The 162,841-nt window shown below is 39.1% G+C and carries 120 protein-coding genes, 4 pseudogenes and 1 riboswitch; of the genes and pseudogenes, 96 read left to right on the top strand and 28 right to left on the bottom strand.

The genetic code is table 11. From position 1 onward, the window contains the following. Window positions 1-142: 142 nt before the first annotated feature. Both H7U02_RS04125 and H7U02_RS04120 read right to left on the bottom strand, forming a co-directional pair. Window positions 143-2,389, bottom strand: a complete 2,247-nt coding sequence (locus H7U02_RS04125) for a glucosyl transferase (protein WP_156685312.1) — start codon at window positions 2,387-2,389, stop codon at window positions 143-145. A gap of 283 nt (window positions 2,390-2,672) precedes the next feature. Continuing rightward, window positions 2,673-5,462 carry a KxYKxGKxW signal peptide domain-containing protein gene (locus tag H7U02_RS04120; protein ID WP_201042837.1) on the bottom strand — a complete coding sequence of 930 codons (2,790 nt, stop codon included), beginning with the start codon at window positions 5,460-5,462 and terminating at the stop codon, window positions 2,673-2,675. Between the two features lie 330 nt (window positions 5,463-5,792). Between H7U02_RS04120 and pdxS the strand changes: the two genes are divergently transcribed. Together pdxS and pdxT are read left to right on the top strand one after the other, a co-directional pair. Beyond that, window positions 5,793-6,665 (top strand): pyridoxal 5'-phosphate synthase lyase subunit PdxS, encoded by an 873-nt coding sequence (pdxS, locus tag H7U02_RS04115; RefSeq protein ID WP_037602288.1) that lies wholly within the window; start codon window positions 5,793-5,795, stop codon window positions 6,663-6,665. Beyond that, window positions 6,666-7,259: a pyridoxal 5'-phosphate synthase glutaminase subunit PdxT gene (gene pdxT / locus H7U02_RS04110; protein WP_060972796.1), complete on the top strand. Its 594-nt coding sequence runs from the start codon at window positions 6,666-6,668 to the stop codon at window positions 7,257-7,259. A 258-nt stretch (window positions 7,260-7,517) separates the two neighbouring features. On the opposite strand, the gene H7U02_RS04105 is transcribed toward pdxT, so the two are convergent. The 5 genes from H7U02_RS04105 to H7U02_RS04085 all read right to left on the bottom strand — a co-directional run bounded on the left by H7U02_RS04105 (window position 7,518) and on the right by H7U02_RS04085 (window position 22,267). Next, on the bottom strand, window positions 7,518-9,965 hold the full coding sequence (locus tag H7U02_RS04105) for a glucosyl transferase (RefSeq protein ID WP_201036496.1): 2,448 nt from the start codon (window positions 9,963-9,965) through the stop codon (window positions 7,518-7,520). Between the two features lie 714 nt (window positions 9,966-10,679). Beyond that, entirely contained in the window at window positions 10,680-13,208 is a 2,529-nt protein-coding gene (locus H7U02_RS04100) for a KxYKxGKxW signal peptide domain-containing protein (RefSeq protein WP_195187390.1), read from the bottom strand. Between the two features lie 54 nt (window positions 13,209-13,262). Continuing rightward, window positions 13,263-16,826 carry a KxYKxGKxW signal peptide domain-containing protein gene (locus H7U02_RS04095; RefSeq protein ID WP_201042836.1) on the bottom strand — a complete coding sequence of 1,188 codons (3,564 nt, stop codon included), beginning with the start codon at window positions 16,824-16,826 and terminating at the stop codon, window positions 13,263-13,265. A gap of 57 nt (window positions 16,827-16,883) precedes the next feature. Further along, window positions 16,884-19,355: a KxYKxGKxW signal peptide domain-containing protein gene (locus tag H7U02_RS04090; RefSeq protein WP_110981512.1), complete on the bottom strand. Its 2,472-nt coding sequence runs from the start codon at window positions 19,353-19,355 to the stop codon at window positions 16,884-16,886. 56 nt (window positions 19,356-19,411) lie between these two features. After that, window positions 19,412-22,267 carry a KxYKxGKxW signal peptide domain-containing protein gene (locus tag H7U02_RS04085; RefSeq protein WP_110981511.1) on the bottom strand — a complete coding sequence of 952 codons (2,856 nt, stop codon included), beginning with the start codon at window positions 22,265-22,267 and terminating at the stop codon, window positions 19,412-19,414. Between the two features lie 1,015 nt (window positions 22,268-23,282). Between H7U02_RS04085 and H7U02_RS04080 the strand changes: the two genes are divergently transcribed. The 9 genes from H7U02_RS04080 (at window position 23,283) to H7U02_RS04040 (ending at window position 41,283) form a co-directional block, all read left to right on the top strand. After that, window positions 23,283-28,208, top strand: coding sequence for a glycoside hydrolase family 70 protein (locus H7U02_RS04080; protein ID WP_073951071.1), 4,926 nt, complete (start codon window positions 23,283-23,285; stop codon window positions 28,206-28,208). Window positions 28,209-28,687: 479 nt separating this feature from the next. Then, window positions 28,688-30,673 (top strand): KxYKxGKxW signal peptide domain-containing protein, encoded by a 1,986-nt coding sequence (locus H7U02_RS04075; protein WP_037601148.1) that lies wholly within the window; start codon window positions 28,688-28,690, stop codon window positions 30,671-30,673. Between the two features lie 776 nt (window positions 30,674-31,449). Further along, entirely contained in the window at window positions 31,450-36,216 is a 4,767-nt protein-coding gene (locus H7U02_RS04070; protein ID WP_201042834.1) for a glycoside hydrolase family 70 protein, read from the top strand. A 230-nt stretch (window positions 36,217-36,446) separates the two neighbouring features. After that, a complete protein-coding gene (locus H7U02_RS04065) occupies window positions 36,447-37,184 on the top strand; it encodes a YhfC family glutamic-type intramembrane protease (RefSeq protein WP_110981509.1) in 738 nt (245 codons plus the stop codon). Then, window positions 37,171-37,446: an autorepressor SdpR family transcription factor gene (locus H7U02_RS04060; protein ID WP_002891308.1), complete on the top strand. Its 276-nt coding sequence runs from the start codon at window positions 37,171-37,173 to the stop codon at window positions 37,444-37,446. Before H7U02_RS04065 ends, H7U02_RS04060 begins: the two co-directional genes overlap by 14 nt. Then, window positions 37,436-38,023, top strand: coding sequence for a DUF1648 domain-containing protein (locus H7U02_RS04055; protein WP_064525405.1), 588 nt, complete (start codon window positions 37,436-37,438; stop codon window positions 38,021-38,023). The genes H7U02_RS04060 and H7U02_RS04055 overlap by 11 nt, the downstream gene beginning before the upstream one ends. Window positions 38,024-38,236: 213 nt before the next feature. Further along, window positions 38,237-38,566 (top strand): bacteriocin immunity protein, encoded by a 330-nt coding sequence (locus tag H7U02_RS04050; RefSeq protein ID WP_201042832.1) that lies wholly within the window; start codon window positions 38,237-38,239, stop codon window positions 38,564-38,566. Window positions 38,567-38,813: 247 nt separating this feature from the next. Beyond that, on the top strand, window positions 38,814-40,829 hold the full coding sequence (locus H7U02_RS04045; RefSeq protein WP_037610540.1) for a M13 family metallopeptidase: 2,016 nt from the start codon (window positions 38,814-38,816) through the stop codon (window positions 40,827-40,829). Between the two features lie 133 nt (window positions 40,830-40,962). Next, complete coding sequence (locus tag H7U02_RS04040; RefSeq protein ID WP_081721209.1) at window positions 40,963-41,283, top strand: hypothetical protein; 321 nt, start codon at window positions 40,963-40,965, stop codon at window positions 41,281-41,283. A 234-nt stretch (window positions 41,284-41,517) separates the two neighbouring features. Here H7U02_RS04040 and H7U02_RS04035 read toward each other — a convergent pair whose 3' ends face one another. Then, a complete protein-coding gene (locus tag H7U02_RS04035) occupies window positions 41,518-45,021 on the bottom strand; it encodes a KxYKxGKxW signal peptide domain-containing protein (RefSeq protein ID WP_037610538.1) in 3,504 nt (1,167 codons plus the stop codon). A 366-nt stretch (window positions 45,022-45,387) separates the two neighbouring features. Next, window positions 45,388-46,653: a threonine/serine ThrE exporter family protein gene (locus tag H7U02_RS04030; protein WP_037610535.1), complete on the bottom strand. Its 1,266-nt coding sequence runs from the start codon at window positions 46,651-46,653 to the stop codon at window positions 45,388-45,390. Window positions 46,654-46,979: 326 nt separating this feature from the next. Here H7U02_RS04030 and dhaK point away from each other — a divergent pair, with 326 nt between their 5' ends. From dhaK to H7U02_RS04000, 6 genes are all read left to right on the top strand, one after another. Continuing rightward, a complete protein-coding gene (gene dhaK / locus H7U02_RS04025; protein ID WP_037610533.1) occupies window positions 46,980-47,969 on the top strand; it encodes a dihydroxyacetone kinase subunit DhaK in 990 nt (329 codons plus the stop codon). Window positions 47,970-48,000: 31 nt separating this feature from the next. Next, window positions 48,001-48,576, top strand: a complete 576-nt coding sequence (dhaL, locus tag H7U02_RS04020) for a dihydroxyacetone kinase subunit DhaL (protein WP_037610531.1) — start codon at window positions 48,001-48,003, stop codon at window positions 48,574-48,576. A 3-nt stretch (window positions 48,577-48,579) separates the two neighbouring features. Next, window positions 48,580-48,954: a dihydroxyacetone kinase phosphoryl donor subunit DhaM gene (gene dhaM, locus H7U02_RS04015; RefSeq protein WP_014634742.1), complete on the top strand. Its 375-nt coding sequence runs from the start codon at window positions 48,580-48,582 to the stop codon at window positions 48,952-48,954. Between the two features lie 14 nt (window positions 48,955-48,968). Further along, the gene (locus H7U02_RS04010; protein ID WP_037610528.1) at window positions 48,969-49,952 is read left to right on the top strand and encodes a Gfo/Idh/MocA family protein; all 984 of its coding nucleotides are present in this window, start codon (window positions 48,969-48,971) and stop codon (window positions 49,950-49,952) included. Between the two features lie 151 nt (window positions 49,953-50,103). Next, window positions 50,104-51,195, top strand: coding sequence for a glycerol dehydrogenase (locus tag H7U02_RS04005; protein WP_004182244.1), 1,092 nt, complete (start codon window positions 50,104-50,106; stop codon window positions 51,193-51,195). Between the two features lie 302 nt (window positions 51,196-51,497). Continuing rightward, entirely contained in the window at window positions 51,498-51,842 is a 345-nt protein-coding gene (locus tag H7U02_RS04000; protein ID WP_002885337.1) for a hypothetical protein, read from the top strand. 221 nt (window positions 51,843-52,063) lie between these two features. Here H7U02_RS04000 and H7U02_RS03995 read toward each other — a convergent pair whose 3' ends face one another. Further along, window positions 52,064-53,548: a DUF1846 domain-containing protein gene (locus tag H7U02_RS03995; RefSeq protein WP_022496779.1), complete on the bottom strand. Its 1,485-nt coding sequence runs from the start codon at window positions 53,546-53,548 to the stop codon at window positions 52,064-52,066. Window positions 53,549-53,763: 215 nt separating this feature from the next. Between H7U02_RS03995 and H7U02_RS03990 the strand changes: the two genes are divergently transcribed. From H7U02_RS03990 to H7U02_RS03875, 24 genes are all read left to right on the top strand, one after another. Next, entirely contained in the window at window positions 53,764-55,023 is a 1,260-nt protein-coding gene (locus tag H7U02_RS03990; protein ID WP_183137242.1) for an ABC transporter permease, read from the top strand. A gap of 15 nt (window positions 55,024-55,038) precedes the next feature. Then, the gene (locus tag H7U02_RS03985; protein ID WP_183137241.1) at window positions 55,039-55,671 is read left to right on the top strand and encodes an ABC transporter ATP-binding protein; all 633 of its coding nucleotides are present in this window, start codon (window positions 55,039-55,041) and stop codon (window positions 55,669-55,671) included. Between the two features lie 13 nt (window positions 55,672-55,684). Further along, entirely contained in the window at window positions 55,685-57,061 is a 1,377-nt protein-coding gene (locus tag H7U02_RS03980; RefSeq protein ID WP_183137240.1) for an ABC transporter permease, read from the top strand. Between the two features lie 71 nt (window positions 57,062-57,132). After that, entirely contained in the window at window positions 57,133-57,786 is a 654-nt protein-coding gene (locus H7U02_RS03975; protein WP_183137239.1) for a response regulator transcription factor, read from the top strand. Continuing rightward, entirely contained in the window at window positions 57,783-59,087 is a 1,305-nt protein-coding gene (locus tag H7U02_RS03970; RefSeq protein WP_201042830.1) for a sensor histidine kinase, read from the top strand. The genes H7U02_RS03975 and H7U02_RS03970 overlap by 4 nt, the downstream gene beginning before the upstream one ends. Window positions 59,088-59,319: 232 nt before the next feature. Further along, window positions 59,320-60,930: a glucan 1,6-alpha-glucosidase DexB gene (dexB, locus tag H7U02_RS03965; RefSeq protein WP_201042828.1), complete on the top strand. Its 1,611-nt coding sequence runs from the start codon at window positions 59,320-59,322 to the stop codon at window positions 60,928-60,930. A gap of 117 nt (window positions 60,931-61,047) precedes the next feature. Next, on the top strand, window positions 61,048-62,049 hold the full coding sequence (gene galE, locus H7U02_RS03960) for a UDP-glucose 4-epimerase GalE (RefSeq protein WP_151404677.1): 1,002 nt from the start codon (window positions 61,048-61,050) through the stop codon (window positions 62,047-62,049). A 132-nt stretch (window positions 62,050-62,181) separates the two neighbouring features. After that, window positions 62,182-63,024: an aldo/keto reductase gene (locus tag H7U02_RS03955; protein ID WP_201042826.1), complete on the top strand. Its 843-nt coding sequence runs from the start codon at window positions 62,182-62,184 to the stop codon at window positions 63,022-63,024. A 133-nt stretch (window positions 63,025-63,157) separates the two neighbouring features. Continuing rightward, complete coding sequence (gene relB, locus H7U02_RS03950) at window positions 63,158-63,373, top strand: type II toxin-antitoxin system RelB family antitoxin (protein WP_013990356.1); 216 nt, start codon at window positions 63,158-63,160, stop codon at window positions 63,371-63,373. Beyond that, on the top strand, window positions 63,363-63,617 hold the full coding sequence (locus H7U02_RS03945; protein ID WP_070655918.1) for a type II toxin-antitoxin system RelE family toxin: 255 nt from the start codon (window positions 63,363-63,365) through the stop codon (window positions 63,615-63,617). Before relB ends, H7U02_RS03945 begins: the two co-directional genes overlap by 11 nt. 144 nt (window positions 63,618-63,761) lie before the next feature. Further along, window positions 63,762-64,448, top strand: coding sequence for a YoaK family protein (locus H7U02_RS03940; RefSeq protein WP_148512585.1), 687 nt, complete (start codon window positions 63,762-63,764; stop codon window positions 64,446-64,448). 90 nt (window positions 64,449-64,538) lie between these two features. Next, complete coding sequence (locus tag H7U02_RS03935) at window positions 64,539-65,171, top strand: nitroreductase family protein (RefSeq protein ID WP_201042824.1); 633 nt, start codon at window positions 64,539-64,541, stop codon at window positions 65,169-65,171. Window positions 65,172-65,358: 187 nt separating this feature from the next. After that, window positions 65,359-66,651 carry a PTS sugar transporter subunit IIC gene (locus H7U02_RS03930; RefSeq protein ID WP_201042822.1) on the top strand — a complete coding sequence of 431 codons (1,293 nt, stop codon included), beginning with the start codon at window positions 65,359-65,361 and terminating at the stop codon, window positions 66,649-66,651. After that, window positions 66,638-67,501 carry an alpha/beta hydrolase gene (locus tag H7U02_RS03925; protein WP_060971972.1) on the top strand — a complete coding sequence of 288 codons (864 nt, stop codon included), beginning with the start codon at window positions 66,638-66,640 and terminating at the stop codon, window positions 67,499-67,501. The genes H7U02_RS03930 and H7U02_RS03925 overlap by 14 nt, the downstream gene beginning before the upstream one ends. A 180-nt stretch (window positions 67,502-67,681) precedes the next feature. Beyond that, window positions 67,682-68,131 carry an Rrf2 family transcriptional regulator gene (locus tag H7U02_RS03920; RefSeq protein WP_201042820.1) on the top strand — a complete coding sequence of 150 codons (450 nt, stop codon included), beginning with the start codon at window positions 67,682-67,684 and terminating at the stop codon, window positions 68,129-68,131. A gap of 133 nt (window positions 68,132-68,264) precedes the next feature. After that, window positions 68,265-69,125 carry a VOC family protein gene (locus H7U02_RS03915; RefSeq protein WP_201042818.1) on the top strand — a complete coding sequence of 287 codons (861 nt, stop codon included), beginning with the start codon at window positions 68,265-68,267 and terminating at the stop codon, window positions 69,123-69,125. A 121-nt stretch (window positions 69,126-69,246) separates the two neighbouring features. Further along, window positions 69,247-69,849 (top strand): nitroreductase family protein, encoded by a 603-nt coding sequence (locus H7U02_RS03910; protein WP_201042816.1) that lies wholly within the window; start codon window positions 69,247-69,249, stop codon window positions 69,847-69,849. A 206-nt stretch (window positions 69,850-70,055) separates the two neighbouring features. After that, window positions 70,056-70,979: an aldo/keto reductase gene (locus tag H7U02_RS03905; protein WP_201042814.1), complete on the top strand. Its 924-nt coding sequence runs from the start codon at window positions 70,056-70,058 to the stop codon at window positions 70,977-70,979. Between the two features lie 151 nt (window positions 70,980-71,130). Next, a complete protein-coding gene (locus tag H7U02_RS03900; protein ID WP_201042812.1) occupies window positions 71,131-71,706 on the top strand; it encodes a TetR/AcrR family transcriptional regulator in 576 nt (191 codons plus the stop codon). After that, entirely contained in the window at window positions 71,703-72,383 is a 681-nt protein-coding gene (locus H7U02_RS03895) for an ABC transporter ATP-binding protein (RefSeq protein WP_037597976.1), read from the top strand. The genes H7U02_RS03900 and H7U02_RS03895 overlap by 4 nt, the downstream gene beginning before the upstream one ends. 3 nt (window positions 72,384-72,386) lie before the next feature. Next, a complete protein-coding gene (locus tag H7U02_RS03890; RefSeq protein ID WP_201042810.1) occupies window positions 72,387-73,532 on the top strand; it encodes an FtsX-like permease family protein in 1,146 nt (381 codons plus the stop codon). Between the two features lie 479 nt (window positions 73,533-74,011). Beyond that, complete coding sequence (locus tag H7U02_RS03885; protein WP_201042808.1) at window positions 74,012-75,052, top strand: hypothetical protein; 1,041 nt, start codon at window positions 74,012-74,014, stop codon at window positions 75,050-75,052. A gap of 125 nt (window positions 75,053-75,177) precedes the next feature. Next, window positions 75,178-75,540 carry a DUF6232 family protein gene (locus H7U02_RS03880; RefSeq protein WP_073949586.1) on the top strand — a complete coding sequence of 121 codons (363 nt, stop codon included), beginning with the start codon at window positions 75,178-75,180 and terminating at the stop codon, window positions 75,538-75,540. A 257-nt stretch (window positions 75,541-75,797) separates the two neighbouring features. Further along, a complete protein-coding gene (locus H7U02_RS03875; RefSeq protein ID WP_002888017.1) occupies window positions 75,798-76,058 on the top strand; it encodes a SemiSWEET family transporter in 261 nt (86 codons plus the stop codon). Window positions 76,059-76,165: 107 nt separating this feature from the next. Here the strand turns inward: H7U02_RS03875 and H7U02_RS03870 are convergent, their stop codons facing one another. Next, complete coding sequence (locus H7U02_RS03870; RefSeq protein ID WP_014634708.1) at window positions 76,166-76,648, bottom strand: glutathione peroxidase; 483 nt, start codon at window positions 76,646-76,648, stop codon at window positions 76,166-76,168. Window positions 76,649-77,030: 382 nt separating this feature from the next. On the opposite strand from H7U02_RS03870, the gene H7U02_RS03865 reads away from it, so the two are divergent. The 5 genes from H7U02_RS03865 to H7U02_RS03845 all read left to right on the top strand — a co-directional run bounded on the left by H7U02_RS03865 (window position 77,031) and on the right by H7U02_RS03845 (window position 81,142). Then, window positions 77,031-78,029 carry a uroporphyrinogen decarboxylase family protein gene (locus tag H7U02_RS03865; RefSeq protein ID WP_073685788.1) on the top strand — a complete coding sequence of 333 codons (999 nt, stop codon included), beginning with the start codon at window positions 77,031-77,033 and terminating at the stop codon, window positions 78,027-78,029. An 18-nt stretch (window positions 78,030-78,047) separates the two neighbouring features. Then, window positions 78,048-78,914: a transporter substrate-binding domain-containing protein gene (locus H7U02_RS03860; RefSeq protein WP_002885359.1), complete on the top strand. Its 867-nt coding sequence runs from the start codon at window positions 78,048-78,050 to the stop codon at window positions 78,912-78,914. A 69-nt stretch (window positions 78,915-78,983) separates the two neighbouring features. Beyond that, window positions 78,984-79,676, top strand: coding sequence for an amino acid ABC transporter permease (locus tag H7U02_RS03855; RefSeq protein ID WP_073685789.1), 693 nt, complete (start codon window positions 78,984-78,986; stop codon window positions 79,674-79,676). 3 nt (window positions 79,677-79,679) lie between these two features. After that, window positions 79,680-80,366 (top strand): amino acid ABC transporter permease, encoded by a 687-nt coding sequence (locus H7U02_RS03850; RefSeq protein ID WP_195413937.1) that lies wholly within the window; start codon window positions 79,680-79,682, stop codon window positions 80,364-80,366. Between the two features lie 11 nt (window positions 80,367-80,377). Then, entirely contained in the window at window positions 80,378-81,142 is a 765-nt protein-coding gene (locus tag H7U02_RS03845; protein WP_002885262.1) for an amino acid ABC transporter ATP-binding protein, read from the top strand. Between the two features lie 164 nt (window positions 81,143-81,306). On the opposite strand, the gene H7U02_RS03840 is transcribed toward H7U02_RS03845, so the two are convergent. Beyond that, the gene (locus H7U02_RS03840; RefSeq protein ID WP_201042806.1) at window positions 81,307-84,456 is read right to left on the bottom strand and encodes a KxYKxGKxW signal peptide domain-containing protein; all 3,150 of its coding nucleotides are present in this window, start codon (window positions 84,454-84,456) and stop codon (window positions 81,307-81,309) included. A 325-nt stretch (window positions 84,457-84,781) separates the two neighbouring features. On the opposite strand from H7U02_RS03840, the gene H7U02_RS03835 reads away from it, so the two are divergent. From H7U02_RS03835 to H7U02_RS03825, 3 genes are all read left to right on the top strand, one after another. Beyond that, on the top strand, window positions 84,782-86,167 hold the full coding sequence (locus H7U02_RS03835) for an amino acid permease (protein ID WP_201042804.1): 1,386 nt from the start codon (window positions 84,782-84,784) through the stop codon (window positions 86,165-86,167). 73 nt (window positions 86,168-86,240) lie between these two features. Continuing rightward, the gene (locus tag H7U02_RS03830) at window positions 86,241-86,684 is read left to right on the top strand and encodes an ASCH domain-containing protein (protein WP_201042803.1); all 444 of its coding nucleotides are present in this window, start codon (window positions 86,241-86,243) and stop codon (window positions 86,682-86,684) included. Window positions 86,685-86,804: 120 nt separating this feature from the next. Continuing rightward, window positions 86,805-89,534 carry a carbohydrate-binding domain-containing protein gene (locus H7U02_RS03825; RefSeq protein ID WP_201042802.1) on the top strand — a complete coding sequence of 910 codons (2,730 nt, stop codon included), beginning with the start codon at window positions 86,805-86,807 and terminating at the stop codon, window positions 89,532-89,534. A gap of 71 nt (window positions 89,535-89,605) precedes the next feature. Here H7U02_RS03825 and H7U02_RS03820 read toward each other — a convergent pair whose 3' ends face one another. The 3 genes from H7U02_RS03820 to H7U02_RS03810 form a co-directional block, all read right to left on the bottom strand. Next, window positions 89,606-89,803, bottom strand: coding sequence for a CsbD family protein (locus tag H7U02_RS03820; RefSeq protein WP_008534959.1), 198 nt, complete (start codon window positions 89,801-89,803; stop codon window positions 89,606-89,608). 66 nt (window positions 89,804-89,869) lie between these two features. Then, window positions 89,870-90,502: a DUF421 domain-containing protein gene (locus H7U02_RS03815; RefSeq protein WP_201042801.1), complete on the bottom strand. Its 633-nt coding sequence runs from the start codon at window positions 90,500-90,502 to the stop codon at window positions 89,870-89,872. Further along, the gene (locus H7U02_RS03810) at window positions 90,499-90,951 is read right to left on the bottom strand and encodes a DUF3290 family protein (RefSeq protein ID WP_155197950.1); all 453 of its coding nucleotides are present in this window, start codon (window positions 90,949-90,951) and stop codon (window positions 90,499-90,501) included. Before H7U02_RS03810 ends, H7U02_RS03815 begins: the two co-directional genes overlap by 4 nt. A gap of 377 nt (window positions 90,952-91,328) precedes the next feature. On the opposite strand from H7U02_RS03810, the gene manA reads away from it, so the two are divergent. The 7 genes from manA to msrB all read left to right on the top strand — a co-directional run bounded on the left by manA (window position 91,329) and on the right by msrB (window position 101,942). Continuing rightward, on the top strand, window positions 91,329-92,270 hold the full coding sequence (gene manA / locus H7U02_RS03805; protein WP_022496483.1) for a mannose-6-phosphate isomerase, class I: 942 nt from the start codon (window positions 91,329-91,331) through the stop codon (window positions 92,268-92,270). Window positions 92,271-92,485: 215 nt separating this feature from the next. Then, window positions 92,486-93,814 (top strand): branched-chain amino acid transport system II carrier protein, encoded by a 1,329-nt coding sequence (brnQ, locus tag H7U02_RS03800; protein WP_048790061.1) that lies wholly within the window; start codon window positions 92,486-92,488, stop codon window positions 93,812-93,814. A gap of 164 nt (window positions 93,815-93,978) precedes the next feature. Then, complete coding sequence (locus tag H7U02_RS03795; protein ID WP_155197949.1) at window positions 93,979-96,453, top strand: dynamin family protein; 2,475 nt, start codon at window positions 93,979-93,981, stop codon at window positions 96,451-96,453. A 20-nt stretch (window positions 96,454-96,473) separates the two neighbouring features. Beyond that, window positions 96,474-99,875: a helicase HerA domain-containing protein gene (locus tag H7U02_RS03790; protein ID WP_201042800.1), complete on the top strand. Its 3,402-nt coding sequence runs from the start codon at window positions 96,474-96,476 to the stop codon at window positions 99,873-99,875. Then, window positions 99,872-100,441, top strand: a complete 570-nt coding sequence (locus H7U02_RS03785) for an HNH/ENDO VII family nuclease (protein ID WP_201042792.1) — start codon at window positions 99,872-99,874, stop codon at window positions 100,439-100,441. Before H7U02_RS03790 ends, H7U02_RS03785 begins: the two co-directional genes overlap by 4 nt. Next, window positions 100,441-100,845 carry an SMI1/KNR4 family protein gene (locus H7U02_RS03780; protein ID WP_073686879.1) on the top strand — a complete coding sequence of 135 codons (405 nt, stop codon included), beginning with the start codon at window positions 100,441-100,443 and terminating at the stop codon, window positions 100,843-100,845. The genes H7U02_RS03785 and H7U02_RS03780 overlap by 1 nt, the downstream gene beginning before the upstream one ends. 146 nt (window positions 100,846-100,991) lie before the next feature. After that, on the top strand, window positions 100,992-101,942 hold the full coding sequence (gene msrB / locus H7U02_RS03775; RefSeq protein WP_073686878.1) for a peptide-methionine (R)-S-oxide reductase MsrB: 951 nt from the start codon (window positions 100,992-100,994) through the stop codon (window positions 101,940-101,942). 885 nt (window positions 101,943-102,827) lie between these two features. Here msrB and H7U02_RS03770 read toward each other — a convergent pair. Beyond that, a complete protein-coding gene (locus H7U02_RS03770) occupies window positions 102,828-104,177 on the bottom strand; it encodes an MATE family efflux transporter (RefSeq protein WP_201042791.1) in 1,350 nt (449 codons plus the stop codon). 63 nt (window positions 104,178-104,240) lie between these two features. Continuing rightward, window positions 104,241-105,074: a helix-turn-helix domain-containing protein gene (locus H7U02_RS03765; protein WP_073685800.1), complete on the bottom strand. Its 834-nt coding sequence runs from the start codon at window positions 105,072-105,074 to the stop codon at window positions 104,241-104,243. Between the two features lie 91 nt (window positions 105,075-105,165). Between H7U02_RS03765 and H7U02_RS03760 the strand changes: the two genes are divergently transcribed. Together H7U02_RS03760 and H7U02_RS03755 are read left to right on the top strand one after the other, a co-directional pair. Beyond that, on the top strand, window positions 105,166-106,767 hold the full coding sequence (locus H7U02_RS03760; RefSeq protein ID WP_201042789.1) for an ABC transporter ATP-binding protein: 1,602 nt from the start codon (window positions 105,166-105,168) through the stop codon (window positions 106,765-106,767). Window positions 106,768-106,878: 111 nt separating this feature from the next. Then, window positions 106,879-107,295: a pyridoxamine 5'-phosphate oxidase family protein gene (locus tag H7U02_RS03755; RefSeq protein WP_201041697.1), complete on the top strand. Its 417-nt coding sequence runs from the start codon at window positions 106,879-106,881 to the stop codon at window positions 107,293-107,295. Window positions 107,296-107,344: 49 nt separating this feature from the next. Here H7U02_RS03755 and H7U02_RS03750 read toward each other — a convergent pair whose 3' ends face one another. Continuing rightward, on the bottom strand, window positions 107,345-108,613 hold the full coding sequence (locus H7U02_RS03750) for a nucleobase:cation symporter-2 family protein (RefSeq protein ID WP_145517405.1): 1,269 nt from the start codon (window positions 108,611-108,613) through the stop codon (window positions 107,345-107,347). Beyond that, on the bottom strand, window positions 108,613-109,194 hold the full coding sequence (locus tag H7U02_RS03745; RefSeq protein ID WP_004182304.1) for a xanthine phosphoribosyltransferase: 582 nt from the start codon (window positions 109,192-109,194) through the stop codon (window positions 108,613-108,615). Before H7U02_RS03745 ends, H7U02_RS03750 begins: the two co-directional genes overlap by 1 nt. A 146-nt stretch (window positions 109,195-109,340) precedes the next feature. Then, window positions 109,341-109,436, bottom strand: a riboswitch (purine riboswitch). Between the two features lie 206 nt (window positions 109,437-109,642). Here H7U02_RS03745 and H7U02_RS03740 point away from each other — a divergent pair. The 22 genes from H7U02_RS03740 (at window position 109,643) to H7U02_RS03635 (ending at window position 134,489) form a co-directional block, all read left to right on the top strand. Further along, entirely contained in the window at window positions 109,643-110,323 is a 681-nt protein-coding gene (locus H7U02_RS03740; RefSeq protein ID WP_004182305.1) for a response regulator transcription factor, read from the top strand. After that, window positions 110,313-111,287 carry a sensor histidine kinase gene (locus tag H7U02_RS03735; protein WP_371515012.1) on the top strand — a complete coding sequence of 325 codons (975 nt, stop codon included), beginning with the start codon at window positions 110,313-110,315 and terminating at the stop codon, window positions 111,285-111,287. The genes H7U02_RS03740 and H7U02_RS03735 overlap by 11 nt, the downstream gene beginning before the upstream one ends. Before the next feature lie 144 nt (window positions 111,288-111,431). Continuing rightward, entirely contained in the window at window positions 111,432-112,190 is a 759-nt protein-coding gene (locus tag H7U02_RS03730; RefSeq protein WP_008534947.1) for an ABC transporter ATP-binding protein, read from the top strand. A 1-nt stretch (window position 112,191) separates the two neighbouring features. After that, window positions 112,192-114,192, top strand: a complete 2,001-nt coding sequence (locus H7U02_RS03725; RefSeq protein ID WP_110981483.1) for an ABC transporter permease — start codon at window positions 112,192-112,194, stop codon at window positions 114,190-114,192. A gap of 84 nt (window positions 114,193-114,276) precedes the next feature. Beyond that, on the top strand, window positions 114,277-114,771 hold the full coding sequence (locus tag H7U02_RS03720) for a YkgJ family cysteine cluster protein (RefSeq protein ID WP_002885314.1): 495 nt from the start codon (window positions 114,277-114,279) through the stop codon (window positions 114,769-114,771). A gap of 12 nt (window positions 114,772-114,783) precedes the next feature. Next, on the top strand, window positions 114,784-115,449 hold the full coding sequence (locus tag H7U02_RS03715; RefSeq protein ID WP_110981482.1) for a hypothetical protein: 666 nt from the start codon (window positions 114,784-114,786) through the stop codon (window positions 115,447-115,449). Between the two features lie 136 nt (window positions 115,450-115,585). Beyond that, the gene (locus tag H7U02_RS03710; RefSeq protein WP_155222633.1) at window positions 115,586-116,263 is read left to right on the top strand and encodes a hypothetical protein; all 678 of its coding nucleotides are present in this window, start codon (window positions 115,586-115,588) and stop codon (window positions 116,261-116,263) included. Between the two features lie 71 nt (window positions 116,264-116,334). Then, on the top strand, window positions 116,335-117,216 hold the full coding sequence (locus tag H7U02_RS03705; RefSeq protein WP_201041696.1) for an ABC transporter ATP-binding protein: 882 nt from the start codon (window positions 116,335-116,337) through the stop codon (window positions 117,214-117,216). Beyond that, on the top strand, window positions 117,213-117,950 hold the full coding sequence (locus H7U02_RS03700) for an ABC transporter permease (RefSeq protein WP_002891235.1): 738 nt from the start codon (window positions 117,213-117,215) through the stop codon (window positions 117,948-117,950). Before H7U02_RS03705 ends, H7U02_RS03700 begins: the two co-directional genes overlap by 4 nt. 10 nt (window positions 117,951-117,960) lie before the next feature. Then, window positions 117,961-118,410: a cytidine deaminase family protein gene (locus tag H7U02_RS03695; RefSeq protein WP_107373189.1), complete on the top strand. Its 450-nt coding sequence runs from the start codon at window positions 117,961-117,963 to the stop codon at window positions 118,408-118,410. A 142-nt stretch (window positions 118,411-118,552) separates the two neighbouring features. After that, complete coding sequence (locus H7U02_RS03690) at window positions 118,553-119,488, top strand: bile acid:sodium symporter family protein (protein WP_013990402.1); 936 nt, start codon at window positions 118,553-118,555, stop codon at window positions 119,486-119,488. 434 nt (window positions 119,489-119,922) lie between these two features. Further along, window positions 119,923-120,132: a hypothetical protein gene (locus H7U02_RS03685; protein WP_004182317.1), complete on the top strand. Its 210-nt coding sequence runs from the start codon at window positions 119,923-119,925 to the stop codon at window positions 120,130-120,132. Between the two features lie 10 nt (window positions 120,133-120,142). Then, entirely contained in the window at window positions 120,143-120,322 is a 180-nt protein-coding gene (locus tag H7U02_RS03680) for a hypothetical protein (RefSeq protein WP_004182318.1), read from the top strand. Beyond that, complete coding sequence (locus tag H7U02_RS03675) at window positions 120,315-121,196, top strand: ABC transporter ATP-binding protein (protein ID WP_201041695.1); 882 nt, start codon at window positions 120,315-120,317, stop codon at window positions 121,194-121,196. The genes H7U02_RS03680 and H7U02_RS03675 overlap by 8 nt, the downstream gene beginning before the upstream one ends. Further along, on the top strand, window positions 121,193-121,930 hold the full coding sequence (locus H7U02_RS03670) for an ABC transporter permease (protein ID WP_004182319.1): 738 nt from the start codon (window positions 121,193-121,195) through the stop codon (window positions 121,928-121,930). Before H7U02_RS03675 ends, H7U02_RS03670 begins: the two co-directional genes overlap by 4 nt. After that, window positions 121,923-123,017, top strand: coding sequence for a sensor histidine kinase (locus tag H7U02_RS03665; RefSeq protein ID WP_004182320.1), 1,095 nt, complete (start codon window positions 121,923-121,925; stop codon window positions 123,015-123,017). Before H7U02_RS03670 ends, H7U02_RS03665 begins: the two co-directional genes overlap by 8 nt. Beyond that, window positions 123,014-123,616 carry a response regulator transcription factor gene (locus H7U02_RS03660; RefSeq protein ID WP_004182322.1) on the top strand — a complete coding sequence of 201 codons (603 nt, stop codon included), beginning with the start codon at window positions 123,014-123,016 and terminating at the stop codon, window positions 123,614-123,616. Before H7U02_RS03665 ends, H7U02_RS03660 begins: the two co-directional genes overlap by 4 nt. A gap of 594 nt (window positions 123,617-124,210) precedes the next feature. Continuing rightward, window positions 124,211-125,203, top strand: coding sequence for an ATP-binding cassette domain-containing protein (locus H7U02_RS03655; protein ID WP_004182323.1), 993 nt, complete (start codon window positions 124,211-124,213; stop codon window positions 125,201-125,203). Between the two features lies 1 nt (window position 125,204). Then, window positions 125,205-126,023 carry an ABC transporter permease gene (locus H7U02_RS03650; RefSeq protein WP_004182324.1) on the top strand — a complete coding sequence of 273 codons (819 nt, stop codon included), beginning with the start codon at window positions 125,205-125,207 and terminating at the stop codon, window positions 126,021-126,023. A 1-nt stretch (window position 126,024) separates the two neighbouring features. Next, a complete protein-coding gene (locus tag H7U02_RS03645; RefSeq protein WP_004182325.1) occupies window positions 126,025-126,810 on the top strand; it encodes an ABC transporter permease in 786 nt (261 codons plus the stop codon). Between the two features lie 38 nt (window positions 126,811-126,848). Then, window positions 126,849-127,310 (top strand): GNAT family N-acetyltransferase, encoded by a 462-nt coding sequence (locus H7U02_RS03640; protein WP_004182326.1) that lies wholly within the window; start codon window positions 126,849-126,851, stop codon window positions 127,308-127,310. A gap of 684 nt (window positions 127,311-127,994) precedes the next feature. Then, on the top strand, window positions 127,995-134,489 hold the full coding sequence (locus H7U02_RS03635) for a S8 family peptidase (protein WP_201041694.1): 6,495 nt from the start codon (window positions 127,995-127,997) through the stop codon (window positions 134,487-134,489). A gap of 427 nt (window positions 134,490-134,916) precedes the next feature. Here the strand turns inward: H7U02_RS03635 and H7U02_RS03630 are convergent. Next, window positions 134,917-135,113, bottom strand: a pseudogene (locus tag H7U02_RS03630) (transposase); the annotation flags it as partial. A 32-nt stretch (window positions 135,114-135,145) separates the two neighbouring features. Between H7U02_RS03630 and H7U02_RS03625 the strand changes: the two are divergent. Together H7U02_RS03625 and H7U02_RS03620 are read left to right on the top strand one after the other, a co-directional pair. After that, window positions 135,146-135,658: an NAD(P)H-dependent oxidoreductase gene (locus tag H7U02_RS03625; RefSeq protein WP_175061851.1), complete on the top strand. Its 513-nt coding sequence runs from the start codon at window positions 135,146-135,148 to the stop codon at window positions 135,656-135,658. 177 nt (window positions 135,659-135,835) lie between these two features. After that, window positions 135,836-135,934: pseudogene (locus H7U02_RS03620) on the top strand (XRE family transcriptional regulator); the annotation flags it as partial. An 87-nt stretch (window positions 135,935-136,021) separates the two neighbouring features. Here H7U02_RS03620 and H7U02_RS03615 read toward each other — a convergent pair. The 4 genes from H7U02_RS03615 to H7U02_RS03600 all read right to left on the bottom strand — a co-directional run bounded on the left by H7U02_RS03615 (window position 136,022) and on the right by H7U02_RS03600 (window position 139,631). After that, window positions 136,022-136,933 carry a helix-turn-helix domain-containing protein gene (locus tag H7U02_RS03615; RefSeq protein WP_195401207.1) on the bottom strand — a complete coding sequence of 304 codons (912 nt, stop codon included), beginning with the start codon at window positions 136,931-136,933 and terminating at the stop codon, window positions 136,022-136,024. Window positions 136,934-137,088: 155 nt separating this feature from the next. After that, window positions 137,089-137,808 (bottom strand): ABC transporter permease, encoded by a 720-nt coding sequence (locus H7U02_RS03610; RefSeq protein ID WP_195401206.1) that lies wholly within the window; start codon window positions 137,806-137,808, stop codon window positions 137,089-137,091. Further along, entirely contained in the window at window positions 137,801-138,637 is an 837-nt protein-coding gene (locus H7U02_RS03605) for an ABC transporter ATP-binding protein (RefSeq protein ID WP_175064837.1), read from the bottom strand. The genes H7U02_RS03610 and H7U02_RS03605 overlap by 8 nt, the downstream gene beginning before the upstream one ends. Window positions 138,638-138,722: 85 nt before the next feature. Next, complete coding sequence (locus H7U02_RS03600; protein ID WP_175061847.1) at window positions 138,723-139,631, bottom strand: helix-turn-helix domain-containing protein; 909 nt, start codon at window positions 139,629-139,631, stop codon at window positions 138,723-138,725. 217 nt (window positions 139,632-139,848) lie between these two features. On the opposite strand from H7U02_RS03600, the gene H7U02_RS03595 reads away from it, so the two are divergent. From H7U02_RS03595 to H7U02_RS03545, 11 genes and pseudogenes are all read left to right on the top strand, one after another. After that, entirely contained in the window at window positions 139,849-140,370 is a 522-nt protein-coding gene (locus H7U02_RS03595; protein WP_225901291.1) for an RDD family protein, read from the top strand. A 60-nt stretch (window positions 140,371-140,430) separates the two neighbouring features. Next, window positions 140,431-140,874 carry an 8-oxo-dGTP diphosphatase gene (locus tag H7U02_RS03590; protein WP_014634653.1) on the top strand — a complete coding sequence of 148 codons (444 nt, stop codon included), beginning with the start codon at window positions 140,431-140,433 and terminating at the stop codon, window positions 140,872-140,874. A 186-nt stretch (window positions 140,875-141,060) separates the two neighbouring features. Next, window positions 141,061-142,410, top strand: a complete 1,350-nt coding sequence (locus H7U02_RS03585; RefSeq protein ID WP_201042787.1) for a DUF262 domain-containing protein — start codon at window positions 141,061-141,063, stop codon at window positions 142,408-142,410. A 4-nt stretch (window positions 142,411-142,414) separates the two neighbouring features. Continuing rightward, window positions 142,415-144,247: a GmrSD restriction endonuclease domain-containing protein gene (locus H7U02_RS03580; protein ID WP_014634651.1), complete on the top strand. Its 1,833-nt coding sequence runs from the start codon at window positions 142,415-142,417 to the stop codon at window positions 144,245-144,247. A 178-nt stretch (window positions 144,248-144,425) separates the two neighbouring features. Then, window positions 144,426-145,361: pseudogene (locus H7U02_RS03575) on the top strand (IS30 family transposase). 441 nt (window positions 145,362-145,802) lie between these two features. Beyond that, window positions 145,803-149,711, top strand: coding sequence for a GH32 C-terminal domain-containing protein (locus H7U02_RS03570; protein WP_201042785.1), 3,909 nt, complete (start codon window positions 145,803-145,805; stop codon window positions 149,709-149,711). A gap of 262 nt (window positions 149,712-149,973) precedes the next feature. Beyond that, on the top strand, window positions 149,974-152,007 hold the full coding sequence (locus H7U02_RS03565; RefSeq protein WP_201042783.1) for a BglG family transcription antiterminator: 2,034 nt from the start codon (window positions 149,974-149,976) through the stop codon (window positions 152,005-152,007). 3 nt (window positions 152,008-152,010) lie between these two features. Next, the gene (locus H7U02_RS03560; RefSeq protein WP_037612076.1) at window positions 152,011-152,295 is read left to right on the top strand and encodes a PTS sugar transporter subunit IIB; all 285 of its coding nucleotides are present in this window, start codon (window positions 152,011-152,013) and stop codon (window positions 152,293-152,295) included. Window positions 152,296-152,307: 12 nt separating this feature from the next. Continuing rightward, the gene (locus tag H7U02_RS03555) at window positions 152,308-153,654 is read left to right on the top strand and encodes a PTS ascorbate transporter subunit IIC (RefSeq protein WP_060933721.1); all 1,347 of its coding nucleotides are present in this window, start codon (window positions 152,308-152,310) and stop codon (window positions 153,652-153,654) included. A gap of 3 nt (window positions 153,655-153,657) precedes the next feature. Further along, window positions 153,658-154,515, top strand: a complete 858-nt coding sequence (locus H7U02_RS03550; protein WP_060933720.1) for a transketolase — start codon at window positions 153,658-153,660, stop codon at window positions 154,513-154,515. Then, on the top strand, window positions 154,512-155,438 hold the full coding sequence (locus tag H7U02_RS03545) for a transketolase family protein (protein ID WP_060933719.1): 927 nt from the start codon (window positions 154,512-154,514) through the stop codon (window positions 155,436-155,438). Before H7U02_RS03550 ends, H7U02_RS03545 begins: the two co-directional genes overlap by 4 nt. Window positions 155,439-155,529: 91 nt before the next feature. Here the strand turns inward: H7U02_RS03545 and sdaAA are convergent, their stop codons facing one another. Further along, the gene (gene sdaAA / locus H7U02_RS03540) at window positions 155,530-156,399 is read right to left on the bottom strand and encodes an L-serine ammonia-lyase, iron-sulfur-dependent, subunit alpha (protein ID WP_060933718.1); all 870 of its coding nucleotides are present in this window, start codon (window positions 156,397-156,399) and stop codon (window positions 155,530-155,532) included. 12 nt (window positions 156,400-156,411) lie between these two features. Continuing rightward, window positions 156,412-157,083, bottom strand: coding sequence for an L-serine ammonia-lyase, iron-sulfur-dependent subunit beta (sdaAB, locus tag H7U02_RS03535; protein WP_060933717.1), 672 nt, complete (start codon window positions 157,081-157,083; stop codon window positions 156,412-156,414). 275 nt (window positions 157,084-157,358) lie between these two features. Between sdaAB and H7U02_RS03530 the strand changes: the two are divergent. From H7U02_RS03530 to H7U02_RS03520, 3 genes and pseudogenes are all read left to right on the top strand, one after another. Next, a pseudogene (locus H7U02_RS03530) lies at window positions 157,359-158,053 on the top strand (YjjG family noncanonical pyrimidine nucleotidase). 59 nt (window positions 158,054-158,112) lie between these two features. Then, window positions 158,113-159,897: an excinuclease ABC subunit UvrC gene (gene uvrC / locus H7U02_RS03525; protein ID WP_155197923.1), complete on the top strand. Its 1,785-nt coding sequence runs from the start codon at window positions 158,113-158,115 to the stop codon at window positions 159,895-159,897. 364 nt (window positions 159,898-160,261) lie between these two features. After that, window positions 160,262-160,543: a protein rep gene (locus H7U02_RS03520; protein ID WP_002891204.1), complete on the top strand. Its 282-nt coding sequence runs from the start codon at window positions 160,262-160,264 to the stop codon at window positions 160,541-160,543. Here H7U02_RS03520 and H7U02_RS03515 read toward each other — a convergent pair. Both H7U02_RS03515 and H7U02_RS03510 read right to left on the bottom strand, forming a co-directional pair. Further along, complete coding sequence (locus H7U02_RS03515; protein ID WP_037611796.1) at window positions 160,514-160,837, bottom strand: potassium channel family protein; 324 nt, start codon at window positions 160,835-160,837, stop codon at window positions 160,514-160,516. The two genes, H7U02_RS03520 and H7U02_RS03515, sit on opposite strands and share 30 nt — an antisense overlap. A gap of 250 nt (window positions 160,838-161,087) precedes the next feature. Next, a complete protein-coding gene (locus H7U02_RS03510) occupies window positions 161,088-162,638 on the bottom strand; it encodes a BCCT family transporter (protein ID WP_022495736.1) in 1,551 nt (516 codons plus the stop codon). Window positions 162,639-162,841 lie beyond the last annotated feature (203 nt).

The following is a 162,841-nucleotide window of genomic DNA, read 5'->3' as shown; positions in this document are numbered from 1 at the left end:
AAAAGAGAAGACCTATCAGGTCCTCTCTAGATGTTAGCTTTTCGTCACCCACTACAGTTGACAAAGAGCCGAAAAAGAAAAGTTTTAGGATAGTTGTAGTATACAAAGCGATTCCTAAAGTTTTCTTAAAGTGAGGAATATCTTAAACTTTGGTCGCATTACCATTTTCATCAAAATGATAAGTTACACCTTTGATAGTACGTGTTTGGTTGGTGACTAGTTCACCAGAGATTTCATCGTAGTAGTGACCATCTGGTGTAAAAGCACCTTTAATTTGTTCCCCTCTAGAATTAAAGTAAAGCTTTTTACCATTAATTTCAGAGACACCAATTGCTGCTGTAGCATCTCCATTGAAATAATACCAATTTCCACTGGTAAAGACGAAGCGGTTTTTAACTGCTTTACCAGACTCACCAAAATAGTAAATTTTATCCTTTGTATAATAGAGGAGGCTATTTTTTTCCATTGAAGCAACTCGAATATATTTGCTTGCCCCACCTGGGGTGAAGTAGTAAAATTCGCCATCAATTTCTTTAAAGCCGATTACTTGTCTACCAGTTTCGTCATGGTAATAAGTATCTCCAAATGAGTTTTTTACAAAACCAGAATAGTTTACTTTATATCCATTATTTTTATCATAAAAGTATTCAGGCATATATACACCATCGTGTGCAAACCACCCTTTGACTTGTGTTCCTTCATAGCGACTGAAGATGACTTCATGACCATCAATAGTATGAGCACCCTTTAAAGTATTGCCATTTTTATCAACGTAGTACCAAGATTTGTTGTATTCGATATAACGATTGGTCGCGAGTTCTCCAGAATCTGGATCGAAGTAGTGAACAAGATTATTACGGGCATTGGTATAGGCCCCTTTAACCTGTTGGCCGTTCTCACGGAAGAAGACTTTTTGACCGTTAATGATTTGAGCACCAGTGAGGTTGTCTCCATTCGCGTTTTTATAATACCAGTTTCCGTTATCATCGCTATAATAACCATTTGGGTTAGGAGCATCCGTACCGATGCCATTTTCATCAAATCGATAGGTCATACCATTAACTGTTAGAGTGGTGTTAGAGACGCGTGCTCCAGAATTAGGATCATAGTAGCGAAGAACACCATTGTCGAGAACAAGCTCTCCCTTAGCTTGACGACCATTGGCATAGAGGTAAACGATTTGACCGTCTATATTGACTTCACCATCTTGAGGACGAATTGCATTTCCATCTTCAGCATAATAGTACCAGCCATCATTTTCTTGGACATAGCGATTTTTAACGGCTTGACCAGTAATTGGGTCAAAATAGTATCGACGAGTGATTTTAGTAGGATTACCATAACCATAACTATTACCGCGTGGTGAATTTTTCCCCTCCTCAAGAGAGATACTGATACCTTTTTGTAGAGAGCCAATATAAACAGGGGTAGTAGCATCATATATTTTGAAATAAAAGAGGTTTCCGTCAATCTCACGAACTCCTGTAAACTTAGAGCCATCATTGTTGAGGTAGTAAGTTTTTCCTCCTTTATCATTGACAAGCCCTTCTTTTCTTACTCTAGCTCCAGAGTCAGCATCGTAATAGAAAGTCATATGAGGATAACTATAAGTTTCTCCACTAAAGTCACCTTTGATTTGAACACCTTTATAATCAAAGTAGACTTCTTGACCATTGATAGTTTGTTCTCCAGTGAGGGGATAGCCATTTTCACCTAAATAGTACCAATTACCTTGGTATTCAAGGTATCGATTAGTCCATAGTTGCCCAGTATCAACATCGTAGTAACGAAATAGTCTATTCTTCCAACCGATTAAAGGCCCCTTAACTTGTTGCCCATTACTGCGGAAATAGACATTTTGACCATCGATAGTCTGTTCGCCAACGAGGTTTTTCCCATTCGTATCCTTGTAGTACCAATTTCCCTGATTATCACTATAATATTGACCACCAGTGATATTAGCTTCTCTAGTTGAAGTAGTCTCATTGGTAGCTCGGTCTGTAGTTACAGCTTCGCGTGTTTGGCCTGAGGCTGATTCTGCAGGTACTTGACTTTCGCTTGCAGTTGTTGAAGCTGTTTCACTGGCAGTTTCAGAACTTGCTGTAGAATTTGTGGCTTGTTCTGAGACATTTGTGGTGTTTTCTGTGCTAGCAACATTTTCAGTAGTAGCAGGAGCTTCAACAACCTTAGTTTCGACAAGATCTGCTGTGGTTTCCACATTGGCAGTGGTAGCAGCAGTCGTATTAAGGTTTGATGAGTTGTCAACTTTAGCTTCCTCCGCAAATGCAGGCCTTGCGATAAAAGCAAAGCTAGCAAGAGCAGTTGCACATGAGAATGCAATCAGACGTTTTTTGGACTTTTGTCCAGTAAAATTAGAATGTACTTTCATAATTTTTCCTCCATTTCCTAAATTCTATTATAGCGCTATTTTAGAGAGTTTCAAGAAAATATAAGAAATTTAGATAAAAATAAGAAAACGATTACATTGTAAAGTGACTAACAAGGCAAATATCACAATTTTAGCAGTCTCAAGAGTTAAAAATACAAAAAAATCCAGGACCTATGCCCTGGATTTTAGGAGATTATGAAAAAGAAAAGTTTTAGGATGGTTATAGTATATAAAGCATAGCCTAAAGTTTTCTTAAAGTAGAAGAAATATCTTGTTTTCCATTTTAATTCACTTTTTCAGTTGCTACACCATTTTCATCAATGACATAAGTTTTGCCATCTTTTTCTAGTGTTGCATTGGTTGTGATTGGAGAACCGTAAAGATGTTTCCCTAACGAAGTTGATTTTTCGAAGTGATAGAGCTTACCGTCAATTTCCTTCCAAGTTGGTTGGTAGGAAGAGATTACCTGAGGCTCAAGATAGCAGAGGTAGCCTTCATCAGTGCGGTAGAATCCTGTTCGAACGATTCCATTTTCATCCGAAGCGTATGAGTAATTAGTGTCATTACGCAATAATTCCGTATAAGAACCGAAAAGATAGGTCTTGCCATCTATGGTTTCTGTTGTATTGACATAGCGATATTGGTTGCTTGGATCTAGGTAATAGGTCTTACCGTCAATTTCTCTCCACCCGGTTAATAGTTTTCCTTCTGAATCTGCAAGATATATTATACTAAATGATTTAGCTGAACCATCAACTAGAAGTTGGCCATCTTGATTGAAGTAATAATAATTTCCGTCAATTAGAAGCAACTCTTCTTTAGCTTGAAGACCATCTTCCTTAAAGTAAACACGGTGATTATCTAGTGTATACCAGCCAAAAACTTGAGCTCCATCATTGCCAAAGTAGAGCTTAGAATAGTAATTGTACGGATAGAATGCATTACGGAGGAGTTCACCATTGTTTTTAGCGAAATAGTAGTACTTACCATCTATAAGGATACGCTTACCTTTTATTTGCTTACCACTGCCATCAAAGTAGAGTTGGACACCATTAATGGTTTGCCATCCAGTAGCTAATTGGCCCTTATCTTTGAGATAAGTCCAATCGCCATCCTTGTCCTGAACAAAGGTGTTGCGTAGAGAAGATGTGACATGTCCTTCTTCATCAATGTTATAGGTAACGCCACCAAGTTCAATGGTACGATTGGTCCATAAAGCTCCGCTATCTTTATCGAAGTAGTAGGTATCCCCATCGATGTCAATCAAAGTCCCTTTTGCTTGCTTACCATTTTTATCAAAGTAGAGCTGAATACCATCAATGGTTTGACGACCTGTTAGGAGTTTCCCATCTTTATCGTAGTAGTACCAGTTCCAAAAATCGTCGCGAATAAACTGATTTTTAGGTGTAACTTCAGTTGAGATTCCCTTGTCATCAAAGGAATAGACTTTGTCATCAACTTTCAAAGTTGTATTAGAGACAATAATTGTAGGACGCATACCAGCAGTAGGTTCGACGTAATCTCCATCTGTCAATCGGTAACGTTGCCCATTGATTTCCTCCCATGAAGGCTTAGTGACACTTTTTACTGCTGGTTGGAAGTAGTGGAGTTGACCATCAATACCTCGTTGGAATCCTTTTAAGGCAACCCCGTTTTCATCAGTGCCATAGATTCCATGAAAAATACCTTCATTGTGATAGACAACGGGTGCAAAGTAGGCTTTAAGGCTATTTTTTTGGACTTCACTATTAATGACAAAATAATCTTTATTTTCAAAAGTGATAATACCGTTTAGGACAACCCCATTTTCAGTAAAAATGTATTCCTTACCATCAATTATATGTCTACCGGTTTGGATGACGCCGTCAGCATCAGTGTGGTAAGTTGTTTTACTAGAGAAAAACATAGAAGGTCTTTCAACGATGCCATACGTGTTCTTAACCAATTGACCGTCATAATCAAACAAATATTCTTTCCCATCAATGGTTACGACATCATTTTGAGCTCTCAGGCCGTCTGATTGGAAGTAGTAGCGTTTGTTATCGATTGTATGCCAACCTGTAACGGGAGCACCGTCCTCTCCTAGATATTCAAAGAGGTGCGTATACATTGGGTTGGTTCTGTAACTATTAAAGATGATATGTTCATACCATTGATTAGTCATTAAGGCACCATTATGATAGGCAAAATAGTAGTGCTTGCCGTCGATTTCTTGTTTTTGTCCTTTGACTTGTTTCCCATCTTTATCAAAATAAAGGATGACACCATCAACATTTTGCCAACCAGTCAATTTTTCACCGTTGGCAGTGTAGTAATACCAGTCTTGTTGGTTATCAGATTGGAAATGACCACCAGTCACGACCTGGGTTGGTAGTTGTGTTTTTTCGGTTAGGATGCCATCAGCATCTGCTAGATAAGTTTTACCGTCTACTTCAATGCTTGTATCAGTTACCTTACGACCGTTATCTTTATCGTAGTAGTAATCTTTGCCATCAATGGTTACCTTTTCACCTTTTGCCTGGATACCATTGTCATGGAAGTAGAGGTTGAAGCTGTCGATGGTTTGTGGGCCAGTTAGTTTGTGACCGTCACTGTCTAGATAATACCAGTTACCTTGATCATCTGAGGTGAACTTGCCACCTTGGGAAGGTGTTTCCTGTGAAGTAGTTGCGTTGTCGCTTGTTTCGGATGAGGTTTCAGTACTTTTATCTATAGTAGCTGTCTCAATTTTTTTATCAGTTTCGTTAGCAGGCTGTGTAGCAGTTGCTTCTGCAGGCTGACTGGCGACATTAGTAGATGTAGTGTCAGTTGAGACTGTATCACTAGAAGTATTTTCAACAGCCGTGCTCGCCGGAGCTACTTCGGTTCTTGTAATGAGGCTAGCACTTGTCTCAAGATTACTGTCAGAGACGACATTTTCAGGACTGTTAACAGCGGTCGTTTCAGGTTCGACCTCATCGGCTCCGACTTGACCAAGGCCAATCAGTGAAGCCCCGATAGCCAAACTTGAGGCAGCGATTGTAATCCAATGTTTCTTAACTTTATGAAGTTTGAAACGAACTTTGTTTTCCATAAATTTCCCCCTTATATGGTGACTTGGTAAATTCATGCTGTGACATATAAAACATCATGAACACCAAAAATTAATTTACGATTATATTTTAATCTTATTTTCTAATAACTTCAATAGAAAACGGATACAAAAATGCCATACTCTTATAAAAAGATGCTTATAGTTGTGATAGTTATAGCCTATAAAAGAGTTTTCCTAATTTATTTATTTTTTCGTCTATAGATATGATTGAAAGGGCAATTGTCCCCATACAGTTTGGGAAATAGAGTCTTTTTTTCAAAAATCATCCTGTGTAAAATAGAGGACATAAAAACATGAGAGGTGATTGCAATGACAAATCGTTACGACTTAAATAAAAATTTGGCACAGATGCTTAAGGGGGGCGTCATCATGGACGTTCAAAATCCTGAGCAAGCACGTATCGCTGAGGCGGCAGGAGCAGCTGCAGTTATGGCCTTGGAACGCATTCCGGCCGATATCCGTGCGGTGGGTGGTGTGTCACGTATGAGTGATCCTAAGATGATCAAGGAAATTCAGGACGCCGTTAGTATTCCAGTGATGGCTAAGGTGCGTATTGGTCATTTCGTTGAAGCACAGATTTTGCAGGCGATTGAGATTGATTATATCGACGAGAGTGAGGTTTTGACACCGGCTGATGACCTTATTCATGTGGATAAAACCCAGTTTGATGTGCCTTTCGTCTGTGGAGCTAAGGACCTCGGTGAGGCTCTTCGCCGTATCTCAGAAGGGGCATCAATGATTCGTACCAAGGGTGAACCTGGGACTGGTGATATTGTTCAGGCTGTTCACCACTTGCGACTCATGAATCAAGAGATTCGCCGTATTCAAAATCTTAGAGAAGATGAACTCTATATTACTGCTAAAGACTTGCAGGTGCCAATTGATTTGGTCCGTTATGTCCACGAACATGGCAAGTTGCCTGTTGTCAATTTTGCGGCAGGTGGTGTAGCGACACCAGCGGATGCTGCGCTTATGATGCAGCTGGGTGCTGAAGGTGTCTTTGTTGGTTCAGGGATTTTCAAGTCTGGAGATCCGAAAAAACGTGCGGAAGCTATCGTCAAAGCAGTAACTAACTACAATCGTCCCGATATTTTGGCGCAAGTGTCAGAAGATTTGGGAGAAGCCATGGTTGGTATCAACAAGGACGAAATTGACATCTTAATGGCAGAGCGAGGAAAATAGATGACAAAAATCGGAATACTGGCTTTGCAAGGTGCTTTTGCAGAACATGAGCAGGTCTTGAAAGCACTTGGGGTTGAAACGGTTCAAATCAGAAATCGACAGGATTGGGAAGCTCACGCTGATTTAGACGGGCTCATTCTACCAGGGGGAGAGTCGACAGTCATGGGAAAACTTTTGCATGATTTAGACTTGTTTGAGCCGATTAAGACGAAAATTGATGCTGGACTACCTGTATTTGGAACTTGTGCAGGTCTGATTTTGTTGGCCAAAACCATAGTGGGAGACCAAACAAAACATTTGGCAAATATGGATATCACTGTAGCCAGAAATGCTTATGGACGCCAATTGGGCAGTTTTGTCACAGATGCTGAATTTAAAGGAATAGGGGAGATCCCAATGGTCTTTATTCGTGGGCCGATTATTGAAGCTGTTGGACCAGAAGTGGATATTCTAGCACAAGTCAATGGGGCTATCGTGGCAGCTAGAGAAAAGCAGATGTTGGTGACCTCTTTTCATCCAGAATTAACGGGTGACGAAAGGGTACATGCTTATTTCCTAGATATGATTAATCAGGCAAAAGAAGAAAAGCAATGATTCAAATTTCATAAATTCATTTACTTCTCCTTCACGCAAAAAAATCCAGGACCTAAGCCCTGGATTTAGGAGATTATGAAAAAGAAAAGTTTTAGGATGGTTATAGTATATAAAGCAAAGCCTAAAGTTTTCTTAAAGTAGAAGAAAAAGTTTACATGTGATATGAAAAAGGAAGTCGATTTTGAACGACTTCCTTTTTAGCGATTCCTAAATCAAAGTAATTATGCGATATCAATAGTTGTTATTTGAATTATATTCTTATACTTCACCAGGGCCCATCAAATGTCCATTACCGTCAGCATCGAATTTGAAGGCACCAGTGTTTGTTCTAACAATGGTATTTTCAGCACGTGCTCCATTCTTAGCATCGTAATAGTGGACAGTTCCGTCATCGTCAAATTTGAATTCTCCTCTAAGTTGTCTACCGTTTTGGTCGAAGTAAACATGGATGCCATTCAAGGTTTGAGGTCCTGTCAGTTTATTCCCTTTAGCATCAACATAGTAGTAGAAATCTTCACGATCTAAATCTTTACTTTCTCTTGGATACTGTCCATCCTGACCTACGATATCATTTCCAGGAATGGTGATTGTAAAGTGGAAGATGCGGTCACCATCGAGATTTCGGTAATTCCAATTGTAGACGTGAACAAAGCTATTAGTGACAAGAGCACCAGAATCTTTGTCGTAATAGTGTCCATCTGGCGCGAAGCGTCCCTTGACTTGTGCTCCGTTAGGAAGGAAGTACAATTTCGTATTTCCAAAAGTCTGAGGTCCTGTTAATGGTTTCCCATCAGCATCGAGATAATACCAGGCAGTAGTATAGATATTTTGATTGTTGATGTCATCACGACCAATATAAGTCAAGATTTCTTTAAAAGCATTGGTTACGAGAGCCCCAGAATCTTTGTCATAGTATTTACCATTTGGTGCAAAATGTCCCTTGACTTGTGTACCAGTGAAATCATCAAAGTAGACTTTAACACCATCGATAGTTTGTTCTCCCTTGAGTTTATCACCTTTATCATTGACGTAAACCCAGTTGCCATCTTCAGTTTCAAGATAGCGTTTTGTTACAAGTGCACCAGAGTTTTTATCGTAATAGCGACCATCCTCTGCAAAACGTCCTTTGACTTGTTTGCCATCCTTGTCAAAGTAGACTGGAATGTTGTCAACGAAGTTGAGACCGATGAGGTTTTTACCGTTTGCATCCTTGTAGTACCAGTTGCCTTCGTTATCACTATAATAGTGACCACCAAAAACACGCGGTGCCTTGTCTAGGGAGACAGTAGGTGTAGGAGTAACGGGAGTATCTATTTCTTCGCCAGGTTTCATCAAATGTCCATTACCATTTGCATCGAATTTGAAGGCACCAGTGTTGGTTCTGACAATGGTATTTTCAGCGCGTGCACCGTTTTTCGCATCGTAGTAATGAACGGTACCATCTTCGTCAAATGCAAACTCACCTCTAAGTTGTCTACCATTTTGGTCGAAGTAAACATGGATGCCGTTTAGGGTTTGAGGTCCTGTCAGTTTATCCCCCTTATCATCTACGTAATAGTAGAAATCTTCGCGATTCAAATCATTGCTAGAAAGTGGGTAATGACTCATATCCAAAAATTGGTTTTCACCGTTAGGTCCAACGACTGAATTATTAGGAATGGCGATGACAAAGTGATTCACACGATTTCCGTCTTGATTTTGATAATTCCAGTTGTAGACATGGACAAAGCTGTTAGTTACAAGCGCACCAGAGTCCTTATCATAGTAGTGTCCATCAGGTGCAAAACGTCCCTTAACTTGTGCCCCATTAGGGAAGAAGTACATGTTTGTACCACCAATATTTTGAGGACCTTTAAGTGGCCGTCCGTCGGCATCAAGGTAGTACCAATCAGTAGTATAAATGTTTTGACCGTTGATATCATCACGACCAATATAAGTTAAGAGTTCTTTAAAGGCCTTGGTTACAAGAGCACCAGAATCTTTGTCATAGTATCGGCCATCCTCTGCAAAACCACCTTTGATTTGAATACCATCTTGGCTAAAGTAAACAGGAACATTATCCACATAGTTCAGCCCGACAAGATTTTTGCCATTTGCATCCTTGTAATACCAGTTACCATTATCATCACTATAATAATGTCCACCAGAAATATGAGGTGCATTTTCAAGTGTTACAGAAGGTGTGACTTGCTTTTCATTTTCATCGATTGGAGCAGGTTGTTCACTGTTTTTTGTAGGTGTTTTTGTTTCTTCGACAGGAACAGGTTCAGTGACTTTTTCTGACGAAGTCTTTGTGGCAGAGGCTTCTGAAGTTGCCGTTTTAATTGGTGTAGCTTTATTTGCCTGATTATCTTGATTACTAATTTCTTGCTCAGAAGTGATTTCTACTGGTGATTCGCTTGCTAATTCAGATGATGCGACTTCACTACTAGGAGCTTCACTAAGAACCGTACTGGTACTAGTAGGTAGCTCAGTATTAGTTGAGATAGGATTTGTAGTAGGTGCTTTGACCTCAACATTAGTTACTGCAGTTTCTTGTGCAGGTGCAAGAATCTCAGTTGGTTGACTAGAAGTTTCAGGTGTTTTCGCTTCATCCGCAAATGTAGGGCGTGCGACTAAAGTAAAAGTAGCTAGAGCAGTTGCGCAGGAAAGTGCTACGACGTGTTTCTTGGACATTTGCCAATGATAATTCATTTCAGTATTCATAATAGACTCCCTTCAAAAATGAACACCGATGTTTAGGTGTGTAACATAAAGGAGCTAGGCCGTCAGAAAAATGTTAAAAGTGAGAAGATCTGTTAAAACGACTGAGCCCCATATCTAAATCTCTCAGGGTATGGCCATAAGACGATTTTATAGGCGAGCACGTCAAATGTGTGCAAGGAGAATATGCTTATGCTGTATAATTTATATCTAGAAACAGGTGATCTTACTTATTTATCCTAATACTTTTATTTCTCTCCTTTCGTTTTATTATTGAATCCAGCCTATGCACATGTCTTCAAATACAAAAAACTAGAGCTGTTAGTTTGAAGCATTCTCTCTAAAGCTCTAGTTTTATATTATAGACAGATGTGTGTATGAAAAGAGCCTTAGATTATCATGCCAAAGTGCCTAAGGACCAGTTTTCATGCATAAAAAATTATTTTGACGTTAGAAGTCTAAAGCCAAGTTCCTAATCCTAATCCCCTGTAGTACACTTTCAACGTTTTTAGTAAAACGCTTACATGTTCACCTATCTTTATTATAATACTTTTTTTATGACAAACAAGTTTTTTTACAAGATAATCGTAATTGTTTAAGAATTGTTGATATTCGAGTTCTATTTGTATGATTGTGATTGATGATATGAAAAAGGAAGTTGACAGTTGGTCGACTTCCTTTTGTGTTGGGTAATTGACCATAGTCACTTGTAAATGACTATCGAAGGATATGGCCAACCCCGTCATTATCGAAGTAATAAGTAACGTGATTGATTGTCAAGGTTACATTATCAGCACGATTACCAGAGCCAGGAAGATAATAGTAAGTCTTACCACCTAAAATGATGAGTTTATCTTTAGCTTGTATACCCTTATATTGTCCATAATCATCATCGTAGAAGTAGACATGCTTGCCATCGATAACTCTTCTACCAGTCAGAATATTTCCCTTACTATTTGCATAATACCAGTTATTCTTATGTTCGAAGTATTTTCCGGTTACAAGGGCACCAGTCTCTTTGTCATAATAATGATCACCACGGTATGGATAATTAAACTCACCTTTCACTTTTTCGCCGTAGCTAAAGTAGTACTGAATTCCGTCCAAATATTTAGTACCGTCAAACTTCTTTCCTTCTTCATCAACATAAAACTCTTTGCCGCCATCCTCAACTAATCTATCTGTTACTAAAGCACCGTTATCTTTATCGTAATAGTGATTATCAGGAGCAAAATGGCCTTTGTATTGGACACCATTGGTGCCGAAATAAACGTTGACGTTATCAATGGTTTGAGCACCAAGGAGGAGGTAACCCTTGTCATTGACATAGTACCAGTTACCTTCGGAATCACTGATATAGCGGTTTCGTTGAGTTGAATGACTTTTAATGCTGAGGACACCAGATTGGTCTGCCACATAGGTCTTACCATCGAAATCAAAAGTTGTATCTTTGACTTTTCGACCGTTATCTTTATCAAAATAGTAAACCTTGCCTTTGATATCAACTAACTCTCCTTTTGCTTGGCGACCAGTTCCTAAATGGAAATACATGTCATAGCCATCAACAGTTGTTGAACCTTTCACTGGCCATCCAATTTCGTCGTAGTAATGCCAATACCCATCTTTATCTTGGACAAAATAAGCAGTCTTTTGTCGAAGGTCCTTAAAATCACTAGAAATGAATTTACCAACCCCATCATTATCAAATTCATAGATATTTGGAAATTCTCTCATAATATAGTGTGTAGGAATATTCAATCGTTTATTTCTAGCAATGGTACCATCATTGTAGAAGTAATAGTTATTGAAAAATCTGTGCACGACCATGTTTCCATCATCTTGGAAAAAGTACTTATTACCATTGATGGTTTGCCATCCTGTGACGGGTAGGCCATCGGCACCTAAATAATACCGTTCGAGTTCAGGATGTTCATTGTTGTAATAATTTTCATAAGGAGCAAAGTCAAATCTTATTTCTTTAGCATAGTTTTCTTCAGGAATGAATCGTCCAGCTTTGAAGGTGACGAGGCGATTAGTCACAAGGGCGCCGTTATCTGGATCGTAGAAATATGATTTACCATTGACCTCACGGCGTTCCCCCTTGACCTGTCTACCATTTGAATCAAAGTAATAGGTCAAGCCATCAATAGTTTGTGGTCCAGTCATAAGTTTTCCATCTTTATCCATATAGTACCAGTGACCACCATTATCTTGTAGAAAAGCGGGATGGTTATTTGCCACTGTAACGATACCATTAGGATCAATATTGAGTTGGAAATCACCGTTGTTGAGATGTGTGTCTTTAACTAATTGTCCTGCATTTTCTTTGCCAGCATCTCCAAACAGATAGAGCTTGTCTCCGACCACGTTCAAGCCATAGCTAAGTTGACCGTTTCTATCAGGATTAAAGTAATAGGTTTGTCCTTTGATATCTTGTAAGCCAGAAACTCGCACGCCATCGCTACCTAGATAGTAAGTTTGACCATTTTCTTCAACAAATTCATCATGGAGCATACGTGCACTATCTGTAAAGTAATAGAGTTTTCCATCAATGGTTTCGAAACCAGGATGTTCTCGCTCTTTTTTGAAATAATAGCGTTCACCATTAATATCTTGCCATCCCATAAGCTTATTACCATTGTTATCGTAGTAATAAGTAACGTAATAAGGATGTCTTGTAGTGATAAGACTTCCTAGATAGTTTTCTGTTTCAATACGTTCTTCTTTTTCGGTAACAAATCCATTCCTTTTTTCAGTAAAGGCAGAACGGTCAGTTCCTCTTGTGGTATTTTCGTTTGGGATATCACCGACAGAGGACACATTCTCAGCTGTAACACTCTCACTAGTTGTTGCATTTACATCAGAATGTGTAGTTTCAGAATTAGATGCTTCCGAACTAGCTGTGCTTGAGACTTCAGAGCTTGGTTTTTCAGAAACAGTTTCTGTTGAAGCAACCTCTGAGGCAGCTACTGGTGCTTCTGATACTGTGGCAGCCTCGCTTGAAGCGGTAGCAGGTGTGTTTTCTACAGCTTTAGCTGTGGCTTCACTAGTTGCTGGAGCATCGACGTCAATAGCACCTTCTTTGATGATAGCTTCAACAGTTGCTTCATTAACAGGGGTAGACTGTTCTTCAGCTGAAGCATAGTTAAGGCCAGCAAAACTCAATCCCAAAGCCAGTCCTGTCACTGCAATAGTTACCCAATGTTTTTTAACTTTGTGAAGTTTAAAATGTACTTTCTTTTCCATGATAATTCTCCTTTCATTGAAAGACAAATTGGAATTATATGTGTGAAATAAATATTATTCGTAAATATATTTAATAACCCTTCCATCACCGTTTTCATCGAAATGAACAAGCTCAGCTTTCACCTTGTAACGAATTGAGTGGTTAAAAGTAATGTCAACATTTTTAGCACGTTTTCCAGTTTTTGGGTAATAATAATGGTAGTAGTAGTCATTTCCCGCCCAAATTGTTCGCAATTCATCGTAGCCTAGTCTACCATCATCGTGAAAATAGTAGTAATCATCTCCAATCTTTTGTTCACCCTTATAACATTTACCATCACTACCAACATAGTAACGATAACCGTCAATGTCAACGAATTTGTCACGTCCTAAGTCAACAAGTTCACCAGTATTCTTGTCATAGTAATAACCATCATCAGCAACAATACCTTTAGCTTGTTTACCATCTTTATCAAAGTAAACCTTTACATTATCGATAGTTTTGTGTCCAGTTACCTTTTGACTATTTTCATCGACGTAGTACCAACTATTAGAATATTTTTTACCAAAATATCTAGTAATTGCACCAGTTGAGGTGTCTGCTAGACTAGGGTATCTATCGAATTGAAATACTTGAACATAATTATGGTCGATAGGCTCATTACCTAGGTCGGTGATAAAATGCCAAGGTTTTATTTGAACATAACGTTTTGTGACTAAAGCTCCGGTGTCCTTATCGTGATATCTACCATCTGGTGCGAAATCCCCTTTTAACTGTGGTCCATCAGGGTAGAAGTAGTAGTCCTCACCGTTAATAGTCTGATAACCTGACACCTTGTAGCCACTATTATCTAGGTAGTAGCGGAATGTAGTTGAGATACCATTAGCACGCCATTCACGAGCGATTCTTACAGTACGTTCTCTGAAAGTATTTCTTGCTAAGTTACCTGTATGTTTATCGTAATATTTACCGTTTTTTGCGAAACCTCCTTTTACTTGCTCTCCATTTTCATCGAAGAATACTGTTTCACCATTAATAGTATGCTCCCCTTTTAAAGCGATTCCTTCGGAACCAAAATAGTAAAATGGTTTTGTATCATCGCTAAATCCATTGTGGTTAGAAGGAACGTATAAGTTCCTAGCTAGATGACCATTATCATTCATATAATGGATATTGTGGTAGTCATCATAGAACAGTCCATTTTTTTTGATATCATCTTTCTTTTCAGTAATGACACCTTCTTGATCTGAAATATAAAGTTTATCGTTCACTTCAAAAAGTGTTCCAATGACACGCTCACCATCAATTTTATCGTAGTAGTATTTGTTTCCTCCTTGTTTAATAAACTCACCTTTAGATCGCTTTCCGTTATGGTCAAGATAATACCATTTACCATTTATCATAACTGATTGGTTGACTCCTAAATTAACACGAGCACCGGTATCTTTATCATAATAGTAACCATCGTCTGCGAACTGGTCTTTGATTTGTTCACCATAGACATTGAAATAAACAGCAACACCATTTATCGTTTGGGGACCGTGAAGGAATTTTCCGTCATACCCTGCATAATAGGTGACTTTTTTAATTTTAGGGTTAAGATAGTCATTCTCTAGGTGATAGATAGTAACGTATTGATTTTTGACCATCATTCCTTGGTAGTCATAATAATAGCTGTTTTCAAATTCGTCGGTAACAATTTGGTTGCGATAGTTTAAAGCATATGGTACTTCAGAGAGTTTACCTTCATTATCAGCTTTATAGGTCTTACCATCGATTTGAATAAGAGAGTTGATAACCATTTGTCCATTATGCAAATCATAGTAATGTTTTGGTAGACCTGAATTTGAGTAGCTAGCTTCACCTTTTAGTTGACGACCATTACCGTCAAAACAAACATGATAACTATCGACAATTTGGTTTCCAATGAGTTTTTGACCATTTTCATCGACATAGTACCAGTTTCCATTGTCTTCTACATAAGCATTGGTAACAAGTTCACCACTATCCTTGTCATAGAAGTGACCATTCGGAGCGAAGTGTCCTTTAACTTGGACTCCACTGTCCTTAAAGTAAACTTTGACGTTATCAATGGTTTGTTCGCCAATGAGTTTATTGCCATCGGAGTTGTAGTAATACCAGTTGCCTTTATCATCGCTGACATATTGGTTATGGAATCTAGAATCACCTTGGATAGTGATGTTCCCTTCTTTATCTGCGATATAATGGATACCGTTTAACTCAAAAGATGTATCCTTGACTTTACGACCATTGTCTCTGTCGAAGTAGTAGATTTTATTATCAATATTAATAAATTCACCTTTAGCTTGATGTCCTTCTGGGCGAGATGATTCATGGAAGTAGAGTTCAAAGCCATCAATAGTTTTAGGTCCAGTGACAGGAAATCCGTCTTTGTTGAAGTAATACCAACGACCTTCGTAGTCCATCATAAATTGATTTTTTGGATATTCTATATTATTTTCTGAAGGAAGAGTATAGTAAATTGGGAACGGATAAGTCACAATGTTTAGTTGTTTATTGAGATAATCAGCCACCCCATCGTGGTCTGAATAAAATACATATGGCATAGACTTCCGAAGACCCTTTTCGATGATAGGAAATTGTTTGTTTTTGGCTAAGGCCCCTTTGTCATCAAAGTAGTAGCGTTTGTGATCTAATTCCATTAGTCTATGAACAGCAACTTGGCCATTGTCATAGATGTAATAGTCATCACCTAAAATTGTCTGACGACCTTTCTCAAGTGTGTTACCATTTTTATCGAAATAGTAACGTTCTAATCCAGGCATTACATAATAGTTTGGTTCGATATAAGCAGGTTCATTGAAGTAAACAACTTTACTATAGTTTTCTTCTGGAATATAGTGGCTGTCTTTGAATGTAATAAAACGGTCTGTTACTAGCTTGCCATCGTTTTCATCGTAAAAGTGGAGTTTATCGTCAACTTTCCTAAGCTGCCCTTTTACCATAGTGCCGTCATTGTTAAAGTAATATTGGAAACCGTTGATTTCTTTTGGTCCAGTAACCAGCTGCCCTTTTGTATCTACATAATAGGTAACACCATTTGCATCTGAAACGAAACTCTCTCTTTTATCTGTCTTTTTTGTGATACCTTCCGCTTCAACAGTGATGGTGAAATCGCCATCTTTTTGTGAGGTATCTAAAGTTGTTTTATCAGGAGAAGTACTTATGATGAGGTTTTCGTTGTTTGTAGGTGTATTTGTTGCACTTACCTCAGAATGAACAGTTTCAGAATTAGATGCTTCCGAACTAGCTGTGCTTGTGACTTCAGAGCTTGGTTTTTCAGAAACAATTTCTGTTGAAGCCACTTCAGAGCTAGCTACTGGTGTTTCTGACACTGTGGCAGTTTCGCTCGAAGCGGTAGCAGCTGTATTTTCTGTAGGTTTAGTTGTGGCTTCACTAGTCGCTGGAGCATCGACGTCAATAGCGCCTTCTTTGATGGTGGCTTCAACAGTTGCTTCATTAACAGGGGTAGGTTGTTCTTCAGCTGAAGCATAGTTGAGACCTGCAAAACTCAATCCCAAAGCAAGTCCTGTCACTGCAATAGTTACCCAATGTTTTTTAACTTTGTGAAGTTTAAAATGTACTTTCTTTTCCATGATAATTCTCCTTTCATTGTAAACTGTCATTATTGAGAAGGAGTATTTATAACTTCATTAACTAATTGGTGTTCCGTTTCCATCCGCATCAAAATGATAGGTTTGCCCTTTGATAGTAATGTCAATATTTGACAAACGGGCACCTGAGTTAGCATCGTAGTAGTGGATTTTACCATCGACGGTGACTAGTTCACCTTTGGCTTGTTTACCGTTACTGTGGAAGTAGACTGGAACATTGTCAATAGTTTGTTCACCGGTCAAGGCGTACCAGTTTGGACCAAAGTAATACCAACTACCTTCCCATTCATGGTATTGATTTTTAAGAGCAGCGCCTGTTGCTTCATCCAGATAGTAGATGTGGCTACTGTTAGGGATAGTATCACTGTAATACGCATAGATGAGCTCACCTCTACTTTGCATTCCGTAGTAGTATTTACGAGTAGGAAGTCCAAAGTAGTAGAGTTCGCCATCGATAACTTGAACGGAGACTAATTTGTTTCCCTTACCGTCTAAATAATACCAGTGATTATCTTTGGTTTTAACGAAACCAGCTTTTGTGACCTTTTTACCATCAAATCCGATATAGTCTCCACTATCTGCGTAGTATGTGAATTCTCCGAAGCCTTGATGACCATCTCCAACGATAAGATTCACTTCTTCACCATGAACAATATGTGTTCCTGAGTAAACTTTTCTACCATCTTGACCAACATAATAGCGTTTGCCATCGACTTCGACGATTTGGTCTCGGACAGCAGCACCTGTGTCTTTGTCATAAAAATGATCAGCATTGGCAAAAATACCTTTGGCTTGGACACCGTCTTTATCAAAATAGACTTCTACACCATCTATAGTTTGAGCACCAATTAATTTATCGCCCTTATCATTGACATAGTACCACTTGCCATCTTTTTCGACATAACGGTTGGTAACGAGGGCTCCACTATCTTTATCATAATAATGGCCGTTTGGCGCAAAGTCACCTTTAACTTGAGAATAGTCATCACGGAAGTAGACATTGACATAATCTATCACTTGTTCGCCCTTTAAAGGATAACTAGATTTATCAACATAGTACCATTTACCTCCAGCAGTAACATAACTATTTTTGGCTGTAACTGGAGTCAATTTACCATTTTCATCTGCAATTGATGTTGGGTATCTATCATCTACAGCAATAAAAGTGAAAGCATTGGTGAGGATAGCACCTCTTACGCCGTTAATGTATTTAGAAAACTGAGCATAGTACCAGTTTCCATCAACTTGGAACAGTGGGTTTGGGCTGCCAGGGACATCATCTCTTAGTGAACCAGATTCATCAAAATAGTAGAGTTGTCCATTAATTCGCTTGAATCCATGGACAACATGTCCATTTTCATCAGCATAAACAGAAGGTGTCCAGAGGTATCCTCTCAGGTACATGTATCTGATTTTACCCCAGCCATTATAGACTTTTTGTCCCTGTTCATTGTAATAACTTTCAGTACCATCAGGATTCTTGAATTTAGAATAATAGACCATGTCTGGTTGGAAGTAGTACTCTTTACCGTCGATGGTTTTAGGGCCAGTGTAAATATTACCGTCATTGTCATAGTAGTAATAAATGTCGTCGCTGGTTCCGTTAATGTAGCGAGTACTATGGTAGAGGGCAATCTTATTATTCCAAAGTTCGCCATTTTCAGGATGGAAATAATATCCTTTTCCATCAACAACCACTCTTTGCCCTTTTGTTTGAAGCCCCTTGTCATTAAAGTGGTAAGTTTTGTCTCCAATTTCTTGAAGGCCAGTCACTTTTTCACCTGTCTTATCTACATAATACCAGTGGTTATCGCCAGTAGTAACAAAAGATTCAGTTGTTAGATGTCCAAGTTCACCATCATAATAATGTCCATCTTGGGCAAAGTTTCCTTTGACCTGTTTACCATCCTTGTCAAAATAGACATGCTGTCCATCAATTAGGTTTGGACCTGTCAGATCCTTGTCATCTTTTTTGTAATGCCAATTGCCTTGTTCATCACTATACCATTGACCACCCGTGATATTCTTTTCAGCAGAGGGAACTTGAGAATTAGGGGTATCAGTATCACTAGTTGTTGGTGACGAATTCTCAGCTGTAACACTTTCACTAGTCGTTGCACTTACCTCAGAATGTGTAGTTTCAGAATTAGATGCTTCCGAACTAGCTGTACTTGTGACTTCAGAGCTTGGTTTTTCAGAAATAGTTTCTGTTGAAGCCCCTTCAGAGGTGACCACTGGTGTTTCTGACACTGTGGCAGCTTCGCTTGAAGCGGTAGCTGCTGTATTTTCTGTAGGTTTAGCTGTGGCTTCATTACTTGCTGGAGCATCGACGTTAATAGCACCTTCTTTGATGATGGTTTCAACAGTTGCTTCATTAACGGGGGTAGGTTGTTCTTCAGCTGAAGCATAGCTGAGTCCTGCAAAACTCAAACCCAAAGCAAGTCCTGTCACTGCAATAGTTACCCAATGTTTTTTAACTTTGTGAAGTTTAAAATGTACTTTCTTTTCCATGATAATTCTCCTTTCATTTTAAACTGTCATTTTAAGAAGGAGTATTTATAACTTCATTAACTAATTGGTGTTCCGTTTCCATCCGCATCAAAGTGATAGGTTTGCCCTTTAATAGTAATGTCAATATTTGACAAACGGGCACCTGAGTTGGCATCGTAGTAGTGGATTTTACCATCAACGGTGACTAGTTCACCTTTGGCTTGTTTACCGTTACTGTGGAAGTAGACTGGGACATTGTCAATGGTTTGTTCACCGGTAACTTTATCACCATTGACATCAACGTAGTAGAAATAGTCCTCACAATCGAAGTCTTTGCTTGAAAGTGGGTAGTGACTAATGTCTACTGGTATTGTGTTATCATTGAGACCAAAAATAAAATTATGTGGGTACTTGATAAAAAAGTTATCGACAGGATTACCGTATTTATCTTGAAATTTCCAGTTATAGATATGGACGTAACGGTTTGTTACAAGTGCACCAGTATCCTTATCATAGTAGTGTCCATCAGGAGCAAAACGTCCCTTAACCTGTGCTCCATTAGGGAAGAAGTACATTTTGACATAATCAAGTGTTTGAGGTCCTTTTAGTGGTCGGCCTTCCCTATCAAGGTAATACCAGTCCTTTGCATATAAAATTTCGCCATTTATGGTACTACCAACGGAAGTCAATACTTCTTTAAAAGTATTGGTCACTAGTTCACCAGAATCTTTGTCATAGAATTTACCGTTTTGAGCAACCCTTCCTTTGGTCTGAAAACCCCAAGGATTATCAAAGTATAGTTTTTGACCATTAATTTCAACTTCTCCTGTTGCAGCTGTACCATCTTTTGTAAAATAATACCAAGTTCCAGTTCCATTACGTTCGAAAAAGCGATTTTTCAAGATTTTACCACTATGATCAACATAATAGACCTTATTATTTTCATAGATAAAACGATCTCGTAACATTTCTCCAATGTCATAGTGTTTATACGTATTTTCTGGACGGAAGTAATAGAAATCGCCATTAATTTCCTGAAGCCCAAGAACTATTTGTCCTTTATCATCAAGGTAGTAGGTTGAATCATTTTCATTAACAAAGCCTGCATGGGTTACTTTGCAACCATTGTCTTTATCATAGTAGTACTTAGGCATGTAATAATATTTGGAGATAAACTTCGGATCTCTTACAAATCCTCCTTTAATCTGTTTACCATCATGGGGATCGAACATAACATCTTGTCCATCAATAATGTAGGCCCCTTTTAGTGGGCTACCGTATTTATTAACATAGTACCAATTACCATTAACTTCAACGTAACGATTGGTTACGAGATTTCCTGTATTGATATCGTAGTAACCTTTAAGGTCATTATATATATCTAAATAGGCCCCTTTGACTTGTTGTCCATTATCCCGGAAGAATACTCTTTGTCCCTTAATGATTTGGGAACCGATAAGGTTTTCTCCGCTTGCATTCTTATAATACCAGTTACCCTGTTCATCGCTATAGTAGCCGTTAGGGTTTGGAGCATCTTTACCAATTCCATTTTCATCAAAGTTATAAGTCATCCCATTGATCGTTAGGCTTGTATTTACAACACGAGCTCCAGAATCAGGATCATAGTAACGGAGGACCCCATTATCAAGAACAAGTTCTCCTTTAGCTTGACGGCCGTTTGAGTAGAGATAGACGATTTGTCCATTAATAAGGGTTTCCCCATCTTTAGGACGAATAGCATTTCCATCATCACCGTAGTAGTACCATTTATCATGTTCTTTAATTGTTTGTTTTTTGACTAACTGACCGGTTTCTGAGTCAAAATAGTAACGACGGGTAATGTTTGTGGGCGTTCCATATTTATTAGAAGTTGGAAGAGTCTTTCCATCTTCTAGCTCTATGCTGATTCCTTTTTGCATGACACCAGAGTTGATTTCGAAATAATAAAGATTACCATCAATCATACGAGTTCCTGTATATTTAGAACCGTCATTATTGATAAAAAAGGTTCTTCCTTCTTTATCTTGAACGAGACCTTCTTTTCTAACTCTAGCTCCGGTGTTAGGGTCATAATAGTGCATCTTATCAAGATTACCAGAATACTTTTCACTAAAGTCTCCTTTGACTTGAGTTCCGTCATAATCAAAATAAACTTCTTGCCTCTCAATGGTTTGTTCCCCCTTGAGAGGAATACCATCCTTGTCAACATAGTACCAGTTTCCCTTATATTCTAGATAACGTTTGGTTTGTAGTTGACCAGTATTATCATCAAAATAACGGTATAGTTTGTAATTTACGATTTGTGGTCCTTTAATTTGTTTTCCGTCCTCCCAGAAGGAGACTCTTACGTTATCAATCGTTTGGTCTCCAGTAAGTTTTTTCCCATTAGCATCTTCATAGTACCAATTCCCCTGTTTATCACTGTAGTAGTGACCGCCAGTGATATTATTTTCAGCAGAGGGAACTTGAGAATTAGGGGTATCAGTATCACTAGTTGTTGGTGACGAATTCTCAGTTGTAACACTCTCACTAGTCGTTGCACTTACCTCAGAATGTGTAGTTTCAGAATTAGCTGCTTCCGAACTAGCTGTGCTTGTGACTTCAGAGCTTGGTTTTTCAGAGACTGTTTCTGTTGAAGCCCCTTCAGAGGTGACCACTGGTGTTTCTGACACAGTGGCAACCTCGCTCGAAGCGGTAGCAGCTGTGTTTTCTACAGGTTTAGTTGTGGCTTCATTACTTGCTGGAGCCTCAACGTCAATAGCGCCTTCTTTGATGATGGCTTCAACAGTTGCTTCATTAACAGGTGTAGGTTGTTCTTCAGCTGAAGCGTAGCTGAGTCCTGCAAAACTCAATCCCAAAGCAAGTCCTGTCACTGCAATAGTTACCCAATGTTTTTTAACTTTGTGAAGTTTAAAATGTACTTTCTTTTCCATGGTAATTCTCCTTTCATTTTAAACTTTTTACATACTGCAAAATAAGGGCTGTCATGAGAGTTTATGAAAAGTGAGCATTGGGGAGGAGTCCCTAACGATGTAAGTTAATCTTTTTGTGACAATCCTTATTTCTCCAAGCCTCCTCAATTTCTATATTACGAGACTGTTCGAGGCAAACATGAGTCCTGACGAAATGATTCTAGAAAAACGAGAGCCGTTCGGAATTTTCCTCCTTTCTAAGCATGGAAGATCTCGTTTATTTTGGGCTTCTAAGACACAAAAAACTAGAGCTTACTAGTATGAGGCGTCCCCTCTAGAGCTCTAGTTTGAAATGATGCTGTATTCTTTTTATGAGCCCTAGTTTGATGGTTCAAAGTGACTCAGGAATGGTTATCCTACTATAATCCTTATTTAGGCATTAGGTAACTAATGTCAATCTTTTAGATAATCCCCCAAGTGTCCTTTAAAGCAAAATTAAAACGCTTACATATTCACCTAGCTTCATTATAATCCTTTTTTAAGAATAAACAACAGAAACTAACGGAATTATCAAAAATGTTAAAGAACTGACATAAAAGATTCTATATTTAGTTTCGTTAGTCAAATAAGAATTCACCTGTGTAAATCATTTATATTTTTAATTTTTGTTCCTCATAGACAGACCACGATCTTAGTCAGATGAAAAAATAGAGTCTTTCTATCTAAAATTTTCTTTTCAGAATTGTCTTTTTAGGGGCTACTTCTCTCATAGTTTTGCTATCTCTTAAGGTTAATTGAAGCTTGCTTTAATCTTCAAAAGCCTTTGAAGATAAGCACTTGAAGGAGTTTGAGAAGCAAAAAAACTCTATTTAGGACCTTACATATGGTGTAAGGTCTCATTTTTACAAATCAAAGTTAATAATAGGAAGCGTCCGGCAGAGATTCATGAAAATAAGATGACTTTTTCCTATTTGTAATTTGTCTGAATATATCATAGAGTAGAGAAAACAATAGAAAAAAAGGATGATTGTTATAGATGGAAAATAAGGTACGTTTTAAACTACATAAGGTTAAGAAAAACTGGGTAACTATCGGGGTGACTACCCTCTCAATGGTTGCCTTGGCGGGTGGAAGCCTCCTAGCTCAAGGAAAAGTAGAAGCCGATGAGACGAGCGCACCTAATGGTGACGGCTTGCAGCAACTGAGTGAGGATGGTACTGCCAGTCTAGTGACGACAACAACTGTTACTGAGCAAGCTAGTGCTCAAGCAAGTGTGGCAGCAGTAGCAACAGCCAGCGTAAGTCACGAAACAAGCTCTCAGGCGACGACAAGTGCGGTCGCTCAAGAGGCAACTGCTCAAGCACAAAGCAGTCAAGTTATCGATCAAGAAGTGGCAGTTTCTTCGCAAACTCAAGCTAGTGCCCAAGAGACACTGACTACGGAACAGGTCTCACAAGGTCAGGCAACAACACAGGCAACTGTTCAAGAAAGATCACAGTCAGATACGCCGAGTAATCAGGTAGGACAATCGGAATCTTCAGTTACTCCTAGCCACAAAGCAACTCGCAGTGGTGGGCGTCGTGTAGCAACGTCGCATGCAACAGCTAAAGCAAACAGTCAAAATCAGAAAAAGACTGAGGTTCAAACCAGCCAAAGAATTGAGACTGAAAGTGTGCAAACAAGTGCTCAGTCTACTCCAAGTGTGACAGAACAAGCAAGACCTAGAGTCTTGACCAATGCTGCACCATCAATCGCCACACGCGCTGCTGATAGCACTATTCGTATCAATGCCAACCGCAACACTAACATTACGATTACGGCCAGCGGTACGACACCAAATGTAACCATTATCACAGGGCCAAACACTCCTAAGCCAAACGTGACGGTGACAAGTCCAAATGGCACAAAACCCAATGTGACCATTGTAACGCAGCCAAATCAACCCAATAAACCTGTTCAACCAAGTCAACCGTCTCAACCTAACAAGCCGGTCCAACCAAATCAGCCAAGTCTTGACTATAAACCAGTAGCTTCGAATTTGAAGATTATTGATGGCAAGCAGTACTATGTTGAAAATGGCGTTGTGAAAAAGAACGCAGCCATTGAACTTGATGGGCGTCTTTATTATTTCGATGAGACTGGGGCTATGGTAGATCAAAGTAAACCTTTGTATCGTGCCGATGCCATTCCAAATAACTCTATCAATGCGGTTTACAACCAAGCCTACGACACATCAAGCAAGAGTTTCGAACACTTGGACAATTTCTTGACGGCTGATAGTTGGTACCGTCCAAAACAGATATTGAAGGATGGAAAAAATTGGACAGCTTCAACTGAGAAAGATTATCGTCCCCTTTTGATGACTTGGTGGCCAGACAAGGTGACACAGGTCAACTACCTCAACTATATGAGTCAACAAGGTTTTAGTGATAAGACCTATACGACAGATATGATGAGTTACGACTTAGCATCTGCTGCTGACTTGATTCAAGTTAAAATCGAGGAACGTATCGGTCGTGAGGGCAATACCACTTGGCTTCGTCAGTTGATGTCAGACTTCATCAAAACACAGCCTGGCTGGAACTCTGAGAGTGAGGACAATCTTTTAGTTGGTAAGGACCACTTGCAAGGAGGCGCTCTGACCTTCCTCAATAATAGTAGGACAAGTCATGCCAATTCAGATTTCCGTCTCATGAACCGCACACCGACTAACCAAACAGGGACACGCAAATACCATATCGACCGTTCAAATGGTGGTTACGAGTTGCTCTTGGCTAACGATATCGACAACTCTAACCCAGCTGTTCAGGCTGAGCAACTAAACTGGCTCCACTACATCATGAACATTGGTTCTATCCTTGGCAATGATCCAAGCGCCAACTTTGACGGTGTTCGTATCGATGCGGTGGACAATGTGGATGCGGACCTCTTGCAGATTGCTTCTGACTACTTCAAGGAAAAATACCGTGTAGCTGATAATGAAGCCAACGCTATTGCTCACTTGTCAATCCTTGAAGCTTGGTCCTACAACGACCATCAATACAACAAGGATACCAAGGGTGCTCAGTTGTCCATTGACAATCCGCTACGTGAAACGCTTTTGACGACTTTTTTGCGTAAGAGCAATTACCGTGGCAGCTTGGAGCGTGTGATTACTAACTCTCTTAACAACCGTTCAAGTGAGCAGAAACACACACCTCGTGATGCCAACTACATTTTCGTGCGTGCCCATGATAGTGAAGTGCAAGCTGTTTTGGCTAATATCATCAGTAAGCAGATTAATCCAAAAACAGATGGTTTCACCTTCACCATGGATGAGCTCAAACAGGCCTTCGAAATCTACAATGCGGACATGCGCAAGGCTGATAAAAAGTACACTCAGTACAATATCCCAGCTGCCTATGCCACAATGTTGACCAACAAGGACAGTATCACTCGTGTTTACTACGGTGATCTTTTTACCGACGATGGCCAATACATGGCTGAAAAATCACCATACTATAATGCCATTGATGCTCTGCTCCGTGCTCGCATCAAATATGTAGCAGGTGGCCAAGACATGAAGGTTACTAAGCATAACGGCTATGAAATCATGTCATCTGTGCGTTATGGTAAGGGTGCAGAAGAAGTTAATCAGCTTGGTACTGCTGAAACACGTAACCAAGGAATGCTGGTCCTCACAGCCAATCGTCCAGATATGAAATTGGGAGCAAATGACCGTCTGGTGGTTAATATGGGATCTGCCCACAAAAATCAAGCCTATCGTCCATTACTTCTCAGCAAATCGACAGGGCTTGCGACCTACTTCAAGGATTCTGATGTCCCAGCTGGATTGGTTCGCTATACGGACAATCAAGGGAACTTGACCTTCACGGCAGACGATATTACTGGTCATTCAACTGTTGAAGTTTCAGGCTATTTAGCGGTTTGGGTGCCAGTAGGTGCTTCAGAAAACCAAGATGCCCGCACCAAGGCTTCGACGACTAAGAAGGGTGAGCAGGTCTTTGAATCCTCAGCAGCTCTCGACTCACAGGTCATCTATGAAGGCTTCTCAAACTTCCAAGACTTCGTTAAGACCCCAAGTCAGTATACCAACCATGTCATTGCACAAAACGCCAAACTCTTCAAAGAGTGGGGAATTACTTCCTTTGAATTTGCGCCACAATACGTGTCTAGCCAAGACGGCACTTTCTTAGATTCTATCATTGAAAATGGCTATGCCTTCGAAGACCGTTACGATATTGCCATGAGCAAGAACAACAAATACGGTTCGCTCAAAGACCTCATGGATGCCCTTCGTGCCCTTCACGCTGAAGGTATCTCAGCCATTGCTGACTGGGTTCCAGACCAAATTTACAACCTTCCTGGAAAAGAAGTGGTAACAGCCTCACGTACCAACAGCTACGGGACACCACGTCCAAATGCTGAAATCTACAATAGTCTCTACGCAGCTAAAACACGTACCTTTGGAAATGACTTCCAAGGCAAGTATGGTGGTGCCTTCCTTGATGAGTTGAAAGCTAAATACCCTGCAATCTTTGAGCGCGTGCAGATTTCAAACGGCCGTAAATTGACAACCAATGAGAAAATCACGCAATGGTCAGCCAAGTATTTCAATGGAAGCAATATCCAAGGTACTGGGGCTCGCTATGTCTTGCAAGATAATGCTACAAATCAATACTTCAGCCTTAAAGCAGGTCAAACCTTCCTTCCTAAACAAATGACTGAAATCACAGCAACTGGTTTCCGTAGGGTGGGAGACAAGGTCCAATACTTCTCAACGAGTGGCTACCTTGCCAAGAACACCTTCATTCAAGTCGGTGCTAACCAGTGGTATTACTTTGATAAGAACGGCAACATGGTCACAGGTGAACAGGTCATTGATGGCAAGAAATACTTCTTCCTAGACAATGGTCTCCAGCTACGTCATGTCCTTCGCCAAGGCAGTGATGGTCACGTCTATTACTACGATCCTAAAGGGGTTCAGGCCTTTAATGGATTCTATGACTTTGCGGGTCCTCGCCAAGATGTTCGCTATTTCGATGGCAACGGTCAAATGTATCGTGGCCTCCACGACATGTATGGCACAACCTTCTATTTTGATGAAAAGACTGGTATTCAAGCCAAAGACAAGTTCATCCGCTTTGCAGACGGCCGCACGCGTTACTTCATCCCAGATACAGGAAATCTCGCGGTCAACCGATTTGCGCAAAATCCTGAGAACAAGGCTTGGTATTACCTCGATAGCAACGGTTATGCCGTGACAGGACTCCAAACCATTAACGGTAAGCAGTATTACTTTGACAATGAAGGCCGTCAGGTTAAGGGACACTTTGTCACAATCAATAACCAACGTTACTTCCTTGATGGTGATAGCGGTGAAATTGCTCGCTCACGCTTTGTGACGGAAAACAACAAGTGGTACTATGTCGATGGCAATGGTAAACTGGTTAAAGGTGCTCAGGTCATCAACGGTAATCACTATTATTTCAACAATGATTATAGTCAAGTCAAGGGTGCCTGGGCCAACGGCCGTTACTATGATGGTGACTCAGGTCAGGCCGTAACCAACCGCTTTGTCCAAGTTGGTGCCAACAAATGGGCTTACCTCAACCAAAATGGTCAAAAGGTAGTTGGTCTTCAACATATTAATGGTAAACTTTACTACTTTGAAGGTAACGGTGTCCAAGCTAAAGGGAAACTTCTGACATACAGAGGCAAGAAATACTACTTTGATGCCAATAGTGGTGAAGCCGTAACCAATCGCTTTATCCAAGTTTCTCGCGGTGTTTGGTATTGCTTTAACGCCTCAGGCCAAGCTGTAACCGGAGAACAAGTCATCAACGGTCAACACCTCTACTTTGACGCTTCTGGCCGTCAGGTCAAAGGCCGTTACGTTTGGGTTAAAGGCCAACGTCGTTACTATGACGCCAATACTGGAGCTTGGGTCAGAAAACGATAAGGGGCAGAAGAAAATGTGATTTTGGGACTATCCTAGATGCTTTTGGATTAAAATTCAGTAGGTACCTTCCCAGTCTCACCACTTTTAAGCACTTGAAACATTTTGTTTCAAGTGCTTTTCTTTATTACTATCTCTTGATATGCCAAGCAGATTGTAAGCAAACAATGAGTTTGATTAATAGATTCCTCAATAAACTGCTTACTTTAGCTTTAAATTATGCTCAGTCCTTTAATGAAGGAAGAGCTAAAACGGCTAAACATCGGAATTTCTGTGTACTTTTTAAAAAATCTGAACGTTTTTTGGAAACGATTTCTAACATATAAAAGGCTTAACCATGTATCTTAGACTTGTTTTTTGAAATCTATTATGGGCATAAGGTTAGTCTTATGAGACTAGAGTTATGCATCTGTAATTGTATTCGTTTCCAAAATCCCTTAACATAGAATAGAGAAATAAAGTTATATTGAAAGGTGTATGTTATGGAAAAGAAAGTTGGGTTTAAGTTGCACAAGGTCAAGAAAAACTGGGTGACTATTGGAGTTAGTACGCTGTCGATGGTTGCACTTGCGGGTGGAGCCCTTTTGGCAGACCAATCGGCACAAGCAGATGAAGTGTCACTTCCTAATGGTGATGGTTTTGAACAAACAGATGCAGGCATTGAGTCAAGTGCATCATTGATTAATGAAAGCTATTCACCAACCTTAACAGAAGGTGCTACTTATGTGTCAGCAGTGCCATCTAACTATGCAAGTCAAACGAGTACAGGCTACGAGTCTTCATCATCTGTTTCAACAGGAGGCTCATCTCAGACTGTAGTTGGTGGTGGATCTGGTCAAGTGAGTTCATCACAAACTTCACAAGTCGTAGGAACACAAAACTCTAATTCATCACAAACGGGTTCTGCTTACCAATCAAGTAGCAGCTCGGCATCAGTAAGTGCTAGTGCGTCAAGTTCTTCAAGCTCATCAAGTTCAGCTTGGTATTCTTACTCGTCGTCATCATCATGGTCATCATCATCGTCAGCTAGCGGTTTTGCGACAATTACGACGAGTTCGTCTGACTCAAACGGCATTCATTGGAATGGTGGTCGAAATACGACGATTACCATCACGGCTTCAGGAACTACGCCGAATGTTACTATCGTTTCGAATTCTAATAAACTGTTTCCAAACATATCAGTAGGGCATTCGAATGGTTCAAATGCTAATGTCACTATCATTTCACAAGGTAACCAGCAAAATAACTCAGGTTACCAAATCATCTCAGGTGAGACTAAACCAAGTGTTGATTCGAACAATGCTAAGTCTTCATTTATCCGTGTAGGCGAAAATCAATGGTATTATTACGATCAATATGGTCAAAAGGTCAAAGGTGAAAAGGTTATCGATGGTAAGGCTTATTACTTCCTTGAAAATGGTCTTCAAGCTCGTGACTCACTTGTTAAAGGTAGCGATGGTTACACCTATTACTATGATAAAAATGGTGTGAAAGCTATCAACGGCTTCTACGATTTTGCTGGTTACCGTAAAGATGTTCGCTATTTCGATTGTTATGGTCACATGGCTACTGGTCTCCTTGAAATGGGTAGCACAACCTTCTACTTTGATACACAAACAGGTATCCAAGCTAAAGACAAATTTATTCGCTTCTCAGATGGCCGTATCCGTTACTTCATCCCTGATACTGGTAATATGGCTGTAAATACCTTTGTTCAAAATAAAGAAAACCAAGCTTGGTACTACCTTGATGAACATGGTTACGCTGTGACAGGAAAACGTATCATCAATGGTAAAGAATACTGCTTTGACTCAGAAGGCCGTCAAATCAAAGGTCAGATGATGCAACAAGGCAACAAGCAATACTACATTTCTGCCCAAACAGGTGAAATGGCTGTGTCACGCTTTATCTTTGAAAACAACAACTGGTATTATGCGGATGCTTTTGGTTGCCTCGTTCAAGGTGCCAAAGTGATTGATGGTAAACTCTATTACTTCAACAAAGACCATAGCCAGCTAAAAGGTGGCTGGGCTGAAGGACGTTACTATGATGCCGTCACTGGTCAAGCAGTCATCAACCAATTCATTCAAATGGCGGCTAACCAATGGGCTTACCTTAACCAAGATGGTCACAAAGTGACAGGTCTTCAAAATATTAACAATAAAGTTTACTACTTTGGTAGCAATGGTGCTCAAGTCAAAGGTAAATTGCTTACTGTCCAAGGTAAGAAATGTTACTTTGATGCCCACACTGGTGAGCAAGTGGTAAACCGCTTTGTCGAAGCTGGACGTGGCTGCTGGTATTACTTCAACGCAGCAGGTCAAGCAGTGACTGGACAACAGGTCATCAATGGCAAACAGCTTTACTTTGACGGTTCAGGTCGTCAAGTGAAAGGACGTTATGTTTATGTTGGTGGCAAACGCCTCTTCTGCGATGCTAAAACTGGTGAATTGAGACAGCGTCGCTAATTACTATGTACTTTAAAAATCTAGAGCTAATTTTTCCTTTTCCTATCTAAATTATTATTATTTTCCTATCATAACTCTAGGTGATTAAATAGATGAAAAAACCAGCGTTTGCTGGTTTTTTTTGAGTTGTTTTAGAGAAACTGTCAGTGTACACCCAGATGCTTTTTCACACTTAAATCCTAATAATTTTGTCCCTCTCATATTCGCAAGGAGGAGCTATAGCCGTGTTATAATGGGTATTATATTTGCATGTAGGAAAAAAGAGTTAGAGGTAGTTATGGGGAACCATCTTCGTTAAGCTCTAGGTGTAACTGACTTCTTAAAGGAGAGAAATTATGGTTATCTTGGCTTGGATTATCATTGTCATATTATTTCTTTTAATTTCGAATTATTACTTTTATAAAACAGACTTCAGAAAACGAAAATACCCATTACTCTATGCCATTATTGAAACCATAGCTGATTTGTTCACTAGGTAATATCTCTAACCCAAGCCTTTATTTCATCTTAGAAATGAAGGTTTTTTTATTTAAAAATAAATTAATATTGTAGGATGATTCTATCGTCTAAAAAAGTCTAAATCCTAACGATTTTAGTTGGTTTTATGTTATCCTTAGTGCATTTGTTCACAAGGGGCATTTATTAGGCAGATTATTAAAGGACGTTTTCTGAGAAAACGAAGGTAGATACATTAAGCTGACATTATAGTTGTGTAATTGTATTCCCTTGTCAAATAGCTTATGATAGAAGTAATATAAGGGAAAAAGGTAAATATTATGGAACAAAAAGTACGCTTTAAAATGCATAAAGTGAAGAAGAATTGGGTGACTATTGGGGTGACAGCACTCTCAATGGTTACTGTTGCTGGTGGAACTTTGTTGGCGGATCAACAGGTTCAGGCCGATGAGCAAAATCCTGCGAATCAGTCGGGTGATAGCAGTCAGAATCTGCTTCAAGAAACGCCAGCTACAACTAATGATGCAGCAACTACAGTAGCACCAACTATCTCAGCAGATGCTAATACTGCGAGCGTGGCTATTCCTGTCGCAGATGCGACTAGCACGACAACCGATGTTACAGATAGGGCAGCGGCACCTGCTGCAAACGCAGCGACAGTGGAAACTAACTCAGGTCAAGTATCACCAAGTACAAATGTGCAAGCAGCTGCAGCTGATACGAGTGCCACAACAACTGATACAAATACAAATACTAACGCTGCAGTAACTGGAACGGATCGTGCAACAGCTACTACAGACCGTGCAGCAACAACTGATACGGCAAATACAGAAGCTCGTACACGTAGCCGTCGTGCCTTGGCAGAAACTCGTGAAGCCAACACAAACACAGCGACTGGTATCCAATGGATTAACGGCAAACAATACTATGTCAATAGTGACGGTAGTGTGCGTAAGAACTTCGTCTTTGAGCAAGATGGTAAGTCATATTATTTTGATGCTGAAACAGGGGCTCTTGCGACCAAGTCACAGGATGAATTTTCAACTAAACCTATCAAGGCGACCGTAGATTTTTCATCTGGAAATCAGCTCTACAAAAACGATAACAAATCTTTGGACCAACTGGACACCTTCATCACAGCAGATGCTTGGTACCGTCCAAAGAGTATTCTCAAGGATGGTAAGACTTGGACAGCTTCAACTGAAGCGGACAAACGTCCACTCTTGATGGTTTGGTGGCCTGACAAATCGACTCAGGTTAACTACCTAAACTACATGCAAAATCAAGGTCTTGGTGCAGGATCATTTTCAACCAACTCTAGCCAGGAAAGTCTAAATCTAGCTGCTAAAGCGGTTCAGACTAAGATTGAAGAACGTATTGCGCGTGAAGGCAATACCAACTGGTTGCGTACAAGTATTGATCAGTTTATCAAGACTCAGCCTGGTTGGAATAGTAGCACTGAAAATAGTTCATACGACCATTTGCAAGGTGGACAGTTGCTCTTTAACAACAGTAAGGGTGATACTGGTAACCGTACTAGCTACGCCAACTCTGATTATCGTCTACTTAACCGCACACCTACTAACCAGACGGGTACACGTAAGTACTTCAAGGACAATTCTATCGGTGGTCTTGAGTTCTTGCTTGCCAACGATATTGATAACTCAAACCCAGCTGTTCAGGCGGAGCAACTTAACTGGCTCCACTTCATGATGAATATCGGAAGTATCATGGCCAATGACCCAACTGCTAACTTTGACGGTTTGCGTGTCGATGCCTTGGACAATGTGGATGCTGACCTTCTCCAAATCGCTTCTGATTACTTCAAAGTAGCCTATGGTGTTGACAAGTCTGAAGCCAATGCGATCAAACACTTGTCATACTTGGAAGCTTGGTCTGCCAACGACCCATATTACAACAAGGACAATAAGGGGGCACAACTGCCGATTGATAATGCCCTTCGTAATGCTCTTACCAACCTTTTGATGCGTGATAAAAATACACGTATGCAGCTTGGGGACATGACTGCTTTTATGAATAGTAGTTTGAATCCACGTGGTGCTAACGATAAGAACGGTGAACGTATGGCCAACTATATTTTCACCCGTGCCCACGATACGGAAGCGCAAACCATTATCCAACGTATCATTCGTGATCGTATCAATCCAAATCTGTTTGGTTACAATTTCACCCGTGATGAAATCAAGAAGGCCTTCGAGATTTACAATGAGGATATTGATAAGGCTCATAAAACTTATGCGTCTTACAACTTGCCATCTGTCTATGCCCTCATGTTGACCAACAAGGACTCTGTAACACGTGTTTATTACGGTGACCTCTACCGTGAGGATGGTCACTACATGGCGAAAAAGACGCCTTACTTTGATGCTATCGACACCCTCTTGCGTGCCCGTATCAAGTATGTAGCTGGTGGTCAAGACATGGAAGTGAAGAAAGTCGGAAATGACGGCCTCTTGACATCAGTTCGTTATGGTAAAGGTGCCAATAACAGAACTGATTGGGGAACTGCTGAAACCCGTACGCAAGGGATGGGTGTCATCATGACCAACAACTATGATTTCCGATTGGGTAGCAATGAAACCGTAACGATGAACATGGGTAGAGCTCACCGTAATCAGCTTTATCGCCCATTACTTTTGACAACAAAAGATGGTATAGCAACCTACCTCAACGATTCTGATGTGCCTAAAAACCTTCTTAAACGTACCGACTGGAATGGGAACTTGACCTTCAATGCCAACGATATTTTTGGTGTGGAAAATGTGCAAGTATCAGGTTACCTCGGTGTCTGGGTACCAGTCGGGGCTAAGGCTAACCAAGACGCACGTACACAGCCAAGTAACCGTGCCAATAGAGATGGTCAAGTTTACAAGTCTTCAGCAGCCCTTGATTCGCAAGTCATGTATGAAGCCTTCTCAAACTTCCAAGCTTTTGCGGACGATCAGCCAGAACTCTATATGAACCGTGTCTTGGCTAAGAACACTAATTTGCTCAAAGCTTGGGGTGTTACGTCTGTTGGACTTCCACCACAGTACGTTTCAAGTAAGGATGGTACCTTCCTTGATTCAACAATTGACAATGGTTATGCCTTTGATGACCGTTATGACATGGCCTTGAGTCAAAATAACAAGTATGGCTCACTTGAGGACCTCCTTAATGTCCTTCGTGCTCTCCACAAAGATGGTATTCAAGCCATTGCTGACTGGGTGCCAGACCAAATTTATAACCTTCCAGGAAAAGAAGTAGTTAATGCCACACGTGTTAACGGCTACGGTTATCACCAACAAGGTTATCAAATTGTGGACCAAGCCTATGTGGCAAATACCCGCACAGATGGCACAGACTATCAAGGCAAGTACGGTGGTGCCTTCCTTGATGAGCTGAAAGCTAAGTACCCATCTATTTTCAACCGTGTGCAAATCTCAAATGGTAAGCAATTGCCTACGAATGAAAAGATTACCAAATGGTCTGCTAAGTACTTCAACGGAACTAACATCCTTGGACGAGGCATCAACTTTGTCCTTCGTGATGACAAGACCAACCAGTACTTTAATACTTCAGCCAACGGCCAACTCTTGCCAACACCACTTCGTGACACAGGTGCCATTACAAGCACTCAAGTCTTCCAACGTCGTGGACAAGATGTTTACTTCCTTCGTGATAACCAAGCCGTTAAGAATGAATTTGTTCAAGACGGTAATGGTAACTGGTATTACTTCGGTGCTGACGGTAAGATGACCAAGGGTGCCCAAAACATCAATAGCAAGGATTACTATTTCTTTGACAATGGTATCCAATTGCGTAATGCTCTTCGTCGTGCTAGCAACGGCTATACTTACTATTACGGTCTAGACGGTGCTATGGTTAAGAATGCCTTCGTTGATTTTGATGACAAACGTAAGCAAGTCCGTGCCTTTACAACACAAGGAACCATGGTAGTGGGTAACCTTCATTGGAGTGGTCACCATTTCTACTTTGACCGTGAAACTGGTCTTCAGGCTAAGGATCGGATTGTCCGTACTGATGATGGCAAATTGCATTACTATGCTGCCCAAACAGGTGATATGGGACGCAATGTCTTTGCGACAGATAGTAGCACTGGTAAACGTTATTACTTCGATGCTGATGGTAACACTGTGACTGGTTCACGTGTCATTGACGGTAAGACTTATTACTTTAATCAAGATGGTAGTGTCGGTACGGCCTACAGCAACCGAGCTGATTCTATTATCTTTGAAAATGGTAAGGCTCGCTACATCACACCAGCAGGTGAAATCGGACGTAGCATCTTTGTCTATAACCCAGCAACTAAGTCATGGAACTACTTTGATAAAGAAGGTAACCGTGTCACTGGACGTCAATACATTGATGGTCACCTCTATTACTTCAAGGAAGATGGTAGCCAAGCTAAGGGCGAAATTATCGAAGAAAATGGCATCAAATATTATTATGAGCCAGAATCAGGTATTCTTGCTAGCGGACGCTACCTCCAAGTAGGTGATGACCAGTGGATGTACTTCAAACAAGACGGTTCACTGGCAATCGGCCAAGTTCGTGCTGATCATGGATACCTTAAGTACTTTGATAAAAATGGTATCCAAGTCAAGGGTAAAACCATTGTTGAAGATGGTAAGACTTATTACTATGATGCCCACAGTGGAGCTCTTGTCACAAGCAGCTTTGCTGAGATTGCACCAAACCAATGGTCTTACTTCAATACTGATGGCCAAGCCCTTAAAGGCAAGTGGACTATCAATGGCAAGGAATACTACTTTGACCAAAATGGTATCCAATACAAGGGCAAAGCCGTTAAGGTCGGTAGTCGTTACAAGTACTATGACGAAAACGACGGTCAACCTGTAACCAACCGCTTTGCTCAAATCGAGCCAAACGTTTGGGCTTATTTCGGAGCTGATGGCTATGCCGTAACAGGCGAACAAGTCATCAATGGCCAACACCTTTACTTTGACCAATCAGGTCGCCAAGTTAAAGGTGCCTACGTCACAGTCAACGGCCAACGCCGTTACTACGATGCCAACACCGGCGAATATATCCCAGGAAGATAAGCAGTAGTAGCCCGTGTGAATGGCCAGAGAACACACAGTCGAGAATGAGGGAAAATTCTCAAGAAGAAAGATCGTGAAAACGGTCTTTTTTTGTACTCCTATTTCGATTTTCTTCGAAATAGTCTTGACAGTGCTTTAGGAAAAGCGTATAATCTATTTCGAAAAATATAGAAATAGGTGTTCTTACCAATATAGCATTCCTATCCCGTCTCAATGAAAGAATAAATCAAATGGAAACATTCCTTTTTATGACAATTCTTGCCATGTTAGTTATCGCCATCATAAGTTTTATCGTTCTGAAGAAAAAATGGCAATTTTCAATCAAGCTCTTTTTAGTAGGTCTGATTGGTTTTGCCTTACCTGTCATGATGATTGAAGGACCTATCAATGCTGTGGTTTTTTCTGGCTTTGTCCACTCTTCTAAATGGTTGACCATTATTTATGGAGGACTTATGGCTGGCCTTGTCGAAGAAACAACACGTTATGTGGTGTTTAAGGTCCTTGCTAAGAAAAGAAGTTTGATGACATCTGATATTGTTGCCTACGGTTTTGGACATGGACTTAGTGAATTTATTTTGCTTGGAGTGATGGGGTTACTCACTTACATCATTGTTTTACAGGCCATCCATTCAGGTCAGACCAGTCAATTGCCGTCACTTCTTGTGAGTCAGGTCAACCAACTAACTGGATTTGCAGTTGTTATGTCTCTTTTTGAAAGATTAGTTGCATTGCTACTACAAGTCTTGCTTACAGCTTGGGATTTTTTAGCAGTCACTAAGCATAAGCTTTCATTCTATTTATGGGCGATATTACTTCATGCTACCATCGATTTTTTGGCAGGTGCTTATCAACAAGGGATAGTCAGAAATATCTTATTAATCGAAGTCATGTTAGCTATTTATGTGCTAGGTGTCGGACTTGTGACACGCCAAATTTGGAAAAAGGAGGAAACTCATGGGCTTATCTGAAACCTTAAAAGCCATCTCTGCCCCCGTGAGGAGAGAAATTTTAGACTATCTAAAGTCTGGGCCCAAGTCAGCAGGTGAAATTAGCCAGCAGTTTGACTTGGCTCCCGCAACAGTTTCTCATCATTTGTCTACCTTGAGAAAAGCAGGACTTATTGAAGAAGAAAAGCAGAAGAATTTTATTTACTATAGTTTGAACTTAACCGTTTTTGAAGAAATTTTAACGTGGATTCAGTCACTTGGAGGAAAAGAAGATGAAAAATAATATGCAAAGAGTCATTGGCAATCTAGTAATACTCACACCGGTTATTGTCGGACTAGTCTTTTACAATCAACTCCCAAATCGGGTGGCTATCCACTTTAATGTGGAAGAACAAGCCAATGGTTTTATGAATCGCAATCTAGCAATAGTTGTCCTTCCTTTTATTGCTCTTGCCATTTATAATCTCTTATTTTCATATTTTAAACAAATAACCATTTCATTCTTAAAAGAGTTTATGTTATGGCTTATTCCGATTTCTGCAGTTATCATTCAAGGTCTCGTATTGACTGTTGCCATGGGCGGACATGTCCAAGTTCGATTGACTGTCATTTGGTTAGTAGCACTCATTTTTCTAGTAATAGGAAATTATCTTCCTAAAAGTATTGGTCTAGCTACTAAAAATCACAGTGAGAGCAGTAACTCAGTAGCGAGAAAGTTAGGTTACCTAATGGTTGCGATGAGTCTTGTCCTACTAATCAGCCTATACTTTAACCCCTATATTACAATTATTATTTTAGGTGTTTTTGTTGTTCTCATCTGGAGTGTCTTGTTACCCAATTTTCGCAGTTTAAGAAAGTAATCGTTTGCTTACTTCTTTTTGTCTGTTGGTGCTAAATTTGGATTATTTGTGGCAGAAGGATATTTTTGTTCTTGAATTTGATATGCTAGATGTGTATAATGATGTCACAGCGAACTATTAAAAGAGGTCGTTGCTCATGACAACACAAACAATTAACCAATTTAATTCACTTGCTCGACCTAATCTTGCTACAGGTTATAGGAGGTAATCTAGATGACAAAAAGTAACAACAACCAAATTACGGATATCTTAAACAATATCTACAATCTTATTATAAATCCAGAAACAACTGAAAATGAGAGAGAGTTGCTCGTAACGTTTAAAAATGAAATAGAAGTTGGAAAGAAGGATAATGACGAACTTCTAGCAGAATTATGTAGAGCTATTCAGGCTCTAGCAGTCAGCAATCTTTCTAAAGGGATTTCTCTGAGTTCTGGAGTGAGTGACTTGAGTAAGACGCTCACAGAATTCCAAGAAAAATCAGAGCGTAACATTAATCTAGCAAGAGGATTAACATCACTCGGCAGTTTGTCTTTTAAATGATTTATCTGCTTGTGATGATTAGTAAAATGACCAAAAAGATCAACTGAATTCAACCTGCTAAGTTGGATTTAGTTGATCTTTTATTGTTCTTATCTTGAGTATCTTGTTACCCAATTTTCGCTATTTAAGAAAATAAAGAGAAGTAATCGTCTGATTACTTCTTTTTGTCTTCCAGAAACAGCTTGCTAAAATTTGTGTTCTAATGATATAATACAAGTATATTAATCTAATTTTCTAAGGAGTATCTATGAAAAAGCGTAAGAAAATTATTCTTGGTTCCATAACGGGAGCCTTGGCCTTGGCTCTTGCAGGAGGTGGTTTTTGGGCTTATAAAACCTTTGTCCCACAAGAAACGCCGATTGACAAGAATGCTACGGTAGCCTCAAATTTTTACCAAGCTGTTAACAAGGATTGGCTTCTAAAAACCAAAATTCCTGCTGATTCTCCAAGCATTGATAATTTTTATACTTTAGATGAAGATATTAAAGGAAAGCTAAAGAAGGATATCAAAAATTTAGGGGAGGGCAAGGAAACGTCAGATATTACAGGGATGTCTGAGTTTATCACTTTCTACAAGGCTGCTAGTGATTACAAGCAACGTGAGAAAGATGGACTTGAACCTCTCAAACCTTATCTAAAAGAAATTGAGGATATCAAGGATCTGAATGATTTGGCCAGTAAATCTGCTAGCTTGACTGATAAAGGGATTCCTCTTCCATTTGGTTATGACGTAGGAACTAACGCAGAGAATACCAGCCAAAAACAAATCCAATTGAGTCCCCCAAGTATCTTATTGCCAGATGTGTCTATTTATAAAGACGAGGCCAGCAAGAAACAATATTTGACTCCAATTGAAACAGCTACGCAAAAAGCCTTGGAAATGCTTGGATATAGCGAAAAAAATAGTAAACGCATTGTCAAAGAAGCACTGGAGTTCGACGAAATCATTGCTAAGTACAGTCTCAGTAACGAAGAGATGTCTGAAAGTAAGAATTTGGTTCACCCTAAAACAGCAGAAGAGATTAATGCCTACTCTGGTTCCTTCAAATTATATGATGTCATTAAAGGCATTATGGGACGTGATTTAGAAACCATCAACGTCCCTAATACCAAGTATTTTGAGAATTATAGTAAGATCGTCAATCAGGACAATTTTTCTAAAATCAAATCATGGATCTTGGTTCAAGAAGCTATGGCGGCCTCAAATTCTCTGACAGAAGATTACCGCTTGAATTTTCAATCGATTAGCATGGCTATTATGGGTACACAGAAGCCAATTTCTAAGGAAGATACGGTTTACGAGATGAGTGTCCATCTGTTTAGTGATGTCATGAGTGTCTATTATGGACGTAAATACTTTGGTGAGGAAGCCAAGACTGACGTGACAGGCATGATTGATAAAATCAAAAATGTCTATCGTGGCCGTCTCCAACAAAATGATTGGTTGACGGAAGATACACGCAACAAGGCCATTGAAAAGTTGGATAAAATGAAGGTTTTCGTAGGTTATCAGGAAGATGTCGATCCTGGTACTAAGGAACTACATCTTGATCCGAACAAGTCCTTCTTTGGATTGTCAGAAGACATTGCCCAGTTCGGAAAACGTTATACCATTGATCATTTTGATGATCCTATTGATAAGAATAAATGGTCTGGTTCTGCTTTTGATATCAATGCTTATTACAACCCAGAAAGCAATAGCATCAACTTCCCAGCTGGTATTTTACAAGCTCCATTTTATGACAAAAACCAAAGTACTGAAAAGAACTATGGTGGTATCGGTGTCGTGATTGGACATGAAATTACCCATGCCTTTGACTCCAATGGTGCCGACTATGATGAGAACGGCGACATGCATAACTGGTGGACAAAAGCAGATAGTAAAGCTTTCGACAAGAGGATCAAAGCCTTTGAAGACCAGTGGAATGGTTTGGAAATTTACGGGACTAAGGTAAATGGAAAACTCACAGTCACTGAGAATGTCGCAGATGCTGGCGGTCTCTCATCCACACTACAAGTTCTCAAAACAGATCTGACAAAACCTAACCTCAAGGATTACTTTGAGAACTACGCAGATATCTGGAAACAAAAGGCCAGCCTACAGTACAATAAATATACCATGGTACAAGACGTCCACGCACCAAATGAGTTGCGTGTTAACCAACAACTTAAAAACCTTCCTGAGTTTTATGAGGCCTACCCTCAAATCAAGGAAGGAGACGCCATGTATCTAGCACCAAGCAAACGTATTAGTTTGTGGTAAAAAGTCTTGCTACTTTGCTAATCAAGAAGAAGAGAATTTGGAATGGAAACATCCCAAGTTCTCTTTTTATGTTGTCGTTTTGGGGAATCATTTTCTAGTGTTATAATGTTGCTATTAAGGAAAGGATTCAAGAATGATGCATAAAAGGAATCTGATAGAAGATAACAAAAGAGCTGAGAATCAGAGCTTTCTCTACTTCCTACACGAGGAGAAAAAATTTGATGTAAAGGCACTTGATGATTTGTGTCACTACATCATAGAATTGGATACAATCAGTCTCGGGCAGTTGAGAGATATCCATTATATTGAAAATCAAATACTACGTCATCTCGTGTATCATTTTGATGATAATGATCTAAGTAAAATTACAAATCTCCCTTTTGACTACTGGGAGTATATAGAGCCCTTTGAACGCTTGGTAGCATGTTTGTATGAGGGTGATGGTGAGGAATGACAATTATCCAGATTATAACAAAGACTTATTAGAGACTTTGAATCAACAGTATGGCTATGCTAGAGATGTTAAGGAATATTTTAATTTGAAGTAGATTGATGATAGAGATTTTGCCGGTAGCCTTACTAGGTTTTAGACAAAAAGAAAACACCAGAAAAAATGATTTCTGGTGTTTTTGAATACATTTTGGCAAAAATGAGGTATTTTTAAATGCTTACAGTTGTTAGTTTGATATTAATCCTTTTTCTCTGTAGCTACGCCATTTTCGTCAATAATATAGGTTTTTCCATCTTTTTCAAGCGTAGTGTTAGTGGTAATTGGAGAACCTTTTGACTCTGGACTAACTGATATCGGCTTTTCAAAATGATAAAGTTTACCATCAAACTCTGCCCATTCGCCACTAAAAGGAGTAGTCATATAAATTTCAGGGTTGAAATAATAAAGTCTATTATCTTCTAACCGAATGACACCTGTTTTTACAACTCCATTTTCATCAGAGATACAGAAACCATTCCAAGAGGTCGAGGTGTCTGTAGCTGTATTCCTTAGAAGTCGTCCTTTAGGACCCAAAAGATAGGTCTTTTCATTGATATTTTGTAGATATGTTCGGTTTTCAGCTCCCCATGGTGGGCTAATATAGTAGGTTTCATTATTATGAGTAACCCATCCGAACTGTAGATGACCGTCCTTATCAGCATAATAGTATTTGTAGTCGCCGTCAATATCATCAGAAAGCATACTACCGTCTTTTTTGAAGAAATAATCGAAATCACCTATCTTGTGTCTATCATTTCGAACTTGGTAGCCATCTTCTTTAAAATAAACACGTTTACCGTCAATAGTTGCCCAACCAAAGATCTGGCTTCCATCCTCGCCAAAATAAGTATATTTTTTAGAAAAGTAATCGCCTGTTTCATGGAATTTATTTACGAACATAGCACCAGTATCTTTATCGAAGAAATAGTATTTTCCATCAAGCAGAAGGCGTTTTCCTTTTGCTTGTTTTCCAGTTGGATCAAAGTAGTATTTTTGATGATTAATAATTTGAAGTCCAGTGGCTAACTGTCCATTCTCTTTAATATAAGCCCAATCACCATCTCTATCTTGAATAAATTGTCCAGGTTTATTCATAGTTACATAACCATTTTGGTCAATGACATAACGAATACCATTAAGTTCAAGTGTTCGGTTAGTCCACATAGCTCCGCTGTCTCTATCGAAATAATGTGTTTGACCGTCAATTTCGACAAGTCTTCCCTTAGCTTGTTTGCCCTCTTTATCAAAGTATAGAGTGACATTATCTATTGAATGGAGTCCTGTGACAGCTTTTCCCTCGTTATCAAAGTAGTACCAATTCCATGCATCATCGTGTTCGAAACGATTTGTTAGTTTAGTTTCGGTCGCTACTCCTTTATCATCAATGAGGTAGGCTTTTTTATTGTAAACTAAGGTCTTGGAAACTGTGAGAGGGGAAGTTTCGGAAAGCGAACTTGTTCTATTGAAAGCATAGAATTTATTATCACTTTGAATTACAGTTTCTTCAATCTTAGTTAAATCTGTGTTTTCTGGAAGTAGATGTCCGATGTAGAAATCATTGTTTTCATCAAGATAGTATAGATTACTATAATTATCACGAATAATACGTTTAATCTTATCGGTCTTTGTTCGTACTCCGTGGTCAATAATGTCTACTTCTTCCCTGACGGTATGGGTATAACTTCTTCCACCATTCTTGTAAGTTCTGTTTATGCTAGGCTCTAAGTGGTATAGCTTATCATCAATCGTTTTCCAAGTAGGTGTTGTAACTGTAAACATTTTGGGGATATTGCTATTATCAAAATAGATATTTTCAAAATAATAGAGTTTACCATTATTTGCAGTGCTAACACCAGTAAGTAGAACTCCATCCTTATCTGTACCTACGATGCCAGAGTAGTATGCATCATAATCCAGTTCCTGACGTCCGAGTAAAGGTCCGAGATAGTTTTTTAGAAGTTTGCCTTCAAAATAGTAATAGTCCTTGCCTCCTTTATTGACTATACCAGTGACTGGTGAACCAGAATTTGAAAAATAGTAGTCATCACCATTAATATGATGTTCTCCGGTTAGTACTTGGCCAAATTTATTGGAGCGATAGCTAGTATTTAAAGTTCCAACAAAGACACGTAATGACTGAATATAAAAGGCATCTTTTACCAATTTTCCATGATTATCAAAGAGGTAGTTTTGTCCTTTGAAGATAGTAAGACCATTTTCAACTCGACCAGTATGATCAAAATAATAAAGTTGATCGCCAACTCGATGCCATCCATAGTAACGTCGACCATCAGAACCATAATATTCGTAATACGTTTTAGCAAATGGTTCCTGTCTTCTGATTTCAATAGACCAAGTATGCCAATAGTTGGTTTTTACAGCACCTGAATAGTGACTAAAATAGTAATGGGAGCCGTCAATGATTCTTTCCCCATCTTTCGCTTGACGACCTTCTTCGTCAAAGTAAAGAGTTACTCCATCTACATTTTGCCATCCTTTTAGTTTCTCTCCTGTTGCGGTGTAATAGTACCAGTTGCCTGAGGAATCTTCTTGGAAATGGCCACCAGAAACAAGTGGACGTTGAGGAAGTTTCTGTTCAGTTTCAATCAAAAGACCATTAGCTTCTGCGTGGTAAGTTTTTCCATTAATAGTGATGTCGGTATTTATAACCTTATGACCACTATCCTTATCAAAGTAATAGGGTTCGATACCTATTGTAACGATTTCACCCTTGGCCTGAACACCGTCTGGGTAGAAATACATGTCGAAGCCATCTATAGTCTGTTCGCCTGTTAGAAGTTTCCCTTCTTTATCACTATAGTACCAGTTGCCGTCGTCATCCGACCAAAAACGGTCACGAACCAATTGGCCAGTATCTTTTTGAAAATAATAGGAATTTCCATCTAGTACGACAAAGGCATCTTTAGCTTGGACACCATTAGGGTAAAAGTAGAGTGGTATATTGTCAATAACTTGTTTACCGATAAGTGCTTTCCCATCTTGGCCTAAATAGTACCAATTTCCATTCTTATCAGATGCAAAAGCACTACGGGTAAGTTGTCCACTATCTTTCTCAAAGTGATATGTTGATCCATTAACGTGACGGGTGTCTCCTTTGACTTGCTTACCATCGGCATCGAAGTAGACATTCACATTATCAATATTTTGCATACCAGTAAGTGCTTTCCCATCCTTAATATAGTACCAGTTGCCCTGATCATCGCTAGTGTAATGACCGCCGGATATTACGGGACTTTCTTCTACTTCATGGGCTGCATTTGTTTCAGAATGTGATGTTTCAGAGCTTACGACTTCACTGCTAGTAACAGTAGAGACTTCCGAACGAAGAGCTTGTTGAGAGTTAATTTCAGAAGTACCTATGTCTGAAGTAGCTGCATCAGTGACACTTTGTTTAGATTCAGTAGAAGTAGTTTCAGTGATGATTTCACTTGAATTTGTTGTGACTAAAGATTTGTTTTCCTCTGGTTTAGTAGTGACTTCATTAGTTGACGGGCTTATGACATCGATTGCATTTTCTTCTATGCTGTTTTCAACCGTTGGTTCTGAGGTGGAGTGAGTCTGTTCAGCTGCGGACACATAGCCCAAGCTTGCAAAACTAAGTCCTAGAGCTAGACCAGTTACTGCAATGGTTACCCATTGCTTTTTTACTTTGTGAAGTTTAAAGTATACTTTCTTTTCCATGATAATGCTCCTTTCATAAAACTAAATAATAGTAGCAAGGATATGGTTAACTCATGAGTAAAATTAAGTTAGTATTATGGTTCTATTACTTACATATCAAGTTTATCATCACATTTTAATAAAATCAAAGAATTGTGTAAGCGTTTTTATTTTTGTATAAACTCTTTCCAACTCTACTCTAAACAAAACTGATAGTATATGAATGATGAACTTTCATTAAAGAGTGTTAATGATGTATTTGCTTTAAGTTAGCAGCGGATAGATCCTTGAGTAGGGTATTTTTGATATTCATAATATGCTATTCACTGATTTTAGAACGCCACCAAAAAAAGCCACTGGCATACAAAACCACTGGCTTTTAACAATTTATTTCTTCTTCCCTAGTACAAAATAGCGGCTAGGGATTTGTTGTGTCAAACTGACGGCGATGGCGATGGTAAATGAGGCCAGGAAACAAGCTCGTAGGAAGCTGAGACCTAGGTCTGAATTTCCAATCAAGAGGAAGTAGACCGCACGGTAGAAGCTCATCCCAGGGATGAGTGGGAACATGCTTGAGGCTAGAAAGACTGTAGCTGGACATCTACGGTAGTGGGCCAAAAAGCGTGAGGTGAAGGTAACCAGTAGGGCTGGGAAGAGGATGGCAAGGACCTCGTGATGGGTATTGTTCCAAATCAAGAGGTAGAGGAGCCATGAGCCTGCACCTAGGGTTCCGAGGTCTAAGAAGTATTTCTTGGGAACTCGGTAAAGCACGGAGAAGGCTGCTGTCCCCAGCCCGGCCATGAAGGTCTGAATCAAGACCTCCTGCCATGAGGTAGATGGTGTTGAGAACATGCCTGATAATTGTTCCGCAAAGGGAAGAAGTGAAATCATGGCAAGAACACCGACAGAGATAGACAGACAAGTGGAGACCCCAGACAGCATCAGGGCCAGACCACTATAGTAGTTGTTCTGGGTGAATTCTCGTATGGCATTAACAAAGTAGGCCCCAGGAATCAAAATCATCAAGGTTCCTAGGATAATCACACTACGATGTTGGCCGATTCCTAGATAGTAGAGAACATTGGCTGATAAAGCAGCAATGGCACTAGAGAGGATAATCTGCAAGAAACTGGTATGAATAAAACGAGAAAAGAGCTGCATACCAATCCCCACAAAAAGTCCCGATATAGCCGCAGCAGTTCCATCAATCCAGCTACTTCCAAGGGCTAGCGAGAAGCTTCCTGCACCAATGACACAGGCTATAATGTCCTCTAAAGGACGATAGAAAGTCTTCTGCTCTATGGTTTTCAGCTTTTGGAAAATACTAGCCACAGGCTGATTTGGCTGCTCTGCCAGTTCACGAGACAGGCGGTTAACTTCCTCGAGCTTGCCCAGATGGATAGAAGGAGCTGAGGTAGCTAGGACACGAGACTCCTTAAGACCAGATCGGTTGAGTCCGGAGATCATTACCCCTCGATTGACCACGTAAGTGGAAAAGTCTCTGATACCAAGAGACTTGGCCATATGCCCCATGGTGTCTTCAATACGGTAAATCTCAGCACCGCTCTCCATAAGGACACGGCCAGCCTGAAGGACGGCATCCATTTCGTTTTTAGTTTCTATTTCTGTCTCTCTTGGAAAATCGATGGTCATTTGAACCTCCTAATCGCTTAATTCGTCATTCCATTATAAGGTTTGAATGGTGGTTTTTCAATAGCTTTGGCGACTAAAAAAGGACTTTCTATGAGATTTTTCTTCTACTTTAATGATAGAGGTCAGGAAAATGGAGGTCTTGCCTTTTGCCTTGCTATTGATAGAGGCAAATGCTACAATTAAATTATAAAATGTATGCGTTTACATATTTTTACGCTGTCTTTCTCAAAAAGCCTTGAAGTCCTTTATTTAAAGGGAATTAACAATCACAGAAGGAAGCCAATGTAAGTGCAAATAGTTGATACCTTTGAAAAGGAGGCAATCCCATGAAAAAAATTATCAATAAACCTGAAAATGTAGTGACAGAGATGCTAGATGGCTTGGCTTATGTTCACAGTGATTTGGTACATCGTGTTGAGGGGTTTGACATCATCGCAAGAAATGAGCAGGCTGCTGGTCAGGTTGGTCTCATTTCTGGTGGTGGAAGTGGTCACGAGCCAGCTCACGCAGGTTTTGTAGGTGATGGTATGCTTTCTGCAGCCATTGCAGGTGCTGTCTTCACGTCACCAACGCCAGATCAGATTTTGGAAGCTATCAAGGAAGCGGACCAAGGAGCTGGTGTCTTCATGGTTGTTAAAAATTATTCTGGCGACATCATGAATTTTGAGATGGCTCAAGAATTGGCTGAAATGGAAGGCATCGAGGTTGCTAGTGTTGTTGTAGACGATGATATTGCTGTGGAAAATAGCCTTTATACACAAGGTCGTCGCGGGGTTGCAGGTACTATTTTCGTTCACAAAATCCTAGGTCATGCGGCTCGTGAAGGCAAGTCTCTGGCTGAAATCAAAGACTTGGCTGATAAGATTGTTCCTAATATTCACACCATTGGTTTGGCCCTTAGCGGTGCGACGGTTCCTGAGGTTGGTAAGCCTGGTTTTGTCCTAGCTGAGGATGAAATTGAATATGGTATTGGTATTCATGGTGAGCCAGGCTATCGTAAGGAGTCTATGCAGCCATCTCGCCAGTTAGCTGAAGAATTGACAGGGAAACTCCTTGAAGCCTTTGAGGCTAAGGCAGGTGAACGCTATGCCCTTCTCATCAATGGTATGGGTGCGACACCTCTCATGGAGCAGTATGTCTTTGCTAACGATGTAGCAAGCATTCTTGGAGAAGTTGGACTAGAAGTGGCCTATAAAAAATTAGGTAACTACATGACATCGATTGATATGGCAGGTCTTTCATTGACGCTCATGAAGATTGAAAATGACTCTTGGCTTGAGGCTCTGGAGAGTCCTGTTAAGACCATTGCTTGGTAGTCTGACATGGAAACTAGAAATTAGGTATATTATGGATAAAACAGTTGCAGTAAAATGGATGCAAGGCTTTGATCAAAGGGTTGAAGTAGAAAAAGACCACTTGTCTGAATTAGACGGTCCTATTGGAGATGGTGATCATGGTGCTAACTTGGCGCGTGGTATGGCGGCAGCCATTGAGGCTATTAAGAGCACGGAACCACAAAGTGCAGCAGAAGTGTTTAAGGCAGTCTCAATGGCCTTGATTAGCAAGGTTGGTGGTGCCTCAGGTCCGCTCTATGGGTCTGCCTTTATGGGCATGATGAAGGCTGAACAAGATGGACAGGATTTGGCAGGAGTACTTGAGGCAGGTCTCGAGATGATTAAAAAACGTGGTCATGCACAAGCTGGTGAAAAGACCATGGTGGATGTTTGGCATCCGGTTGTTGAAGCTGTCAAACAAGGTCAACTAACCAATGATGTCATTGACCAAGCTGTTCTTTCAACCAAGGATGTTGCAGCTACCAAGGGGCGTGCCTCTTATGTCGGTGAGCGTTCAATTGGTCACATTGACCCAGGTTCCTATTCGTCTGGCCTACTCTTCAAGGCCTTGCTAGAAGCGGAGGGCTAGGATATGCCAGAACTTGGAATTGTGATTGTATCCCACTCTGCTGATATCGCTAAAGGTTTGGTGAGTCTGATTCGTGAAGTTGCACCAGATATTCCTTTAACGGCCACAGGCGGTCTTGAAGATGGTGGACTGGGATCTAGTTTTGACCATGTTCAAGTAGCAGTGGATAGTCAACCTGCTAAACGTCTCTTGGCCTTTTATGATCTGGGCAGTGCTCGCATGAATTTGGAGATGGTTGAAGAATTTTCAGACAAGGAAATCCTTATTCAGCAGGTTCCTCTCATTGAGGGGGCCTATGCGGCATCAGCCTTGCTTCAGGCAGGAGCGAGTGAAGTTGAAATCTTATCACAGATAAATGAATTAACCATTCAAAAATAGAATAAAGGAAAACTATGACAAATCAAATTAAGTATAAATGGGCTAGTCTTGGGACGGGTGTTATTGCCAATGAGTTGGCACAGGCTTTAGAGGCTCTAGGTGGTAAACTCTATTCCGTTGCTAATCGCACCTATGATAAGGGTGTTGCCTTCGCTGAAAAATACGGCATTGAAAAGGTTTATCAAGAGATTGATGAAGTGTTTAAAGATCCTGAAGTGGATATTATCTACATTTCAACGCCTCACAATACGCATATCAATTTTCTTCGTAAGGCACTCGCAGCAGGTAAACACGTCCTCTGTGAAAAATCTATCACCTTAAATAGTGAGGAATTGGCAGAAGCTATCCAACTCGCCGAAGAAAATCATGTTAAACTGGCAGAAGCCATGACCATTTTCCATATGCCTATCTATCGAAAACTCTCTGAAATCGTGGAAAGTGGTAAGTTGGGACCTCTTAAGGTTATCCAGATGAACTTCGGTTCCTATAAAGAATATGACATGACCAACCGCTTTTTCAATCGTAACTTGGCTGGTGGAGCTTTGCTTGATATCGGTGTCTATGCCCTTTCCTTTGTACGTTGGTTCATGACGTCGCAGCCGACAGAGATGGTTTCACAGGTTAAATTAGCTCCAACTGGTGTTGATGAACAAGCGGGTATTCTCCTTACCAATGCAGAAGGGGAAATGGCAACGGTGACGCTAAGTCTTCACGCCAAACAGCCTAAACGTGGTACTATCGCCTATGACAAGGGCTATATCGAACTTTATGAATACCCACGTGGGCAAAAGGCGGTCATCACCTATACGGAAGATGGCTCACAAGAAGTCATCGAAGCAGGAGAAACCGCTAAAGCCCTCCAGTATGAGGTCCTCGATATGGAAGCAGCTGTTGCAGGCGAGGATAATCATACTTACCTCAATTACAGCCGAGATGTCATGGATCTCATGACACAACTCCGTAAAGACTGGGGTTTGACCTACCCAGAAGAAGAGTAGGAGTTTTGAAAACAGAGAAAAAATTAGACTTATGTACTGACTCCAAATAGATATGCTGTCAATTAAAGTGAGTTTTTAGCTCTATATTCCATAGAACTAAGGTCGTTTAATTGATTCTATATAAATACATTTATGTCAAAGGAGAAAGACTATGAGAAATTTTGCAAGTCCGTCGCGTTACATTCAAGGTGAAAATGCCTTATTTGAAAATGCAAAAACCATTTTGGAACTAGGAAGTCATCCTGTACTATTGTGTGATTCAGTAGTTTATGACATTGTGGGTCAACGTTTCGAAGAATATCTTGTTCAAAATGGACTTACAGTTGTTCCAGTCTTCTTTAATGGTGAAGCTTCAGATAATGAAATTAATCGTGTGGTAAGTTTGGCCAAAGAAAAGGGCTGTAATTTAGTCATTGGTTTAGGTGGTGGTAAGACTATTGATAGTGCTAAAGCCATCGCAGATCTTCTAAAATCACCAGTAGTGATTGCTCCTACCATTGCATCTACAGATGCTCCGGTTTCAGCCTTGTCTGTTATCTATACGGACGAAGGTGCCTTTGAACGCTACATCTTCTATTCTAAGAACCCAGAATTAGTTTTGGTTGATAGTAAGGTTATCTCTCAAGCGCCAAAACGCTTGCTTGCTTCTGGTATCGCAGATGGCTTAGCAACTTGGGTAGAAGCTCGAGCAGTTATGCAAGCAAATGGTAAAACCATGCTAGGCAAACACCAAACACTTGCTGGTGTTGCCATTGCTGAACGCTGTGAAGAAATCCTTTTTGCAGATGGTTTACAAGCCATGGCCGCCTGTGAAGCAAAAGTTGTAACGCCTGCCCTTGAAAACATCATTGAAGCCAATACCCTTCTCAGTGGTATCGGATTTGAAAGTGGTGGCTTGGCTGCGGCTCACGCCATCCATAATGGTTTCACAGCTCTCACTGGCGATATTCACCATTTGACTCATGGTGAAAAAGTAGCTTACGGAACTCTTGTACAATTGTTCCTAGAAAATCGTCCAAAAGAAGTTTTGGATAAATACATTCGTTTCTATCAACAAATTGGCATGCCAACCACTCTTAAAGAAATGCATCTTGAAAATGCAAGTTACGAAGATCTTCTCAAGGTTGGTCAACAAGCAACAATCGAAGGAGAAACTATTCATCAAATGCCATTTGAGGTGAAAGCTTCTGATATTGCGCAAGCCATCGTTGCTGTAGATGCTTATGTTCATGGATTAGCCTAAGTAAATTTGCTCTTTTGTAGGGAAAGTGCCACCATTCCCGTATAGGAATATTATCCCCCTCAGGCACTTATCCCAACAGGATAGACAAATTCTTATAGGAAAGGGTTCAGTTCTGTATTAGATAGGACTGTGCCCTTTTTACTATTTAAAATCCAATATTTCCAAAGTCCCTCAAAGCGTTTTAAGAACTTTTGAAAACATAAACCATTTTCAAGAAATCCTGATTTAACAGTCATTTCACTTGTGTAAGCGTTTTAAAAAGTGTATAATATAGGTGGAAAGATAGGAAAAGGAGATGGCTAGTGGCTAGTATAACAATTGAAGCGAGCAAGGTAGCTAGAAAGAGTCCTATTCGCGTAGACAGTAGTCTTGTGGGGACAGTTTCTGGAGTGGAAGACGTGAGCGTTTCCCTACCATCGTCGAAAGCTCGTTTGAGTGTCGGAAAGTTGGGTTACAAGTCTAACACCATTACCGTTGAGGACGGACAAACCGTTCGTGTTACTAGCAATTTTCTAAATCGTTTCATAGCGATAGCGCCATTGTTACTCTATCTTGTTGGAGGCCGTTACCTCCCACTTGTGGCAGTCCTATCTACTATAATTTTGCTTTTTAGCTTACCTTTTCTCAAGTTAGAAATCGTAGGCTGATTAGAATCGGGAGTGGCTTAGCCCTCTGTTTGATACCTTTAACTCACTTTTTCATAATAATGCTAGGCCACTCCCTTTTCATTGGGAACGGGTCGAGACGAAAGAGTGGGTTATCAAAAAGGGAACTCGATAGAGTTTCCCTTTTTTCTTTCTCCAACTAAATGCAATTCTAAAAGACCTCAGTTTTACTAACTGAGGTCTTTGTTGTTTCTAGTCATGCATTATTTACGATACAATTTGTCGTATTGATAGTAAGGGTCGAAGGTCACATTGATACCAAGCTTACGGAGAACATTTTTATCTTCATCAGTGAGGATGATGGTTGAGTGGGCTTCAGAACCCTTGAGGTTACCAAGTTCCTCCATGGCACGGGCCGCATCCGCATTGTTGGCAGCTGTAATAGCCAAGGCGATGAGGATTTCGTTTGAGTGAAGGCGAGGGTTACGGCTACCCAAATGGTCAATTTTCAGACCTTGGATAGGTTTGACCACTTCAGGCTCGATTAGTTTAGTATCCTTATCAATACCTGCAGAAGTCTTGATAGCGTTGATCAAAGCAGCCGCAGTTGGACCAAAGAGTTCTGAATTTTTACCAGTGACGATTTGACCATTTGGCAATTCAAGTGCAAGAGCAGAACCACCTGTTTCTTCAGCCTTAGCGCGTGCTGCAACGACCACTTGACGATCTTCAGGAGTGATACCAAGATCGTTCATGAGCAACTCAATCTTCTTGACAGCGGTCTCAGGAACACGTTCATTTTTGAAATCAAGTACAGTTTGATAGTAGCGACGGATGATTTCTTGTTTAGAAGCTTCTTTGGCGGCCTCATCATCCGTAATGGCAAAACCAACCATGTTAACACCCATATCCGTAGGTGAAGCGTAAGGAGACTCACCAAGGATACGCTCAAGCATACGTTTGAGGACTGGGAAAATCTCGATGTCACGGTTGTAGTTTACTGTAGTCTTGCCGTAAGTTTCCAAGTGGAATGGGTCAATCATATTGACATCATCAAGGTCTGCAGTGGCAGCTTCATAGGCCAAGTTAACTGGGTGATGAAGTGGCAAATTCCAAACTGGGAAGGTTTCAAATTTAGCATAACCTGACTTGATACCATTGATTTGGTCGTGGTACATGTTAGACATACATGTCGCCAATTTACCAGAACCAGGACCAGGAGCAGTAACGACGATAAGGTTACGGCTAGTCTTGATATAATCGTTTTTCCCCATACCCTCAGGAGAAATGATATGGTTCATATCCGTTGGGTAGCCCTTGATAGGGTAGTGGATGTAAGACGTGATGCCATTTTTTTCCAATTGGTTACGGAAAGCATCGGCTGCAGGTTGACCAGAATATTGCGTAATAACAACAGAACCCACATAGATATTGAGCTCGTTGAATTTATCAATCAGACGAAGCACCTCTTGGTCGTAGGAAATGCCAAGGTCACCACGAGCCTTAGAGTGCTCGATATTGCTTGCATTGATGGCAATGACCACTTCGACCTGATCTTTGAGCTCTTGAAGGAGCTTGATTTTATTGTCAGGTTCATAACCAGGAAGGACGCGGGCAGCGTGAAAATCTTCCAACATCTTACCACCAAACTCCAAGTAGAGTTTCCCGTCAAACTGGTTAATACGCTCCAAAATATGGTCGCGTTGCAGATTCAAATACTGTTCAGAACTAAAAGCTTGTTTCTTCATAAATAAAAATACCTCTGAGGAAAATTATATCAAATGCCTGAGGTAAATGCTATTAGCGAAAGTCGATTTGTTGGAGAAAAAGAGTTTAAAGTCAATCATGATTAGAATATTTAATTTCATAAAGGTTTCACATTTGTCGTCTATAATTAGAATAAAAAGCATCCTCACTTATCTTTGGTATAGCTGAGGGCTAATGTCTTAAATGGAGGTGGAAGATGGTTCTCTTACAACAGGCAGTTGCTTATATTTTCCGCAAAAAAACGCGGAATTTTATCCTTTTTCTCATTTTATTTTTGATATTATCTTGCTTGTATTTTTGTTTCTCTCTTATGCACGTTGGTGGAGGAATGGAGGCACAAATCAGGAAGTCAAGTGGAGCAAGTTTTGCTCTGGTAAGTAAAGAAAGAGGCAGTGCATTTTCCTGGAAAGAGGGGTCAAAGATTAGTCAGCTATCTGATGTGATATCAACGATACCTCAATATATAAGTCCAGTGCGACTAATCGATAAGAAGGTCGTTACAGGAAAACAAACGGTAGAACGCGATGACCTCGATAATGAGGCTAATCAAGCCTTGGGAGCCACTTTTACTAAGGAAACAGGCCAAAGTGTTGATTTTAGGAGTGGTGCTTTTCAACTCATTAAGGGGAAGCACATATCTGCTAAAAGGCAAATTATGATTCATGAATCGCTTGCTAGGAAAAATAAGCTAAGCGTCGGAGATAAGCTGACCTTGTCCAATTTCCAGATGACTGAAAGTGGAGCTAGGGAAATGACCTTTGATATCGTTGGTATTTTTTCTGGCAAGAAGGAGGAGACATTTACTGGAATGTCTTCAGATTTAAGTGAAAATCAAATCTTCCTCCATTATGACGATAATAGCCAACTGCTTAATTTGACTGATAAGTTAGTGACAAAATTATCCTTTGGTATTAAGAATCCAGATAGAATCAATCAAGTCATTAAACAAGTGGAACAATTGGATATCGATTGGAATCGTCTACGTTTAGACGAGGACCGTAAGGCTTTTGACTCCTTGAAGGAATCGTCTAAAGCGCTACAAGGAATCGTCAGAACGATGATGATTAGTTTAATTGTTACAGGAGCAGGGATCCTCTCATTTTTAATGGCACTATGGACGCGTGAGCGAAATCATGAGATAGGTATTCTTTTAGCAATTGGGAAGAGTAAGGGACGCATTTTTGCTCAATTTCTTATGGAGATATTGTTGGTGTCCCTTATGTCTTTGCTACCTGCCCTTGCTATTGGACGGCTACTAAGTCGACTGTTTTTGCAAGAATTTATAGGACAGCAAGGACAGCAGCAGGCTCTTCAGTTATTAGATCAAATACCTCAGGGACTACCTTTAGGCCAATCTTATCTAAGTCTTCTAGTCTTGGTAATATTATCGCTCGGTGTGACAACAGGTCTCATTTGGCGCAAAACTCCAAAAGAAATCTTATCTAATATGAGTTAAGGAGAAAGGAACACTATGTTAGAACTCAAAGATGTTACGTATAGTTATCAAAATAAAAGTGAAGCTATTCTCTCGAAGGTGAATTATCGTTTCGAGAAAGGTAAATTTTATAGTATTATTGGGCAATCTGGAGCGGGAAAATCGACCTTACTTTCACTTTTGGCAGGTCTTGATTATCCCAAGAAGGGGCAGGTCTTGTTTAATGGAGAAAATATCAAGAAAAAAGGCTCTAGTTATCATCGTAGACACCATGTTGCGCTTGTTTTTCAAAATTACAATCTCATTGATTATCTTACACCTTTAGAAAATGTACGACTTGTTAATAAAAATGCCGATAGGAAGATACTTTCTGAATTGGGATTAGATGAAAAACAAATTAATCGAAATGTCCTGCAACTTTCAGGTGGGCAACAACAACGTGTAGCTATTGCGCGAGCTTTGGTTTCAGAGGCTCCAATTATCTTAGCAGATGAACCGACAGGAAATCTAGACGAGGAAACTGCGAAGGATATTATTGCTATCCTTAAAAGAATGGCCTTAGATCGCCAAAAATGTGTCATAGTTGTTACGCACAGTAAGGAAGTTGCTCAGGAATCTGATGTGGTTTTAGAGTTGAAGAAGAAACAACTCATAGAAAAGAAAAAATAAAGAAAGGACTCTTATGTTTCGAAACGCTTTTGCATATATTACACGAAAATGGTCAAAGTCACTATTACTGTTAATTATTATTCTTTTGATGAGTACTCTTAGTTTGTTAGGACTTGCTATGCGAAGTGCAACCCAAGAAGCTGCATCCAAGAGTCTAGGGTCAATTACCAATAGTTTTTCAATGCAGATTAATCGTAACACGAATCCTGGAACTCCTCGTGGGGCTGGAAATCTTAAGGGAGAAGATATTAAAAAGATTAGTGAGACTAAAGGGATTGTTTCGACTATAAAACGGATAAATGGTATTGGTGATTTACTAGATTATGAGATTATCGAAACAGAGCAAACGCTACAAAATCAGTCTCCAGAACGTGCTAAAAATTTTAAGTCTACCTTGATGTTGACAGGAGTCAATGACTCATCAAAAGAAGACAAATTTGTTTCAGGTGCTTATAAACTAGTTGAAGGAGAACATCTAGCCGATAAGGATCATAATCAAATCTTGATGCACGAAGATTTAGCTAAAAAGAATGGTCTTAATGTAGGAGATAAAGTAAAGCTTAAATCTAATCTCTATGACGCTGATAACGAAAAAAGGGCTGATGAAACAGTAGAAGTGACTATCAAAGGTTTATTTTCTGGTCAAAATAAAGCAGCCGTTACCTATGCTCAGGAGTTGTATGAAAACACCCTCATCACTGATCTAGACACAGTAGCAAAACTCTATGGTAATACTGTAGAAACTGCCACTTATGAGGATGCCACTTTTTTTGCTAAAGGCGATCAAAATCTTGATTCCTTGATAGCAAAGATTAAAAAGTTGAATATTAACTGGTCCCTCTACGATCTTGTTAAGAGCTCGTCAAATTACCCTGCTTTACAGAAATCTATTCTTGGGATGTATCGTGTGGCAAACCGTATGTTTATTGGAAGTCTCATTTTTACAAGTTTATTGCTAACCCTTCTGTTAATTTTATGGTTAAATACTCGTCGTAGAGAAGTTGGTATCTTTTTGGCCTTGGGACTTAAAAAGACACAGGTTGCGGGGCAATTTTTAATAGAATTGCTGATGATTGCCTTACCAGCCTTTCTTTTGTCATATGGTTTAGCTAGTTTCTTTGCCGAAAAAGTTGGTAATACAGTCCTTTCCAATGTAACAGAAGGTATCAATAAGCAAATGACCAAAGAATCTCTAGCTGCAAATCTTGGTGGAGGGGCTGAGGCAGAAAGCTTCAGTAAGACTCTAACTCAGATTCACATGACAGTCCAACCTAAGCAACTTTTGATAGTCATTCTAGTCGGTGGATTTATTTTGAGCTTGGTATCCTTGATTTCTTCTCGCTGGCTTCTTCACAAGAAACCCAAGGACCTCTTAGTTGATGTTGAATGATAAGTTTGCTGCACCTATAAAAAACGGTATAATGGAAGAAAGAGACCATATATAGATTAAAAGGATAATGTATGAAGATACTAATCGTAGAAGATGAAGTCCTGATTCGCGAAGGGATGAGCGACTATCTCATGGAATGTGGCTATGAGGTCTTTGAAGCAGACGATGGGCAGGAGGCCCTGGACCTCTTTCACAGAGAGGCGCCGGATCTGGTCTTGCTGGACATCCAGCTCCCTATCCTCAATGGCTTGGAAGTGCTCAAGACCATCCGGAAGACCAGCTCAGTCCCTGTCCTCATGCTGACGGCCTTCCATGACGAGGACTATAAGTTGACAGCCTTTGGAGAGTTGGCAGATGGCTATCTGGAAAAGCCCTTCTCCTTGTCTCTATTGAGAGTCCGTATCGAAGCTATTTTTAAAAAGTTCCAACCTTCTCGGGTTTTCACATATGGAGATGTGCGGGTGGATTTTGAGAGTTATACCGCCAGCCTAGCTGGGCAGGCTATTTCCATGAACGCCAAGGAGTTGGAAATCTTGGAATACCTGCTCCAGCATGAAGGCAAGGCCCGGACCCGATCTCAGATCCTTGATGCCGTCTGGAAGGAGACTGAGGAGATACCTTTTGACCGGGTGATTGATGTCTATATCAAGGAACTACGAAAAAAACTAGAGCTGGACTGTATCGTTACGGTACGCAATGTCGGCTATAAATTGGAGAGACCATGACCAAACGGAGTATCTTTGCAAAGATCTTTCTGATCACATTTGCCCTTTTTAGTAGCTTAGTCATCCTTCTACATGCTTCGGTTTACTTTATTTTTCCATCGAACTATATCGAGTCTCAGCGCCAGACAATTTTGAAGAAATCACAGGCCTTGGCTAAGAGTTTTCAAGGCCAGAAAGAAGGGACTATTGAGTCGGTCATTGATCTTTATTCCAAGACCAATGATATCAAGGTCTCGATCAAGGGCAAGGAAAAACAAAATGCCATAGAGGTCAAGGATGACCTCCTCGTAAACCCTGACAGCCAGAATAATTCTCTGGTTATTGAAGAGCGAAAAATTCAGACCAAAGAGGGGAAGGACTTAACCTTGCAATTCTTAGCGACCGTCGATTCGCAAAAGGAAGCGCGAGATATCAGTCTGGGCTTTCTTCCCTATACACTCCTTGCTTCTTTTGTTCTGTCGCTGATTGCATCCTATCTCTATGCCCGCATGATTTCTGCTCCAATCCTTGAGATCAAGCGGATGACCAAGCGGATGAAGCGCCTGGATCGGACAGCCAGTCTCCCCATTGACTCGCAGGATGAGATCGGCGTCCTCAAGCAACACATCAACGACCTCTATCACCACCTTTTAGAAGTGATCGACAATCTAGAGAAGCAGAAACAGGAAAATCTGAAGTTGGAGCAGATGAAGGTCGAATTTCTAAGAGGGGCTTCGCATGAACTCAAGACGCCTCTAGCTAGCTTGAAAATTATACTAGAAAATATGCGAGATAATATTGGTCGCTACAAGGATCGGGACCGCTACCTATCGGTCTCCCTCGATATCGTCGATGAGATGAACCAGATCGTCCTGGAAATCCTGTCCCTATCTTCTATCCAAGAATTAGGTGGTGAAAAGGAGTGGATCCAGTTAGATGATGTGGTAAATCGCATACTCACTCAAAATCAAGTGTTGGTTGAGACTCGCTCCCTATCAATTGAAAATTATCTTCCGATAACTAGTATTTTCATGAATTTAGCTATTTTGAAATTGGTTCTCTCAAATATTATCAGTAATGCCGTCAAGCATTCTGATAAGGGTGGAGTGGTTCGAATAGGTTTAGAAAATGGAGGAACCGATTTTGTCATTGAAAATACAATTGTATCTAAAGAAAATTCTTCAACTAAAGCTCAAGCTAAGAAAGAAGGAGGATTAGGACTTTTTGTGGTCAAATACCTTCTAGAACATGAGGAACTTAGCTATAGATTTGAGGAAAGTTCTACGGGGAGGCGCTTTGTTATGGTCTTGCCCAAAAAGTAAAAAGCGACGGTTAAGGTATTAACTATCGTTTTTTTTGTATTGTTAAAATAATCAAAGGCTAACCTTACATTTCAACTCTATTGTTTTTCAACATTACCAAAAATTTAAGGAGTCTGGAGTATAGGTCATTGAAATGTTTTAAACAACAAAAGAAAACGCTTGCATAACTTCTAGAAAAACGTAAAATAGAACTATCAGACTCATGATGATAATAAAAACGAGGAGTAGAATCATGCAAAAATACTGGTGGCACAAGGCTACAATTTATCAAATTTACCCCAAGTCATTCATGGATTCCAATGGTGATGGCATTGGTGATCTCAAGGGGATTACAAGCAAACTTGAATATCTTCAAAAGCTCGGGATTACAGCCCTGTGGCTTTCTCCTGTTTATGACAGCCCAATGGATGACAATGGTTATGATATTGCTAACTATGAGGCTATTGCGGATATTTTTGGGGACATGAGTGACATGGATGAGCTTTTGGTGGAAGCCAAGAAGCGTGATATTCAAATTGTTATGGACTTGGTGGTTAACCATACCTCTGATGAGCACGCTTGGTTTATTGAAGCGCGTGAGAATCCAGAAGGTCCTGAACGTGATTTCTACATCTGGCGAGATGAACCCAATGAGCTAACCTCGATTTTCAGTGGGTCAGCTTGGGAATATGATGAGACCTCAGGCCAATATTATCTGCATTTCTTTAGTAAAAAACAGCCAGACCTCAATTGGGAAAATCCACAGTTGCGCCAGAAAGTTTATGAGATGATGAATTTCTGGATTGATAAGGGAATCGGTGGTTTCCGCATGGATGTGATTGATATGATTGGTAAGATTCCAGATCAACTGATTGATACAAACGGTCCAAGGCTTCACGATTACATCAAGGAAATGAATCAGGCGAGCTTTGGTAAGCATGACCTTCTAACCGTTGGTGAAACCTGGGGAGCGACACCTGAAATTGCTAAACAGTATTCAAATCCTGATAATCAAGAACTTTCAATGGTTTTCCAGTTTGAACATATTGGACTTCAGCATAAGCCAGATAGCCCTAAATGGGAGTATGAGAAGGAGTTGGATGTTTCAGCACTTAAGGCTATTTTCAATAAATGGCAAACCGAGTTAGAGTTGGGACAAGGGTGGAACTCACTATTCTGGAATAATCATGATCTACCTCGTATTCTTTCAATGTGGGGAGATACTGGTGTTTATCGTGAGAAGTCAGCCAAGGCCTTAGCTATCCTCCTTCATCTCATGAGGGGAACACCTTACATTTATCAAGGTGAAGAAATCGGCATGACCAATTATCCTTTTAGAACTTTGGAAGAATTGAATGACATTGAATCTCTCAACTATGCCAAAGAAGCTCTCGAAAAAGGGGCATCACTAGAAAGTATCATGGACCAAATCCGTCAGGTGGGTCGTGACAACGCTCGAACACCAATGCAATGGGATGCGTCTAAAAATGCTGGATTTAGCACATCGGATAAGACTTGGCTACCTGTTAATCCGAACTATAAGGACATAAATGTTGAGTCAGCCCTCGCCAATCCAGAATCGATTTTCTATACCTATCAGAAGCTCGTTGTGCTTCGTAAAACTCAAGATTGGTTGGTAGATGCTGACTTTGAACTCTTGGAGACAGCCACAAAAGTATTTGCTTATATTCGGAAAACCGAAGATAGCAGTTATCTGGTTGTAGTCAACTTATCTGACCAAGAACAAGACTTCTGTTATGATTTTGACAAAGCAGAAGTTGTCATTGCAAATACCGAATTAGAGCCAATTACAGACCAAGGCAAACTCCAAGCCTGGGATGCTATTTGTGTGAAGATGAAATAAAAAGAAAAGGTGGTTGCCAACTAACTGTTGGCGACCACCTTTTAATCTATAATCAAGTTGGTCTCGTAGACTAGAAGTATGTTATAATAATAGAAAAATAAGAAAAAGGTAAAATTTATGGCAATTTTAGTATTAGGTGGAGCTGGTTATATCGGTTCTCACATGGTGGACCGTTTGGTTGAAACGGGCCAAGAAAAAGTCGTTGTCGTGGATAACTTGGTGACCGGTCACCGTGCGGCAGTCCATCCAGACGCGGTATTCTACGAGGGAGATTTGGCAGATCAGGACTTTATGCGTAAGGTCTTTAAGGAAAATCCTGATGTCGATGCCGTTATTCACTTTGCAGCTTACTCACTTGTGGCTGAGTCTATGGAAAAGCCACTTAAGTATTTCGACAATAACACTGCTGGTATGGTGAAGTTGCTTGAAGTCATGAACGAATGCGGTGTCAAATACATTGTCTTCTCATCAACAGCTGCGACTTATGGTATTCCTGAGGAAATTCCTATCCTTGAGACCACACCACAAAAGCCAATCAATCCTTATGGTGAGAGCAAGCTCATGATGGAAACCATTATGAAGTGGTCAGACCAAGCTTACGGCATCAAGTATGTCCCTCTTCGTTACTTTAATGTGGCGGGTGCCAAACCTGATGGTTCTATCGGAGAGGATCACGGTCCTGAAACCCACCTCTTGCCAATAATTCTCCAAGTGGCTCAAGGGGTTCGTGAGAAAATCATGATTTTTGGTGACGACTACAATACTCCAGATGGTACAAATGTTCGTGACTATGTGCATCCATTCGACTTGGCGGATGCCCACCTTTTGGCAGTGGAATATCTCCGCAAAGGAAATGAGTCAACAGCCTTCAACCTAGGCTCTTCAACAGGTTTTTCAAACCTTCAAATCCTTGAAGCAGCTCGTAAGGTAACAGGTAAGGAAATCCCAGCTGAGAAGGCTGATCGTCGTCCTGGTGATCCAGATACATTGATTGCATCCTCTGAAAAGGCTCGTACAGTGCTAGGCTGGAAACCACAATTTGACAATATCGAAAAAATCATCCAAAGTGCCTGGGCATGGCATTCAAGCCATCCAAAAGGCTATGATGATAGAGATTAATCATAAGGAATAGGAGCTCCATCTGGTCATAAACTACCATTTGGAGTTTTTTCTAGACACCATAGCTAATCTTTGCAATTTTATCTGATATCCTTTAAGATAATTCTGTTACAACTTGAAAAGGAGAACAGGATGGAAACATATACACTTTCAAATGGCGTTACGATTCCTAAAATTGGTTTTGGGACTTGGCAGATTCCAGAAGGGGAAGAAGCTTATAACAGCGTTAGTTTAGCACTTAAGGCGGGTTACACACATATTGATACGGCGCAAATCTACGGTAACGAGGTTTCTGTAGGTAAGGCGATTGCAGATAGTGATGTGGCGCGTGAGGATATTTTCCTAACGACTAAACTCTGGAATGACAAGCACGATTACGATTTGGCTAAGGCCTCTATCGACGAGTCTCTTGAAAGACTAGGTGTGGATTATTTGGATCTTTTGCTCATCCACTGGCCTAATCCAAAGGCTCTTCGTGAGAATGATGCTTGGAAGGTTGGCAATGCAGGTGCTTGGAAGGCAATGGAAGAAGCCTACAAAGATGGTAAGGTGCGTGCTATCGGTGTGTCTAACTTTATGCAGCATCACCTTGATGCTCTCCTTGAAACGGCTGAAATTGTGCCACATGTCAATCAAATTCTTTTGGCTCCAGGTTGTGCCCAAGAAGATTTGGTTGCCTATTGCCAAGAGCGTGACATTCTTCTTGAAGCCTACAGTCCACTAGGTACTGGTAGCATTTTTGGAAATGAAGACGTAGAAGCAGTGGCTGAACGTAACGGAAAATCTGTTGCTCAAGTTGCCTTACGTTGGAGCCTTCAAAAAGGTTTCTTGCCACTACCTAAGTCAGTGACAGCAAAAAATATCGAAGCCAACTTGGATATCTTTGACTTTGATTTGTCAGAGGAAGATATGGCAGTATTGGATAAGATTCAAGGCATTAAAACTCAGGATGATCCTGATACAGTTAATTTTTAATAGGACTGCAAGCAACTCGTAAGGGTTGCTTTTTCTATTGTTTTACGAATAAAAGTATGAACCTATTATCAAAATTGACAAAAAGGAGGAGTGGTAATACAATGGTGTTACAAAAGAGAACGAGGTTAAGGATATGACAACAATTACATTGAAGGTTTCAGAAGCAGATAAGAAGTTCATGCAGGCAATTGCGAAATTCGAAGGCGTATCCTTGTCAGAATTAATTCGTACCAAGACTTTAGACGCTATTGAGGATGAATACGACGCTAGAGTAGCCGATTTGGCTTTGGCAGAATATGAAGACTATCTTGAAAACGGTGGGGAGGTGCTAAATTGGGATGACCTATAAGATAGTACCCACCCCTAAATTTGCCAAAAATTTTAAAAAGTTGGATTCTTTCGTCAGAAAACAAATTAAGTCTTATCTCAATCGTGTCACAGATAATCCAAGAGCCAAGGGTAAGGCCTTTGTTGCCAATCGCACTGGACAATGGCGCTATCGTATTGGTGCCTATCGTGTTATTGTCAATATTCAGGACAATGAACTAATCATACTTGCCCTCGAAGTCGGTCATAGACGTGATATCTATTAGCATCAACACATAGAATATCCTAGGTTCCGTTAATTTTTAATAGGATAGAAGCAACTCGTGAGGGTTGTTTTTTTCTACTGTGTGTTCCCGAATTTGCTATAATAAAGTTATCCTATCAATTACTATTAGAAGGGAAGTTATGTTATGGAATCGCGGAACCTTCTTCCTCAAAATACGCGTCTGATGGCTAATTTGTTGAGTTTCTCAGGAGGGGCTTTGGATGTCTTTTGTCATATGTACTATCATAGTTTGGTTGCTACACAGACTGGGAATATCCTTCTCTTGGTCGCTGACTGGCAGAACAGTAGTATGTACTATAACTTGTTGCGTTGCTTTTCAATCTTATTCTTTTCTTTAGGCTTTCTTTTTGGCATGTGGTTTAAAGACCAGCGTAAGAATGCCTATTGGCGAGTTTATGGTCTTCTTCCACTTTGTGTGATGACAGCTATCCTGCCTTTTCTACCTTCAAATGCCTTGATTGAGCTCCCGATTATCGCTTTTTCTGCAGGTATCATGATGAAGACTTTTACTGGCAGTCAGATTGAGAATCATCCCTTCGTGATATTTATGACCTCAGGAAATTATCGAAGGATGTTAACGGCCCTCTATTATGCCATTCAGGGAAGTTGTGATCAGAGAGAATATCGTCGTCAGGCTGTCAATTATAGCTTTATCGTAGGGAGCTTTGTCGTTGGTGCTATCGTCTCAGCCGTTCTGATGCATTTTGTGCATCTTAAGTCAATCTGGGTAATCACACTCAGTCTTATTACCATCATGGTTTACTATTCATCTGAAGTGAAACGGCTAGGGCTCAAGGAAACTAATCTTTAGTCGTCTGTAGCAAATATTTTTGATAACAATTGTCTTGTGTTATAATTTTGATTATATTATTTTCATTTAATCAAAAAAAGGAGACATAAGATGCCTGTAGTAAGCAATGATTTTTCGGATATCGTTTATAACCGTCGTTCCATTCGTAACTTTGATCCATCTGTTAAGATTCCGCGAGAAGAACTGTTGGAAATCCTAGATAAAACTGTCACAGCACCATCATCAGTCAACATGCAACCTTGGCGTTTTGTCGTCGTTGATAGCGAAGAGGGTAAGGAAAAATTGACACCTTTTGTCAGCTACAATGGTGTGCAAAATGAAACATCATCAGCCATGGTCCTTATTTTTGCCGATTTGAAGAGCCAAGAAAGAGCTGAAGATATCTACGGTAAGGCTGTTGCTCAAGGAAAAATGCCTGAAGAGGTCAAAGAAAAGCAACTGTCAAGCATTGTACTAATGTATGAAAATGCTCCTCGCGAAATGATGAATGAAATTGTCCACATCGATGCTAGCCTTGCTGCCATGCAGTTGATGTTGGTCGCTCGTTCTTATGGTTATGATACCAACGCTATCGGTGGTTATAAAAAAGATGGGCTTGCCAAAGCCTTTGGACTTGATGAAGACCGTCATGTACCAGTTTTGCTCATTGCTCTTGGGAAAGCCAATGAAGAAGGCTTTGAGTCTGTTCGTCTGGATGCTTCTGATGTGACGACTTTTGCTTAATAAATAATTGACCGTAAGTCTCGGAAGTGGAGGCTTACGGTTTTTTGTATTAAAAGATAGCTAAGTGTTTTTAGTAAGATTAGGTAGTTGCTTTAACCCATGATTAAGGTAAGTCCTTTTCCTTTGTGTTATAATGAAGAAAAACGTTGAATGTAAAGTTTATTTTGCCTTTTACTAGGAGTCTTTTATGACAAACTATTTGGTCCAGAGGTTTCTCTGGTTTCGTGAGCGAGGCTTCGTCCAAATTACGCAGAAAACCTTGGTTTCGCTCTTTCCCTTTTTCCTATTTTCAGGAATTATTCGGGTGATTTCACTATCTGTCTTTTCGGAGCTTGGTTATATTAACCAATTGTTTTCAGTTTCTGACTGGTTACCGGCCTTTAAGATAACTGGGCAGGTGCTCATTAATCTTTCCAACTTTCTTGGTGGCTTAGCCGGGCCCTTATCAACCTACTTTGCAGGAAAATACACAGCTGGTCACTATGGTAGAAGTACTGGTACAGCTGGTGTGACATCCCTTTTGGTTAGCTTAATTATAGGATCGCAGGAGTTGTTGCTGTCACCGCTAAACGATGGTGTTTTGACTCGTATCAATTTACCGGCTTCAATCAACATTATGTTGGCTATCTTTGTGGGCTATCTGGTTGGCCAGATTTTTCGCTTTTCAAGAGCTAGTGATGATCAGATTGTGGACAAGGACTATATTTATCAACCAAAGACCGTCCGTCCCATTTTTTTGTCACTCATTTTAGCTATTGGACTTAACATTCTCTTTGTGATTGGAGAGCAAGATAATGTTTTTCTGACGATTAGGCAGGTTACCTCTACCTTTACTGTAACTGATAATCACCTGTTCTCAACCTTTATGATGGGACTTTTGAACACTTTTTCTGCTTGGATTGGAAATAGTCAGGCTTTTGCCCTAAATTCAATTGCCGATGATAGTTTTGCCTTGGAAAATTTGACCTATGCTGTTTCCCATCATACGACGACTGGGCTTCCCCACCTTTACACACTAACAAATCTTTATCATAGTTATGGCTTGGTTGCTGGCATTGGCTCAGGGCTAGCCCTCTTGGTTGCCCTGCTTTTAGCATCAACCAGTTATAAGGATAAGAAGGTGAGTCTTCTAAGTGTCTTTCCTAGTCTCTTTAACAATGGGGCTCCATTTATGGTGGGGATACCAGTCTTGCTTAATTTAGTTTATCTGGTTCCTTTCCTACTGGCACCTATAATCAATATGGGCATTGCTGCGGTGGCCTTGGCTATTCATCTTATGCCAGCTGCGGTTTATCCAGTTCCAGATGGTACACCAAGTCTTCTTTTCGCCTTTATCGGAACTGGGGGTAGTTTACGAGCTCTTGCTGTTAGTCTGCTCTGTTTTGCAGTCGACATTGTTATCTTTATTCCATTTGTGCGTCTGTCTAATAAAGTACAACACGGTCTAAAAGAGGAAGGAGAGAGCATTGAAACTAAATAAAAAAACTAAGTTGGTCTTTATCCTTGTTGCTTTCTTTCTCATTGGGCTAGCCGTCCCATCCTATAGTTGGACTAGGAAAAATGTCAAGGAAATAGAGACTTTCTATAATTCAAAATTGTCTCCCATTATCATGATTCCAGGGAGCTCCGCTACGGAAAATAGATTCGATGGCCTAGTACGTAAGCTCAATCAAGACCGTCCTGGTGTCAAGCATAGCCTCCTCAAGGTTAAGGTTTGGAACAATGGACGGATTACCTTTGAGGGTAAAATCAAGGATAAGGATAACGAGCCAGTCATTGTTATTGGATTTGAGAATAACAAAGATGGCTATAACAATATCAAGAAACAAACCAAGATGATGAATCAGGCATTTGAAGCCTTGCAGAATAAATACAATTTCAATAATTTTAAAGGGTTGGGGCATTCAAATGGTGGCTTGATTTATACGGCTTTTATTGAAAATTATCTTAGCGACTACGATGTCAAGATAAATTCTTTGATGACTATCGGAACGCCCTATAATTTCACTGAAACCAATATTAAAAATAAATCGGTCATGCTAGCAGACTTTATAGCTGCTAAGGAGAATATTCCGGCTACCCTACATGTCTATTCGGTAGCGGGAACCATCACCTATGATTCGGACGAATTGGTTCCCGATGCTAGTGTGTCCGCTGGGAAATATATCTATCAGAATCAGGCAAAAAGTTATACTGAAATCACTGTTACAGGTGAAGATGCCCAACACTCGGATTTACCAACCAATGATGAAGTAGTGGAACTAATCAAACAACATATCGAGGGACAAGGTGTTCGTAAGAAGCAAAAGACCAATCTAGAACCTCAATAGGCTAGAATACTATGTATTATTAGTCTAGTTAGTTATTGTCAAATACAAAAGAATAGAGTCTACGATGGCTCTATTTTTTTAGTGTAAGACTAACTCTATAAGTTGTTGTAACTCCTTGTTTTACAACGTTGGTTTTGTTATAATTGATTGAAAAGAAAAAGATGAATGAGAGGTTCTGATATGCAAATACCAAGTCGCTTTACCATTGCTGTTCATATTTTGACCCTTATAGCACAAAATAAGGGAAATGAAACTAAGCTAACCAGTGATTTAATGGCAGGTAGTGTGGGGGTTAATCCAGTTATTATCCGCAAAACCTTGTCGCAACTGAAGAAAGCAGACTTGATTTCAGTTCAAAGGGGAAGTGGAGGAGCCACATTAACCAAGGCAGCAGAGGAGATTAACCTTTTGCAGGTTTATCGTGCGGTGGATAGCATCGGTGCAAGTGGCAAACTCTTTAGTTTTCATGACAATCCTAATCCAGCGTGTCCCGTAGGACGTAATATCCATGGGATTTTGGATCAGAGCCTAGAAGACGTTCAAATGGCAATGGAAAAAGAACTCGAAAAGAAAACTTTGGCTGGTATTTTAAAGGATGCTAAGGCCAACTGGAAAGAAGCTGGAGCTTGATTTTTAGATTTTAAACTATAAGAAATCGAAAGTTTTTCGGTTTCTTTTTAACTTTGAGTTGTAATAATTGACATTACAATAAAACTAAGTATAATGATGTCATAGGAATGATTACAATACAGGAGAAAATCATATGACATACGACTACAATAGTAAGATTTACCTCGCAGAGACGGCACTCAATGTGAAGGACTTGGCACATCAGACAGCCTTTTATACACAGGTTATAGGACTTGAAATCCTATCTCAAACTGCAACAGAAGTTGTTTTGGGTGCTGGAAATAAGCCGCTAGTTCACTTGATTGAAACCAATCGTGAGGAAGCGGTCAAGTCTAGTTATGGTCTCTACCATATGGCAATTTTGTTGCCATCTCGCGAGGATTTGGCAGATGTTTTCAAACATATTGCTGAGCTAGATTATCCATTTGTCGGTGCAGCTGACCACGGTTATAGTGAAGCCCTTTATTTGGAAGACCTTGAAGGCAATGGTATTGAGCTCTATAGAGACAAGCGTGTTGCTGAATGGGATATTCGTGAGGATGGTCGCATCGTTGGTGTAACAGAAGAACTATCAGCTCAAGAAATTTACGAGATGGGACGCAAGGTTGAGCCTTTTGTGATAGCTAAGGATACTCGTATGGGGCATATTCATTTATCGGTCAAAGATAGTCAGCTAGCAACGGCTTTCTATCAGGATGTTTTGGAGCTGGCAGATAAGTATACCATTCCAACTGCTAGTTGGATTGCTTCAGGTGATTACCATCACCACTTGGCTGTCAATGAATGGGGTGGCAAAAACTTAGCCAAACGTGACAAAGAGATGATTGGTCTTGCCTACTACGTCCTTGAAGTAGAAGACAAAGAAGATTTGATTACCATAGCAGAACGTGCTAAGAATCGTGGAGCAGAGGTCAAATGGTTATCTTCTAATTCGTTAATCTTCGAGGATAATGATGGTATTTTGACATGGGTAAGAAAATATATTAATAATTAGTGATTTTTTGAGTCGTAACTATTGACATTACATTAAGAATCTATATAATAGTTATTGTAATCAAAGTTATTACAAATAAACTTAACAATTAACATTCATCACAAGGAAAGAGGGAATAACTATGACCTACTTTACAGACTTACAAACAAAACGCCGTTCTATCTACGCATTAGGAAAAGACCCTGAGCTCTCTAACCAAGAATTGATTGAAACCATTCAAGGAGCTGTCCTTAACACACCAACAGCTTTCAACTCACAAACATCACGTGTGGTAATCTTGCTGGATGAAGAATCAGATGCTTTCTGGAATGAAATCGCTTATTCAGAGCTTGAAAAAGTAACGCCAGCAGAAGCTTTTGAGGCAACAAAAGAACGTTTGGCAGGTTTTGCTCAAGCTAAGGGAACAATCCTCTTCTACAAAGATCAAGATGTAGTGAAAGGCCTTCAAGAGCAATTCCCAGTTTACGCTGAAAACTTCCCAATTTGGTCAGAGCAAGGTCACGGAATCACCCTTTATGCGACGTGGTTGGCTTTGGCTGAGAAGAATATCGGCATGAACGTGCAACATTACAACCCACTTGTTGATGCTCAATTAGCTGAAAAATACGACATTCCAGCTAACTGGAAACTCCGTGCTCAAGCGCCATTTGGTCAAATCGTTGCACCAGCAGGAGATAAAGACATCCAAACAGAAGGTCGTTTCAAAGTTTTTGGCGACAAATAATCACTTTAATTTAGTCAGTCAGCTTGGTAGTAGGCTAGATACTGACTGAACAAAATCATAATGATAAGACAAAAAATTAGCAAGATTGAGAAATCTTGTTATTTTTCGATTTTAAGACCAGTTCGTAGATAAATTGTAAATGAAAGCTAAAATTTGCGATTTGAAATCCTTTTCACTACAATAGAGATACAGAAAAGGAGACAGAGATGAAGTATATTGATTTTGCTGAAAATGAGCGTTTATCAACCATTGTCCTTGGGATGATGCGGATTAGTCAGATGAGTGAAGATGAGGTGGAGGCCTTGGTGGAGGCAGCCTTGTCGATTGGGATCAACACCTTTGATCTGGCAGATATCTATGGTGATGGCCAGTGTGAGGTCTTGCTTGGGAAGGTTCTCAAGCGCCGTCCGGATCTTCGGAATCAGATGTGGATCCAGTCTAAGTGTGGGATTCGCAAAGACGGTTTTACTTATTTTGATTTTTCTAAGGACTATATTTTGGATTCCGTCGATGGGATCCTCAAGCGCCTCCAGATCGAGCGCTTAGATAGTCTCCTCCTTCACCGACCAGACGCCCTCATGGAGCCTGAAGATGTGGCTGAAGCTTTTGATCACTTGGAGCTAACGGGCAAGGTCCGTCATTTTGGGGTGTCCAATCAAAATCCTATGATGATGGAATTGCTCAAAACAGCTGTCAAACAACCACTCAAGGTCAACCAGTTGCAGTTGAGTGCCGCCTTTACACCGAGCTTTGAAGCCGGTTTTCATGTCAATATGGAAGGTCCAAAAGCAGCCGTGCGAGATGGCAGTGTCTTTGAGTATTGTCGCTTAACCGATACGGTGATTCAAGCCTGGTCTGTCCTTCAGCATGGCTATTTCAAAGGGAACTTTGTCGGCAAGGAAGAGTTTGCAGCCCTCAATCAGGTCCTCAATGACTTGGCGAAGAAATACCAAGTCACTCCGACAGCCATCGCCCTTGCTTGGGTCCTTCGTTATCCAGGTAAGATGCAGGCCGTCATCGGAACGACCAACCCCCAGCATGTCCTTGAAGCGGGGAAAGCAGTAACCGTTACCCTAACGCGCAAGGAATGGTACCAAATCTACCTTGCTGCAGGTAATGATTTGCCTTAGAATAGTTGTTAGTAGACCAGACTTCACTTGTATCAGTGGGCTGGTTTTTTTGTTTTATGCTTTACAGATCTTTTTTGACAAGTATTTCTTTATTATGGTACTATTTTAGGAAACAACTGTTGCGCAACAACCGTTGCGTGAAAGGAGTCTTATGCCACCCAAGGTTAAATTTAGTAAAGAGGCTATCATTGGGACAGCTTTACAATTGGTGAGAGAAGAGGGAATGGCTAGTTTAACTGCTCGAGCATTAGCGGAGCAACTGGGAGCCACACCGAGAGTCATTTTTGGGCAATTTGCCAATATGGCTGAGTTACAAGCAGAGGTTATTGGTGCTGCGGAAATGGTCGTGGTGGAGTATGTTCGTAAAACCTTAGAAGATGAGAAGCCTTTTCGATCCGTCGGGGTTGCTTATATCCTTTTCGCCTCAAAAGAGCCCCAACTCTTTCAATTGCTTTTCCAAAATCCTAGCAAAGATTCGATTCGTCGCTTTCAAGATTTTCTTCCCATGAAGGATCATAGCTACCAATTGGTTCTGGAATCGATTGTCGCAGACTATCCGTTGACGTTAGAGGAGGCTAGTCGCTTGTACCAGCATTTATTTATCTACTCACACGGGATGGCCTCGATGGTTGCTTCTGGTATTTATCTGTTCAGCATGGAAGAAGTGATTGGTTTATTGACAGAAGTTTGTCAATCTCTCATCAAAGAAATGGTAGGAAAGAAATGATTCAACTAGAAAATGTTCACAAAAGTTATGGCCAAACAAAGGTTTTAAAAGGGATTGATTTGCAGATTCAAGACCAGGATGATGTGGTTATCCTAGGCCCTTCTGGATCAGGAAAGTCCACTCTCTTAAACGTATTATCAGGATTAGAAAAGGTAGACGAGGGGCATATCCTCATTCAAGGGCAGGATTTGTCTCAACTCACGGATGCTCAATTGACAGCTTTCAGACGTGAGAAGATTGCCTTTATTTTTCAGCAGTATTATTTATTACCGAATCTCACGGTCAGACAGAATGTTAAGATGGGAGCTGATCTGGCAAGCAATCATGATTTTTTGAAGATCATCGAGGATTTGGGTCTTGGCGATAAGCTGGACAAGTATCCAAGTGAATTGTCTGGTGGAGAACAGCAGAGAGTCTCCATTGCTCGTGCCTTGGCCAAAAAGCCAGAGATTCTTTTCTTAGATGAGCCGACGGGGGCCCTGGATGAAGAAACAGGGCGCAAGATTCTGGACTATATCTGGAAGTTGAAGGAAAAGTTGGGCTTTACCCTCATCATGGTGACACACAACCAAAATATTGCGGATATGGCCAGAACCATCATTCGTGTCAATAGTGGCAAGATTACCCAAGTTGTGACCAATGATCAGCCTCAGACTGCCTATGAGATTGGATGGTAAGCCATGTTTTCAGTAAAAGATATTCGAAAATTAGTTGTCGTCAGTATCATTGGGGCTTGTGCGGTTTTTGTGGCCAATCTTTTCTTGAATTTTTACCTTGATATCGAGCAGTTGGAGATTTCTAAAACCAATCCCATGATTACGACCTACTATGATGCCCAGGTTTCGCTATCTTGGATGGTGGCCATGGTCAGTGGGGTTGTCTTGTCCTTGACGTCGATCCTTCTCATGTGTTTTTATATCAAACAATTTGTCGATGACCACAAGGAACAATTAGGAATTTTAAAGGCTTTGGGCTATAGCAATGGCCAGTTGGCGAAACGATTTTGGGCTTTTGGACTCAGTTTTGGAGTTGGGGCTCTTCTTGGCTATTTCGCTTCTTTTCTTATGATGGGACATTTTTATGACTTTCGAAATGAAAAGGGAATTCTGCCAGAAATTACCATTCATTTTCACTGGCAGCTCCTGGTTGCTTTGGTGATGCTGCCAACGACCTTCTTTATGGTCCTTGCAATTGGCTATGCTAGAAGACAACTACAAACGCCGGCCCTTCGCTTATTGAAAAAATCTCCAACACCGATTAAGGTCAAAAGGAGAAAGAGGGCCCCCAAGAAAGAGAAATCCTTCCTAGAGGAGCTGTCTTCGTCGCTGATTTGGGGGAGAAAATCGATTCTGTTTTTTGTGGTCTTTGGCTCCATGTGTTTTGCGGCCATGGTTCAATTGTCTTTTGGCCTAAGGGACTACACAGATGACATCATCCAAACGATGATGATTATGATTGGCCTGATTCTTTCTTTCTCGATTCTCTTTTTGTCATTGGGGATTGTGGTCTCAGAAATCCGCGAAACCTTGGCTCTTATGAAGGCATTTGGCTACACCGATCGTGAATGCCAAAGTCATATTCTCGCTCCTTATCGTTTCTGGGCTTATCTAGGATTCATTCTTGGGACGGCTTATCAATATGGCATCATGGAAATTTTGATCGGTGTGATCAAAGACACGGTGCCTGAAAAGATTGAGCACAACTTTGACTGGAATGTGTGCTTTTGGACCTTGCTCGGTTTTGCGGTGATTTATGAAAGCCTCTTTTATCTATCTAACAGAAAACTCCAAAAACAAACCATCAAAGAAGTACTCTTAGCAGAATGATTTCGTTACAATTAATCAGAAAGAGTCTATTATTCTAAGGAGCAAAAGATAGTATTATGAAAAATTGATCTCTTCATTCTGTGAAGTTGCTAGTACTGTACTAGTAACTTCTTTTTGTGACCTTCATTTTTAAGTAGCTGAGAACATGTTGTAGAGTTTTAACAGTCGAATGTCTTCTTTGGATAGCTTAAGTTTTTGAGAAAAGTATTGAAATACTATTCTGTCCAGTCTTGAAAATGTTATTTTTACCACTAAAAACCTATTTTTTTATAATGTATTTATCATACATTAAACGACATAAAACACTGTGTTTTGTGTCATTTTATTTTTGTAGTAAATTTTGAGAAATGAATACTTCTGGTATACGCACATTAAACTACGTTTTTAGCTGTTTTCGAGGTTGAATCTCTTATTTTTCTGTGCAATAATAATGGCATCAAAGATGTTATCTGAGTTATAAAAATGAGAGGAGACTTAATATGAAAACACTTGATGTAGAGTCAGTTAAAACTTTAATTCAGTCACGACTTAGCAAGACTGAGAAACTGTTATCGTGTTCACAAGCTCATGGAACTGAGTCAATCTATGTTGCCATTACTAAAGACACCTATTATTACAAGATTTTTCGTTTGAGTGGTCATCAAGCATTACAATCTTTTGGACAAGAGACTGTTTCTAACCGTCATAGTGACTTTTGGCTTAAGTCGTCTATCAGTAATTTGCTTTATAAAGAAGGAAACTGGTATTACTTTGATCAAAGTCAGTATCTGGCTTTGAGACTTCTTCAATCTTTACAGTCGGAGGGTGTGCATGTACGTCTCTATAAACCTAAAGATCCTCAATTTTACATTTTTGTGCCAGATTCGAAAAAGGGATCAGGTCTCAAGTACCAATTTAATCAGACTTATCAAAATACCTTAAAGAAACTGTTAAGGGGCGGGCTCTTGGCATGTCATCAAAGGAAACTGGTATATTTGACAAAGGCAGCGTATGCTTACTTGGAAGTAATGCGAAAGGATAATGATTTTCAGAATGCATGGCATCAGTTATCTAAAAGCGCCCATCTAGAGAAGTTACCAGAACACAATACCTATATTAGTCAGGTGACTTATCGTTTATCAAAGCAGGAGTTACATTATCAGCTCTCAGGTCAATCTATTGAGCCACCAAAAATTTATGGAGCAAATGCTCAACGCTCAATCTTTAAGCGACTTAGAAATCATTTAATTTATTCAATTAAAACATTTTTGAAAAAGAAAGTGGACCAAGTTTTATCCTGTTTGAAGCAAACTTTCTCTAGTAAGGTAAAACGTCTCGAGGCCCCCCAAGCAGTTAGCTTGGAACGAAAAAATCCTATTAATATTTTGTCAAAATCAAAGCTCAATAATGAGAGGGATAGTATCAAACAGGCATGGGAAGCTAATATTAATCATCGTTCAAATGAAAATATCAAAGGTTTAGTTACAAGTGATACTTTGGACAAGTTAGCTCAATTTAGGCAGACACTTTCTGAGGGATAGAAAGGAGATATCATGTCAAATGATTTGACTAAAGGCTGGCGTGCACCGCCAGTAGGATAATAGATAAATAAACGTACATGTCGAGACTATGTGTCTCAAGCAATAAGAGGATTAGGAGTATATAAATGAGTTTTCAAATTGGTGGTGTCAGTTCAACAGGTAAAATTTTGTCATGGGGTGGCCGTTCAGTAGCTATTAACAAGATTAATGCCGTCGATGTCGTTTGTGACAAGCGTGCATTTCCGAAAATTGCTCTTTTGGGAGTATTTCTGGGATTGATTTTCTTAGGAAAGGATCCGTTTTTGGGGCTTTTATTGCTTGGTATTTGTGGCTTCTGGCTTTACTGGTGGTCTAACCACATTTACCACAATTACTGTGTCCGTATGAAGACGAGCTCTTCACAACCGTTCTATATTAATTTTGGTGATAATGCAGCCATGGCCCGTCAGGTTTGTAGGGCGATTGTTGAGGAAATGTCGGTATTATAACCATTTGAAGACTTCTCTAAGAGGTCTTTTTTTCTTATGAAAACGCTAGATAAGAGACTAAATTCACTATCACAAGATTGTGACCAATCACAATCTTGTGATAGTTTACATGTTTTTAACATTGCTCCAAAATTCTTGAATTCTCTATTGTAAAAGCGTAAGATAGACACTGTTTTAATTCTAGTGCATTAAAACATGTCTTGAGAATCTTATCATCAGGTTCAAGGCAAAAGAATTTTATAAAAGAGGAGTCTCGAATGTCAGATAAACAAATGAAAACCCTTGGTTGGGTAGCAACCTTTATGTCAGTGATGATGTACGTATCTTACGTACCACAAATCATGGACAATCTGTCTGGTCATAAAGGAAACTTTATCCAACCTTTGGTAGCTGCAATCAACTGTAGCCTTTGGGTTTACTATGGTCTCTTTAAAAAAGAACGTGACCTTCCCCTTGCTGCTGCAAATGCGCCAGGTATCATCTTTGGTTTAATTACAGCATTGACAGCTTTATTCTAAAATAAAGCGAATTTTCTTTCTATACTATTTTTCTTAACGCAGAAAACGAGAGCAGAACTAGCGACAGTCAGTGTTTGTCGTTCTAGTTTTACTCTCGTTTTTTGTTTTTAGTTATTAAGAAGAGTATTGATAGCTTCTTCCAATTTCAGTGGATCAGTTTTGGAAGAAAAGCGTTCGACGACTTTACCTTCACGGTTAATCAAAAACTTAGCAAAATTCCACTCAATTCTTGCCCCAAGTGGCCCAGATTTTTCTTTTTTTAGCCAATCAAAAAGTGGCTCAGCTTCCTTACCATTGACCTTGATTTTGGCAAATCGAGGGAAGGTTGTCTGGTAATTGAGGGTGCAGAAAGTATTGATTTCCTCAGCACTACCTGGTGCCTGACCCATAAACTGATTACAAGGAAAATCAAGAATCTCGAATCCTTGGTCTTTGTATTTGTCATAAAGTTCCTGCAAGCCCTGATATTGTGGCGTCAAACCACATCCTGTTGCAGTATTGACGATTAAGACGACCTTGCCCTTATAGTCTTTGAGAGACACGGGTTGGTCAGCTTGATCTGAAACTGTAAAATCGTATAAGGATGTCATAGAAAATCTCCTTTGCTTTGTTTGAGACTATTATAGCAAAGTTAGTTAGAGAAGTGATTCTCCAGGAAGACTAGAGACTAAATTATGTTTGTGATAGTAATTCTCTATCTTGGTGTTAAGAATTACTTATAGCTGATGGTAATAATACTATGTAGGTATATATGCTTAAAAGAAGTAACAATAGGATTTAACGTAATTTAGATTACTATATCATAAGTTTTATTTATGGCTAGGGATAACATTTCTTTATTTTTCGGATGTGATAATCTCTGATAAGATAATGTCATTCAGTTTTGAAGCAACCAATGATAATAAGAGATTATAGTATTTTAGGTGAATTCATTGAGTTGTTGGTTTTAGGATAAAAGAAAAGGAGTTTCTTATGTCAGAAAAAAGAGAGTTAGTTTTGAAAGCATTTCGTGGAGAAAGTGTTGATCGTGTCCCAGTAGGATTTTGGCATCATTTTACTACTGAAGACGAGTGGTTACATGGTTTTGAAAATCCAGAAATTATTGATAAAAATAAAGCTGGTCATAAAAAATTTATTGAAGAAGTCAAACCTGATTTTGTTAAATTGATGAGTGATGGTTTCTTCGCATACCCACAACCTGCTTTTAAAGATTTTAAGTCAATCAGCGATTTGCAAACGATTGAACCTTTAGGTGCAAATCATCCTTGGATTTCTGCACAAGTCGAACTTGTAAAAAGTCTGATTGCTGATTTTCCTGAAGATATTGTTGCAATTTACAATATCTTCGCTCCGGTTACTTATTTAAAATGGTTAGTTGGAAAAGTTTCAGGTGGCGATGATCTTATCGCAGATTACATTGTGGAAAACCGAAAAGCTTTGAAGCATGTTTTAGATGTTATTGGCGAAGACATTGCGAGTCTTAGTCAGAGGGTGATTGAAGAAGCAGGTGCTGATGGTATTTACCTAAGTGTTCAAAGTATTCAAGATGAGCGAGTTAGCGCTGAAATTTATAAAGAAATTATTGCTCCAAGTGAATTAAAGGTTTTAGAAACAGCTAATGGAGCCAAAGGACATAATATTCTACATATTTGCGGTTACGAAGGAGCCCGTAATAACATCGAACTATTTAAAGATTATCCTGCTCAGGTAGTTAATTGGGCGGTCGGTCCTGAAGGAATTAGTTTGGCAAAAGGTCTTAACATTTTTAGAGGTCGCACAGTTCTTGGAGGATTTGAAAATGGAAAAGACGGTCTTCTATATACTGGAACTAAAAAAGCTATTCAAGAAAAGGTTAGGGAGATTATTGCTGATACTGGAACCCATGGGTTAATCATTGGTGCTGATTGTACGATTCCAAGTGATATTAACCATGAGCGTATTGAATGGGTACGTGAAGCAGCAATTTTGTAAGAAAAAGGAGAGATTAATATGAGTAAAAAAACATGGATTATTGGTGGAGCTGTTGTTGTAGCACTTATTGGGGCTACAGTTATTGGACGTAGCTTAACAGGAGATAAAAAAGCAAAATCAGATTCTGGAAAGGTAACAACATTAAAAGTTGCCCATACTCAAAACTATGTTCCTTATGATTTTGTTGATAAGGATGGTAATTCTGATGGCTATGAGGTAGCTGTATTAAAGGAAATTGATAAAAAGCTTCCACAGTACAAATTTGAATATACCGGAACAAGTGATGATGATCTTTTGATTGGTTTAGAGTCAGGTAAATATGACATTGGTACTAAGGGTGCGTGGTACACAGATGAACGTGCTAAAAAATTTATTATTCCTAAAGATCCAATTGGAGCAAGTATTATTGGATTTACCATTCGTAAGGATGATAAAGATAAATATAAAAATATCTCTGATTTTGCAAAACAAAATGGTCGCTTGGTACCAATCTCACCACAAAATGCTCAGTGGAATGTTATCAAAGACTACAACGATGAGCATAAAGATCAACCAATCGAGTTAACATCTGCGGAATCTTTCCAAGTTTCAGATGCCTATGCATGGGTTCTGGAAAATCGTTATGATGCTTACTTTGATATTAAATTATCTTTTGAAAAGGCTGTAACTGATAAAGATGGTGCGTATCATCAATATGCAGATAAATTGACTTGGTTCCCTTATAAAGGAATTCCAACCTATCCACTCTTCCATCGAGATAGTAAGAACGAAGAGTTTTCAAAAGAATATACTAAGGCTATCAAGGAACTAAAAGAAGACGGTACACTTGAAAAGTTATCTAAAAAATACTTTGGTGAGGATGTCTTCTCATACGTAGACAAATAAGTAAATTGTAACGTCGTAAAAGTATGATGTTTTGATAAGCTTCTGGAGTGAGTTTAGTTAGGAGAAAATATGGTCAATTATGACATTTCAAAAGTTTTTGGAGCATTACCTGAAGTCATAAAGGGCTTACCAATGACATTATTGGTTATCATATTAACGACTTTACTTGGGTCGTTATTAGGAGGATTAATTGCTTGGGCAAGCCTTTCCAAGGATAAAGCTTTGGAGAATTTAGCTAAGGGATATGTTTTTATCTTACGCTGTACCCCACCTATTGTGCTATTATTCTTGGTATTTTACGGAGTTCCAGAATTTCTTAATTGGTGGTTGGGATTAGATATTAATAATTGGTCCAAATTGATATTCGTTCTTGTGACCATGGTTCTCCTATTCTCAGCAATGATATCAGAAGTGTTTAAAGCGGCTTATCAAGCAATTCCTAAAGGACAATTAGAAGCTGGGCTTAGTATTGGGCTGACTTCTGAACAAACCTTTGTAAGAATTATTGCCCCTCAAGCATTTAAGGTTGCTTTACCAAATATTACAACAGCTATACTTAATCTTATGCGCGATGCAGCTTTGGCTTATACAATTGGTTTTATTGATGTTATGGGCAAAGGGAATCTTTTGATTAGTCGCCATTTAGGAAACTATTCTTTGGAGACTTATACAGCTGTTGCCCTTGTTTATTGGGGAATAGCGTTAATTCTATCGTTGATTTCTAGGATAACAGAACAACAATTGAGTGTAAAAGAGAGGTAAATAATGAATATTACTTTTATAATAGATACCTTTATCAAGGCTTTATATGGTGTTCCGGTAACTCTGGGAATCATGGTTGTGGCAATTTTATTGAGTTTTCTACCTGCTTTATTTCTCGCTTTAGGGCAGATTTATAAGTTGAGAGGTGTCAAGACTTTTTCAATTGTTTATCTTGCATTTATTCGTGCAACACCTCCAATTCTGTTAATTTTATTTTTTTATAGTTTGTTCCCTAGTTTGTTAAATCAATTTTTTAAAGGAATTGGGAGTCACATAGATGTCTTCAAAGTTAATCCGCTTTACTATGCTTTTATTATCTATAGCTTGATGACGACAGGAAGTTTATCGGAAATCATTCGATCAGCATTACAAACTGTTGATAAAGGTCAACTAGAAGCTGCCCAAGCCATAGGTTTAACAACAAGACAAGCTTATCTGAGAATCGTTTTTCCTCAGGCACTTCAGTCTGCTCTTCCCAATTTGTGTAACTTAGTTATCAATATTGTGAAAGGAACGTCACTTGTCTTTGTTATGACGATAAAAGATATTACCGCAATTGCACGAGTTGAAGCAGCATATGGATATCAATATTTTGAATCTTATTTTGTCATCTTCATTTTATATTTAATCATTTGTGGTATCATTCAAGTTCTCTTTAACCTTGGAGAAAGAAAATTGCAATTTACATAGAGGGAGTCACTATGCTAGAAGCTAAACATATATCAAAAACATTTGGAGATCGTCAGGTTCTTGTTGATGTTAATCTACAAGTGAAACAGGGAGACGTGGTTGTCATCTTGGGACCGTCAGGTTCAGGAAAAACAACTTTCTTACGTTGCCTTAATCACTTGGAGAAAGCAGATGGAGGTCAATTAACAATTTCGGGTAAGGACTACTCTTTGGATAAGTTATCAAAGAAAGATATTTTAGATATCCGAAAGAAGACAGCTTTTGTATTCCAACACTACAATTTATTTGCAAACAAGACTGCCATCGAGAATATCTTGGAAGGTTTAGTGATTGCTAGGAAAGTTCCTAAAAGTGAAGCGCAACAGATTGCTGAAGAAGCACTTAAAAAAGTTGGTCTTCTGGATTTTAAAGATTACTACCCATCACAACTTTCAGGTGGACAACAACAACGTATTGGTTTAGCCAGGGCTATAGCAGTTAAGCCGGAGGTTATCTTGTTAGATGAACCAACATCGGCCCTTGATCCAGAACTAGTTGGGGATGTTCTGGATGTCATGAAACAACTTGCTCATGAAGGAACAACAATGGTGGTTGTTACTCATGAAATGGGGTTTGCACGAGATGTAGCTAATCATGTCGTTTTCATGGATGGTGGTCATGTCATCGAAGAGGGGAGTCCAAAAGACATTTTTTACAGACCAAAAGAAAAACGTACACAACAATTTTTGGCACGTATTCTTTCTGATGCTAGTTATGATTTGGAATATATGATTTGATTCATCATTGATAAGTTATAATTAGAGTATATAATTCTTGTATAAATAAAATAGGCTGAGGTTATTTCTCAGCCTATTTTTAGTTTCCTAAATGTAATGTTAGTTTATATGGTACTTAACTCCCACCCAAAAAACCAAGACTTTCGTCTCGGTTTCATCTCATCTTAAGACACGACATGTCCGTCTTTGTCGAAGGTATAGAGTTTACCGTCGATGAGGACAGAGCGGTTAGTGTATCTTTCACCTGTTTTAGGGTCGAAATAGTAGGTGTAATTATCAACTGTGACAAAGCGTCCTAGGACTTGTTTGCCTTCAGCGTCGAAGTAGAGGACCTTGCCATCAACTTCTTGGAAGCCGGTAACTTTCTCACCTTTGTCATTGTAATAGTAGTTGTCGCCTTTATCGTAGACGATACGATTGCGGTAGGCAGGTTCACCCTTGCGGTCAGTAACTACGCCATTGTCATCAGCGTTATAAGCTCTGTCCCCGATGACAAAACGTCCTGTTTCAAGGTTTCCACTATCTCGGAAGTAGTAGTCCTTGCCGTTGATGGTTTGCCAACCTGTCAGAGCAGCTCCGTCATTGCCATAGTAGCGTGTTGGGTAGTATGGAAAACGTGGAGAACCTTCGTAGTTGTATGATTTTGAAAAGGCGTTGCGTGTCATGATACCAGTCAGTTGGTCAAATTGGTAAATATTATTGTTGATTGCGACCTCAGTACCTTTGGCTTGACGGCCATCTTCATAGAAATAGTAACTGACGCCATCAAAGGTCTTCAAACCAGTGACTTTTTGGCCATTTTCATAGAGATAACTTGTACCGCTAGGATCCGTCTTCAATTGGTCAAAGTGGATGGCTTTTTCTTTTGTCGCATCAATACCCTTGGCATCAAAATTAAAGGTTACACCGCGATATGTAAGGGCTTTGTTAGTTGTTGCAATGGCAACGTTTGTGGTTACTTTTTGGCCATTTGGTGCTGTGAAGGTCATAGGTGTTGAGTCGAAATGATAGAGGTGTCCATTAAGAATATCCCATTCGTCAAAAGTTGACCATTGTGATTGGCGGACGCTACTATATTTAGACCCAATAATCTTGCCATCATACTGATAAGGACCTTCTTTGATATTACCGTCGTTATCTGTGACATAGACATCTTCAAGGTCATAAGCATTTTCACCAGTACGCTTAAACTCAGGATAGAGACCATTTGTCAAGAGTTTTCCATCTGGGCTAAAGAGCTGAGAGTTGACGACTCCTGTGTAGAGACTTCCTTTAATGGCATCATTATCAGAATAGTCGCTACCATAGTAACGGTTGCCATCAACTTCAAACCAACCTGTCTTGAAGGCACCATCACTTCCTGCGTAGTAGATAGTTTCAGAGAAGACACCGTAATGGTCAGTGGATGTATCATGATAAAAGGCGTTGCGAAGAACAGCACCAGTTTCGCTGTTAGCGAAATACTGGTTATCACCTAGAGTAAAGAAAGCACCTCGGACTTGATGGCCCTTATCGTTAAAGTAGTAGAGGTCCTTGTTAATAGTTTGGAAACCAGTGACCTTTTTGCCGTTAGCATCATAGTAGTACCATTCTTGATCGCTACCTTGAACAAATTGGTTTCGATTTGAGGTTTGAGCAGTTTTAAGAGTCGCCACACCATTGCTATCAAAGTTATAGACCGTACCGTTTAAGGTAAGTGAGCGATTAACCCACTTGTCACCTGTATTTGGATCGAAGTAGTAGGTTTTGCCGTCAATGGTAACCAGTTGTCCCTTGGCTTGGACACCATATTCGTGGAAATAAAGGTTCTGACCGTTAATGGTTTGGAAACCAGACACGGCTTTACCATCAGATCCGAAGTAGTACCAAGAGTTATCTCTATTAACGAATTGGTTAGTTACTGGATTTCCATTATCTTTATCGAAATAGTAGATATCGTTACCGTAGTAAAGAAAGTCCCCTTTGACTTGTTGACCATTGTCATTGAAGTAGTGAAGGCTACCGTCTACTGTTTGAAAGCCATGAAGCGCTTTACCATCTTTACCAAAGTAATACCAATTCCCTTTATCATCAGAAACATAACGATTGGTTACCATAATACCAGTCTTAGGATCAAAGTAATACTGTTGTCCGTTTAGGTTTTGAACGCTTGTCTTATAGTCGGATTGGCTACGGTCTAGGAATTCGGTTTGGAAACCAAATGGGGCTGAGAAGCCTTTAGTTGCCTTGTAATTGTCGAAGTAGTACCAGTTACCCGATTTATCTGAGACAAAGACAGAATCAGGTTGATTACCAGTAGCATCAAAGTAGTAAAGATTACCATTCTCGGTAACAAAGTCATCTTTTACCATCTTGCCATCTTTATCGAAGTAGTAGTAACCAAAGTATTTATGGTTTGCATAATCAAGATATTGGCGACCTGTCACACGACGTCCATTGTCTTTATCGAAATAGTAGCTATCACCATTAATAGTAACAATTTCGTTTTTAGCTTGTCGACCGTCTTCGTGGAAGTAGAGGTTAAAGCCATCGATGTTCTGAGCACCAGTGACGGGTTTCCCATCTTTACCGAGGTAATACCAGTTGTGGTTGTTGTCTTCAATAAACTGGTTGCGTTTGTTCGTTTCAGGCAGAACTGCTGTCAAACGACCTTGGGCATCAGCCTTATAGGCTTGACCATCAATGTTGATAGAGGTATTGGTTACCTTACGTCCATTGGCTTTGTCATAGTAGAAAGATTGTCCATTTTCTGTGATAATCTCACCCTTGGCCTGCTTGCCATCCTCGTGGAAATAAAGGTCGAAATGGTCAACGTTTTGGGCACCTGTCAGATTTTTCCCGTCTTTAAGGTAGTACCAGTTGCCCTCAGCATCGCTCTTGAATTGACCGCCAGAAACGACAGTAGTTTCAACAGATTCCGGTGTTTGGCTGTTTACGTCAGTGACTGTGCTAGCTGTTTCTGAAGTTGAAGTAGCAGTTCTCGTTTCGCCACTAGACAAATTGTAAGTGCTACTTGCTTGGTCTTCTTTAAGGACTGGCTGCTTATCAGTTGTGACAGTAGCAGTTGTATCACTTGCCTTATTGCTTGCGACTTGATCAGCTTCTGTCGTAGCCACAGTTGTTTCTGTGACGACAAGCTCAGGATCCTGACTGACGTTTTCAGGCGTGCTAGCTGAGGTAACTTGATTTGTAGCTTGCTCGTCGGCAGAGACACCAACTCCAATCAATGAGGCACCAAGTGCCAAACCAGACACGGCAATGGTAACCCATTGTTTTTTCACTTTATGAAGTTTAAAATGAACTTTATTTTCCATAAAAGTTCCCCTTTTCCTTTTTAATGCCCCCATTCTAACATCTTTCATTAGAAGAATCAAACGCATTCATAAGATTTTCATAGTTTTTCTAAAAATTGAAAATTCTTTCTAGGCAAGGATTTGAGAAACGAAAAAGAATGATTTAGGACCACTTTAGCAAGCTCCTTTTAATCGAGATGTATGTAAAATTAAAAAGTAAGCACTGGAAGTCCCCATCTTCAACATAGCATTCACCAATAAAAGTATAAAAATACAGAAAAAGGTCCATTTAGACCAAGAAATATGGTATAATAGTTCGGTATTTCGCAAAAAATGGAGTATAAAAATGAGTATTTTTCGTAAAAAGGATGTCGGTCTCGCTCAGACTGAGATGAAACGACATCTGACCCTTAGGGATGTGGTCCTGCTGGGAATCGGTGCCATGGTTGGTACAGGAATCTTTACGATTACTGGTACTGCGGCATCGACTCTGGCTGGTCCTGCCCTGATTATTTCGGTCTTGATTTCAGCCGTGTGTGTTGGTATGTCAGCGATTTTCTTTGCTGAGTTTGCCTCACGTTACCCATCAGCCGGTGGTGTCTATGGTTACCTCTATGCTGTCTGGGGGGAGTATCCTGCCTGGATGGGTGGCTGGTTGACCATGATTGTCTTTATGAATGCCGTATCCAGTGTTGCTTCTGGTTGGGGTGCCTACCTCAAGGGGCTACTGGCTAGCTTTGGTCTTAAGTTGCCTCAAGCCATCAGTGGACCTTTCAATCCCAGTCAAGGTACTTACATAGACCTCTTGCCAGTCTTGGTCTTAGTCTTGGTGACGGCTCTTCTTCTCATGAATTCTAAGCAGGCTCTACGTTTGAACTCCCTCTTGGTAGTGCTCAAGTTTTCAGCCTTGGCGGTCTTTATCTTAGTGGGGCTCTTCCATTTGATTCCTAGCAACTGGGCAGATTTTGCACCATTTGGCTTTGGACAAATTTATGGAGGAAAGACAGGAATTATGGCGGGTGCTTCCCTCATGTTCTTTGGTTTCCTTGGTTTCGAATCTATCTCTATGACAGTAGACGAGATTAAAGAGCCGCAAAAGAACGTTCCTCGAGGTATCGTTCTTGCCTTGATTATCGTAGCTTCACTTTATGCAGTGGTTTCGCTGGTCTTGACAGGAGTGGTCCACTATACCAAGTTGAATGTTGATGATGCCGTGGCTTATGCCCTTCGCTATATCGGTATTTCTTGGGCGGCCAACTATGTCTCTGTGGTTGCTATTATGACCTTGATTACGGTATGTATTTCAATGGCCTATGCCCTTAGCCGTATGGTTTATAGCCTGGCGCGTGATGGTTTCCTTCCTCAAACCTTCCAAAAGGTTTCAAAGACTAATAAGGTTCCACATCATGCGACGCTTTTGACAGGTGTTTTGTCAGCTATCTCAGCAGGTATCTTCTCTTTGGCCAATATGGCATCCTTGGTTAACATTGCGACCTTGGCTTACTTGGTCCTCTTGGCTATTGCCCTCATTATTCTTCGTAAGGACAAGGGCTTGCCACAGAAGGATGAGTTTAAGGTTCCATTTGTTCCTGTCTTGCCCATTATTTCAATTATCGTCTGCCTCTCCTTTATGAGTCAGTACAGTTGGCAGACATGGTTAACCTTTGGTTTGGCAGTGCTAATTGGGTCAGCGATCTATGCCTTTTACGGTTACAAACATTCTAAGTATTAAGATGAAAACGTTAGGTCTGATGATCTAGCGTTTTTTGATATAATGGAAGGAGAGTAAAAGCAGGAGTAGATTGATGAAATCAGACCAGATGTGGCAAGCCTATAAGATTTTAAATCAGACAATCGGAGATAAGATTGATGCCTGGGCCTTTGGCGTGGAAGCAGATTATTTGGCAGAACTCGTATTGATGGGGCAAAAGACAGCAACCAGTTCAGCTTTTGACTTGTATGCAGTGGGGAATGAACCATTGCCCAAGGAAAATGAACTGAGCGTCATTCTTGATAGTAAGGAGAATGCTATTTGTATTATTGAAACGACGAAAGTTGAGGTCATCCCATTTAAAGAGGTTTCTAAAGACCATGCCTACAAGGAAGGTGAAGGAGACCGTGGGCTAACCTATTGGAAAGAGCTTCATGAGAATCTCTTTAGCAATTGGTTGGAAGAGGTTGGATTACATTTTAGTCAGGACAGTCTAGTTGTTTTAGAAGAATTTAGAGTAGTTTATCCTAGAGATTGAAAGTTCCCAATATCTTGGGGACTTTTTTACTTTAAGGAAAGATTAACCTTTCTTTAAGTCTTGTCTTAGGTTTCTTGTGTTTAATAGAGGCGTCTCAAAAGTAAGAAAGAGGTCCAACATATGACATACAAAGATACAAAACAAACACAAGAACGTTATGCCATTAAAAAATCATCAAAATGGAAAACAGCAGGATCAGTCCTAGTAGCTAGCTTAATTTTTGGTAGCTCGGTCGTCCTAAATGAAAATAAGGTTTCAGCCGATGAGACGAACACTGAATCAACACTCTCAACGGTTACGACGGGTGAAACCACTGCCGATTTGATTGAAGAAAGTACTCAGACCAACAATACATCAGAAACTACTGAAACAAGCACAGAATCGGCTACAAGTACTTCAACTGCGGCTTCAACTTCAGACACTGATTCGTCAACAATAAGTACAACAAGTACGACAGAGGACACGCCTGCTACATCAACAAGCAGTGAAACATCTGATCATTCAAGTACTTCCGCAACTCCAGAAGCAAGTTCTTCTGAAACTGCTGAAAGCACAACTGAAGAGACTTCAGATACAGCAACGACCACTACAGAAGAAAACACTAGCACTAATACAAACACAAATACCACTGAAGCGACGGCCTCAGAAACGGCTTCTGTTCTAACTAACAATTCTTCTGATACTGCTTCTGAGGCAACGACAACTGAGTCTGAAGATAGTGATTCAGAAAGCTCAACGACAACGATTACTTTCAATGGAACAACCGTGGTAACAAGTGATAGCGGTACTGTCACAGTTGATGGAACGACAATTACCATCAATCAAGCAGGATCATACACTTTGACCGGAAATGGTTCAAGCTATACCATTATTGTGTCAGGTAGCGTGACAGATCCAGTTACAATCTACTTGGATGGTGTGACCTTAACGGATTCGTCTATTACTTCCAATTCTTCAGCAGAATTGACTGTTAATGTCCTTTCAGACAGTTCTATTTCTTCAACATCTGCTAATGCAATTGAAGCAGCGGGAGCCTTGACCATTACCAGTGGTACTGGAAGTAGCTTGACCCTTTCAAGCACTGAAAAGCACGCCATCAAGGCTGACAGTGTAACGGTTGACTCTGTAACACTTGATTTGACTTCTGAGGCAAAGGATGGTATCAATGCGACGAAAGCTGTAACTATTAAAAATGCCACAGTCAACATCACGGCAACTGATGACGGTATTCAGGTCGAAGACAAAACAGATGTGAACAGTGGTGATTTGACGATTACCGACTCAACGGTAACCATTAATGCAACTGATAAAGGTATCACGGTTACAGATGAATTGACTGTCGAAGGCAATTCTAAAGTAACAGTTGTAGCAGGTGACGAAGGCCTTGAAGGGCGTTATATCAATTTGACAGGTGGAACCGTTGATATCACTGCTGGTGATGACGGTATTAACGCCACTGAGTGGACGACCAAGGACAGCGCTGATACTTCAAGCTTAACCAATTCGACTTCTGACTTGGAAAATGAAGTGGGCATCAATATTGACGGTGCAACGGTAACTATCTTGGCAGATGGTGATGGTATCGACAGTAACGGCAATGTGACAGTGAAAAGTGGTTCTCTCTACGTCGCTCAGACAAGTGCAGATAATGCTGCTATCGACTACGATGGAACAGGTATTATTTCTGGCGGTACCGTTTGGGCCATAGGTAACCAAGGAATGGCTCAGGCCTTTACAACGGGTTCAAGCCAGTCTTATATCATGGCCAACATCTCTGGTAGTGCTGGAGATACCATCACAGTTACAGATAGTTCTGGAAATGTTGTAGCGACCACAACAGCAACAACTTCATTTGGAAATGTGGTCTTTAGTACCGAGAGTCTAACTTCGGGTGAAACCTATACCATTACGACATCAAGTGGTGCTAGTGTGACTGCAACAGCTACTGAAGAAGGCACAAACAATGGTCCTGGTGCTGGTGGCATGGGCGGCTTCCCAGGTGATGGTTTTGGTAATAGTTCAATGTCTGATAACTTCGGAGGCTACGGCGGACCAACTAGCTATGGTGGCAGCTCTACAAATACGGGTAACGTCAATACCCCATGGGGCCAATCTGCTTCGACAAGTTCTGAGAATACAACTAGCACAAGTAGTACAAGTTCAACAAGCCAGACGGCTAATACTGGACTTCCTACCCCACCAAACTTTGCTAGTCAAACAAGTAACTCAACGTCTTCAAATGTGAGTACCACAACTTCTACGACTGCTAGTGTCACAATGTCTCCAACTGCGAATGCCTCAGCCTCTGCGACTGCTAGCAATTCAGTAGCAACTAATGCGAACCAAGCAGATGCAACTACTTCAGCAACGACAGCCAGAAGCACAAGCCCATCAGGTCAAGGCTCATCAACGACTAGAGCTGCAGAGCCTGAAGTACGATCACTTATATCTGAAGTAGCAGTTGCCAATCAGTCAGCAGAAGCACAGCCTGAACAGGCAAGTACCAATACATCAAGCAGTGCCCAACAACAAGCTCAAGAGACTGCTGAGAAATTGAATAAGATTCTTACTCAAAATCAAACTTCTGAAGCAGCAAAAGGTCAGACAAGAGAAGTTTCAAGTCAAAAGGAAAATGTAAGCTCAGTCGTACAAACTAATCTTGCTCAGAAACAAAATACCCAAACAAGCTCTAAGGCTAATCAGTCATCTAAAAGTTCACAAAGCAATCAAACAAGTAAATCAAGTCTACCAAATACTGGTGATGTGAGCAGTTTGGGACTAGGTGCATTAGGGGCTGTACTTATGACAACATCATTTGCAATTAAAGGAAGCAAGCATTCTCGTAAGTAATTCTAGTTAAGAACATAAAGAAAAACAGAAGCCCTCTTCAAAAAAGGAAAAGAGCTTCTGTTTATTTATTATTATTTTTTAGAAAAAGCATTTTTAAGGCCTTCAACAGCACCTTCAACGCCTTCTTTAACATCTTCGATACCGTCTTTTGCTTTTGCTACCACTTTTTCAACAGCACCTTCGACTTCAGTCTTTTTGTCGCCAGTCAGTTTACCAGCACCCTCTTTAAGAGCGCCTTTAGCTTGATTCAATTTATCTTCGATTCCCATAGTAGAACCTCCTTTTTATGATGAGACCATTGTAGACAATATTAAACGGTAATGCAAGTGATTTGTTTAATAAGTAACGACATTAATGTTTCCTTTATCGTATTCAGCAATAAAGATATCCGAAACGTTTTCATATCCTAATTTTTGAAGCTCTTCATTTAACCAATCTTCCGTTTTACCAATAGTATCAAGAATTTCTGTTTGAATGACCCCATCAGTAATGATTGGATATTTTGGATTTTCATCGCCAGAACGGATCACAATCAATTGGCCGTTCTGTTCAATAACTGCACGTTTAACCTCTTTGAGTTGAAAAATTCCTTGAGAACGTAATTTTAAAGCGACATCAGAAGCTGAAAGTCCTATAGAGCGACAAGCTTCAGGATCTAGTTGACCCTGTTTGATGATGAGAGTTGGTTTACCGTCAATCAAATGTTTGATGAAGCGAATATTGGTGATGAGCCATTTAAGAAGTAAGATCAAAATAGTCCAAATAATCAGGATAACAAAGTACTGAAGGATGGAAACGGTACTATTATAAATTGTACCACCGATGATTCCACCAAGAACAAAGTTCTGTACTTGGTCAGCAGCTGAGCTAGGTGCTAGGTTTCCTTTACCTGTTAAATTGATAACAAAGACGAGTGAAATAAGCCCCAAAGCTAGTTTAATTGCAACAGCAAGATAAAAAGATGTCATTTTTTAACCTCCACGAGTTCAACATCAGACTTGTAAAGTTTTATTTGTTCTAGCAAGTAGCTGTCAGGTTCTGAACCTGAGATGGCACGATAGTATTTGTTTCCAACTTTGAGGATAGCATCATCTGTAGTAGTAGAAGTATTGACATAAACTTTACTCTTATCAACGTCGAGATTTTTAGACACAATCTCGATAAAGTGAAGAGATGCTCTAAATTGGTCATTGTTTGATTGATTGCTTTGGAAATTACTGATAGTAATTAGAACCACGGCAACTAAGGTTAAAATAGAAATAATAGAGAGTTCACGAAACTTAGTATCATGGCGTTCTTTGAAGGCCTTAAAAGCAAATACGCCGGTCACTAAAATAAGTCCTGCAGTAATGGCAACCATAACCCAGTTTTGTTGGCTAATCTGACTTAGCACATAGTCGTAGGAATAGAATTTCATTGAGAGATTTCCTTTCATAATATCTCTAGTATTATTATTATAGGTTAAAAAGTCTTTAAATTCAATCAGTCTATCCGAAAAATGAAGGAATGAGTAGGATTCTTAAAGGAAATTTGCTATTGAAATGACTTGCAGCCATTAAGCCAAAATCTTGTGATTTCTTTAAGGACTTTGTTGATATTTTCACAAATTATGCTTATAATTGAGGTAATCAACAATCAGAACTTGCCTAAATTTTTCGAGAATCAGAAGTCTGGTAACTTAAAGAGATTGGTTATTTTATGTAAGACTTCACTGTTAATCTCTAAGAGAGTCAACACCTTTTCTTGAATTCCAAAAAATGTTAAGGCCTCTCGTTCCTAGAAAAAGGAGTAATTATGTCTGAACCATTATTTTTACAATCTGTTATGCAAGAAAAAATCTGGGGTGGTACGCATTTACGTGATGTCTTTGGCTACGACATTCCAAGTGACCATGTCGGAGAGTACTGGGCTATTTCTGCTCACCCAAATGGTGTTTCTACTATTAAGAATGGTCGTTATGCCGGTCAAACTTTAGATGTTCTTTATGCAGAGCACCGTGAGTTATTTGGCAATCGTCAAGAACCTGTCTTCCCACTTTTGACTAAGATTTTGGATGCCAATGATTGGCTCAGTGTGCAGGTCCATCCAGATGATGCTTATGGACTTGAACATGAAGGTGAACTTGGTAAAACAGAGTGTTGGTATATCATTGCTGCTGAACCAGGTGCTGAAATTATTTATGGCCACAATGCCAAATCAAAAGAAGAACTGCGTCAGCAAATTGAAAGTAAGGATTGGGAAAATCTTTTGACTAAGGTTCCAGTTAAAGCAGGTGATTTCTTCTATGTGCCAAGTGGTACCATGCATGCTATTGGTGCAGGTATCATGGTTCTTGAAACGCAACAATCTAGTGATACGACCTACCGTGTTTATGATTTTGACCGTAAAGATGATCAAGGTAACCTGCGTGAACTCCATCTTGAAAAATCTATCGATGTCCTTAATATCGGTGAGCCAGCCAACAGTCGACCAGTCACAACAAAAGTAGATGATCTCAAGTCAACGCTCTTAGTAGCAAGTGATTTCTTCGCCGTTTATAAATGGGAAATCTCAGGTAAGGCTGATTTTGAAAAGACTGCTGATTACAGTTTGTTTAGTGTACTTGACGGTCAAGGAAGCCTTAAAGTAGATGGGCAAGATTATGACATTGCAAAAGGCAGCCACTTTATTCTTCCTAGCGATGTTGAAACATGGCAAATTAAGGGAGAGCTTGAATTGATTGTCAGTCACCCATAATCAAAATATTAAACTAGACGAGATGAGAATCTTGTCTAGTTTTTTCGTACAAGGATACAGAAAATTAGCAATTTTAAAAACCTTTGTAAATACGTTTCAATAGCTTGAAGTTCCAAACTAATCATGTCATACTAAATAAGTTGACTAAAATTATAATAAACAAGTTGTGTCTATTTGGGGCATAAGATCTTGTTTGTTTTAGATTGGAGAAACTTATGTTAAAAAAGGGAAGCCTTACAGCTTTATTGTTGTTTGGTATGTTCTTTGGAGCGGGAAATCTGACTTTTCCCCCTCAGTTAGGCTTTGAATCTGGAGGTCGTTTTTGGCCAGCCATTGCCGGCTTTGTCCTATCAGGTGTTGGTATTGCCATCCTAACACTGGTTATCGGGACTTTAAATCCTAAGGGTTACATTCATGAGATTTCTCAAAAAATCTCGCCTAAGTTTGCCCTAGTCTATTTGGCAGTACTTTATCTGTCCATTGGTCCTTTCTTTGCCATTCCTAGAACGGCCGCCACCGCCTTTTCAATTGGCTTCTCTCCTTTGATTGGAAGTGGACATACTAGCCTTTGGCTCTTTGTCTTTACCGTAATCTACTTTGCTCTAGCACTTTGGATTGCCATGAATCCATCTAAAATTCTAGATAGTATTGGACGTATATTGACGCCTATCTTTGCCATCATGATTGTTGTCGTTATCGTGGCAGGAGTATTTAAATATGGTGGTTACAATCCTCAGGATGCAAGTCAAGCCTATCAGGCTTCTGCTTTTGGTAAAGGATTCTTGGAAGGCTACAACACCTTGGATGCCTTGGCTTCTGTGGCCTTCAGTGTAGTAGCAGTAGTCACACTCAACCAATTAGGCTTCAAGTCTAAAAAAGAGTATATCTCAACGATTTGGGTCGTTGGTTTCGTAGTGACTATCCTCTTCGGTGCTCTGTATTTGGGATTAGCCTTTTTAGGGAATCATTTCCCACTCCAAGTGGCGGGATTACCAAAAGATGCCAATATTGGTGCAAGTGTCTTGTCACAAGCCACACAAGCCATCTTTGGACCAGCGGCTCAGATTTTCCTAGCTATCATGGTGACAGTGACTTGCTTCACAACAACCGCAGGACTTATCGTTGCGACTGGGGAATTCTTCCACAAGGCATTTCCGAAAGTATCTTACAAGGCTTACGCCATTATCTTTACCTTGATTGGGTTTGCGATTGCCAACTTGGGACTTAACAATATCATTGCTTTCTCAGTGCCAGTGCTTTTGATTCTCTACCCAATCACCATCACGATTGTTATGATTGTGATTGCCAACAAGTTCGTGGCCTTGTCTAAACCTGGTATGCAAGTGACAGTTGCAGTAGTCACGCTGATTGCCTTGCTTAGTGTAATTGGAAGCCAGTTTAAACTTGCGGGACTCAATGCCCTCATTAACTTCCTCCCATTGTCGGGAGCATCACTGCCATGGTTGATACCAGCCATCTTGTGTATTCTTTTGTCTCTCATCTTACCTGATAAGATTAAGAGCGAAAGCTTCGAAATGGAATAAAAATAATATCCTATCACATAATATGTGGTGGGATTTTTTTGTGTGGGGTGGAAAATGAGCTAAACATTAGATAAATAAAAATAGTTAGATTTTATAGAAAGCGCATACAGAAAACCGTTTGCTGTGATATAATACACTTGTATTATTAAATAATCGGAGTAATTATGAATAAAATTAAAGTTGTAAGTAATCCTTACGAAAAGATAGTAACTTTTAGCCGTTACGACTTATCTAGTGAAAGTTGGATAACAATAAATAGTGAGAATAACTCAAATAGTAAGTTAGTTTCAGCCGTTTTTCAACGTGGCTTTTTTCCCTTTAAGGTATATGATATTTTAAAAGAAATTGAAAATGAATATTCTATTCCTGATGAAAAACTAGAATTAATTTTTGAAGGGCCTAATGATGAGAAGCAACAGTTAGAAGAGGCTTTAAAAGATGAGCGGTTTTCAAATATTATTTTGTCATCATCAACAAACTATTTAGAGAATGCACGTGATGTTCTGCCAGAAATTAATCGTATTTTTAGAAATCTTGAGCCACTGATTATAAAGAATATTGGTGAGAGCAACAAGGAAATTGAAGCACAGTTAAAACGCTTTTCGGATGCTTCGGGAGATACAGTTCCTATCTGTGTGCTCGGAACTTATAGTGCAGGAAAGTCGACCTTTATTAATGCTTTGATTGGACAGGAATTACTTCCAAGTGCTGAGACTCCCGTGACCGCTAAAATCTATAAAATCACGGCTAGTACTTATGAAGATCGTGCTAAAATCTCTTTTGTATATAAAGAAGAGAGAGTTGTTCTCAGTTTCTATGATGATCAAGTGTTTTATGATGGATTAAATATGAATGATTCATTTGGTAAGAAAGTCGATGGTATCTTGAATACTTCTTTTGATTCAATTATTTCAAAGCTATATGCAATATTAGAAACTATCAATGATTCTACTGATAAAGATATTGGAGATTTAATCGAAGTACATGTCCCATTTTCGAAAGGTATTTTAGGAGATGTAGGTTCAAAAATTACAATATTCGACACCCCGGGTTCTAATTCATCAACCAATAGTCAGCATTCAGAAGTTCTTGTAAATGCCATGGCTGGTATGTCAAATGGTTTGCCAGTCTTTGTTACTGACAGTAGTTCCTTAGACAGCACTGACAACAGTAATTTAAAAGAAAAGCTAATTTCAGTAGAAGGATTAGATGAACGGTTCACCATGATTGTGGTTAATAAGGCCGAGGCAGCGGCTTTAAGCTCGACTAATCTTAAAAGTGATTCTTTTAGAGATAGAATCATGAATCAAGCCATTCCAAGAGAGTTGTATGCTCAAGGTATTTATTATGTTTCATCAATTTTGGGACTTGGTGCGAAGTTGAAAGGGCATTTAGAGGGAGAGTTTTACTCTGAGCAATTTGATACGTATAGAGAAAAATACTCAAATCCTGAAACGAAATACTATAAGAAGTTGTATGAGTTTGATATCCTTCCAAGACAAATGTCTAGTACCGTTCGAGCAACTGCTGAAAAAAGTTCCGACCTTATTTATGCAAATAGTGGTTTATTAACCATTGAGGATTCTATTAAAACCTTTGTTGACCGCTATTCACACTATGACAAGTGTCAACAGGCAAAAGCTTTATTAGATAAACTACTATTGAGAACAAATGCAGTAATTACAGAGAAAAACGAAGATTTACGTAGTAGAGAGGCAGAATTAGAGGCTAATCTTGATGGCCAAAAATCTGTCATTGTTGAAAGATTGAAATCCACTTCATTATCCCAAAAAAATGACCTTTTGATCAAGTATCCAAAAGAAATGAAGATTTTCCAAGAGCGTCTAATGAAACAGATTGAAAAAGGGGATGTTTTAGATCGTTATAATGAAATACACAAAGAGATACTCTCATTAAATCCAACTTTAAATTTAACTGAGCATCAACAAATTGATATTAGTAATCTAAAATTAGGAAATATCAGTAATGAGTTTAGTAACTATCTCAGTGTTACACGTGAGAACAAGACAAAGAAAATCAATTTAGAGAATCTAGCTTCTGCACAAACAGTTGATTATTTTAGAAATCAATTTGTAGAAGAACTTTATTTGTCAAGGGTTGAATTTGAGCGTATTTCTAGCAGTTTTTGGTCTAATCATGCTTCTGAGATAAAATCTCATTTTGAGCGTATTATTTCAGGTGATATGGGGCTTGAACCAGAAAAACGTCAAAAGCTTTCTCACTTGATTCTATCTTATGAAGAGATAGATTTTACTCAATTGAATCTTGAAAAGTTTAGTAAAGAAGAACTCAGTTATGTCTTTAGATTGGGTGATTTTACTTTGAGATCAAGTAAAGTTAACGCGTCTGGCCTTAAGAAGACCTATAATGATTTATTTAAATCAAAGATGACAGAATTTGCAGGAAGTATTTGTTCGGAACACGAGAAAGCTTTTAAAATTTGGCTAGTAAATCTTACAAGTATAATTGTTCAAAATATTATTGAATTTAGTCCAGAATTAAGTGCTTTGAATACGAAAATTCAGAAAACAAGAAATGAAGTTGCAAGCTTAGAGGAGCAACAGCAACAAATTGAAAATTATACTAACCAGATTAAACAAATGATTACTTGGAAATAGTTTTTTTGTAGGTGAATCTTATGGGAATAAAAAACATTATTAATAAGGCAGGAGCTAAGGCCGCAGATAAAGTTGCTAAACTTTCATCTTTGAGCCCTGAGCAACTCAAACAAGTTGAGGAGCAAAGAGAGAAATATCTAGCTGATCAACCTAATATTAGTGATGAGGAATTAACGAATCGCTTATTAGCTTCATGTGGAGTAGAGATTTTCAATTCGTATTTGGAACAGATAAAAGAACTCTATGTTCCTATCGAAAATAAGGTAGAATTTGGTACAGACTTTCAGGAATCATATAATATCAGGTATTTCAATATCACAAAATGGGTCGTTGACAAAAAAGAAAATAGTTTAGAAAAACTAGTTAATGTCTATGAAGTACTTTCTAACGAAGACTGTAATATTGCTCTCGTCTTCAATCGAACTGAGACCAATACAGAAGTTTTTCTGGCTGTAGTAAATACTAAGAATGATTCTGATAATGTCAATGTCGAAAATTATCGCAAGCGATTGTTAGAAGCCATTAAAGGTAATTTTCCTGGATCTACAGTTCAAAATGAGAGGGGAATTGGAAGGATTCCTTGTCTAGCAAACTCTAAGCCTTATTCGGTGGCAACGGTGTCTAATTTACCAACTGCCAAATCTGAAAAATTTATTAGTCAAACCATTGAAAAATTGATTGATGGTGTCATTCCTTCACAACCATCCGAAAACTATACCTTAATCCTCTTGGCAAGTCCTATCCAGGATATAGAAAATAGAAAGTTGCGTTTGTCTGAGCTATTTTCAGCCTTAGCTCCTTATGAAAAATGGCAAACCAACTATACTTTCACAGCTTCAGATGCAACGACCTCTATGGCTACTTTTGGAGTCAATGTTGGAGCCAGTGCTGGTATCCAACATGGTAAGAATCAGTCAGTTAACCAATCTTCTGGTGATACGCAAACAAGCGGTGAATCTCAAACGGATTCGTCTGGACAAACGGATGGTACCAATACATCTCATACAGATGGAACAAATAAAGGATCATCACATACTACTGGTGGCAGTCTTGAAGGGACGCCATTTGGAGTGGGAGCAACTGTTGACTATCATTACTCTAAAAATCATGGAACAAGTACTGCAGACTCTATTGGTCAATCGACTACAAAAACTGTTAGCCGTGCCCTCGCTAAAACCGCTAGTCGTGCCTTATCTCAAACGGTTGGACAAACCTTGGGCTCTTCAAGTGGTGTTAACTTAGGTTCTAATATCGGTGCTAATTTTGCGCGTGCCTCAAATGTGACTGCTACTCTTGGTAAGAACGAGGGCATTACCCAGTCCTTTACCAATCATAATATTTCCCACGCCCTTAAGGTCCTTGAAGAACAGATGAAACGTTTTGAAAAAGGAACAGCTATGGGTATGTGGGAGTTCGCTGCCTATGTACTCAGTGAAGACCAGAATATTGCGAATAATGTTGCTCATACATACTTAGCCTTGACCCAAGGAGAAGAGTCATTTATGAGTCAGTCTTCAGTTAATTTATGGAGAGGAGATTTGGGTGAGAGCAGTGGTGATGCAGAAGAAATAGTTGCTTATCTAAGAGAATTACGCCATCCCTTATTTGGACTGAATCCTAATCTGCTATTAGCTGATTCAACCTTTAATGTCTATCCATCTATTGTGACTCCAACAGTACCTCTTACTGGTCAAGAATTGGCCTTTTCATTGAACTTCCCTAGAAAATCTATTCCAGGACTACCGATTTTAGAGTGTGCAGAGTTCGGACGAAATATTGCTAAATTTGATGAAGAAGATGTTACTAATAAGATGCTTCATTTAGGAGATATTTTCCATATGTATCATAAGGAAGATGTACCTGTTAACCTTAGACAAAACTCTTTGGCTTCGCATGTTTTTGTAACAGGAAGTACGGGTTCTGGTAAGAGTAATACGATTTATCAACTCCTCAATGAAGGTAGAAATAATGGCTTGAAATTCCTAGTTGTTGAACCTGCAAAAGGAGAATATAAGCATGTCTTTGGTAATCACGACGATGTTTCAGTTTATGGAACGAATCCTCAGTTAACACCTTTGTTGAGGTTGAATCCTTTTAGTTTCCCTAAAGAAATTCATATCTTAGAGCATCTAGATAGGCTAGTCGAAATTTTCAATGTGTGCTGGCCGATGTATGCGGCTATGCCAGCGGTTTTAAAAAAAGCTGTAGAACAATCCTATCAGGATTGTGGATGGAATCTCCTTGAATCAACCAACCCTTATGGTAGACTGTATCCAAATTTCAATGATATAGCAGACAATATTAAGACGATAATTGATTCCAGTGAATATGATGATGAGAATAAAGGAGCTTACAAGGGAGCTTTATTAACTCGAATCGAATCTCTGACAAATGGAATTAATGGCCTAATCTTTTCAAATGATGAACTCACCAATGAGCATCTATTTGATTCAAATGTCATCGTTGACCTCAGTAGAGTTGGTTCCACTGAGACTAAATCTTTGCTAATGGGTATTTTGGTCTTGAAACTGCAAGAGTATCGCATGGCTAACGGGGATATGAATGCCGAATTAAAACACATCACTGTGCTTGAAGAAGCTCATAACCTCCTAAAACGCACATCAACAGAACAAATGGCTGAATCAGCTAATCTCTTAGGTAAAAGTGTGGAGATGTTGGCAAATGCCATTGCTGAAATGCGAACATATGGAGAAGGATTTATTATTGCTGATCAAGCTCCAGGTTTAATGGATTTGTCAGTTATCCGAAATACCAATACTAAGATTATCATGCGATTACCTGATTTTTCAGATCGTGATTTAGTAGGGAAGTCAGCTAATCTAAATGATGACCAAATCATAGAACTTGCCAAATTACCAAAGGGAGTTGCAGCAGTCTATCAAAATGAATGGATTCAACCAGTTTTATGTAAGGTTGAGAAGGTGGAATATGATAAGACTGACTATCAATATAATGGAAATAGTTATTTTGATACCTTAAGTCCGAGTATTAATTTAAAGTTAACTGCATTGTTAACAGGAAACAATTCATTTGATGAGATTACAAAGAAAGAATTAAAGTTTGATATTTTAAATTCTACTTTAAGTAGAAAATATGTTCGTCAAATTTTAGATTATTGTGATGAGACTGTTTATGAAGTGAAAATGACTCAAATTGCTCCAATTATAGCTCAATTATATCCGGAAACAATGAAGGCTATTCGTAATGTTGGAATGAAATCACAAGATTATAAAGCATTAACTAATGCTGTAATTAGAGAACTCCATAAAGAAGTTGATGGTCCATTGACGAACCAATTGCAAATAAATATTGTTCAGGCATTAATGACTCAGTATTACTTTAACGAGTTGAACGATAGTTCAGAACTTGAAAATTGGCAAAACAGAGGAGGGATATTTTGAGTATTGAAAAAGTTAAAAGAATAGACACAGGTGTCTCAAATATAGAGGCACAAAATACCTTGTTTAATCCTGATCTGAAATTAGGTACGAGTGAAGTCGATAATTATTCTCGAATAGAAGGTAATCAAATTACAAAAACTGAATTAACAGATGATGACCGAATAAAAATAATGGAAGAAACAGGTTGGTCAAAAGACTTAATAAGTAGTTTCAGATGGAAAGAAGAAGTTGAGGTATATAAGGATCAGAACCTAAGTGAAAAACAAGTTGATGGTAGACAGGTTTTACAACGAGGTGATATTGACCCTAACATCAAGGATGAACAAGGCAGAAATAATAAAGAACGAATGGAAAATGGTAAAGCCCCCATTGTTGATGGTAAGCCTGTTGAACTGCATCACATTGGTCAAAGACAGGACTCTCCATTTGCAGAGTTAACGAGTTCAGTACATAAAGAAAACTATAGAAATCTACATGATGTTCCTCCTCAACCATCTCAGATTGATAGAAAATCATTTGCAAAAGAAAAAGCAGACTATTGGAAGAAAAGAGCGGAGGATTTCTAATGTCAAACTTTATCAATAGAATTAAATCAATTAAGCATGTAGAATTTTCGAAAGGTGCAACCAAAGAACAAATTAGAGATGCAGAAAAGACATTACAACTAAAATTTCCTAAGGATTATAGTGATTATTTGAATGTGTTTGGATGTATTAGCTTTTTTGGAACTGAATGGACGGGGTTAAATGGAGCGGATTATCTAAATGTTATTAATGCAACTGTTGCAGCCAGAGAAACTTATAGTGATTTTCCGATAAACATGTTTATTATCGAAGATCTTGGATTTGATGGCTATTTAATACTTTCGAATTCTAAAGGGGCTATTTTTGAATGGCAGTATGGAAATTGCACTAAAATCCATACTAGTTTAGCAGATTATTTGAATGAGTGTTTAGAAAGGATAGACTAGTATATCATTAATGATTTATAGAATCTCACTACTCATGTTGGTGGGATTTTTTGTGTCTTTCCAAGTCACCATAAGTGCGAAATCTTCTCAAAAGCGTTACACTTAAGGCGTGGAGATGCAAGTATCTATTGAAGGGAGTGTTAAAAATGTCAAATCTAAATAATCATATAATCTATCTTGCTGGTGGCTGTTTCTGGGGCGTGGAGGAATACTTTTCACGTGTTCCTGGTGTGCTTGATGCGGTTTCGGGTTATGCTAATGGACGTAGTGAGACCACTCGCTATGAACTTATTGGTCAGACGGGCCACGCTGAAACTGTTCAGGTAACCTATGATGCTAGCAAAGTGTCATTGCGAGAGATTTTGCTACATTTCTTCCGTATTATCAATCCCCTTAGTAAAAACAAGCAAGGAAATGATGTGGGAACCCAGTACCGTACGGGTGTTTACTATACTGATGTCAATAACTTGCCAATTATCGAGCAAGTTTTCCAAGAAATGACTGAGCAATACGGCCAGCCTTTGGCGGTTGAATTGTTGCCTCTGAAGCACTTTATTCCTGCAGAGGATTACCATCAAGATTATCTCAAGAAGAATCCTAATGGCTACTGTCATATCAATGTCCATCAGGCAGCTAGTCCGGTCATTGATGCCAGTGCTTATCACAAGCCAAATCAGGAGGAGCTTAAGGAAAGCTTGAGTCCAGAAGCCTATGCTGTGACCCAGGAAAATGGAACGGAGCGTGCCTTTACAAGTCCTCTTTGGAATCATTTTGAACCAGGGATTTATGTTGATGTAGTGACTGGTGAACCTCTCTTTTCCTCCAAGGACAAGTTTGATTCAGCCTGTGGCTGGCCGAGTTTCTCTCGCCCCATTAGTCCTGAGGTAGCCAATTACAAGGAAGACCATTCTCACAATATGGAACGCATTGAGGTCCGTAGTCGTGTGGGTGATTCTCATCTTGGCCATGTCTTTCCAGATGGTCCAAGTGACAAGGGTGGTCTACGCTATTGTATCAATGGCGTAGCGACACGATTTGTGCCTAAAGCCGATATGGAAAAAGAAGGTTACGCCTACTTACTTGACCAAGTAGACTGATTATTCACTAGTATTAAGAGATTTTCTAGCAGAAGCTTATCATAAAATAAGAGGTTGGTACTGCTTGCTACCAGCCTCTTTTGTATGTAAAAGAATTTATTGAAAGCCCTTTAAAGCTAACATAACATGTGACCTAACCGTTCAGGACAAAAAAGTGACCTTTCATTACATTTTTTAACAATTTAGGCAAAATTGTTTTACGTTTCAAATAAAAAAATAGTACACTATAATAGTGAGAAATCTGACAAGTGTAAATGTGTCCTTCTCCTTGGCTTTTGCTGGTTTTGGCGTCTGTAAACATTATTGTACTTTGTGTAATAATGAGTCTTCCCAACCTCCCAATATGATTTTATATGTCTTAACTTACCAAAACAAGACTAGCAAGAGAATACTAAGATATTTCCTTAAGAAGTAATGACAGCGCTTGTTAGATTTTGTGATAACATTCAGATAGTCCTAAGGACTATGTTATTGTGCTAAACCTTTTTGACGGAGATTATTATGGAATGGATGAATAAACTAATCATATTAATAGCCATTTGTGTCTTGTGGTTCTGGTCTTTTCTTTTACTTCCTAAAACAGGGGAGAAAGTAGTTTATGTTTATCATTTCCTAGCTCTATGTGGTTTAGCCATGATTTATGTTGCCCTAGTTGATCCAGCTGGTCTCTGTGATACTTTTTTCAATATTAAACATCTATGTTTTCATTAATGAATCCAGTTTGGTAATAGGTCAGGAAAATCTGAATTTAATTAATCACTCATCAAAAGAAGCTTTCTGTGTATTGATAACAGTTTATCTGTTTTCAATATGCAGGAGGTTTTTTTCTGTATTATCGAGATTTGGACATAGAAAAAGCAGTCGGAAAAGACTGCTTCAGGTGTGTTACTGTTGTGATTCGTATCGTTTGACGATTCTATTTAAGCGCCATTGGTAACAGAGACCACTGACGATAAGACTGGCAATCAGGCCAATCCAGTAACTATAGGGACCAAGTCCAGTGACTTTTTCAAGCAAGAAGCCAACTGGGAGGGTGATGCCCCAGTAGGTTAGGACACCGAGATAAAAAGGTACCTTGGTATCTTTATAGCCACGTAGGATTCCTTGAAGCGGAGCCGCAAAGACATCTGCCACTTGGAAGAAGAGGCTATAGGTCATGAAAATGGCCGTCATTCTCAAAAAGTCAGGCTCATGCCCATAGAGTTCTGCCAAATCATAACGCAAGAAATAAAGGAAAATCAAGGTAAAGATAGAAAATCCCAGGGCTGTCAACCGTCCCAGCTTGCTGTAGCTCTTGACGGCATCCATGTGTCTAGCCCCAAATTCGTAGGAAATAATGATAGCCATGGCACTGGAAATGCTGAGAGGAAAGGCATACATGAGATTTGAGAAATTCATGGCCGCCTGGTGACTAGCAATCACTAGTGACGGATACTTAGACATCACCAGACCAACACCTGAGAAGATAGCAACCTCCGCAAAGACCGTTCCACCAATAGGGAGACCTAGTTTAAGGGCGTCAAGCAGAGCTGCTTTATCAAGGGGTTGAACCTTTTCAATGTGGTAGGGCTTAATCTTTTTATGCTTTCTGATAACCGTGATGGAAATAAGGAGAAGGGCCCAGTAAGCCAATGAAGTTCCAAGCCCAGCTCCAGCTCCCCCTAACTCTGGTAAACCAGCAATGCCATAGATGAGGAGGAAATTGAAGAAACCATTGAGAGGTAGGAGCAGAAGCATGAGGTACATGGAAAGGCGCGTGAGGCCAAGTGCATCAAGAAAGGAGCGAACCACGCTAAAGAGTAGGAGGGGAATGATACCAAGACTCAAAAATCGCAGATAACCAAGGGCGACTTTTCTGACCAAAGGCTCCAGACCTAGATGGTTCAAAACCAAAGGTGCCCCCAGAAAAACAAGGGCAAAGAGGATAAGTGATAGACCCAAAGCCATATAAAGAAATTGATAGAAATCAGGTGCCACTCGGTCCTTGCGACCTGCCCCTAGATGGTGTCCGATAATAGGAACTAGGGCAGATACGATACCTGTTAAGAAGGTGAAAAAAGGACTCCATAAACTCGTTGCCATGGCTACCCCCGCCAAGTGTAGGGCATCGTATTGACCAGTCATGGTAGTGTCCACAAAAGCTGCTGAAAAGTTGGCAAACTGATAGATCAGTATGGGCACAAAAATCTTGAAGAAAACAAGAAATCGCTCACGGAGAGAATGTGTTTCGTGCATTCTGTTTTCCTTTCTAAATTTTTCAAATTATATAATCATTGTACAACTGTTATCCAATAAAGTCTATAATTGACGGAAAGTTCGGTCCCATTCTCTCAAATTATCGTCATCTCCCATAAAAGCCAAGTAGTGGAGAATTTCTTTATGTATAGTCTTTCCCATATTCTTATCGATAAATTTATAAAGGTATGCGGCTTTTAGTTCTTTAAGATAGAGTTTTTGTAACATGAAATAGTCTGGTAATTGAATAGTTTTTAGTTCGTTTATATAGTAGTCACTATCTTCTTGATTTCCGTAAAGAATGATTTGGAAAATACAACGACTGATAACTTCTAAAGTGATTCGATCTAAATTATTTCTAGGATTTTTATTGAGTATTGATAGGAATTCCTTAATGTAGATTTTTAGCGCATCTTCTGTGAAGATATCCTTTACCATATTCAGTAAATTAATATCGAGAAGTGTCCAAATATCAATAGAAAAGAAGTAGTTTTGAAGTTCTGTAGCAATATCTTGGTTAACTGACCGGTTTTGAAGTTTTGAAACCTGACAGTCAATACAAAGACTAATCAGATAATCACTATAATTGGTTTCTCCTAAAATGCGAAACTTTTCTGCGACTTGCTCCAGTGCTTCAAAGTCTAGATGATTTGAGGCTTGATTGAATTGATTAGCAAGTTTTATGTAGGTTTCGTCCACAAGATATTCTTGTTCGAAAAATTCATTATATTCGACTTTTAGATGTTTTAAAAGTTTGAAAAGAGTATCATTTGAGAGTGATGTTTTGTTATTTTCAAAGTCTGAAAGACTCGCTACAGATCCAGCTACTTGAGCGAGTCTCTGAATAGTGTATTTTCTCTGTTTTCGAATCTGTTTAAATTTTTGACCTTGTTCCATATAAAATTACCTTATCGGATTTCCGAAATTTCAATAGTTGATACTATTAATAAACTAAAATAATAGTATCAAATTGAAGGAGGTAAAAGCAATGATTATTGAAAAAAATAAATCGGTTGCTGTGTCACTGCTTAAATTTATTAAGCTACTTCCTAAGAAGGAAATGGTACTTTATATCATTTTTGCGCTTCTTTATTCGTGTCAAGGCATTGTAATACCTGTAATTATCCAGATGGCAGGTCATATAGATAGTAGTGATAGTTGGGATTTAATAGTTTTTACATTTTCGAGTATCTCTCTTTGGGTGGTTGTGTACGCTTTTATGTATATAGAGAATATTCTGCTTCGTTCTATTATTAGAGCGTTTAATGTAAGCCTATCAGAAAATATTTTAAAGAATCATGCTGTCTTTCCTAAAAACATCTCCGATTCTGAGCTTTGCTCACTCTTGACACAAGATCTTGGAATTGTAGACCAGGAGTTCCTCCAATCTTTTCTTATCTCGCCAGTGTGGGGCGCCTCTGTCCTAGTATCTGTAATTTATCTGCTCAAACAAAATATTATTGTAGGGAGTCTTTTTACTGTAGGTGCCTTTCTGATGATTTTGCCTCAGTTTATATTTAAGAGAAAGTTAAAAGAGTCAGGAGAATTACTAAGTAGCTCAAAAGAGAAAAATTTAAGAGCTATTACAGACTTTGGTAAAGGGATTGAAACGATTATTTGCAACCAAGCAGAAAAAGAGAATGTAAAGCAAACTCTCATAACCCTTAGTGAGATGGAGACGACACAATTTAAGTATTATACACTTCATAATTTAGTTATGTTTTGGACAGGACCTCTGAAAGCTGTCGGCTTGATTGGACCATTTGTGATTGGTCTTGTCATGAAACAAAATTCAATTACTACACTTATTGCTATGATGTCTGCTTCAACATATCTTATTAACCCCTTACAACAGATTCTGGAGGCTATTGCAAGTATTCAAGCAAGTCAAGTGATAAAAGATAAATTATTGACATTTGGAAGTGAGTCAGAAATTCCTTCAAAAGGGCATCACATACATACTTTAAAAGAAATTCAGTTAAAAAACGTCACTAAATCTTATGATAATCAAGAGATTTTTCAAGATGTTACGGTTACTTTTTCATTGTCTCAGCATAATCTTATAGTTGGTGATAGTGGTATTGGGAAAACAACACTTTTTAGGTTAATATCAGGGCAAGATAAGGCATATAGTGGGAAAATCATTTTTAAAAGTATAGATGGAAGGGAGCTGACTCCAAATTTAGATAACATTGCAATTATTCATCAAAATCCCTATGTCTTTCATACAAGTGTGCGACATAATCTAACTCTTTATCAAGATTATTCAGACTCAGTGCTCATTTCAACACTAAAAAAGGTCGGACTATGGGAGGCTTGTTGTCACCAATTAGACTATGAATTAACTGGAGATAACTTTTCAGGTGGTCAAATCATAAAACTGGAGATTGCACGTGCTATTTTGAGAGGCAAGCAGGTTTTACTTGCTGATGAGATGATGGCTTCTTTAGATGCAGCAAGTTCTAGAGAAATAAGAAATGTCTTGCAACAATTGCCTAATAGTATTATTGAAATTGCCCATCATTACAATTTGGAAGATTACGATGCTGTCTATAGAATTGAAAATAAGTCAATCGTAAGAATTAAATAGTACGAGCTACTTTCAGTAAAAGTTAGACAGAGTAGTTGCTTAGTCTTTTCTTTCGATTTACAAACTTGGAACAGACCTATATAATTAATCTAAGGAAATGAGGCTTTGAAAATGAACACGAAAACAGAATTTTTGAGAATAATGGCGGAACAAACAGAAATGGCTTTGGCTACTTCTGTGAATAACATTCCTAATGTAAGAATCGTTAATTTCTATTTCGACCCTTGTGATAATATTCTTTATTTTTCGACATTTAAAGATAATAACAAGGTCAAGGAGATAGAAGAAAATCCTTCAATCGCTTTTACAACTATCCCTCACACTGGAAACCAGCATGTCAAAGCCAAAGGTCTCGCAAAAAGAAGTTTGAAAACGATATTCGATTTGGAAGCACAGTTCATTGCAAAGGTTCCAGATTATAAAAAGACAATAGATTTCGCAGGAGAATCGCTGATTCTATTTGAGGTGAAATTTGATACCGCAATTGTTACAAAAGATTTGGCTACAATCAGCACCTTAAAACTATGATAAAAACACCCCTTATTGGATTGGTGAATCTATAAGGGGTGTTCTTGTGTTATTTTTCTTTTTTGTTATGGTTCAAAATGGCATTGAGGACGATGGCAAGCAAACTTGCAACGACGATACCGTTTGAGAAGAACATTTGGAAAGCATTTGGTAGGCTGTTGAAGAGGTTGCTGCCGTTAAGACCAACCCCTGCAGCGATTGATACCGCAGCAATCAAGAAGTTGTGTTCGTTGTTGGCGAAATCAACACGTGCCAAGATTTGCATCCCTTGGATAGAAACAAAACCGAACATAACAAGCATAGCGCCACCAAGGACTGGACTTGGGATGATTTGAGCCAAGGCACCAAACTTAGGAAGGAGTCCAAGAAGAACAAGGAAACCAGCTGCATAGTAGATTGGCAAGCGAGTCTTGATACCTGACAATTTCACAAGACCAACGTTTTGTGAAAAACCAGTGTATGGGAAGGTGTTGAAGAGGCCACCAAGGAGAACAGCCAAACCTTCAGCGCGGTAACCGTTACGAAGGCGAGTGCTATCGAGTGGTTCTTTGGTAATATCAGAGAGGGCCAAGTAAACTCCAGTTGATTCAACCATAGACACTGTAGCGATAATACACATCATGATGATTGATGACAACTCAAACTTAGGCATTCCGAAGTAGAATGGTGTTGGCACGTGGACAATAGGTGCCGCAGCCACTGGTGAGAAGTCAACTAAGCCCATGCTTGCTGCGATAGCAGTACCGACAATCAAACCAATCAAGATTGAGATGGATTTGATAAATCCTTTAGTGAAAATATTAATCAAAAGGATGATGAGAACGGTGATAGCTGCAAGGAAGAGGCTTTGACCAGTAGGCTTATCAGCATTATTTCCCATATTTCCGATAGCCACAGGGATGAGGGTCAAACCAATAGTAGTGATGACAGATCCCGTAACGATAGAAGGGAAGAGATTGGCCACTTTTGAAAAGACACCAGAAACGAGGATAACATAAATCCCTGAAACGATAAGAGCACCAAACATAGCACCACTACCGTGTTTCTCACCAATCATAATAAGTGGTGCTACTGACTGGAAGGCAACCCCAAGAACAATTGGAAGACCGATACCGAAGTATTTATTAAGTTGAAGTTGGAGGAAGGTTGCTACACCACACATGAAAATGTCGGTTGAAATCAAGTAGGTTAATTCATGAGCTGAATAGCCCAAGGCACCAGCAATCATGATTGGAACCAGGATTGATCCCGAGTACATGGCAAGTAGGTGTTGCAGTCCTAGGACCGCCGCCTGCGAATGTTTTTCTTTATTTTGCATTAGATGTCTGCCTCCTTAAATACGACCTGACCATTTTCAAAACGATCCAAACGAGCAAGTGAAACGACTGGGTAGCCAGCTTCTTCTAGAAGGGCACGACCATCTTGGAAAGATTTCTCAATAACGATACCGACCGCTTCGACGTGTGCGCCAGCTTCTTCGATGATTTGAATCAAGCCTTTGGCAGCTTGGCCGTTAGCTAGGAAGTCATCAACGATGAGAACCTTATCTTCAGGAGTGAGGAACTTGCTTGCGATAGAGACAGTGCTAGTCACCTGCTTAGTGAAGGAGTAGACCTCAGCAGTGAGGATACCTTCATTCATGGTGATATTTTTAGCCTTCTTAGCAAAGATCATAGGGACATCCAAAGCCTCAGCAGCATAGAGGGCTGGAGCAATACCAGATGCCTCGATAGTCACCACCTTGGTGATGCCTGCATCCTTGAACTTTTCAGCAAAGACCTTTCCAATCTCACGCATGAGATCAAAGTCCACTTGGTGAGTGAGGAAAGAGTCAACTTTGAGGATGTTCTCCCCAAGGACATTCCCATCTTTGAGAATGCGGTCTTCCAGTAATTTCATATTACCTCCTATAAAAAATAAAACTAAAGTGTATTTTGATTTTCTCAGATTCCATTGAGACTCTGACAAAGATCAAAACAATCGAATAACAGAAAAAGGCCTGCAAAGCAAGCCTTTAAAATCACAAAAAGACGGTAAATCTTTTTATGACTTTATGACTTACTTATTGTTAGGTGTTACGGCACCTTGTAGAAACGTCACGCCGATTCGTGACATAAATAAGTAATGTTCTCATTATTCGATGAAGCTGTCGTTGGTTGATGATAAACCAATATCAACTCTATAATAATACTATATTTTCTTTGAAGACTCAAAGGATTTTTCCTATGAAAACGCACTATTTTAAAAGTTGGAAAATTCAATCTAACATTATTGTAAGATTTCCTGAGAAAGGTCGTTTCTTGGGGTATTTATTGTTATAATAGTGGGAAATGAAAGAGGTTGAGTTATGCATAAGATTTTATTAGTGGAGGACGACGAGGTTATCCGTCAACAAGTCAAAAAAATGCTAGAACAGTGGGGTTACGAAGTTGTTCTTGTTGAAGATTTCATGGAAGTATTATCTATTTTTGTAAAAGTAGAGCCCCACTTGGTTCTTATGGACATTGGTTTACCTCTATTTAATGGTTATCATTGGTGTCAGGAAATTCGTAAGGTCTCCAAGGTGCCTATTATGTTCTTGTCTTCCAGAGATCAGGCCATGGATATCGTTATGGCAATCAATATGGGTGGGGACGACTTTGTGACTAAACCCTTTGACCAAAATGTTCTCTTGGCAAAAATTCAAGGGCTTTTGCGCCGATCTTATGAGTTTGGAAAGGATCAGAGTCTTTTGGAATATATGGGTGTGATTCTGAACCTTAAGGCCATGGATCTGGTTTATCAGGGAGAAGTCGTTTCTTTGACTAAGAACGAGTTTCAGATTTTACAAGTTCTCTTCGACCATGCTGGAAATATCGTTAGTCGGGAAGACCTCATGAAGGAGCTTTGGAATAGTGACTTCTTTATTGATGACAATACCCTGTCAGTTAATGTAGCTCGTTTACGTAAGAAGTTAGAGGCAGTTGGTTTGAAGGATTTTATTGAAACCAAGAAAGGTGTCGGTTACGGGTTGCGTCATGATGGATAAGCGTCAATTTATCAAATATCAGATTAGGTCTCGTCTACCTTTCTATCTTTTGTTTATTTTTAATGGAATCATATTAGTCTTGTTTGCCTTTTTATTTGAAGAGGCGGCAGATATTCTTTATTATGCCTTGACCATACTGACATTTGTGGCTATCATCATAGTTATTTGGGACTTGGTTAGCTCTTATCAGTCTTATAACTTAGCCTATCTCTATGAGAAAATGACACCATCAAGTCCTTTAGAGTTTTATCTAGCTCAGGCCTTGGAAAATGCTAAGGAGAGTCAAATGGTTCAGACTGAGGAGGAGCGCAAGCGCTATACAGATTTGATGGACTACTATACCCTTTGGGTGCATCAAATCAAGACGCCAATAGCAGCCAGTCAATTATTGTTAGGGGATGTTACAGATAGTAAAACGAGGGCTCTCTTGGAGCAAGAGGTCTTCAAGATTGATGCCTACACCAATCTGGTCTTGCAGTATTTACGTTTGGAAAACTTTCATGATGATTTGCAGTTGAGGCATGTTGCATTAGCCCCCTTGGTTAAAGAAGTTGTTAAAAAGCATAGTATTTTCTTTATTCAAAAAGGGTTGACTATTAATTTACATGACTTGGATGTTATGGTCGTTACAGATGAAAAATGGCTCTTGGTTATCGTAGAGCAGGTCTTATCAAATAGTTTGAAGTACACAAAGAGTGGTGGCATTGACATTTACTTCAAAGATAATAGGCTTTATCTTAAAGATTCTGGGATTGGTATCAAGGATAGTGATATTTTACGTGTCTTTGAGCGTGGTTTTTCAGGTTACAATGGCCGCTTGACTCAGCAGTCGTCTGGACTGGGTCTCTATCTTTCTAAGAAGATTGCTGATCAGCTTGGACATGATATTAGTATTAGTTCCCAAGTAGGTCAAGGGACCACAGTTTCTATTCATTTTCAAAAGCAGAAGTTGGCTATTGATTAATAACTTACAAAAGTGTAAGAAATAAGGCTAGAAATGAAAGCAAGGGTTATGGTTGAGACCTTGCTTTTTCTATAAAATGGTATCAGAAGTTAAGTAAGAGGTTCCTAAAATCTCTTCCAAATCTATTAAATAAAGGAGCTTATTATGACATTACTAGATGTTCAACATGTTAAAAAAATCTATAAAACACGTTTCAAAGGAAATCAGGTTGAAGCCCTTAAAGATATCCATTTTACGGTTGATAAAGGTGACTATGTTGCAATCATGGGTGAGTCTGGGTCAGGAAAATCAACCTTGCTTAATATCCTTGCCATGCTTGATAAACCAACAGCAGGGCGTGTCTATCTGAATGGTATGGACACAGCAACCATCAAAAACAAGGATGCTTCTAGCTTCCGTCGTGAAAGATTAGGGTTTGTTTTCCAGGATTTCAATCTTTTAGATACCCTATCAGTTAAAGATAATATTTTGCTACCTTTGGTTCTTTCTCGTCGCCCACTTAAGCAAATGATGACACAAGTAGATGCAATCAGTCGTCAACTGGGAATTCATTCCTTACTGGAGAAGTACCCTTATGAAATTTCAGGTGGCCAAAAGCAAAGGGTTGCGGTTGCGCGTGCAATCATCACAAAACCAGAAATACTCTTAGCAGATGAGCCAACAGGTGCCCTGGATTCCAAATCTTCAGCAGCGCTCTTGGATGTCTTCGATGCTATTAATGCCAGCGGTCAGACCATTCTCATGGTAACTCACTCGACAGCGGCCGCCAGTCGAGCGCAGCGTGTTTTGTTTATCAAGGATGGAATTCTTTATAATCAAATCTTCAAAGGAGATAAGTCTGAACATCAAATGTTCCAGGAAATTTCCGATACACTAACTGCAATGGCAAGTGAGGTGAACTAATATGTTTCGTCTAACCAATAGACTGGCTTTGTCCAATCTCATAAAAAATCGTAAGCTTTATTATCCTTTTGCTTTAGCAACTATTCTGGCTATTGCCATTACCTATATCTTTACATCTTTAACGCTTAATCCTCATCTGGATCACTTGACTGGGGCAGATGCTATCAAGATGGTTTTGGGGATGGGACTTGGAATTGTCGCCCTATCCTCTGGAATTATTGTTCTTTATGCCAATAGCTTTGTTATGAAAAATCGTTCAAGGGAGCTTGGTCTCTATAGTGTGCTAGGCTTAGAGAAGCGTCACCTCTTTAGTATGATTCTAAAAGAAACAGTGATTATGAGTTTTGTGACTTTGCTTCTAGGTATAGGTGTGGGGGCACTTTTCGATAAACTCATTTATGCTTTTCTTCAAAGGCTTATCGGTGAAAGTACTGGTTTAGTTTCGACCTTTCAAGTAATGACAATTCCTATTGTTCTTGTCATCTTTGCTTGTATTTTTGGTTTGTTGGTTTTGGTAAATGGTTTCCGATTGCTACGGCTTAATCCTTTACAATTAACTAAAGATGGCCTTAAGGGTGAAAAAAAGGGACGTTTTCTAGTTATTCAAACCCTTTTGGGACTTGGTGCTATGGGGTATGGTTACTATCTTGCTCTCTCTGTTCAGAATCCAGTAACGGCTATTATGAGTTTTTTCCTAGCTGTTCTACTGGTCATTCTAGGGACTTACCTTCTCTTTAATGCCGGGACAACAGTTGTTCTGCAACTCTTGAAAAAGAAGAAGAGCTACTATTACAAGCCCAATAATATGATTTCCATTTCCAATCTTGTCTTTCGGATGAAAAAAAATGCAGTTGGGCTGGCGACCATTGCCATTCTCTCAAGTATGGTTTTGGTGACACTTGTAGGTGCTGCAAGTATTTATGCTGGAAAAAAAGACTATCTGGCGAGTTCTGCTCCGCATGATTACTCAGTTACAGGGACGAATGTAGATTTAACAAGTACACGGAAAGCTATGGATGATTTCTTAGTACAGACGGGAAATCAGGTAAATAGAAAAGTGGAAGTAAGTTACCTCTACTTTGGTATCAAAGAACAAGAAAAAAACAAGCTAACCATCTTTTCTGAGAATGAAAGAAAAGTTCTACCAAAGTCAATTTTTCTTGTCTTCTCACAATCTACTTATAAACAATTAACAGGTAAAGACCTCAATCTGACTTCAAATCAAGTTGGCTTATTTACTAAAAATAAAACATTAAAAGATCAAAAGAGTTTGTCTGTCAATAGTCAAACCTACCAGATCCATGATAGCCTTAATGACTTTCTTAAAGGTAAAATACCCAACCTCTTCACAATCATAGTTTCTGATTATAGCTACCTTGTTGTTCCTGATATGGATGATTTTCAAGAAAGTATCAAAGGAACAGCAACCACCCAAGCTACCTATGTTGGTGTTAATGTCAAAGACCCTTCACATGATGCCAAGAAAAATTCAGATTTGCTAGACAAAATCACGGATAAAGAAACACAACAGTTAGCTGGACAAACTACTGGCCTCCCTAAGTCTTACTTCACTGCAAATAGTCGATATGATGCAGAAGGCATGGTAAATGGCTTTGTTGGTGGAACCTTCTTTATCGGCATCTTCCTATCCATCATCTTCATGCTTGGCACAGTTCTCGTGATTTACTATAAACAGATTTCCGAGGGTTATGAGGATCGTGAGCGCTTTGTTATTCTTCAAAAGATTGGCTTGGACGACCTCCAAGTCAAGCAAACCATTGGAAAGCAAGTCCTTACTGTCTTCTTCCTCCCCTTGATTTTTGCCTTTATTCACTTGGCCTTTGCCTATCATATGATCAGTTTGATTGTGCGTATCATTGGAGTTCTTAATCCAAGTCTTATGTTAGTGGTTACTATCATTGTTTGTGGCGTATTCTTCCTAGCCTATATCTTGGTTTTTGCCCTAACGTCTCGTTCCTATCGTCGAATCGTATCGATGTAATTGACATAGAGTCTAGTTCATGCTAGGCTCTATTTCTTTTATGCTATAATAGATGAAAGAATTATAAATCATCGGAGAAAACACATGTCACAGACTATTGATGTCAAACGTTACGAGGAATTGGCACGTCAAAAGCAGGGGGAGCACCGAAAGTTTCTAGCACAACTCAAGAAGAAGGCTCCTAAAAATTTAGATAAGATTGTTCAGCAGGTACACAATGAAGTCTTTCAAGAAATTGATTGTACCCAGTGCGCTAATTGTTGTAAGACGCTTGGTCCCGACTTCACAGAGCAGGACATTACTCGCATTGCCAAGCATTTTCGAATGAAATTACCTGCCTTCGAGGAGATGTACCTTCAGGTAGATGAGGATGGCGACAAGGTCTTCAAGTCTATGCCTTGTCCCTTCTTAGGGCCTGATAATCTCTGTGATATTTATGATGTCCGTCCTAAGGCCTGTGCAGCCTTTCCTCACACGGATCGTAAGAAAATCTATCAGATCAATCATCTGACTATCAAAAATACGCTTTTCTGTCCAGCAGCCTACCTTTTTGTGGAAAAACTCAAGGATAGGATTTAGAAAGGAACTGTTATGAAACGATTTAATGCAGGTGTTTTCACCCTACTTATCATTGCTGCCTATTTTATCGCGACAGCATTTATTCCGGATTTGTATTTGGCTTTTAATTATAAATTGATTTTAGCCTTGCTTTTTGTGCTTTTGAGCTGGCAATCTAAGGGGAAATTTCTCTTTTTCTTGGGGATGGCTTTTCTATCGACCTATATCCATGACCTCTTTAGATTGGACTATTCAGAATGGACACTCTTTGTAGGAATTCTTATCTTGGGGATTGCAGTGGACCGTTTGAGCAAGCCAAGTTATAAGAAGAACTTTTCTTACAAGGTTTCTAAAGAACATGAGCGAGAGATTTTCGCTAAGACCTTATTTTCAGAGTCTGTTCAGGTGGTGACTTCACAAAACCTCGAAACTGTCTATGCCAATGCCGATTTTGGACGTTTGACTTTGGATTTGCGTCAGGCTCAGTTTATGACGGATCGACCTCAGATTGTGGTTCAGGCAAATTTTTCTCAGGTTATCATTCGAGTACCTAAGGATTGGCAAGTGGATGCACACGGCCTTCATACAAGCCTGGCAGGAGTGAAAAGCTACGATAGTCTAGGAGAACGAGACTTGGCTAGCACTACAGTTTCTCTAACAGGTTCAGTATCCTTTGGACAGGTAACTGTCAAACATTGAAAATAATGAAAGAGCGAAAGCTCTTTTTTTCTTGCAAATCCTTTTAATATAACATTGAATACGTTTACAAATAGTGCTATACTGATAGTGAAAATAATTGGAAATTTGCAATCATTTACTAGAAAGGAGTCTCCTTATGAAACGGTTTAATGCTCGGGCCATCTTGTTGCTTTTACTAGCAGCTTGTTTTATCGCTAGTGCCTTTATTCCAGATTTTTGGATCATGGTCAATTATAATCTGGTTTTCTTCGTGGCCTTCTTTTGTTTTGGTATCTTGAATAGGCGACCGCTCCTCATTTTTCTTGGTTTGGCCTTCTTATCACCCTATGTTCATGACTTGTTAAACCTCGATTTTGCACAGTGGAATCTCTTTAGCGGTATCTTTCTAATTGGCTTGGCTTTAGAGCTTTTTTATGGTCGTAGTCCAAAGAAAGGGCTCACTAAAGATTATAAGGTTAATAAGAACGACCAAGAGGGACCTCATATTTCTGTTAAGACCTATATGGCTGAGGATAGGTATCGTATCTATTCTCAAGAAGTCGAAACGATTGATATGAATCTAGCTTTTGGTGAGCTTTGGTTGGATTTGAGTCAGGCCAGCTTTGCGTCAGATCAGGTAGCTGTTCATCTTGATGCTAAGTTTGGTGAAGTTCATATCCGACTTCCTCACGACTGTGTCATGGATGCCACTGAAATTTCACATCCTCTGTCATCTGTGAAGGTGGATCGTTTTGAATCTGATATCGAGCAAGTTGAAACTAGGCTTCATCTGAGCGGAAGTCTCTTCTGTACGGAGTTGGAAGTGGAGTATTAAGGGAAGTCCGATGATATCAGCTCTATCGTCAATTAGCATGGCTCCTATACAAAAGAAAGGAAATCACAGGTATGAATGAAACGGTTATTCAAGTCACATCCCTTGGAAAACGCATCAAGGGAAAGACCATTTTAGAGAAGATTAGTTTTGAGATAAACAAGGGCGATTGTGTGGCCTTGATTGGACCTAATGGGGCAGGTAAGACTGTCTTGATGTCCTGTATTCTTGGTGATAAAAAACCGAGTAATGGTCAGGTCCTCATTGATGGTAAAGCAGGTAAGGCAAAAAATAAAATTGCGGTTCTCCTTCAGGAAAATACCATTCCAAATAGTTTGAAAGTGGAAGAGCTAATTGCCTTCTTCCAATCTATTTCTGATAATCCCTTGACCAATCAAGAGGTTCAGGAACTCCTACAATTCAAGGAAGACCAGTATCAGCAGTTTGCGGACAAACTCTCTGGTGGGCAAAGACGTCTTCTGGCTTTTGTCCTTTGTTTGATTGATAAACCTAAAATCCTCTTCTTGGATGAACCGACAGCGGGTATGGATACCTCGACTCGTCAGCGTTTCTGGGAGATTGTCAATGACTTGAAAAAATCAGGTGTAACCATTCTCTATTCCTCTCACTATATCGAAGAAGTGGAACACACAGCTGACCGTATCTTAGTCCTCCATCAAGGGAAACTTATCAGAGATACCACACCATACGCTATGCGACATGAAGAGAAAGAGAAGCAGGTCACTTTGCCAAGTAGCTTTGTTAACATTGTTCATGGCTTGGAAGATATATATGAGATTACTGAGAAGCGGGATGTCATTAGCTTCATGACCAAAGATATCGAAAAGGTATGGCAAAGACTCGAAAAATCAGGCTGTGGAATTTCTGATATTGAAATCCAAAATAAAACACTCTTGGATAGCCTATTTGATTCAACAAGGGAGGACAAGGCATGAAAGCATTACTAAAAATTGAATGGATAAAAACGTGGCGAAGCTGGCCAGTCTTTATCATGGGAATCGGGATGCCTGTTGGCTTTTTCCTCCTTTTTTCAAGTATTGTCTCAACACCTAATCCTGAGGCTCAAAAAGATTTTTTGCTGTCTTATATGTTGACCATGACTGGCTTTTCCATGTCTAGCTTTGGTTTATTTACCTTCCCTTATATGTTGCAAGAGGACCAAACAGAGCACTGGTTGACCTATATCGAGCATTCTAAAATCAGCATTTCGGCTTATTATCTATCTAAGATCTTTCGTGTTTTGCTGAATTTTATGGTGGCTATCATTGTGACTTTTTGTGTGGGAGCCTTTGTTCGAGATGTTGAGTTGCCTTTGTCAGGTTGGCTAGGTTCAGGTGCCCTCTTACTTCTATCAAGCTTGGTCTTTTTGGCCTTTGGCTTGCTTATCGCTCAGATTAAATCCCAACAAATCATGTCTGTGGTTGCAAATATCACCTACCTTGGCTTGGCTATTGTGGGTGGTTCATGGATGCCTATTTCCATGTTTCCAAAGTGGGTTCAGAGCATTTCTGAGTGGACGCCTGTCTATCATGTCAATGAGTTAGTTGTTAATTTTGCAAAGGATGGGACATTTTCATGGAAATCACTTTTGTTTATTTTGGCTTATACTGTAGTAGCAACAGGGCTTGCACTCTTTATCAAGTCGCAAAGAGAAAGTGATCGAGGTTAAAGGAGAAATAATGGATGCTTGGCAGAAGATGTATGAAGAGGCAAAAGCTTTGTATCAGCCACAGGAAGTCTCAGACTTTGTCTATGCTAGGCACGTTGTGGCTGCCGTTGAGGCTGAAGATGGGCAAATTTTCACAGGCTTTTGTATGGAAGGGACGTGTGGTGTTTTCCATCTATGTGCCGAAAGGGCTGCCCTTTTCAATATGTATCAAGAAACTGGTCAGACTAAGGTCAAGCGTATTATCGCCTTTCGTGACCAGCCACCTCATGGTGGACCATCTGGCATGCCTTGTGGAGCTTGTCGAGAATTTTTAATGGAACTGCATCCCGACAATCGTCATTTAGAGTTCATGGTTGACTACGAAACACGTCAGACCGTCACTTTGGGAGAATTATTGCCACTGTGGTGGGGAGAAGAACGGGCTCAACAATTTGAACAAAAGTCGCAAGACAAGGCTTAAAGTTTATAGAAATCACAAAATCCTCGCATGTTAAGTGTGAGGGTTTATTTTTTGAAAATAATTTCAGAAAATTCGAAATTTACCTTGAAATTCAAAATGAAAGTGCTATACTATATCGTGAAAATAGAAAGAAGGTTTCATTATGGAGTCACTTGTATCTTTTAGTAAATGGCTCAGCAAATGGTTTACTGTAGCTGTTATCCTCTGGGCGGCCTTTAACTACGCCCTTCCTGCAACTAGTAGTTGGGTCATTCCCAATACGGCTTATCTGCTTGGTTTGATTCTTTTTGGTATGGGGCTTACCTTGACAACTGAAGATTTTAAACGTATTGCTAAGCGTCCAATTCCCGTTGTTCTTGGGACTGTAGCTCACTATGTCATCATGCCTGGTTTGGCTTGGTTGCTTTGTATGATTTTCCATCTGAAAGGTGCGACAGCAGCAGGGGTTATCCTTGTTGGCTCTTGTCCAAGTGGGACTTCATCGAGTGTCATGGCCTTCCTTTCAGGTGGGGATGTCGCCTTGGATGTCTCTATTGAAACCCTCTCAACTCTCTTGGCACCACTCATGATTCCAACCCTCTTGTCATTCTTGGCTGGTCAGTACGTGAGTGTCCCTGCCCAAAGCCTCTTCCTAAGTACCTTGCGTATCGTGGTTGTCCCTATTATCTTGGGTGTGCTCGTTCACTCAATCTTTGGTAAGAAAATCGATGCCATCATCAAGATTATGCCTTTGATTTCACAAGCTGCCATCCTCTTGATTGTTGGAGCAGTTGTTTCTGCCAACCATGCCAATATTTTCACAGCAGCGACAGCCCTTGTCATTCCAGTCGTTATGCTCCACAATCTTTGTGGTTATGCCCTTGGTTTTGGATTTTCAAAAATCCTTGGTTTGGAAGAACCCCAACAAAAAGCCATTACCTTCGAAGTGGGGATGCAAGACTCAAGTCTTGGAGCAACTCTTGCTATGAAATATTTCGTGCCACAAGCTGCTATCCCATCAACTATCTTTAGTATTTGGCACAATATCTCAGGTTCCATCCTCTCATCATGGTGGAAGAACCATTCAAAAAATAATTAGTAAGATAAATGAAAAGCTGACCTTGGGTTGGCTTTTATTTTTTAATAAAGAATCTTTTTCGAGACTTTCCTTAGGTGATGACGGACGTCAGCGAACTTCAAAGAAGTTCCATGCCTAAGTTTCGAGTCGAAGGTCTCGAAACTTCCGAACCCCTGAAGTTTAAGTTCTTCAGGGTTTTTTATCACAGTGAAAAGTCTCAGTTATACTCACTTCGTTCCCAAAGAGAATCATCTGTCATTCTTTGCTGACTTTCTTAGTTCATGGCGCATTTGAAATAGTTTATCTATCTCTGGAGGCTGACCTTAGGTCGGCTTTTTTACGTCACATGACAAATGTCATGTCATGTCATGACATCTGGTGCTAAAAAGAGAATGACCAAAAAGATATACTTTAGTCATAACTTAGAAATAATAAAAAACGAAAGAGGTCATCTCATGAAAATCAAAACATCTTACCTTATCTACGCTGTTATCGGAACTGTCTTTGCTGGACTTAGCATGTTTACTGACATCTTTGAAAAAGGGAACTTTGAAGCTATCTTCTCAAATTTGGGTATGATTATTGGCTTGTCTATCTCAGCCTACATTCTCATCACTATGGCTAAAAGTTTTATCGACCTTGTCATTAATGAATTGAAAAACTAGGAGGCTCAGTATGAAACTATTGAAAATACTAAGCATTATGCTCCTAGCGGTAATTTGGACCATCCTCTTTGCCTATGTCCTACTTCATGGCAGTAGTGATATTCTCTACAGTGTCATGGGTGTGTCTGTTGCAGCTTGTTATGTCTTTTTAGCCTTCTACCAAAAGAAAGGAAATCACACACATGAGTGAAGCAATCCTTCAAGTCACAAATCTTGTCAAAAAAATCAAAGGAAAAACGATTTTAGACCATATTAGCTTTGAGGTGGGACAAGGTGATTGTCTTGCCTTAATTGGGCCAAATGGTGCTGGTAAAACGACCTTAATGTCCTGCATTCTTGGTGACAAGAAAGCCAGCAGCGGTCAAGTCTTTATCAAAGGCAAAAAGGGTAAAGCACAAGATCAAATTGCTGTTCTCCTTCAAGAAAATACCATTCCCTCACAATTAAGAGTCAAGGAACTGATTGCTTTTTTCCAAGATATTTCTGAGAATGGATTATCTAAAGTAGAGATTCAAGCACTCTTACAATTCAAAGACGATCAGTATCAGCAGTTTGCGGACAAACTCTCAGGGGGACAAAAACGTCTTCTTGCCTTTGTCCTCTGTCTAATTGGCAAGCCTGATATTCTCTTTTTAGATGAGCCGACAGCAGGGATGGACACTACGACACGCCAACGTTTCTGGGAAATCATCAATGATCTGAAAAAGTCAGGTGTGACTATTCTTTATTCGTCCCACTATATCGAAGAAGTCGAGCACACAGCTGACCGCATTTTGGTCCTTCATCAGGGGAGACTCATCAGGGATACTACGCCACACGCTATGCGTAGCGAGGAAAAGGAAAAACAAGTCACCTTACCAAGTCGCTTTGCGCCAAGTCTTGACAAACTGGCAGCCATTTATGATGTGACTGAAAAACGTGATGTTGTAACCTTTATGACTAAAGATATTGAAAGTGTATGGAGTAGTTTACAAGCTCACGGCTGTCGCATTTCTGACATTGAAATTCAAAACAAGACACTTTTAGATAGCCTATTTGATAGCACAAGGGAGGATAAGTCATGAAAGCACTACTTAAAATCGAATGGATAAAAACATGGCGCAGTTGGCCCGTCTTTATCATGTCTATCGGAATGCCCGTCGGATTTTTCCTCTTGTATTCAGGTATGGAAATGAGTCCTGACCCAGAATCACAAAAAGCCTTTATCTTGTCCTATATGTTGACGATGACAGGATTCTCTATGTCCAGCTTTGGTTTCTTTACCTTCCCCTACATGCTTAGAGAGGACCAAACGGAGCACTGGTTAACCTACATCGAACATTCAAAAATCAGTATTCAAGCCTATTACCTCTCTAAAATCTTCCGAGTTCTTATGAACTTTATGGTTGCTATCCTAGTGACTTTCTGTGTGGGAGCTTTTGTGCGTGATGTTAAGATGCCATTATCACATTGGCTTGGTTCAGGGGCTCTTTTACTCTTGTCAAGTCTAGTCTTCCTCTCTTTTGGCTTACTCCTAGCCCAAATTAAGTCCCAACAAATCATGGCTATCGTCGGAAATATCGTCTTTCTTGGTCTAGCTATTATTGGTGGTTCTTGGATGCCAGTAACCTTGTTTCCAAAATGGGTTCAGCACATTTCCGAGTGGACACCCATCTATCATATTAATCAGTTGGTAGTCAATTTCGCGAAAAAAGGGGAATTTTCATGGAAATCACTCATTTTTATCTTGGTCTATGCTACAATAGCTACAGGCTTAGCCCTTTTTATCAAATCGTACAGAGAAAGTGACCATGTTTAGAACATACCAGAAAAATGATTTCGCTTATTTTGTTAGTCTGATTTTCCTAGTCTTCCCAGTATTGGGAGTTTTTGGTGGCTATTTTCCAGTTTGGACCTTAGTTTTGACAGGATTGTTTACCATCGCTTATCTCCTTATGGTGTATTTGAAACAAGCCTATAGCAAGTGGATTCCCTTTCTGTGGTTTTACACTTTAGCTTACATTATCTTTATGTCCATGACCTTCGAGGGGGGCATGATGTGGTTTGTTTTTTTCAATGTCAATCTTCTCGTTTGGCGCTTTGAGGATAGCATATCATCTTATCGATTCTTTTCCTTTCTAGTGACCCTCTTGATTTTGACGTCATCATCCTTCCTATTGACAGACGATTTGAGTACCCACCTCATGTCTATGGCTATTACCTTATTTTCTTTGGGAATGTACTATTTTCAAAACCGTATACGTCAGGAGAGAAAGATGGAAGAGGCCCTTGCGGAGCAGAATCGGACCATTAATATCCTGTCAGCTGAAAATGAGCGTAATCGTATCGGCCGTGATTTGCACGATACCTTAGGGCATACCTTTGCCATGATGAGTCTCAAAACTGAGTTGGCTTTGAAACAGATGGACAAGGAACAGTATGATGCTGCTAGGAAGAATCTGGAAGAATTGAACCAGATTAGCCGAGACTCTATGTACGAGGTACGTGAGATTGTCAATAAGCTCAAGTACCGAACGGTGGCAGAGGAGTTACTGGAACTCGAGCTACTCTTTGACCTATCAGATATCGTCTTGGCCGTGGATAGTAGCCTTGACTTAGACAGCCTGTCACCTGTTAGCCAGTCGACCTTGTCCATGGTGCTTCGTGAACTGTCCAATAATGTCATCAAACATAGCCAGGCCGATAGCTGTCAGATTCGTCTAAGACGTGATCATGGTATTGTTCTTGAGTTTGAAGATGATGGTTGTGGGTTTAAGGAAGTCACTGGACAAGAACTACACAGCATCAGAGAGCGCCTCAGTTTGGTAGATGGAGACTTGGAAATTCTGTCTCAATCGCATCCAACAATCATTCGTGTGCATTTGAAAGAGGGAGGAAAAGCATGAAATTATTAGTCGCCGAAGACCAGTCAATGTTGAGGGATGCCCTCTGCCAACTTCTCATGTTGGAAGACGATGTCGAAGAGGTCCATGCGGCCAGTGATGGTCAAGAAGCCATTGCTCTCTTGGAAAAAGAAGAAGTTGACGTAGCCATTTTAGACATTGAAATGCCAATCAAGACAGGACTTGATGTCCTGGAGTGGATCCGTGCCAATCAAAGTGAAACGAAGGTCGTCATTGTGACTACTTTCAAACGAAAAGGCTATTTTAAACGAGCCCTTGCAGCCCAGGTGGATGCCTACGTGCTCAAAGAACGTTCCATCAGTGACCTCATGGCGACCATCCATACCGTCCTAGCAGGTCATAAGGAGTACTCACCAGAGCTTGTCGAAGGTGTCGCCTTTGACAATAACCCACTCAGTCAACGTGAACAAGAAGTCTTGGCCATGGTAGCCCAAGGTTCAACCAACCAAGAAATCGCAGAAAGCCTCTTTCTCTCAAATGGAACCGTCCGAAATTACATGACAGCCATCCTGACTAAACTCGATGCAGGCAACCGAACAGAAGCCGTCCGCATTGCCAAAGAAAAAGACTGGCTAGGGTGAGGAGAAGTAGATAAATTTTCTATCACTTTGTTTTAACTAAAAATTTGAATTAGATTAATTAGTAAGAGTGAAGTATTTTTAAAGTGAAACTTCCCGCTGTGAGAAAAGTGGCTGAAACAATTTAGTTTCAGCCACATGGGATTTTTGAGACCTTAGGCTCAAAAATGAGTCATGGAGCTTCGAAGAAGATCGCTGACGTCCCAATTCACTTAAGGGAAGTTTATAAAAGATACTTTTTAATTGAAGGTCACCAGATGGTGGCTTTTTTCATGCCTTATAATCTATCTAAACATTCACAAGCAAGAATGAGAGAAGTTGAAATGAGCCTCTACAGGAATATGTAGAGGCTTTGATGAATTATTGAATTGTGTCATTTTGTTTAGTGAATTAGACAGATTTTTTTGATTTTTTCAAGTATCAAAACTATTTTCTCTTTTGAGAGAATAACACTTGGTTTCCTTTTTTAACTGCTTTATAATAGAGTAATACTAAGGTCTTCTGCTGTGATAAAGAAGGGAGATTTTAGGAGATGAGAAATTGGCTTTTTGTGTTTAGAGGACACGGTTTGTTGATTTTTTACTGTAGGAGATAGATATGGCAATGATAGAAGTGAAACATCTTCAGAAAAATTTTGTGAAGACAGTCAAGGAACCGGGGTTGAAGGGGGCTTGGCGTTCCTTTATTCATCCTGAAAAGCAGACCTTTGAAGCGGTCAAGGATTTGACCTTTGAGGTGCCCAAGGGGCAGATTCTAGGTTTTATCGGGGCAAATGGTGCTGGGAAGTCGACCACCATTAAAATGCTGACAGGAATTTTGAAACCGACATCTGGTTTTTGTCGGATTAATGGCAAGATTCCACAGGATAATCGCCAAGATTATGTCAAGGATATTGGAGTCGTTTTCGGACAACGCACCCAGCTATGGTGGGACTTGGCCCTGCAAGAAACTTACACGGTTTTGAAGGAGATTTACGATGTCCCAGACTCGCTCTTCCACAAGCGCATGGATTTTTTGAATGAAGTTTTGGATTTGAAGGATTTTATCAAGGATCCCGTGCGGACTCTTTCGCTAGGTCAACGGATGCGGGCGGATATTGCGGCTTCCTTGCTTCACAATCCCAAAGTTCTCTTTTTAGATGAGCCGACTATTGGTTTGGATGTGTCGGTCAAGGACAACATTCGTCGGGCCATTACTCAGATTAATCAGGAGGAAGAGACAACTATTCTCTTGACTACTCATGATTTGAGTGATATTGAGCAACTCTGTGATCGGATTTTTATGATTGATAAGGGGCAAGAGATTTTTGATGGAACGGTTAGCCAGCTCAAGGAAACCTTTGGAAAGATGAAGACTCTCTCTTTCGATCTGACGCCAGGTCAAAGTCATCTCGTCTCTCATTATGAGGGCTTGCCTGATATGTCCATTGATAGACAAGGAAATACTCTCAATATTGAATTCGATAGTTCCCGCTACCAGTCGGCCGATATTATCAAGCAAACCTTATCTGATTTTGAAGTTCGTGATTTGAAGATGGTAGATACGGATATTGAAGATATTATCCGTCGCTTCTATCGAAAGGAGCTCTAAGATGGTCAAATTGTGGAGACGTTATAAACCCTTTATCAATGCAGGGATTCAGGAGTTGATTACCTATCGAGTCAACTTTATTCTCTATCGGATTGGTGATGTCATGGGGGCTTTTGTCGCTTTCTATCTCTGGAAGGCTGTCTTTGACTCCTCCCAGGAGCCTTTGATTCAGGGCTTCAGTATGGCAGATATCACTCTCTACATCATCATGAGTTTTGTGACCAATCTTTTGACGAGGTCTGATAGCTCCTTTATGATTGGGGAGGAGGTCAAGGATGGCTCCATTATCATGCGCTTGCTGAGACCAGTGCATTTTGCGGCCTCTTACCTTTTCACCGAGCTTGGTTCCAAGTGGTTGATTTTCATCTCTGTTGGCCTGCCATTTTTAAGTGTCATTATTTTGATGAAAATCCTGTCTGGGCAAGGAATTGTAGAAGTGCTGGGATTAACTGTCCTTTATCTCTTTAGCTTAACTCTGGCTTATCTGATTAACTTTTTCTTTAATATCTGCTTTGGATTTTCAGCATTTGTCTTTAAAAATCTTTGGGGTTCCAATCTACTCAAGACTTCCATAGTGGCCTTTATGTCTGGAAGTTTGATTCCCTTGGCTTTCTTTCCAAAGGCGGTTTCAGCTATTCTCTCCTTCTTGCCTTTTTCATCCTTAATTTACACTCCGGTCATGATTATTGTTGGGAAATACGATGCCAGTCAGATTCTTCAAGCACTTTTGCTTCAGTTTTTCTGGCTTATAGTGATGGTGGGCTTGTCTCAGTTGATTTGGAAACGAGTCCAGTCATTTATCACTATTCAAGGAGGTTAGTATGAAAAAATATCAACGCATGCATCTGATTTTTATCAGACAATACATCAAGCAAATCATGGAATACAAGGTGGATTTTGTGGTAGGTGTGTTGGGAGTCTTTCTGACTCAAGGCCTAAACCTCTTGTTTCTCAATGTCATCTTTCAACACATCCCCTCGCTAGAAGGTTGGACCTTTCAAGAAATTGCCTTTATCTATGGATTTTCCTTAATTCCAAAGGGATTAGATCATCTCTTTTTTGACAATCTCTGGGCCTTAGGTCAACGACTAGTCCGAAAAGGGGAATTTGACAAGTATTTGACTCGTCCTATCAACCCTCTCTTTCATATTCTGGTTGAGACCTTTCAGATTGATGCCTTGGGGGAACTTTTGGTCGGTTGCATTCTATTGGGAACAACAGTATCAAGCATTGCTTGGACGCTTCCCAAATTCCTGATTTTCCTAGTCTGTATTCCATTTGCTACCTTGATTTATACTTCCTTGAAAATAGCGACAGCCAGTATCGCTTTTTGGACTAAACAGTCAGGCGCCATGATTTATATTTTTTATATGTTCAATGATTTTGCCAAGTACCCGATTTCCATTTACAATTCGCTCCTTCGTTGGTTGATCAGTTTTATCGTGCCATTTGCCTTTACGGCTTACTATCCTGCCAGTTATTTCTTGCAGGGTAAGAATGGGCTCTTTGATATCGGTGGTTTGATTCTGATTTCCCTTGTCTTCTTTTTCATTTCCCTCAAACTCTGGGATAGGGGCTTGGATGCCTACGAAAGTGCTGGCTCGTAAGGGGGAAAGTAAGACTAAAATCAAGAAAGGAACTTATGATGTTTACAATTGAAGAAGTCAAGGATGAAGATCAAAAAATGGCAGTTGTTGATGAGGTTTTAAAGGATTTGCCAGAATGGTTTGGAATACCTGAAAGCACGCAAGCCTACATCGAAGGAGCCAAAGATTTGCAAGTTTGGGCAGCCTATCAGGAGAGTGATTTGACTGGATTTGTAAGCTTGTCCTATTCTAGTGAAGAGTGTGCAGAGATTGATTGTCTCGGCGTAAAAAAAGCTCATCAAGGTAGAGGAATTGGGAGTCAATTGCTTGCTACTTTAGAAAGTGAAGCACGCAAACAAGTAGACTACCTACAGGTAAAAACAGTAGCAGAAGGCTCTAATAAAGATTATGATCGAACAATTGTCTTTTATCGAAGTGTTGGTTTTAAAAAATTAGAGATTTTTCCTCAACTTTGGGATCCCCAGAATCCTTGCCAGATTTTGATAAAGAAAATCGTTTAAAACTTCCTGACAAAAAATTGAGAGTGCCATACTATAAAAGTGTTAGCCAATTTAGCTCAGTTGGTAGAGCAAGGCACTCGTAAAGTCTAGGTTATAGGTAGATAAACGACTGAGGATTTGAAAAAATAGATATGTAGAAGATAACCGTTAAGTCTTATTCTTAGCGGTTTTTTATATTGTTTAATAGCGCTGATATTTCATTAATGATGTTTGACTTTGTGATGTTGCTAGTGCTTTAAGTTGATTGCTACTATTTTTGATGGTGTGAATGTTCTGATAATGTACCCCAGCTAACTACGAAAGTTTTTGACTCTATGTTTTTAACGCTTATTAAAAAATAAATTAATGTAGGTTAATTTTTCTTGACTTAAATTTTTTAAATGATATACTATTTTTCTGGAGAGCTAACAATTATATATAAATGTACTACTCTATTTCCTAGATAATACTTATACTCGATGAAAATCAAAGAGCAAACTAGAAAACTATCCGCAGGTTGCTCAAAGCACTGCTTTGAGGTTGTAGATAGAACTGACGAAGTCAGTAACCATACATACGCTAAGACGACGTTGACGCGGTTTGATGCGATCTTCGAAGAGTATTAGTAAAACTTTTTATAACAAATGCTAGCAAAGTTAAAGTTTACTATCTATTGGAAGTTAAATAAATATGTAAGGAATTAAAATGAAAAAAAGTACAGTATTGTCATTAACCACAGCTGCAGTTATTTTAGCAGCATATGTCCCTAATGAGGTAATCCTAGCAGATACACCTAGTTCTGAAGATTCTTTAAAAATATCTGATAAAGAAACAGTAGTAGGTAAACAAAACGAAAACAAAGAAAAACTTGAAGATATTCATAATGTTATAGAAACTTCAAAGGATACTGAAGAAAAGAAAACAACAATTATTGAGGAAAAAGAAGTTGTTAGTAAAAATCCTGTGATAGACAATAACACTAGCAATGAAGAAGCAAAAATCAAAGAAGAAAATTCCAATCAATCCCAAGGAGATAAAGCGGACTCGTCTGCAAGTAAAGACCCAGAAAGTCCCAAAAAAGAGGATAAACTTGTCTATATTGCTGAATTTAAAGATAAAGAATCTGGAGAAAAAGCAATCAAGGAACTATCAAATCTTAAGAATACAAAAGTTTTATATACTTATGATAGAATTTTTAACGGTAGCGCTATTGAAACAACCAAAGATACTCTGGACATAATTAAACTAATAGAAGGTATTTCATCGGTTGAAAGGTCACAAAAAGTCCAACCTATGATGAATCATGCTAGAAAAGAAATTGGAGTTGAAGAGGCAATCGATTACCTAAAATCTATCAATGCACCATTTGGGAAAAACTTTGATGGTAGAGGTATGGTCATTTCAAATATCGATACGGGAACGGATTATAGGCATAAGGCCATGAGGATTGATGATGATGCTAAAGACTCAATGAGATTTAAAAAAGAAGACTTAAAAGGTACTGATAAAAATTTCTGGTTGAGTGATAAAATCCCTCATGCTTTCAATTATTATAATGGTGGTAAAATTACTGTAGAAAAAGCTGATGATGGAAGCGATTATTTTGATCCACATGGGATGCATATTGCAGGGATTCTTGCGGGAAATGATACTGAAAAAGATATTAAAAACTTTAACGGAATAGATGGAATTGCTCCTAATGCACAGATTTTCTCTTATAAAATGTACTCTGACGCAGGATTTGGCTTCGCAGGAGATGAAACAATGTTTCATGCTATTGAAGATTCGATCAAACACAATGTCGATGTTGTTTCGATATCATCTGGCTTTACAGGAACTGGTCTTGTAGGTGAGAAATATTGGCAAGCTATTAGAGCATTAAGAAAAGCAGGCATTCCAATGGTTGTAGCTACGGGTAACTATGCGACTTCTGCTTCAAGTTCTTCATGGGATTTAGTGGCAAATAATAATCTGAAAATGACCGACACTGGAAATGTAACACGAACTGCAGCACATGAAGATGCGATAGCAGTCGCATCTGCTAAAAATCAAACAGTTGAGTTTGATAAAGTTAACATAGGTGGAGAAAGTTTTAAATATAGAAATATAGGTGCCTTTTTCGATAAGAATAAAATCATAACAAATGAAGAAGGATCAAAAGCTTCTAGTAAATTAAAATTTGTATATATAGGCAAGGGGCAAGACAAAGATTTGATAGGATTGGATCTTAGAGGCAAAATTGCAGTAATGGATAGAATTTATACAAAGGAGTTAAAAAATGCTTTTAAACGTGCAACGGATAAGGGTGCACGTGGCATTATGGTTGTAAATACTGTAAATTACTACAATAGAGATAATTGGACAGAGCTTCCAGCTATGGGATATGAGGAGGATGAAGGAACTACTAGTCAAGTTTTTTCAATTTCAGGAGATGATGGTGTAAAGTTATGGAACATGATTAACCCTGATAAAAAAACTGAGGTTAAAAGGAATAATAAAGAAGATTTTAAAGATAAATTGGAGCAATACTATCCAATTGATATGGCAAGCTATAATTCTAATAAACCGAATGTAGGTGACGAAAAAGAGATTGACTTTAAGTTTGCACCTGACACAGACAAAGAACTGTATAAAGAAGAGATCATCGTTCCAGCAGGGTCCACATCTTGGGGACCAAGAATAGATTTACTTTTAAAACCAGATGTTTCAGCACCCGGTAAAAATATTAAATCCACTCTCAATGTCATTAATGGGAAATCAACTTATGGTTATATGTCAGGGACTAGTATGGCAACTCCAATCGTGGCAGCTTCTACTGTTTTGATTAGACCAAAATTAAAGGAAATGCTTGAAAGACCTGTGTTGAAAAATCTTAAGGGAGATGACAAAATAGATCTTACAAGTCTTACAAAAATAGCCCTACAAAATACTGCACGCCCTATGATGGATGCAACTTCTTGGAAAGAAAAAAGTCAATACTTTGCATCACCTAGACAACAGGGAGCAGGGCTAATTAATGTTGCCAATGCTTTGAGAAATGAAGTCGTAGCTACTTTTAAAAACACGGATTCTAAAGGTTTGGTAAACTCTTATGGTTCTATTTCTCTTAAAGAAATAAAAGGAGATAAAAAATATTTTACAATTAAGCTTCACAATACATCAAACAGACCTTTAACCTTTAAAGTTTCAGCATCTGCTATAACTACAGATGCTCTAACTGACAGACTCAAACTGGATGAAACATACAAAGATGAAAAATCTCCAGATGGTAAGCAAATTGTTCCAGAAATCCACCCAGAAAAAATCAAAGGAGCAAATATTACATTTGAGCATGACACTTTCACTATAGGTCCAAATTCTAGCTTTGATTTAAATGCGGTTATAAATGTTGGGGAGGCTAAAAACAAAAATAAATTTGTAGAATCATTTATTCATTTTGAGTCAGTGGAAGAAATGGAAGCTCTGAACTCCAACGGGAAGAAAATAAACTTCCAACCTTCTTTATCGATGCCTCTAATGGGATTTGCTGGGAATTGGAACCACGAACCAATCCTTGATAAATGGGCCTGGGAAGAAGGTTCAAAATCAAAAACAATGGAAGGTTATGATGATGATGGCAAACCGAAAATTCCAGGAACCTTAAATAAGGGGATTGGTGGAGAAGGTATAGATAAATTTAATCCAGCAGGAGTTATACAAAATAGAAAAGATAAAAATACAACATCCCTAGATCAAAATCCAGAATTGTTTGCTTTCAATAACGAAGGGATCAACGCACCATCATCAAGTGGTTCTAATATTGCTAAAATTTATCCTTTAGATTCAAATGGAAATCCTCAAGATGCTCAACTTGGGAGAGGATTAACACCTTCTCCACTTGTATTAAGAAGTGCAGAAGAAGGATTGATTTCAATAGTAAATACAAATAAAGAGGGAGAAAATCAAAGAGACTTAAAAGTCATTTCGAGAGAACACTTTATTAGAGGAATTTTAAACTCTAAGAGAAATGATGCAAAGGGAATCAAATCTTCTAAGCTAAAAGTTTGGAGCGACTTGAAATGGGATGGACTCATCTATAACCCTAGAGGTAGAGAAGAAAATGCACCAGAAAGCAAGGATACCAAAGATCCTGCTACTAAGATAAGAGGACAATTTGAACCGATTGCAGAAGGTCAATATTTCTATAAATTTAAATATAGATTAACTAAAGATTACCCATGGCAGGTTTCCTATATTCCTGTAAAAATTGATAATACAGCCCCTAAGATTGTTTCGGTTGATTTTTCAAATCCTGAAAAAATTAAGTTGATTACAAAGGATACTTATCACAAGGTAAAAGATCAATACAAGAATGAAACCTTATTTGCGAGAGATCAAAAAGAACATCCTGAAAAATTTGACGAGATTGCAAACGAAGTTTGGTATGCAGGCGCTGCTCTGGTTAATGAAGATGGAGAGGTTGAGAAAAATCTTGAAGTAACTTATGCAGGTGAGGGTCAAGGAAGAAATAGGAAACTAGACAAAGACGGAAATACTATTTATGAAATTAATGGTGCAGGAGATTTAAGAGGAAAAATCATTGAAGTCATTGCATTAGATGGATCTAGCAATTTCACAAAGATTCATAGAATTAAATTTGCTGATCATGCTGATGAAAAGGGGATGATTTCCTATTATCTAGTAGATCCTGATCAAGATTCATCTAAATACCAAAAGCTTGGCGAGATTTCCGAATCTAAATTTAAAAATTTAGAAAATAGAAAAGAGGATAGTCTTAAAAAAGATACAACTGAGGAAGAAAATCATCAAGAAAATGAAGAGTCTATCGAAGAAAAATCAAGCTTGACTATTCATAAAACTATTTCAACAATTAGAGATTTTGAAAGTAAAGACTTAAAGAAACTCATTAAAAAGAAATTTAGAGAAGTTGATGACTTTACAAGTGAAACTGGTAAGAGAACAGAGGAATACGATTATAAATACGATGATAAGGGAAATATCATTGCTTATGACGATGGTAGTGCCTTACAATATGAAACTGAAAAACTTGACGAAATCAAATCAAAAATTTATGGTGTTCTAAGCCCGTCTAAAGATGGACACTTTGAAATTCTTGGAAAGATAAGTAATGTTTCTAAAAATGCCAAGGTATATTACGGCAATAACTATAGATCTGTAGAAATCAAAACGACTAAGTATGATTCCCAATCAAAAACGATGACATTTGATTTATACGCTAATATTAATGATATTGTGGATGGATTAGCTTTTGCAGGAGATATGAGATTCTTTGTTAAAGATGATGATCAGATAAAAGCTGAAACTAAAATTAGAATGCCTGAAAAAAATAAGGAAACTAAAACAGAATATCCCTATACATCAAGTTATGGGAATGTAATAGAATTAGGAGAAGGTGATCTTTCAAAGAACAAACCAAACAATTTAACGGAAATGGAATCTGGTAAAATCTATTCTGATTCAGAAAAACAACAATATCTGTTAAAGGATAACATCATTCTAAGAAAAGGCTATGCACTAAAAGTGACTACCTATAATCCTGGAAAAACGGATATGTTAGAAGGAAATGGAGTTTATAGCCAGGAAGATATAGCAAAAATACAAAAGGCCAATCCTAATCTAAGAGTCCTATCAGAAAAAATAATTTATGCTGATAGTAGAAATGTTGAAGATGGAAGAAGTACTCAATCAGTATTAATGTCGGCTTTGGATGGCTTTAACATTGTAAAATATCAAGTGTTTACCTTTAAAATGAATGATAAAGGGGAGGCAATCGATAAAGATGGAAATCTTGTAACAGATTCTTCTAAACTGGTATTATTTGGTAAAGATGATAAAGAGTATCATGGGGAGGATGAGTCCAACGTAGAAGCTATAAAAGAAGATGGCTCTATGTTATTTATTGATGCAAAACCAGTAAATCTTTCAATGGACAAGAACTACTTTAATCCATCTAAATCTAATAAAATTTATGTACGAAATCCAGAATTTTATTTAAGAGGTAAGATTTCTGATAAGGGTGGTTTTAACTGGGAGTTGAGAGTTAATGAATCGGTTGTAGATAATTATTTAATCTACGGAGATTTACACATTGATAACACTAGAGATTTTAATATTAAGCTTAATGTTAAAGACGGTGACATCATGGACTGGGGAATGAAAGACTATAAAGCAAACGGATTCCCAGATAAGGTAACAGATATGGATGGAAATGTTTATCTTCAAACTGGCTATAGCGATTTGAATGCGAAAGCGGTTGGAGTACACTATCAATTTTTATATGATAATGTTAAACCAGAAGTAAACATTGATCCTAAGGGAAATACTAGTATTGAATATGCTGACGGAAAATCTGTAGTCTTTAATATCAATGATAAAAGAAATAATGGATTCGATGGTGAGATTCAAGACAAACATATTTATGTAAATGGAAAAGAATATAAATCATTTGATGATATTAAACAACTAACAGATAAGACACTAAACATTAAGATTGTTGTAAAAGATTTTGCAAGAAATACAACCGTAAAAGAATTCATTTTAAACAAAGATACGGGAGAGGTAAGCGAACTAAAACCTCATACGGTAACTGTGACCATTCAAAATGGAAAAGAAATGAGTTCAACGATAGTGTCGGAAGAAGATTTCATTTTACCTGTCTATAAGGGTGAATTAGAAAAAGGATATCAATTTGATGGCTGGGAAATTTCTGGTGTCGAAGGGAAAAAAGATGCTGGCTATGTTATTAATGTATCAAAAGATACTCTTATAAAACCTGTATTCAAGAAAATAGAGGAGAAAAAGGAGGAGGAAAATAAACCTACTTTTGATGTATCGAAAAAGAAAGATAACGTGCAAGAAAATCATAGTCACTTAGATGAAAATTACAAAAAGGAGGATTTACAAAGAGAAAATCATTCACACAAATCTGATTCAACTAAGGATGTCACAGCTAAAGTTCCTGATGAAAATGATAAAAACTTTGAAAATAAGAAGGAAGTTTATCTTAATGAACCAGAGAACATAGATAATAAACATACCAATATTGATAGTAAATCAACTACTAACAATGATAGGTTGCCAAAAACCGGAACAGTTAGCGAAGTCTTCATGTCATTAGTTGCCGGAATAATGTTTACCTTAGGTGCGTTTCTTGGATTAAAGAAAAAAGATCAAGATTAAGACAAAGCTATAGAAAAATGGTTTGTGTACTGAGATAGTGTGATGATGAAACAGTTTTGTGAAAATAGCCATTTATAACTCAATTATTTAGTTTACTTTACTATTGATACTCTTTTTGGATTTATTAATGTACTTAGTTTCGACAACTAATGAATTGATTGAAAGGGTTAGTATTGATAATATTGGTCATATTAATTAGAAAATAGAGTCTATCAAAATTTAAAGGCTAATAGAGGTGATGAGATAATTTCAAGGAATTAAGTAGCGTTTGGTTGCTTAATTCCTTTTTATTATGTGACTATTAGTCCGTTTCGCTCCGAAGGTGCGAAACAAATAAACCACCCGCTATGATTGATATGCCCCCTGTCAAGTAGACAGGTTAAATATGGCTCTTTGTCAACTGTAGTGGGTGACGAAAAGCTAACATCTAGAGAGAACCTGATAGGTTTTCTCTTTTTGTATGTTCAGAGTGATGAAAACACGCTTCCTAAAGTTAATAAAGTTTCTAAAACCGAAGCCCAGACGTTTGATGTCTTTGATAAGCTTATTGGTCCCCTCCAATTTTGCATTTGAGTAATGTGTTTCTAGTGCGTTTTTGATGTATGGTTTGTGTCTAAGGAAGGTCAAGCATAATTAAGATAAGAAAGAGAAACGATATGAAAACCACAATTTTTACATTTCACCCTCAATTAAAAACGGGCTCACGCATTAATAAAGAACTGGCAACAGCTGCTGCTGGAGCTGGTTATGACGTGCGAGATATGTACCAACTGTATCCCAATTTTGACATTGATGTCAAAACGGAGCAAATGATTCTAGAGGTAAGTGATCGCATTGTACTCCAGTTCCCAATTTATTGGTACCAAACGCCAGCCCTCATGAAACAGTGGTTTGACGTTGTTTTTGAATACGGTTGGGCCTATGGTTCGACTGGTACTGCCTTACAAGGCAAGGAAGTCATGTTGGTAGCTAGTTTTGGAGCTGGGCAAGATGACTACACGAGAAACGGCCGCTTCCATGTAACAATTGAAGAGATTTTAAAGCCTATCACTACGATTCAGTATTTGACAGGTCTAACATTTCTGGAACCTCTTATCATAACTGGTACTTTAAACATGGATCAAGAGTTATTATCAAATAAAGTAAATAAATACCTACAAATAATATAAATAAGACATATCAACCCTCTATAAATGGAATATACTTTATTATTTTTCTGTTTCAAACAATAAAGCATCAATCAATATACTTGAATACTAGTGGATATTATTGAGTATATTTCATATTGTTCAATTAGGACAATACATAAAATTTTTCCTCTATACTTTTCCTTAGGAGAAAGATTGATGTACCGACGTTTAAGGGATTTGAGAGAAGACAATGATTTCACTCAAAAATTCGTTGCCGAAAAACTTTCGTTTACTCAACGATATTCAGGAAAGATAAGAAGCATCTGAGTTTAACTTCAGATGCTTCTTTGGTAGTTATTACATTTGGAATGAATCATGTTTAAAATGTTGATGATATATTTTCTATTTTATGTTTAAATCTTTTTCCATTTCCATTTTAAGATTTTTTATGAAGACTTGATCACCAAAAGCTTCAGCTAGTACGGTAGCTTTATTATATAGCTCATTTGCTTTATCTCTATTGTTCTCATAGAACAGATAATATTTTGCTTCAAGCATTGCTATCCCAGGTTGATAGGAATGTTGCATAATAGAATGCATGACCTCGTACATTTTATCAACAATAGTTTTCATGTTTTTATAGTCATGATGCATAACATAAATCCCAGCTATAGCTGATAAAGCCCCTAATAGTTCCACATTGGATAATTCATCACCTTGCAATCTTTGTTTTATTAACTTCATTCGGAAATGCTCAATTGTAGCTTTATCATATGAAGACCCTTGACATTGTACAGAGTAGTATTTTATCAACAAAAGGTCATTCAAGGTGTACTCTTCTTTTTTCAATACCTGATTCAAATAGTCTTCAAATACAATCTCAACAAGATCTTCTTTCTTTTCTTCAGATATAAAATTCAGGGTTCTTTCAATGATATCGATGGTTAAAAGTTCTTCTTCTGGTAGAATATCAATATATTTTTCATAAAGTTCTTCAATATCTTGTAGTTTTTTCTTGATACGTTCAGAATCGCCATAGACAGGAGACTTCATGAGTTTATATTTAGCATGATAATAGTCTTCAGGAATGTCTAGTTTTGTTTCACCTAACAAAAAGTTGAGGGAAACACCCAATTTATCACTGATGTATTGCAGTTTGACAATGGTTGGTAAAGAACGTCCGAGCTCGATTCTCATCAACTGTTTGACAGTTAATTCTTCTTCGGTATCACAAACGTGCTCACGTGTTAATCCTTGACGTTCACGTTCTTCACGGATTCTTTTTCCAATCTCGATTTTAATATCTTCGGACATCTGTATTTCCCTTGAGTTTTAATTATATAATAATATACCTTAAAATCATGTGAATGAAAAGACTATAAGAAGTTGTTTGTTTTATAGTTAGAAGAAAAGAAGGGAATAAACAAAACAACCATCTAGACTGAGTGTTAGATGGTTGTGGTTTTGAATTAAGATATTTTTCGTAATCTCTTAGATTGTAAAATGGTCAGTGCAGTAAAGAGGAGTAACCAAGCTAGTAGAGAAAGTGAGCTTGCTATTTGGTCTTGCCACTTAAAGGTTTCAAGCTGGCTTATAGATTTTGTGAAAAGGCCCATATAACTGTACTTCGTGACATTATCAAAATCTTTACTGATCCCTGAAAGCACTGGAATAAACATACTAATCATTGTTACTGGAAGGCTAATTACTTGAGCAGATACTTGCGTTTTGCTAATTAATCCAATGAAAAGATTGATTAGCATGATTACTAAAGCTGTACCAAGTGAGATGATAAGATAAGGACCGTAATTCGTTTCAATATTAAGTTCCAGTATTTTCGGAATAGCAGTTGTCATCACTAAGCTAATAAGCACTGGGTAAAACAAAACTGAAAGGATATAGTTTGTACTGTTAACACCACTTAAAAACAAAGTTCTTAAAATATTTTTTTCCTTTTCTTCGGAAACAATAGTACTGATTGGATTCCCAACTGATAAACTCAAAGATAAGGCTAAACAATTGACTAATAGATTGACTTTCATTGAGTTGTTTAGACTACCTTGAATCTCATAGATATGTTTATATAGAAAGGCAAATCCTAAAGGAAGGAGGATTTGTAGGATAATGGTTTTGTTAGATTTGATAACTCGTTTTCTAAGCCATAGTAAAGATTTCAATTGGTTAAACATTAAGTTTTCCTCCTGTAAGTTGGATGAAGATGTCTTCTAAAGTTGGTTCACATGAATGGATGGTTTGAATATCTTGAGTTGCAGTAATATGATTTAATTCAGAGAAGGGAATCACTTTCTCTTGACCTGAACAGTAGGTCACTTTTACCATTTTATTTGTATTATATTTCTGAATAAGATCAGCAGGTTTTCCTTCTTCAACAATCTTCCCTTTATTTAGAAGTACAATGTTATCGCATAAAATGGTAGCCTCGTGCATGTCATGTGTCGTCAGAAAAATGGTTGTTCCTTGTTGTTTTAGTTCTTCAATAAGAGCATGAATGGTTTGAGACGTTGATGGATCTAGACCAGAAGTCGGTTCATCAAGAAAGAGAACTTTTGGCTTGTTAATGATAGCCCTAACTAGAAGCATTCGTTGTTTCATCCCTGTAGAGAGTTTTTCTGCCAAGGTTTTACGATGATCATAAAGACCTACACGTTTCATCAAATCGTCAATATAATCTGGTGAAACATTGTAGAGTTTGGCGAAGAATAGAAGATTGTCATGAAGTGTTAATTTTTCATAAAAGCCACTATTTTCAGTTATTAAACCAATCTTTGACAAATCTTTTTCTTTTAACTGAAGGGATGATTTGCCTAAAATATAAGTTTCTCCCTGACTAGGAGTGAGTTGACCTGTTAAGATATTAATTGTTGTCGTTTTACCAGAACCTGATGGCCCTAAGAAACCTAGAATTTCACCTTCTTCAACTGTGAAGTTTAGATTTTCTATTGCTTTATATTTTTGAAATTGTTTGCTTAACTGTTTTGCTACGATAAGGTTTGTCATATCTTGATTTCTCCTACTTGATTATATGAATGAGTATAAACAAAAAAATAACGAATCAAAAGGACATTTATGTCACTTAGATTTGTTATTTCGTATTTAAATCTTTTTTCATTTCCATTTTAAGATTTTTGATGAAGACTTGGTCGCCGAAGGCTTCGGCTAGTACGGTGGCTGTATGATAGAGCTCTGTTGCTTTATTTATGTTATTCTCATAGAAGAGATAGTATTTTGCTTCAAATACAAGTACTGCGGGTTTATAAGCTTGTTGAAGTGTCTTATCAATAAGAACATACATTTTATCAACAACAGACTTCATTTCTTTATAGTCATGATGCATCACATATATCCCAGCTATAGCTGATAAAGCACCTATCAGTTCAACGTTAAACAGCTCATCACCTTGTAATTCTTGCTTAATTAATTTATGTCTAAATTTTTCAATTCTCTCATTATCATAGTCATAATCCTGACATCGAAATGCATAGTATGAAATTAATAGAAGGTCATTTAAGGAATATGCTTCTTTTTTCAACGCTTGAGTCAAATAGTCTTCAAATACAGATTCAATAAGACTATCTTCTTCCATAACCATAAAATTTAACGTTCTTTCAATGATATCAATAGCAAAAAGCTCGTCCTCTGGTAGAATATCAATATAGTTGTCGTAGAGTTCCTCAATATCTTTTAGCTTCTTCTTGATACGTTCGGGGTCGCCATAGACAGGAGACTTCATGAGTTTATATTTAGCCTTATAATAGTCTTCAGGAATGTCTAGTTTTGTTTCACCTAGCAAATAGTTTAGGGAAACTCCTAATTTATCACTGATATACTGCAGTTTGACAATAGTTGGTAATGAGCGACCGAGCTCAATTCTCATCAGTTGTTTGACGGTTAATTCTTCTTCGGTGTCACAAACCTGCTCTCGAGTTAGCCCTTGGTGCTCACGTTCTTCACGAATTCTTTTTCCAATCTTGATTTTAATATCTTCTGACATACATAATTCCTTATGATTTAGATTTTTAATAATAATATAACGTAAAATTGAAATAAAGTCCAAAAGCCATAATAGAAGTAGTGTATAATAAAACCTACAGGAGTTTACAATTATGAAACAATCTCAATTTGCGAGGGTGCTAGCCAGCAGATTTTCCTCTCAAATATTATTTAGAATATTAAAAATGTTATAATAGGAGATGAGAAAGGGGGAGATGATGATGAAAATTATAGCAATAAACCCTATTCCGTTTAAAAAAAGAATGATTGAATTTCTCTTTGATTATCTTTTCATTCTAGCTTATTTAGTTCTTCTGTTTTTAAGTTCGATGCTTATTTACATCATCTTTTTTAATGGTGTCCCAGAGTTTACAGAAATTCAGTCGCAGTGGCTTGTATTTTTCACCTCTGTTTTGCCAATCACGCTCCTTTTCACATTCTTGGATTATAAAAATGATGGCAGTTTTGGGAAGGTAAAAGCTGGACTTGAACTGGTCTACCAGAAAAAAACAGTGCAGGCTAGCTTGATTAGAAATGTTATCAAATTTTTACCTTGGCAACTCGGTCATGTGGGCACGATTCATGGCTTATATAGTGATTTTGATGTGGTATCCATTATCCTTTCTAATTCGGCGACTCTACTTGCAGTTTTGCTACTGGCAATGACGATATTTAGGAAAGATAAGAGGCATCTAGGAGACCTACTAGCCCGTACACAAGTGCAACTAAAAGAAGAATAGGGTAGAGATTGTTTATCCTATCCTTAAAGAAAAAGACAAACATAGTTAGGAAGTATTTGTATGAATGAGACTGTTGAGTTTACAAATCTTTGTATGGTAAGAGACGGCGATAGAGTTCTTGTTATTGATCGTAAAAAAAAGGACTGGCCAGGCATAACCTTTCCTGGTGGTCATGTCGAAGCGGGAGAATCATTTACGGAAGCAGTAATCCGTGAAGTGAAGGAAGAAACTGGCTTAAGGATTGCTTCTCCCCGGATTTGTGGAATGAAAGATTGGGTAGAAGACGGCATTCGTTATGTAGTTCTCTTTTATAAGACAGAAAAGTTTGACGGAGAATTAATATCCTCTGAAGAGGGGGAAGTCTGGTGGGAGGACCTGAAAGAATTGCCAAATCTAGACCTCTCTCTAGATATGGAGGATATGCTTCGTATCTTTCTTGAAGAAGACCTGTCTGAATTTTTCTACTACCAAGATGGAGAAGACTGGAAGTACGATTTAAAGTGAATTTGGATACTGATTCTTTTAATAATTAACTTGATAACTTTTTTTAGCAGTTAACCCAATGGTTGGCTGTTTTTCTTTGTCATAAATAAAAATTCGTCATCAATCTTGAGTTGACTTCTTAAAATGTTATAATGAGTGATATAAAACCGTATTTAAAGAAATTGAAGTAGATAGAGGAGTTGTTCAATGTCAAACTTGAATGAAAATTTGCGCATTGTCAGTGTTAGAGAAATGATGGTAGAAAGGTTAGCGATTCCTAATTATCAGAGACCGTATCGTTGGGGAACACAATCAGCACTTAGACTGATCACAGATACTTATGAGGCGTTTAAGAATAGAATTCCAGAATATCGAATGGGGTCTGTTGTACTCCACAGAGAAAACATAAATGACGCATCTTCTAAACTTAATATTGTCGACGGCCAGCAGCGCTTAACAACTCTTTCTATTCTTTTATTTGTGGTGTATGAGATACTTCAAGAGGCATCATATGCTAATCTTTCATCCTTGCTGAATGAGGAATATAATGAACTATCTAGAGAAGCGATCGTGCATAATTTCCAAATCATCAAGCGCAAGCTAAGAGAGTTTGACGGACAAGAAGTTAAAAAGTATGCTGATTATCTTCTTGATAACTGTTCTTTGGTAAAGATTATCACGAATGATGAGCAGGAAGCTTTTCAATTCTTTGACTCCCAGAATTCTCGGGGGAAGGCTCTCTCTCCACATGATTTGTTGAAATCTTATCATTTGAGAGAAATGAATGATGAATCTGAAAGTGATAAGATTGAGATCATACAAGCTTGGGAAAATAAAAATCAAAGCGAACTGGAGGATCTCTTTGCAGACAATCTCTTCCCCTTAGTGAGATGGTATAAGAACAAAAATGGCCTTCATTATTCTACTAAAGATATTCAAACTTTTAAGGGAATTAAACCTTCGAATCCCCATCATTTTGCGACTTATGCTAAAGCCTCTCATCTTTATGTGGAACGTTTTAATGCTGACAAAGTGTATGAGCTAACAACTGGAATTCCTTTGAATCAATTCCAGTTAACCCAACCCTTGATTGCTGGAAAAAGATTCTTTTCATACACTTTGCATTATGCCAACCTCTATAGAGAGATTGTGAACTTGGTCGATAGTAGATTTAGTGAAGAAGAGGTCATAAAAAACGGAACTGGTGATCTCTATGTTTATAATCTCTTCATAAATATTTTGATCTTCTTTGTCGATAAATTCAGTATGAAGGAATTGACACCTGCAAGATTGTCTTTTCTACATAGATGGGCTTATTCTCTAAGATTGATCATGAAAGCAGTCTATAGAGAATCGGTAAATAAGTACGCACAAGGACAATCAGATCGTATCAATAAGGGATTGAATCTCTTTGCTTTGATTTCTGAAATGCAGGATCCGATAGGGTTGGATACCATTGTTTTAGATATTATCTCAAAGGAAGCTTTCCAGAATTCCAACGTGAATAAAAAACGCTATCAAAAACTCTATGATAAAGTATTTGGAGAGGAGGACTAGTCTAATGAGAAGTGAAAAGTATATTCAACCAGATGAATTGAATGTGGACAATGTTTTTGAAAATGTCAACTATGTCATCCCAATCTATCAACGAAATTACGCATGGAGAAAAGATGAAATTGAGCAATTGCTAATGGATATTGATGATCTTGACGAAACTAATTCAAGTAAATATTACCTTGGCAGTTTAGTGGTCAATCAAGTCCAACCTCGAGTTTATGAAGTAATCGATGGCCAGCAACGCTTAACTACTTTGTTTTTGCTTCTTCGTTATCTGGATCATCCTTCTGTAGAAAGAAATCCTTTGAAATTTGAAGCTAGAGAAAAATCGAACATCACTCTAGGTGAGATCGAAACTGTAATGGATAGTAAAGAGCCTTCTCTTTATTCAGAAGAGTTAGTAGAAGGATATGAAATAATTAAGAAATATTTCCAGAGCAAAAACGCTAATGATGATTATAAAAAACGGTTTAGAGATAAGTTTTCTACTGTAACAATCATCCGAACCCAGGTTCCTCAAAATATCGATTTGAATCACTATTTTGAGATCATGAATACTCGTGGAGAGCAATTGGAGCTCCATGAAATTGTGAAAGCAAAGATTTTGGGTGCTATCAAGTCTGAAAATGGATTCAGTGAAGAGGACAAAAAAGATAAACTAATTGCAGCTACGATTTGGGATGCTTGTGCACAAATGGACAACTATCTTCAGATGGTTCTCCCAGTAAAAATACGTGAAAAACTATTTAGTGCAAATTGGGATATGCTGAGGGTGGCTGACTTCTCAGATCTTCGTGACATTTTTAATGCAGAAAATAACAGTGATGAGACTCAATTTACCTTAAAAACTATCTTGCAAGCGCCGGATTCTACTGTGTCTAATCAAATTGATGATAGGGAAGAAGAAAATGAACGGTTTGAGTCTATCATTAACTTTCCAAATTTTCTTTTGCAGGTCAATGAAGCCATGGAGATGACTGAGACGGATCGTGATAGTGGATTAGATGATAAGCGATTCCTTGACTTATTAAAGGACAGATGGGCTAGTAAAGAAAAGGCCTTGGAGTTTATCTATGCTCTTTTGAAGTATCGGTATCTATTTGATCGTTATATTATTAAAAGAGAATATATCGGTGAATACAAGGTCGAAGGGAAATGGTCTTTACAAAAGCTCGTCATGTATGAGGATAAAAAGGGGAGAAAACCATCCTATAAATCTACTTTAGACTCAATGGATCAAGAAGAAGGAACGGATAATCAACAATTACGACTCCTAGAATCTTGCCTGCGCGTGACCTATACTTCCCCTAAGACCATGCACTGGATTGCTAGAGTCTTGACGAATGTGAATAAAGAGCAAGATGGCAAACTCCTTATCCCTACCTTAGAAAAGTATTGCTGCAAAAAAATTGAATCTTCAGATTATCGAAATCGAAGTGGATTTGGTATCGATCGGATTGTCTTTACTTATTTGGATTATCTGTTGGCGAGGGATAGAGCATCTGAATTTAGCAATTTCCAATTCCAGTTCAGAAATTCTATCGAACATTTCTTCCCTCAGCACCCTATTAACGCTGATAATTCAGTGACTGTTGAAAATAGAGATCTGTTGGGGAATCTTGCTCTCATCACTGTTTCAGCCAATTCAAAGTTTTCGAATCGGTTTCCAATTGAGAAGGTTGAGCATTTTCCAAATATAATAGAGCAAAGTCCCAAGTTGAAGGCGATGAGTGACCTGCTCAAGAAATATGATCGAAAATGGGATAATAACAGTGTCAAAGAGCACAATGCTAGCATGCTCAGTCTATTAGAAACGGAGATAGAAAAGTACAAATAAGTGTTAATCTTTTCAAAATAGTGAAAAGCTAAAAATTATAGGAAAGAAGAAAACTGTAAAGTAGAAATTGCAGTTTTTCTTTTTGATAAATTGTAAAATATAGTGCAACAAAAAAACTCATAGCGTTTCATTGGTGTAAACTGTAAGTAACCACACAAACAGAACCCGAGGAAAAACTATGAGCTACTCCCATCTTACCATAACCGACCGAATAAAGATAGAAACTTACTTGGATTTAGGTTTGAAATCTTGCCAAATTGCAAGTAAACTTGGTGTCCATAAGTCTACCATTTCAAGAGAGTTAAGACGATGCCAAAATGGTTATTCCGCCGTCTTAGCACAGGAACAGTACGACCACAGGGCTAAGCAAAAGGGTCGGAAGTCTTGTTTGACACCAAAGTTGAAAAAGAAAATTGAGAAGGGGTTAAAAGCCTCTTGGTCACCTGAACAGATTTGTGGTCGCTATCAGCTTGAACAAAAGCCAATGGTAGCTTTTAAAACCATCTATAATTGGCTCTATGCTGGTTTGATTGATCCGGATTTAAGCGTCCTGCGCCGAAAGGGAAAAAGTCGACAGCCCAAAGAAACACGTGGGACATTTAGGATTGGCACGTCGATTGCCAAACGTCTTAAAGAGGTCAGGAATCGTGAGACTTTTGGCCACTGGGAGCTCGATACTGTGGTGTCTTCCAGAGGCAAAAGTAAGGGCTGTTTAGCGAACTTTCTAGAGCGAAAAACTCGTTTTTACTTAGCTTTCAAGATACCAGATAGAACAGCCAAAGCCATGTTTTCAGCTATCGAACAACTTTGTAGGCTATTTCCAAAAGAGACTCTTAAAACCTTCACTTCAGACAGGGGAAAAGAGTTTGCCTGCTATCCTCTGGTGGAGAACTTAGGAATTCCCTTTTTCTTTGCGGACGCCTATTCTTCCTGGTAGAGAGGAAGCAATGAAAACGCAAATGGCTTACTAAGAGAATATTTCCCAAAGAAAACAGATTTAGCCGCTATCTCTGAGGAGGCTTTGAACAAAGCCTTATATGATATCAATCACCGACCGCGAAAATGTTTAGCTTACAGAACTGCTTGTGAAGCTCTAGAGGATGAGTTTGACTAAATGTTGCACTTATTCTTGCAATTTATCATTTTTAATCGAAATATGAATCTTTCGGGTGGGTCCTGGATGTGGAGTGCTAGCCTTTTGATTTTACTGGCTGCTTTTGCCTAGCCTTTTGGGATTCTTTGGGATTGCTATTGTAACCATTGGTATTATTGGAAATAGCCTGCTAACAGGCTCAGATTAAACATAAGTAAGGGACTTTCGAATGGCAAATTCGGAAGTTTTTCATTTATATGAAAAATATTACAGAAAAAGATGGTATTTTCAGATTATAGTGATATAATGATATTAAAAGTAAGCGTTTACCGTTTTAATGTAAACCCTAAAGATATTTCCGGAAACTTTGATAGGATTATTAATAAAGGCAAATGTATTGACTTTGAATTTTCATGAAAACTGAGATAACATTTAATGTTGCTCTAAAGAAGGAGAAGAGTCATGAATGATACTGTTTGTAAAAATTGGTTTATGCGTAAAAGTGGGAAGACATGGGTCTATGGCTGTGCCTTGGTAAGTTTTGCAGGCTTGGCCCTGGCTGGTCCTGTCTATGCGGACCAAGTGGAACAGGCAACTGTGAGCCCAATACCTCAGGAGGTGGTAGCTCAGACTGATCATCAAGTTGCTCCACAAGTTGAGGTTGCTCCCAGCACGACCAAAGAAGTCCCCCAAGTGATAGAGCCTAGCCCGTCTCTTGTTTCCGAATCTGCTATAACAGCTCAAGAGAATCTCACTCAGCCTAGTCCTAATCAGCCAAAAGAAGTCCAAACACAGGCTAGTGAGGCTGAAAAAGTGCCTAATCAAACGAAAGAAGCTGATTTGAATCAGAACAGTCAAGAAACGCCAGTTGAAACCAATAGTACAAGTCCTGTTCATGTGACAGAAGATAAAACGGATTTGCCTAATAATGAAGCAGTTACCAATCTTGAGGGAATGACCGCAGATCAAAATGGTCACTGGGAAATGCAGGCTGATGGCATTCATTCAGATGCCAAAGACAAGGGAGACTCTTTCCTTTATTCTCAATCTGAGGGCAAAAATTTTGTTTATTCTACGGATGTGACCTTCAAGGAAGCTGGTGGTGCAGCTGCCCTCATTTTCCGTGGTAACAATGATAGCAGTAACAAAAATATGTATGGGGTCAATGTGGACTCTGGTAACCATAAGGTTAAGTTTTGGCGTTGGGTCAATAATCAGGATATTCAACTCGTAGATGAAAAAGATGTGACACCAACTGCTGATGAAACCTACAATCTTAAAGTGGTTGCGGCTAATCAGTGGCTATCTTATTATGTCAATGATGTACTTGTGGCTAGTACAGGTGACTCTGTTCTTCAAAAAAGTGACAAGGGTCAACCACAGGTTATTTCAGAGGGCTATTTTGGTCTTCTTAATTGGAATGCCAATGTCATTTTCAGAAACACCCGTTATGTCAATCTTGACGGTGCCAGTCTTCCTTTGATTGACAATCTCGTGGTAACCTCAAAGACAGGCTCTGTTGAAAAACAAGCCCAATTCTTCTCCCAAGAACCACTTCATATCCAATATGTAGGGCATAATGCTGAGACGGTAGGCTTTGACATTACTAAGCACAATCCTAATGCTGTCATCAAGGTTGAAGATGCCAAGGGAAATGTCTACACAGATATTTCACAATTGCCAGTGGCTGTAGGTGCCAATTACTTTACTATTGAAAGTAGTGTGACCGATTCGCTTGGTCGTCCAGTGACCTTGACTTACCGTGTTAATATCCACCGCAGACAGAGTGATGATGTCTATTACAACGAGCTTTATCGTGATCAGTATCATTATTCTGTCAAGGATGGCTGGGCTAATGACCCTAATGGCTTGGTCTTCTACAAGGGACGTTACCATCTCTTCTATCAATTTTACGATGATACCAAATGGGGACCAATGCACTGGGCCCATGCGACCAGCCGAGACTTGCTTCATTGGGATGAAGAGCCGATAGCCTTTTATCCAGATGCGACGGGTCACATGTTCTCAGGCTCTGTCGTGGTTGATAGTACCAATAGCTCCGGCCTCTTCAAATCTCCGGAAGGTGGCCTGGTAGCTATTATTACTTCAAATGGTAATGGGCAACGGATTGAAATCGCCTATAGTGAGGACGAGGGTAGAACTTGGCAAAAATATGACAAGGTAGTTGCCGACTGGTCTCAGGACCCCCTTCAAAACCAAGATTTCCGTGACCCTAAGGTCTTCCGCTGGGATAACCAATGGTTTATGGTCCTTGCTGGTGGTCCACTCCGCATTTATTCTTCACAAGACTTGAAGAACTGGCAAGTTGAAACAACCTACAAGGATTTGCATACGGAATGTCCTGACCTTTATCCGATTGTAGCCAATGATGGTGCACTCAAGTGGGTCCTCTCACGTGGCGGTCGTTCTTACAAGGTTGGTGATTTTAAACAAGTGGATGGCAAGTGGGCCTTTGTAGCTGATGATGTTTACCAAGACCATGACGAAATCATGAATTTTGGTAAGGATTCCTATGCTGCTATGACTTATTATGTTCATGATTTTGGAACAGCTGACCATCCCAACATCCCACAATTGACTGAAATCAACTGGATGAACACTTGGGAAGATTATTGTAATCTGGTTGCAGATACTGTAGGTCAAAAATTTAATGGTACCTTTAACCTTAACCTTGACCTTGGTTTGGTTAAATCAGGCGACCGTTACCTCTTGACCCAAACCCCTGTTAAGGCCTACGAAAGCCTTCGTGACACAGAAAATGCCCAGTATTTTGAAAATGTCACAGTGGCTTCTGACAATGAATTGCTTAAAGATTTCAAAGGCGATACTTATGAAGTGGTTTCTCACTTTGTACCAGGTAAGGACACGACAGCAGTTGGATTTAATCTTCGCGTTGGTGATGGTCAAGCTACTAAGGTCATTTACGATTTAACTAAGGAAACTTTGTCTATTGACCGTAGCCAATCTGGTACTATCCTTTCTGATGCTTTTACTAAGGTTAATAGTCAACAAGTGACTCGCAATGAAGATGGTTCTATTGATTTGCATCTTTATGTGGACCGTGCGAGTGTAGAAGTCTTTGCTAAGGGGAATACGGTAGCTGGTGCTAATCAGATTTTCCCAAGCCCAAGAGCCGTTGGAGCGAGCGTCTTGGTTGAAGGTGGTCCAGCCAAAGCAAATATTGCTATCTACCCAATTAAGAGTACTTGGACTGACAAGAAGGAAGTCACTAAGGCTGTTGCCATGAACACCACAGTTGCAGGTCATTTGGCTCTTGAAGTTGGTCAAAGTAAGGATTTGCAAGTTTACCTCGCACCAGCTTCTGAAGAGCAGGATGTGACATGGACAGTAAGTGATCCAAGTTTGGTGTCCTATACTGAACATGACAATAAACTTTCTCTCAAAGCCCTTCACAAGGGTCATCTCACTGTCACAGCAACTTCAGTTGAAAACCCATCATTGACCAAGACCTTTAATATTGACATTACGCTCAATAATTTTGCGACCAACCTTAAAGGCTTGAAAGCTGTCACTGGTGATTGGTATATTGATGACGATACCCTTTACGATAGCAATGTTAGTGCAAATGACTTCTTCATGGCCTATGAAAGTAATGGCTTCAAGCAATTTGACTATGATATCGATGTCAAATACCAACATGGTTTGGTCAACCTCTTTGTAGCTGCGGAACGTGAAGAACCAGGTCGTGCCTACTCTGTCCAATTTGCTGACAACGACACTGTTCGTCTCTTCCGTTTTGGTGGTGAAACCATCGCTGAAGCTCACTTGGATAAAGCTATCAATGACGGTCAGTACCACCACGTCAAGGTTGAAAAGGGCAAGGACACTATGACAGTCTATGTCGATGGCAAGGAAGTACTCCATCATCAATTTGATGCTGTGGATAATTACTTCAATCATGCCCATGTCGGTCTTGGTCTTTGGGATGGCTCAGTAGAATTCCAAAACTTCTTCGTAACTGAAAAAATGACAAACACAAGCAGTGACACTACTGACGAACCAATCAAACCTGATCCTCAGCCAGAACCAAGTCCAGAGCCAAATCCGGAAAATAAACCAGTTGAACCTGAGCATCAGCCTGAGGTTGCTCCAGAGCCTGAACCAACTGGGCAAAATAATGGTCACGACAGTACAAACACTGTGCCAGATCCATCTCAGGATAATACTGGTAAGCAAGAAGAAAGTAACACTCCAGTGGAAACACCAAAGACTGTCACACCACTAGTTGAGAACCTCCTCAAAAAATTCAACGCATTTAGTCTCTCAACCTTCCTTGCGAATATTGCCAAAGAAACATGGCACTTTTTGACAAATTGGTTATTCAGCTAAAATCAAAACGTTGAAAAGGCTATGTAAGAAGAAAAAAACTTAGAAGTATGAGTGCTTCTAAGTTTTTTTGTTAAGAAATATTTCTGAAAGAAATTTAGTTTCTTTTCAAAAAATTCGATTCTGTAAGTTGCTTTATTTTACAATCTATTAGAATATTATCTTGGGCACAATCTACGGAGTTTTTACAGTACTCTAAATTGTGCCCTAATTAGCTTTATAATCTGAAAGCGGTATCATATAATTTAAGTAGAAAGGTTAAAAAATGATTGATCATAAAATTATAGTAGTCTTGATAACCTTACTGGCTAATCAAAGTCTTTCATTATATGAGTTATCTGTAAAAACTCGATTCTCTATAAAGGATGTTAGAGATTGTATCAATCAATTAACTATCTATCTCTCTAATCGTGAAATTAAAATTGAACAAGATAAAGGGAGGTATTATGTTACAGGTATACTAGACAGAAAAAATATAACGACATTAATTGGTTCTGAAGAATTGCAGCTTCCAAAAAGGATTCGTTTACATTTAATTTACCTTTACACTTTTTGTCGTACTGATTTTGTTTCGAATTGGCACTATCAAGATTTTTTAAAGGTTAGTAAGAATACCACTTTGTCTGATATTCGTTCTTTGAGAAAGAATCTGCAAACTCATCACTTGGATATAGAATATTCTAGATCTCAAGGATACATTATACTTGGTGATGAAAAACAGAAACATTTGATGGCTTTTAAAGTCGTTAATGAGTTACTAAATTCTCCTGTCGGACTTTGGGGACTTGAATATGTTATTTCTGCTTGGCCTCATGGCATTACTTTTGAGATTTTAAATAAACTTGTTCAGGATTATTCAAAAATTCTACACCTTACGCCAATTTCCAATAAGCTACAAGAATGTTTGTATGGAATAACACTTATTCTATGTCGTTATCAAAGGAAAGTTTCCAGAGTAGTTTCAGAGGAGATAGAGGTTCCTTCTCAGATACGTAATTTGGCAGATATTTTATTGGATAATGCTTATGATTTAGGGGGATTTGATAGTAATTTTACTCAATCAGATCGCCAATATATTGCTGGGCTCTTATCTAGTGGTTTTGAAGGAAATACATCTGTTGATTTTTCTTATTTCAAAACTTTAACTGATCAAATTGTAGAAAAAATGGAAAGTATCTCACTTTTACAATTTTCTCAGCAAGGCACGCTCAAAGAAAATTTGATTAAGCATTTGATTCCAGTTTACTATCGCTTAAAATTTGGTCTTCCTAGTTCAAATGATTATACAGATAGAATAAAAGAACAGCATCCAGATTTATTTGAATTTGTTAAGGAATCCTTGGAGCCATTGTCAAAGGTTGTAGGCTTACCTATTCCAGACAGTGAAATAGCATACTTTGTCGTTCATTTTGGAGGTTATCTTAAGAAGAATGAGACGTCGACTAGAAAAAACTACAGAGCGGTTATTGTTTGTCCGAATGGTACGAGTTCTTCACTAATGATAAAGGAAAATCTACGCATTTTATTTCCTCAGGTTAGCTTTATCGGAGTCACTCGAGTAGATCGTTTGCACGAGTTTAAGGATGATGAATTCGATTTAGTATTTTCAACAGTCAAGGTTGAGACTCAAAAACCTCAGTATTTAGTATCAGTAATGATGTCTGTTGAGCAATCTTCACAATTAGTGCAATTAGTCTCAAAAGATTTCCCAGAAATGGATCCCAAAGATATTGAGCTAGAGAGATTGCTTGAGTTGATTAAACGATTTGCTTCAGTATCACAAGAGTCAGAATTACGCATTGCTCTGAAAAATTTTATATACGAAGAAATGCAGAGAAAGGAAGTGTTACCTTTGTTACAAGATTTAATTACAGAAAAAATGTTTCAAAGAAGTTCAGAAAAAATGGGATGGAAGGATGCTATTCGAAAAGCATCTCAGCCATTGTTGGAAAGTGGCCAAATTACCGCCAACTACCCAGAAGCAATGATTGGAAAAGTCGAAGAATTTGGACCTTTCATTAATCTAGGAAAGGGAATTGCGATTCCCCATGCTAGACCCGAAGATGGTGTTAATGAAGTGGGCATGTCCATGTTGGTTTTAGACCACCCAATTTATCTGCTGGATGATCCAGCTCAAGAAATTCGTTTATTAATTTGTATTGCTGCTGTCGATAATCAGACTCACCTAAAAGCATTAAAACATCTTACGATGATTTTACGTGATAATGCTAAGGTTGAAAGATTGTTAACAGCTCAAGAGTTTAATGATATCAAAGAAATTATTCAACAGGAGGACTAAATTATGTTGAGAATTGGTACAGCGTGTGGTTCAGGACTAGGTTCTAGCTTTATGGTTCAAATGAATATCGAATCTATTCTTAGCGAACTAGGAGTGACTGGTGTTGAGGTTGAACACTATGATTTAGGTGGTGCGGATCCAAGTGCTGCGGATATTTGGATTGTTGGACGTGACTTGGAAGATTCAGCAGGACACCTAGGTGACGTAAGGGTACTAAATAGCATTATTGATATGGATGAGCTGAAAGAATTAGTAACTAAAATTTGTGAAGAAAAGGGTCTTATTTAGGAGGTTCTATCAATGATTAAGTTCTTATTAGATATTGTAAGTACACCAGCCATATTGGTGGCTTTAATTGCTATTCTAGGTTTGGTGCTTCAAAAGAAAGCATTACCAGATATTATTAAGGGTGGTATTAAAACCTTTGTAGGTTTTCTAGTTGTATCAGGTGGTGCAGGAATTATTCAAAGTTCCTTGAATCCATTCGGAACAATGTTTGAAAAAGCCTTCCATCTATCAGGAGTTGTACCAAATAATGAAGCGATTGTAGCGGTTGCCTTGACAACTTACGGCTCAGCAACAGCCATGATTATGTTTGCAGGTATGGTCTTCAATATTCTTATTGCAAGATTTACCCGCTTCAAATATATCTTTTTGACAGGTCATCATACGCTTTATATGGCATGTATGATTGCGGTTATCTTATCAGTTGCTGGATTTACTAACTTACCATTAATTTTATTGGGTGGTCTAGCTTTAGGTATTATCATGAGTCTATCGCCAGCTTTCGTTCAGAAATACATGGTTCAATTAACTGGTAATGATAAAGTTGCCTTAGGTCACTTTAGTTCATTGGGATATTGGTTAAGTGGATTTGTTGGTGGTCTTGTTGGGGATAAATCAAAATCAACAGAAGATATAAAATTCCCAAAAAGTTTAGCATTCTTACGTGATAGTACTGTAAGTATTACAATTTCAATGTCAATTATCTATCTAATCGTTGCCATTTTTGCAGGGTCAGGGTACATTGAAAAAGAATTGAGTAGTGGTACTAGTGGTTTAGTTTATGCCCTTCAATTGGCTGGACAATTTGCTGCAGGAGTATTTGTCATCCTCGCTGGTGTTCGTTTAATTTTGGGTGAAATTGTACCAGCCTTTAAGGGAATTTCTGAACGCTTGGTTCCAAATTCTAAACCAGCTCTGGACTGTCCGATTGTTTATCCATACGCTCCCAATGCGGTCTTGATTGGTTTTATCTCTAGTTTCGCTGGTGGTTTGGTAAGTATGGCCCTTATGATTGCTACTGGATCTGTTGTCATTTTGCCAGGTGTTGTTCCTCATTTCTTCTGTGGTGCAACTGCAGGGGTTATTGGTAATGCCTCAGGTGGTGTTCGTGGAGCAACAATTGGTGCCTTTTTACAAGGTGTTCTGATTAGCTTCTTGCCAGTATTCTTGATGCCTGTTCTTGGTTCTCTTGGATTCCAAGGTTCTACTTTCTCAGATGCAGACTTTGGTTTGTCAGGAATTATTCTTGGTGTTCTAAACCAAGTTGGTTCACAAGCTGGTATTATTATTGGTCTTATCGTTGTCCTTGTAGCTATGGTTGGAATTTCTCTCGTTTATAAAGCACCTGCTAAGGAGGAGTAAGCTATGGCCCTAAGTCCAAAAGAGGTACATGAATTAAAGTCTTTTGCTACCAAAATTAGATTAAATACACTGGAAACCTTGAATCATTTAGGATTTGGACATTATGGTGGAAGTCTCTCTGTCGTAGAAGTACTTGCCGTGTTATACGGAAAAGTGATGAATATGGCTCCAGAGCAATTTAAGAAGAAGGATAGAGATTACTTCGTTTTATCTAAAGGACATGCTGGTCCTGCTCTATATAGCACACTTTATTTAAAAGGATTTTTTGATAAAGACTTTCTTCATTCTTTAAATACGAATGGTACGCGACTTCCGTCACATCCAGATAGAAATCTAACTCCAGGAGTTGATATGACGACAGGCTCTTTGGGTCAAGGAATTAGCGTTGCTACTGGAATAGCTTATGGTCAAATTATAAATGATTCTCCACATTTTACATATACAATTGTTGGTGATGGTGAGTTAAATGAGGGTCAATGTTGGGAAGCAATTCAATTTGCAGCACATCATAAATTGAGAAATCTCTTGGTATTTGTTGATGATAATAAAAAACAACTTGATGGGACGACAGAGGAGGTCTGCAATCCTGGCGACTTTGTTGAGAAGTTTAAAGCCTTTGGATTTGAAACGATTCGTGTAGATGGCTCAGATATTAAGGAAATTTACGATGCGATTATTGAATTGCAATCTTCGACCTCTAACCAACCAAAGTGTATTGTCCTAGATACTGTGAAAGGACAAGGAGTTCCTGAACTTGAAACTATGACAGCTAATCATCATTTACGCCCTTCAGATGAACAAAGAGCAATGTTAGAAAAAGCAGTGTTTGACTTGCGTAAGCGGCTGGAGGATATGGTATGAAAAGAGAAGCAAAAGAAATGCGTCTAGTTTACAGAGATTTCCTACTTGATATTAATAAAAGTCATCCGGAAGTTGTTGCATTAGAAGCGGATCTATCGAGTTCAATGGGAACAAATAATTTAGGGAAAGCATTTGGCATGCGATACATTAATGGTGGAATCATGGAATCAGAGATGGTCGGCCTTTCTGCTGGTTTATCCATCCAAGGGTTTAAACCTTATTTCCATACGTTTGGACCATTTGCTTCAAGGAGAGTATTTGACCAGTTGTTTATTTCACTTGGCTATGCTCAATTAAGTGCAACTGTTATTGGATCAGACGCCGGTATTAGTGCTGAGATGAATGGTGGAACGCATATGCCTTTTGAGGAGCTTGGTCTCCTTCGCTTAGTCCCTAACGCTACGGTTTTTGAAGTTAGTGATGATATCCAATTTGAGTCAGTATTGCAACAGACTTTACATTTGAGTGGCTTAAAATATATTAGAACTATTCGGAAAAAACCATCCCCTCTATATAAAGGAGATGAAGACTTCTCTAAAGGGTATATTAATCTAAAACAAGGAAAAGATCTTACTTTGGTTTGTTGTGGAATAATGGTTGCTCCTTGTTTAGAAGTAGCGAACTCTTTAGAAAAAGAAGGTTATTCGGTTGGTGTCATTGATCTCTTTCGTGTTAAACCAATTCATCCTGAGGTAGAAACTTTGTTGTTGGATAAACCAGTACTAACTGTTGAAAATCATAATGTTATAGGTGGTTTAGGTAGTGCGATCTGTGAAATGATGGCGACCAAAGTAAATACACCAGTTTATCGACTTGGTATAAAAGAACGTTTTGGCCAAGTAGGACAACAAGATTATCTTCTTAAGGAATATGGTTTAGATAAAGATAGTATCAGACGAGAAATCCAACAGATTCTATCCTAAGTTTAGACATAGCTGAAAAAGGCAAACATCTACTAAAAGATGTTTGCCTTTTATATGTTTGAATTAGTAATCTACGGATATCGACTAATTCTCAACCAAAGATTTCTTTTGCGAGTGCTTTTCCTTTCGGAGTTGCTGCTAAGCCACCTTCAGCAGTTTCACGGAAGGCAGTTGGCATGGCTGAACCTACCTGATACATAGCGTCAACAACCTGGTCGACTGGAATGGCAGATGTGATACCTGCCAAGGCCATATCGGCAGCTACTAGGGCAAAACTTGCTCCCATAGCATTACGTTTGACACAAGGAACCTCGACCAATCCGGCTACTGGGTCGCAAATGAGTCCCAACATATTTTTTAGTACAAAGCAGATGGCCTGGCTAGCTTGGAAGGGGGTTCCACCAGCAGCTATTGTAATAGCGGCAGCAGCCATAGCAGAGGCAGAGCCAACTTCGGCCTGACATCCTCCCTCTGCTCCAGAAATTGAGGCGTTATTTGCGATGACTAGACCAAATGCGCCAGCAGTGAAGAGAAAATCTAGTTGTTGTGATTGGCTCAAGCCCAATTTTTCGATAGCTGTTGTTAGAACAGCGGGCAAACAACCTGCTGAACCAGCCGTTGGTGTGGCACAAACCAAGCCCATCTTGGCGTTAGATTCATTGACGGCCATGGCATTTCTAGCAGCCCCCAGAACAGCAGAATCAGCCAGGGTCTTTCCATTTTTGATATAAGCATCCAGTTTGGCAGCATCTCCCCCGGTTAAGCCAGTTGGTGATTTCTCAGGGGATAGACCAGCCTGAACAGACTCTATCATCACTTCAAGATTTCGAGTCATAAGAGATAGGATTTCAGGACGTTCACGTCCAGTTAGCTCTGTTTCTGTGGCAATCATGAGCTCTGCGATATTACCTTGGTAATCTCGGTCAGCTTGTTGAACCAATTCTTCAATAGTGTAAAACATGCAATCCCCCTCTTAGCTGAAAAAGTTGACATTATGTAGATGAGGAATTCTAGCAATTTCATTGACGGCCTCATCACACTGGTGCGAGTCAATTTCTATAATCATAATAGCCTTCTCACCAGCATTTTCTCGAGTGACGGTCATCTGAGCGATATTGATACCATAACGAGATAAAATATCGGTCACAAGAGCAATCATTCCTGGAACATCTTGGTGGACTATGATGAGAGTCGGTGTATTCATCTTGAGATTAACAGCAAAACCATTGAGCTCAGTCACTTGGATATTCCCTCCACCGATGGAAACACCAGTGGCAGAGATAGTTTTTGTAGCATTTTTTAGTGTAATACGAGTGGTGTTGGGATGCGGCGCATTACTATCTTTGTTGATTTTCCAATAGACCTTGATGCCTTTTTCGTATGCAATGTCCAGTGCGTGCGGAATATCAGGGTCATCAGTTTCCATGCCTAAAATACCCGCCACAAGAGCCACATCTGTCCCGTGACCTCGATAGGTCTTGGCAAAGGAATTAAAAAGTTGAAATTCTACTTCAGTGGGTATATCACCAAAGATGGCAGAAACAATTTTTCCAATACGAACAGCTCCTGCAGTATGACTAGAGGAAGGTCCGACCATGACAGGACCTATAATGTCAAAAACGGATTGAAATTTTAAATTTTTCATAACACGCCTCGTTTGATTAATCTTGTATTTTCAGTATACCATGAATTAGAGAGATTCGCTGTTTAAGTAAAAATCTATTGAAACCATAAAAAAATAACTTATTTTAAGCTTTCTTTAAGGTTCAATAGATATAATAGTGCTCTATTAAGTAAGCAATACTTATTTTTCATAAATCAGAGAGGGCGGCCTGCGGGTCGTCCTTTTTTATTTATTCATATATAGCTAGATTGTGGTAAAATAGAGCCTAAAGATTCAAGTATCAGAAAGGATACGCCATGACCTATACCCATTTACTTTTCGATCTTGACCACACACTCTTAGATTTCGACCGTGCTGAAGATTTGGCCTTAAACTACTTGCTTGAAGAGGCTGGTGTGGCTTCACAAGATCTCAAAGTTTACAAGGACCACTATATCCCATGAACCGTTCCATGTGGGAGGACCTCAACCATGGTTTGATTACAAAACCTGAATTGCTTCGCACGCGCTTTTCGCGTCTTTTTGACCATTTTGGACAGGAGGTTGATGGTAGTCACTTAGCAGGCCGTTACCAACATTTCTTGAGTCAACAGGGGCAGGAGTTGCCTCAGGCCCATGCTTTCTTATCAAACGTTAAAGACCGTGGCCACAAGATTTATGCAGCGACTAACGGTGTTAGCTATATCCAACGTGGTCGTCTGCAGGCTTCGAGTATTTTACCTTTCTTCGACGATGTTTTCATCTCTGATGAGGTGGGTGCCCACAAACCGTCTACAGACTTTTTTGATAAAATTGCCAATCAGGTCCATGATTTTCACCCAAGCTCAGCTCTCATGATTGGTGATAGTCTAACTGCTGATATCCAGGGTGGTAATAATGCGGGTATTGATAGTGTCTGGTTCAATCCAAGTAACCTAGTCAATGAGACTCCAGCTGTTCCAACCTATCAAGTCAAAAGTTATGAGGAAATCCTGAAGATTTTGTCCAAGTAAAGCTATGATAGCCATGATTCCGAAGAGCTTTTTAGCTCTTTTTTTGCTAAAATGAAGGCATGAATGATCTGATTAAACATAAGTTGGAACTGCTCCCAAGCAACCCGGGGTGCTATCTCCACAAGGACAAATTCGGCAATATTATTTATGTCGGTAAGGCTAAAAATCTAAAAAATCGTGTGCGTAGCTATTTTCGTGGAAGTCATGATACCAAGACGGAGCTTTTGGTATCTGAGATTGCAGACTTTGAATTTATCGTAACCGAGTCTAATATCGAGGCCCTGCTTTTGGAAATTAACCTCATCCAAGAGAATATGCCTAAATTTAACATTCGCCTCAAGGATGATAAATCGTATCCTTTTATCAAGATTACCAAGGAGCTCTATCCAAGGCTTTTGATTACCCGCCAGGTTAAAAAGGATGGTGGTCTTTATTTCGGCCCTTATCCAGACTCTGGTGCAGCCAATGAAATCAAGAAGCTTTTGGACCGTATTTTCCCCTTTAAGAAATGTAAAAATCCTGCCAACAAGGTCTGTTTTTATTACCATATTGGTCAATGTAATGCCCACACCATCTGTCACACCACTGAGGATTATTGGCAAGGTTTGGTTGAGGATGTCAAGAATTTCCTAAACGGTCATGATGATAAAATCGTTAACCAGCTTAAGGGCAAGATGAAGGACATGTCTGATCAGATGGAGTTTGAGCGTGCAGCGGAGTATCGAGACCTGATTGAGGCAGTGTCGACGCTCAGGACCAAACAAAGGGTTATCCGTCAAGATATGCAGGATCGTGATATTTTCGGTTACTACGTGGACAAGGGCTGGATGTGTGTTCAGGTTTTCTTTGTCCGCCAAGGGAAACTCATTCAGCGTGATGTTAATATGTTTCCTTACTATAATGATGCCGAGGAGGATTTTCTAACCTATTTGGGTCAATTTTATCTGGATAGTCGTCATCTCAAGCCTAGGGAAATTTTTATTCCTGGAGACATTGATCAAGAGTCTGTCGAAGCTCTGGTCGGAGATGAGGTCAAGGTTTTCAAACCTCAACGGGGAGAGAAGAAGCAGTTGGTTAATCTGGCGGCGAAAAATGCTCGTGTCAGTTTGACCCAAAAATTTGATCTCCTCGAAAAAGACTTGGCTAAGACCCAAGGAGCTATTGAAAATCTAGGCAAGCTCATGGGGATTCCGACACCAGTCCGTATCGAGTCTTTCGATAACTCTAACATCATGGGAACTAGCCCTGTCTCTGCCATGGTTGTCTTTGAAAATGGTAAACCTAATAAAAAAGAGTACCGCAAATATAAAATCAAGACTGTTGAAGGTCCTGACGATTATGCCAGTATGCGTGAGGTTATTCGTCGTCGCTATAGTCGTGTCAAACGAGATGGTTTAACGCCACCAGACCTCATTATCATGGATGGTGGTCAAGGTCAAGTCAATGTCGCCAAGGACGTACTTCGTAATGAGCTTAATCTATCTATCCCAGTTGCGGGGCTTCAGAAAAATGACAAGCACCAAACCAACGAATTACTCTTTGGTGACCCCTTAGAAGTCATTGATTTGCCACGTCAATCCGAGGAATTTTTCCTCCTTCACCGTATTCAGGATGAAGTACACCGTTTTGCTATCACCTTCCACCGTCAAGTTCGTAGTAAAAATAGTTTCAGTTCCAAACTTGATGGCGTGGAAGGGCTTGGACCTAAGCGCAAACAAAAACTCCTCAAACACTTCAAGTCTATGACAGCTATCCAAAAAGCTACTGTTGAGGATATCCATGCCCTTGGCATTCCAGAAAAAGTAGCAGAGGCTCTGTTAGATAAATTAAATGATAACAATTAAAGAAACGTAATGAATTAAGTTCATTTTTTTGTTACCTAATTTGTCAAATTAAGTTAGACTTTTCAAGTAACTCAGAAAAACTTGGTAGGGTGATTGATAATTCAATGATTTCCTAGGAATTCTATTTCTTGAGAGTGGGACAGAAATCGGTAATTCGTTAGAATTCGATTTCGTCGTCCCACCTCCGCACAGTTGAGTAGGGCAGTAAAAGCTGATGAAATCAGCGTAGTAGAGCCCACTCAACCACTGCGTCTTGCTCGACAATCCAAAAACAATAAAGAGGCTAGGACTTTTGTCCCAGCCTCATAATTTTGAGAAATATTAGTAAAATCCATTTGATGTCGAGAAAGAGAATGACAAACAAGTGATTGTCTTGCCTGAAGAGACGAAGGAACGGATAACGGGTGATTTGTTTGAGGGACTTTATCGGAAACGACAGATTGGATTTGGAAAACTCTTCAAGACTATCAAGAAAGAATTAGACTTAGATGATGTCGAAGATGGTAATCTTGTTCAGACTGGAGAGGATAGTCAAGAAGTATCGCGAGGTCAGGAAATTGTAGCCGTTTGGAATTGGCAGAGAAAGAATTATTTTTTACAGTTACTAAGAAATATGTTAGTCAGTTTTATTATTAGGTGTATTTAATTTGCTGTAGTAATTGACAATTACGGCTGATAAGCATCCAAAAAAAATAAGTCCATATACAGTTAAAAAGACGCTAGTAATACGTCCGATTAGAGTAGTAGCTAGTATATCTCCGTAACCTACTGTTGTTGATGTGACAAAAGCATACCATAGTCCATCCCAGTAATTACTTATTTGAGGTTCAACTAATAAAAGTATTCCTCCTGAAATAAAAATAAAACTTACAAAACTTGTCAAAAATTGATTAAAACCTGTAACTTTTATAATATGAAATAGAGTATTTAAACGTTTCATTTGGTTCTCCTTTGTTATAGTGTTAATGAAAATTATAGCATACAAAAAGTGTCTAAATATGTATTTTAGAAACTTTTTATATTAATTTTTATTATGTTTTCTTGATAGTAAGCCTCTATCGTTACAAGCTCGTTTGTGGTAAGATGAGTATAGGTCATTTATCTTAGTTCCTTTCAGACAAATGTGGTGTTTATCTGAGCCTAACATAGATGGCTTTTTCTGTCTAGCTTAATTTTACAAATTGGGTTATTTATTCTTCATAAGATTTGAAGGGTTGATCTTTTTTAGGGTATCGTGTCGGTGTGATTGACAGTCCCATCTTGTCTTTTTCATGTAGCAATTCAATGACTAGGGAAACCATGATCAGTACCATGATGAGTGAAAATGGAAAGGCTACGATAATCAGCGTATTTTGCAAGGCTACTAAGCCCCCTGAAAGAAGTAAGACGATGGCAATAGTCGCAAGGAGTACGCCCCAGAAGATTTTAAGGTCATTCTTTGGTTTGAGATTCCCATCATCAGAGAGCATAGCTAGCACATAGGTCGCAGAGTCTGCTGACGTGATAAAGAAGGTAACGATCAGGATGATAGCAACAACGGAGGCAATAAAACCAAATGGCAGTTGACTGAAGGTTGCAAACAAGGTCTGCTCACTTGGAAACTGTGTTAAATCTACATTTCCAAGTGATTGAACATGCGTTGAAAGTGTTCCAAAGGTAGAAAACCATAAAAAGCTTAATACAGTCGGTGCTAATAAGACGATGGATAGAAATTGTCTGATACTACGTCCTTTAGAAATTCTGGCAATAAAAACTCCCACGAATGGTGACCAAGAAATCCACCAAGCCCAATAGAAAATAGTCCAAGTATTGATCCAGTCACGATTGTATTGACCAAAGGAACCAGCACTGAAACTCATACGGAAGAAATTGGAAATATACAGTCCGATACTATCGGTCAAGGTATTAAAAATCTGGACTGTGGGACCGATGATTATGGTGATGGCGAGTAGTCCAACCGCTAAAATAAGATTGGTGTTTGATAAGATTTTTACCCCTTTTCCAAGACCAGAAAGGGCTGAAATGGTAAAGAGGATGGTTGTGATAATTATGATAATAACTTGCACAAGGGCATTGTTTGGAATACCAAAGAGGTAGTTGAGTCCCCCATTGATTTGGGCTGCCCCAAAACCAAGAGTGGTTGCCACCCCGATAACAGTAGCGACCACTGTAATCGTATCTACGATCTTACCAAGGATACCGTTTGTTTTTTTACCAAACAAGGGCTTTAAGGTAACCGATAAAAGATATTTCTCTTTTTTTCGGAAACCAAAGTAGGCGAGGGCCAGGGCGATTAAAGCATATACTGCCCAGGCATGGATGCCCCAGTGAAAGAAAGTGTAACGGAAAGCATCGGCTAAGGCTTCTTGCGACCCTGGGGTAGCTCGTACCGTTGAAATGGCATAATGGGATAAGGGCTCTGCGGCACCGTAGAAGACAAGGCCGATTCCCATTCCAGCAGAAAATATCATGGCAATCCAAGAGATGGTAGAGTGTTCAGGCACCGAATTGGGTTCCCCAAGTTTGATTTGCCCAACGGGACTAACCAGGAAAAAGCCACAAAGTAGAACGATTGACGTGACCAGTAATAAGTAAAACCAGCCAAATTTATCTGAAATAACTTCCCTCAGTTGTTCTGACCAAACTTGGTAGCCGTCAGGCATAACAATACCAAGAAGGACCAGGATAGCCAGTAGCACAAAAGATGTTTTTAAGACCGGGGATAAATTTTTAGTTGACATAAAGTCTCCTTTCATTCTCTACCATTATATCAAAAATGATAAAAACTTAATAGTGAGGGGAGATTGGATAACACCCAGCTAGTTATAATTTTTAGTTGATTAACGAGAGACGTTTAAGAACCTAAATTGTCAAATTAAGTTAGACTTTTCAAGTAACTCAGAAAAACTTGGTAGGGTGATTGATAATTCAATGATTTCCTAGG

It is taken from the genome of Streptococcus sp. 3.1 (genome assembly GCF_016648915.1).
GTDB lineage: Bacteria > Bacillota > Bacilli > Lactobacillales > Streptococcaceae > Streptococcus > Streptococcus salivarius_E.
Note: the sequence above shows the minus strand (reverse complement) of the source record. Positions and strands in the feature narration are given on the sequence as shown.

What these genes read in the sequence shown, in the direction of transcription:
- H7U02_RS04030 (WP_037610535.1), bottom strand. Translation starts at nt 46,653, where the DNA reads ATGACCATCGATTTTCCAAGAGAGACAGAAATAGAAACTAAAAACGAA.
- dexB (WP_201042828.1), top strand. Translation starts at nt 59,320, where the DNA reads ATGCAAAAATACTGGTGGCACAAGGCTACAATTTATCAAATTTACCCC.
- H7U02_RS03970 (WP_201042830.1), top strand. Translation starts at nt 57,783, where the DNA reads ATGACCAAACGGAGTATCTTTGCAAAGATCTTTCTGATCACATTTGCC.
- H7U02_RS03980 (WP_183137240.1), top strand. Translation starts at nt 55,685, where the DNA reads ATGTTTCGAAACGCTTTTGCATATATTACACGAAAATGGTCAAAGTCA.
- H7U02_RS03915 (WP_201042818.1), top strand. Translation starts at nt 68,265, where the DNA reads ATGACATACGACTACAATAGTAAGATTTACCTCGCAGAGACGGCACTC.
- H7U02_RS03645 (WP_004182325.1), top strand. Translation starts at nt 126,025, where the DNA reads ATGAAAAAATATCAACGCATGCATCTGATTTTTATCAGACAATACATC.
- H7U02_RS03685 (WP_004182317.1), top strand. Translation starts at nt 119,923, where the DNA reads ATGAAAATCAAAACATCTTACCTTATCTACGCTGTTATCGGAACTGTC.
- H7U02_RS03830 (WP_201042803.1), top strand. Translation starts at nt 86,241, where the DNA reads ATGAAATCAGACCAGATGTGGCAAGCCTATAAGATTTTAAATCAGACA.
- H7U02_RS04100 (WP_195187390.1), bottom strand. Translation starts at nt 13,208, where the DNA reads ATGGAAAAGAAAGTACATTTTAAACTTCACAAAGTTAAAAAACATTGG.
- H7U02_RS03790 (WP_201042800.1), top strand. Translation starts at nt 96,474, where the DNA reads ATGGGAATAAAAAACATTATTAATAAGGCAGGAGCTAAGGCCGCAGAT.
- H7U02_RS04125 (WP_156685312.1), bottom strand. Translation starts at nt 2,389, where the DNA reads ATGAAAGTACATTCTAATTTTACTGGACAAAAGTCCAAAAAACGTCTG.
- H7U02_RS03890 (WP_201042810.1), top strand. Translation starts at nt 72,387, where the DNA reads ATGTTTTCAGTAAAAGATATTCGAAAATTAGTTGTCGTCAGTATCATT.
- H7U02_RS03670 (WP_004182319.1), top strand. Translation starts at nt 121,193, where the DNA reads ATGAAAGCACTACTTAAAATCGAATGGATAAAAACATGGCGCAGTTGG.
- H7U02_RS03695 (WP_107373189.1), top strand. Translation starts at nt 117,961, where the DNA reads ATGGATGCTTGGCAGAAGATGTATGAAGAGGCAAAAGCTTTGTATCAG.
- H7U02_RS03675 (WP_201041695.1), top strand. Translation starts at nt 120,315, where the DNA reads ATGAGTGAAGCAATCCTTCAAGTCACAAATCTTGTCAAAAAAATCAAA.
- pdxS (WP_037602288.1), top strand. Translation starts at nt 5,793, where the DNA reads ATGACAAATCGTTACGACTTAAATAAAAATTTGGCACAGATGCTTAAG.
- H7U02_RS03555 (WP_060933721.1), top strand. Translation starts at nt 152,308, where the DNA reads ATGATTAAGTTCTTATTAGATATTGTAAGTACACCAGCCATATTGGTG.
- H7U02_RS03990 (WP_183137242.1), top strand. Translation starts at nt 53,764, where the DNA reads ATGGTTCTCTTACAACAGGCAGTTGCTTATATTTTCCGCAAAAAAACG.
- sdaAB (WP_060933717.1), bottom strand. Translation starts at nt 157,083, where the DNA reads ATGAAAAATTTAAAATTTCAATCCGTTTTTGACATTATAGGTCCTGTC.
- H7U02_RS03975 (WP_183137239.1), top strand. Translation starts at nt 57,133, where the DNA reads ATGAAGATACTAATCGTAGAAGATGAAGTCCTGATTCGCGAAGGGATG.
- H7U02_RS03840 (WP_201042806.1), bottom strand. Translation starts at nt 84,456, where the DNA reads ATGGAAAATAAAGTTCATTTTAAACTTCATAAAGTGAAAAAACAATGG.
- H7U02_RS03755 (WP_201041697.1), top strand. Translation starts at nt 106,879, where the DNA reads ATGAACACGAAAACAGAATTTTTGAGAATAATGGCGGAACAAACAGAA.
- H7U02_RS03655 (WP_004182323.1), top strand. Translation starts at nt 124,211, where the DNA reads ATGGCAATGATAGAAGTGAAACATCTTCAGAAAAATTTTGTGAAGACA.
- H7U02_RS03625 (WP_175061851.1), top strand. Translation starts at nt 135,146, where the DNA reads ATGAAAACCACAATTTTTACATTTCACCCTCAATTAAAAACGGGCTCA.
- H7U02_RS04090 (WP_110981512.1), bottom strand. Translation starts at nt 19,355, where the DNA reads ATGGAAAAGAAAGTACATTTTAAACTTCACAAAGTTAAAAAACATTGG.
- H7U02_RS03825 (WP_201042802.1), top strand. Translation starts at nt 86,805, where the DNA reads ATGACATACAAAGATACAAAACAAACACAAGAACGTTATGCCATTAAA.
- H7U02_RS03920 (WP_201042820.1), top strand. Translation starts at nt 67,682, where the DNA reads ATGCAAATACCAAGTCGCTTTACCATTGCTGTTCATATTTTGACCCTT.
- sdaAA (WP_060933718.1), bottom strand. Translation starts at nt 156,399, where the DNA reads ATGTTTTACACTATTGAAGAATTGGTTCAACAAGCTGACCGAGATTAC.
- H7U02_RS03640 (WP_004182326.1), top strand. Translation starts at nt 126,849, where the DNA reads ATGTTTACAATTGAAGAAGTCAAGGATGAAGATCAAAAAATGGCAGTT.
- msrB (WP_073686878.1), top strand. Translation starts at nt 100,992, where the DNA reads ATGTCAAATCTAAATAATCATATAATCTATCTTGCTGGTGGCTGTTTC.
- H7U02_RS03560 (WP_037612076.1), top strand. Translation starts at nt 152,011, where the DNA reads ATGTTGAGAATTGGTACAGCGTGTGGTTCAGGACTAGGTTCTAGCTTT.
- H7U02_RS04045 (WP_037610540.1), top strand. Translation starts at nt 38,814, where the DNA reads ATGAAAAAGCGTAAGAAAATTATTCTTGGTTCCATAACGGGAGCCTTG.
- H7U02_RS03875 (WP_002888017.1), top strand. Translation starts at nt 75,798, where the DNA reads ATGTCAGATAAACAAATGAAAACCCTTGGTTGGGTAGCAACCTTTATG.
- H7U02_RS03820 (WP_008534959.1), bottom strand. Translation starts at nt 89,803, where the DNA reads ATGGGAATCGAAGATAAATTGAATCAAGCTAAAGGCGCTCTTAAAGAG.
- H7U02_RS03710 (WP_155222633.1), top strand. Translation starts at nt 115,586, where the DNA reads ATGAAACGGTTTAATGCTCGGGCCATCTTGTTGCTTTTACTAGCAGCT.
- H7U02_RS03665 (WP_004182320.1), top strand. Translation starts at nt 121,923, where the DNA reads ATGTTTAGAACATACCAGAAAAATGATTTCGCTTATTTTGTTAGTCTG.
- H7U02_RS03570 (WP_201042785.1), top strand. Translation starts at nt 145,803, where the DNA reads ATGAATGATACTGTTTGTAAAAATTGGTTTATGCGTAAAAGTGGGAAG.
- H7U02_RS03870 (WP_014634708.1), bottom strand. Translation starts at nt 76,648, where the DNA reads ATGACATCCTTATACGATTTTACAGTTTCAGATCAAGCTGACCAACCC.
- uvrC (WP_155197923.1), top strand. Translation starts at nt 158,113, where the DNA reads ATGAATGATCTGATTAAACATAAGTTGGAACTGCTCCCAAGCAACCCG.
- H7U02_RS03855 (WP_073685789.1), top strand. Translation starts at nt 78,984, where the DNA reads ATGGTCAATTATGACATTTCAAAAGTTTTTGGAGCATTACCTGAAGTC.
- H7U02_RS04120 (WP_201042837.1), bottom strand. Translation starts at nt 5,462, where the DNA reads ATGGAAAACAAAGTTCGTTTCAAACTTCATAAAGTTAAGAAACATTGG.
- H7U02_RS03585 (WP_201042787.1), top strand. Translation starts at nt 141,061, where the DNA reads ATGTCAAACTTGAATGAAAATTTGCGCATTGTCAGTGTTAGAGAAATG.
- H7U02_RS03795 (WP_155197949.1), top strand. Translation starts at nt 93,979, where the DNA reads ATGAATAAAATTAAAGTTGTAAGTAATCCTTACGAAAAGATAGTAACT.
- H7U02_RS03850 (WP_195413937.1), top strand. Translation starts at nt 79,680, where the DNA reads ATGAATATTACTTTTATAATAGATACCTTTATCAAGGCTTTATATGGT.
- H7U02_RS03515 (WP_037611796.1), bottom strand. Translation starts at nt 160,837, where the DNA reads ATGAAACGTTTAAATACTCTATTTCATATTATAAAAGTTACAGGTTTT.
- H7U02_RS03765 (WP_073685800.1), bottom strand. Translation starts at nt 105,074, where the DNA reads ATGGAACAAGGTCAAAAATTTAAACAGATTCGAAAACAGAGAAAATAC.
- H7U02_RS03760 (WP_201042789.1), top strand. Translation starts at nt 105,166, where the DNA reads ATGATTATTGAAAAAAATAAATCGGTTGCTGTGTCACTGCTTAAATTT.
- H7U02_RS03635 (WP_201041694.1), top strand. Translation starts at nt 127,995, where the DNA reads ATGAAAAAAAGTACAGTATTGTCATTAACCACAGCTGCAGTTATTTTA.
- H7U02_RS03770 (WP_201042791.1), bottom strand. Translation starts at nt 104,177, where the DNA reads ATGCACGAAACACATTCTCTCCGTGAGCGATTTCTTGTTTTCTTCAAG.
- H7U02_RS04010 (WP_037610528.1), top strand. Translation starts at nt 48,969, where the DNA reads ATGACAAATCAAATTAAGTATAAATGGGCTAGTCTTGGGACGGGTGTT.
- H7U02_RS04040 (WP_081721209.1), top strand. Translation starts at nt 40,963, where the DNA reads ATGATGCATAAAAGGAATCTGATAGAAGATAACAAAAGAGCTGAGAAT.
- dhaL (WP_037610531.1), top strand. Translation starts at nt 48,001, where the DNA reads ATGGATAAAACAGTTGCAGTAAAATGGATGCAAGGCTTTGATCAAAGG.
- H7U02_RS03650 (WP_004182324.1), top strand. Translation starts at nt 125,205, where the DNA reads ATGGTCAAATTGTGGAGACGTTATAAACCCTTTATCAATGCAGGGATT.
- H7U02_RS03955 (WP_201042826.1), top strand. Translation starts at nt 62,182, where the DNA reads ATGGAAACATATACACTTTCAAATGGCGTTACGATTCCTAAAATTGGT.
- relB (WP_013990356.1), top strand. Translation starts at nt 63,158, where the DNA reads ATGACAACAATTACATTGAAGGTTTCAGAAGCAGATAAGAAGTTCATG.
- H7U02_RS03580 (WP_014634651.1), top strand. Translation starts at nt 142,415, where the DNA reads ATGAGAAGTGAAAAGTATATTCAACCAGATGAATTGAATGTGGACAAT.
- H7U02_RS03835 (WP_201042804.1), top strand. Translation starts at nt 84,782, where the DNA reads ATGAGTATTTTTCGTAAAAAGGATGTCGGTCTCGCTCAGACTGAGATG.
- H7U02_RS03720 (WP_002885314.1), top strand. Translation starts at nt 114,277, where the DNA reads ATGTCACAGACTATTGATGTCAAACGTTACGAGGAATTGGCACGTCAA.
- H7U02_RS03940 (WP_148512585.1), top strand. Translation starts at nt 63,762, where the DNA reads ATGGAATCGCGGAACCTTCTTCCTCAAAATACGCGTCTGATGGCTAAT.
- H7U02_RS03815 (WP_201042801.1), bottom strand. Translation starts at nt 90,502, where the DNA reads ATGACATCTTTTTATCTTGCTGTTGCAATTAAACTAGCTTTGGGGCTT.
- H7U02_RS03995 (WP_022496779.1), bottom strand. Translation starts at nt 53,548, where the DNA reads ATGAAGAAACAAGCTTTTAGTTCTGAACAGTATTTGAATCTGCAACGC.
- H7U02_RS03745 (WP_004182304.1), bottom strand. Translation starts at nt 109,194, where the DNA reads ATGAAATTACTGGAAGACCGCATTCTCAAAGATGGGAATGTCCTTGGG.
- H7U02_RS03750 (WP_145517405.1), bottom strand. Translation starts at nt 108,613, where the DNA reads ATGCAAAATAAAGAAAAACATTCGCAGGCGGCGGTCCTAGGACTGCAA.
- dhaK (WP_037610533.1), top strand. Translation starts at nt 46,980, where the DNA reads ATGAAAAAAATTATCAATAAACCTGAAAATGTAGTGACAGAGATGCTA.
- H7U02_RS03615 (WP_195401207.1), bottom strand. Translation starts at nt 136,933, where the DNA reads ATGTCCGAAGATATTAAAATCGAGATTGGAAAAAGAATCCGTGAAGAA.
- H7U02_RS04065 (WP_110981509.1), top strand. Translation starts at nt 36,447, where the DNA reads ATGGAAACATTCCTTTTTATGACAATTCTTGCCATGTTAGTTATCGCC.
- H7U02_RS03735 (WP_371515012.1), top strand. Translation starts at nt 110,313, where the DNA reads ATGATGGATAAGCGTCAATTTATCAAATATCAGATTAGGTCTCGTCTA.
- H7U02_RS03690 (WP_013990402.1), top strand. Translation starts at nt 118,553, where the DNA reads ATGGAGTCACTTGTATCTTTTAGTAAATGGCTCAGCAAATGGTTTACT.
- H7U02_RS04075 (WP_037601148.1), top strand. Translation starts at nt 28,688, where the DNA reads ATGGAAAAGAAAGTTGGGTTTAAGTTGCACAAGGTCAAGAAAAACTGG.
- H7U02_RS03895 (WP_037597976.1), top strand. Translation starts at nt 71,703, where the DNA reads ATGATTCAACTAGAAAATGTTCACAAAAGTTATGGCCAAACAAAGGTT.
- H7U02_RS03880 (WP_073949586.1), top strand. Translation starts at nt 75,178, where the DNA reads ATGAGTTTTCAAATTGGTGGTGTCAGTTCAACAGGTAAAATTTTGTCA.
- H7U02_RS04070 (WP_201042834.1), top strand. Translation starts at nt 31,450, where the DNA reads ATGGAACAAAAAGTACGCTTTAAAATGCATAAAGTGAAGAAGAATTGG.
- H7U02_RS03910 (WP_201042816.1), top strand. Translation starts at nt 69,247, where the DNA reads ATGACCTACTTTACAGACTTACAAACAAAACGCCGTTCTATCTACGCA.
- H7U02_RS03660 (WP_004182322.1), top strand. Translation starts at nt 123,014, where the DNA reads ATGAAATTATTAGTCGCCGAAGACCAGTCAATGTTGAGGGATGCCCTC.
- H7U02_RS03565 (WP_201042783.1), top strand. Translation starts at nt 149,974, where the DNA reads ATGATTGATCATAAAATTATAGTAGTCTTGATAACCTTACTGGCTAAT.
- H7U02_RS04060 (WP_002891308.1), top strand. Translation starts at nt 37,171, where the DNA reads ATGGGCTTATCTGAAACCTTAAAAGCCATCTCTGCCCCCGTGAGGAGA.
- H7U02_RS03935 (WP_201042824.1), top strand. Translation starts at nt 64,539, where the DNA reads ATGCCTGTAGTAAGCAATGATTTTTCGGATATCGTTTATAACCGTCGT.
- H7U02_RS04005 (WP_004182244.1), top strand. Translation starts at nt 50,104, where the DNA reads ATGAGAAATTTTGCAAGTCCGTCGCGTTACATTCAAGGTGAAAATGCC.
- H7U02_RS03545 (WP_060933719.1), top strand. Translation starts at nt 154,512, where the DNA reads ATGAAAAGAGAAGCAAAAGAAATGCGTCTAGTTTACAGAGATTTCCTA.
- H7U02_RS03700 (WP_002891235.1), top strand. Translation starts at nt 117,213, where the DNA reads ATGAAAGCATTACTAAAAATTGAATGGATAAAAACGTGGCGAAGCTGG.
- H7U02_RS03985 (WP_183137241.1), top strand. Translation starts at nt 55,039, where the DNA reads ATGTTAGAACTCAAAGATGTTACGTATAGTTATCAAAATAAAAGTGAA.
- H7U02_RS03725 (WP_110981483.1), top strand. Translation starts at nt 112,192, where the DNA reads ATGTTTCGTCTAACCAATAGACTGGCTTTGTCCAATCTCATAAAAAAT.
- H7U02_RS03510 (WP_022495736.1), bottom strand. Translation starts at nt 162,638, where the DNA reads ATGTCAACTAAAAATTTATCCCCGGTCTTAAAAACATCTTTTGTGCTA.
- H7U02_RS03730 (WP_008534947.1), top strand. Translation starts at nt 111,432, where the DNA reads ATGACATTACTAGATGTTCAACATGTTAAAAAAATCTATAAAACACGT.
- H7U02_RS03865 (WP_073685788.1), top strand. Translation starts at nt 77,031, where the DNA reads ATGTCAGAAAAAAGAGAGTTAGTTTTGAAAGCATTTCGTGGAGAAAGT.
- H7U02_RS04050 (WP_201042832.1), top strand. Translation starts at nt 38,237, where the DNA reads ATGACAAAAAGTAACAACAACCAAATTACGGATATCTTAAACAATATC.
- H7U02_RS03595 (WP_225901291.1), top strand. Translation starts at nt 139,849, where the DNA reads ATGATGAAAATTATAGCAATAAACCCTATTCCGTTTAAAAAAAGAATG.
- H7U02_RS03740 (WP_004182305.1), top strand. Translation starts at nt 109,643, where the DNA reads ATGCATAAGATTTTATTAGTGGAGGACGACGAGGTTATCCGTCAACAA.
- H7U02_RS03905 (WP_201042814.1), top strand. Translation starts at nt 70,056, where the DNA reads ATGAAGTATATTGATTTTGCTGAAAATGAGCGTTTATCAACCATTGTC.
- pdxT (WP_060972796.1), top strand. Translation starts at nt 6,666, where the DNA reads ATGACAAAAATCGGAATACTGGCTTTGCAAGGTGCTTTTGCAGAACAT.
- H7U02_RS03930 (WP_201042822.1), top strand. Translation starts at nt 65,359, where the DNA reads ATGACAAACTATTTGGTCCAGAGGTTTCTCTGGTTTCGTGAGCGAGGC.
- H7U02_RS04080 (WP_073951071.1), top strand. Translation starts at nt 23,283, where the DNA reads ATGGAAAATAAGGTACGTTTTAAACTACATAAGGTTAAGAAAAACTGG.
- H7U02_RS03600 (WP_175061847.1), bottom strand. Translation starts at nt 139,631, where the DNA reads ATGTCAGAAGATATTAAAATCAAGATTGGAAAAAGAATTCGTGAAGAA.
- H7U02_RS03590 (WP_014634653.1), top strand. Translation starts at nt 140,431, where the DNA reads ATGAATGAGACTGTTGAGTTTACAAATCTTTGTATGGTAAGAGACGGC.
- H7U02_RS03945 (WP_070655918.1), top strand. Translation starts at nt 63,363, where the DNA reads ATGACCTATAAGATAGTACCCACCCCTAAATTTGCCAAAAATTTTAAA.
- H7U02_RS04095 (WP_201042836.1), bottom strand. Translation starts at nt 16,826, where the DNA reads ATGGAAAAGAAAGTACATTTTAAACTTCACAAAGTTAAAAAACATTGG.
- galE (WP_151404677.1), top strand. Translation starts at nt 61,048, where the DNA reads ATGGCAATTTTAGTATTAGGTGGAGCTGGTTATATCGGTTCTCACATG.
- H7U02_RS03550 (WP_060933720.1), top strand. Translation starts at nt 153,658, where the DNA reads ATGGCCCTAAGTCCAAAAGAGGTACATGAATTAAAGTCTTTTGCTACC.
- H7U02_RS04105 (WP_201036496.1), bottom strand. Translation starts at nt 9,965, where the DNA reads ATGAATACTGAAATGAATTATCATTGGCAAATGTCCAAGAAACACGTC.
- brnQ (WP_048790061.1), top strand. Translation starts at nt 92,486, where the DNA reads ATGTTAAAAAAGGGAAGCCTTACAGCTTTATTGTTGTTTGGTATGTTC.
- H7U02_RS03780 (WP_073686879.1), top strand. Translation starts at nt 100,441, where the DNA reads ATGTCAAACTTTATCAATAGAATTAAATCAATTAAGCATGTAGAATTT.
- H7U02_RS04055 (WP_064525405.1), top strand. Translation starts at nt 37,436, where the DNA reads ATGAAAAATAATATGCAAAGAGTCATTGGCAATCTAGTAATACTCACA.
- H7U02_RS03605 (WP_175064837.1), bottom strand. Translation starts at nt 138,637, where the DNA reads ATGACAAACCTTATCGTAGCAAAACAGTTAAGCAAACAATTTCAAAAA.
- H7U02_RS03715 (WP_110981482.1), top strand. Translation starts at nt 114,784, where the DNA reads ATGAAACGATTTAATGCAGGTGTTTTCACCCTACTTATCATTGCTGCC.
- H7U02_RS03845 (WP_002885262.1), top strand. Translation starts at nt 80,378, where the DNA reads ATGCTAGAAGCTAAACATATATCAAAAACATTTGGAGATCGTCAGGTT.
- dhaM (WP_014634742.1), top strand. Translation starts at nt 48,580, where the DNA reads ATGCCAGAACTTGGAATTGTGATTGTATCCCACTCTGCTGATATCGCT.
- H7U02_RS04035 (WP_037610538.1), bottom strand. Translation starts at nt 45,021, where the DNA reads ATGGAAAAGAAAGTATACTTTAAACTTCACAAAGTAAAAAAGCAATGG.
- manA (WP_022496483.1), top strand. Translation starts at nt 91,329, where the DNA reads ATGTCTGAACCATTATTTTTACAATCTGTTATGCAAGAAAAAATCTGG.
- H7U02_RS03810 (WP_155197950.1), bottom strand. Translation starts at nt 90,951, where the DNA reads ATGAAATTCTATTCCTACGACTATGTGCTAAGTCAGATTAGCCAACAA.
- H7U02_RS03900 (WP_201042812.1), top strand. Translation starts at nt 71,131, where the DNA reads ATGCCACCCAAGGTTAAATTTAGTAAAGAGGCTATCATTGGGACAGCT.
- H7U02_RS03860 (WP_002885359.1), top strand. Translation starts at nt 78,048, where the DNA reads ATGAGTAAAAAAACATGGATTATTGGTGGAGCTGTTGTTGTAGCACTT.
- H7U02_RS03705 (WP_201041696.1), top strand. Translation starts at nt 116,335, where the DNA reads ATGAATGAAACGGTTATTCAAGTCACATCCCTTGGAAAACGCATCAAG.
- H7U02_RS03610 (WP_195401206.1), bottom strand. Translation starts at nt 137,808, where the DNA reads ATGTTTAACCAATTGAAATCTTTACTATGGCTTAGAAAACGAGTTATC.
- H7U02_RS03680 (WP_004182318.1), top strand. Translation starts at nt 120,143, where the DNA reads ATGAAACTATTGAAAATACTAAGCATTATGCTCCTAGCGGTAATTTGG.
- H7U02_RS03885 (WP_201042808.1), top strand. Translation starts at nt 74,012, where the DNA reads ATGAAAACACTTGATGTAGAGTCAGTTAAAACTTTAATTCAGTCACGA.
- H7U02_RS04085 (WP_110981511.1), bottom strand. Translation starts at nt 22,267, where the DNA reads ATGGAAAAGAAAGTACATTTTAAACTTCACAAAGTTAAAAAACATTGG.